The organism is Pseudonocardia adelaidensis (assembly GCF_039543345.1).
GTDB classification, from domain to species: domain Bacteria; phylum Actinomycetota; class Actinomycetes; order Mycobacteriales; family Pseudonocardiaceae; genus Pseudonocardia; species Pseudonocardia adelaidensis.
Window position 1 is genome coordinate 54,296 of record NZ_BAABJO010000011.1, and the last position, 189,917, is coordinate 244,212.

Below are 189,917 nucleotides of genomic sequence, written 5' to 3' on the forward strand. Positions count from 1 at the left end.
GCCTCGTCGATGCCGACGTCGAGCGTGGCGCTCGCGTGGTGCGGCATCCGCGCCAGGTTGCGCGGGGTGACCACCGGCTCGGCGCGCAGCGCCGCGGCGTGCTCCACGGTGCGCGGCAGCACGCAGCCGATCAGCGAGATCATCAGCAGCAGGTAGATGGCGGCGAACCACGGCGCGGCGAAGACGTCGAAGAACCCGAGGCGGTCGAGCGTGGGCGCGAGCCACGGGTAGTCGGTGAAGTACTTGTCGACGAGCTGCTGGTTCAGCGACCGCTGCGGCAGCAGCGCCCCGGGCAGCGCGGCGAGTGCGAGCAGGAACAGCAGCACGAGCGCCGTGCGCATCGAGGTGAGCCCGCGCCACCCGTTGCGCAGGACGGCCCACACGCCGGACAGGCGCGGGTGCGGCGTCCGGGGTCCGGGGTCCGGGCGCGGAGGGGCCGGCGTCTCTGTGGAGGCGGGCATCGCTACAGCACCGGGACGAAGCCGGCGACGGACACCTGCAGCCTGGCGAGCAGGTCACCCCACAACCCGGTGACCAGCAGCACCCCGACCGCCACCATCAGCGCCCCGCCTGCGAGCTGGATCGAGCGGGTGTGGCGGCGCAGCCAGCCGAGCGCCCGCACGGCCCGCGACGCGCCGAGCGCGATGAGCACGAACGGCACTCCGAGCCCTGCGCAGTACGCGACCGTGAGCACGACGCCGCGCAGCGAACCGCCACCGGTGCCCGCGGCCACCGCCACGACGCCCGCGAGCGTCGGACCGATGCACGGCACCCAGCCGAGGCCGAAGACCGCCCCGAGCAGCGGAGCGCCCCAGAGCCCTGCCCGCGGCACCCAGTGCACCCGCTTCTCCCGCTGCAGCACGGGCACCAGGCCGACGAACGCCAGCCCCATCACGATCATGACGACGCCGCCGGCGCGCTGCAGCGCGGCCTCGTTGGCCACGAGCGCGTCGGCGAGCCAGACGACACCCGTGAGGATCGCGCCGAACACGACCGTGAAGCCCGCGACGAAGAGCGCGGCGGCCCCGGCCACCCGGAACCGGCCGGACCGCCGCTCCCCGGCTTCCGCCGGGGTGGCCGGCGGGACGTCGGCGCCGACGAGCCCCGCGAGGTAGGCGAGGTAGCCGGGCACGAGCGGGACCACGCACGGCGACGCGAAGCTGACCGCGCCGGCCAGCACGGCCACGGCGGCCGCGAGCAGCAGCGGTCCGGAGACCGCGAGCGTCGTCGAGGGGTCCATCACCCATGAGGGTAGGCCGCGTGCTAATGCGCGCCCGCACCGGGTTCTACAACCTGTAGTCGATGGCGCGACCCGGGCGGAGCCCCGTCACCCCTCGCCGACGGGACTTCGCACACCCAGGACCGGCTTCACAGAGGGCCGGCCTTGTGCGAAGCCACTGCCGGATGTGCGAAGTGGCTGCAGGGCCGCCTCGGCAATTCGGGTCACGCTCACACCGCCGGGGGCGGCTCGGCCTGCAGGCGCTGGACCAGCGGGACCAGCTCGGGCACGCGGACCGCCGTCAGGAACACCGCCGCCACCCGGTGCTGCCGGTCGAGCACCAGCGTGGACGGCACGGTGTTGCGCGGGTATCCGCTCAACCGCGCCAGGACGCGACCGGGCGGGTCGAAGATCGAGTCGAAGCTGACGCCCCGGTCGCGGACGAAGTCGGCGGCCGCCTGGCGCTCGTCGCGGACGTCGATGCCGAGCACGGCGGCGCCGGTCTGCTCCTGCACGAACTGCAGGCCCGGCATCTCCTCCCGGCACGGGCCGCACCACGAGCCCCAGATGTTGACGACCACGACGTTGCCCGCGTAGTCGTCGAGCCCGACCGTCGCCCCGTCGTGCAGCAGGCTGTCGCCGGAGATGCCCTTGACGGCGCCGCGGCTCTCCGGCGGGTCGTAGAAGATCGTGGTCTGGCCGCCCGGCGCGACGAACTGGAACTTCCCACCCGTGGCCACCGCGTCCTTCGTGGAGGAGCAACCGGCCAGGAACACGGCGGCCAGTGCGAGGGCGAGCAGGCGGGTCATGCGCCCGTCTGCCTCGGGTCGCTCGCCCCCGCCGGCTCGGAGTAGCGCAGCTGCGTGAGCTCGGTGCCGGTGAACACGAGCGAGGTGAGCGACGCGAGCGCGCACTGCCTGCGCCGCGGGTCGTGCCACAGCCGCTGCCCGGTGACGAACCGCCGCAACGTCCAGATCGGCAGCTGGTGCGACACGCACACCGCCTCGTGCCCCTCGGCGAGCACCCGCGCGCGGTGGACGGCCCCCAGCATGCGGTGCGCGACCTGCAGGTACGGCTCCCCCCACGACGGGGTGAAGGGATCGCGCAGCAGCAGCCAGTGGCGTGGGCTGCGCAGCGATCCCCCTCCGACGGAGACGGTCTTGCCCTCGAACCGGTTGTCGGCCTCGATCAGCCCGTCGTCGGTGCGCACCTCCAGCGCGTGGAGTGCCGCGATCGGTGCGGCGGTCTCCTGCGCGCGCTCCAGCGGCGAGGCGAGCACGGCCGTCACGTCGGCGTCCGCCAGCGACTTGGCGACGATCTCGGCCTGGTTCCGGCCGTTCTCCGAGAGGTGGAAGCCGGGCAGCCTGCCGTAGAGGATGCCGGTCGGGTTGTGCACCTCCCCGTGGCGCAGGAGGTGGACGACCGTGCGGGTCCCGGTCACTGCCCGGCCTCCGTGGGCGGGGTCGCCGTGGCCGCGGCCTTCGCCGCCGCCGGGAGCGCGTCCGCGATCACCTGCCAGGTGTCGTCGTCGAGCGCCGCCGACACGAACCACGCCTCGAAGGCGCTCGGTGGCGGGTACACGCCGCGGTCGAGCAGCGCGTGGAAGAAACCCGGGAACCGCCAGGTGGCGGCGGCCTGGGCACCCGCGTAGTCGTGCACCTCGCCGTCGGTGAAGAACACCGACAGCAGGTTGCCCGCGAACTGGACGCGGTGCGGCACGCCCTCGGCGCTCAACGCGTCGCCGATCAGGCCACCCAGCCGGGCGGCGTTGGCGTCCAGCGCGGCGTACACGTCGGCGTCGGCGTGCCGCAGGGTCGCGAGGCCCGCGGCGACGGCGACCGGGTTCCCGGACAGCGTCCCCGCCTGGTAGACCGGGCCTGCCGGCGCGAGGTAGCTCATGTGCGCCGCGGGGCCGCCGAACGCCGCGGCGGGCAGGCCGCCGGACATGACCTTGCCGAACGTGTAGAGATCGCCCGCGACGCCGTCCAGCCCGAACCACCCGGAGGCGGACACCCGGAACCCGGTCATCACCTCGTCGATCACGAGCAGCGCGCCCGCTGCGTGGCAGATCTCCCGCAGGCCGGCGTTGAAGCCGGGGCGCGGGGGGACCGCGCCCATGTTGCCCGCCGCCGCCTCGATGATCACGCAGGCGATGTCGGCGCCGCCCTCGGCGAACACCGCCCGCACCGCGTCGAGGTCGTTGTACGGGAGCACGATCGTGTCGGCGGCCTGCGCGCCGGTGACGCCCGGGCTGGTCGGCAGGCCGAGGGTCGCCACCCCCGAGCCCGCCTGGGCGAGCAGCGCGTCGACGTGCCCGTGGTAGCAGCCCGCGAACTTCACGACGCCGCGGCGGCCGGTGATCCCGCGGGCGAGCCGGATCGCGCTCATGGTGGCCTCGGTGCCGGAGTTGACCAGCCGGACCTGCTCGACGGGCTCGACCCGGCCGATGATCTCCTCGGCGAGCTCGACCTCGGCGGGCGTCGGCGCTCCGAAGGACAGACCGTGCGTGGCCGCCTCCCGCACCGCGTCGACGACGGCCGGATGGGCGTGCCCGAGGATCATCGGACCCCACGAGCTGACGAGGTCGACGTAGCGGTTCCCGTCGGCGTCGGTGAGCCACGGGCCGGACGCCGACACGAGGAACCGCGGTGTGCCCCCGACCGCGGAGAACGCCCGGACCGGGGAGTTCACCCCTCCGGGGATCGCGGCGGACGCCCTGTCGAACAGGCGCCGCGAGGTCTCGGTGCGCGCGGCGGCCTCCGGGCCGGACGGGATCGGCGAGCTAGCCACGAGGGCCAGTCTCACATCTCGCCGTCGCGAGGTGTGGGCCGGGATCGCGGCTAGCGCGCCCGCGCGAACCAGCGGCTGGGCTCCGGGAGGAACGTGATGATCGTGCCGCCGACCGAGGCGGCCACGACGATCAGGAGGAACACCAGGCTGCCCGTGTCGCCCGCGGCCCCCGTGAACAAGGTGGCCAGCAGCAGCAGGGTGAACCCGACCGTCATGATCGTCAGGATGATGCGCGCCCAGTTGCGGCGCAGGAACGTCAGCACGGCGAACAGGACGTAGAGCGCGGCGACCACCAGGATGACGGCGGCGACGCCCCGCAACGCCGTGACGGCCATCTCGGGCGTCAGGCCCGCCTGCGCCAGCTGCTCCTCGTACCCCGGGGGGATCGCGTCCACGTTCAGCGGTGCCGCGAGCAGGAGCACCCCGGCCGCGAGGAACGGCAGCGCGCTGAGGATCAGCAGCACCAACGAGAGGACCATGAGTCCCGGCCGGGAGACGCGCTCGCCGTCGTCCGGCCCGAGGCCCGCGGCGTCGCCGCTGAAGGGGGTGCCGGCGTACTGGCCCGGCTGCCCGTAGGGGTTGTACTGCTGCGGCTGGCCGTACTGCCCGTACTGGCCCGGCTGCCCGTACTGCCCCGGTTGCCCGCCGTACTGGCCCGGTTGACCGTACTGCGGCTGACCCTGCTGCGCGTACGGGTTGTACGGGGGCCCTTGGCCGTAGCCGGGTGGCGGCTGCTGCCCGTACTGGCCGGGTGGGCCGTACTGACCCGGTTGGCCGTAGGGCTGCTGCCCGTACTGGCCCTGCTGCGGGTACGGCTGTTGGCCGTACTGGTTCGGCTGGCCGTACTGCTGCGGCGGCGCCGGCTGCTGCGCCGTGGAATCCGGCTGCCCCGACCCGTCACCCGGCGGAGCCGCGCCCGGCTGCTCATCGGGCGGTTGTTCCCCGCGGTGCGGGTCGGAGGGTGTGCTCACGGCGTCACCGTAGGTCTGCGCGTCCTGGGCTGTCCACGCCGGCTCATTCCTTGCGGTGGTGGATGTCCTCGGACATCCGGACCAGCGCGTAGTAGAACTCGAGCGTGACCCTGAACAGGATCAGGGCGAACAGCGCGAAGATCCCGCCGACGATCAGCGCCAGGAGACCCGGGCCCACCCCCTGGGCGAACCCGCCGATGAGCGCACCGATGTAGAACAGGCCGATCAGGACCATGCCGACGATGTAGAGGATCTTCACCACGGCGGGTGTGGCGAAGGAGTTGAACTCGAAGTCGAACAGGGCCGCGAACGGGCTGCTCCCCTGCGCCTGCTGGCCACCCGGCTGTCCCGGCGGGGGGCCGAACGCGCCGGGCTGCTGCTGCCCCGGCTGCTGGTACCCGCCCCAGGCGGGCGGAGGCTGCTGCTGTTGCCCGAACCCGCTCGGGTAGGGCGGCGGCTGCTGCCCGCCCTGCCAACCCTGCTGGCCCGGCTGGCCCGGCTGGTACTCGCCGCCGGGGGCTCCCGGGTCATTGCTCATCGCGGTTCCTCCACCTGATCAAGGGGCCGTGATCGTAACCCCTGCGCCCCTACCATGCCGGTGCACCGTACGGACGTGTGGTTGCGGGCGGGTCACAGCCGGGCCGCGACCTCCGTGGCCCAGTACGTCAGAACGATGTCAGCACCGGCCCTGCGGATGCCGGTGAGCGTCTCCAACACGGCGCGGTCGCGCTCGATCCACCCGTTCGCCGCGGCCGCCTCGATCATCGCGTACTCGCCGGAGACCTGGTACGCGGCCACCGGGACGTCGGACACCTCGGCCACGGCGCGCAGGACGTCGAGGTAGGCCATCGCGGGCTTGACCATCACCATGTCGGCGCCCTCCTCGAGGTCGAGGGCGAGCTCGCGCAGGGCCTCGCGCACGTTTGCGCCGTCCTGCTGGTAGGTCTTGCGGTCGCCCGTGAGCTGCGACTCGACCGCCTGCCGGAACGGCCCGTAGAAGGCGGACGTGTACTTCGCGGTGTAGGCGAGGATGCCGGCATCGGTGTGGCCCGCGGCGTCGAGCGCCTCCCGGATCACCCCGACCTGGCCGTCCATCATCCCGCTCGGCCCGACCACGTGCGCACCCGCGTCGACCTGCGCCACCGCCATGTCGGCGTAGACGGCGAGGGTGGCATCGTTGTCCACGCGGCCGTCGGCGTCGAGCACGCCGCAGTGGCCGTGGTCGGTGAACTCGTCGAGGCACGTGTCGGCCATCACCACCGTGGCGTCACCCACCTCGGCGCGCACGTCCCGCAGCGCGACGTTGAGCACGCCGTCCGGATCGATGCCCGCCGAACCGGTGGCGTCGTGCCGTTCCGGCACCCCGAACAGCATCAGCCCACCGACGCCCGCCTGGACCGCCTCCACGGCCGCCTTGCGCAGCGAGTCGCGCGTGTGCTGCACGACCCCCGGCATCGACGGGATCGGCACCGGCTCCGCGGCGCCCTCCTTGACGAACATCGGCAACACCATGTGCCGCGGCCGCAGGTCCGTCTCGGCGACGAGCCGGCGCACGGCCGGGGTGGTGCGCAGCCGCCGGGGCCGGTGGGTGGGAAAAGCCATGGGCCAAGCCTACGACCGGACCCGTGAGCGGATGCGGGTGCTACAGCACTCGTATCCACTCACGAGCAGTTAACGGCGGCGCGCCTTCACCTTCCGCGGCGGGGGCAGGGCGCCCTCGGCGCGGAGCTTGGCCGCGTGCGCGGCCAGCGCGTCGACCAGGGCCGGGACCCTCGCCTCGGACGGCTGCACGTCGACCCGCAGGCCGAACTCGCGGGCGGTCTCGGCCGTCTGCGGGCCGATGCAGGCCACGATCGTGCGGGCGTGCGGCTTGCCGGCGATGCCGACGAGGTTGCGCACCGTGGACGACGAGGTGAAGCACACCGCGTCGAAGCCGCCGGTCTTGATGGCCTCGCGGATCGGGGCGGGCGGCGGCGCGGCGCGCACCGTGCGGTACGCGGTGACGTCGTCGATCTCCCAGCCGCGGTCGCGCAGGCCGGCGGCGAGGGTCTCCGTGGCGATGTCGGCGCGCGGGAGCAGCACGCGGTCGACCGGGTCGAGCACGTCGTCGTAGGGCGGGAAGATGTTGAGCAGGCCCTCGGACGACGACTCCTGGCCCTCGTCGATGGACGGCACGAGCTCCGGGTTGATGCCGAACCCGCGCACCTTCTCCGCGGTGGCCGCGCCGACGCAGGCGATCTTGACGCCGGAGAACGCGCGCGCGTCGAGCCCGAACTCGGCGAACTTCTCCCACACCGCGCGCACCGCGTTGGTCGAGGTGAACACCACCCACTGGTAGCGCCCGTCCACCAGGCCCTTGACCGCGCGCTCCATCTGCGTGGGCGAGCGCGGCGGCTCGACGGCGATCGTGGGCACCTCCTCGGCGGTGGCACCGTGCACCGCGAGGCGGTCGCTCATCGCGCCTGCCTGGTCCTTGGTGCGCGGCACGAGCACGCGCCAGCCGTACAGCGCCCGCGACTCCCACCAGGACAGCTCGGCGCGCAGGCCCACCTCGGCGCCGACGGTGACCACCAGGGCGCCGTCGAGCTCGGCGGCGTCCGCGGCCATCGTCGCGAGGGTGCTCTGCACCGTCTTCTGCGTGGTGTGCGTGCCGTTCGCGGTGACGGCCACCGGGGTCTGCGCGGCGACACCGTGCTCGGTGAGCGATGCGGCGACCTCCGGCAGGTGCGACGCGGTGGCGTGCAGCACGAACGTGCCGGGCGCCGCCGCCAGCCGCGGCCAGTCGACGCCTGCCCGCACGTCGGCCTCCACGTGCGCCGAGCCGAGCGGTACGCCGGCGTACGCCGGGACCGCGGTACCCGCGGGAACGCCGGGGACGATGTCGAACGGCACGGCGGCCGCGGCCACCGCGATGGCCTCCTGCACGACCGAGTCGACGGTGAGCGGGTCGCCGCTGACGAGCCGTGTGACGCTGCGACCGGACTGCACCTCGTTGACGAGGTCCTTCGCGACATCGTTCGGCTGCCCGACGGCGGGGCGTACCTCCGCGCCGTCGGCCACGAGCGCCAGCACCTGCTCCGGGACGTCCGAGTCGGTGATGACGAGCGGCGCGCCCGCGAGGGCCTCGCGTGCGCGGACGGTCAGCAGGCCGGGGTCGCCGGGGCCACTGCCCACGAAGGCGACCCGTCCCGGGTTGGGCGAAGGTGTCATCTCGGAACTCCCGATCCAGCGTTTCTCGGAAGGGCGCCCTGGCCCCCCATGTCGAGCAGCTCCGCGGCCAGTGCCGCGCCGAGCTCCTCGGCGTCGTCCATGTCTCCGGTGACGGATGCGCGCAGCAACGCCCCGTCGATCGTGCCGACCACCGCCCGCAACGAGATGCGGTCGACGGCGTTCCCGTCGTCGTCCAGATCGGAGACGACATCGGCCAGGGCCCCGATCGGGGCGCTGCAGCCCGCCTCGAGGGTGGCCAGTACCGCGCGCTCGGCGACCACCGCGGCCCGGGTGGCCCCGTCGTCGAGGGCGGCGGCGAGCGCCTTGCCGAGCTCGAGGTCCTGCGCCCGGCACTCCACCGCCAGCGCGCCCTGGGCGGGCGCGGGCAGCATCTGCAGCGGGTCGAGCAGCTCGGTGGCCTCGGCGAGGCGCCCCAGCCGGGCCAGGCCTGCGGCCGCGACGACCACGCCGTCGAGCTCGCCGGATGCCACCTTCCCGACCCGCGTGTCGACGTTGCCGCGGATCGCGACCATGTCGAGCCCCAGTCCCAGCGCATCGAGCTGCGCGATGCGCCGCGCCGCGCCGGTGCCGATCCGCGCGCCGGGCGGGAGCTCCCCGAGCACCATGCCGTCGCGGGCCACCAGCGCGTCGCGCGGGTCGTCCCGCTGCGGGACGGCCGCGAGGTGCAGCCGCGGGTCGGGAGCCGTGGGGAGGTCCTTGTAGGAGTGCACGGCGACGTCGACGTCGCCGCGGGCCAGCGCATCCCGCAACGCGGACACGAACACCCCGACGCCCAGCTGCGGGACCGGCGCCGACGAGCGGTCGCCGGACGTGCTGATCGCCACGAGCTCGCACTCGTGGCCTGCCGCGCGCAGCCGGTCGGCGACGATCCCGGTCTGGGCCATGGCGAGCGCGCTCGGCCGGGTGCCGATACGCAGTTTCAATGCGGCCTCCGCGGGGGTGCGTGCGTCGGCGGGGCTCATGCGTCCTGCCCCTCGTGGGAGTCGGTGCGGGCCTCCAGGGCGGCGAGCACGTCGCCGCTGCGCTGGACGGCCACCGCGTTCGGCGTCTGCGGGTCGAGCTCGAACAGCGCGCGCAGCGCGGCCGCGTAGCTGTCGCCGTCGGGCCCCTCGGCCAGCCGCTTCACCTGCACGGTGGGGGTGTGCAGGAGCTTGTCGACGACCCGGCGGACGCTGCGGCCGAACTCCTCGCGCACCTTGGGCTCGAGGTCGGGCAGCCGCGAGTCGAGCCGCAGCAGCTCGGTGTCGATCACCTCGGACGCGCGCCTGCGCAACGCCGTGACGGTGGGGGTGACCTCGGCGGAGCGCTGGGCGGCCAGGTAGGCCTGTGCCTCGTCGGCCACCAGCTCCTGCGCCGCCGCGACCGCGGCGCCCCGGGCGCCGGACGACAGCCTCCGCTGCAGGGCGGCCAGGTCGACGACCGCGACGCCCGGCAGCTCGGCCACGCGCGCGTCGACGTCGCGGGGCAGGCCGAGGTCGCAGATCGCGAGCCGCCGCCCGTCCCGCTCGGCGACCGCCGCCGCGACCGCGTCGAGCTCGACCACGGTGCCCACGGCGCCGGTGCACGCCACCATCAGATCGGCCGCGGCCAGCTCGGCGACCAGCGCCTCGAACCCGCGGGCCCGTGCCGGCGTGCCCTGCGCGCGGGTGTTCTCGGCCAGCCGCTCGGCCCGCTCGGGCGACCGGTTGAGCACCGCGATCTCCGCGACACCCGCCCGGCGCAGGTGGGCGGCCGCGAGCGCGCCCATCACGCCGGCCCCGACGATGACGGCCCGCCGCCCGGCGAGGTCCCCGCCCAGTTCGGATGCGGCGTCGGCGAGCGCCTCGGAGACGACGGATGCGCCCGCCGTGTCGATCCCGGTGCTCGCGTGCACCCGCTTGCCGACGCGCAGGGCGTGCTGCGCGAGCTCGTGGAGCGCGCGGCCTACGGTGCCCGCCTCGTCGGCGGTGGCGTACGCAGCGCGCAGCTGGCCGAGGATCTGGGCCTCGCCGACCACCATCGAGTCGAGCCCCGCGGCCACGGCGAACAGGTGCTGCACGGCCGAGCCCGCGTAGTGCACGAAGACGTGCTCGGTGAGCTCGGTGAGCGACATCCCGGAGTGCCGCGCGAGCACGGCGGAGACGTCGGTGAGACCACCGTGGAAGGCGTCGACCACCGCGACGACCTCGATGCGGTTGCACGTGGACAGCAGCAGGGCCTCCGACACGTGGGGCCCGCGCAGGAGCTCCTCGAGCAGCTTCGGAACCTCGGTGGCCCCGACGGCGGCCCGTTCGAGCACCTGCACCGGCGCGCTGCGGTGCGAGAGACCCACCACGAGCACACTCATGGCAACAGCCCTCCCGCACCGTTCACCGGGTGACCGTTGCCGGAGGCGACCTGCTCGGCGGCGGCCACGTGCTTGCGCGCCACGTGGAACGCGAGTATCTGCAGCTCCACCGCGAGGTCGACCTTGCGCACCTCGACCTCGTCGGGCACCTGCAGCACGACCGGGGCGAAGTTGAGGATGCAGCGCACCCCCGCCTCGACGAAGAGGTCGCACACGCCCTGCGCGGCCTGCCCGGGGGTGGCGATCATCCCGATGGTGACGCCGCGCTCGGCGCACACCTGCGGGATCGCGCGGACGTGCTCGACGAGGATGCCGTTGATGTGGATGCCGACGAGGTCGGGGTCCACGTCGAACAGGGCCGTGACCGGGAAGCCCCGGCCACCGAAACCGCCGTACCCGGCGAGCGCGTGGCCCAGGTTGCCGATGCCGACGAGCGCGACCGCCTGCCGGTGGTCGAGCCCGAGCGTGCGCTCCAGCTGCCGCACCAGTGCCGCGACCTCGTACCCGACACCGCGGATGCCATACGAGCCGATGTAGGACAGGTCCTTGCGCAGCTTCGCCGGGTTGACGCCGGTGGCGGCGGCGAGCTCGTCGCTGGACACCGTGTCGGCGCCCTCCTCCGCGAGCTCGCCGAGCTTGCGCAGGTAGACGGCGAGCCGGGCGACGCTGGCCTCGGGGATCGACCGCAGCCGGGCGGGCGATTCCTCCGAGCCGGCATGCGGCGGCTTCGTCACGCTCACGTCTCCTCGATGCTGCTGTGCCCGGTGATTCCGGCGGTGGCGGTGCTCCGCCTCGCCTGGTGGATTCGAGCCGAATACCCCGGGTCCGGGTGTTGACGGCGACTGGATTACACGGTAGTCGCTTGTGAAGGCACGCACAAAGTCGCGATCTTGAACGCTGGTGCGCCCCCGCGGCCGGTGCGCCACGCGCGACCGATGGTCGTCCCTCGACGGCCGCTCGTCGCGCCCGTCGACCGGAAGGTCTGGCCTGGCCACGCCCGCCCCACACGTCACGGCCGAGACGTCGGAGATCTCGGTCACCCCGTTCCCACCGCCGCCGGATCCGAGGTCATCGGCCCTGCCGCCCGGCCGGCGCCGCCGTTCCGCCGGGGACGCCTCGCCCACCGGCCGCCGCCCGTGAACCCGGGCCCGTGATCGATCGACGATCGGCCGTTCCGGGCCGTCGAACGGCCGAACCGGTCCACGACCGGGCAGATCGCCGTCCGGCCCGCGCATCCACCCGGCACTACCCCGCGGTCGCTGCGGCAGGGGCGGCTAGGACACCGAGAACGCGACGTCCGGCCATCCGGTCGCCCCGTCGGGAACGGGATCGGCGACCGCCTCGGTCTGCGTCACGCCGTCGGCCGCGGTGGCCCGGCTCCGCACGGAGTGGCCGCCGGGCGCGAGGTCGAAGCCGGCGCGCCACATCCGCCAGGTGTCCCCGCTCACCTCGGTGGCGAGCTCGGCCTCCTGCCACGGCCCGCCGTCCACGCTCACCTCGACCCGTCCGATCCCCGTCGGCTGGGACCACGCGATGCCCGCCACGGTGACCCGGCCGGCCGGCAGCGCCGCGAAGCCGCGCGGGCTGTCGATGCGCGACCCGGTCTTGATCGGCCCCTTCTGCGCCCACCCGCGCTGCAGCCAGAAGCCCGCCTTCGCGCCGAACGTCGTGAGCTCCAGATCGGTGACCCACTTCGTGGCCGAGACGTACCCGTACAGGCCGGGGACGACCATCCGCACCGGGAACCCGTGCTCGAGCGGCAGCGCCTCCCCGTTCATGCCGACCGCGAGCATCGCGCCACGGTCCGGTTCGAGCAGCACGTCGACCGGGGTGCCGGTGTACCAGCCGTCCACGCTCGTGGAGAAGGCCTGGTCCGCCCCCGGCCGCACGCCCACCTCCAGGAGCAGGTCACGCAGGTCGATGCCGGTGAACGTCGCGGTGGAGATCAGGTCGCCGCCCACCGGGTTGGAGACGCAGGTGAGCGTGACCGGGCGTTCGACGAGCGGGCGCGACAGCAGGTCGTCGAACGTGAGTGTCCGCTCCGCGTCGACCATCCCGTGGATGCGCAGCGACCAGTCCTGCGCGGCCAGCACGGGGACCCGCAGCGCCGTGTCGATGCGGTAGAACTCGGCGTTCGGCGTCAGGAAGGTGGGGGTGCCCAGCTCCGGGAAGGCGGCCGAGGCCGGGATCGCCGGGGCGCGCTCGGCGAGCCGGGCGCCCGCGATCCGCTCCGTGACCGTTCCTCGCAGGTCCCCCACCCCCCGGCCGAGCCACGAGCCCGCGGCGCCCCCGGCGAGCGATGCCACGCCCACCGCCACCGCCGACCGCACCAGGAGTGCCCTGCGGGTCAGGCCCGCGACCTGCGCCGGTTCCTCGCGACGCCCCGCCGCGGCGAGCGCGAGCCGGTGCAGCCACCGGACCACCGCCACACCGACCACCAGCGAGGCCGTCGGCGCGAGCACGTCCAGGGGCGCGAAGGCGGGCTCGAACATCACCGCGCCCAGCCCGAGCACGCCCAGGACGACCACGACCACGACCGCGGGCCCGGGCTGCCTGCGCGACGCCAGCCCCGCCAGCGCGGCGACGCCCGCGATGACCAGGGCCATCCCCGCGAGCAGCACCGGCTTGTCCGCCGTGCCGAAGGTGGCCTTCGCGAACTCCGTGAGCCCGTGCGGCGACAGGCGGACCACCGCGTCGCCGACGGCCAGGTAGGGCGACGACGCCGGCGCGACGAGCCCCGCCACCAGCTGTCCGGCCGCGACGGCCGCGGCGACGGCCAACACGCCGACGAGCGCCGCCCAGCCCCGTGGGATCTGCGGGGCGGCCGGCTCGTCGACCCGGTGCGGTGCCTCCGTGGTGCTCACGGGACAAGTCTCACCCCGGCGGGCCCCGGCGGATGTGACGATCCGAGGACGGCGCGGCGGGCGTCACGCCAGTGCAGCGCGGAGCCGGTCCTCCTCGACCCGCCAGAAGCCGTGCTCGCGTCCGTCGACCTCGATCACGGGCACGCGGTCGCCGTACTCCGCGCGCAGCGCCGGGTCCGAGTCGACGTCCACGGTGGTCCAGTCCGCGCCGACGTCGCCGCAGATCCGCGCGACGTCGGCCTCGGCATCGGCGCACAGCCCGCAGTCGGCCCGGGTGTAGACGGTGACCCGCGGCGAGGTCACGACTGCCCCGCCAGCTGCCTGCGGGCCACCTTGCCGGTGGGGGTGCGCGGGAGCGCGTCGGTGAACTCGATCACCGACGGCACCTTGAAGCGGGCCAGCCGTTCCGTGCAGTGCTCGCGCACCTCGTCCTCCGTGAGCTCGGCGCCCCCGGCCCGCACCAGGACGGCCTTGACCGCCTCGCCCGTGTTCTCGTCGGGCACCCCGACCACGGCGGCCTCCGCCACCGCGGGCAGCTCGGCGAGCACCGTCTCCACCTCGCGGGGGTACACGTTGAACCCGTTGACGATCACGAGGTCGGACGAGCGGTCGACCAGGTGCAGGTCGCCGTCGTGGTCGAGGAAGCCGACGTCGGCGGTGCGGAACCAGCCGTCGGCGTCCGGGCCGCCCGCGCCGTCGGGCCAGTAGCCGGAGAAGAGGTTGGGCCCGCGCACGGCGACCAGCCCGGTGTCCTGCGCCGGGTCGGAGACGTCCTCGTCGATGTCCTCGGGATCCGGGGCGGCGACGGCCTCGATGGGCCTGCCGTCGCGATCGACGAGCCGCAGCTCGAGGCCGGGGAGGGCGCGCCCGACCGACCCCGGCTTCGGGGGGCCGCCGATCGCGTTCATCGTGAGCACGGGGCCTGCCTCGGTGAGCCCGTACCCCTCGTAGATGGGCAGCCCGGTGACGGTGCGGAACTCCTCGAGCCACTGCGGCGGCAGCGGAGCCCCGCCGGACGTGCACAACCTCAGGCCGCCGGTGGCGGCCCGCAGCTCGGCGGGCGGGAGCTCGAGCAACGCCCGGAACATCGAGGGCACGCCCGCCATCGCGCTGACCCGCTGCCGCACGAGGACGTCGGCGACGTGCGTCGGGTCGAAGCGCTCGGTGAGCACCACCGTGGCGCCGGCCCAGCAGGCCTGCAGGAGCCCGGCGGCGAGCCCGAAGACGTGGAAGAGCGGGATGGACAGCAGCACCCGGTCCACCGGGAGCACGGGCGCGGGGCGCAGCGTTGCGGTCTGCTCGCGGTTGGCGAGCACGGCCCGGTGCGAGAGCTGCACGCCGCGCGGGCGACCCGTCGTGCCGGAGGTGTAGATCAGCAGTGCGAGGTCCTCGCCGCCGCCGACCGGCTCCACCGCGGGCGCGCCGGCGTCGGGGCGGAGATCGGGGGGCGGCAGCAGCGCCGCCCCGTGCGGCGGCCCGCAGCGCTGCGCCGCGGCGTCACCCTCCGCAGCCACGATGACCGCCGGCCGGCAGTCGTCGAGCACGATCTCGAGCTCCCGCGCCACCGAGACCGGCCCGAACGGCACGGACGCGGCGCCCGCCCGCAGCGCACCGAGCACCGACACGCAGAACGCGGCCCCGTTGCCGAGGCGCACGAGCACCCGATCACCGGGCCCGATCCCGGCCTCCCGCAAGCGGGTGGCCTCCGCGCTCACGGCGGCGTCGAACTGCGCCCACGTGAGCGTGACGCCGCTGGTCACGTCCACGATCGCGGCGAGGTCCGGCGTGCCGCGCGCGGCACGCGCGACCAGGTCGGCCACGTGGTGCGGGGTCCCGTCCTGCGGGCTGCCGGTAGGGCTGTCCACGGTTCTCCCAAGGGTCGGCGCCGAGCCGGATGGCCTCGCCCGCGAGTCTGGCACGAACCGGGCCGCCCGGAGGTCCCGACGCCGCCGCCCCGGCGCCGCGACGACACGCGGGAACGCGTGACACTGACCGCGCGTAGTCGGCCGCTCACCGGATCCCGGGCGCGGCGAACGGTGGTGCGTGCTTCGCCACACCTGGCCGCCCGTATGCTCCGCCGCTACAGCCGATTCAACGGCCGACCCACGAGATCGTCGCGAAGCTCACCCGAGGGAGTGGCATGCAGCCTGTCGCCGCCGGCGCACCGCGGGCCGACCCGACGGACGCCTGTGCGTTGCGCAGACGCTCGGCACGGCGTCCGGACCATCGGCGTACCGCCCATCGACTCCGTCCCAGGGCCTGCCGGGAGCCATGACCCGTCCCGCGCGACAGCCTCGGCTGCTCCCCACCGAGACCACCCGGTCCCCAGCGGGTGAAGAGGTACAGATGCCCCCGACCGCAGCTCCCCGCGTAGGTTCCCCCGGCCCACCACCCCAACAAGGCGCCACCCGCCCCCCGCTCCCCCTCCCCCGACGGCACAGCCCGGGTGAGTCGGCGCCGGCCGCGGGAGACCCGACCACCCGACCGCACGACGCGGAGCCGGCGCAGCCCGAGGAGAGCGGCGGCGCGTGGGCGCTGGTGAAGGCGGCCCAGGACGGCGACATGGTCGCCTTCGGCGACCTGTTCGACCGCTACTACGACGTCGTCTTCCGCTACGTGCTCTTCCGCACCAACGACCGGACCCTGGCCGAGGACCTGACCCAGGAGACGTTCGTCCGTGCCCTGCGCCGCATCTCGTCGGTCAGCTACCAGGGGCGGGACATCGGTGCGTGGTTCGTCACGATCGCCCGGAACCTGATCTTCGACCACGTGAAGTCCAGCCGGTACCGGCTGGAGCAGACGACCAACGAGATCATCGAGCTCTCACCGAGCACGGGCGGCCCCGAGCAGCAGGTGCTCGACGGCGCCACCAACGACGAGCTGCTCCGCTGCGTCCGGAAGCTCAACCCCGACCAGCAGGAATGCATCCAGCTCCGCTTCCTGCAAGGCCTGTCCGTGGCCGAAACGGCCGAGATCATGGACCGCAACGAGGGTGCCGTCAAGGCCCTTCAACACCGAGCGGTCCGACGGCTCGCCCAGCTGCTCCCGGAGGGGCTCCGATGATCCGCAGCCATATCGCAGCTACCGACCGTCGCGTTACAGGTGCGGCGAATGAACGACTCAATGCGGTGAACGGTCTTGGACCCGTAACCCCCTGCCCGCCCGCTCGTTGTAGAGCTGAACGCCGCGCCGCGCACGCCCGCGGCACGGGTACTGACAGCGCAGGGATGCAGTGAGGACGGCCAACATGCCCGCCGGACAGGGCAAGGACGCAGAGCGGTTCGCCGCCGCCGTGGAGTCGGGGACACCCCTCGGCGCCGCGGGCGACGCCGATCTCGCGCGGGAACTCGAGATCGTGGCCATGCTGCGGTCGCGGGGTGCGGAGTTCGCGCCGGACGCCGAGACGAAGGCCCGCGCCAAGCAACGCCTCATGGCCGTGCTCGCGGCGGAGCAGGGCGGTCCGCGGCAGGTGCCGCGACCCGTGGCCGCACCGGCCGGGGCCGCCGAGCTGACCGCACCCCTCGGCCGCCTGGCCGAGCACGCGGACGTGGACCCCGCCGCCGAGACCGCGCTGATGGAGCCGGTCACCGCCGAGTCCGGGGCCGACTCCGACGACGACCAGGGCACCGTGGCCGAGCCGATCCCGCTCCACGGCGGCGGCCGGGCGGGCCGCAAGGCCCGGCACAGCCTCGGCGGCCGCGCCAGGCGCCCCGCCGCGCCCGGGCTGCGGGGACGCGTGGTGTTCGTCGGCGCGGCGGCAGCCGCTGCGCTGCTCGCGATCGCCAGCGGCGGCGTCCTCGCCAGCAGCAACGCGCTGCCGGGCGACACCCTCTACCCGGTCAAGCGCGTGGCGGAGTCCGCGGGCCTCGCCCTCACCTTCGACGACGCCGACCGGGCGCGCCGCCACCTCGAGCTCGCCGCGACCCGGCTCTCCGAGGTGGAGCAGCTCGCCCACAGCACGCAGTCCCCGCCCGCGCCCGAGGTGTACACCGAGGCGATGGACGACTTCGACACGGCCACCAACGAGGGCTCCCAGCTGCTGCTCTCCGCCGCCGAGGCGGACAAGGGCAGCACCGCGGCCGACGACCTGCACAAGTGGGCCGCCGAGCAGTCCGACCGGCTGGCCGAGCTGGAGCCCGCCCTGCCCGCCGCGGATGCCGACGAGTCGAAGGAGCTCCTGGACCGGCTGCTCGGCCAGACCTCAGGGCTCGAGGCCGACGACGAGAACGCCTCGCGCGACGGCGGCGACGAGGACTCCAAGAAGTCGGACTCCGAGGACGCCACCGGCGACGCCACCTCCACCCCGGACAAGAAGGACTCGGCGGACGCGAGCGAGACCGACGAGCCGTCGCGCAAGTCCGACTCGACGACGGACCGCACGAAGCCGCAGCTGCTGCCCGACCTCGTCCCCGACAAGACCAAGGGCGGGGACGACGAGTCGACCGGCACGGCGACCGAGGACGAGGGCAGCACCTCGAAGTCGGAGAAGGAGTCCGGCGACGACGGTGACGGCAACGTGTCCGTGCCGTTGCCGCTGCTGCCTCCGGTCAAGCTGCCACCTCTGGTGCCGGGCATGCCCGGGATCACCATCGGTTGAGTCGCGACGACTCGAAGGCCGCCGCGGGCACGCGTCCCGCGGCGGTTTTCGCGTTGCACGTGGTGTCACGGTCGGCGATCCGCCGGTCACCGAACCGGCCTCGTCCGTCCGTCCGGCGACAGTAGGCTGGGACCAAGTGACCCACGGAGGCCCGTAGGTGGTTGAAGAAGAACCTCGCGAACCGCTGTCTCCCATCGGCACCGGCGAGCTGAGTGGAGCCACCGAGACGCCGGGTGTCGTCGATTCCGCCACCGCATCCGACCCGGCGGTCCGCGCCGGTGAGGCAGCCGCGGCAGCCGCTGTGGCCGCCGGCGACAGCGGCCCGGCCGACGTCCCGCTCACCGATCTCACCGCGGCCGCGTTCTTCGACGTCGACAACACGATGATGGTCGGCGCGTCGATCTTCCACTTCGCCCGCGGCCTCGCCGCCAGGAAATTCTTCACCACGGCCGATTTGATCGGCTTCGCGTGGCAGCAGCTGAAGTTCCGCATCGGCGGCCGGGAGACCACGTACTCCACCACCACCGGGCGCGATACCGCCCTCTCGTTCGTCGCCGGACGCCCGGTGGCGGAGATCACCGCGCTCGGTGAGGAGATCTACGACGAGCTGATGGCCGACCGGATCTGGGCGGGCACGCGCGCCCTCGCCCAGATGCACCTGGACGCGGGCCAGCGCGTCTGGCTCGTCACCGCCACCCCCGTCGAGCTGGCCCTCATCATCGCCCGCAGGCTCGGGCTCACCGGCGCGCTCGGCACGGTCGCGGAGAGCGTCGACGGGCTCTACACCGGCCGGCTGGTCGGCGAGATCCTCCACGGGCCGGCGAAGGCGCACGCCGTGCGGGCGCTGGCGGTCACCGAGGGACTGGACCTGCGCCGCTGCACGGCCTACTCCGACTCCGTGAACGACGTGCCGATGCTCTCCGCCGTCGGCACCGCGGTCGCCGTCAACCCCGACTCCGAGCTGCGGGACATCGCGAAGGAGCGGGGGTGGCAGGTCCGCGACTTCCGCACGGGCCGCAAGGCGGCCAAGATCGGCATGCACTCGGCGCTCGGCGCGGGTGCCATCGCAGGCGCCGTCGCGGCGGGGATGGCCGCACGCCGACGCTGACCGGTCGGGCGTCCACGATGATTTCCGGCCCCGCGGGCGGTCCTACCTGCGACCCCGCCGACGGAGGACCCATGTTGATCATCGCAGGCTGGCTGCGCGTCGACCCGAGCGCCCGCACCGACTACCTCGACGCGTGCGCCGCCGTCGTCGCACAGGCCCGGTCCGCACCCGGTTGCCTCGACTTCGCTCTCACCGCCGACCTGCTCGACCCCGGGCGCATCGACGTCTACGAGCGCTGGGAGTCCGACGAACAGCTGCTCGCCTTCCGCGGCAGCGGGCCGGACGACACGCAAACCGAACGGATCCGCGACGCCGACGTGCGCAGGTACCGCATCTCGGCGGTGGAGCCGGCCTGAGCCGTCACGCGCGCGGGCTAGCCGAAGAACGCGCTCCGGCGCTGGCTGAGCAGCCGGTAGAGGGTGTGCTGGATCGTCTCGCGCACCTGGTCGGTGAGGTTGAAGACCGTCATCGGGTCGTCCGCCTCTGCCGGGTCGATCGAGTCGGTGCGGATCGGCTCGCCGAACTCGATGTACCACTTCGACGGCAGCGGAACGAGCCCGAGCGGCCCGAACAGCGGGAACAGCGGGGTGATCGGGAAGTACGGCGCCCCGAACAGCCGCGCGAGCGGCTTGATGTCGCCGATCTTCGGATAGATCTCCTCCGCACCGACGATGGCGCACGGGATGATCGGTACCCCGCAGCGCAGGGCGGCCGAGACGAAGCCGCCGCGGCCGAACCGCTGCAGCTTGTACCGGTCCCGGAACGGCTTGCCGATCCCCTTGAACCCCTCCGGCCACACCCCCACGAGCTCGCCGGACGACATGAGCCGTTCCGCGTCCGGCGTGCACGCGAGGGTGCTGCCCTGCTTGCGCGCGAGCGCCCCCACCACGGGGAGCTGGAACATCAGGTCGGCCCCGAGCATCCGCAGGTGGCGCTGGGCCGGGTGGTCGTCGTGCAGTGCGACGGCCGTCATCAGCGAGTCCAGCGGGAGCGTGCCCGAGTGGTTGGCCACCACCAGCGCACCACCGACGTCCGGCACGTGGTCCATGCCGATCGTCTCCACCCGGAACCAGCTGCGGTACAGCGGTCGCAGCGCGGGCAGGATGACGTGCTCGGTGAGGTCGAGGTCGAACCCGAACTCGTCGACGGCGTAGTCGCCCTCCAGCCGCCTGCGCAGGAACGCGAGCGACTCGGCCAGCGCCTCCTCCCACTGGGACGGGCCCGCGTCCGCTGCTTCGGCCGCCGGCGGCACCTCGTCGGTATCGCCCCACATCCGGCGGCGGTCGTCGGCGTGCAGTGGGATCACCCGGGCTTCGGTCATCGCAGTTCGCTCCTCCTCGGCGCGAGGGCGGCCGAGGGGGCCGTGCGCGGCGCGGCGGCGGGGCGTCATCGCAGCATCCTCATCCCTGGTCTCATCGCTGCATGGTCATCGCTGCATGCGGCACCGTCATCGCAGTGCCCTCGCGGCCGCGAGCACGCCGCGCTCCAGCGTGGCGAACCGCTCGGGGTCCACCACGGGACGCAGCCCGCGCCCGCGGACGTAGTCGTCGAAGGCCTGAACCGTGGTCCAGCGTGGGGTGAAGCCGAATTGGCGGCGCAGCCGGCGGTTGTCCACCACGCGGCCGAAGTTGAGCAGCCGCATCTGCTCGGGTGAGAAGTCGACGAGCCGGGCCCCGCGGAACAACCTGCCCACCGGGCCCACGATCGGGCTCGGTACCGGGATCGGCACCCGGCCCGCCCTGCGGATCGCCTGCGAGAGCAGCAGCACGCCGTCGGCGGCGACGTTGAAGACGCCCGGGATGTCCTCGCTCGCGGCGCGCTCGAGCACCGCGAGCCCGTCCTCCTCGTGCAACAGCTGCACGCGAGCGTCGTAGCCGAGCACGATCGGTACGGCGGGCAGCGCGAAGTACCGGGTGAACACGGTGTCGATGCGCGGCCCGATGAAGTTCGAGAACCGCAGCGTGGTGACGGACACGTCGGGGCGCCTGCGCGCGAAGCCGCGCAGGTAGCCCTCGATCTCGACCGCGTCCTTGGCGTACCCGCCCGACGGCAGGTCCTTGGGCGTCATGGTCTCGTCGAACAACGCCGGGTCGCGCGAGCTCGACCCGTACACGGCGGTGGTGGACTTGAGCACCATGCGCCGCACCGACGGCGCCTTCTGGCAGGCCGCGAGCAGCTGCATCGTGCCGATCACGTTCATCTCCTTCATTGCCACCCGGCCCCCGGACGAGCCGGGGTTGGCGGAGAGCGATGCGTGGACGACGGTGTCGACCGAGGCGGTGGAGATGACCTTCGAGATCAGCGGGTTGCGGATGTCGGCGCGGACGAACTCGGCACGGCCCATCCTGCGGAGCAGATCTCGCGGGGGCGGCACGGTGTCCACCCCGAGCACCCGGTCGATGTCCGGGTTCTGCGCGAGTCGGGCGGCGAGATGACCACCGAGGAACCGACTGACCCCGGTGACGAGCACGACGGATGGCGGCACGGCCCTACCCCAGGAACGCAATCGGATGCGGCGAGTGACCGATGGTAGACCGCCCGCGGCGGGAGTGCGGCTATGACCTCACCGGAGTGAGCGGACGCACCGCAGGTAAACGCAGTCCCGGGCGGGCCGTCCGGCCACGCCCGGGATGCGGTGTCACTTGCCGAGCTTGCGCCGCTGGACGCGGGTCCTGCGGAGGAGCTTGCGGTGCTTCTTCTTCGACATCCGCTTGCGGCGCTTCTTGATGACGGAGCCCATACGTGGCGGCCCTTCCTGTCGGGACGCGGCCCGGGGCGGGCCACTGATCGTGCGGTGGAGGTGCGGCCGGCCGGGCGCAGCGCGACGGGCGTGCGCGGCCGGGCGATGACCGGGGGCCCACTCTACCCGGGGGTTCTCCGCGCGAGCCGACCCGCCCGAACGATGCGTAGGGCACGCTCGTACGCACTGTCGGACGGGAGTGCCGCTCGTCCCGGTCAGCCGGCGTCGAAGTAGGCGCTGCGGAGGTACTCCTCCACCGCGTTCTTGGGCACGCGGAACGAGCGCCCGACCCGAGCGGCGGGCAGGTCCCCGCCGTGCACGAGGCGGTACACGGTCATCTTCGACACCCGCATCATGGCCGCGACCTCGGCGACCGTCAGGAACTGCACCTGCGCGAGGTGTATCTCCGAAGGCTCGGACGGCATCCGATCACCGCTTTCGTGGTCGCACCGGCCGCCCGGGCTCCTGTGGCCGGGACGGCGACGATGTTCCGGATGAGCTTAGCGGTGCGGATGTGACGGGATCGAGGGGAGTGCTGCGCAGGAGAGTGGCCCGAAGCGGCGCGTCCGGGTGATTCGACTGGCCCGTCCGGGGCAGCCGCCCTCAGTGGGCCGCTCTGCCCAGCTCCACGGAGCGATCCCGGGCCGCTTCGATCGCCGCGATCAGGGCCGCCCGAACGCCGTGCCGCTCGAGCTCGCGGATGGCCGCGATCGTGGTGCCCGCGGGCGAGGTGACCGCCTCGCGCAGGATCACCGGGTGGTCGCTCGACTCCCGCAGCATCATCGCCGCGCCGAAGGCCGACTGCACGATGAGGTCGGCTGCGACGGCGCGCGGCAGGCCGAGCAGTATCCCGGCGTCGATCATCGCCTCGACGAGGAAGAAGAAGTACGCGGGCCCGGATCCGGACAGGGCTGTCACCGCGTCCTGCTGCGACTCCGGCACCCGGACGACCCGCCCCACCGACGAGAGCATCTTCTCCACGGCGGTCAGCTGCTCGTCGGTGGCGTGGGTGCCCGGCGAGATCGCGCTCATCGCCTCACCCACCAGCATCGGCGTGTTGGGCATCACCCGTACGACGGGGGTACCGGCCGGGAGGGCGCCCTCGAACAGGGCCGTCGGGAGGCCCGCGCAGAGCGACACCACGAGGGTGCCGGGGCGCAGCACCGGCCCGAGCTCGGCGAGGACCGGTGTGATGTCCTGCGGCTTGACGGCCACCACCACCATGTCCGAGCGCCGCGCCGCCGTCGCCACGTCGACCGCGTCGACCCCGAGCCGGGCGGTCAGCTCGGCGGCCCGCTCCGGGTGCCGTTCGGTGAACACGAGGTCGTCGGCGGCGCGCCCGCCGGCGAGCAGCCCGGACAGCAGGGCCTCACCGATCTTCCCCGCCCCGAGCACAGCGATCCGTGTCATGGATCGGAACGGTAGTCGCCCCCTCAGTGCGAGAGCGGGGACAGGGCCAGCTGGCGGGCCTGGCAGACGAGCCGGCCGGCCGCGTCGACCACGGTGACGTCCTCGTCGAACCAGTCACCCGCCACCGCGGTCGACCGCGCCTCGATCCGCAGCCAGCCCGGCGCCGGGCGCCCGCGCAGCAGGGCTGTCAGCTGCACGGTGGGGGCCCAGCCGATGCGGCCGCCGAGGTTGAACACGGTGGGCGCCAGTATGTCGCCGGCGAGGAGGGCGAACAGGACGTCGGTGGGCTCGCCCGATGGGCGGGCCCAACCACGCAGCACCGGTGGCCCCTGCTCCCCCCGCGCGAAGGCGAACGTGGACGGGTCGTAGCGCAGCTCGCAGGCGTTCGCGACGCCGAGGGCGACGCCCTGTGAGCGCGGGTCGGTCGCGTCGGGCTCAGGCTCTGCCGGCATGTCCGGCAGGTCGCTCCACCGCACGCCGTCGTCGGGGAGTCGCCCGGCCGTGAGCGTCGCGGCGAGCACGAGCCGATCGTCCTGCCGCATCCGCACCGACACCACCGACACCGTCCGGCCACGCTTGAGCACCTCGGTGTCCAGCTCCACCGCTCCGGGGTCGGGCGCACGGAGGTAGTCGGCGGAGACGGCGAGCGGGTCCGGCGCCGCACCCGGCGCCTCGGCCTCGATGCGGGCCAGCCCCGCGCGGGCGAGCAGCACCATCAACAGACCGCCGTGTGCCTTCGACCCGACCGTGAAGCGGGTGCCCAGCTCGGCCGCGAAACGGCCACCGCCGAGCGCGGTCAGCCCGATCGCGTCGCGGAACGGCGTGTCGGCGTCGGTGGTCGCGGCGGATTGGCGCACACGACAGACGTATCACCCGGCCCGCCCGCGCGCGCGGCGAGTGTGATCGGCGTCTACCGGACGGGGAGCGGGGCAGGGCGGGCCGTGGGCTGCAGGTGCAGCCGCGCGAACAGCAACGACTCGGCGAGCAACGCTGCGCGCTCGGGCCGGGTGCGGCAGCGCCGCGTGCTGACCTCGACCACGACGACGCCCGCGAAACCGGACGCCGTGAGCCGCTCGCAGACCTCGGCGCACGGCTGGCCGCCGCGCCCCGGGACGAGGTGCTCGTCGCGTGGTGCGCCGCTGCCGTCGGCGAGGTGGACGTGCGTGAGCTCCGCGCCCATGCGGTCGAGCATGGCGAGCGCGTCCACCCCGGAGGCCGCGGTGTGCGAGAGGTCGAGCGTGTAGTGCGCGTGACCGACCTCGGTGGGGTCGAACCCGGGGCTGTACGGCACGGTGCGCACCCCGGATCGCGTGATCGGGAACATGTTCTCCACGGCGAGCGCGACCCCCGCGTGCTCACCCGCCCGCGCGACCTCGTCGGAGAACTGCGCGGCGTACCGCCGCTGCCATCGGAACGGCGGGTGCAGGACGACCGTGCGACAGCCGAGCGTTCCTGCAGCCGCCACGGAGCGCCGGATGCGGTCGATCGGTTCGGGGCTCCACACCCGCTGCGTGACGGCGAGGCACGGCGCGTGCACGGCCAGCACCGGGATTCCGAACCGCTCCGCGAGCCGGGCGACCGCGGCGACGTCCTGGCTGATCGGGTCGGTCCAGACCATCAGCTCGACGCCGTCGTACCCGAGCTCGGCGGCGAGCTCGAACGCCACCCGGGCCGACTCGGGGTAGACCGAGCCGGTGGAGAGTGCGACCGGCGGAGCCGGCGACCGCCCGGGCGGCATCGCGGTCATCTCCCGAGCAACACGAGGATGGCCGGGGAGACGGTGAGGAGCAGGCCCACGAGCACGGCGAACAGCGTGGTGCGCAGGTCGCTGCTGCGCAGCAACGCCCGGACGACCACGACGAGGCCGACGGTGACGAGCACCGCGGCGGCCAGCGCCACCACGGGCAGGTCGCGCCAGAGGAAGCGGAACCCGACCCACAGCGCGGCACCACCGATCGCACCCGCGATCCACTGCGCGATCACGGCGGCCCACGCGGGGCCCCCGGCACCCTCCTCCTGCTCCTCGGTCTGGGCGGAGCGGCGCCGGACCGGAGCGTCGTCGTCGTCGCCTGCGGCGAAGATGCCGGTGGGCTCCTCGCCCACCCCGTTGCGGTCCAGCCCGGCCGGGTAGTCGGCCCGGTAGTAGTCGTCGTCCTCGTCGTCCTCGTCGTCGAACGACATCGGCGTCGCGGCCTGCGTGGGCGGGCCGCCGTCGTCGCCGCGGCGCCTGCCCTCCGTGCGGTTGCGGTGCCACGCCTCCGCTCCAGCGGGCGGCGCACCGACCATCGTGGACGGGCCATCCGGCTCGAGCTCGTCGTCCGGCCCGGGCGGGCGGCGCCTGCCCTGGACGCGGGCCTGGTGCCAGTCCTCCGCGCCGACCGGCGCCGCGCCGACCATCGTGGACGGGCCTGCGTCGTCGTCGAGATCGTCCGGCTCCGGCTCCGGGCGCCTGCGCTGCTGGATCCGGCTGGTGGCGGCCGGATCGACGGACCTGCGGCCGCGGACGTGCGGCATCTGCTCGGTGGGGATCTGCTCGTCCTGCGGCACGACGGGCGCGGCGTCGGGCTCCGGCTCCCAGGACCGCGCTGCCCGGGAACGGGGGTCACGCCCGTTGGGCGGGGCTTCGGCGGGGCGGGGATCCCAGGCCGGGGCCTCCCGCTCCCGCGTGCGGCGTGGCGGCTCCTCCGCGGCCTCCCACGACGGGGCGGCGGCCTCGCGGGCTTCCCAGGGCGCCTCCCGCTCCTCCGCGGCCCGCCGCGCACGGCGCGGCGGCGCCTCCCGCGGCTCCGGGTCGGCGTAGCGCGGCTCGGCGTACCGGGGATCCGGCTCGGCGTAGCGCGATTCGGGCTCGGCGTACCGCGGCTCCGGCTCGGCGTAGCGGGGCTCCGGCTCGGCGTAGCGGGCGTCGCGCGGCGGGGCGGGGTCCCACTGCTCCTGCGCCGGTCGCGCGTCCCGACCCGGCGCGTCGCGACGCCCCGCGTCCCACGCGCCCTGGTCGTCCCACTGCCCGCCGTCCCAGCGCTCGGACGCCCAGTCGTCGGACCCCGGCTCGTCGGCACCCCACGGATCGGCCGCCCGCGGAGCGGACGCCCTCCGCTCGGGCGGCTGCTGTTCGGCGGCCCACTCGGGCTCACCGCCCGCCCGGCGCCTGCCTCCGGCCTCCCGCTGGACCGGCGGTGGCGGTGGCGCGGGGTCCGGCGCGGTCCGGCGGGGCTCCCGGGGTGGCGCCGCGGGCCAGTCCGACGGCTCGGCGGCAGGAGGGGCGTAGCCCTCTTCGTCCGGCTCGTCGGCGTCCCGCCGGCGCCGCCGACGACCGCCGGACACGTTGCCGTCGCCGTGTGCGGCGAGCAGCTCGGCGACTGTGCGCTGACGTGGGTGGTCGGTCTCGGAGCTCATCCAGTACACCGTGCCTCGTACGTCGTCAAGCGTCCAAGCCGTTCTGGCGCGTCCTGCGCCGAGCGGTCGATCTGGGCCGTTCCATCGAGCGTATCGAGCCTTCTCAGGATTACTCCTTCCCGCAGGGCCCACGGGCAGATCTCGAGCTGCGGCACCCGCAGGGCCCGCATCGCGGCCTCCGCGACGAGCGCGCCGGCGGCCAGCTGGTGGGCCCGGCTCGTGCTCACGCCCTCCAGCTCGGCGAGATCACCCGAAGACATGCGGGTGACGAACGCCGCCAGCTGCCGGAGGCCGACGTCGGTGAGGGTGCGCCGGGCGCGCGGCCCGGCGCTCGACGGTGCCGCACCGGTGAGGCGGGCGAGGGAGCGGAACGTCTTCGACGTGCCGACGGCGAGGTCGGGCGTGCCCGCGCGGCGCAGCGCGCGGCCCACCGGCGCCAGCTCGGCGTCGAGGTGCTCGCGCAGCTCCTCGATCTCGCTGCGCCGCGGGGGGTCGGAGCTGAAGCGCTCGCGGGTGAGCCGGGCCGCGCCGAGCGGCAGCGACGCCGCGACGGCCGGTTGTTCGTCGAGGCCCGCGGCCAGTTCGAGCGAACCGCCCCCGATGTCGAGCACGAGCAGCTGCCCGGCCGACCACCCGTACCAGCGCCGGACCGCAAGGAACGTGTAGCGCGCCTCGTCCTCGCCGGGTAGCACCTCGAGTGCGACGCCGGTGCGCGCCCGCACGCGCTCCAGCACGGCCGCCGAGTTGGTGGCGTCGCGCAGCGCCGATGTGGCGAACGCGAGCAGGTCGTCGCACCCCGCGGCGGCTGCGGCCGCGCCACCCCGTTCGACGGCCCGGACGAGTGCGTCGGAACCGGCGACGGTGAGCGCGCCGCTGGGGTCGAGGTGCTCGGTGAGCCGCAGCTCGGTCTTGTCCGACGTCATCGGGGTGGGGTGGCCACCGCGATGAGCGTCCACCACGAGCAGGTGGACGGTGTTGGAACCGACGTCGAGCACACCGAGGCGCACGGGTTCAGGCTACTGCGCTCACGTGACGCTCTTGTGACCTAGCCGGTTGTGACTTGCAGCAGGACCGTGCTGACCTGCACGGATAGTGGAGTTGTCCACATTCCAACACAGTTGTCCACAGGCTCGGGGCGATCGCGTCCGCGCCGGTGCGAAGTCTGGGACGATTGCCGCATGGCCGGGGACGAGGAGCTCGAGCGCACGGTGCGGAAGCTGGCGATCGAGCACGCCGAGACGCGCTGGCTCGCGCTCCGCCTCGACGACGATGTCAAGGAGATCCGGCAGGACCTCCGGACCATGCGCGCGGAGCAGAACGAGCGGTTCGACGTGATCGACGGCCGGCTCAACTCCATCGACGGCGGACTCCAAGCCCACGACGGGCGATTCGACTCCACGGATGCCGTCCTCCGGTCCCTGCACCAGATGGTCGGCCAGGTGCTGGAGCGGCTGCCCGAAGAGCCGCAGAGCTGACAGACGGGCATTTCGGACGAATCGCAGGCACCCTGGAGGCATGCGCTTCCACCTCCGCAAGACGGTGCGGCTCGGCCCCGTCCGCATCCACCTCACCGAGCGCGGGTTCGGCTCGTGGGGGCTGCGGGTCGGGCGGTGGTCGTGGAACGCGCGCACGCGCCGCCACACCATCGACACGCCCGGCCTCGGCTACCTGCGCTCCCGCGGCCGCCGCCGGTAGCGGGGCAGGCAGAACCCGAAGCCCGGCGCGGCTGTCGTCCACGTCGCTGCTCGCCCGATCACGCGTCGCCCGGGCGCTACGACTCGAACTTGTACCCGAGCCCGCGCACGGTCACGAGGTGGCGCGGGGCGGACGGGTCGGCCTCGACCTTCGAACGCAGGCGCTTGACGTGCACGTCGAGCGTCTTCGTGTCGCCCACGTAGTCGGCGCCCCAGACGCGGTCGATCAGCTGCCCGCGCGTCAGCACGCGACCGACGTTGCGCAGCAGGTACTCCAGCAGGTCGAACTCCTTGAGCGGCAGCGCGACATCAGCGCCGTTCACCGACACGACGTGCCGCTCGACGTCCATCCGGACCGGGCCCGCCTCGAGCACACCGGGCTGGCCGTCGGTCTCCGCGCCCGCCTCGCCGCCACGACGCAGCACGGCGCGGACGCGCGCGATCAGCTCGCGCGCCGAGTACGGCTTGGTCACGTAGTCGTCGGCACCCAGCTCGAGGCCGACGACCTTGTCGATCTCGCTGTCCCGGGCCGTCACCATGATCACCGGGACGGCGGAGCGGGTGCGCAGGGCCTTGCAGACGTCGGTGCCGCTCATCCCGGGGAGCATGAGGTCGAGCAGCACGATGTCGGCGCCGTTGCGGTCGAACTCCTCGAGCGCGTCCTGCCCGGTGCCGGCGACGGCCGTGGTGAAGCCTTCCTTGCGGAGCAGGAAGGCGAGCGGGTCGGCGAAGGACTCCTCGTCCTCGACGATGAGCACCCTGGTCATGGATCTCCTCACCTCACCCGACGCGGTCGGGTACATCGACGGGCTGGCTCGTGGGGGCGGCCCGCCCCTGGTCGGACGCTGCGGCCGGTGCGGGCTCAGCGGGGTCGGTGCCCGGCTCGACGTGCCCGGGCAGGCGCATCGTGAACGTCGAGCCGGTGCCCGGGCTGCTCCACAGCCTCACCTCACCGCCGTGGTTCGCGAGCACGTGCTTGACGATCGCCAGGCCGAGGCCGGTGCCGCCAGTGGCGCGGGAACGGGCCGGGTCGACGCGGAAGAAGCGCTCGAACACGCGCTTCTGGTGCTCGGGCGCGATGCCGATGCCCCGGTCGGTGACGGCGATCTCCACCCAGCTGCCGCAGCGCCGGCGCGAGACCGACACCGCCGAGTCGGCGGGCGAGTAGGCGATGGCGTTCTCGACGAGGTTGGACAGTGCGGTGACCAGCAGCGTCAGGTCCCCGTCGACCTCGAGGCCGGTGGGCCGGTCGACGATGATCTCGATGCCGGCCGACTCCGCCGACAGCCGGGACCGGGCCAGCGCTTCCTGCACGACCTCGTCGACCTCGACGACCTGCAGCTCCGGGAGCCGCTCGGCGCCGGTGAGCCGGGAGAGCGCGATCAGCTCGGTGACGAGGTTGCCCAGCCGGGTGGCCTCGTTGAGGATCTTCGTGCCGAACCGGCGGACCTCGGTCGGGTCGTCGGCGGCGTCGAGCACGGCCTCCGCGAGCAGCCCCATGGCGCCCACGGGCGTCTTGAGCTCGTGGCTGACGTTCGCCACGAAGTCGCGCCGGGTGGCCTCCAGCCGTACGGCCTCGGACGTGTCGGCCGCCTCGACCATGCTGTAGCCGCCGCCCAGCGGGCGCACGTGGGCGAGCACGGCCGCGGGCTGACGGCCGCGGTGGTCGAGCGGGGAGAGGTCGACGTCCACGGTGCTGCCACCGTGGAGCACCTGCTGGCTCGCCGTGGCCGCGCGCGCGTCCGGGAGGCCGCCGCGCACCACGCCGAGCTCGGCCGCGCGGGGGTTGTGCAGCACCACGTCGCCCGCACTGTCGAGCACGGCGAGACCCTCGTCGGTGGAGCGGAAGACGCGCTCCAACAGGTCGGCGAACGGTGGGCCGGGCGCGGGTTCGGCCGGCGCCGGGATGGGCTCCTCCCGCCGGCGCCCCCAGCGGAGCCCGAGCAGGAGGCCGAGCACGAGCGCACCGGCCGCGATCGCCACGCAGAGCAGCGCGTCCACGAGCGCATGGTAGGCAGGCCGACCACCGGTAAGGCCAGCTCGAGAGGCCCGTGGTGACGCGCATGACGTCGCGGGACGACTGAATTCCCCCGCCGTTCATGCTCAGTTCACTCTGGCGGTGTCAGCGGCCTTGCGCCGCCACCGCCGCCGCGGCGGCGACCGCTGCCTCCGGGTCGAGGTACTCGCCGCCCGGCACCGTCGGCCGCAGCTCGTCGTCCAGCTCGTAGCGCAGCGGGATGCCGGTGGGGATGTTCAGGCCGACGATGTCCTCGTCGGAGATCCCGTCGAGGTGCTTCACCAGCGCGCGCAGCGAGTTGCCGTGCGCGGCGAGCAGCACGACCTTCCCGGAGCGCAGGTCGGGCACGATGGCCGACTCCCAGTACGGTAGGAACCGCGCGACGACGTCGGCGAGGCACTCCGTGCGCGGCACCTCACCGGCCGCGTACCGGGGGTCGCCCTCCTGGTCGAACTCGGACCCGGCCTCGATCGGCGGCGGCGGCACGTCGTACGAGCGGCGCCACTCCATGAACTGCGCCTCGCCGAACTGCTCGAGCGTCTGCTTCTTGTCCTTGCCCTGCAGCGCGCCGTAGTGCCGCTCGTTGAGCCGCCAGTCCCGCCGGACCGGGATCCAGTGCCGGTCGCACGCGTCGAGCGCGAGGTTCGCGGTGGAGATCGCGCGCCGGAGCACCGACGTGTGCACGACGTCGGGCAGCAGGCCGGCCTCGCGCATCAGCTCGCCGCCGCGGCGGGCCTCCCGCTCGCCCGTCCCGGACAGCGGCACGTCCACCCACCCGGTGAACAGGTTCTCCGCGTTCCACACGCTCTGCCCGTGCCGCAGCAGCACCAGTGTTCCCATGCGCCCAACTCTGCCAGGCGGGGCGTGGCCGACGGATGGCCGCGTCAGATGCGCACCGTCAGGCTGCGCAGGGACGTCTCGAACACCGGCCCGTAGCCGTCCCAGGTGTCGACGAGCGCGGTCGCGGTGACCACGACGGTCTCGGCTCCGCCCTGGACGGCCATCAGCTGGAGGTTGCGCAGCGCGAGACCGGCCCCGGGGTCGTGGTAGGTGCCGCCGAGCAGGTGCGCGGGCGCGCCGTCGGGCAGCGTGACGGGCTCGTCCGCGGTGGGCAGGTAGTCCGCCAGTGCGCGCACCTCCTCCCGCGCGCCGGCGAGGATCCCGGGAAGGTCACCGGTCGACGGCACGACGATCACGTTGATGTTGGCGCGGAACCGCCCGCCGGGCGTCTCCGATACCAGCGGGTCGGCGAAGATCACGGCGGTCTTCTGCGCCCCGCTCGTGTCCACCGTCCAGCCCGGGGGTGGGACGACGTCGAAGCGGCCCAGGCCGTCGTGGAACGCGGCGCCGGGCGGGCGCGGCGCCGGGGTGGGGCGGGCGACCGCCGCGGGATCCGCGGCCGGCACGCCGGACACCGCGACGGTGCACCCGGCCGTGCTCACGGCACCGGCGAGCACGGCCGCGATGCCGATCACCCGGACGCCCATTCCGTCTCCCTCGAGAGGCCTCCGCGCTCAGCCTGGCAGGACGTCGCGCGGGTCGCCGCCGGGGACACCCAGTCCGCTGAGCACCGCTCGGGTGATCTCGCGCAGCTGACCCACCTGCTCCGGGGTCAGCCGGTCGAACAGGTGCCTGCGCACCGTGCGCACGTGCCCCGGCGCTGCGGCGGCGAGTGCGGCGAAGCCCTCCTCCGTGAGCTGCGCGAACGTGCTGCGCCGGTCCTCCGGACACGGCTTGCGCCGCACCCAGCCCTTGCACTCCAGCCGGGCGACCGCGTGCGAGAGCCTGCTCTGCGAGCTCTGGGTGATGGCCGCGAGCTCGCTCATGCGCAGGCTGCGGTCCGGGGACTCGGAGAGCATGGCCAGGATCTGGTAGTAGGCGTGCGGCATCCCGGCATCGCGCTGGAGCTGGCGGTCCAGCGCTCCCTCCAGGAGTGTGGTGGCCGCGACGTAGGAGAGCCACGTCTCCAGCTCGTCGGGTTCCAGCCACCGGGTCTCGTCACCGCCCACCAGCCGAGGATACCCGAAACTTGAACATTCATGAGTCGATGTCTACTATACGATTGAATGCTCAACCATTGGAGGGGCCATGCCCGTTCAGCGGCTCAACCACGCCGTCCTGTACGTGCGCGACGTCGACCGCAGCGTCGCCTTCTACACCGAGGCGATGGGCTTCCGCGTCGTCCACTCGATGCCGGGCCGCGGGGCGTTCCTGCAGGCGGCCGGCTCCACGAACGACCACGACCTCGCCCTCTTCGCGATCGGTGCCGAAGCAGGCGACTCCGCGGCGGGGCGCTCGACGGTCGGGCTCTACCACCTCGCCTGGGAGGTCGACACGCTCGCCGAGCTCAGGCGCATCGCCGGTGTCCTGCGCGAGCACGGCGCGCTCGTCGGCGCCTCCGACCACGGCACGACGAAGGCGCTGTACGCCCACGACCCGGACGGCCTCGAGTTCGAGGTGTGCTGGCTGGTGCCGGCCGACCGGATCGGCTCCGACGTGGGGATGAAGACCGTTCCGCTCGACCTCGAGGCGGCGATCGCCGAGTACGGCGAGCGGACTCGCGGCGGCGTCGGGGTCTCCGGGTAGGAGCGCTACGCGGAGATGTCCATCCGGTAGCCCTCCCGGGCCGAGAAGCTGGCCGTGATGCTGAAGCGGTCGGCCCGCACCAGCGTCTGGCGCCACTCGACGGGCCGGTCCCCGGCGCAGCCCAGCCGATCGATCGCGAACGCGGCGACGCCGTCGGGGATCGCGAGGAGCTCCCGCTCCCCCGGCCCGGGCACGACGGCCCGCACCCGCTCGCTCCCGCCCGTGACGCGCACGCCGCAGCGGGACTCGTAGACGGTGTAGAGGGCGGTGCGGCCGAAGTCGACGTCGAGCAGCGGGGCGGCCAGCCGTTCCGGCAGCCACACCCGGTCCACGGCGAGCGGCTCCGCGTCGGCGAGGCGCAACCGCTCCAGGTGCACCAGCGGCGTGGACTCCTCCAGGCCGAGCCTCGCGGCCACCACGCCGTCGGCGCGCACGTCGAGCGTGCGCACCACGCTGCGCTGCACCTGCCCGGCCGCCTCGACGGCGGAGAACAGGCTGAAGATCTCCCCGAGCGGCTGTTCGATCTCCGCGGGCTCGGCCCGCCGCGGGGTGCGCCCGCGGCCGGCGATGACCAGGCCCTCCTCGCGGAGCCTGCGCACCGCCTCGCGGACGGTGTGGCGGCTCACGCCGTACTCGGCGACGAGGGCCAGCTCGCCAGGGAAGCTGGCGGCGAACTCGTCCTGGTCGAGCCGGCGGCGCAGGTCGGCGAGCAGCTGCGCCCACAGCGGCTCGACGGCGAGTCGGTCGAGGGTGCTGGCGGTCATCGGTGGGAACTCCCGGGTCCGGTGCGGCGGCGAACGCGTCCGGCCCGCCGCGGGCCGCGGAAGTGCGACGTCAGCGGGCCGGGTGCGGACGACACCGGCGGTCGTCGACCGAGAGCTGGTCGGCCCCGATCAGGCAGACGCGGAACGCGCGCCGCTGCGGGACGAGATGACCGGCCATTCGGCCAGTGCACCAGAGCCGCCGGCGGGGAGCAACCACGTGTGGCGCATCTAGCGCGCCCCGGCCGCAGCGCGGAGGCGGTGCGAGAGCAGCTGGAGGGTCTCGCGCAGCTCGCCGATCTCGGCAGGGCTGAGTCCCGTGGCGCCGCCGACGTCGACCTGCGCCTGCGCGACCTGCGCCTCCAGGCCGCGGCCCGCCGCGGTGACCGACACCAGCACGGAGCGCTCGTCCCCGGCCTGGCGGGCGCGGGTGATCAGGCCGGCGGCCTCCAGCCGCTTCAGCAGCGGCGAGAGCGTGCCGGTCTCCAGCTGCAGCGCCTGCCCGATCCCGGTGACCGTGGACTCGCCCCGCTCCCACAGCACGAGCAGCACGAGGTACTGGGGGTAGGTGAGGTCGAGGGCGTCGAGCATCGGCCGGTAGCAGCTCGTCATCGCCCGGGACGCGGCGTAGAGCGCGAAGCACAGCTGCTCGTCGAGCGAGGTCGACCGCACCGGTCCTGCCTGCGCCATCCGCACACCGTAGGACCCCTCACGGCGGCAGCTCCAGCCGCACGACCGGGCGGGTGGCCGGCGGCCTGGCGACCTCCCGCAACCCGCGGCGTCACGGCGCACCAACGACCGGCCCCGACGACCCGGGCAGGATCGCGGCATGCAGAGACGCCGCCACGCCGGGCTGAGAACCGCGGCCGAGCTCGGCCTCGCGCACTGGTTCTTCGGCAACCTGTACGAGGAGGTGGTGCGGGTGCCGGCGCGCATCGCCGAGCAGCGGCCCACCGGCGGGCCGTTCGCGCCGGGAAGCCCGGTCCGGTACTACATCCCGGCGGCGCCGGTCACCCTCGCGACGACGCTCGCCTGCGTCGCCACCGGGTGGCACCGGCGCGCCGACCGCCCCGCCCTCACGGCCGCCGCGCTGCTGACCGCCTCGGGTGCCGCGCTGACCGGCCACCTCGTCCGATCGGTGAACCTCCGGCTGCTCGACGGGGCCGGCAGGCCCGTGGATCCGGCGGAACGGCAGCGGCTCGTCGAGCGCTGGCACCGGGTCAACCGGATCCGGCTGGTCGCGGTCGGTGCGGCGGCCGTCGCCCTCCGGGCCTGCGGCCGGACGGGCCGGAGGTAGATCGCCGGAAACCTGGTGCGCACGGCGGCGCCGGCGGCGATCCTGTCCGGATGGGCATGCTCGGGGACGTGGTGTTCGACTGCCGGCACCCCGCATCGCTCGCGCGGTTCTGGGCGGCCGCACTCGACGACCACCGCGTCGCCCCGTACGACGAGGCCGAGCTGGCGCGGCTGCGGGTGATCGGCGTCGACGACCCGGAGGACGACCCATCGGTGCTGGTCGAGCCCGTCGCGGGCAACGGGCCGAGGCTGTTCTTCACCCGGGTGCCGGAGCCGAAGACCGGGAAGAACCGCGTGCACCTCGACCTGCGTGCCGCCGACGTCGAGGCCGAAGCGCGACGGCTCGTCGGGCTCGGCGCGCGGGTGCTGGCGAAGGCCGGGGACCGGGTGGTGCTGGCCGACCCGGAGGGCGGCGAGTTCTGCGTCCAGCCGCTACGCGATCCCGCCGGTTGAGGGCACCACGCTGGGCCTGCGGCCGAGGATCTCGCGGATCTCCGCGGTGTCCTCGTCGGCGTACCGGTCGAGGGTCGCCCCGAGGTCGAGCAGATCGGCGTGGCTCGAGTACTGGCTCAGCTCGGCCACCAGCCGGTCGTCGTGCACGCCCCGGGCGCGGCCGAGCGAGCGCACCGTCACCGAGATCGAGATCCGCGCCGACACGCGCACCCGCTCCGATCGGAACGATGCGCGGGACGCCACACTGAACCGGGCCATGACCCACTGTGCGCCCGGTCACACACCGGCACAAGCGGTAGGGTGAGCCCGTGATCGCCGGAAGAGTGAGGTGGCGCGGCCCGTCCGCCTGACGGCCCTGCCCCTCCTCACGATGCGGAGCCGTCTCCGGACGGTTGCTCGGCGTACCTTCCGCCCGCCGGCCGGAGGCAGCTCCGGGAACCCGGGATCCTCCAGTGCACGACAGCTCACCTTCCGTGTCGTGGCGGGACGGCGGCGTCTCGCGGCGAGCGCGCTGGCTCACCGCCGACCACCGCCCACCGCCCACCTCCGTCCACGTCGTCGGTGACGACCTGACGGCCGACCGCGCCTGCCGGCTCGCCGCCGACGGCGCCGGCCTGCTGTGGCGCGGCGACTTCCACAACGCGTGCACCCTGCTCGACGCGATGGCGCGCCGCATCGACCGCGCCGGTGGCCGGCACCGGCCGCTGCCCCCGGCCGCCGAGTTCCACCGGCAGCGGCAGCACCGCGCCCACCGTGCCCGGCTGCTGGGCTGCCTCCTGGTCGAGTTGGGCGCCGGCCACGTGCTCGACCTGCGGCGGGCCCCGGACGTGACCGCCGCGTGCCGGGAGGTGTTCGGACCGTCGGACGGGACGGCGCTGCTCGCCCTCCGCGAGCTGATCGGCGCCCGGAGCGCTCACGAGTGGCGCCGCAGGGGGATCCCGGTCCCTGCGCTCGGCGCACGCATCCACCCGCACCACGGTGTCTTCGCGCCCACGCGCACCGACTACGTCGAGCTGGTCGCGCAGGCTCCGCTCGGCCCGGTGCGGGCGGCGTTCGACGTCGGCACCGGCACGGGTGTGCTGGCCGCGCTCCTGCTGCGCCGCGGGGCGGACACCGTGGTCGCGACCGACGTGGAGCCGCGCGCCGTAGCCTGCGCCCGGGAGAACCTGCACCGCCTCGGGTTCGCCGACCGCTCCACCGTTCTGCAGCGCAACCTGTTCCCGCCCGGCCGCGCGGACCTGGTGGTGTGCAACCCGCCCTGGATGCCCGGCACGCCGACCTCGCCGCTCGAGGCGGGGATCTACGACCGGCGGGGCACGACGCTGGCCGCGTTCGTCCGCGCGGTGCCCGACCACCTCACGCAGCCGGGGGAGGCCTGGCTCGTGGTCTCGGACCTGCCCGAGCTGCTCGGCCTGCGCGACCCCGGCGCGCTGCCGGCGCTCGTCGCGGCCGCCGGGCTGGCCGTACGGGATCGGGTCACGGCCCCGTCGTCCGTTCGGCACCTGCCGGACGACGACCCGCTCACCCCGCTGCGCAGGCGGGAGACGATCGCGCTGTGGCGCCTGGGCCGCTGACGGTCACCCGGTCTTTGCCCGCCTCCGCCCCCGGCACCAGCTGGAACGTCAGCGCCGGGAAGCCGGGCGGGACGACGTACGCCCACCACACTGGTCAGGGCTGCATCTGGACCGGTCGGGCGCATCAGCTCGCCGCCGCCTCCCGAGCGCGGAGGTCCTTGCGCAGGATCTTGCCCGACGCCGACTTCGGGATCTGGTCGATGAACTCGACCACGCGCACCTTCTTGTGCGGGGCGATCCGCTGCGCGACGAACGCCATCACCTCGTCGGCGGTGAGGTCGGTGCCGTTCTCCCGGCGCACGACGAACGCCTTCGGCACCTCCTCGCCGTCGGCGTCACGCACCCCGATGACCGCCACGTCGGCGATCTGGTCGTGGGTGAGCAGCAACGCCTCGAGCTCGGCGGGCGGCACCTGGTACCCCTTGTACTTGATCAGCTCCTTCACCCGGTCGACGATCGTGAACACGCCGTCCTCGGTGACCGTGGCGACGTCACCGGTGTGCAGAAAGCCCTCCTCGTCGAGCGTGATGGCGGTGGCCTCCGGGTTGTTGAGGTAACCGGACATCACGTTCGGGCCCTTCACCCACAGCTCGCCGCGCCCACCGGGCCCGAGCTCCGCACCGGTCTCCGGGTCCACGAGCTTGGACACCACGTTCGGGATCGCGAAACCGCAGCTGTTCAGGTCCAGGTCCGGGCGGTCGTCCGGCATGCAATGGCTGACCGGGGACAGCTCGGTCATCCCGTAGCCCTGCAACACCGTGCACCCCAGGCGCTTGGCCACCGCGTGGCCGAGCTCCGCGTCGAGCGGGGCGGCCCCGGAGAAGATCACGTCGATGCACGAGAGGTCGTACTGGTCGACGATCGGGTGCTTGGCCAGCGCGACCGCCACCGGCGGCGCGATGTACACCCGCCCCACCCGGTACTCGGAGATCACCCGGAGGAACTCCGGCAGGTCGAAGCGCGGCATCGTGACGACCGTGGCCCGGCGGTGCAGGCCCTGGTTCATCATCACCGTCATGCCGTAGATGTGGAAGAACGGCAGCACCGCGAGGATCTTCGTGTCGGCCTCGACATCACCCATCGCCGCGATCTGGCACAGGTTCGCCACCAGGTTGCGGTGGGTGAGGATCACGCCCTTCGCCCGGCCCGTGGTGCCCGACGAGTACGGGAGGACGGCGGTGTCGGCCCCCGACACGGTCTGGGCCGGCGGCTCCGCGGTGCCGGCGAGCAGGTCGCGCAGGCTCGGGTGGCCCTCCGCGTCATCGAGCACGACGATCGCCTCGGCCGGCAGGCCGACCTCGGCGGCCGCCGCCGTGGCGCGGTCGAGGAACGGCGACACCGTGAACACCAGCTTCGCGCCCGAGTCGGACAGCTGGTGGGCCAGCTCGCCCGGCGTGTACAGCGAGTTCACGCTGGTGACGACCGCGTTCGCGCGCAGCACACCGTGGAAGACCGCCACCCAGTGCGGCGAGTTCGGCGCGAACAACGCCACCACATCGCCGGCACCGATCCCGCGCTCCGCGAGCCCCGCGGCGATCTTCTCGACCATGCCCTCCAGCTCGGCGAACGTGATCGAAGCCCCCGACGCCCCGTCGATGAGCGCCGGCGCGCCAGCCCGCTCCCCGAACCCCGTGAAGAGGAAGTCGAAGAGCGACGCGTCGGGGATCTCGACATCCGGGTACGGGCTGCGGATGGGCATGCGCGCTCCTTCGCGGGTGGCAGTAGCGGGACTCTACCCACCAGTAGGGCGCAATGGTCCAGACCGGATGAGGGCTCCGACCGGCGGGTTTCACTCGGATGGCCTAACCCGGAAGGGTTGTCTTGATCGTCAGCGCCTGCCAGGGTGAGCGCGCTGGCTCTGGCGAGCCCCACTCGCCTGGCCGGACCGGAGCGGCGTCCCCTCGCCACCCCGGTTGCCACCGGCGTGCGGTGCCCCCGATCGCGCGGCCGACGTGGCGGTTCCAGCGGAGTGGCCCGAGTTCATGACTCCCCCTCAGATCCCGGGCCGCTCCGCCCCACCCAGGGAAGATTCCTCAGTCCTCGTGGCTCTCCGGCCGGGTCTCGGAGGTGCCTCCGAAACCGGGTGCGAGGTCGGCGGGATCCGGGACGTCCGGTTCGGCTTCCGGTCCGTCCTCCGGGGGCTCCGGCTGCACGACGCCGGCCGGGTTCGGTGTGACCTCACTCGTGTCGGTACCAGGAGGAACGCTGGTTTCCTGCTCCTCGGTCATCACGTCGACCTCGTCGTCTCGCTGTATGGCCTTCGCCGGACGGCTGCCCACCCACCAACCGGTCCAAACGCACGCGCGGGATGGATTTCGGCCCAGTCGTCGCATGGCGTGACGCTCTGACCAGGTAGCTCGCGCCCTCCTCATGACTCCCCCTCGGATCCGGGACCGCTCCGCCCACCGGCGCCTGCCGGGGCGGGCGTACGCCGAGACCGGACGATCCGGCGGCCGAGCAGCACGAAACCGGCGAGCACCGCGAGGACCGGCAGGAACGGCACTACGAACCCCACCACGGCGGCCGCCCCCGACCCGATGACGCGAAGCCCCTCCCATCCCGCGGCGAGACCGCCGAGGAAACCGGGTTCCGGCCGAGCGTCGGGCGGCGGCACGACCCCTGGACCACGCAGGTCCACGGTCAACGTCGACATCGCCACCTGGACCCGCAGCGCAGCGAGCCTGCGCGTGAGGGAGTCCAGCTCGGCCTCCCGCCGGGCGAGCTCCGACTCGATCGCCACCACGTCACCGATGGACTTCGCCTCGGCGAGCAGGCCGCGGACCCGGGCCACGCTCGCGGTCTGGGTGGCTACCCGCCCGTCGAGGTCCACCGCCTGCTCCGTGGCGTCGAGCACCTGGCCGCTGCGGGACGTCACGCGTCCGTACCCGGCGATGTCGTCGAGGAGCCGATCGAGAGCGTCGGCGGGGACCCGCAACACCAGCCAACTGCCCGTGTCGCCCGACTGCTCCTCCGTGACGAACCCGCCTGCGCCCGCCGCGGCCGTGCGGACCTGGCGAACCGCCGCCGCGGGGTCGCCCACCTCGACCGTGAGCTGCGCGGTGCGCACGAGATCGCGCTGCACGCCCCCGAGCGGGACGCCCGGACCCTGCGCGTCGATCCCGCCGGCCTCCAGGCTCGACGTCCCCTCCTCCTGCGCCGCGGACCCCGCACCGATCGAGGGCACCGGACGCGCCGGGGCGACGGCCATGGCGTCGCCCGTGCCGTCACCGCCGCCGACCCGCACGATCACGAACCCCGCCACCAGCACCGCGAGCACGACGCCCGCCCCGACGAGCACCACCCGGCGCCTCAGCCCGACCTGCACCACCGCCACCGCCTCCTCGTCCTGATCCGCCGTCAGGACGGAGGGCAAGACGGAGCGGGTTGGCCGCCACGGGTCACGATCCCGTCACGACACCCGCGCGAGTCTCGCGTTTTGGCGCGTGAGTCCCGCGATAGGCGCGGTGAGATGGCCGTGGCGTCAGGTGAAGAGGTGCTCGAAGGCGCGGAGGTTCGCCAGGCTCTCGCCACGGTCCTGGCGCCAGGCGTGCTCGCGCCGGATCGAGGTGGCGAAGCCGAGCTCCAGCAGGGTGTTGAAGTCGCCGTCGGCGGCCTCCAGCACCTGGCCGAGCACCCGGTCGAGCTCGTCGGCCGTGACGGCGTGCAGGCCGATCCGGCCGATCAGGTGGATGTCGCCGATGCGGTCGAGCGCGTAGTGCACGCCGTAGAGGCGCGCGTTGCGCTGCAGCAGGAACCGGTAGACGGCGTCGTGGGCCTCGTCCGGCTGCCGGCAGACGAAGGCCTGCACGAAGAGCGCGTGCTCCCGTACGAGGAGCCAGCAGTGGGTCTGCAGGCGGTTGGTGCCCGGCAGCGTCACGAGGAACTGGCCGGGCTCCCGGCGGTGGTGGTCGACGTCGAGCTCGGCCAGCGCGGCACCGATGGTGGCGTCGACGGTCCGCGGATCCCCTTCGGTCACCGCTCGATGATCCCGGCCGCCAGCCCGGCGCGCATGGCCTGCCGCTGGCGCTCGGCGTACTCGGCGGCCGCGCCGGCGTAGGTGTCCAGCAGGGCGTCGGTCGTGCGGTCCCACGAGAACCGGTGGGCGTGCTCCACCGTGCGGGCGGCCAGCTCGCGGCGTCGTCCCGGCACGAGCGCGACCGCACCCAGCGCATCGGCCCACTGCGCGTCACCGTGACCGTCGACGAGCAGGCCGGAGACGCCGTCGGCCACCGCGACCGGCAGCCCGCCCACACGCGCCGCGACGACGGGGGTGCCGCACGCCTGCGCCTCGAGCGCCACCAGGCCGAACGACTCGTTGTAGCTCGGCACGGCCACCACGTCCGCCGCGCGGTAGACGTTCACCAGGCCGTCCCAGGTCTGGGGCGGCAGGAACCGCAGCACGTCGGTGATGCCGAGGGCCTCCCCGAGCCCGTGCAGGGCCATGGGCTCGGCGAGGCCGCTGCCCGACGGGCCGCCCGCGACGAGCACGACCAGCCGGGAACGCAGGTCCGGGTCGCGGCGCAGCAGCTCGGCCGCGGCGCGCAGCAGGACGTGCGGGGCCTTGAGGGGCTGGATCCGCCCCGCGAACGCCAGCACCACGGCGCCGGGCGGGACGCCGAGCGCCCGGCGCGCGGTGGCGCGGTCCCCCGGGGTGAACCGGGCCAGGTCCACACCGGGCGGGATCGCGACCGTGCGCCGCGGGTCGGCACCGTAGAGCTCGACGAGCTGGCGGGTCTCCTCATCGGTGTTGCCGATCAGCCGGTCGGCCTCGGCCACGACCTGCTCCTCGCCGACCACCCGCATCATCGGCTCCGGGGAGTCGCCCGCGGCCAGCGCCGCGTTCTTGACCTTGGCGAGCGTGTGGGCGCTGTGCACGAGCGGCACGCCCCAGCGGTCACGGGCCAGCCAGCCGACCTGACCGGAAAGCCAGTAGTGCGAGTGCACGACGTCGTAGTAGCCCGGTTCCTGGTACGCCTCGGTGCGCAGCACCCCCGCCGTGAAGGCGCAGAGCTGGGCCGGCAGGTCGTGCTTGCCGAGCCCCTCGAACGGCCCGGAGACGACGTGCCGCACGAGCACCCCGGGCGCCAGCTCCGCCACCGGCGGGAGATCCGACGAGGTGGCGCGGGTGAAGACCTCGACGGCGACGCCGCGGCGGGCCATTCGCGTGGCGGTCTCCACGATGTAGACGTTCATGCCGCCTGCATCGCCCGTGCCGGGCTGCTCCAGCGGCGAGGTGTGGACGGACAGCAGGCACACCCGGTCGGGTCGCCGCGGTGCGCCGGTGCGGGCGGAGGTCACGGCCCCTGTGTAGCACGCGATCGGCGTGCTCCAGGGGACGAGTCGGCGCCGTTGACCTCCTCCGAGATCAACCCGAGCAGCGCGTGCACGGGGTCGCTCGCGTGCCACCGCCCGGACGCCTCCCGCCAGGCGGGCACCCGGAACCGGCCGGAGCCGGGTCGCCGCACCCGCACCCACAGCTCGTCGTGGACGGTGAGCTCGCCGTCGGGCACCGGGGCATCCAGGGTGTGGCACGTCACGACGATCTCGGCGAGCTCGGCCCACCGCACGCTCCTGCCGTTGCCCTCCACCTCGGCCACGACCACGTCGGACGCGAGCGGCAGGTCGAGCAGGTCGGCCAGCGCCGCCGGGTCCCCGCCGGTGGCCAGCTCGCCCGCGGGCAGCACCGCGGCGAGCCACGGCCGGTCGAGCACCATCGCGACGTCGACGTCCGCGACGGTCCCGTCCATCGCCCGGACCCGCTCGGGGAGCTCCAGGTCGCCCGGGTCGACGCGGCCGTCCGCCACGGCGTCCGCGAGCTCGGCGTACGCCTCGGCGGCGAGCGCGACGTCCGGGGTGCGCGCCGGGTCGGCCAGCCGCGCCAGCAGGTCGGCGGCCGTGACCGTGTCGGGCACCCGCAGGTCGGCGCGCACGCCGACCGCGGCGAGGACGTCCTCGTCCGGGAGGCCGTCGCCGGGAGGCGGGTCATAGAGCGGGGCCAGGTCGGTGGCGCTGGGCAGCCGCCAGTGCGCCGGGCGGTGACCGCCGAGCAAGGCGTGCCGCCCGAGCCACCACGCCGGGTACGAACCGGGCGCGGTCAGCGCGGCACGGGTGTCCCGGTCGGCCGCGAGCAGCGAGAGCGCGGCGGGCCACGCGTCGTCGGCCACCAGGTCCAGGTCACGCACCGCCACCATGCGGGCAGGCGGCTCCTCCAGGCCGTCCCACCAGCGCTCCTCGTCGTCGAGGTCGTGGTCGGGCGCCACCGGCTCCTCGTCCACCACCACCGAGAACCCGTCCACGACGCCGACGGCGAGCAGGGCGGAGCGCGGCACGCGGGCGGCGAACTCGGGGTCGAGCGCGTCGAGCGGGGCGTCCGCGGCGAGCAGGGGGCGCACGGCGGCGTCCGGGAGCATGAGCTCGTCGGCGCGCGCCGGGAGGCCGGCGGCGTCCGGCAGGGCCAGCGCCGCGAGCGACCCGGGCGCGCTCCCGGTCTCGGCGACGAGTGCCAGCACGGCCTCGGCGAGCGGCCGCACGTCGAGCCCGGCCTCGGCGTCGTCCACCGACCGCTCGACGGCGTCGGCGAGCGCGGGGTGCTCCAGCAACGCCGCCGCGTCGGCGGGACCCGCCCCGAGCCGGGCGAGCAGCGGATGCACGGCGGCGGAGTGCGCGACGTGCAGGCCCGGCAACCCGAGGGCGGCGACGCGCTCCACACCCCCGTCGCGATCCGCAGCAAGGTGGCTTTGCTGCGGTTCAACCGGAGCAAAGCCACCTTGCTGCGGTTCAGGAGCGAGCGGCGGCGGCAGCAACACCGTCGCCGGGCCCGCCGCCGTCCGTCCGTCCGCCAGCGGGACGGGCAGGGCCCGCAGCTCGTCCACCGCGCCGGGCACGGTGTCGGCGAGCGGCTCCAGAGCGGCGTACAGCGACCGCCACCACTCCGGCGGCTGCTCGACCCCGAGCAGGCGCTGCACCAGCTCGGCGAGCGTCATGCGGTGCACGCCGAGATCGGCCAGCACGGCCGGGTTGGTGCCCGGCGGCACCGGCGCCAGCAGCCGGTCGAACCCGGCGTCGGCGAGCAGCCCGGGCAGCGCCGCGGCCGGCCCGTCGAGGGTGGGGACGTCGAGCCACTCCGCGCGCCCCGGGCGCAGCTCCGCACCCACCACGGCGGGCAGCCAGGCCGCACCGCGGAGGGCGTCCGGGAGCAGCTCACGCAGCCGTCCGTCCAGCTCGGAGCGGGGGAAGCCGGGTTCGGGTGCGAGGGCGAGGCGCGCCTCGGTGGCGACGGCCCGCACCAGGTCGACGTAGGCCGCAGCGGCCCCGGCCAGCACCGCGTCGGCGGCCGGCCCGGGCCGCGCCCGCCTGCGGTCCGGCTCCAGGGGCACGGTGGCGATCAACCGCGCGGGCAGCGAGAGCCGTTCCTCGGTGGCCGTGGGCGCGTGCAGGACGTCGGTCACCAGCGCGTCCGGAGCACCGTCGGCGGTGAGCTGCAGCGCCCAGCACACCGACCAGTCCCGCCGCCCCCGCTGCTCGACGGCCTCCGCCCGCGCCGCGGCATCGTCCATGCGGCCGCTGCCGCGGGCCAGCAGCCAGCGGCGCCCGCCGATCGTCACCTCGCCGGGACCTGGTCCGTCCGTCCTGGTCACGACCTGCTCGCCGACGACGACCTCGACGAGGCCGGGCAACGCCAGCAGCAGGTCGGCGGCGCCGTCGCGGGCCGTGGCGAGCAGGGCGGCGGGGTCGGCGCCCGGGCGCAGCGGCAGCCGGACCTCGGTGTCGTACCCGGCGCGCGGGCGCTCGTCGGTGGGCCAGGCGAGCCGCAGGACCGGGGGGCCGTCCCGACGGGCCAGCTCCGCGGCGGGACCGGGGAACGCGGCGACCTCGGCGGCCGTGCGCTCCGCGGAGAACGCCACGCCACCGCCGGTGCTCAGCACCCGCGGGGCGGCCGAGACCGCCAGTACGGCCGCGAACCCCACGCCGAACCGGCCGACCGAGCCCGGGTCGTCCCGCTTCGCCGACGCCCGCAACGACGCGAGCGCGGCAACGCCGGCCCCGTCCAGGGGCGCACCCGTGTTGGCGATCGACAGCTCGCCGTCGCGCAGCTCCACCCGCAGCCGCCCCGGCACCCCGGCGGCCCGCGCGGCGTCGGCTGCGTTCTGGGCGAGCTCGACGAACCACGCGTCGGCGTAGCCGCCGAGCAGCAGGTCCTCCTCGGCGTTGGCGTCCTCGCGGAAGCGGGTGGGCGAGTCCGCCCATGCGGCGAGAACGGCGGACCGCAGCTCCGCCGTGCCGAAGGGGTCGTCCACTACCGGCCGACCGGCTCCAGGTCGACGCCGTCGTCGTAGACGAGCTCGGCAACGGTCACCGGGGACGTCGTGTCGGGCTGGACGTCGGAGTGGGCACCGCAGCCGAAGGCGACGTCGACCACCGAGCCGTCGGCCGGGGAGTACTCGTTGCCGCAGACCCCGAACGCGCCTCGCAGCGAGCCGGCGAGCGGGAAGAGGAACCCGCAGGTGCCGCACGGCGCGGGCGCGGCACGGGCCATGTCGGCGGCCGGACCGTGCTCGCCGTCGTGCCAGCGTCGGGCGGCCTCGTCGCGGCCGTGGCGGGAGGGCACGAGGCGACGGCCGAGCCCCACCTCGACGGCGACCTCCTCGACGGCCGGGTCGTCGGAGGCGAGGTAGCCCGGGACGAGCCGCGGATCGTCCTCCGGGGCGGGCAGCAGGTCGCCGACGCCGAGGTCACCCGGCCGCACGCGCTCCTCCCACGGCACCCAGGCGGGCGCCACGAGCGCGTCGGGTCCGGGGACGAGGACGACCTCGCTGACCGTGACGGGCGCGTCGGCTCCGGCCGTGGCGAGGGTGACGGACCAGCGCCAGCCCTGGTAGCCGCCCTGGGTGGCGGCGAAGTGGTGGCTGACGGCGGCGGCGCCCTCGGCAACGGCCTCGAGGTGTTCGCCGACGGCGCCAGCGGCTGCCTGCGGGCCGAGGTCCGCCGCGGCCTCCTCGACCGCCGCGGCCCGAGCCAGCTCCACCGCGTCCACGAGCCGGGCGGGCGGGTCGAGGGTCGGTACGGCGTTCACCGGAGGCATTGTGCCACCCTCTCCGCCATGACCTTCGGGCGTGCACTGCTCGGCGCGCTCGCGCTCGCCGTCGCCGGGTGTGCGGCCGCGGTGCCTGCCCCGGCTCCGGCCCCCGTCGTGGAGCGGTTGCGTCCCACGGTGCTCGCCGAGCTGCCGCACGACACCGGCGCGTTCACGCAGGGCCTCGAGCTCGCGCCCGGCGGCGGCACGCTCTACGAAGGCACCGGTCTGGCCGGCCGCTCACAGCTGCGCGAGCTGGATCCCGCCACGGGCGAGGTGCGGCGGGAGGTGCCGCTGCCCGGGCGGCTGTTCGGCGAGGGAATCACGGTCGTCGACGACCGTATCTGGCAGCTCACCTGGAAGGACGGGGTGGCGCTCGAGTGGAACCGCGCCGATCTGACGCTGCTGCGCCAGGTGCCGGTCGACGGCGAGGGCTGGGGCCTGTGCCGCGACGGCGACCGCCTGGTGCGCAGCGACGGGTCGGACCGGCTGCGCTTCCACGATCCGGACTCGTTCGCCGAGACCGGATCGGTGGCCGTCACCCTCGACGGCGAACCGGTCACCGAGATCAACGAGCTGGAGTGCGTTGACGGGCAGGTCTGGGCGAACATCTGGCAGACCGACCGGATCGTCCGGATCGACCCGGCCGACGGCCGCGTCACCGCGGTGGTGGATGCCGCGGGCCTGCTCGACGACGAGCGGCGCGCCGACGCCGACGTGCTCAACGGCATCGCCGCGCTGGGCGGCGGCGAGTACCTGGTGACGGGCAAGCTCTGGCCGGCGGCGTTCCGGATTCGCTTCAGCCCGGCGGGATAGATCGGAAACGGCCACGGGCCGCGCGCTGATGGGTCAGAATGAGGACGTGGCCCGTCCCGAGTCCTCGCAGCCCCGCCGCGGCCGTGGTCGCCGCGTCTGGGTCACGGTGGACGACGACGGCCGCACGCCCGCGGCGGACGAGCCCGACACCGAGCGCTACGTGCCCCGCAGGCGCTACCCGTGGCACGACGACCCGGACTACGACCCCGCGGCCCACCGCCGCACGCCCCCGCCACGGCCCTGGACCCCACCGCCTCCCCAGGACGAGCCCGCGCCACCGGCGGAGGAGCACACCGAACCGCCCACCCGGCGGATGCCGCGCAAGCTCACCGTCACGCGCGTGGCCGCACTGCGCAGCCGCGAGCTGACCCAAGGCGGCCTCCGCGCGTTCCACCGCGCCACCACGGCCGACGGGGCCGACCGCTCCGGGCTCACGGCTCTGACCTACGCCACGATGATGACCTACGCGGTCGACGCCGCCGTGGCCGTCGCGCTGGCCAACACGCTGTTCTTCGCCGCCGCCACCGCGGAGAGCAAGACGAACGTGGCGCTCTACCTGATCATCACGGTCGCACCGTTCGCGGTGGTCGCGCCGGTGATCGGGCCGATGCTCGACAAGCTGCAGCGGGGCCGGAGGGCCGCGCTCGCCGTCTCGTTCGCCGGGCGGGCGGTGCTCGCCGTCGTGATGGCGTTCAACTACGACACGTGGCTGCTCTACCCGGCCGCGCTCGGCGCGATGGTGCTGAGCAAGTCGTTCGCGGTGCTCAAGGCCGCCGTCACGCCCCGCGTGCTGCCGAGCGCGATCACCCTCGTCACCACGAACTCGCGGCTCACCACGTTCGGGCTGATCGCGGGCGGGGTCGCGGGCGCGGCGGCGGCGGGTGTGGCCGCTCTGTGGGACTCGCCGGGCGCGCTGATCTTCACCGCGCTCCTCGGCGTGGTCGGCACGGTCCTGTGCCTGCGGATCCCGCGGTGGGTCGAGTCCACCATCGGCGAGGTGGCCGCCACCCTGCGCACCACCGCCCGCGGCAGGCGCACGCCGATGGGGCGCCACGTCACGGTCGCGCTGTGGGGCAACGGCGCGGTGCGGGTGCTCACCGGGTTCCTCACGCTGTTCGTCGCGTTCGTCGTGCGTGAGCAGTCCGAGACCGACCCGGCCCGCCAGCTGTTCCTCATCGGCATCGTCGGCGCCGCGGCCGGCATCGGCTCGTTCACCGGCAACGCGGCGGGCGCGCGGCGGCAGTTCCTCAAGTCCGACGCGGTGATCATGTCCTGCGTCACCGCCGCCGTCGTCGTCAGCGCGGTGGCCGCGCTGCTGCCGGGGATCGCCACCGCCGCCGTCGTCGGCCTGATCGGCGCCGCGGCCAGCGCGCTGGCGAAGGTGTGCCTCGACGCGGTGATCCAGCGCGACCTCCCCGAGGAGTCCCGGGCATCCGCGTTCGGGCGCTCGGAGACGGTGCTCGCGCTCGCCTGGGTGTTCGGCGGCGCGCTGGGCGTGCTGCTGCCGCACGACACGTTCTGGCTCGGCTTCACGGTGATCGCCGGGGTCATCGCGCTCGCAGGCGTGCAGTCGGCGCTGGTCGCGCGTGGCCGCAGCCTGCTGCCGTTCATCGGGCACCGGGCTCGGACCGGTGCGTGAGCCGCACTTCCGTACGGTTGTGCACGTGCCGCGCCGCCTGCTCGCCGTCCCCGTCGCCGCGCTGCTGCTGCTCGCAGGCTGCGGGAGCGAGGACCCGCCACCACCGCCCCAGGTGACGTTCACGGCCGGCGCCGCCAGCGCCGTCGCCCGCCCCGCCCAGTACTGCGACGTCGAGCTCACCCAGTGCCTCACCGACGCCGCCGCACCGGTGCGGCTCGCCGTGCCGCCGGGCACGCCGGTGCAGGTCACGGTGCCGCCCGAGATCGCGCAGACGCCGTGGCAGGTGGTGTTCAGCTACGCGGACGCCGCCGGCACCCCGGCCGACGAGCGCAGCCCGGTGTTCGCACCCGACGCGCGCAGCGACTGGACGCTGGAGCTGGGCGCGCCGGACAGCCGCCTGCTCACCGCGGAGGTGCAGCAGTACGGCCCGCCGCCGCAGCCGAACCCCCAGACCGGGGAGATGGAGTTCCCGATCCGGGCGAGCTGGGTGCTGAACGCCGGCTAGCTAGCCGTCGAGGTCGCGGGCCACCGCGCGCACGACGTCCGCCGCGAGCTTGCAGGTGCGGCGGTCCGGGTAGCGGCCTCGGCGCAGGTCCGGCTGCACCTTCGTCTCGAGCAGCCGGATCATGTCCTCGATGAGGCTGTGCAGGTCCTCGGCCGGGCGCCGCGTGGCCTCGACGACGGACGGCGGCTTGTCCACGAGCCGCACCGAGAGCGCTTGTGGCCCGCGCCTGCCCTCCGCCATCCCGAACTCGACCCGTTGGCCGGCCTTGAGCGCCTGCACCCCGGCCGGCAGCGCGGCCTTGCGGACGTAGACGTCCTCGCCGCCGTCCTGAGCGAGGAACCCGAAGCCCTTGTCGGCGTCGTACCACTTGACCCTGCCGGTCGGCACCCCTGCTCACCCGTTCCTCGATCGAACCCGACGTCCTGCGGCGCCACGGCGGACCGCATGACGAACGCGCCCCGTGATGCCGAGCCGCCACTTGGTCGGCCCATCGAGCGACACCGGGACGCGTGGGCACCACCCTAGTCCGGACCACCCACGCTGCGCACCCGTTCAATTTCGGGACGGCACAACGGACGAACGGCACCCTCGTCCGACAGAGCAGTACGGAGGTGCCGTTCGTACGATCGATCGATGCCGGTCAGGCGTTGCGGACCTGCGCCGCACCGCCCAGGTCGAGCAGCTCCACGCTCTTCTCCCGCATCTCCACCTTCCGGATCTTGCCGGTGACCGTCATCGGGAAGGAGTCGACCACCAGCACGTACCGCGGGATCTTGTAGTGCGCGAGCTTTCCGCTGGCGAACTCGCGCAACGCCTCTGGCGTGAGCTCCGTGGCGCCCTCGCGCAGGGTCACCCAGGCGCACAGCTCCTCGCCGTAGCGCACGTCGGGAACGCCGATGACCTGCGCGTCGAGGATGTCCGGGTGGGTGTAGAGGAACTCCTCGATCTCCCGCGGGTAGATGTTCTCCCCGCCGCGGATCACCATGTCCTTGATCCGGCCGGTGATGTTGACGTACCCGTCGGAGTCCATCACGCCGAGGTCGCCGGTGTGCATCCAGCGGGCCTTGTCGATCGCCTCGGCCGTCTTCTCCGGCTCCTCCCAGTACCCGAGCATCACCGAGTAGCCGCGGGTGCACAGCTCGCCGGGCTCCCCGCGGGGCAGGGTCAGGCCCGTCTCCGGGTCGACGACCTTGACCTCGACGTGCGGGTGCACCCGCCCGACGGTCGAGACCCGCCGCTCCAGCGAGTCGTCGGCACGGGTCTGGATGGACACCGGCGACGTCTCGGTCATGCCGTAGCAGATCGTGACCTCTGTCATGCCCATCCGGTCGACGACCTGCTTCATCACCTCCACCGGGCAGGGCGAGCCCGCCATGATCCCGGTGCGCAGCGACGTCAGGTCGTAGGAGTCGAAGTCGGGGTCGTTCAGCTCGGCGATGAACATCGTCGGCACCCCGTACAGGGAGGTGCAGCGCTCCTGCGCGACGGCCTTCAGGGTCGCCTTGGGGTCGAAGCCGGGCCCGGGGATCACCATCGTCGAGCCGTTGGCCGTGGAGCCGAGATTGCCCATCACCATGCCGAAGCAGTGGTAGAAGGGCACCGGGATGCACACCCGGTCGTCCGGGGTGTAGCCGCAGAGCCGCCCCACGAAGTAGCCGTTGTTGAGGATGTTGTGGTGGGACAGCGTGGCGCCCTTCGGGAAGCCCGTGGTCCCGGACGTGTACTGGATGTTGATCGGGTCGTCGGGGCTGAGCGCACCCTGCAGCCGGGCGAGCTCGGCGGGGTCGCCGCCGCGGCCGTCGGCCATCAGCTCGTCCCAGTTCGGCCTCCCGATGAGGATCACCTGCCGCAGAGCGGGGCAGCTCGGCCTGACCTCCTTGATCATGGCCTCGTAGTCGGAGGTCTTGAAACTGGGCGCGGCCACGAGCATCGAGATCCCGGCCTGGTTCAGCACGTACTCCAGCTCGTGCGTGCGGTACGCGGGGTTGATGTTCACGAGGATCGCCCCGAGCTTGGCGGTGGCGTACTGCACGAGCGTCCACTCGGGGAGGTTCGGCGCCCAGATCCCGACCCGGTCGCCCTTCGCGACGCCGGCGGAGTGCAGACCGAGCGCGAGCGTGTCGACGTCGTCCCGCAGCTGCCCGTAGGTCCAGCGCCGCCCGCTCGGCACGTCGACGAGCGCCTCCGCGTCGGGCTGGGTGGTGGCGATGCGGTCGAAGTTGTCGCCGATGGTGTCGCCGAGCAGCGGGACGTCGGAGGTCCCCGAGGCGTAGGAGGGAACGGCGGGTGCGGCTTCTGAGTGTGTCCGAGAAGCCCGCACGTGGGCCGCAGACGACGGTGATCCAGCAGGTCCGGGCCCAGGGCCCGCTTCGCGCTTCTCGAACACATTCTCGGACACGGCGATGGGTCCTTTCGACGTCATCGACGGCAGGTGTCGCTCATCCTGCGACGGCCGATCCGTCCCCGCCACCTCCCGATGGGGAGGAAACCCGCTCGCGGCGAGCCGATACCCTCGGAAGATGCACGATCCGCGGGTGCTTCTCGACCCTGCCACCGACGCCGTCCGCAAGCTCGCCCGGCGCGGGTACACGCTGGACGTCGCGTCCCTCGAGAAGCTGCTGGCCGCCCGGAACTCCGCGATCCAGCGCGGGGACGAGGCGCGTGCCGAGTCGAAGCGGGTCGCCACCGCCGTCAAGGGCGCCGACCCCGAGGAGCGCGCGGCGCTGGTCGCCAGGGCCCGCGACCTGAAGGGCGTCGTCGCGGCGGCCGAGGAGGAGCACCGCGTCGCGGAGGCCGAGCTGCAGGACCTCCTGCTCGGCATCCCCAACCTGCCCGCCGACGAGCTGCCCGACGGCGCGAGCGACGAGGACGCCGAGCTCGTGCGCACGTGGGGCGAGCCGCCGTCGTTCGACTTCGCCCCGCTCGACCACGTCGACATCGGCGAGAAGCTCGGCATCCTCGACCTGCCACGCGCCACCAAGCTCGCCGGCCCCCGCTTCGCGGTGCTGCGCGGCAAGGGCGCCGCGCTGGAGCGGGCGATCGCCCGCTACCTGCTGGACCTGCACACCGAACGGCACGGCTACACCGAGTTCTCGGTGCCCACGCTCGTCAATCGCGTCACGATGACGGGAACGGGTCAGCTCCCGAAGTTCGAGCAGGACCTGTTCAAGACCGGCGTGGGCGACCGCGAGCTCTACCTCATCCCCACCGCCGAGGTCCCGCTCACCAACCTGCATGCGAAGGAGACCCTCGACCTCGAGCGCCTCCCGCTGGCCTACACCGCGCACACTCCGTGCTTCCGCTCGGAGGCCGGCTCGTACGGCAAGGACACCCGCGGCCTGATCCGGCTGCACGAGTTCTCCAAGGTCGAACTGGTGCGCATCGCCGACGCCGACCGCTCGCGCGACGAGCTGGAGGTGCTGCTCGGGCACGCCGAGGCCGCGATGCAGGGGCTCGGCCTCGCCTACCGGGTGGTGAAGCTCGCGGCGGGCGACATCGGGTTCTCGGCCGAGCTCACCTACGACATCGAGGTGTGGCTGCCCGGGCAGGGCGCCTACCGCGAGATCAGCTCGGTGTCGGACTTCGGCACGTTCCAGGCCCGCCGCGCCGGCATCCGCACCAAGGCCAAGGACGGCAGGCGCGGATTCGCCGCCACCCTCAACGGCTCCGGGCTTCCGATCGGGCGCACCCTCGTCGCGGTGCTGGAGCAGGGTCAGCAGGCCAACGGCTCGGTCCGGCTACCGGAGGCGCTGGTGCCGTACACGGGCTTCGAGGTGCTCACGCCGGCCTGAAGTTCGGTCGCCGTTCCGCGCGTTGATCGCCGGTAGCGGTATCGGAGCGATCCAACTGCCGTGTTGACACCACTCGCGGCGATCACTCCCGAACGTCCCCGCCGGGCAGGGGTGGACACTCCTGCGGTTCACATTGCACGACCTGATCGCCCAGCCCGACGAGGTGGTCGCGGACATCGTCCACGCCCTCGCCGGGGCTTGATCACGTCAGTCGTCGACCCGCACCTCGCCGACCGGGCGCCCGTCCCGGCAGCCCAGCCGGACCTCCACCTCGGTCTCCTCGGAATCGAACCGCACCCGCGCGTGCTCGGGTTCGTGGTCGAGCCCGTAGCCCTGGGCGGGGCTCGCCGACACGATCTCGACGGCGCCGCCGGTGCAGCGGGCGACGACCGTGCCGCCCGGGCTGCCGATCACCTCGTTCGGTCCGCCCGGCGCGGGTTCGGGGCCACCTGCGGTGCTCGGCGGGAGCGGAGCCGGCGCGGCACGGGCGGCGGCGAGCTCCGCGGCCACCTGGGCGGCGGTGAGCGGCTCCCGAGCGGGGCCGAGGAGGCCGCTGCCGATCGCTCCCACCGCGCTCATCCCGACGAGCGTCGCGGCGAGGGCCGTGGCGGCCCAGGCGAGCGCGGCCAGCCAGGTGCGCGGAGCGGACATGCCCCCAGCCTGCCGGGCCGGCGGTTAACGCGAGACTAAGGCCCACCTATCGACCCGCCCGGCGAGCCCGGTCAACGGGTCGGACTGTTCTACCGTGCGCCAGGTGGCCCAGGTGCTTCTCATCGAGGACGACGCGGCGATCCGCGGCGCGCTGATCCGCGGCCTCACCGAGCGCGGCCACGCCGTCGACTCGGCCGCCGCGGCGTTGCCGGGCCTGGAGTCGGCCGTGACGAACCGCCCCGACCTGGTGGTGCTCGACCTCGGACTCCCCGACCTCGACGGCACCACGATGCTCCGGATGCTGCGCGGCGCGAGCCGGGTTCCCGTGATCGTCGCGACCGCGCGCGACGACGAGGCCGAGATCGTGGCCGTGCTCGACGCCGGTGCCGACGACTACCTGGTGAAACCGTTCAGCGCGGCCCAGCTCGACGCCCGCATCCGGGCCGTGTTGCGCCGCGCGGGCGAGGCGGTCGTCGACGGGGCCGTGGTCGTGGGCGGGTTGCGGGTGGACGCGCGGTCGCGGGAGGCGAGCCTCGACGGTGTGCCGCTCGACCTCACCCCGCGCGAGTTCGCGCTGCTGCACTACCTCGCTTGCCGGTCGGGCCAGGTGGTGAGCAAGCGCGAGCTGCTCACCGAGGTGTGGCAGCTGCCCTACGGCGGCGCCGACAAGACCGTGGACGTGCACCTGTCCTGGCTGCGCCGCAAGCTCGGCGAGACCGCGCAGCAACCCCGTTACGTGCACGCGGTGCGCGGCGTCGGGGTGCGCATCTCCGCACCGGCGGACTGACCGTGCGCCGGCGGATCCTGCTGCTGGTCGGGGCCACGACGTCGCTGGTGCTCATCGCGTTCCTGGTGCCCCTCGCGCTGCTGCTGCGCACCGTCGCCGCCGACCGCGCGGTGCAGGGCGCGACCACGGAGGCCCAGTCGCTCAGCTCCCTCGTCGCCACGGCCGACCGCGCCGCCCTCGGGCTGGCCCTGCAGCAGCTCAACTCGTCGTCGACGGGCGCGGTCACCCTCTTCCTCTCCGACGGCACGCGGCTCGGCACCCCGGCCGACCGCACGCCCCTGGTGGAGCTGGGCGCGCTGGGGCGCAGCGAGTCGGCGACGGTGGCCGGCGGGCGGGAGATCGTCTTTGCCGTGCGCGACCGCGCCGGGGCCGCGGCGGTGATCCGGACCTTCGTGCCCGACGCCGAGCTGAACCGCGGGGTACCGATGGCGTGGCTGCTGCTCGGCGCGCTCGGCGTCGTCCTGCTGGGGGTGAGCCTCGCCGTGGCCGACCGGCTGGCCCGCTCGCTCGTCCGGTCCACCACCGACCTGGCCGCGGTGTCGCACCGCCTCGCCCGCGGCGAGCTGGACGCGCGCGCCGACCCGGGCGCGCCCGCCGAGCTCGGCGTGGTCGCCGACGCGGTCAACGTCCTCGCGACCCGCATCGCAGAGCTGCTGCGCGAGGAGCGCGAGACCGTCGCCGACCTCGCCCACCGCGTCCGCACCCCGCTCACCGCCCTGCGCCTGGAGGCGGAGGCGCTGCCCGCCCCGGACCACGCCTCCCGCATCGGCGCCGGCGTGGACGCGGTGCAACGGGCCGTCACGCAGGCGATCGAGCAGGCGCGGCGCCGCGGCAGCGGCCCGGACGCCGGGCGCGCCGGCAGCGACGCGGCGGTCGTCGTGCGCGAGCGCGTGGCGTTCTGGGCGGTCCTCGCGGAGGACACCGAGCGCGAGACCACGGTGGAGATCGCACCGGGCCCGCTCCCCGTGGCGCTCCCCGCCGCCGACCTCGGGGCGTGCGTGGACGCATTGCTCGGCAACGTCTTCGCCCACACCCCCGACGGCACCGCGTTCGCCGTGCGGCTCACGGCCCGCCCCGGCGGGGGTGCGCGGCTGGTGGTCGCGGACGCCGGACCCGGCATCCCGGCAGGCAGCGCCGCCGTCCGTCGCGGCGCCAGTGGCGGCGGATCCACCGGACTCGGACTCGACATCGCCCGCCGCAGCGCCGACCAGGCCGGCGGGCGGCTCACCCTCGGGGAGTCCGCGGAAGGCGGGCTCGAGGTCGTCGTCGAGCTCGGCCCGGGGGCATAGGACCGCCTTAGGGGCGCGGCAGCGCGGCGATAGTGCGGAGCTCGGCAACGTGCGGGGCACACGGAACGACCCCCCGACCGAAGGAGCCGATCATGCGCAACCGTCCCGTCGTCCTCGCCGTCACCGGCGTCACGGCGCTCCTCGCGACCGGCGCCGGGATCGCGCTGGCCTCAGCACCCGAGACGGTGCAGCCGGCCGCGTTCTCCGCGCCGACCACCCCGCCGACACCCGACCTCGCGACGGCGTCCCCAGCCGGCACCACCGGTGAGCTGAGCAGTGCGGAAGCGGCGGACATCGCACTGCGCCACGTCGGCGGCGGGCGGGTCACCGAGATCGAGCGCGAGTTCGAGCACGGCCGGCGCGAGTGGAAGGTCGAGATCATCCACGCCGGGCGTGAGCACGACGTGCGGGTGGACGCGGCCACCGGCGCCGTCACCCGGACCGACGTCGGCCGCGACGACTGACCCGTCAGAGCCCACCCGTGTTGAGCAGCCGGTTGGGCGTGCCGCCGAACTCACCACCACCCACCACACCGGGCGTGGCGTGGTCGATGATCCACTTCTCGATCACGCCGCTCGGGGCGTCGCCGTAGGTCTGTTTGTACAGCGCGGCCACCCCCACGGCGTGCGGCGCGGCCATCGACGTGCCCGTGTAGGACGCGATCCCGCCGCCCGGCACCGTCGAGCGGATGCTCGTGCCGGGCGCGTAGAGGTCGACGCACGGCCCGGTGGACGAGCTGGACGCGCGCTGGTCCTCGATCGTCGAGTTCGCGACGACGAGCACGCCGGGGTAGGCCCGGGGCGCCACGGTGCAGTCGTCCGCCCCGGAGTTGCCGGCCGACGAGGCGACGAACACGCCCTTGTCGACGAGCCCGGCCACCGCCGAGAGCAGCACCTCCGACGGGCCGTAGCTCCAGGACATGACCGCCACCGACGGCGACCGGGCGTTCGTGGCGGCGTAGTCCAGGCCGGCGAGCAGCGACGACAGCGTGCCTGCCCCGGTGCAGTCGAGCACCTTCACGGCCCGGACCTGCGCCTGTTTCGCCACGCCGTAGTCCCGGGAGGCCGCGATGCCGGCCACGACGGTGCCGTGCCCGTCGCAGTCGCGGTCCTCGTGGTCCACGGTGTTCGCCTCCCACGTGGCCCGCCCCTCGAACTGGGGGTGCGCGACGTCGACACCCGTGTCCAGCACCCAGATGGTGACGCCCTGACCGGTCGCCTTCGTCGTGTAGCTGTGGTCGAGGGGGAGGTTGCGCTGGTCGATGCGGTCGAGGCCCCAGTTCGGCGGGTCGGGCTGGTCGCCCTCGGTCAGGTCCGGCTCGCGGTGGGGGTCGAGCGGGACGATCCGGCGGTCCTGCTCCACCCCGAGCACCCCGGCCCGCGCCCGGAGCCGGTCGACCTGGTCCCGGTTCAACCGGGCCGCGAAGCCGGCGAAGGCCTGGTCGTAGGTCCGGGTCGGTTGCACGCCGACGTCGGCGGCCGCGGCCGTCGCGTCGGCGGTGGTGCGTGCGTGCACGACGTAGGCCATCAGATCACCGAGGTCGTCCCGGGCTTCGGCGCTCCCGGGCAGGGTGATCGCGACGACCAGCTGCAGCACGATCACCACGGGGGCGATGCGCAGGAGGAACCGCGTCACGGTCGGCGACGCTACGGATCTTGCAGGGGTGGGAACAGAGACACGATCGTGACTGGTGTGACAGTTGTGGTCTATGGGGTGACGTAGTGTTCCGGGGTCGCCGCTGTGGGGTACGGCAACGGGCGCCCGTACCGGGTGGCCGCTGTCCGCCGGCCCGTGGTCACGACCGATCGGTCGAGTGGATCGCCACCTCGGTGGCCTTGACCGCGAACCACAGCCGCGCTCCGGGCTCCGCGGCGAGCTCCGCCACGGCGGCCGGGGTGACGTCGGCGGCGAGGCCGTCCACCCACGCCGGGCCGCCGGGCGGGGCGCCGGCCCGCAGCCGCACGACGTCGCCGTGCGGCTCGATCGCGGCCACCTGCACGGGCCAGACGTTGCGCGGGCTGCCGTGGGGCCGGTCGGCGAACACCGCGACGGCCGACGGCGGGAACACCGCGACCGCCGGTTCGCCCTCCACGAGGCCGGCGTCCCGGCCCGTCACGAGGGTGCCGTCGGGGGTCAGCAGGCCGTCGGCGCACGCCGCCCCGGGCACGAGGTCGAGACCCGCGATCCGCGCGGTGAACGGGCTGCGCGGCCGGGCGAGCACCTCCCGGGTCGGCCCGTGCTCCACCACCCGTCCCCCGGTCAGCACGACGACGTGATCGGCCAGCACGAGCGCGTCGAGGGCGGAGTGCGTCACCAGCACGGCCGTCTGTCCGGACGCGCGAACCACCCGCCGCAGCAACGCGCGCATGGCCGGCGTCGCGTCGACGTCCAGTGCCGCGAGCGGCTCGTCGAGCAGGAGCAGCTCGGGCCGGGGTGCGAGCGCGCGGGCCAGCGCCACCCGCTGCTGCTGGCCACCCGACATGCGGGCGGGACGGCGGTCGGCGAGCTCTGCCGCGTCCACGGCGGCGAGCAGCTCGCGCGCCCGCTGCTCCGCGTCCCGGCGCGGGACGCCGTGGGCCCGCGGTCCGAACGCGACGTTGCCGAGCGCGGTGAGGTGCGGGAACAGCAACGCCTCCTGCGCGAGCAGGCCGACGCCGCGGCGGTGCGGCGGTACGTGCACGCCCGCGGCCGCGTCGGCCACCGTGGTCCCCCCGAGCCGGACGTGCCCCTCGTCCGGCCGCAGCAGCCCGGCCAGCACGCCGAGCAGCGTGGACTTGCCGGCACCGTTCGGGCCCAGCACCGCGAGCACCTCGCCCGGGGCGGCCTGCAGCGCCACGTCGAGGCTGAACACCGTGCTCTTCCCGCCCCCCTGCCCTTCGGGCCCGCCCCCCTGGCGGTGGACGACGACGCGGGCGTCGAGACTGGTCACCGGACGCCCTCGATCGTGCGGGGCCGCGCGACCGCGATGACGACCACCGCGACCACGACCAGCAGCAGCGACAGCGCGACCGCCGCGTCCACGTCCGTCTCCCGCTCCAGGTAGACCAACAGCGGGAGGGTGCGGGTGGTGCCCTGGAGGCTGCCGGCGAACGCGATCGTCGCGCCGAACTCCCCGAGGCACCGGGCGAACGCCAGCACGGCCCCCGACGCGAGACCGGGCAGCACCAGCGGCACCGTCACCCGGCGGAACGCCAGCCAGGGAGCCGCGCCGAGCGTGGCTGCCACCGCCTCGTACCGGCGCCCCGCCGTGCGCAGCGCCCCCTCCATGCTCACCACGAGGAAGGGAAGGGCCACGAACGTCTGCGCCAGCACCACCGCCGCCGTCGTGAACGGCACCGTGATCCCGAACGCGGTGTCCAGCCCTCGGCCCACCAAGCCGGTGCGGCCCAGCAGGAAGAGCAGCGCGAGCCCGCCGACCACGGGCGGCAGCACCAGCGGCAGCAGCACGACCGACCGCAGCAGCCGGAGGCCGCGCACCCGCCCCCTGGCGAGGACCACGGCGAGCGGGCCGCCGAACACGATGCACAGGGCCGTCGAGATCGCGGCGGTCAGGAGGGAGAGGCGCAGCGCGTCGAGCGCCGAGGCGCTGAGCAGCAACTCGGGGAGGCGCGGCCAGTCGGCGCGCACCGCGAGCCCCACCACGGGCAGCGCGATCAGCGCGAACGCGAGCGCGGCCGGCACCCAGAGGAGCCGGGGCAGTCCGACGCCCGTGTCGTGGTCGTCGGACCGGCGGGGCGCCCGCCGGGTCACGGGTGCCCGGAGCCGCGCGGCCCGGTCGCGGCCGCGACCCGCCACGTCACGAGCTCCCTCCCGGGGTCTCCACGACCACCGTGGTCGACTTGATCACGGCGACGGCGAGCGCGCCGGGCTCGAGCCCCATCTCCCGCACCGCCTCGCTGGACATGAGCGAGACGATCCGGTGCGGGCCGCACTGCATCTCCACCTGTGCCATCACCCGGTCGGTCACCACCGATGTGACGAGGCCGACCAGCCGGTTGCGCGCCGAGCTCTGCACGTCGGACGGGTCCGGTGGCGCGCTCGCGTGGTCCCGGGCGAACGCGGCGAGCGCGGCACCGTCGATGACCTTGCGGTTCGAGGCGTCGGCCTGCACGGGGAGCGTGCCCGCGTCGACCCAGCGCCGCACGGTGTCGTCGCTGACGCCGAGCAACCGGGCGGCGTCGGCGATCCTGAACTGCGGCACGAACAGGACAATAGTTCCGCGGATGCGATGACGACCAGGTAGGGCCCGTCCTGTGGTTGGGTGCAGCCGTGGACTTCGAACCCAGCAGCGTGGCGGCCGACCACACCGAGCGGATGCGAGCGTTCCTCGACGAGAAGATCATTCCGGCCGAGGCGGAGTACGAAGCGTTCCGGTCCGAGCGCCGGGGCACGCCGCAGGAATGGGACCTGCCGCCCGTGGTCGAGGAGCTGAAGGCGGAGGCGCGCGCCCGCGGACTGTGGAACCTCTTCCTGCCGAGCGTCTCGGGCCTGTCCAACCTCGAGTACGCCCCGGTCGCCGAGGTGTCCGGGTGGTCGCCGACGATCGCGCCGGAGGTCATCAACTGCCAGGCGCCGGACACCGGCAACATGGAGACGCTGCACCTGTTCGGCACGCCCGAGCAGAAGCAGCAGTGGCTGGAGCCGTTGCTGGACGGCGAGATCCGCTCGGCGTTCGCGATGACGGAACCCGACGTCGCCTCCTCGGACGCCACGAACGTCCAGACGCGGATCCGCCGCGAGGGCGACGAGTACGTGATCAGCGGGCGCAAGTGGTGGATCTCCGGCACCGCCGACCCCCGCTGCAAGATCTTCATCGTCATGGGCAAGACCGACCCGGACGCGGCGAAGCACCGGCAGCAGTCGATGGTGCTGGTGCCGCGCGACACCCCGGGGCTGGAGATCAAGCGGCACCTGCCCACGTTCGGCTACCAGGACCAGCACGGGCACTCCGAGCTGGCGTTCCACGACGTGCGCGTGCCGGTGTCGAACCTGCTCGGCGAGGAGGGTGGCGGGTTCGCGATCGCCCAGGCCCGGCTCGGCCCCGGGCGGATCCACCACTGCATGCGCCTGATCGGCATGGCCGAGCGCGCGATCGACCTCATGGTGCGCCGGGCCCGCTCCCGCACGGCGTTCGGCAGGCCGCTCGCCGACCAGGGCGTGGTGCGCGAGCAGATCGCCCACTCGCGGATCGAGGTGGAGCAGGCGCGGCTCCTCGTCCTCAAGACCGCCTGGCTCATCGACCGGTACGGCTCGAAGGGTGCGGCCACCGAGATCGCCGCGATCAAGGCGCTCTGCCCGCGCATGGCCTGCACGGTGATCGACCGGGCCCTCCAGGTGCACGGCGGCGCCGGGATGAGCGACGACGTGCCGCTGGCGTCCTTCTACGTCTGGGCCCGCGCCCTGCGCCTGGCCGACGGACCTGACGAGGTGCACCTGCGTTCGGTCGCCCGCCAGGAGCTGGGGCGCCACGACTGACGGATCCACCCTTCTTTCGGACAGCAGTCGAACCGGCAGATGCGGATCGAATCGCGGATTCTGATCGCAGCTGCGGAACTCTGCCGAATGCGTGATCCACGACCCCTCCACGCCCGTTTTCGGGCTATTACGCTCGTGGCGTGACGGCAACCGAGCTCGGACTTCCGGCGGTGCGAGGGGCGGCCCCCCGCGATCCGGCGCGCCCCGCCGACCCGCGGCTCGTCGACTCGTTCGGCAGGGTCGCCACCGACTTGCGGATCTCCCTCACCGACCGCTGCAACCTGCGCTGCTCGTACTGCATGCCGGCCGAGGGGCTGGACTGGATGCCGCGCGCGGAGCAGCTCACCGACGACGAGCTGATCCGCCTGATCACCATCGCGGTGCGCGACCTCGGGGTGCACGAGCTGCGGTTCACCGGCGGCGAGCCGCTGCTGCGCCGCGGGCTGGAGCACCTGATCGCCGCGGCGGCGGCGTTGGAGCCGCGGCCGGACATCTCGCTCACCACCAACGGGATCGGCCTCGCCCGCCGGGCGGAGGCGCTTGCCGCGGCCGGCGTCAACCGGCTCAACGTCTCGATGGACACGCTGCGGCCGGACCGCTTCGCGACCATCACCCGTCGTGACCGCCTCGCGGACGTCCTGGACGGCCTCGCGGCCGCCCGGGCGGCCGGCCTCGACCCGATCAAGATCAACACTGTGCTCCTGCGGAACGTGAACGACGACGAGGCGGTGCCGCTCCTGCGGTTCGCCCTCGAGCACGGCTACGAGCTGCGGTTCATCGAGCAGATGCCGCTCGACGCCCAGCACGGCTGGGAGCGGTCGGAGATGGTCACCGCCGGCGAGGTGATGGAGAGGCTGCGCGAGGGCTTCACGCTCACGCCCGACCCCGCCGAACGCGGGGGCGCGCCCGCCGAGCGGTGGCTCGTCGACGGCGGGCCGGCCAGGGTCGGCGTGATCGCGTCGGTCACCCGGCCGTTCTGCGGGGCGTGCGACCGCACCCGGCTCACCGCCGACGGCCAGATCCGCTCGTGCCTGTTCGCGCGCACCGAGACCGACCTGCGCGCGCTGCTGCGGGGCGGCGCGGCCGACGCCGAGATCGCCGAGACGTGGCGGCACGCGATGTGGGGCAAGCTCGCGGGCCACGGGATCGACGACCCCGACTTCTTGCAGCCGGACCGTCCGATGAGCGCGATCGGGGGCTGAGGATGACCACCAGCACGACCACCGCCACCACCCTGACCGTTCGCTACTTCGCCGCCGCCCGCGCCGCCGCGGGCGTGGAGACCGAGCCGGTGGAGGTGTCCGGCACGGTCGACGACGCCATCCGCGCCATCCGCCACCGCCACGGCCCCGAGCTGGGCCGCGTGCTCGACCGCTGCAGCTTCCTGCTCGACGAGGTCGCGGTGCGCGACCGCACCACGGCCGTGCCCCCGGGCGCCACGCTGGACGTGCTGCCGCCGTTCGCCGGCGGTTAGCCGGCGCACGCCCGTCGGCTCACGCACCCCGCGTCGGCGGACGCGCCTCGTCGACGGGGCGCGCGGAGCGAGACGGGGGTGCGTGAGGCGGCCCCGGCCCGGGGATGCGGCCTGCCGGGAGCTCGACCTCAGGCGGCGGTCCGCGGCCGGCGTTGCAGGAAGTCCTGCGCGATCGCGTCGAACGTCGACCAGCGCACCCCCTCGTGCCCGGAGATGTGCTCGATCAACCGCTCCAGCATGAGCAACACCTGCGGCCGCCCGGAGACGTCGGGGTGGATCGTGAACGTGAACACCGCGTAGTCGAGCTCGCGGTACACCCAGTCGAACTGGTCGCGCCACAGCTCCTCGACCTGCCGCGGGTTGACGAACCCGTGGCTGTTGGGGCTGGTCTTGATGAACATCATCGGCGGCAGGTCGTCGAGGTACCAGCTCGCCGGGATCTCCACCAGGTCGGTCTCCTCGCCGCGCACCAACGGCTTCATCCACTCGCGGGCGGGCTTGTCGTAGTCGATCGGCGTCCACGAGTCCCCGACCCGCACGTAGTACGGCTCGAAGTCGCGGTGCATCAGCGAGTGGTCGTAGGTGATCCCCCGCTCGACCAGCAGCTCGTTCGTCACCCGGGAGAACTCCCACCAGGGCGCGACGTAGCCGGTGGGACGGCGACCGGCCCGCTCGGTGATCAGCTCGATGCAGTGGTCGAGGATGTCCGACTCCTGCTCGCGGCTCATCGCGATCGGGTTCTCGTGGCTGTATCCGTGCACGCCGATCTCGTACCCGGCGGCGACGATCTCGTCGAACTGCTCCGGGAAGGTCTCGATCGAGTGGCCGGGCCAGAACCACGTGGCCGGCAGGTCGTATCGGGAGAGCATGCGGTGGATGCGCGGCACCCCGACCTCGCCCGCGAACACTCCCCGGGAGATGTCACCCGGCGACCCCTCGCCGCCGTACGAGCCCAACCAGCCACCGACCGCGTCGACGTCGATGCCGAACGCCACGAAGATTTCCTTGGCCATACGGCAGTAGACACCGCCGTGCGGTTCAGCGCAGGCCGACGACGTCGCGGTAGCTGCGCCAGGTGCCGGCCGGTGTCGGCACGGTCTCGGCGGCGAGCATCGCGTGCGCCACCGCCCGGCTCACGACGTCGGCGGCCGCGGCGTGCAGGGCGACGAGCCCGGCCAGGTCGGGGACCGGCCGGGCGCCGGTGGACAGCGCGAACGCCGCGTCTCCGTCGGTCGCCGTGTGGGCAGGCACCACGGCGCGGGCGAGGCCGTCGTGGCCCATCGTCGCGAGGCGCCCGCACCCGGCCTTGTCCAGCGCGATGTCGGTGGCCACCACGGCCAGGGTCGTCGCCGTGCCGAGCGACGGCCGGAGCGGCGCCCGGCGCAGCTCGTCGAGCGCCGCCGCGCCGACCTCGAACGCCGGGAACTCCCCGGGCAGGCCCGCGCGCGCCCCGTGCAACAGGCCGGTGGCCGGATCGACGGGGGAACCCGCCGCGTTCGCGACGACGAGCGCTGCCACGACGGCGCCCCCGTCGAGCACCGCGCTGGCCGTGCCGATCCCGCCCTTGAGCCCACCGGCGAGCGCGCCGCTGCCGGCACCGACCACGCCCTGCGGGACGGGCCCGTCGGCGGCCGCGTCGTAGGCCGCGGCACCGGTGGCCGCATCCGGGCGGGCGGCGAAGTCGCCACCGCGGCCGAGGTCGAACACCACGGCACCCGGCACGATCGGCACCACACCGCCCGGCACGGGGAAGCCGATGCCCGCCGCCTCCAGCCGAGCCATCACCCCGCCCGCGGCCGCCAGCCCGTACGCACTGCCGCCGCTCAGCACCACTGCGTGCACGCGCTGCACGGTGGCGCCGGGGTGCAGCAGGTCGGTCTCGCGCGTGCCGGGTGCGGCACCCCGGACGTCCGCGCCCGCGACCGCGCCACCCTCGGGGGCCAGCACGACCGTCGTGCCGCTCAGGGCACCGGGCCCGTCGAGCGAGGCGTGGCCCACGCGCAGGCCGGGGACGTCGGTCAGGGCGTTGTGCGGTCCGGGGCGCATGTGGTCATCATCCAGGTGGCCGATTCCCGCCAGCGGGCGTGCCGGAGCTGGGCGAAGGTGGAGACATGACTGCCGTGCTGGATCGACTGGACGTCCCCGCCGTGGCGGAGCGCCTCGACACCGACGGCGTCGCGAGCACCCCGCCGCTGCTCACCCCCGAGCAGTGCGCGGACGTGGTCGCGATGCTCGACGAGGACGAGCGCTTCCGCAGCACCGTGGTGATGGCCCGCCACGCGTTCGGTGAGGGCAGCTACCGGTACTTCGCCGACCCGCTCCCGCCCCTGGTCCAGGAGCTGCGGGAACAGCTGTACCCGCCGCTGGCGGAGATCGCCAACACGTGGGCGGAGCGGCTGGGCGAGCGGACGTTCCCGGACCGGCTCGAGGGGCTGCTCGCCGAGTGCGCCGCCGCCGGGCAGCACCGGCCCACGCCGCTCGTGCTGCGCTACGGGCCGGGCGGGTACAACTGCCTGCACCAGGACGTCTACGGCGACCTGACGTTCCCGCTCCAGTTCCTCGTGATGCTCAGCCGCCCGGACGAGGACTTCACCGGGGGTGAGAGCGTGTTCGTGGAGCAGCGGCCGCGCCAGCAGTCCCGCCCGATCGTGCTGCGGCCCCGGCAGGGGGAGGCCGTCGTGTTCCCCGTGCACCACCGGCCGAAGCGGGGAACGCGCGGCTTCCACCGCGTGCAGATGCGGCACGGGGTGAGCGCCGTGCACAGCGGGAACCGGCACGTGCTGGGGATCATCTTCCACAACGCCCGATGACGTCCGCCCTCCTGCCACGGGAGCGCCGGGTGCTCGCACCTGGCGCCGTGCACGTGCCGGACCGGCTCGACCTCGACCAGCAGCGGATGCTCGTTCGGGCGTGCCGGGAGTGGGCGAGCGAGGGACCCGGCATCCGCGCCGCCGTGCTGCCGAACGGCGGGCAGATGTCGGTGCGCAGCGTGTGCCTCGGCTGGCACTGGTACCCCTACCGCTACTCCCGCACGCGGGACGACCAGGACGGATCACCGGTGGCGCCGTTCCCGGAATGGCTCGGCGACCTGGGCCGTGACGCTCTCGCCGACGCGTACGGCGACCCGGAGCGTGCCCGCACCTACCGCCCCGACATCGCGCTGATCAACCACTACTCCGCCGACGCGCGGATGGGCCTGCACCGCGACGGCGACGAACGCGCGCTCGACCCCGTGGTGTCGTTCAGCATCGGGGCGCCGTGCGTCTTCCGGCTCGGCAACACCGCCAACCGCGGCCGCCCGTGGACCGATGTGGAGCTGCGCTCCGGCGACCTGGTGGTCTTCGGTGACGAGAGCCGCCTCGCCTACCACGGCGTGCCGAAGCTGCTGCCCGCCGACGACGTACCCGACACCGGCCTGGCGACCGGCCGCCTCAACATCACGCTGCGGGTGTCCGGGCTGGGGTGATATCCGACAACCGGCCGCCCCTCCCGGAGGACGAGCCTGCAGCGCAGCACCCGCCCGGCTGCGCGGTCAGGACCCGCGGGGGCCGACCCGGCCCCCATCCGCGACCCGGTCGAGCCACTCCCGCAGGAGCACCCGCTCGGACTCGGTGAGCACCGCCAGCTCCGGCAGCTGGGCCCGCAGGGTCACGGCCGCGGGGACGGGCCCGGCGTCGGCAGACGCACGGGAAGGCCCGTCGGTGGTGATGGTGGCGATCACCGACTCGCGCGCGAACTCGGACAGGGCGGGATCGCGCCGCTCCGGGGCCATCCCGATCAGCGTGAGCGTGATGCCACGCCCCGTCGAGTGCACCAGGTGCGCCGCGCGCTCCTCGCTCACCCGCAGGCGGCCCGCCTCGGCGATGCGCCCGATCATGCCGGCGAGCACGGTGGCCGACTGGCGCTGGGCCTGCGACTCGACGCCAGGCCGCGGCTCCCCGAAGACGAGCGTGTAGAGCGCGGGGTGCGCCAGCCCGAAGCCGACGTGCAGGTCCCAGCCCCGCCGCAGGTCGGCCACCGGGTCCGGGTCCCGCTCGCGAACGGTCTTGTCGTGCAGGTACTCGGCGATGCCGTGGCCGGCGACCGCGTCGAGCAGGCCCTGTTTGTCGCCGAAGAGGCGGTAGATCGTCGGCGCCTGCACGCCGGCCGCGGCACTCACCGCCCGCGTGGACACCGCCTCGCGCCCACCCGTGGCCAGCAGCTCGGCGGCCGCCTCGACGATGCGCTCGCGCGTCGTCCTCGCATCCATGCTTCCAACGATAACACGTAATTGTTAGCACTGTTGCGCTATCACCGGAAACGTGCTTCGGTTAGCAGTGGAAGCAGCACGACACGAGGAGGAACCATGGACACGCGCAAACTGGGGACCGACGGTCCGGAGGTCTCCGCCCTGGGTCTCGGCGCGATGGGGATGTCCGACCTCTACGGGCCGGCCGACGAGGCCGAGGGCATCGCCACGATCCACGCGGCGATCGACGCCGGGATCACCATGATCGACACCGGGGACTTCTACGGCTCCGGGCACAACGAGATGCTGATCCGCGACGCTCTCCGGCAGCGCGACCGCGACGACGTCGTGATCAGCGTCAAGTTCGGCAGCAGGCGGAGCCCCGACGGCGCCTTCCAGCCCGTCCCGGCCGATACCGATCCGGCCGCCGTCAAGGACCGGCTCGCCTACACCCTGCGCCGGCTCGGCACCGACCACGTCGACATCTACCGCCCCACCCGGCTCAACCCGAACGTCCCCATCGAGGACACCGTGGGCGCCATCGCCGAGATGGTCCAGGCCGGATACGTCCGGCACATCGGGCTCTCCGAGGTCGGCGTGGCGACGCTGCGCCGGGCCGCCGCCGTGCACCCGATCAGCGACCTGCAGATCGAGTACTCCTTGCTCTCCCGCGGCGTCGAGGCCGAGATCCTGCCGGCGGCGCGGGAGCTCGGCATCGGCGTCACCGCCTACGGGGTCCTCTCCCGCGGGCTGCTGTCCGGCCACTGGCGGCCGGACCGCGCGCTGACCGGCGGCGACTTCCGCGGGCAGGTGCCCCGCTTCCAGGGCGAGAACCTGGCCGCCAACCTCGCCCTCGTCGACGCCCTGCGCACGGTCGCGGCGTCGATCGGGGCGACGGTCGCGCAGGTCGCCGTCGCGTGGGTGGCCTCCCGCGGCACCGACATCGTGCCGCTGATCGGAGCGCGCCGGCGCGACCGGCTACAGGAGTCGCTCGCCGCCGCCGACCTCGTCCTGGACGAGGCCGCCCTCCGCGCGATCGAGTCGGCCGTGCCCGCCGGCGCCGCCGCGGGCGACCGCTACCCCGCCCAGCAGATGGCCGTCCTGGACAGCGAGCGGTGACGGCCGTGTCCGTGGCCCTGATCACCGGCGCAGCCACGAGCCGTCTCCGCACCGCGTTGCCGGCACTCGTCGCCCTCGCGCTCGCGACGGGATGCGCGAGCGCACCCGGCGGCACCGGTGTCCCGGGACGCACCCACCCCGACGACGACAGCGCCCCCGCGGTCAGCCCGGTGGTCCCGCCGGTGACCGCCGCCCCGCGAGGACCCGTCGCTCCGGTCGAGGTACCGCAGGTGGCGGCGGTCACCGAGGTGGCATCGGGACTTCACATGCCGTGGGGTCTGACGTTCCTCCCCGACGGGTCGGCGCTCGTGTCGAGCCGCGACTCCGGCGACATCGGCCACATCCCACGGAGCGGCGGGCGCGCGTCGCGCGTCGGGACGGTCCCCGGGGTGACCGAGAGCGCCGAAGGCGGCCTGCTGGGCCTCGCCGCCTCCCCCGGCTTCGCCGTCGATCGGACCGTGTACGCCTACGTATCCACCGGCGCCACGAACCGGGTGGTCGCCGTGCGGACCGCCGAGGACCTGCGATCGATGAGCGACGCACGGGTCGTGCTGGACGGGATCGGCACAGCGGACCGCCACCACGGCGGCAAGCTGGCCTTCGACCGCGAGGGCAACCTCTGGGTCGGCACCGGCGACGCGTTCGATCGGAGTCGCTCCCCCGACCCGCTCTCGCTCAACGGGAAGGTGCTGCGGATCCGGCCCGACGGCTCGCCCGCAGCGGGCAACCCGTTCGGAACGGCGGTGTTCTCGCTGGGGCACCGCAACGTCCAGGGGATCGCGTTCGGTCCGGACGGCACGGTCTACGCCTCGGAGCTCGGCCACCGCACCTGGGACGAGGTCAACGTCCTGCGGCCCGGCCTGGACTACGGGTGGCCCGAGGCCGAGGGGGTCGATGGGACCACCGGGGAACCACCGATCTTCGCCCTGCACCCGGACGAGGCGTCGCCGTCCGGCATCGCCTTCGCCGGCGACTCGCTGTGGATGGGGGCGCTGTCCGGGCAGCGGCTCTGGCAGCTCCCCGTCAGCGCGGGTCAGGCCGCGGGCGAGCCGGTCCCGCACTTCATCGGCGAGTACGGCCGGATCCGCGCGGTCGAGGTCGCGCCGGACGGCACGCTGTGGATCGTCACCTCGAACACCGACGAGGCGACCTGGGGAGGTACCGACCCCCGTCCCGGCGACGACCGCATCCTGCGGGTCGAGCTGACCGCCGCGTGACGGGGCCGCTGCTGGTTGCAGCCCTCGGCCGGCCACGACAAAGCCACTCTCCCCGACGCCGTTGCGGGAGAGTGGCGTTGTCGCAGTGCCGGAAGGTCAGCGGCGGGCGCGGCGGATCAGGAAGATGATCAGGAGCAGCAGCACCCCGCCTGCCACCGGGGCCAGGCGCTTGAGCACCGGGGCGCCCGCGGTGTCGAGCAGGTCGATCGCGTCGACCTCGCTGCGCATCGGGCCTGCCGCCTGCTTCGGCGCGGACGCGAGCACCGGGCCCGTGGCGCCCTGCGCCGATCCGCTGCCGTTCGTGCTGCCGTTCGCGCTGCCGCTCGTGGCGGGCGCGGCGACCGACCCGCCCGCCGGCGCGGGCGCGGCCGCGCCACCCGAGCTCGCCGCGGCCGGGGCGGGGGACGGCGCGGCCGGAGCCGACGAGGCCTTCTCGGCAGCGGGCTCCTCGGCGGCCGGGGCCAGCTTGCTGGCGACGCAGGCCGAGAACTGCCCGATGATCTTGTCAGCGACGTCGGAGATGACACCGCGGCCGAACTGGGCGGGCCGGCCGGTGATGGTCATGTCGGTGACCATCGTGACGGCGGTGCGGTCCGGCCCGTCGGCCGTCATCGAGCCGGTGACGGTGGCGCTCGCGGTGCCGTTGCCCCGGGAGTCCCGCCCCGTCGCCTCGATGACGACCTTGTGGTTCGCCTCGTCGCGCGTGACGTAGGTGCCCTTGCCCTTGTAGGTGAGCGAGATCGGCCCGAGCTTCACCTTGACGGTGCCCGTGAACGAGTCGCCCTCGTACTCCTGCAAGGTGGCGCCGGGGAAGCAGGGAGCCACCGTCTCCGGCGTGTTCAGCGCCTCCCACGCCTTGTCGATCGGCGCGTCGATCGTGAACTTGTTCTCCAACTGCATCTTCTCTGTCTCCTCCACAAAGCCGCAGGACGCCTGCCCCGGATGACCAGAGCAGGCGTCCTGCGGAACGAGCGTCAGCCTGCGGCGGCCAGCACCGCGCGGCCCGTGAGCACCTTGGCCAGGTGTTCACGGTAGTCCGCGGCGGCATCCGCGTCACTCGGCGCAGCAGTGCCCTCGGTGACCCGATCGGCTGCCGCCCGCACCGCGTCGGCGGTGGCCGGCTGCCCGACGAGCGCCTGCTCGACACCGGTGGCGCGGATCGGCGTGCTGCCCATGTTCGTGAGCCCGACCCTCGCCTCGGCGATCGTGCCGCCCTCGACCCGGACGGCGGCCGCGATCGCGACCATCGACCACGCCTGCGCCGTGCGGTTGAACTTCTCGTAGTGGCTGCCCCAGCCCGTGTACTTCGGGAACCGGATCTCGGTGAGGACGTCGCCCTCGCCGAGCGCGGTGGTGAAGTAGTCGACGAAGAACTCGGACGCCGGCACGGTGCGGCGGCCGGACGGCCCGGCGATCACGAGCTCGGCGTCGAGGGCGAGCGCGACGGCGCCGAGGTCGCCCGCCGGGTCGGCGTGGGCGAGCGAGCCGCCGAGCGTGCCGCGGTGGCGCACCTGGTTGTCGGCCACGGTCTCGGTGGCCTGCCCGAGCAGCGCGACGTGCTGCTGCACGGACTCGTCCCGGATGATGTCGTAGTACGACGTCATGGCCCCGATCGCGACGCGGTCGCCCTCGTCGCGGATCCCGCGGAGCTCGGCGATGCCGCCGAGGTCCACGAGGAGGGTGGGAGCGGCGAGCCGCAGCCGCAGCACCGGGAGCAGGCTCTGCCCGCCCGCGATGATCTTGGCGTCGTCGCCCGCCTCCTGCAGGGCCTGGATCGCCTCGTCGACCGACGACGGCTTGACGTAGTCGAACTGGGCCGGGATCACTGGACCTCTCCCTGGGGGTTGTTCGGGTCGATCGAGCCGAGGCCCGCGCCCGGAGAATGGGTGTCGACGGGCGTCTCCTGCGTGGAACGGCCCCTCGCGTCCTGGATGGCCCGCCACACGCGCTGCGAGGTGCACGGCATCTCGACGTCCGAGACCCCGAGGTGGCGGATGGCGTCGATCACGCCGTTGACGATCGCCGGGGTGGAGGCGATCGTGCCGGCCTCCCCGACGCCCTTGACGCCCAGCGGGTTGCTGGTGGCAGGCGTGCTCACCACGTGGGTGTCGAAGCTGGGCAGGTCGGCGGACGACGGCAGCGTGTAGTCGACGAACGTGGCGTTGACCAGGGTGCCCTGCTCGTCGTAGTTGGCCTCCTCGAACAGGGCCTGCGCGATGCCCTGGGCGAGCCCGCCGTGCACCTGCCCCTCGACGATGAGCGGGTTGATCACCGTGCCGACGTCGTCCACGCAGACGTACTTGCGCACGTCGACGCGCCCCGTCTCGGTGTCTACCTCGATCGCCGCGAGGTGCGTGCCGTGCGGGAAGGAGAAGTTCTCCGGGTCGTACACGGCGTCGGCGTCGAGCGAGGGCTCCATCCCCTCCGGGAGGTCGTGCGCCATGAAGGCGGCGAACGCGATCTCCTGGATGGCCTTGCCCTTGTCGGTGCCGCGGACCGTGAAAGTGCCGTTCGCGAACTCGAGGTCCTTCTCGTCCGCCTCGAGCATGTGGGCCGCGAGCCTCCTGGCCTTCGCGATCACCTTCTGCGCCGCGTCGACGATCGCGATGCCACCGACGGCGAGCGAGCGCGAACCGTAGGTGTCGAGGCCCTTCGGTGAGATCTGGGTGTCACCGTGCAGGATCTCGACGTCCTCGAAGGGCACGCCGAGCTGGTCGGCCACGATCTGGCTGAACGCGGTCTCGTGCCCCTGCCCGTGCGCCGACGCCCCGGTGATGACCTCCACCTTGCCGGTGGCGAGCATCCGGATGCTCGCGGCCTCCCAGCCGCCCGCCCCGTAGGACAGCGACCCGAGGACCCGCGACGGGGCCAGCCCGCACATCTCGGTGAACGTCGAGATGCCGATGCCCAGCTGCACCGGGTCGCCCGAGCGCCGCCGCTCCTCCTGCTCGCGGCGCAGGCCCGCGTAGTCGAACAGCTCCATCGCCTGCCGCGTGGCCTGCTCGTAGTTGCCGCTGTCGTAGGTGAGCCCGCACACCGTGGTGAACGGGAACTCCTCGTGCTTGATCCAGTTCTGCTGGCGCAGCTCCATGGGATCGCGGCCCAGCTCGACGGCAAGCTCGTCCATGATCCGCTCGATGGCGAACGTGGCCTCCGGCCGCCCGGCACCCCGGTAGGCGTCGGTGAGCGTCTTCGTGGTGAAGACGTTGGTGCAGGTGAACTTGTACGCCGGGATCTTGTAGATCGCGTTGAACATGAACGCGCCGAGGATCGGCACCCCGCCGCCGACGAGGCCCAGGTAGGCCCCCATGTCGGCCAGCAGCTTGACGTCGAGGCCGGTGACCGTGCCGTCCATCTTCGCCGTGATCGTGATGTCCTGGATCTGGTCGCGGCCGTGGTGCGCGGTGAGCAGCGACTCGGAGCGCGTCTCGGTCCACTTGACCGGCCTGCCGAGCTTCTGCGCGAGCGCGACGCACAGCATCTCCTCGGGGAGCACCCCGATCTTGCCGCCGAACCCGCCGCCGACGTCGGGGGCGATCACCCGCAGCTTGCTCTCGGGGACCCCGAGCGTCACCGACGTCATCGTGCGCAGGATGTGGGGGACCTGCGTGGACGAGTAGAAGGTGATCTGCTCGCCGGTCGGGTCCACGACCACGGAGCGCGGCTCCATGAACGCCGGGATGAGCCGCTGCTGGATGAACCGGCGGCGCACCACGACGGAGTCCGGATCGGCCTCGGCCGCCGAGATCGCATCCGCGACGTTGCCGCCGCTGCCCGCCTCACCGGAGTCGAAGACCCAGGTGGCGCTCTCGTTGGTGCCGAGGTCGGGGTGCACGAGCGTGGCACCGTCGGCGAGGGCGGCCTCCATGTCGAGCACCGGGTCGAGCGGCTCGTAGTCGACGTCGACGAGCTCGGCGGCGTCCTTGGCCGCCGCGGCCGACCGGGCGACGACGACGGCCACGCCCTCACCGGCGAAGTGCACGGCGCTGCTGGCGAGCAGCGGGCGCTGCGGTGTCTTCTGGTCGGGGGTGATCGGCCACGCGTTGGGCAGGCCGACGCTCTCGACCCCGAGGTCCGCCGCGGTGTAGACGCCGACGACGCCGGGGGCCGACTTGGCCGGAGCCGTGTCGATCGCGTTGATCCGCGCGTGCGCGAACGTCGAACGGACGACGGCGATGTGCAGCGTGCCTGCGGGCGTGATCGAGTCGGTGTACCGGGTGCGGCCGGTGATCAGGCGCGCGTCCTCCTTGCGGACGCGGGCACGACCGATCTCGCCGGGTGTGGTGGGTTCGGCGGTCGTCGTCACGTCACTGCCCTCCCGCCACCGGGGTGGGGGTGTCGACCGGCGCCGAGGCACCGGGCTTCATCGCCTGCGCCGCGCTCTGCACGGCCCGAACGATGTTCTGGTAGCCGGTGCAGCGGCAGAGGTTGCCCTCCAGACCCTCGCGCACGGCGCGTTCGTCGGGGTCGGGGTTGTCACCCAGCAGGTCGACCGCCTGCATGATCATGCCGGGCGTGCAGTACCCGCACTGCAACGCGTGGCACTCGTTGAACGCCTTCTGCACCGGGTGCAGCTCGCCGTCGCGGGCGAGCCCTTCGATCGTCGTGATCTCCGCGCCGTCGGCCTGCACCGCGAGCACGGAGCAGGACTTCACGCTCTGCCCGTTCAGGTGCACCGTGCAGGCACCGCAGTTGCTGGTGTCGCAGCCGATGACCGTGCCGGTCTTCCCCAGGCGCTCCCTCAGGTAGTACACCAACAGCATGCGGGGTTCGATGTCGTCGACGTACTCCACGCCGTCGACGGTGACCCGAACCTGTGCCATGTGACCTCTCCTCACCACGAGCGCGGTGCCGCTACACAGAGCGACACGGGACGCACCGGGCGCAGCCGAGCCGCGCCCGGGTGCCGCACACGACGCTGTGGCGGCGCCCACAATCAGACCGCCGATCATTCACGCATGCAAGGGCGACGAATCGCACGTCACGGCGGGATATGGCGCTGACCGAGACGGACCAGCCCGTAATCCGCAAACGCGGATCGTTTGGCGTTAGCGACCCGCAGCAGCGGAAGCACGTCCCCTCCAGGTTCACCTGTCCGTACCAATCCGGACGGGGCGGTGAAGATCACTCGACGGTGCTGCGCCGGGGGTGCTCGTCCTGGCCGGTGCCCACCGGGCGCAACGGGCCCAGCGTGCGGTGACGCAGGGCCCCCCACCAGAGCCCGCCGCCGTAGGCGAGGTCGTCGAGCCTGCGGGCGAGCAGGTACCCGGGCAGGCCGGGCCGGGCCGGGTCGTGGCGTTTGCGCCACCAGTCGAGCACGCCTTCGGCCAGCGCGATCACGGCCACGGTGCGCCGGGCGCGGCGCGACACCAGCGCCGCGGCCACGGACAGCGGCCAGTAGTGCCGGGTGACGGCGTCGGCGGTCTGCATCACGGTGCCGACGGCGCCGAGCCCGATCAGCCGGGCGGCGGTGCGACGCGGCTCGCGCACCGGCAGCTTGCGCGCGAGCTGCTCGGCCGCACCCGCCGCCACGGCGAGCGCGGCGAGCACGGCCCACGGCCGCCCGCGCAGCAGCAGCACCGAGACCGCCGCGGACCAGGTGTTGAGCACCATCGGCGGCACCGATCCCGGGTGCCGCAGCGACAGCGGGGCGGCGCCGGTGCCGTAGTACGCCTTGCGCAGCCACCAGGCGGCGAGGCTCGTCCGGTGGTCGTGCGCGACCCGGGCCGCCGGCTCGTAGCGCAGCCGCCAGCCCGCCTCGTGCAGCCGCAGCACGAGGTCGACGTCCTCCGCCACGTGCATCCGGTCGTCGAAGCCCCCGCCGACGGCGGCGCGGCGCACCACCATCGCGGCGCTCGGGACGTAGGCCACCCGGCTCTTCGGTACGACGAGCGCCGGGTCGGCGCCCAGGTCCAGCGACGAGCGCACCGACTCGTAGCCGCCGAGCCAGCCATCGCCTGCCAGCGCGACGACCCGCGGCGCGGCCAGCGCCACCGCCGGATCGGCGAAGCCGGCGAGCAGCGGGCCGAGCCACCCGGGCTGCGGGACCACGTCGGAGTCGAGGAACGCGACGAGCGGCGTGGGCGCGGCCGCGAGCCCCGCGTTCCGCGCCGCCGCCGGGCCCCTCGCCCTCGGGTGCCGCAGCAGCACGGCGCCCGCCGCCTCCGCGACGGCGCGGATGCCTGCGGCGTCGGCCGAGCCGTCGTCGACGACGACGGTGGCCCCGAGACCCGCCGGGAGCGCGGCGAGCAGCCGCGCGAGCCCGTCGACGCGGTCCTTCACCGGCACGACGACGGTGACGTCCGACGCGGGCGGGACCGCGGCGGGCGGCACGGCCACCGGGTGCGCGATGCCCGCGTCCAGCAGCCTGCGGGCGAGCGTCGCCGACGTGGGGTCGCAGACCTCCACCTCGCCGTCGCGGAACCGGGCCGCCGCCGCGGCGGACAGGCGCAGCATCCGCGGCGGGGCGCCGCCGAACAGGACCGTGCCGTCGTCCACCACGAGCGCCTGCCGATCGAGGGCGACCCGCATCCCGTACGGCAGCGCCTCCTCCACGGAGCCGAGCCTAGGCCGTGATCGCCCGCCGCTGGGATGCTCGTGGGGTGACCGCACCGCTGCTGCCCGAGTACGGGCGCCGCTCCCTCGCCGAGGTGCTGCCGGCACTGCTCGCCGCCATCGGCGTACCCGGCCCGCCGCCCGCGCTGACGGTGCCGCCCGCCCGCGCTGCGGCGCTGCTGCTGGTGGACGGGCTGGGCAGCGAGCTGCTGCGCCGGCACGCCGCCGACGCGCCGTTCCTCGCGAGCCTCCCCGACGCGGGACCGGTGACGTCCGGCTTCCCGTCGAGCACGTCGATCGGCCTCACCTCGCTCGGCACCGGCGTTCCGCCGGGTGCGCACGGGATGCTCGGGCTGTCGCTGTTGGCCGGCGGGGAGCTGCTGGACACGCTGCGCTGGACCGTCCAGGGCGGACGGACCGATCTGCGCGAGCGGCTCGTGCCGGAGGAGGTCCAACCGGTGCCCACCCTGCTGGAGCGGGCCGCGGCAGGCGGTGTCGCGGTCTCCGTCGTGACGCTCGGGGAGTTCGACGGCTCCGGGCTCACCCGGGCCGCGCTCCGCGGCGGCCGCTTCCTGGGCACGTACGCGCTCGGCGACCTGGCCGCGGGCGTCCTCGGCGCGGTCGCAGGGCCCGGGACGCAGCTCTGCTACGGCTACCACCGCGATCTCGACGCCATGGGGCACCTCCACGGCCCCGGTTCGCTGCCGTGGCGGCTGCAGCTCGCCCAGGTCGACCGGCTCGTCGAGCTCGTCGCGGACCGCCTGCCACCGGACGTGGTGCTCGTGGTCACCGGTGACCACGGCATGGTGGCGGTCGACCGGAAGTACGACGCGGACACCGACCCGGTGCTGTCCGACGGCGTCGCGCAGCTGTCCGGCGACCCGCGGGCCCGCCACGTCCACGTCCGCCCCGGCGCGGTGGAGGACGTGCTCGCCACCTGGCGGGCCGTGCTGGGGGACGGCGCGTGGGTCGTGCCCGCCGAGCAGGCGGTGGCCGACGGCTGGTTCGGCCCGGTGGTGGCGCCGCAAGCCCGCGACCGCATCGGCGACGTCGTGGTCGCGGCGCGCGGGGGCACCGCCGTGATCCGGTCGCGGGTGGAACGGTTCATCTCGCGGATGCCGGGCCAGCACGGCTCGCTCACCGCCGACGAGCAGCTCGTGCCGCTCCTGCTCGCCGCACGGCGCCCGACCGGGTGAACTCCACCGAACACGCCGTGACGGCAACCTCAGATGTTCCTCAATTCTGTGGCAGCGCGATCCACGATTACCCCACCCTGGTCTGATCCGCTGAACGGGGGGATCGCAATGGAGCTCGTCGTCGATGTCGAGCTGAGCGTCCGTGATCGGGCCATCCTGCGCGCCGTGGCGTGCGGACGTGCCGAGCTCGTCTGGGGCTCGGAGCCCGACCTCTACCTCGACGGTCGCTTCTGCTGCGACCAGGGCGCCGTGCACCGGCTGGTGCGCGCCGGCCTGATCGCCCCTGAGGTCGAGGGTGCCGTCGGCCAGCGCCTCCCCGCGGTGATCACCACGGCCGGGCGCCTCGAGCTCGTGGCCTGACACCGCGGGCGGGCCGCGCAGGTACCCGGCCCGTGAGCAAGCCGTCCGCCCGGCAGGAGCGGATCCTCGCCATCCTGCGCTCGCGCGGTCCGGCGCGGGTGGCCGAGCTGGCCCGCGAGTTCGACGTCTCGCCGATCACCCTCCGCCGTGACGCCGAGGTGATCGGCTCGCTGCTCGCTCTGGTCCCGCTCGTCGTGGCGTTCCTGATGTTGCAGCGGTACTGGCGATCGGGCCCCACGGCCGGGAGTGTGGAGTAGTGCCGCCACGCCAACGTGCCGCCTTCGCCATGTCCGCGACGACCGCCCGCCAGGTCCTCCACCCCGCCGCGATCGAGCGCATCGCGGCCGTCGTCGACGTCGACCGGGACGTCGTGCTCGAGGGGTTCACGCGCGCCGAGCTCGCCGACGTCGAGCTGCTGGTCACGGGATGGGGATGCGCTCCGATCACCGCGGACGTCCTCGCCGCCGCGCCGCGGCTGCGCGCGATCGTCCACACGGCGGGCACCGTGCGCCAGCACGTCACCGAGGCGTGCTGGGAGCGGGGGATCGTGGTCAGCTCGGCGGCCGCGGCGAACGCCGTGCCGGTGGCGGAGTACGCGGTGGCGATGATCGTGCTCGCGGGCAAGCGGGTGCCCGACATCGCGCGGGAGTTCCGCGCGGCGCGGGCGCAGCGCGACTGGAACGAGATCTACCCGGACGCCGGCAACTACGGCGCCACGGTGGGGCTGGTCGGGGCATCGCTGATCGGGCGGCGGGTCGCCGACCTGCTGCGGCCGTTCGACCTCGAGGTCCTCCTGCACGACCCGTACGTGGCCGACGCCGAGGTGCGGGCCCTCGGCGCCGAGCCGGTGGCCCTCGACGACCTGTTCGCGCGCTCCGGCGTGGTGTCGCTGCACGCACCGCTGCTGCCCTCGACCACCGGTATGGTCGACGCCCGGCTGCTCGGGCTGATGCGCGACGGCGCCACCCTGCTCAACACCGCCCGCGGCGGTCTCGTCGACCACGCGGCCCTGGAGCGCGAACTGTTGTCCGGGCGGCTGCGCGCCGTGCTCGACGTGACCTCGCCGGAGCCGCTGCCGCCCGACTCGCCGCTGTGGGAGTGCGACGGCGTGCTGCTCACCCCGCACGTCGCCGGCTCCAAGGGCAACGAGCTGCGCCGGCTCGCCGACGCCGCGGCGGCGGAGGTGCAGCGCTGGGCCGCGGGCCTGCCGTTCGCACACCCCGTACGACGCGAGCTCCTGCCGATCACCGCCTGACCGTATTGCCCACCCCGCCGGCTCCGCAAGCTCCGCCGGCTCTCCCCCCAGGCTCACCCACCCCGGCGGCTCCGCAAGCTCCGCCGCTCTCCGTCCCCCGAGGAGGCCCCGATTCCCGCCGACGACTTCGCCCTGAGCCCGGACACCGGCTGGACCCGCCGGCACTGGACCGCCGTGGCCGACGACCTGCTCGCCGCCGTGCAGCGGTTCCGCTCGCCCCGCGGCGGGCGGATCGACCTGCCCGGCGCACCGGCGAAGGCCGGCGTCGCCTCGGACGGGCTGGAGGGGTTCGCGCGCACCTTCCTGCTCGCCGCGTTCCGCACCGCGGGCGACGGGGACGGCGCGCCCGTCGAGCCCTATCTGGACGGGCTGGTCAGCGGGCCGGCAGGCGACGATGCGGACAGGTGGCCGCCGATCGGCTCGCACGGGCCGGGAGGGCAGCCGATGGTCGAGTCGGCGTCGGTGGCGCTCGGGCTGCTGACCGCGCGGCACTGGACGTGGGACCGGCTCGACGACGGCGAGCGGGACCGCCTGGAGGAGTGGCTGCGCGGGGCGCTGCGCCACGAGCCCGCGCCGAACAACTGGTACCTGTTCCCGATGGCCGTGGCGGCCTTCCTCGACGAGGTCGGTCGCGGCGACGCCGAGACCGCCCGTGCCCTCGACCGCGCGCACGACCTCCTGGAGGGCTGGTACCGCGGCGACGGCTGGTACAGCGACGGAGACGGCCGCGCCTTCGACCACTACATCGGCTGGGCGATGCACCTGTACCCGGTGCTGGTTGCACACCTGCGCGGAGACACCGCGCGGCTGGAGCACCTCGGCCCGCGGCTGGAGGAGTTCCTCGGCTCGTTCGCCGCCACCTTCGACGTCGACGGGGCGCCGCTGCGCCAGGGCCGCTCGCTCACCTACCGCACCGCGGCCCTGTCCGCCGTCGCGCTGGGCGAGGTGGTCGGGTGGACGCCGCTTCGACCCGGCCAGACCCGGCGCATCCTCTCCGCCGGGCTGCGCTACTTCCTCGACCGCGGCGCGCTGACCGACGGGATCCTCTCCCGCGGCTGGCACGGCCCGCACGCGGCCACCCTGCAGACCTACTCCGGCCCGGCGTCGCCGTACTGGGCCGGCAAGGGCTTCGTCGGGCTGCTGCTGCCGGAGTCGGCCCCGCTGTGGACGGCGGTCGAGGAGCCGCCGCCGTCGGCCGGGCCGGACCGCACGGTCGTCATCCCGTCGGTCGGCTGGCTGGTGCAGACCACGCGGGACGACGGCATGGTCCGCGTGCACAACCACGGCAGCGACCACATGAACCCGTGGGACGCCGAGGGCGCCGAGCCCGACCCGTTGTACGCCCGGCTCGCCTACTCCACCCGCACCGGCCCCACCGCCGTCCGCAACGCCGCCGACAACCACATCGCCCTGCACGTGCGCGGCCGGGAGAGCGTGCGGCGCCGGATCCACCCGATCGGCAGCGGGCCGGACTGGGTGGCCTCGTGGCACCAACCGCAGTTCCCCGGCTCCCCCGGACCCGTGCTCCCCCAGTGCCGCATCGAGAGCCTGGTCGTCGCCCGGGGGGCGTGGGAGGTGCACGTCCACCGGCTGCGAGCCGTGCCCGCCGGAGTTCCCGTCACGGTGACGGGATGGGCGCTCGCGGCCTCGACCCCGCAGGAGATCGACCAGCGGGTCGACGGCGGGTCGGTCGCGCTGCGCACGAAGGAGGCGGGCACCCGGCTCGTCGGCTGCCACGGCTTCGACACGGCAGGCGTGGAGAGGGCCCCGCAGGGCACGGCCTACGGCGCGTGGGCGCTGGTGCCGGCCCTGCGCGGCACCGTGGTTCCGGGCGAGCTACTGGTCGACGCCTCGACCCTCACCTCGGCGCCCGGGACCGCCGCGCCGGAGGTCGTGGTCGACGGCACGGAGGTCACCGTGGCGTGGGCCGACGGCGCGCACACGACGTGCAGCTGGGCGGCCGCGGTCCCGGAGGTGACCACCAGCCCGCACTAGTGTCCCGCGTCGGAAGTTCGGTGCGTATATCGGCGGATCCAGCTTTCCGCTGGGTGCGCCGGCGGGGACCACTAGGCTCACGGCGTGCCGGACACCCAGTACGAAGGCCTGCTCCGCCACGTGCTCGACACGGGCGCCCGCAAGGCGGACCGCACCGGCACGGGCACGCGGTCGGTCTTCGGCCACCAGCTGCGCTACCGGCTGTCGGACGGCTTCCCGCTGATCACGACGAAGAAGGTCCACTTCCGTTCGGTCGCGTACGAGCTGCTGTGGTTCCTGCGCGGCGACGCGAACGTCAGGTGGCTGCAGGAGAACGGCGTCACGATCTGGGACGAGTGGGCGGGCCCCGACGGTGACCTCGGGCCGGTCTACGGCGTGCAGTGGCGGTCGTGGCCCACCCCGGACGGCGGGCACGTCGACCAGATCAGCGAGGTGCTGCGCACGCTGCGCGAGAACCCCGACTCCCGGCGGATCATCGTGTCCGCGTGGAACGTCGCCGACATCCCGCGGATGGCGCTGCCGCCCTGCCACGCGTTCTTCCAGTTCTACGTCGCCGACGGCGAGCTGTCCTGCCAGCTGTACCAGCGCAGCGCCGACCTGTTCCTCGGCGTCCCGTTCAACATCGCGAGCTACGCGCTCCTGACGCACATGATCGCCGCGCAGGTGGGCCTCGGCGTCGGCGACTTCATCTGGACCGGCGGCGACTGCCACATCTACGACAACCACACCGACCAGGTCCGCACGCAGCTCGCCCGCGAGGCGCGGCCGTTCCCCACCCTGAGCCTGAAGCCTGCGGACAGCCTGTTCGACTACACCTTCGAGCACATCGCGCTCCACGGCTACGACCCGCACCCCGCCGTCAAGGCGCCGGTGGCGGTGTGATCGGGCTCGTCTGGGCGCAGTCGGCGAACGGCGTGATCGGCCGCGACGGCACGCTGCCCTGGCGCCTGCCGGAGGACATGAAGCACTTCCGCTCCCTGACCACCGGCGCCACCGTGCTCATGGGCCGCCGCACGTGGGAGTCGCTGCCACCGCGGTTCCGTCCGCTGCCCGGCAGGCGCAACGTCGTGCTGTCCCGCACGCCCCAGGACGGGGTGGAGACGTTCTCCGACCTGCAACGGGCGCTCGCCGCGGCGACCGGGGACGTGTGGGTGATCGGCGGCGCGGCGGTGTACCGGGCGGCGCTGCCGTTCGCGGACCGGATCGTGGTCACCGAGATCCGGGAGCCCTTCGACGGCGACGCGTACGCGCCGGACGTGGAGCGCCCGCCGGACTCGATGGGGGCGTGGCAGGAGTCGGAGACAGGGCTGCACTACCGGTTGCTGACCTGGGGCTGAGCCGACAGATCACGTCAGGCGGCCGGTTGGCGCTGGGCGCCAGCGGGCGACGCGGGCGCGGAGGGCGACGGTCATCTCCGCCAGCAGGCGCTCACCCTCCTCGGCGCTCGCGCCGGTCGGGTCGCCCAGCACGCCGTTCGGGCTGACCGCGGCCACGCCGCCGGCACGCATGGCCGGGAGCAGCTCGTCCAGCGGGGCGGTGGCGCCGGGCGCCGCCGCGGCCGTGCGGACGGCAGCGGGGTCGAGCGCCAGCAGGATCGACGTCTCGGTGCGGCCTGCGTGCGCGTCCCCGCCTGCCACGGCGCACGGCCACCAGGCGGCGTCGCGGCCCTCGGCACGCAGCTGCACCACGGCGTCCGGGACGGTGGGGAGGTTGCCGCCGTGACCGTTCACGAACACCAGCCGGGGTGCCCACCTCGCGGCCGAGCGGCCCAGCTCCACGAGCACGACCGAGAGCGCGTCATGCCCGATCGACAGGGTGCCGGCGAATGCCTCGTGCTCGCCGGACGCGCCGTAGGCCAGCGGCGGCGCGACCAGCAGCGCCGGGTCGTCGCCCGCCGCGCGCCGGGCGACGGCGGTGGCGACCCGGGTGTCGGTGTCGAGCGGGAGGTGCGGCCCGTGCTGCTCGCACGACCCGACCGGCACGAGCAGGGTGGCCGCCGGCACGTCGGGCCACGCGCGACCCCCGAGGCCCATCGGGCTCGGGTTCAGCTTCCCGCCACCGGGACCTGCAGGCTGGCGAGCGGGCTCTCGTCGCACGCGCGGTCCGGACGGGTGGTGAGGGTCAGGGGTACGGGGCCGCGGCCGACCCGCGGCGCCGACCTCGAGTGGTCGACGTCCGAGCGCGGGATCGCGGTGGACCCGTCGCGCGCGGCGAGCGCCTGCTCGCCGAAGCCGCGCACGCACTCCGGGTCGGGGCCGTCGAGCGGGAGGCCGGTGAAGAACTTGGCGGCCATGCACCCGCCCTGGCACGAGTCGTAGAAGCCGCAGCTGCGGCAGGCGCCGCCGGTCTGGGGCTGCCGCAGCTCGGCGAAGAGCTCGGAGCCCCGCCACACCTGCTCGAACCCGCCCGGCGAGCGGACGTTGCCCGCGAGGAAGTTCTCGTGGATCGCGAAGGGGCACGCGTAGACGTCGCCGACCGGGTCGATCAGGCAGACCACCCGCCCGGCCCCGCACAGGTTGAGCCCGGGCAGCGCCTCGCCGTAGGCGGAGAGGTGGAAGAACGAGTCGCCCGTCAGAACGTTCTCACCGTGCGCCACGAGCCAGTCGTAGAGCTGCCGCTGCTGCGCGGCCGTGGGGTGCAGCTCGTCCCACACGTCCGCTCCGCGGCCCGACGGCCGCAGGCGGGTGATGCGCAGCTGCGCGCCGAACCGGTCGGCGATCGCCGAGAACTCGTCGAGCTGGTCGACGTTCTGCCTCGTCATCACGACGCTGATCTTGGGCCGGGCGAACCCGGCCTCGGCCAGGTTCTCCAACGCCCTGATCGCGGTGGCGTAGGAGCCGGGGCCGCGCACGTGGTCGTTGACCTCGGCGGTGGCGCCGTCGAGCGAGATCTGCACGTCGACGTAGTCGGTGGCCGCGAGCTGTGCGGCCCGCGCCTCGTCGAGCTTGATCCCGTTGGTGGAGAACTTGACGCCGACGTCGTGGGTGACGGCGTAGTCGAGCAGCTCCCAGAAGTCGGAGCGCACGGTGGGCTCGCCGCCGCCGATGTTGACGTAGAAGACCTGCATCCGCTGGAGCTCGTCGATCACCGACTTCGCCTCGGCCGTGCTGAGCTCGCGCGGATCCCGCCGTCCCGAGGACGACAGGCAGTGCACGCACGCGAGGTTGCAGGCGTAGGTGAGCTCCCAGGTGAGGCAGATCGGGGAGTTCAGGCCGTACTGGAAGTGCTCGACCAGCTTCACGGTCGCTCCTCGATGGTTCCGTTGGCGGCCAGCCCGGCCAGTGCCCGCAGGTAGGCGGGGCGCTGGGCCGCGTCGAGGCCGGCTGCGTCGAGCGCCGAGTGCACGTCGGGGTGCCGCTCCAGCCCGGAGACGACCTCGACGAGCTGGGGGGTCTTCAGGAACGACAGCCTGCGGGTGCCGAAGTGGTAGACGAGCGCCCCGAAGGGCTCGGGGCGCACCGCCACCCGCGGGCTGCAGCGGTGGGGCCGCGCCGGGTCGAAGACCGGCGCCTCGGCGGTCACGTCAGTAGACGCCGCACATGCCGTCGATGGAGACCTCCTCGACGAGGGTCTCCTCGACGACGGGCTCCTCGGCGGGGGCCTGGGACTCGCTGGTGGGCGCCATGTACTTCCTCCTGACGACGATGGCCGGGGCGCGCCCGACGTTAATTGACACGTCGTGCCAAAGACAAGGCCCGCAAGACTGTTCCGGTGGAGTCCGACGTTCTCTTGCACATGTGCACCACGGCCGAATGGGAGCGGGCCCGCGCGGCCGGCGTGGTGGCGCCGCCGTCGCTCGCCGAGGCCGGGTTCGTGCACCTCTCGACGCCCGAGCAGGTCACGCTCCCGGCGAACCGGCTCTTCCCCGGCCGGCGGGACGTGCTGCTGCTGGTGATCGACCCCACCCGCATCGGCGTCGAGGTCCGCTGGGAGCCGGGGGTGCCCGGCGACCCCGAGTCGATGCGTTTCCCGCACGCGTACGGCCCGGTCCCGACGGCGGCGGTGACGGCCACCCTGCCCTACCGGCCGGGCGATGACGGCACGTTCACCGCACCGACGCTGCCCGGCTGATCGCCGCTCCGGCGAGCGGGTACAGCCGGTGCATCAGCAGTTCCAGTGGGCCCCGGCCGGCGTGGCGCAGCCACAGCGGGGCGGCCACGAGCAGGATCGCCGAGATGCCGGCCCAGAGTGCGAGCACGAACCACGGGCCGGTGCCGGCGAACCGCTCCGCCAGCCCGAGGCCCCATCCGTGGCAGAGCACCCCGGCGAGCACGTTCTGCAGCACGTAGCACGAGAGCGCGGTGCGGCCGACTGCCGTCAGGGCACGCCGGAGCGGGCCGGGCTCCCGGCGGGCGCGCTGCGCGAGCGTCGCGCCGAGCCCGAGCAGGCCGAGCGCCACCAGCGGCGGCGCGAGGTAGCGGTCCACGAGGAACCAGTCCGGGCCCGCCGCGGCCGTGAGCGCGTTCAGCGGAACGCCAGCCCCCAGCCCGACGGCCACGAGCCGTCGGCGGACCCGCGCGCCCGCGGGACCCGCGGTGAACACGCCTGCGCGCGCCGACCGCGAGCCGACGAGGAAGAGCACGACGGCCGACGGGACGATCAGCACGATCTCGGAGCGGAACAGGGCGGCGTGCTCGAGGCGCAGCAGCACCTGGTGCGGCCAGCTCGCCGTGAGGGCCGCGTCGGATGACGAGCCGGACGGTGCCACGTCCGGGGTGATCAGCAGCAGTGCGGTGGCCGCGGCCAGCGCGGCGACGTAGACCGCACCCACGGCGCCCACCCAGACCCGCACCGCCCGGTCGCTGCGCCCCACCAGGTACGCGACCAGGAAGGACGCGAGCGCGTATCCCATCAGGACGTCGAACTCGAACACCAGGACGTAGTGCAGGAGGCCCTCGGCGAACAGGATCGCGGCCCGCACCGGGTACCGGCCGGGCCACGGGTTCCCCCGGCGCACCGCCGAGCGGTACTGGAGCTCGATCCCCACCCCGAACAGCAACGTGAGCAGCGCGAGGAACTTGCCGTTCGTGAGCGTCAGCAGCGCGGTGTCGAGCGGGTTCCCGTCGGCGAACGCATGCGCGAACCACGCCACCGGCCCACCGGGATGGGCGAAGAGCCAGACGTTCGTGCCGAGGGTCCCGAGGATCGCGACTCCCCGCAGGACGTCGATGGCGTCGATCCGGCCGCGGCCGGTGATCGCCGTCCCGGTGATCGCCGTCCCGGTGATCGCCGTCCCGGTGATCGCTGTCATGGGGCCAGGATCGCGGCGGGAGGCGGCCGGGTCGTCGGGCGAGGGACGGACCGGCGCGTACCACCTTCGATCGACGCGGACACGTGGCCGCCGCGTGTTCAATGGCCGGGTGAAGGGTCGGACCGGACGCGAGCGGGTGGAGGACGCGCTGTACGTGGCCGGCTTCCTCGCGCTCGGCGTGCTGCTCTACCTGGTCGTCCCGGATGTGGCCATCCGGTGGGGCGACGGGCCCGAGCCGTCGGCGTGGACGGTGCTGGGGCTGCTCGCGGTCGCCGCGCTCGGCCACACCCAGCGCCGCGTCCGGCCCGTCCTCGGGCTCGCGGTCGCACTCGCCGCGCTGCTCGGGATGGCGCAGGTGGCGTTCGTGCCGCTCGCGGTGATGATGGTCATCGGCGACCTGCTCTACTGCGCGGTCCTCTACACGTCCGAACGCCTGAGCTGGACGGTGGCCGGCGCCACCGCGGCCGTGGCCGGCGGCGCGGCGCTCGTCAGCCTCGTCGCCGAAGGCGGCCGCGCGGCCGTGCTCGTCATCCTCAACCTCGGGCTCGTGCTCGCGGTGCCGGTGCTGTGGGGGCGGGAGGTGCGCCTGCACCGCGGGCAGGCAGCCGCGGAACGGGAACGCGCCGAGCAGGCGGCCCGGATGGCCGAGCTGGACCGCGCCGCCGCGGTGGCGGCCGAGCGCGCCCGGATGGCCCGCGACCTGCACGACGTGATCGCGGGCCAGCTCTCGGGCATCGCGATCCAGTCCGAGGCGGCGCTCAACCTGCCGGACCCGGACCCGGCCGTGCTGCGGCGGGTCCTGCAGTCCGTCCGCCGCGACAGCGTGGCGTCGCTGGCCGAGATGCGCACGATGATCGGCCTGCTCCGGGCCGACGGCGCGGGCGACGCCGATCCGCGCACCGCGCCCGCCGGCCTCGACCGGCTCGGCGCGCTGCTCGAGTCCGCCGTCGGGACGGGCCTGCGGATCGAGGTGGACGACGCGCGGGGCGCTGCCGATCTGCCCGCCGCGGTGGACCTGGCCGCGTTCCGCATCGTGCAGGAGTCGTTGACGAACGCAGCGAAGCACGCCCCGGGCAGCCGGGTGCACCTGCGCCTGGCCGACCACGAGGGAGAACTGGTGATCGAGATCGAGAACGACCTCGTGCCCGGTGCGCCGCCCGGTGGGGGCACCGGCACCGGGCTGCTCGGCGTGCACGAGCGTGCCGGCGCGGTGGGCGGCACCGTCGCGGCGGGAGCGGACGGGGACCGCTGGCGGGTGCGCGCCATCCTGCCGGTACCGGCGGCGGCCGGAGCGTCCCGGTGACCGGACCGGTGCGCGTGGTGGTGGCCGACGACCAGGCGGCGATCCGCACGGGCCTGGGGATGATCCTCGACTCCGCCCCGGACATCACGGTGGTCGGGGAGGCCGCCGACGGGCTCGCCGCCGTCCGGATGGCCCGGGAGCGCACGCCCGACGTCGTGCTGATGGACATCCGCATGCCCGGCATCGACGGCATCGAGGCCACCCGCAGGCTGGTGGGGGAATCGGTGTGCGACGTGCTCGTGCTCACGACATTCGACCTGGACGAGTACGTCGACTCCGCGCTCGCCGCAGGTGCGGCGGGCTTCCTGCTCAAGTCGGTGGAGGCACCGGCGCTGCTCGCCGCGGTGCGCGCGGTGGCCCGCGGCGACGGCGTGCTCGCCCCCGAGATCACCCGGCGGGTCATCGCCCGGCTGGGCGCCCCCGCCCGCACCCCGGTCCGTCCCCCCGGCCTCGACGACCTCACGCCGCGCGAGGCCGACGTGCTCGCCTGCCTGGGCCGCGGCCTGTCCAACGCGGAGATCTCGGCGGAGCTGGTGATCACCGAGGCGACCACGAAGACGCACGTCTCGCGCGTGCTCACCAAGCTCGGCCTGCGCTCCCGGGTGCAGGCGGCGATCGCGGCGCAGGACGCGGGCCTGGTCGACTAGGCGCGCTTCGACGGGGCGAGGCGTCAGCGGAGCCGGGCGGAGAGCTCGACCGAGTCGTGCCCGCCGGGCACCGCCGCGGGCGGGTTCGCGGGGGCTGCGGCGACGGAGAGCATCGCGACGATGGCGGTGAGGGCCGCGAGCGCGATGCGCGACATCGGCCGCGTGCCGGGGCGGCCCAGCCGGTGCCTCCCGTGGTGCACGACCCGGGTCCGCATCGCCTGCCCGAGGCCCAGTGCCGCGGCGGGTGAGCTCGGATCGGCGGACAGGGCCGCGGCCACGGCGGCCGCGGGAGGCCTGCGGCGCGGGTCGTCCTGCGTCATCGCGGTCAGGACGGTGCCGAGGCCGGCCGGCAGACCCACCGGCACAGCCGGTGAGCGGTACAGCCGGGCGGTGGCGGACTCGACCGCAGCACCGGGGTACTCCCGCCGCCCCGTCAGCGCCTCCAGCAGCACCAGGCCCAGCGCGTAGACATCGGTGGCAGGCGCGACGTCCTCCCCGCGCACCTGCTCCGGGGCGAGGTAGGCGGCCGTGCCGACGACGCAGCCGTCGGCGGTGGCCGCCGTGGCCTCGAGGGTGCGGGCGATGCCGAAGTCGGCGAGCCGCGGGCGCCCCGCGTCGCCGAGCAGGACGTTGGCGGGCTTGACGTCGCGGTGCACGATGCCGGCGGCGTGCACGTAGGCCAGCGCGTCGGCGAGCTGGGCGCCGAGCCTGCGCACCGCGCCCGGGGCGAGCGGCGGGCCGGCGGCGATCCGCCCGGCGAGCGTGGGCCCCTCGACCAGGTCCGTGACGACGAACGGGCAGTCGTCCACGATCCCACCGTCGTGCAGCCGGACGAGTCCCGGATGGTCCAGTCGGGCGAGCAGCGCCATCTCCTGGCGCTGTTGCCGCAGGTCGCGCTCCGACGCGCCCGGCCGGAAGCACTTGATCGCTACCTCGACACCACGCCGCAGGTCACGGGCTCGGTGCACGACGGCGGACGATCCGGCGCCGAGCACCGACCCGAGCTCATAGCGGCCGGCGACGACACGGGGGACGTCGCCGAGCGCAACAGCCTCGTCGGGGGCCATACCGAAGTCTTTCCCCCGGACGGGGCAGCTACGCACGGATCCGGGAAACTTGGACCCGGATGTGCGTCACCCGTTGGCGGCAGTGGTGAGCGCTCTGCGGGTGAGCACACGCGCGAGGTGACGCCGGTAGTCCGCGGTGGCGGCGAGATCGGCGGGCGGCTCGGTGCGCTCGTCGGCGAGCGCCGCGGCCTCCTCGATCGACGCGCCGTCGGCGAGCGCGGCTTCCGTCTGGGACGCCCGCAGCGGCGTGGAGCCCATGTTCACCAGGCCGACCCGGCCGTCGACCGCGGCGACCCCGACGATGGCCCAGTCGTTGGCGCGCCGCGTGAACTTCTCGTACGCCCAGCCGGCCCCGCCGGTGCGCGGCACCCGGATCTCGACGATCAGCTCGTCCGGCTCCTTCACCGACGAGAACACGCCCGTGTAGAAGCCGGTGATCGGCACCTGCCGCTCGCCGCGCGGGCTGCGCAGCACCACCGTGCCGCCGAGCGCGAGCACGGCCGCCGGGAGGTCGGAGGCCGGGTCGGCGTGGGCGAGCGAGCCGCCGATCGTGCCGCGGTGGCGCACCTGCGGGTCGCCCACCGTGCGCGCGACCGCGGGCAGCAGCGGGCACTCGGTGGCCAGCACGTCGGACGCCTCGACCGCGCGGTGCCGCGTGCCGGCACCGATCGCGACCTCGTCGCCGTCCACCCGGATGTACTGCAGCTCGGCGAGCTTGCCGATGTCGATGACCAGCTCGGGCGCGGCCAGCCGCAGCTTCATGACCGGGAGCAGGGAGTGGCCGCCCGCGAGCAGCGTGGCGTCCTCGCCGTGCTCCCCGAGGAGGGCGAGCGCGCCGTCCACGGACTCGGGACGTGCGTAGTCGAAGCCGACGGGGATCACGAGCCGCTCCCGGTGGAGAAGCCGGGCGCGGCGAGCTCGGCGGGCGAGTCCTCGGCCTCCGCCGGGTCCTTCCCCGCCGCCGCCAGCACGGCCCGGACGATGTTGTGGTAGCCGGTGCAGCGGCAGAGGTTGCCCTCCAGGCCCTCGCGCACCTCCCGCTCGGTGGGATGCGGGTTCTCCTGCAGCAGGCCGACCGCGGCCATCACCATGCCGGGCGTGCAGAAGCCGCACTGCAGCCCGTGCTCGGCGCGGAACGCCGCCGGCACCGGGTGCAGGTGCTCCGCGTCGGGCGAGAGCCCTTCCATCGTGGTGACCGACTGCTGGTCGGCCTGCACCGCGAGCACCGTGCACGACTTCACCGACTCACCGTCCAGCAGCACCGTGCACGCGCCGCAGGACGTGGTGTCGCAGCCGATGTTGGTGGCCTTGAGCCCGACCACGTCCCGCAGGTAGTGCACGAGCAGCAGCCGCGGCTCGACCTCCGCGGTGGTCGGCCGACCGTTGACGGTGATCTGGACCTTCTCAGTCATTCGCGCCTCCCGCGGCCCGGATGGCCTCCCAGACCCGCAGCGGGGTGGTCGGCATGTCGATGTGGCGGACGCCGAGGTGCGACACGGCGTCGACCACCGCGCTCTGCACCGCGGGCGTGGCGCCGATGGTGCCGGCCTCGCCGATGCCCTTCGCCCCGATCGGGTTCAGCGGCGTGGGCGTCTCCATGTCCAGCAGCGTGAAGCTCGGCAGCTCCGCCGCGGAGGGGAACCCGTAGTCGGCGAACGTGGCCGTGAGCGGGTTGCCGTCGGCGTCGTAGGCGACCTCCTCGAGCAGGGCCTGCGAGATGCCCTGCGCGATACCGCCGTGGCGCTGACCCTCGGCGAGGAGCGGGTTGAGCACCGGGCCCGCGTCGTCGACCGTGATGATCCGGTCGACCACCGCCTTGCCCGACTCGACGTCGACCTCGACCACCGCGACGTGGGCGCCGAACGGGAACGAGGCCGCCCCGCTGTCGAACGCGGTGTCGACCCGCAGCTGCTCCTTCTCGGCGAGCTCCGCGAGGTCGACGCCCGCGCCGGTGCCCTTCACGGTGACCCGGCCGTCGGTGACCTCGAGGTCCTCGGCGCTCGCCTCCAGCAGGTCGGCAGCGCGTTGCTTGGCGAGCTCCACGAGCTGGCCCGCCGCCTGGTAGACGGCGACGCCGCCGGTCTGCAGGCTCCGCGAGCCCATCGTGCCCACGCCGCGCGGGATCAGGTCGGTGTCGCCGTGCTTGACGGTGATCTTCTCGATCGGAATGCCGAGGTGCTCGCTCGCGAGCATCGCCCACGCCGTCGCGTGACCCTGACCGTGTGGGGAGGTGCCGGTGAGGACGGTCACCGTTCCGTCGGGGTGCACCTCGACCGATGCGTCCTCCCGGAACTCCCCGCCCCCGGTGATCTCGACGTACGCGGAGATGCCGATCCCGAGCTGCACGGCGTCGCCGCGCTCCCGCCGGGCGGCCTGCTCGGCCCGCAGGTCGGCGTACCCGGCGGCCTCCAGCACGCGGTCGATCGCCTTCGCGTACTCGCCGGTGTCGTAGACGGCCCCGCCGCCCCCGCCCTTGGTGGTGAACGGGAACTTGTCGGGCGACACCACGTTGCGCTTGCGCACCTCGGCCGGGTCCATGCCGATCTCGGCGGAGAACAGGTCCATGGCCCGCTCGATCGCCGCGGTGGCCTCCGGGCGACCGGCGCCGCGGTAGGCGCCGGTGGGCGTGGTGGTGGTGACGAGCGCCCGCGCCCGCGACTCGACCTTCGGGATGTCGTAGACACCGGGCGCCATCTGCCGTGTGAAGAAGGGCAGGAACGTGCCGATCGCGGGGTACGCGCCCGCGTCCGCGAGCACGTCGAGGCGGTAGGCGAGGACGGTGCCGTCGCGGCGCCCGCCGATCGTGACGGTCTGCAGCTGGGCGCGGCCCTGCAGCATCCCGGTCATGTTCTCCGAGCGCGTCTCGGTCCACCGGACCGGCCGCCCGACCCGCTTCGCGAGCCACGCGACCACCGCGAACATCGGGTCGCCCCCGATCTTCGCGCCGAAGCCGCCGCCGACGTCCGGGAGGATCACGTGGACGTCCGACGACTCGATGCCGAGCCAGCCCGCCACCTCGTCGCGCGCCATCTGCGCGTTCTGCGACGAGGCGAACAGCGTGAGCCGCCCGTCGTCGCCCCACGCGGCAGCCGCGGCGCGCGTCTCCAGCGGGGAGGCCGCCAGCCGCTGGTTGACGATCTCGTGCGTGACGACGACCTCGCAGTCGTCGAACAGGTGCTCGTCGAACTCCTGGTCGTCGAAGGCCAGCGCGAGGTTGGTGCCCGCCTCGTCGAACAGGACGGTCTCGTCGGTGAGCGACTCCTTCAAGCCGATCACCGCGGGCAGCGGGTCGTAGTCGACCTCCACGAGGTCGGCCGCGTCCTGCCCCTGGTACGGGTGCTCGGTGAGGACGGCCGCGATCGGCTCCCCCACGAAGCGCACCCGGTCGGAGGCGAGGAACGGCCGGACCATCGCCCTGTTCGCCGCCGGGAACAGCAGCGCGGGTGAGAGGTCGAGGTCGGCGCCCGTGAACACCCCGACGACGCCGGGAGCGGCCTTGGCCGCCTCGACGTCGATCCCGGTGATCCGGCCGTGCGCCAGCGGGGACCGCACGAACGTCAGGTGCAGTGCACCGGTCAGCCGTTCGTCGGTCAGGTCGTCGGTGTAGGTCGCGCCCCGGGAGAGGAACACCGGATCCTCTGTGCGGACCACGCGCGTGCCCATGATGCTCATCGCCGGGGATGCTAGCCCGCCATCCGCGCGACCGCGCGCACGGCGATCGTTCGATGGAAGACCCGGTCACCCGGCGCTCACGCGCGGCGCCGGAATGCTCACGCACGGCGCGCACCGTCGGCAGGCGAAGACGCGGACCGCGATCACGGTCTGCGGTTCCACCAGCACCCGGAACCGGCGATCACACGGTGCGATCGCGGAACCCCACTTGACCCCGGCAGGATCGTGGATGGGTGGTGTCTGCTGCCGAGGCCGAGTTCACCGCCGCCGTGGCCCCGTTCCACCGCGAGGTGACCGCGCACTGCTACCGGATGCTCGGCTCGCTCACGGACGCCGAGGACGTCGTCCAGGAGACGTGGATGCGGGCCTGGCAGGCCTGGCCGGGCTTCAGACCCCGCTCTGACGACCGCGGACGGTCGGTGCGCGCGTGGTTGTACAAGATCGCCACCAACCGCTGCCTGACGTTCCTCGGGCGCGCCGCCCGGCGGGAGCTGCCGACGACGGCGGAGGCACAGGAGGTGCGGTGGCTCGAGCCGCTGCCCGACGACCGGATGGCGTACGCCGACCAGCTGGATCCGGCGGAGCGGCTGGTGGCGTGGGAGAGCGTCGAGCTGGCGTTCCTGGTGGCGCTGCAGCATCTGCCGCCCCGGCAACGCGCCGCGCTCCTGCTGCGCGAGGTGCTGGGCTACTCGGCCGTCGAGACGGCCGACCTGCTCGACACCTCGGTCGCGTCCGTCAACAGCGCGCTGCAGCGCGCCCGCGTGGTGCGCGAGCGACCGGTGCCGGACCGCAGCGCGCCGGAGACCGCGGATCTGGCCCGGCGTTACGCAGCGGCATGGGAGGCCGGCGACGTCGAGGCGATCGTGGCGATGCTCGCCGAGGACGCGCGCTTCTCCATGCCGCCGCTTCCCGAGTGGTACGCCGGCCGGGCCGCCATCCGGGAGTTCCTGGTCACGGGGCCGCTCACGTACCGGTGGCGGTTCCTGCCGGCCCGGGCCAACGGCATGCCGGCGTTCGCGACCTACCACTGGGACGGGACGGCGTACACACCGATGGGCCTCGACGTGCTGACGATCCGCGACGGGGCGGTGCGCGAGGTCGTGTCCTTCCTCCAGGCGGACGTCGCCGACTTCGGCCTTCCCAGCCGGATCGAGGGTGAGCGATGAGTTCGCGCAGCGGCCGGGGTTGTCAACGGCGACACCCGACGGAAGGAGCAGGACCATGGCGGAGAAGGAGATCCGGGAGCTCATCGAGCGGTGGGCGGTCGCCGCCCACGCCGGCGACCTCGACACCGTGCTCGCCGACCACACCGACGACGTCGTGATGTTCGACGTACCCCCGCCGCAGGCGGGTGCCCGGGGCATCGAGGCCTACCACGCCACCTGGCCGGGGTTCTTCGAGTGGCAGGCGCGGGGAGCGACGTTCGACGTCCTGGAGCTCGACGTCACGGCCGGGGCGGACGTGGCGTTCGCGTGGGCGCTGCTGCGCTGCGGCACGGAGGAGGACAACGCCGCACATCCCGACCGCCGGCTGCGGATCACGTTCGGCCTCCGGAAGGAGGACGGGCGGTGGCGGGTCGCGCACGAGCACCACTCGTTCCCGGACGAGAGCCTGCCGGCCTGACCCCGTTGCAGCAGAGCCACTTTCCTGCAGCCACGGTGCAGGAGAGTGGCTCTGCTGCAATCGCGTGGGCTCCTCAGGGGTCGCGCAGCGGGGGCAGCCCTGCCGCGAGGTCGATCGTGGCGGTGTCGTCGGTGTACGGGCCCGACGTGTCGTTAGACGTCGTGGTGCTCACCGGTGGACAGCTCGATGCGGTGGACGGGGACGCGCAGCCCGTCCGGTCCCTCGAGGTACGCCTTGTGCGAGCCCCTGATGGGGCCGGTCGTCACGGACGGCGCGACAGCGGTCATCGCTGGTGTTCTCCCTACGCCGGCATTACCCGGACAGGTTCTGCGGTCGGCTGCACGTGCGCTCTCAGCCCGTTGCGCGCACGAGCTCCCGCGGTGTGTTCGGTTGTGATCTGCTTCAGGAGGTCTCCCACCAGTTCCGGACCGTCCACAGCGGCGAGATCGGGCCGTGGCCCCCGCCGAGTGGGTAGGAGTGCCGCACGGCCTCGACCACGTAGCGCTTGCCGAACGCGACGGCCTCGGGCACGGACATGCCGCGGGCGAGGCCGGACGCGATGGCCGAGGCCATGTTGTCCCCGCCGCCGTGGGTGTTGCCGGTGTCGAACCGGGGGCCGGGCAGCTCGGTGAACGTGTGGCCGTCGTAGAGCAGGTCGACGCACACGTCGGTGTCCTCGCGCAGGTGCCCGCCCTTGACCAGCACGTACTGCGGGCCGAACGCGTGCATCACCTTGGCCGCCTCGTACTGCGCCGTGCGGTCGTGGACGTCGACCTCGGCGAACAGCCGCACCTCGTCGAGGTTGGGGGTGGCCAGCACGGCGCGCGGGAAGAGCAGGGTGCGGTAGGCGTCGAGGGCGGAGTCGGCGAGCAGCGGGTCGCCGTGCATGGACGCCGCGACCGGGTCGATCACCAGCGGGATGCCGGCGCCGCCGATGCCCACGCGGTCGCAGACGCCGACGATCGCCTCGATGATCGGCGTGTCGGCCAGCATGCCGGTCTTCACCGCGCCCAGCGTGATGTCGGTCGCCACCACCTCGATCTGCGCCGCAACCGTCTCCGGGGGGATCGTGTGGACGCCCGTGACACCGAGCGTGTTCTGCACGGTCACCGCCGTGACGGCCACGCAGCCGTGGGCCCCGCATGCCGCCATGGCCCGCAGGTCGGCCGCAACGCCGGCACCGCCGCCGGAGTCGGTGCCCGCGATCGTCATGACGGTCGGGGGTGTGGTGCCCACCGTGGGCTCAATCATGCTCGCCTGCCATGTTCAGCCTCCCTACGCCGGCATTACCCGGACAGGTTCCTGCGGTCGGTGGCGCGCCAGCCACCCTCTCAGCCCGCTGCTGCGAGCTCCCGTCTGTGCCCCGACCGTAACTCGTCCAGGCGGGCGAGGGGAAGATCCGGCGGAACCGCGCTGTTGGCCATTGCATGCCACTTGAAGGTGAGTACGAGATCAGCCCGACCGACTGGGTCCGGGAGCAGACGGAGAAGATCTTCGAAACCGGGACCACGGAGAGCGTCAGCATCAACGGCATGTCCGTGGTGCTCCTCACCACGCGCGGCGTCAAGAGCGGGAAGCTGCGCAAGGTGCCGCTCATGCGTGTGGAGCACGAGGGCGTCTACGCCATCGTCGCCTCCCTGGGAGGCGCCCCGAAGCACCCGGTCTGGTACCACAACGTCAAGGCCGAGCCGCACGTCGAGCTCCAGGACGGCACGGAGACGAAGGACTTCCGCGCCCGCGAGGTCACCGGCGAGGAGAAGGCGATCTGGTGGAAGCGGGCCGTGGCCGCCTACCCGCCCTACGCCGACTACCAGAAGAAGACCACCCGCGAGATCCCGTTGTTCGTCCTGGAGCCGATCGAGTCCTGAGCCGGGCTCCCCGTTCGGCGGATCCGCGGGAGATCGACGGCTCCGGGCGCGCCGGCAGGACGTCATCCGAACCTCCCGAGGAGCTCCCTCATCAGTTCGTTCCAGGTGGCGGCAAGGCCGGGCTGGAGGTTGAGCGTGGGCACCCGGTCACGACGGATCCATTCGAGTCGCCTGGTCTCGCGACTCCGCCGGAAACCGATCTCGCGGGTGTTCGCGACGGCGAGCACCGTGGTGAACCCCCAGCCGCCGTGGTCATCCAGGAAGGAATCGAGGACGAGGTAGTCGTCCGGGTCGAGGCCGCCTTCCTCGCCGGCTTCCCGGATGGCCGTCTCCTCCGCCGACTCGTGCGGCTCGCGGGCCCCGCCCAGCAGGCCCCACGTCCCCGCGTGATCGCCCCGTCCACGCTGCTGGAGCAGGAACCAGTCCATCCCCGCGCTGTCGCGGTACCAGAGGAGGAGCCCCGCCGCGCCGTGGATTCCCCAATGGTCCTCACCGCACGAGCAGTCGAACCCGTTCGGACCCGCCGGACGCACCCGGCGCTCGTCGACCAGGTGCGAAGCGAGAACCTGCGCTGCCCGCGGTGTGTGGAACGAGACCTGGTCACCGGACGCGTTGACCTCGCCGCCGGCGAGGAAGTCGCGCACGCTGTACAGGACTGGTCCGCGCACCCAGTCGTATGCGTGTCGACGCCCTCTCAGGCGCATCAGCCGGACGAACTCCTGGTACTCGCGCGTCGCCCCCGGGAACCAGATCCCGGACAGCTCGTGCAGCTCCTCGGCGGGGATGTCGAACCGCAGAACCACCGGGACTCCGCCCTGGGCCCGTGCACGCTTCCGCCCCATCCGCCGGGCGTCCCACTGCTCGGGCGTGGTGTAGAAGCCGGCCCCGAAATCGGTGCGATCACGCTGGACGGCAAGGTCGATCCCCGTGCGGCGGATGTTGTCCGCACCGCGATCGGTCGTGCCGTGGTACAGCGTGATGGTTCCGGTCATCGCGGTGCCCGGGATCTCGGCCGCCGCGCCGGTGGCGCCGGCCGTCCAGAGCTGCATGGCCGGGCGCGCCGCAGCACCGGTTCCGATCGCCCGGACCGCGGCCGTGACATCGGACAGCAGCGCCACGACGTTGCCGTGCGGCCCGAGCGAGCGGATGTCGGCGGGCACGGCTCCGAGGGCGGCGAGCACGCGTGCCGACTTCTCCGGATCCGAATGGAGCGCGACCACCACCACGGCGTGGGCCAGGCTGAGCCAGGACCCGTGGCGCGCACTGTCCGGTGTGCGCACCGCCGACGACAGGGCGTCCAGAACGTCCGTCAGCGCACGCGCGTGCTGCTCGAGCCCGCGGTCGGTCCACAGCCGCACCAGTCGCGTGAGGTCACGCGGGTCGCGGCGCTTCTTGGGCAGTTCACGCAGCCAACCGGGGCCACCGACGAGTGCCACCAGGACCCCGAGGGCGGCCCGAGCGGGCAGGCTCGCCGTCGGCCACCACTTCGCGAGCCAGGAGGGCGAGCCGAGCCGCGGCGCGATCCAGCGCAGGTAGTCCTCGGCGAGCTCCCGGCCGCCGCGCAGCGATCCCGCCACGAGGGTCTCGGCGATGCGCTGCAGCGCGATCCCGCGCGCGCTCTCGCCACCCAGGCCGTCCCGGACGATCAGCTCCAGCACGTGCCCGGCCCGTCCCCAGAACGCCGGGTCCCCGGCGTCCGTGGCTCGCAGGCGCTCCAGCAGCTCGGCAGGCGGGGCCCGCGGCGCGATCGGCGACGCGCGCCTGCGTGCACCGTCGACCGCCGGCCCGAGCGCGCCCAGCCGGACCAGCTCCGCGAGCCGCTCCTCGCTCATCGCGATGACGAGGCCGTCGGCGTCCTCGAACGCGAACGCCACCAGCCGCTCGACGAGATCGGCCGCCTCGCCGTCCGGCACCCGGGTGCCCAGCTCGGCGGCGAGGCGCTCCGCCGGGAACACGAAGAGCGTCTCGCCGTGCCGTAGCGCCACCGGCGGGTCCCGGTTTCCCACGGACCCGTCCGGCCGCTCCACCGGTTGCTCCTGCCGCATTCGCGCCAGGGCCGCCGTGATCAGCTCCGTCTGCTGCGGACCGAAGCCCAGCCGGTACGCCTGGTCGGGCTCCCGCGCACCGTCGCTCGGGTTCACCAGCACGGCGGTCACCCCGCGGTACTCGGTGCCCAGGGTCGCCACGTATTCCAAGGCGGGCAGCGTCGGCGGGTCCGGAACCGGAGCGCGGGGCTCGGGCAGGTCGACGTCCATCGCCACCGGCCGCCAACCGGCCTCGGGGTTCCCCCCGAACATGCCCCGCACGACCTCGTGCTCCAGCACGGTCCTGGTGCGGACGTCGAGCCCGCTGAGCACGTCGTGGAGCGCGGCCATCGGGACGACCACCGCGCCGCGACGCGCATCGAGGACGTGGAGGGCCCGCACCCGACCCAGCCCCGGAACATCGATCGTCAACTCGCCGTCGGCGACGAACGGCCAGAGCCCGACCGCGTGCCACAGCCCGTTCGGGCTGTGCTGTTCCCGGTCGCCCTGGGAGATCCTTTTGCGTTCCCACAGCCGGCGAACCTGCACGAGCGCGTCCGCGACAGCCGCCGGAGCCGTCACGACGACGAGCCCGTGCTCCGATTCGGCGATCACCGCACCACGCCGTTCGGCCGGCCCGTTCCGCCCGCCACCACCCAGGCCGGGGATCGCAGCCGCCCCGAGCAGATAACCCGCGTTCGGGTCGTGGGTCACGGCGAGCGCCGCCCCGGCCAGGACGGCGCCCGCGGACACCATGATCAGCCGACCTGGCAGCGGTCCCCGCATCCACCCGCGGGCGGTCCGCCCCCGCGTCCAGCCGGTTGCTCGGCGCCGGGTCTCGCGCCCGGTGACCGCCGGCCACGAGATCAGCCGCGAAAGGCCGTGCCGCGCCCGAGCCACGGCGCCGGGCTCCGCCGTGGAGCCGGCGAGCTCCAGGTGTCCGCCCGGTGGGATCGCCGATCGCCGAGCCGGCCCCTCGCGGCCGAACGGCACCGCCGCGGCCATCGCGACGGCACCGGCGTCCCCGCCCACGAACATCGAGAGCGCGACGCCGGCGAGGAGGCCGGCGCCCACCTGCCACGGCGGGCGCAGCGCGTACCAGGCGCGCACCACATCGCTCGCGAGGCCGTCGGTCGGGCGTCCGAACAGCCTGGTCAGTCCCACGGACGCCGCCGCAGCGAGCCCGGGCACGACCGCGACGAGCAGTGCCCCGACACCCGCGGCGACCCACCCGTGGCCGGTCGCACCCGCCCCCCAGCCGATTGCCGTGCCCAGCAGCGCCCAGCCCATGCGGATCAGCCGGCTCCCGGCCCAGGCGAGGAACGCGTCGCCGATGGCCCGCAGCGTGCGGCCGATCCACTCACCGGCCGCCTTCACCAGCCGGTACCCCACGTAGGCGGCCGCGATCAGCAGGATCGCCTTCAGGACCGCCGGATCCGCACCGGTGGTGACCGGTGCGGCGTCGTGCAGCGGCGCGGCCTCTGCCCTCGCGCCACCGGACAGGGCCGTCAGCGCCCACCACCCGACGGCGCCGCCGCCGGTCATCACGGCCTCGTCCTCGAATCCCCGGGCCCAGCGGACGATCGGCGGTCCGCGCGGCCCGAAACCGGCGCGGGCCAGCCACGCGTCGACCACCACCAGCAGCCCGGCCACCGCCACTGCGAGCACGACCGCGCCGACGTGTCCGCCGCTCAGGAGCGCCCAGAAGCTGTCGTGGCTCGCGACGGCCGGAGCGCTGCCGGTGGCGGCGTGGGCGGCCCCGGACCCGCCGGCGAGCTCGGGGAACAGCACGGCGGCGGTGGCGATCCCGATGACCGTGAGCACGTTGCCCAGCCCACCCCCGCGGCGGGGGCGGGCCGTGCCGTCGACGAACGTGAAGTCCTCGCCCCCCAGCCGGCCGAGGCCGATGACGTCCCCGTCGCGCAGCTGCATCTCACGGCCGTCGAGGCGGCTGCCCGAGCTGCCCTCGGTGACGTAGGTGCCGTGGTCGGTGCCGAGGTCCCGGATGATCCCGGCATCCTGCGCGTCGTCGTAGCGGATCTCGACGAGCCGGTCCGCGACAGCGCTACCTCCGAAGCGGACGCCGTTGTCCGGCCCGCGTCCGATGCGGAGTGTGCGGCCCGGCACGAGAGGGATGTCGCGGTTGGCCGCGAGATCGTGCAGGGTGGCGGTTGCAGGTTCCGGCAGCCCATGGGCCCGCACGAACGTCGCCGCCGGGTAGCCCAGCAGCCGGACCTGTGAGTGCGGGCCGAGCCCGCCGCGGAACCTGACCGGAGAGAGCCGGAGCCGGTCGAGCGCGGGATGCTCGATGCGCACGACCCCGAGGTCGAGTTCGCTCACCGCGGCACGGAGCTCGGCCGGGTCGAGATCACCGGTGGCACCTGCTGCCACGAGCTGGTCGACGACCGCATCGATCGACGGGGCCGGGAGCACCTCACCCGCGAGGGCCAGCTCGCCGTCCGGGGTGGACACCCTGAGGGTGACCAGCTTCGGACCTGCCACGACGTGCTCGTTCGTGAGCACGTAGCCGACCGGGCCATCGGTCCACGGGATGCTGCCCGACGCGGTGCCGAGGGCCAACCGGTCCATCACCGCGTCGACGCGCCGCTGGTGAGCGGTCTCGTCGTTGATGCCCCACATCCGGTCCTCGATCTCGATCCAGAGGACCTGGTCGAGCAGTCCGGCGTCACGCAGACGCACGAACATCTCGTCGGTGAAGACGATCAACGGACCGTCCTGCGTGTGCAGCGTGTACGCGCCCATGTGGTCCACGACCCGGCCGAGGCCCCGGGCCCGCAGGAACTCGCCGGGCACCCGGACCACCCGGACCCGTGGCCGCCTGCGGGGCGACTCCGGCAGGTCGGCGGGGCCCAGCGGGAGAGCCATGCCCTGCGCGTGTGCCTCCAGCAGCGCGGCCTTCAGCGATGGTTCCTCGCCGGGTCGGAACCCGTGCCGGATCGCGGCGCCCTCGCCACCCCGGACCAGACGGGCCGCTGCGAGCGGGCTGCCGCGCACGGCCTGGAGCCTCGTCAGCAGGAAGCGGACCGGGGTGTGGACCTCGGGACCCCGCAGGTCCGAGGTGGTCTTCAGCATCAACCCGAGGTTGATGAGCAGGCCCCGGTACTCCGCGATCTCGGCATCGGTGGCGTCGGCGACGGTCGGGCGTGCTTCGCCGGGGTCGTCGATCTCCCGGAGCAGCTCTGCGCCCATCGGGGACACGCGGTGGACCGGGGACCGCCACCGGCCGGTGGGGGTTCCGACCACCAGGCCGAGGCTCTCCAGCTGACCGAGCCCGACGAGGAGCGTGCCCGCAGAGAGTCCGGTTGCCGAACGCAGCCGCCCGACGGTTGCACCGGTGGCGAGCAGCGACAGGAGCTCGTGCGTGGTGACCGGCGCGACGAGCCGGTGCAGCCGTGCGGCGACATCGACGAGCGCGCGGATCTCGCTCTGGTCGCGCGGCGACAGGGTGTCGATCAGGTTGGAGAACGTGACGAGCGCGCTCCGGAGGCGCCGGTTGTCGATCCCCCCGGGAGCCCGCGCGTCGCGGAGCCAGGTGAGTACGTCGTCGGACAGCGCGTACGTCATCGGCCTGGTCCGGTCCGCGACGACAAGCACTCCCCAGCCCACGAGCCGGTTCAGCCACAGGCGCAGCGTGGGTTCGGGACCGGGGAACCCGTTCTTCAGCTCCGCCACGCTCCGCGATCCACCGTCGAAGGCGCTCAACAGGTCGCGGACCGTGTACGCCGGAACGGGCACCACGCCGGCCCGGCGGAACGCGGCGATGAGCGGAGCGATCGGTTCGTCGAGCCGGAGCGGCGTGGCCCGGAGCACCCGGCGCAGGGCCGGGTCGGCGAGCAGGGCGACCGCCTCTGGCTTCAGCGGGTGGATCCGTTGCTTGCCGTGCATCACGGGTTCGGTGAGCGCCAGCGACCTCAGCACGGCCAGGCCCATCGCCAGTGCGTCGTAGTCGACGGACCGGACGCGGGTCAGCTGGGTCCGGGTGAGCTTCGGCAGGCTCGCCAGCGGGTCGCCGTCGAGTTCGGCCAGCAGGGCCTGCCAGGTGTAGGTGGAACGGTCCGCTCCGACGGGGTAGGACAGCCGGTGGATCGGGCTGGAGGGGATGCCGCGCAGCCGGTCGAGGGACGCCTTGACCTCGAGCGCTCGGCGACCGGACCCCAGGTCGGTGTCCGTGGCCAGCCATTCCGCGAACGCGGTGAGCGCCTCGGCGTAGTCCGGGTCGCCGGTGGCCCGGACCCCGTCCAGGTCGTCCGCGTCGCGGAGCAGCCGCGCGAAGGCCGGGTGGAGCACGTGCCAGCGCGGTGCGCGCTCGTCCTGCTCGACCACGCCCCACTCGACGAGCCGGCCGACCTGGACTTTCAGGAAGGGAATCCCGACACCGGTGACCGCCGAGAGCTCGGCGATCGCGATGCCCCGCCCGCGCAGGCGGGCCTGCGCATCGAGCGCGGTGACCAGGTCGTGCAACGACCACTCCCGGGCCCGCGCGCCGAGACCGGGCGGCACCACCGCGGCGGCTGCCATGGCCGCCGGCGTCGCCGAGTCGTGTCCGATCGCCATGGCGATCGCACCGAACACGACGATCCATCGGATACGCGGGTTCACCAGTCCCGACGCGACGGCCAGGTCGCGCAACCCGGTCCGCAGCGCCCGCAACCAGGGCGGACCGCGCGCCATCGCATTCCGCGGCCGGCCGGCCGTCGGCTCGCCACGCTCCTCACCGAGGCCGTGCTGCGCGCCCGGCTCGCCGCCCGGCGTGCCCACCGGCAGCACCATGGCGAGCCCACCGGCCGCGGTGAGCGCCGCCATGCTGACGGCGGCACCCGCCGCCGCAGAGCCGACCAGGAGCAGCACGCCGCGGCCGGAGCCGGTGCCGGCCCGGGCCAGCACCCGTGCCCACAGCAGCCCGGCGAGAAGCCGGGCCACGTCGAGGGCGTGGACCGATCCGGTGTGCCGCTCGGCGGCCAGGTGGAAGTCGTGCTCGTGGGCCAGCAGGCGCAGCCACCAGTCGGCGGGCAGCCTGCCGGTGGCGATGTGGGCGTCGATCTCGGCGATCATGTCTTCGAAGACGAGCACCACGCGGCGCGCGGCCCAGCCGAACGCGATCACCCCTTCGGCCCCGGCGGGACGGTCGTTGGCCGCGACCACCCGCACCTCCACGTCGGGCGGGCCGCGCGGAAGGTGCCGGAACCGCACGCGATCCAGGTCCACGGAGACCGAATGCAGCCGTCCCGCCGAGCCGAGCATCGCCAGCCGGGCGGGCTCCTGCGGCCCGAGCGCCACCAGGCCACCGCTGCCGTGAGCGGTGGGCTCGCCAGGACTGAAGGTGAAGTCCTCTTCGTCTGGGCTTCCCAGGCCGATGACATCGCCGCTACGCAGCTCGTGCGGCCGGTCCCGTGGGATCTCCACCCCGTTCACGAACGTGCCGTTCGTGGAGCCGAGGTCGACGATCACCCACCTGCCCCGCGTGAAGCTGTAGCCGACCTCCGCGTGCTTGCGGGACGCCCGCACCACGTCCGGGCCGACGGCGATGTGGGAGGACCGGCTGCGCCCGACCGACAGCGCAGGATCGGGCGGGAGCACATACCGGATCCCACCGGCACCCCGCAGCGACGCCGTCCCGGCCGGCCGGGCCGCCACGGCGGACAGGTCGGTGGCGGCCACGAACGCGCGTACGGCGTCGGCCCGGATCGCGTACACCTGCTGCCTGCCCCCGGATTCGCCGATCGCGCGCACGACGCCGACCAGCGCCTCCTCGAAGTCGCCGTGCAGACCACCTGTTCCCATGCCGACCAGGCCGCCGGAGTTGCCCGCCGCCGCCGTCTCGTTGCTGAGGACGAGCAGTTCGAACGGGTAACCCACGACCGGTTGCCGGAACGAGTACCCGTATCCGACGACCAGAGCATCCGTCCGGGTCCTCATCACCTCGCCGTCGCCACCGACCCGGATCGCCCCGTCCGGGAAGCCCGAGACGGTGACCGCGGGATCCTCGCTGTCCGCCAGGTCGACCAGGCGGATCGGCTCGAGCTCGAGCGATGCCAGATCGGGATGCTCGACGCGCACGATGGCGAGGTCGAGCTTGCGCACCGCGTCGGCGAGCGCTGCCCTGCCGAGCCCCTGCGTGGCACCCATCTCCACCAGCCGGCCCACGATGGCCTGGACGGACGGCCGGCGCAGCACCGCGGCCGGCATCGTCCGTTCCCCGGCCGGCGTCGACACCCGCACGGTGATTCGGGACATGTCCGCGACGTGGTCGTTGGTCAAGACGAAGCCGACGGGGCCCTGGGTCCACATGAGGGTTCCCGAACCGACGCCGCGGCTGCCCTCGATCCGGACGACCCGGCGCGTGGCTGCCGGTGCGCGGTTCCCCCGTTCGGGCGCCTGCCAGGCCGGCCGCCCGAACACGTCCCTGACCAGGACGAACCGCCGCCGCCGGCGATCCCCGCCGGGCACCACGTCGCCGCGCGCCCGTGCGCGCGCCACCAGGAAGTCGGCGGCGATCGGGTCGGCGTCCTCGTCGTGCCGGTGTCCGGTGTGCTCGTCGGCGAGCAGGTGGAAGTCGCGCTCGTGCTCCAGCAAGCGGATCCACCAGGCGACGGTCAGGCGGCCGGCGGCGATGTGTTCGAGGACCTCCGCGAACGTGTCCTCGAAGATCAGCACAACGCCCTCGGGCGCCTGCTCCTGGTGTTTCCACCCGAACGCGATCAGGCCCTCGGCGCCGGCCGGACGCAGATGCGCCGGCACCAGGCGGACCCGCACGGGCGGGCCACGCGGCCGAGCCGGGTTCCGCTGCGGATCCACCTCCCGTCCAGCCGCGTACAGCGCCTCCGCCTCGCCGAGCATCGCCTGGCGGGCGGGCTCGGGCGGCCCGATCGCGACCCCGCCGCCCGCGCCGTCCCGGCTCGCGCCCGCCGGCTCCGCAGCGGGTGCGGCTGCGCCCGCGCGTCCGAACCTCCTGCTCCTGGGCTTCCAGCGCTTGACCTTGGTGAGGGTGGTGTGCGGGAGCCGGATCGCGTGCGGACCACCGAAGACGTCCACGTAGTACTGCTCGGCCGCCATGTCGGCGGGGAGCCTGAGCCGCATCAGCCTCGTCGAGGCGCCGAAGGGCAGGGAGAGCCGGCCGCGCAGCAGCGCGGGCACGAGCAGGGCCTGATCGGTGGTCTCGGCCCAAAGCCGCAGGTAGTCGGAGAACGCGCCACCGAACTCGTCGGCTGCGCTGGTGTAGATCGCGCTGGTGGGCAGGATGCCCTGGTCGGTGACGAACACGCTGAGCCGGGCGAGTCGCTGGCCCCGGCTGCCGTCGGGGAGGAGCTTCCAGGCGTAGAGCACCGCTGCGCGCGGGTGCAGCATGACGTCCTGGGCGTAGCGCCGGTTGAAGCCGTTGACGCAGTCCATGCACGAGCCACCGAGGCGCGGGTAACCCAGCATCAGGATGTCCAGCGGGTCGGCGGTCACGCCCACCGCGATCTCCGTCTTCGCCGCCCCGCGTCCGATGGTCAGCGTCAGGTCGGCGGGGGCGCCGTCCAGCGCCACCCGGGGCGCCTGCCCCGAGCGCTCGGCCAGCTCGCCGTGCCACCACTCCCTGACCTCGCGGGCGGCCCGCTCGCGGTCGCCGGTGCGCTGCCAGATCTCCAGGAACCGGGCCAGCACCGCGAGGGTGTCGTCCCGGGCGACCTCGCGGTAGCGGATCAGCACGTCCCACAACACCAGCTCTGCCTCGGCCGGCAACCCCTGCTCGGGATCCAGCTCGGCGCCGATCAACCGGCCCAGGCCGACGGTGAGCCGGCCCCGCAGCCGCTCGGTGGCCTGCGCCAGCTCGGTCGCGCGCTCCGCCGGGCCGCGCTCGGGTAGCCGGGCGGCCAGCTCGGCCAGCATCGTCGCCGCCTCGGTGCGCGGTGCATCCGAGAGCGCCAGCAGGGGGCCGGCCGCGGTCAGGGCTTGCGCCAGCCGGATCCAGGCACCGAGGTACTGGCCACGGTCGGCGCGGCTGCTCGGGATCAGCTCGGCGGTGAGCAGCGTCCCGGCCTGCTCACGCAGCTGGGCGAACGCCGGGTCGGTCGACCAGCGGACCATCGGCTCCAGATGCCGGTACGACTGTTGGCGCTTGGGCAGCTCGGCCAGCCACACGGGCGTCGGCGCGCCGACCGCGGCCGCGAGCAGACCCAGTACAAGCAGGTCCCGGGGCGCGGCTACGTGCTCTCGACCGGACTCGTCCCGGCGCCAGGCACGCGACCAGAACTTGGTCGACCACGCCGGGGCAGCACGGTCCGGCGTGCCGGTGGCCAGCAGCTCACCGAGCCAGGACAGCTCGCGCAGGAAGCTCCAGTCCGCCTCGCTCGGCAACGGCTGCGCCACGGCCTTGGCGAACGCGGAGATGACCCCCCTGTCCATCCCGGAACGATCCGCCATCGGGATCCGCGCCAGCTCGCCGAGCGCGGCCCACGCTTCCGACCAGTACCGGGGGTCGGTGCGATCGCGCCGAAGGGCGCCCGTCATCGCGACGACGATCGAGTGCATCCGCTCCAGCCCGGCCCGGCTGCGGTGCAGGTGGTCGAGCAGGTCGTGCTCCGCCGTCGACGGGAGACCCCAATCCCCCAGCGCGGAGAGCAGCTCCATGGCCAGGCCGGTCTCGGCCAGTATCCGGCCGGCCTCGTCCGCGTAGGAGTTCGTCCGGAGCCGCTCCCCGGCGTCGGTCAACCCGCGGCTCACCGCATACGCCAGTTCGGCCGCGCCGTGTGCCTCGGACAGTCCGGCCAGCAGGTGGAGCGGAACGCGGGGCATCGAGTCCCGCACCGAGCCCACAGCGAGCAGCGCGACCACGAGCCGCTGCCGGCGGGACACCCGGGACCAGCCGGCGTCCACCCAGTCCAGCTGCTCGGCGAGCCGGCCCGGCGGATGATCCAGGAAGCTCCAGTCGCCGTGCTCGGCCAACGGTCGCCGCAACGCCATGACCAGCAAATCGGCCAGTTGCTGGTCCGCGGAGATCCCCCGGTGTGCATCTGCCACCGCGAGCCGGTCCAGCGCGCTCCAGGCACGCGCCCAGAACTCCGCGCTGCCGGTCGGTTCGGCCGCGCCGACCCGGAACCAGTGCAGCTCGCGCAGGGCGCCCAGCAGATCACGCGCGTCGGCGAGCTGGGCCGCCCACTTGACGCCCAGGTCCCCGTCGGGATCAGCCACCCGGTCGAGCTTCTCCTCGGCCGAGTCGAGCACCTGCGCCATCCGAGGGGCGTGGTCGCGGTATCGGACGTCGAGCATCTCCCACCGCGCGGCGTGGATCAGATCGTGCTGCTGCTTGATGAACCGCAGCTGCTTGCGCCGCACGAGCGCGTGAACCCGGCCTGCTGCCCAGCGGGCCGCCCGGGCCAGCTGTGTGATCGGGCCGACGGTGACCAGCCACGCGAGCGCACGGAGGACGTACCCGACCCGGACGAGCCGGTGGTGACGGTGCCAGCCGAGCCGCGCGCGCTCCTCGACGGCGCGACGCGCACGATCCCGGGCCTGCTTCCAGTCGTAGTCGGCCCACTCGGTGTTCGGCTCATCGCCGATCCGGGCACGCCAGTGGTCCGGCAACCGTCCCGCGTCCTCGTGCCGCAGGCCCTCCTTCACCCGCGCATCGGTCGTGTAGGCGCGGCCGTCCACAGCCAGGTGGACGAACCGCTCCAGCAGGTCCGCGACGTCGGGCACACCCGCCGCCCGCAGCCGGCGCGCCAGCTCCCGCTCGGGGACCACCACCGCGACCGAGTCGAACCCGGGCAGCCACCGGCGCGGCCAGATCCCCCATAGCCGCCCCGGCACCGGAGCCAGCCCGGGCAGCACGAGGTTCAACAGGTCGATCTCGGCCAGCCGCAGCTGCCCGACGTCGAGCGTGACCTCGGACGGCTCCTCGTCGTAGCGGCGGAACCGCTCTTCGTCCAGGTCGCCGCGACGGTGGAACTCGACCACCGTGTTCGCGGCCGGCTCGACCGTCGCGACCAGTTCCGGGCCGCCGACCTCGAGGATCGCGCCGTGGTACCGATCGGCGAACACGAGCAGGGCCTGCGCGAACGCCTCCCACCGGCGCGCCCGTTCCGCACCGGTGCCGCGGCCCGGCGCGAAGTCCCGCCGGATGCGCTCCACCACGGCCGGGTGGTCCGCGACCAGCCGCGCCAACAGGGCCCGGCCCGCCTCCGTGTCGGCGATGGTCCGCAGCTCGTACGTCGCCATCGCGGAAACCAGCCGGCCGTCCCGCTCCTCGCCCGTGATCGCGAGCCTCGCGACCCCCGGTACCTGCCGCGGCGTGAAGCCCGCCCACGGCGCGAAGACGACCGCGACCAGCGCGTACGTCGTCATGCGAGCCCGGTCACCGAAGACGTGCAGCTCGGCGGTGCCATCCGCGCCGACCGTCAGCCGGTACTCGCCCTCGGGCTCGACGTGCGTGAACCGGTCGCTGACGAGGTTGTTGCTCATGGAGTGCCGGACCAGGCGCGGCAGGTCCTCCACCGTCCTGCCGGCCCGCTGCACCAGCTCCGCGACGGCCGGACCGTCCCGATGGCCCGCACTCAGCTCGGCGGCCGCGTCCCGCCACAGCCCGACCCACTCCCGCACCTCGGCGGGGAGGTCACCGGGCGGCGGCTGCAGCGGATACGGGTCCTGCCAGTCGCTCACCCTCCCCTCGGGGCCGTGCCAGCTGTTCGTCCGCACATCGATCCCGGGCAGCGGCTTGAGCATCCCGCCCGCAGCGGCTTCGACGACGGCGCGCAGTGCGGCCGGCCAGGTCTGCGGGAGTGGCGCGATGGCCTGCACCTGCTCTTCGGTCGCGTCCGGGTGCCGGAGGTGCACCAGTTCGTGGGCAAGCAGTCCACGCACCACCTCGGGGTGGGTCACCGCGAGCACGCGCAGCACCGAGAGGGTGCGGGTGTCGGTGTGCAACCGGCCGTCGGCGCCGGTGTAGAGGACGAGGTCGTCGGCGCCGGTGTCGGCCCACACGTTGTGGTTGAGGCCGTCGTGGGCATCCAGCTCCGGCAGACCGGCGGCGGCGAACTCCCGCCGTGCCAACCCGGAGCGTGCACCGAGCGCGACGAGCTCGTCGGCGGACAGCGTGCCGCTGACCGGGCTGCGGGCGATGGCCGGCTCGGGGTCGCCGGTCATGTCCCGGTGCGACAGCCGGGCCGGGCCACCGGTTCCGGTTCCGCCGGACGCCGGACCGCGGCCGAGGAGCACGACCTCGATCGCCGGCCAGCTCGCGGCGAGCCCCGGCTCCAGCGGCAGGTCGCGCATCTCGCCGGGCCGGAACCAGCGCAGCGCTGCGGTCTCGCCGCGCGCCTTCCGCGACAGCCTGGGCGTGACCAGCGAGCGGGCGTGGCCGAGCACGGTGACGTATCGCCAGTCGCCGTGGTCGTCGACGTAGTTGCGCCCGGCCAGCGTGTAGTCGACCGAGACGCGCAGCCCGGTCTCCTCGAGCGTCTCCCGGACCGCGGTCTCGTCGGGAGTTTCCCGGGGTTCACCCGCCCCACCCGGCAGGCCCCACGTACCCGCGTCCTGGTTCCGGCCCGCCCGGTGCTGCAGGAGCACCCACGGCGTCCCGTCCGGCGCGCGGTGCACCAGCAGCAGCCCCGCCGCGCCGGACCGCCCCCAGTGCCGGTGGCCGCATCCCCCGCAAGCGACCCACTTCCGCTTCCAGAGGTGGAGGCCGCGAACGACCGGGGGCGCGGTGGGCGCCCCGATCCGCGCCTGGACGAGCCCGAGGAAACCGTCGAGGCTCTCGATCGGGGCCCCATCGCGCGGCACGTACCCCGCCGCGCCGTGCTCGGCGAGCAGGCCGAGGAACCCGACCCACCAGTGCTTGTCCAGCAGGCGGTACTCCTTGGTGTGCCGCACGGTCGCGTCCACCACGTCGGTGGTCAGGTAGGCCACTCGTTCCCCGGCGTCGAGGGACACCACCAGGCGGCGGGCGAGCAGGCCGGCCGGGTGGGCGTCGACCCCACGACGCGTCAGGGCCTGGGTGAGGTTCAGCGTCGTCACCACGCGGATCTCCCAGCCGCGCAGCGGTGCACGCAGCGGTCCGAGCACCCACCGCTCCGCCTGGAGCAGGGCGCGCGTGCTACCCGACCCGGCGGGTGACCGGCCCGAGGCAACGCTCCACGCCTCCGACAGCGCCGCCATGATCTCCCGTTGCTCGTGCGGGGCGTAGGGGCGGACGCCGACCACCGCGTCCGGCCCGTCCACAGCCCGCCGGGACAGCCGCCACACCTGGCGGCTCCCCGCTCGCAACCAGCGGTAGGAGACGTGAGCGAGCTCTCGGGCCAGCCGGTGCGCCGCGACGTAGAGCGGGAAGCCGACCACCACCGGCGGAACGACCGCGGTCAGCACGACGACGAAGATCGCCGCCACCGCCGCGACGAGGACGAGGCGGCTGCCGGAGGCGCTCGCCCCTCGTCTGGTCAGGCGCTCGACCGGGTCTTTCAGGATCGCGACGTGGCGCAGGGACCGGTACTTGCCGCCGCGGGCGATGCGGGCGGCGAGCGCATCGCGCATGACCTCGTCGCGCACCCCGGGCCACGGCGCGAACGGCCCTTCGGGCCCCGCCTCGACCAGGACCACGGTCCAGCGCCCGCTCCGGTTCTGCTGCTTGTGCAGCACGTGGAAGGTGGTGCCGGGCCGGAACGTCACCTCCTGGTGGGCGGGGACGCTCGACACCAGCCCGCTGTACCCCCCGGTGACGGAGAAGATCCGGAACTTGACCGTGGGTGTGAAGCCCTTGCGCTTGCTGGCGCTCACGATCTGCGCCTCGGTCACGGTCCGGCCGGGCACGTACCGCTCCACGTAGCGGTTCGCCGCCTCAGCGGTCTCGAAGTAGACCCCGCGGTTCACCCAGCCGCGGAACGGGAGCCGGTTCAGCCCGGACACCAGCATCCGAATGTGCGGTGTCCACCGGGCCAGCTCGGTGACGTCCAGCGACCGCAGTGCCCGGTTGAACCGGGAGCCCCATCGGGTGTAGTCCCTCGCCGCGAGCAGGTCCTCCCACGGCACCCCCGCCAGTTCGGGGTGCCAGGAGAGCAACCGGCGCAGCGACGGGGCGACGAGCCCGCGCTTCATCAGCCGCACGCGGTGCTTGCCGAGCAGCTCGCGGTACTCCGCGCGCTCCGCTTCGGTGGCCCGGAAGTCGCGGGCCAACCACCATTCGCGCATCACCTCGGTCAGGGCGACCCGCGATTCGTCGTCGGAGACGAGCAGCTCGCCGCGCGAGGCCCACAGGACGTAGCGGAGGGTGTTGCGGGTGAGCGCGAAGCGGCGCTCCACGTAACGCACGCTGAGCACTCCCTCCGGGGTCGCCCGCAGCAACTGCAGGATCGCGCGGGTCACCCGCTCGACCTCGCGCGCGGTCGGCTCCCCGTGCGCCGACGACCGCGGCAGCCTCCCCAGCACGGCGTCGACCCGGCGCTGGTGGGCCTCCTCGCTGCGCAGGCCCATGACCCGGTCGTCGACCTCGATCCCCAGGACCTCGTCGAGGAGACCGGCGGCGCGCAGCCGCGCGTACATCTCGTCGGTGAAGAACACCACCGCGCCGCGCCCGGTGTGCAGGGTGTAGGCGCCCAGGTGGTCGGCCACCCGGCCCAGACCCCGCGCCCGCAGGAACACGCCGGGCACCACGGCCACCTCGACGGGTGGGCCGCGCGGCGATCCCGGCAGCTCGGCCGGGTCCACCGGCTTCGCCACCCCGCGCCGCAGCGCCTGCCGCAACAGCGCCTGCAGCAGCGGCTCGTCGCCGGGGAGGAACCCACCCGCGATCGCGGCGCCGTCGCCCGCGGCGCTGGGCCGCCCCTCGGCGGTCGAGTCGACGTCGGGGACGAGGCCGTGGCGGGCGAACGCCGCCTCGGCCACGGCGTCCAGCACCCGGTTCTCGGTGCCGGTGTCGCCGTACCTGCGGTGGGTCCTCGTGAGCACGGTCAGGTCGACAGCCGCCGGTCGGCCGCCCAGCGTGGTGACGGTCGCGGTGCCGGCGGCCGCCACCTCTGCCTCCGCGCCCGCGCCGGCGGCCAGCCACAGGGTGCCGTCGGTGTGCAGCTCCCAGCGGACCGTCGCCCCGGTGCCCATCAGCGCGTCCGCTTCGGGGGTGCCGACCTCGACCGCACGCCCGGCGTCCGCGCGGTGGCCGTGCGGGTTGGCGAAGGTGGGCAGCGACGCCGTGAGCGCACGCCACGCCTGCCGCTCGGTGGCCGGGGCGGTCGCCTGTTCGGTGACCAGCAGCCGCACCAGCTCGTCGCCCTCGAGGACCAGCGAGAACACCGCACGGTCGCGGGCGACCTGGTGGACCCGCACCGCGCCCCACTCCAGCACCGGGGTTCCCACGACCCGCCACAGCCGCTCGATCAGCTCGAAGGTCGCCGACCGCGGATCGAGCAGCGGCAGGGAGGACGGGAAGTCGTCGGCCACCGACAGCGATCCGTCCAGCCGCCACAGGAGGCGCCCGTCCGAGGTGGTCGGGGTGAACCCGGCGCGGTCGGCGGGCCGGACCACCACCGCGTCGCCCGCGCCGAGGGTGAGGGCGAGCCGCGCGTCCGCGGCGATCGCCCGCGCCAACACGGGGTGCACCGCGACGACCGGCTCGTAGTCCTGGTAGCGCTCGGCAAGCACCAGCTCTCCGGCACTTCTCAGATGGTCGACCAGCCGGTCGGCGATCTCGGAGTCGAGCCGGGCGGTCCGGCCCCGGCTGCCCTCGCGCGTGGCGTCCAGCAGGTAGCGGGTGACGGCGTAGCCGATGGAGGCCGGGCCGCCCGGCACCGCCGCCACGTCGGCGAGGCCGGCCTCGGCGTCGGCGAGCAGCTCGGCCGCGTAGTCGCGGTCGTCCTCGTCGGCGTTCGGGTCGCTGAGCAGATCGTGGGCCAGCGCGAGCTGGTCGCGGGCCTCCCGCAGCAGCCACGCCACCGTGTCCGGACGGACCCGGGTGCTCGCCGGCGCGGCGGGCGGGGACCACACCTCGAAGGTCTCGGTGTACGTGCTGGGCAGCAGCCGGTGGCCGGGGATCGCCACGGGGGACTCCGGGCTGGCCGCGAACACGTCGGCGGAGATCCCGCGCGCCGTGGCCTTCTCGTCGAGGTCGGCCCGGGCACCGCTCCACTTGCCGTAGGGGAAGAGCTGGACGGTCCGGGTAGCGGCCACCGCGCCCCGGGGGGTGGGCAGCAGGTCCGGGTCGTACCAGGTGGTTCGCCTGCCCTGTTTCAGGTAGTCGACGCCCAGGTCGGTGGCCCAGGCGGTGAGGAAGTCGGTGAACGCCGGCCCGAGGGCCACGGATCGGTCGCGGCCGTCGGCCATGACGTGGCTGAGCGGGATGATCTCGTTGTCGGTGACGAAGACCGCGAGCCGCGCGATCCGGCCCCCGACGGCGCCGTTCCGGTCGAGTTCGCGGGCGTAGACCACCGCGATCCGCGGGTGCAGCACGTTCTCCTGGGCGAACTCGCGCTCCACGCCGGACAGCAGGTGCTGGCAGGCGTTCCCGAAGCCGCATCCGAGGTGCAGGATCTCCACCGGGTCGGTGGACACCTCGAGCAGCACCCGCCGGCCGTCGACGGTCCGGCGCAGCGGCGCCGGGGCGTGCTCGCGCGCGACCCACGGCCGCACGCCGCCCAGCCGGATCATCAACAGCTCGTGCCACCAGGCCCAGCCGACCCGGGCGGCCTCGCCGGCGTCGCCGCCGTGGTGCAGCACGGAGAAGTAGCGCGCCAGCAGCTGCTCGAGATCCCGCCGGCTCTTCCCGCGGTACTCCACCAGCGCGTTCCACAGCATGTCGCCGGGCGCCAGCGAGATCTCCCACGCGGAGGACAGCCGCACCCGCAGCAGGCCGCCGATCCTTCGTGCGACGGTCCGGCGCAGCTCCCGCTCGTATGCGGTGAGCGGGGCGGCCCGCTCGGCCACCCGCTCGGGCCGTCCGACGGCCAGCCCGCGCAGGTCGGCCTGGACGAGCGCGGTCAGGTCCTGCACCGCCAGCGCCCCGCCCAGCCGGGCCAGGGTGCGCGCGAGACCCAGCCACGCGCCGAGGTACTGCTGGCGGTCCTGGCCCCATCCGGTATCGGGCGCGTTCGCCAGCAGCTCGTCGAGCGCCGGGCCCCAGGTCGGGCTCAGGAACGCGTCGGTCACGTCCGACAGCGCCGCCGCGCCGCGGCGGCGCTTGGGCAGATCGGACAGCCACTGCGGACCGCCGGTCGCCGCGATCAGCAGCGCGAGCGCCAGCCGGTCGCGCATCGACGCCTTCTTCGCCCACCACCGCTCCAGCCAGCGCGGTGTGCCCAGCGCATCGGCCACCCAGCTCGGCAGGCCGGCCACGGCGGCCCACGCCGGATCGGCGGCGTCGGCGAACGGCCGCCGCGACGCCTGGAACAGCCGGACGATCAGCGTGGTCCGCCAGTCCTCCGCACCGGCGAGCGGTTCGGCGGCCAGATCGCGCAGCACGCCCATCGCGGTCAGCCAGAGCTGGGTGCCGGGGGAGGAGCCCAGCGAGGGGTCGTCGGTGATCCGCAGGATCCGCCGGGCCAGGTCCAGCCGTCGCGTGGTGACGGCCAGCTCGCCGCGCAGCTGCTCGCGCACCGCGGCGTCACCGAGCTCCGGGAGCTGGTCGGTGAGCAGCGCCAGCCGAGCCGTTGCGCCGGCGACGTCGGAGCGCACCGCGGGCCCGTGCCCGCGCCGGTGCTCGGCCGCCGCCCGCAGCACCAGGTCGACCATGCCGGCGAGCTCGGCCACGCCCTGGGCCACGGAGGTCCGCAACCCGGGCCGCTCGGCCGCCAGGGCGTCGAGCCATTGCGCGACCAGCTGCCGAGCGCTCTCCCGGCGCCGCTGCCGCCACTGCTCCAGCTCCGCGTCCGCCGGACGGTTCACCCGGTGGGCGTGTTCGTGGGCGAGCACCCGCTCCAGCCAGTCCGCCGGCAGCAGGCCCTTCGCCTGCAGGCGGCGGATCACCGCGAGCTGCTCGTCGGTCACGTACACCCGGCCGTCGAGGGTGTAGGCGATGACGTTGCGCAGCTCCTCGTCGCGGACGCCGCGGCGGCGCAGGTCGTCGGCAGCCACCAGCAGCGCACCGGCGCCACCGTCCCGGGTCAGCAACCGGGTCGGTGCCGTGGCCCGGAGGGCGTCGGCGTACGCATCGCCCGGACGCTGCACCGCGAGCGCACCGGCCCGCGGACCACCGGCCGGGCGGGGCGGCGGGCCGCGCGAGCGGACGGGGGCGAACGGCAGCCTCGGCCGGATCTGCTTCTTCCACGTGTCGGTCCCGCGCACCCGGCGCAGCCCCTCGGCACCGAGGAACGTGATCAGGCCGTAGGCGCCGAACACCAGGCTGGTGATCTGGACGGCCGCGTTGCCCGGGTTGAGGTTGATCAGGCCGAGCGCGACCAGCGAGGCGCCGATCGTGAAGTTGGCGGTGGCGCCGCGCTTGGGGGCCTTGCGGCCCAGCGACAGCTCCAGGGCGACGCCGAGCCGCGACGCGTAGTAGGTGGTGCCCGTGAGGACCAGCGCCGACACGGCGGACAGGACGTTGAGGCCGACCGCGAACTGCACGGTGAGCAGGAGGTTCGCCAGGGTCAGCACCGGGAAGCCGATCACCTGCACCATCCAGCGGAACCTCGGGTGCCCGCCGATGTCGTAGCCCGCCCAGCCGCTCGCGGCCGAGGCCGCGGCGTGCAGGAGGAACGCGGTGTCGGCCACCGCGTAGATGGCGTTGACCCAGAACGCCAGGCCGCCGCTCGTCAGGGCGAGTGCGATGTGCCCGATCAGGTTGACGAGGAACGTGGTCGCCAGTGTCGTGTGCAGGACCCGGCCGAACCGCCCGGAGTGCGGGTTCATGTCCATGATCGAGTTGGCGGTCGCGCCGATCACCCGGCTGATCCGGTCCTGGTAGATCGAGTACTCCTTGATCGCCAGCTTCTGCCGGTCGGAGACCCGCTCCCCGGGCAGGAGCGGGGTGTAGCGCAGTACCGCCGCCAGGCGCATGAACTCGTCGGTGAGGCGGTCGAACTCCTTCTCCACGGACCGCAGGTGCTCCGCCCTGCCGCGCCCGGGCACCGGCTCGAGCTCGTACGGCAGGTTCTTGCGGATCACCCGCGCCTGCCAGGCGATCACGTTCAGGTCGATCCGGCCCCGCTCGATGATCGACTCGCCGAACACCCTGGCCTGCTGGGTGTGCGCGGTGCGGAGCAGCGTGATGGTGCCGCGCACGATGAACGCCACGCTGTTCGTGATCGTGAGGACCCCGGCGGTGGCGAGCCCGGTGGCCGGGCCGAACGCCATGGCCACCCCGGTGACCATCAGCGCGCCACCGATACCCATGTTGATCCAGAAGCGCTTGCGCAGCGTCGAGCGCATCTCGGCGATCGCGTGCTCGGTCCGGACGGCCTGCTGCTGGGTGGCCTCCACGTCGTCGCGGACCGCATCCATCCACTCCGTCCGGCCCTCGGATCCCGCGGTCGTGCGGGTGGCCGAGTCGACCTGGGCGGCGAGCACCATGGCGTGGACGCTGTAGTCCACCCCGAGCTCGGTGGCCCGCTCCGCGGGCTGCAACCCGTCGCGCTCGAGCCAGCGGTCGGCCCGCCGGTCCAGCCAGCCGGTCAGGTGGGCCAGCTGCTCGGACGCGGCCAGGTGCAGTGCCCGCTTGTAGAGGCCGAAGGTGTTGCGGCCCTCCACGACGGCCGGGGTCACCGCCTCGTGCCAGCGCAGCAGTGAACGCATCTGCTCGTGCGCGTGCCAGTTGCCCGGGCCGATCAGCACGTGGTCGGGGTCGGCCCTCCGGCCGGCGGCGCGCTGCTCCTCCACCCAGGCCCGCACGAACCGCTCCCGGTCGACGGGCAGCGCCCGCAGGAAGTCGTCCCAGCGACCCGAGGTGATCTCCTCGAAGGCCCACTGCTGGCCACGGCGGCGCGCGTTCCCGTACACCCGGTTCGCGTTGCCGTGCAGCATCAGCTGGACGGCGCGCTTCCCGCGCGGCTGCGACTCGATCTGCTGGAAGAGCGGCGTCATGTCGTGGTAGTGCCGCTCGTAGTTGTCCTCGGTGGGCGCCTTGACCGAGTCCGAACCCCACAGGAACCGGGTCGGGTGATCCAGCACCAGCTGGACGAACCGCTTGCGGATCGCCTCGCTGGCGTAGATGTGCTGGGCCAGGTCGTTCCACGAGACGTCGAAGTTGACCTGCTCCGCCGGGAAGTTGTGCAGCACCCAGTCGATGGCCTCGAGGTGGTTCTCCGACAGGGTGGTCCACTTGCCGGTGCCCAGGTGCGCGAGCACGACGTTGGCGCTCGGGTACTGGCGCAGCAGCCCGAGCAGCGGCACGAAGTACCGCTCGTCGGGGGTGCCCGCCGTGTAGAGGCCGTCGGCGCGCAGGCGGGCCAGACCCGCGTCGTTGTGGATGATCACCATCTGGCCGGTCTCCGAGGAGGCCTGCAGCAGCTCGCGGGTGTGCGGCGAGTACATGTCGGGCGCGGCGTCGGGCAGGGTGTCGGCCAGCCGGTGCTTCGACAGGTCCGTGAGCAGGATGCGCAGCCCACCGACGTTCGCGCTGAGCCGCTCGAGCAGCTCCAGCGCGTTCAGGTCGGTGGCGCCGTGGCCGGCCGGGAACACCTCGACCAGACCGGGCGCCACCTCGGCCAGGTGCGCGAAGGTGATGTGCCCGGCGCGCAGCGACTTCTTGACGACCTCGGCCGCGCTGATGAGCTTGCCCGCGTAGTCCAGGTAGTCGGGGTTGAGCACGTGCGCGGCCTGCGGGCCGAGCAGCCGGGTGACGCCCTCCTTGGCGAACGTCGTCTCCGCCACCGCGTAGGCGAGGTCCGGGTGCGTGATCAGCATCGCGTGCAGGTAGCCGCGCGCACCGGGGATGTCCAACCGGGCGCCGGAGATGCCCGGCACCACCCGCCAGCGCAGGTTGTCGTCCAGGTTCCGGACGCTGTCGAAGAGCCGGACGTCGGGGAACTTGCCGCGCATGGCGAGCATCGGGATGTCGAACGTGATCCCGAGCCGGTAGACCCCGATCTGGGCGTAGTAGAAGGTGCCCGACCCGGCCGTGAACAGGCCCATGCCCCGCTGTGGGATCGGCGAGAGGATCACCACGCCCTGGTGCCCGGCGTTCCGCATCATGTTGAGCTGGTTCTCGATCCGCACGTAACGCGGGTCGGAGTAGTCGTTGTGGTGCAGGTGGGTGTCCCACAGCAGCCCCAGCGCGCGACGCTGCTCGCCGATCAGCTCGGCCGCCCTCGGCTCCACCCCGAGCTCCACCAACCGGGCCCGCAGCAGCTCCACGTCGCCGGTGTCGATCGTCGCGGCCGCCGCCCGGTACTCCGCGGACGCGGGCGGCTCGCCCGCCACCCATGCCCGCCAGCGCGCCCACAGCGCGGCCCGGACCGGGATGAACTTGTCCACCCACCGCAGCCGCTCACCCGGGTTCGCCTCCGGGAACCGGGTCATCGCCGCGATCGTGTCGAACGGGATCCCGGTCGCCTTGTGGATCCGGAAGTTCGACATCCCGCTCCGGGACGCGTCGGCGACCGCGCCCTCCACCGCCTTGTAGAAGTCGACGAGCGCGCGGCCCTCGTCGGCCAGCTTCTCGTCCACCCACGTGGCGCCGTGGCGCAGGTCGTGACGCGTGCCCGCCAGCAGGGCGGACACGAAGTCGCGCACGTCCGTGCCCGTGGTCCACCCCGGCGGGGCCACGGCCGGCCTACCGACGGCGACGGCGGCCTCCGCCACTGCGTGCGGCACCCCGAGCAGGCTCGCGGCGTCCGCGATCGCGCCGGGCTCGGACAGCCCCGGGTCCGCGGCACGCAGCGCAGCCACGACGAAGGTCACCCAGTCGTTGCGGTCCTCCCAGCGCCGCAGGTGCCCCCGCAGCTCCGCGACGGCCGCCTCGTAGTCGTCGAGCGTGGTGTCCACGGCCCCCTTGTGCTCGTCGACCACGGCCAGCAGCTGCCGCTTCACCGAGGGCGCGTAGCCGTGCCGGCGGACCTGCCGCTGCTGCCGCTGGTGCCGGGCGACGACGTCGCGCTGGGCGGCCGAGGCCGCGTTGTGGAACTCCGCGGCGTACCGCAGCACCACGAGCCGCCAGTCCGGCCGGTCCCCGAAGGTGGCCAGGATGTGATCGCGCACCTGCTCGAACTCGTGGACGAGCACGGTCAGCACGTCGGCCCGGCCCGTGGCCACCAGCTGGGCGAGCTCGCGGCGGGCGCGCGCCGTGAGGAGCTCACCGTCCCGCTGGTCCGGATCGGTCACGGCCCGCTCGGCCAGCACCGCGATGGTGTGCGCCTGCTCGCGGGTGAACCCGGCCCACGGCGCGAACAGCGCCTCCACCAGCTCGTGCAGCACCCCGCCTGCGTCCTCGGCGTAGATGTGCAGGGTGCCGTCGGCGCCGACCTTGTGCCCGGCGTCGGCCTGCAGGCCCATGCGCCGGTCCGCGATCGGGCCCTTCACCCGGCGGAACACGATCGCCGGGGGCGCCCGCGGGGCCGCCGGGTACCGGCGGCGCAGCTCGGAGGCCGCCGGGCCGTCGAACACCCCGTCCAGGTACTCGACGGCGGCCTGCCGCCACAGCCCCACCAGGCCGGCGGGCCCACCCGGGCCGGACGGCAACGAGCCACCGGCCCGCAGCTGGTCGGCCAGCCGGGCCCGCTTGGTGCGGGACAGCACCCGTCCGCCCAGCGCACGGGCGAACCCGGTCTCGTCGAGCCGGGAACCGTGCGGCTTGCGCAGGCCGGACGTGGGCGCCGCGCCACCGGACGCCGCCCCACCGGTGGTGACCACCCCGCTGCCGGCGGCGTTCTCGGCGTCCAGGGCGGCCCGCGTCACCCGCACCTTCTCGGTGGTGCGCCGCACCGCGGCTTCCAGCACCTTGCGGTGCGCCTCGGCCGCCCGCAGCGCCTTGGTCGGCGTCATCTCCAGGATGTCCGGAGCCAGCGGCTCACCCGGCGCGTCCAGCGGCAGGTCGGGATCGCGGGAGATCGCGCGCACCACGTCCTCGCCGAGTCCCAGCGCTCCGGCCACCAGCGTGATGACGTCGGACTCGCTCCGGCGGCCGGTGGAGCGGAGCCGGCTGACCAGCCACGGCACCGCACCGTGGGTGAACTCGTGCAGTCGGACCACGGCCTTGTCGCTGTCGGCGAGCGCCACGTCGTGGGCCACGGCCGCGGGCGTCGGCACGCGTCCCGCATCCACCCAACGCACCACCTGGCGGCGCGGCAGGCCGAGCAGCCTGCCCACCTGGCGCGCGGAGAGCCCGTTGTTGAGCGCGTGCAGCGCGGCGTCGCGGCGCAGCTCGATCAGGTCGTCCGGGCCGAGGGCGATCAGCGTGTGGTCGATCGGCCGGTGCCAGAGGCTCCAGCGGCGGACCACCAGGTTGCCGACCACCGTGAACCGCTCGCTGAGGGCGACGGCCTCGCGCATCCCGCGGATCCGGGTCAACCGCGGGTCGTCGATGGGCAGCGCGATGACGTCGCCGCGCATCACGTGCCGGACGCGGTACTCGGTCCACCACCGGTAGGCCTCCCCGGCCCCGCTCCGCAGGTGCCGCACCGGGTGCGCCAGTCCGCTGTCGACCAGCCTGATCAGGTCGACGACGGCGCCGCCCATCTCGCGCAGCCACCTGACCGGGTGCCGCAGCTCGAGCAGGTCGACGTCCCGCCCGGTCGTGACCCCGACCCCCATCAGCACGATGAGCGCGGACACGAAGCCCGCGGCGACCTGGTCGGACACCCCGGCCGGCAGCCCGGCCAGTGCCGCGACCCCGGCGATCACCACTGCGAGGGAGCCGATCGCGTCGGACACCGCGTGTGCGTAGGCGGCCTTGCCGGTGCTGTTGCCGGTGCGCTGGTACAGCCACGCCCCCACGAGGTTGCCGACCACGCCCAGGACGCCTGCGCCGATGACGACCAGCGGGGACCCCGTCAGGTGGTGCGTCCCGGTGACGGCGGCGACGCCGATCAGGACGCCGCTGACCAGGACGGCGATTCCGATCAACCGGTCCGCCACGGTGTCGAACCGCTTCGCCGCGACCCGCGCCGCCACGATCGCCAGCAGGCCCGGCAGCAGGTCGAACACGTTGTGCAGCGCGTCGGCCGTGACGGCCCCGGAGCCGGTCACGGGCCCGAGGAGCAGCTGGGCGCCCCCGACCAGCCCGAGCACCGGCAGGGCGATCCAGGCGGCCCTGGCCAGCCCCAGCCGCGCCCACTCGCGCTCGACCGGGGTGCCCTTCGCCACGTCGGGCACCTCGACCTCGTCGTGCCCGTGCCCGACCTCGGACCCGGGGTACCGCGCCGTCCCGACCCGGCGCTCGAACAGCGCGGCCGACCTGGTGGTGACGCCGGTCGCGGTGCGCACGTAGGTGAACCCGAACCGCAGGTGCAGCTGGTGCAGCTCGGCGTTGGACGTCCAGGCGTCGAGCCGCACCCACTCCCGGCCGGAGTCCACGGCGATCCGGTCCGCGTGTGCCAGCAGCGCCGCACCCACCCCCTGGCCCGCGGCGTCGACGCCGACCATCAGTCGGTGCACCATCACCGCGGTCGCGAGCTCTTCGGCGGTCCACAGCCCCGGCGTCGCGTCGAAGTCGATCGCGATGGTGCCGAGCACCGTGCCGTCGCCGGTGGTGGCCATCCAGGTCCGGCCGGCCCGCACCGACTCCACGACGCGCTCGCGCCAGGTGGCCAGGGTGATGCCGCCCGTCCACTGGTCGGAGCCGCGGGCCGCCAGCCAGGCCGCACGCTCCGTGCGCAGCTGCACGATCGCGTCGACGTCGGCCTCGGTGGCCCGGCGGATGACCAGGTCGGGGTTCGACGCGCCGCCCGGACCGACCAGCGCAGCGCGGTGGCGCCACCATGCCCGCAGCCCGAGCCAGGCCGCCACGGCGGCGGCCAGCGCACCGATCGCGCCGCCCACGGCGAGCAGCGCCCGGGTGAACGGAGAGGTCCCCCGCTCCTGCGGCGGGGCGCGGATCGCCGGCTGACCGGACCGCTGGTTCGTCGTCGTCTGCGACGCACGCGGCTGCACCGACCCGCTCGCCGAGGCCGGCGCCGACGGGCTCGGCAGCGCCGCCGAGGGCTGGCCGGAACCCGGGTGGGCCGACGCGCTCGTGGAAGGCGCCGCGGGTGACGGGCTCATCGCCTGACCGCTGCCGAGCGAGCCGCCGAACAGCAGCACCCCGAGGACGCCGGCGGCCGCCGCGACGCGTGCGACCCGGCCGGGGCGACGTCGGCCGGTCGGCCCAGCCGTCGGCCCGGCTGGCCCGGCTGCCGGTCCGGTCGGGCCACCGGTCGGGCCGGCGGGTCCGCGCGGCCCGGACGACGGCGGCCCGCCGCCCCGCGACGGCAGCGCCCGGTTCGGCACCTCGCGGCGCGGGATCAGGCCGGCGAGCCGCTCGACCAGGCGACGCACCCCGATGATGATCGGCACGGAGGCGCCGATCCCGAGGGCGACCAGCTGCACCCACGTGTTGCCCGGGTTGAGGTTCATCAGACCCAGCGCGATCAGGGACGAGCCGATCATGAAGTTCGCGGCTGCGCCGCGCTTGGGCGCCCTGCGGCCCAGGTTCAGCTCCAGCGCGACGCCCTGGTTCAGCACGTACGCCGTCGTAACGGTGAGCACGAGCGCCGACGCCGCCGGGATGAAGTCGTGGGCGAGCATGAACTGGCCGAAGAGGAGGACGTTGGCCGTCGTCAGCACGAGGAACCCGGGGACCTGCACCAGGAACCGGAACCACGGGTGGGCGCTGATGTCGTAACCCGCCCAGCCGCTCGCGGCACCCGCCACCGCGTGCAGCCCGAAGATGGCATCCGAGATCGCGTAGGCGGCGTTGACCGCGAACGTCATCGGGTCGCCCGCGGTCACCGCGAGCGCGATGTGCCCCATCAGGTTGAACATGAACGTGGTCGCGAGCGTCGTGTGCACCAGCCGCCCGGTGAGCCCGGAGTGCGGGTTCAGCCCGACGATCGAGTTGGCGGTCGCGCCGATCAACCGGCTGATCCGGTCCTGGTAGGTGGAGTACTCGGCCACCGCGAGCTTCTGGCGGGCCGCGACCGACACCCCGTTCAGCGGGGTGTAGCGGATCGCCGCGGCCAGCTTGAGGAACTCGTCGGTGAGCCGGTCGAACTCGGCGAGCTTGGCCTCCACCAGCTTCGGGTCCCACTTGCCCACCACGCGGGTGAGCTCGTCGGGGAGGTACTTGCGGATCAGGTGGGCCTGCCACGCGACCACGTTCAGGTCGATCCGGCCCCGCTCGATGATCGACTCACCGAACACGCGGGCCTGCTGACCGTGGCCGGTGCGCGTCACGGTGATCAGGCCGCGGGCGATGAACGCGAGGCTGTTGGAGATCGCGAACACGCCGGCCGGGACCAGCTGCGGGATCGGCCCGAACCAGGCCAGCCACGCGCCGGTGGCCAACAGCCCGACCCCGACCGCGAGGTTCGCGCGGAACCGCTTGCGCAGCTCCTTGCGCAGCTCACCGATCTTGCGCTCGGTGGCGTTGGCGTCGCGCTGGGTGCCGTCCACGTCGGTCAGCACCTTGTCCATCCACTCGCGGCGGTCCGGGCCGCCGGTCGTGGTCCCGGTGATCAGGTCGACCTGCTGGGCGGTGACGATCGCCTCGGGGGTGAAGTCCACGCCGAGCACGGCCGCGTCGTCCGCCGGACGCAGCCCGCCGCGCTCCTTCCACCACAGCGCCAGCTGGGTGCGGTTCTCGCCGTAGACGATCTTGGCGTCGAGTGCCCGCAGCCGCGCCGCCCGCCACCAGAGCGGGATGGTGTTCCGGCCCTTGACGACCTTCTCGGTGACCGCCCGGTGCCAGCGGACGAACGACTGCATCTGCTCGTGCTCGTGCCAGTTGCCCGGCCCGTTCGCGACGACGTTCCCGTCCGCGTCGCGCGTCGGGACGCGGCCGGCCGCACCCTGCTCGTGGGCCCAGCCGAGGACGAACTGCCTGCGGTAGTCCGGGAGCTCGGCGAGGAACTCGTCCCACTTGCCCGAGGTGATCTCGTCGAACGCCCACTGCTGGCCCCGGCGGCGGGCGTTGCCGAGCACGCGGGCGGCGTTGCCGTGCAGCACGAGCTGGACGGCCCGCTTCCCTCCCGGCTTGGACTCGATCTCCTCGAACAGCGGCGCCATGTCGTGGTAGTGGCGCTCGTAGTTGTCGAGCGTCGGCGCCTTGACGGAGTCCGAGCCCCACAGGAACCGGGTCGGGTGGTCCAGCACCAGCTGGACGAACCGCTTGCGCGTCGCGGCACTGGCCTTGATGTGCTGGGCCAGGTCGTTCCACGAGACGTCGAAGTTGACGTCCTCCTCGGGGAACTGCCGCAGGACCCAGTCGATGACGTCGAAGTGCGTGTCGGAGAACGAGGTCCACTTGCCGAGCCCGAGGTGCGCCATCACGACGTTGGAACCCGAGTACTTGCGCAGCAGCCCGATGAGCGGCATCAGGTAGCGCTCGTCGGTCTCCCCGGCCTTGTAGAGGCCGTCGATGCCCAGGCGGGCGAGGCCGGCGTCGTTGTGGATGATCACCATCTGACCGGTCTCCTGGGACGCCCGCAGGAGCTCCTCGGTGTGCGGGCTGTACATCTGCAGCTCGCCGGTGCTCGACCGGTATGCCTTCGCCGCGGCGCGGGCCAGGCTCGCCGCCTTCTTGTGCAGCTTCAGCTCGTCGAGCAGCCCCTCCAGCTGGTGACGGTTGTCGTTCAGCCGCTCGAGCAGCGCGACCGGGTCGAGGCCCGTGCCGCCACCGCCGACCGGGAACACGTCGACCAGACCCGGCGCCACGTCGGCCAGGTACCGGTGGCTGATGTGGTGCTCGCCCAGCGACCGCTTGACGTACCGGGCGGCGTCGATCAGCTTGCCCGCGTACGCCAGGTAGTCCGGGTTGAGCACGTGCGCGGCCTGCCTGCCGAGCAGCCGGGTCACGCCCTCCTTGGCGAAGGTGGTCTCGGCCACCGCGTACGCCAGGTCCGGGTGCGTGATCAGCATCGCGTGCAGGTAGCCGCGAGCGCCGGCGATGTCGACCCGCGCACCGGAGATGCCCGGGATGGCCCGCCATCCCAGGTCCGGCTCCTCCCTCCGCAGGTCGCGCACGCCGTCGAACAACCGGACGTCCGGGAACTTGCCGTGCATCGTCAGCATCGGCACCCCGAAGGTCACGCCGAGGCGGACCACGCCGATCTGGGCGTAGTAGAAGGTGCCCGAGCCCGCCGTGAAGACCCCGCGGCCGCGCTGCGGGATCGGCGAGAGGATCACCACGCCCTGCATGCCGCCGGCCCGCATGTACTTCAGCTGGTTGGCGATGCGGGTGTAGCGCGGGTCGGAGTAGTCGTTGTGGTGCAGGTGGGTGTCCCACAGCAGCTCCAGCGCGCGCCGCTCCTTGCCGACCAGTTCCGCGGCCCGCTCCTCGACACCCAGCGCGACCAGCCGCGCCTTCAGCTCCCCGAGATCCCGCGTGTCGATGGAGTTCGCGGCGGCCCGGTACTCCCGTGGCGGCGCGGACTCCGCGTGCGCCCAAGCCCAGATCGCGGCGTAGGTCTGGATGAACTTGTCCACGATGGGCATCCGCTCGCGCGGGTTCGGCTCCATCCGGCCGGTCATCGCGGAGACCGTCTCGAAGTCGATGCCGGTCGACTTGTGGATGCGGAAGTTCGACATGCCCCGCCGCGACGCCGCGGCGACGGCGCCCGCCACGGCCTGGTAGAAGCCGGGGTTCGCCGGGTCCTCGCGGGTGAGGGTGTCCCCGAACGCCCGTAGCGTCCGGTCCACCCGCAGGCTCGCGTCCTCCAGCGCGCCGCGGCGCGTGTTCATCATCGCCTCGAGCTGGCCGGCGGCCGGGACCTCCGGGTTCCAGTGCGCGGGCGGCGCGGCCGGCAGGCCGGAGTGGACGGCGTGGGCCACCGCGGACGCGGGCAGGTCCAGCAGCGTGCGGACCCGCTCGATCGCCGCGTCCTCGGAGAGCGCGGCGTCCGCCTCGCGCAGCGCCGCCACCGCGAAGGCGGCCAGGCCGGCCCGGCCCGTCCACGCCTGGACGGCGCTGTCGAGCCGGCTTGCCGCGCCGTTGAAGTCGTCCGCCGCCGCGTCGAGGCCGGTGTTCGCGGCCGCGCCGTTCACCGCCGCCACCAGTGCGCGCTTGATGCCGGGGAGGAAGGCCAGGCTCCGGGCGCGGCGTCGCTGGCCGGCGTAGGAGTCCACCAGCGGGCGCAGGGCCGCCTCGGCGACGGAGTGGAACTCCTCCGCGTAGCCCAAGAGCAGGTTGCGCCAGGCCGGCTGGCCCTCGAACTCGTCGAGGATCCGCCTGCGGGCGTCGTCGTACCCGCGCACGAGCACGGTGAGCGCGTCGACCCGGCGCTCGGCGGCGAGCTGCTCGATCTCGCGACGGGCGCGGGCGGTCAACCACGAGCCGGTCCGGTGCGCGGGGTCGGCCACCCCGCGCTCGGCCAGCACCGCGATCGCGTGCGCCTGCGTGGGCGTGAAGCCCGCCCACGGCGCGAAGAGCGCCTCCACCAGCTCGTGCACGACGCCGGCGGCCGTCCCGGTGTCGCTGGCGTAGACGTGCAGCGTGCCGTCGCCGGTCCGCTTGTGCGCCGCGTCGGCGACCAGCCCGGTGGCGCGGTCGACGATCGGCGCGAACAGCCAGTGGAACTCCACCGCGGGCGGTCCGCGCGGGTACTTGGCCAGCAGCGTGGACAGCGCAGGCCCGTCCAGCACGCCGTCCAGCAGCTCCGCGGCGGCCTGCTGCCACAGCGGCATCAGCTCGGCCGGCAGGCCTGCCAGGGTGGGTAGCCCGCCCGAGCGGAGCTGGTCGGCCAGCCGGGCTCGCTCGTCGCTCGACATGCGCACGCCGTACAGCCGGCGACCGAACGAGCTCTCGTCGAGCCCGGAGCCGTGCGGCTTGCGCAGGCCGCTCGTCGGCCTGCCGCCCCCGGTGCCCGGGGTGCCGCCTGCGGACCGCTCGACGTCCAGGTCCGCCTTCGCCGCGCGCAGCGCCCCGGCTGCGTCCTTCGCGTTCCCGGCCAGCCGCGCGACCTCGCCGCGCACCGCCGCGAGCGCCTCGGTCGGGCCCATCTCCAGGATGTCCGGGGCCAGCTGCCGCGGAGCGTGCAGCTCCTTCCGCAGCCGGTCGATGGCCTGGACCTCCCGCCAGTCCAGGCCGACGGCAGCGGCGACCTGCTTGTAGATCACCAGCTCGCTGCGGTTGCCGTCCTTGCGGAGCCACATCACCAGCCACGGCACCCAGTCGGCCACCTTCGCCAGCTCCGCCTGCGCCGCCTCGCTGGCCTTGACGGCCCCCAGGTAGGCCTTCTCGGCATCGGTGGGCTCCGGCGCGGTTCCACGGCCCGTGACCCAGCCCCACGCCTTGCCCAGGAAGCCCTTCTCGGTCGGCTTCTCGGACGGCGGCGCAGCGCCGGGCACGTTCCGCTTCTCGCCGGGCGCGATCACGGCCGGGCCACCGGCGTCGGGAGCGGCGCCCGTCACCGGGGAACCGGGCGTCGGGCCTGCCGGTCCGGGTGCGCGGGGACCGGTCGGGCCGCCCGGCGGGCCGCGGATGGCCCAGGCCCAGATCACCGTGGCGACCACACCGACCGCGCCGAGGGTGATCGCGGCCGCGGTGGGCAGTGCGGGCCAACCCAGGAACAGGCCGGTCGCGGCCAGCGCGTTCACCACCGTGGACGCCGCCGCCACCAGCGCGTGCCGAACCTTGCCCCGAGCCGTCAGGTGAGGCCGGGTCAGCACCCAGTGCAGCAACCCGGCCAGCGTCAGTGCCCCGGTCACCGAGATCACCAACGGCAGGTGGTGCAGCTGGTAGATCAACCCGTACGCGGCGATCGTCGCCGCCGAGTACACCGTGGAGAACGTGACCAGCTTCGCCGGCAGCGCCCGGCGGAACAGTTTGCCGACCAGGTGCAGCAGCGCCTCCCCGCCGAACCCGGTGAACGTGGCCACCACCAGCCCGAACACGACGGGGTGGAGGTTGACGATCCCGTCGTACTCGGGGTGGACGAGCACGGCGTAGGTCATGAACGGGATCGACGTCAGGGTGGCCGCGGCCCCGAGCGTGGCGAGGCGGTCGGTGAACCGGTCCCACCAGGCGGCGAGCCTGCCCGTCGCCGGCGTCGACGTGGTGAACAGCGCCGCCAGCATCGCCACTGCGCCGATCACCGTGGTCGTCGCGGTCAGGCCGAACAACCCGGACACCCACCGGTTCGCCACCGGCGCCGCAGCGTTCAGCATCCCCTGGAGGTGCAGCGGGATGTTCACCGACAGCGTGGCCACGATCGCCGCCAGCAGGCCGCGCTGCACCCAGACGTTCTGCGACAGCAGCTGCTTGAACGTGTTGAGGCTGCCCCGCACCTGGAACGCCACCATCGCGCTGATCGTCGGCAGCGCCCACATCATCTGGGCCCCGGTGGCGGCGACGAACACCGCAGCCACCGCGATGTGCACCAACCCGGCGGGGCTGACAACCACCGTGGCGACCAGCTTCGTGTTGCGCCACAGCTGATCCGCCCCGGCCCGGACGGCGGCCGCCCAGTACGACGCGGTCCACTCGACCGGCCAGGCGTCGCGGATCGCGCGGCCACGATCGGCCAGCGCCGTGCCCCACCCGGAGACCGGCGTGCGCACCTCCTGGACCGCGGCGGCCAGGTCGGCGCGGGTCGGTGCGCGGATCTGCGCGGGCGTCCACTTCGACCGCACCATGGCCAGCACCGCCACACCGGCGACGACCGCCCCGGTGATGGTCGCCGCCGTGCCCGCGCCGAACCCGGCGATCGCCACGCCGGCGGCGATCCCCACCCCGGCGCCGGCCCGCAGCCCGGCCCGAGCCCGTCCCGGGCCCATCGGGGTGCTCCAGAACCCCCCGGCCGCACGGCGCAACGCGCGCCGCCCGAACCAGGCCGCCACCACAGCGACGAGCGCGCCGGCGCCGAGCAGCACGATCCGGCCGAGGCCGGACGGCAGATCCCGGTCGCCGTGCCGCCCGACCGGATTCGTCGTCGTACCCGCCGTCGGCGTCGCCGTCGGGCCGGCCGACTGCGTCGCGCTCGGGGTGCCGGTCGTCGGGCCCGCCGTCGCTTGTGTCTGCGTCGGCCCCGTCGTCGGCGCGGTGGTCGGCCCGGTCGTCGGCGGCGTCGTGGTGGGCGGCGTCGTCGGCTTCTCGGTCGGATTCTCGGTCGGCTTCCCGGTCGGCGGCGTCGCGGCCGGCACGTTCCAGGTCTCGCCCGGGTAGATCACGTTCTCGTCGCGCCCGGCGAGCCGGCCGCGGTTCGCGTCGGCGATGTCCGTCCAGTCGTGCAGCCCGAACCGGTGGGCGATCCAGGTCAGGTTGTCGCCGTTGTCCTGGGTCGTGTAGGTCTTCCCGGTCCCGTCCGGAGCCTCGAACGTCGTCGCCAGCGGCAGCGGGGTGTGGTCGCTCGGCGGCAGGACCATCCCCGGGTGCGCCGCCAGGATGGCGTCCCGCACCGCCTTCGGAGTGGTGCCCAGGCCGTCCGCGAGCCCCCGGATCGAGTCGCGCGGCTGCGACACGACGGTCCGGCCCGCGCCCGCGGGCAGGTTCAGCACGGTGCCCGCGCTGACGTAGGTGACGTCGATGCGCACGACCTGGTGCTGGTCGCGCACCGGGGCCTCCGACTGGTGCGCGAGGCCCCCCGCCAACGACAGGCCGAGCACGCCGAGCACCGCGGTCATCGCTGCGGCGGTGGCGGCCCGCCGCGCCGGGGTCGGCGACCCGCGCGGTGTCGGGTGCATCCACCGGTAGGTCACGACGAGGGCGGCCACGGCGAGCACCCCGCCGCCGACGAGCGTCACCGGGTGCAGGAGGCCGTGCTCGAGCACCCACCACAGACCGGCCGCGACCGCGCCGAGGGACACCGCCGTGACGAGGGCGGGCTTGCCGATCCGTTGCATGAGCGCCGGTGAACCACGCGACTGCGGAGCGGCGGCGCGGTGGAGCGCCACGATCGCCATCGCGGCCAGCACCCCACCCGCGAGCACCAGCACCGGTGCGACGAGCCCGTGCCCGGTCAGCGCGAGCCATCCGGCCGTGCCCAGCACGGGGCTGGCCGTCGATGCCACACCGGCGATCCCGCGCGGAACACCCGGTTGCAGACCGGTACGGCCGAACCTGCCGGCTCCCTTGCCCGCCGGCATGGGCAGCCGCGCCTTCAGCCCCTGCAGCATGCCGTTCAGCAGCCGCATGCCGGCGGCGATCGCCGCGCCGAGGGTGAGCAGGCCCGCTCCGGGCACGCCGGCGAGGACCAGCGGCACCCCGACCAGACCCACGCCGACCAGCGTGATCAGTGCCGGGCGCTGTACGACCGGGACGACCAGCAGCGGAGTGCCGATCAGGATCCGGTCCGTCCACCGGCGCGCGGCCAGGCCGCTGACGGTGGGTGTCGGGAGATCCGCGTCGGCCGGCGGGCCGCGGTTGCGGACCAGGTGGATGGTCGCGACCACCGCGCCCGCCAGCGCCATGCCGGCCACGCCGAAAGCGGCCATGCCCACTGCGCCCATGCCGGCCAGCACCGCCAGCCCGGCACCCGCGGCACCGGCCAGGGCTCCGGTGCCGGCAGCGAGGCGGGCCGGGAAGCGGCGCGGTGCCTGCGGTGCCGGTCCGTGCCTCGGCTGCCCGTGCTGGGCGCGGACGTGCGCGTCGAGCACCAGCAGCGCCACGTGCTGGCTCATCCCGCCCACCTGGCGCGGCTCGGCCGGCTGCGCCAGCCGCAGCGAACCGGAGCCGTAGGCGACCAGGGTGGCCAGCTCGGGCTCGGTGAGCGTGCCCTGACGGGCCCGGATGAGAAGTCCCCTGGCCGGCTCCGGCAGCCCGTCGGCGAGGGCCGCGAGCTCCGCGATCCCGGTCCGGTGCCGCATGATGTCCAGCCAGCGGGATGTCGCAGCCCGGTTCGGGTCACGCGCCATCCCGGCCGCGATGTGCAGCGCGGTGAGCAGCTCCTCGTGGCCCCAGTCCAGGTTGGCGGCCAGCTCGTCGGCGACGTGCCGGTCCTGGTTGTCCGCACGCCGTCCCGGCACCGCTCCGCGGGCACCGACCTGGGCCACGGCCCGGCGCAGCTCCCGCAGCGCGGAGCCCGGGAGGTCGAGGTCGGCGAGCTGGTCGCGGGACAGCGCGGCCACCTGTGCCAGCGAGGTGATCCCGGCCCGGACCAGCACCCGGTAGACCCGGTCCTGGTGCGCACGCAGGTGGGCGATGAGCTCCTCGATCCGGTCGGCGCGCTGCCACAGCGCGGCCCGCTCGGCCGGATGCAGGTCGAAGTCCTGCACAGCGCGCAGCGCGTCGCGCACCTGCCGCCACAAGCCGTCCTTCGCCTTGTCGCGCAGCATCTCGTCGACCGCCCGGCGCAGCGTCCCGGCACCCAGTTCGGCCTCGGCCAGCGCGATCGTGGCGTCCCGCATGCGGCGGTGCAGCTGGTGCAGGTCCAGCCCGACCATCTGGGCCAGGTCCCGCTCGGACAGCGCCTCCACGACATCCTCGGGGCTCAGCCAGTCGGCGTCGTCCACGAGCTCGTCTCGGACCGCCCGCCGCAGCGCGTCGACGCTCATCCCGGCCGTCTCGGCGAGGACCTCGTCCCGCACCTCCTCGCGGGCGTCCGCCGGGTCCAACCCCCTGGCCGCCAGCCGGTCGTGGACCTCCTCCCACAGCTGCTCGACCGTCAGCCCCACGAACCGGGCGAGGAACTCGTCCGGCACGGACTCCCAGAGCTCCACCAGGTCCGCGCGGTCCTGCCCGAACACGACCACCTGGTTGCGGACCCGCTGCAGCAGCTCCTGGACGCCCATCCCGGCAGCGGCGGCCAGTACCTCGTTGCGGACCAGGTCCCGCACGTCCTCGACGTCCAGCCCCAGCGCCCCGGCGAGCAGCGGCAGCGCGACCCGCTCGGTGAGGATCGCGGTGCGCTCCGCCGCCTCGGTGCGCACGCCCCGCCCGGCGGCCTCCCGGCCACCGAGGAGCGTGTTGTTGCGGAGCTCGCGGGTCAGCTTCTCGCCGATCCGCTCGACGTACCGGGCGACCTCGTGCGGGCGGACGGCCGTGGCGTGGTCGGCCGGCACGCCGCTGCGCTCGTTGAGCCGCTGCGCGATCTCCGCTTCCGGGAGACCCGCGGCGTAGTCCAGGAGCGCCTGCAGCTCGCGGTCGCTCAGCGCGGTCAGCCGCAGCCGGTCCGCCGCGTCGACCCGGGGCGCCGGTCCCCCGAACTCGGGGCCGGCCTTCCGCTCCTCCTCCCGCTGGGCCAGGACCTGCGCGGCCACGACCAGTGTCGCGACGAACGTCGGGCGGTCCAGCGTCAGCTTCCCGCGCAGTTCGGTGTTCCGCTCGAACGCGCGCAGCTCGTCGGCGATCGTCTCCTGCCGCTCGACCGCGTTCGCCACGTCGTCCTGGGTGAGCCGGTGCATCACCCAGGTCCGCTGCGGGATCAGCTGCGCCAGCTGCTGGGCGGTCGCCGGATCCGCGTCGGCCTGGTACTCCTTCGCCAGCTCCTGGACCTGGGTGTTCCGCTCGGGGGAGAGCCCCGCGACGGGCTCCCCGAGCAGGGCCGTCTCCAGCTGCGCGAGGTCGAATCCGACGTCGCCGGGAAGGGCCGGGAGTGCCTCGACCTCGTCCGCGGTCAGCAACTGCTTGGCGGCCTCGGCCTCGGTCCTGGCCTCCTGCTTGCCGGCCTTGCCCACCGTGGCCGAGCCGAACTCGAGCTCGAAGAGCGTCTTGAGCTCGTTCTCGTAGCGGATGACCCGGGACAGTGCGTCGAGGCCCTCGAGCTCGGCGGCCTGGGCCACCTCGCCGGTGACGTCCCGCACCGCTTCGTAGCTCGGGGTCGTCCGGCGCTGGTAGACCCGGTCCTCGGGCGACCGGTGGATCACCGCGCTGCCGTTCTGGCCGTTGCGGGCGGCGCGACCGCGCAGCTGGCCCTCGGCCCGCGCCGACGCCTGCTCGCCGAGGCCGACGACGGCCAGCCCGCCGCGGTCGTTGACCTCCGCCCCCTCGGCCTTCTGGCGGGCGGTCACCTCCGCGTGGACCGCCGCGTACTCGGCCTCGTAGCGCGTCTTGTCCCCGCCCCAGCCGGGGTAGCGCCGGCTCATCTCGCGGGCGGTCATCCACGTCACGTCGCCACCGAGCTGGATGTCGGCGGCGCGGTTGGTCACGGTGCTCACCGTCACCGCACCCTTGCGGCCGGCCTTGGCGGTGATGGCGCCCTCGCTGGTGAGGTTCATCGCGGTGAGGGTGCGGTGCTTGACGCCCGCCGCCCACAGCATCTCGGAGATGATCGTCGCCTCCGTGACGTCGGGGACGTCGATCAGCACGGGGCGCCCGTCCTCGTGCGCGGCGAGCGCGTCGGCCACCACGGCTTCCCGGGCCTCCTGCCGGTTCGCGTGGTCGACGGGCTTGTGCTCGACCCGGTGGACCCCGTCGTGCGGCTCGAGGTAGATCACCTCCTTGCCGTACTGCTGCCGGAACGCCGCCTCGGTCTCGCCGATGACACCGGTCATCCCCGTGAAGTCCCGGTCGCCGATGAACTCGCCGATGTCCATCGAGGCGGCCGTCCGGGACGGCTTGCCGATCTTGAGCCCGGCGTGGTTCAGGGACTCGGCGTACTCGATCGCCTCCTGCAGCCCGTTGTTGAAACGACGCCCCGCCAGCGGACGCCGGTACTTGCCGACCAGCACGACCCGGCTCTCGCCCGTGGCCGGGTTGTGCTCGACGAAGTAGTCCAGCCCGGGGGAACGGCCGCCCTCGTTGAGCACGTGGCGTTGCGTCAACGCCTGGTTGATCCGGTTCACCAGCGGGTCGTCCGCCGCCAGCTTCCGGCCGCCCCGCTCGGCCGGCAGGCGCTCGATGAATCCGAGCCCCTCGGAGGTCACCTTCGCGGTGCCACCGTGCGCGTCCCACTCGATCCTGAAGTGGCCGCTCTCCGGATCCAGCCGCGCGGCGACGTTGTACCCGTACTCCAGGTCCGCGAGCGGCACCTCGACGCCCGGGATCTCGTCGGCGAGCCGGTACCGCATGTTCGCGTCGTCGATGAGGAAGGTGTCGACCTCGTCGAAGATCAGGAACCCGCCGCGGCCGTCCTGCACCGGCTTCTTCGCCTCGCGGACCAGGGCGCGCAGCTCCGCCATCGACTTGCGGTCACCGGCCAGCGCCTTCTCGAGCACGGGGTTCAGCACGGTCTTGTCCAGCTGCGGGATGCCCGACCGGTCGCGCAGCAGATCGAAGACGATCTCGGCGGTGCCGACCGTGACGTCCGCCTGGTTGGCGCGCCGCTTCGCGGACGGCGACTGCGTGTCGATCACCAGGTCAGCGGACGCGCCGAGGTTCCCACCGATCCGCTTGACCTCGGTGACGGCCTTGCCCGCAGACGTGTTGTCGGTGGTCAGCCAGTGCACGCCACGGCCGTCCACCGCCCGCACCAGGGCAGCGACCGCACCGGTGAGCGTCTTGCCTTCGCCGGTGCGCATCTCCACGACGTAGCCGCGCACCATCGCGAGCGCGCCGGCCACCTGGTCCGGGCGTACGACCTTGCCGTCGTCCAGGCCGCGCTTGCTCGGGCGGGCGGAGGCCTCGCACACCAGGGCCAGGCACTCCAGCTCGACGTCCTTCAGGGTGCGCTCGCCGCTGGAGACCTGCTGCTTGAGCTCCTGGTACCGGGTCCGCAGCCACTTGGTGCTGCGCCAGCCGAACTTCCATACGAGCCGGTGCACCTCGGCCAGTTCGGCCGGCGTCAGGGCCTGGGCGCCACGCATCCCCACCGTGGCGACCTGTCCGGAGTCCTCGCCGGCCGGCTTGTAGTAGAAGTCGGTGTCCGCACCCTTCAGTGCGGCCTGGAGCTGCGCCTCGGAGACGCCCAGTTCCCGGGCCAGCTCGTCGGCGGGCGCCGTGTAGCCCTTCTCGGCCTCGATCCGGGCCTGCATCGCCTCGCGGACCTGGTCGACCAGGGCCGGGTCCGGACCGTAGGCGCCGCCACCGGGCTCTTCGGTGATGCGTGGCCCACCGTCGGTGTCGGCACCGCGCCCCGGCCGGGGCAGCCCGTCGACGAGCTCCTGCATCGCACGGTTGCCCGCCTCGAAGGCGTCACCGTGCTCGTTCTTGCCCGTCGACGACTCACTGGAGGCGTCGTAGGACATCCGGAGGCCGTTCTCGCCCGCCCGGCCGTGCGGATAGTGCCGGACGAACCCGACCTGCTCGCCGGTGGCCGGGTCGGCCTCGACGAAGTACTCGAAGTCGCCCAGGTCATCCTGACCGATCCGATCGGCGAGCTCCCGCTCGGTCATCGGCTTGCGCGTCAGACCCGTGCGGATCTCACCGGCGACATCACTCGCCTTGCGGACGGGCATGCCGCGCATGGCTCGCGTCAGCTTCTTGGCCGTGGGCGCCTTGCCCGCAGGCCGCGAAGCCGTGCCGCCGGGCCGCTCGGACGCCGGAGCGACCGACGAGCCCTCGCGACCGGAACCGGTCTTCGCTACTTCGGTGCCAGCGGGCTCACCCGCTGGTTCTGCCGCTCCCCGCTCGGCGTCGGCGTTCTGCTCCGCCGCGGTGGAGGTGCGGTCGAGGGTGTTCTCGGTGTTGCCGTCCTGGTCCTGGATCTCCTCGCTCGAGTTGCGCTTCTGACCTGCCGCCTGTGCCCGTCCGGCCTCCGTTCCCTCGATCGGCGCCTCGTTGCTCCGAGCGCCCTCTCCCACGCTGACGTCGTTCCGACCGGCAGCGCCCGTCGTGGCGGCCTTGCCCGCCTGCGACTGCTCGCTGCCTCCAGTGCCCCTCCCGATGCCCTCGGGCTCGGCGGGGGCGGCTTCCACGCGGCCGGCGTCGCCGGCCTTACCGGTGGTCGCGGAGTCCTGCCCAGGGGGCGGGATGCCCGTCTTGAGGGGGTCGATCGCACGCGGGTTGCCGACGGGGTCGACGGAACCGAGCTCGCCGGCGGCCGTACCCGTGGTCGGCGGCCCGTCCCCGGCGACCGCATCGTCGCCGTTGGCCTTGGACCCACCGCTCTGCTCGCCGCGACCGCCGGTGCTCTCCCGCGCGGGCAGGGCAGGGAGCTTCTGCTCCCCGGGGTCCTGCGGGCGCTGCGGCTGCGGCGGCTCGGCCGGATCGGATGCCGTGCCACGGCCCGTGCCGTCGCCGTCCACGACGACCACCGGCCGCTTCCCGGCACCGTTGCCCGAGCCCGGCTCGGACCCGCCACCCGAGGGCAGCTCGGAGCCGGCACCGTCGGCTGCTCCGGAGGGAGCACCCTGCGGGTCGCCCTGCTGCGGCTGCGCACCGTGGGTCTCGGTGGCGCGGCCGGGAACCGGCACCACACCGACGCCGTCCGGCGAGCCGCGGACCGGTGGGAGCTCCACCTGACCGGACCGGGTGCCGGAGGGGTTCTCGAGCCCCGGCACACCGACGCCGGTGTTCTGCGCCGGCGGCTGTGCGCCCGGCGGCGCGGCCTCGGGCGGCCCGCCGTGCGCTGCGCCGACCGGCTGCTCGGGGCTGGTCGGGGCGCCGGCCGCACCGGGCGCGGGATCGGCCGTATCTGCACCGGGAGCCGGTGCCGGATCACCGGCCGCGCCCAGGGCGCCGGGGGCCCCACCGGTCGCCGGAGACGGCGACTCCGCCTCAGCCCCACCCGGCACGATCGGACGCGGCGCCGGTCCCGGCGGGCCCGCCTCCCGCTCGGCCGGAACCCGCAGCCCGGGCTCCTGCTCGGCCGGAACCTGCGCTCCGGGCTCCCGCTCGGCGCGGGCCTGCGCCGCACGGGCGTCCTCCTCGACCTGAGCGCGGATACCGGCTTCGTCCTGCTCGGCACGAGCCCGGATGGCGGCCGCCTCCTGCTCGGCCCGGGCCCGGACGGCGGCCTCGTCCTGCGCAGCGCGAACCCGGATCTCGGATTCCGCCCGCTCCGCACGAGCCCGGGCGTCAGGGGTCTGCTCCCGCTCCGCCTGCTCCCGAACCGCCTGGGCGTCCACGTCGGCCTGCCGGCGGATCGCGGCAGCATCCTGGTCCGCCTGCTGCCGGAGCGCCGAGACCTCGTCGTCGGCCTGCTGGCGGATCGCCGAGGCGTCGTCGTCGGCCTGCCGGCGAACCGCCGAGGCGTCGTCGTCGGCCTGCTGCTGCCGCGGCGCCGACGTGTCGTCGGAGTCGTCGGCCTGCTGCCGGGTGGCCGACGCGTCGTCGTCGGCCTGCTGCCGAGGAGCCGCGGACTCCTCGTCGGCGTGCGCCCGGCCGCCGGTCGTGGCTCCGGCGTCCTCGCTCGGCGTGCCGGACCGGGCCGGCTCGTCGGCTCCCTTGCCGCCGCTCGGCCGGGCCACGACGTCGCCGGTGGCACCCTTGCCGCCTGCCGGCCCGCCGCCCGTGACCTCGCCACCCGCCGGCGGAGCTCCGTCACCACCGGCGCCGCCCTTGCCCCCGGGGGGTGGCGCGGCCGCGTCGCCGGCGCCGGGGCCACCGGGTGGTGGCGCACCGTCGCCACCGGTGACCTTCCCGCCGGCGCTGCCGCCGCCCTTGCCCCCCGACGGGAGCGTGACCGGGGGAACGGCCGGGGTCTGGCCTTCGGGGCCCGTCGGAGGCTTGGCGGGGTTCGCAGCGGCCGGCCGGGCGCCGGCGAGCCCGGGCGCCCGGTTGCGCATGGTGCCCCACGTGCCCGTGCCCGTCCTCATCCACGGGGCCGGCCCGATCTTCCCCACCATCTGGGCCCCGCTGAGCCCCATCAGGACGCCGTTCAGCAACAGGTTGGTGCCGTCCCACAGCCGGTTCTCGTTGCTCATCTGGCCGAAGTTCGCGACGTAGTGGTAGCCGGCCTCGCCGAACTGCCCGGTGAAGGCGGTGAACGCCGTGCCGTTGGCCACCTTCGCCCCGACACCCACCGCCGTGGCTGTTCTGCCCATGCCCGCCACGGCCGCCGCGCCCGCCCCCAGCTTCGCCACGGTGCCCACTCCGAGCGCGGCACTGCCGACGACCATGAGCGCGTCGGCGCGGGCGGCCGGGTTGGTGAAGACGTTGTTCGACTGCCCGTGCGCCGAGCGGGTGTTCATGTTCTGCACGGCGCGGACGCTGAAGTAGCCGACCCCGGCGAGGGTCAGGGCGACGCCGCCCGCGTACATGGCCGCGGCCGCCGGGGCCCCCAGACCGAAGGTCGCGACCCCGACGGCGGTGCCGCCGATGAACATCAACGCCGCGCCCGCGAGCGAGACCACACCCATGATCCGGTCGGACCACTTGTGCTTGACGTGCTTCCCGTCCGTCGTCTCGAGCGTCAGGTTGCCGATCTTCGCGCTCAGATCGGTGGGGGCGAGCAGCTTCGTGCCCTCGCCGAACAGCTCGTTGTTGTCGCGGAAGTCGCCGAGGTCGTTGTAGTTCGCGCCCTTGACGTCGATGTACGCCTTGACGTTGCCCTGGGAGTCCATCACCCGGTAGATCGGCATGTAGCGCAGCTCGTGGGACTCGGGGTCCTCGTACAACGTCATGAGCGTGTCGGTGTTCGACCCGTCTTCGGAGTACTTCTCGATCCCCTTCTTGATCTCGCCGTCGAGGCCGGCGAAATCCTCCTTCGTGAGGGGCACCGACAACGCGTTCATGATCTCCTGCGGGGTGCCCCGCGAGGCGAACTCGGCGCGCCGGTCCTCCGGCGTCGCGCCCGCGAACGCGTCGCCGTCGTAGCCCTCGTACTTCTTGACCCCCTCGTCGAAGTACTTCTTCATCAGGGAGTCGGTGATGTTGTCGTAGTACTGCTTGTTGATCCCCGAGTTGAGCACGTAGACCATGTCCGGCCGGCCGGTGGACGGCAGCTGGAGGAGCTCGGTCCTCTTGTTGTCGGAGGTCCGGGCGAACAGCTTGTTGTCCGCGGAGCGAGAGCCGAGGTCGCGCAGGACCGTGTCGTAGTTCAGCCCCGCCGTGGTGGCGAGCAGCTTGATGTCCTTCGTGACCTGGTCATCGGGACCGCGGGTCTTCTCCAGGTGATCGGCCAGGGCGGTCGCGCGGTCCTGGAAGTCGTCCCACTTCTTCAGCTGGCCCGCCCACGCCGGGTCGCCCGCGTTGCCCGCGAAGCCGATGTCGTACGTGCGCAGGTGCTCGTAGTCCGCCCCGCTCAGCTGCTTGCCCGGCAGCTTCGGCTGCGCCTTGAGGTAGTCACTGATGTACCCCAGCTCGTCCCAGTCGGCGTTGATGCCGGTGCGCAGGGCGTTCAACCGGTCGGCCTCGGCGTTGAGCCGGTCGACGTCGGCCTGGGTGGCCTTCCCGTTGCGCTTCTTCGCCTCGAACGCCGCCTTCTGGCTGTTGTACGCGGCGCTCTGCTCCTCCCAGGCGTTGGTGCGCAGCCGCAGGTCCTCCTTGTGGCCCACCATCGCGAGGTTGGTGACGCCCGCGGCGTTGCCCTGCGCCTGCTGCTCGGGCGTGAGGAGGACGAACCTGGTCCCCTTCGGCAGGGCGTCGGCTTCCTTCTGGCTGGACACGATGACCCGGCCCTGGTCATCGAGTTGCTGGCCCTTGCTGTTGACCCCCAGCGTCCTCTGGATGTCCTCGTTGATCGTCGGCAGCGACTTGCCGTCGAGCTTCCCGGGCAGGTTCCCGTCGGCGACGCTCTGGTTCTTCGCGTTGATCAGCAGGCGCTGGTAGTCCATCTGGTCGAGGCCGTTGACGATGCCCCGGTCGACGTCCAGCAGCGGGAACCGCTTCTGCGCAGTGGCCAGCAGGTGCTGCTCGTGATCGGTCAGCGTCGACGTGTCGCCGGTCTGCTCGACCTTGTCGAGGATCCGGTTGAGGCCCGGCAGCTCGGCGTTCCCCTTGTCCTTGACGTACTGCGCGTTGGACTCGGCTCCCGCCACGCGCGCCTCGGCGAACGCCTTCTCGACCGCACTCAGCGGACGCACCGCGGCGTCGTAGGCCTTCTTCTGCTCGTCGGTGAGGGCGTTGTAGGACGCCGGGTCCAGCGGAGGCAGCTGGTCGCTCTCCGTGAGCTCCTTGACCAGCTGGTTATGGGCCTTGACGTGCTCCTGGTAGGTCTTCTCGCTCAGCTTCCCGGCCGCGACCTTCTTCTTCTCGTCGTCGAGCTTCTTCTGGCTCGCGTCGATGATCGGCTGGGTCAGGTCCTCCTTCAGCTTCTTGTCGACCGGGGCGTCCGTCGCCTTCCGGGTGTAGCTGGGGTCGAGCAGCAGCATCCAGCTGGGCTCCGCCTCGCCGCGCCCCTTGACCATCGTCTCCGGGTCGCCGCCGGTGCAGCCGTTGGCGCCGGCCCCCTTGCCGCAGTACCACCCGTCGTTCGGGCCGTACTTGTCGATGTTGTTGGTGTCCGGGCGGCCGTCCCCGTCGGTGTCGACCTGCGTGTTCGGGTTGGGGTACAGCAGCACCGTCGGCTTGCAGCTCCCGTTGTCGCACATCAGGGTCTTGTGCGCCCCGTCCTTGCCGGGGGCGTTCGTCTCGCCGATGCAGGTGCCGCCGCCGTAGCAGACGCCGAAGCCGCCGTTGCCCTTGGCGTCGCGGTAGCCCTGCACGAAACCGCAGCCATTGGCGGCGCAGTACTGGGCGTCGCCCTCCGGGGTGAAGCTGTAGACCCGGCCGGGTCCGTCGAGCCGGACCTCGAAGTAGCCGTTCGGCGTCTTGGTGCCCTCGTTGCCGGCGAACTCGTCGTGCATCAGGCACACAGCGGTGCAGGTCCGCTTGGTCGGGTCGACCTTGAACAGGTCGTTCGGGCCCTTGCCCAGGCCCGTGACGGACCCGTTGCAGATCACCTGGCAGTTCTTGTCCAGCGACACGCCCTTGTTGCCCGGGACCGTCTCGCTGCACATCCCGTAGCAGTCGAAGCTGCCGCCCTTGCCCTCGTCGTCGGGCGTGACCACGACGAGCCGGTCGGCCGCCGTGGGCTTCTGGGCCTTGCAGTTGGAGTAGCAAGGGAGGGAGAGCGACGACTGGAACAGTGGCGAGCCGAACGCGGTGGGGTAGGTGTTCTCGATCTTCCGGCCGTCGGGCAGCTCCACCGACCCGGACTGGCCGTACATCTCGTACCGGCCGTGCGGCTGGCCCCGGCCCGCCGTCATGACGAACGCGGTGTTGGGCTTCCACTTGCCCACCTCGCCCGGGCCCTGGCGGGTCTGGAGCGGACCGTCGCCGTTCGCGATCATCTTGACGCCCTCGAAGGACGTGAAGCGACCCTGGCCGTTCCAGGACGCCACCGCCGGGTTGTCGAACCCGTCCCGGGCCATGAGCCAGGCGTCGACGCCCTTCCCACCGAACGGGCCACCGATGTCGAAGGTGTCCTGGACGGGCTTCCCGTCCTTCACCTTGCCGTTCTTCAGCGCCCCGTAGCAGCCGGCCGGGCAGGCCACCACGAACGCCCCGCCCTTCGGGTCGCCGTAGCTGGCGGTGACGCCACCGCCGCCCCTCGCCGTGACGGTGCTGCCGCTGAAGGCGTCCTTGATCGAGCCGGTGGTCTTCGCCCAGCCCATGCCGCGGCCCTGGTCGTCGCGGTAGCTGCCGGCTTCCTTGGGGTCGGTGGCCGTGTCGTACTTGGTGCCGCCCGGCGCGGTCGGGTTGTTGACGACGAGGTTGCCGTCCTTGCCGACGGTGAGCTTCTGCCCGCTCGAGCCGACGCCGGCCTTCTCGATGCAGTCGGCCTTCGTGCAGGTCTGCCACGCGCCGTCCTGCTTGTCGCCGAGGTTGCGGTACCGGTACTTGCACTCGTTCCCGTTGCACTGGAACTCGGCGCCGTAGCGGTTGTCGCCGATGCCGCGCAGCTTCGGCCGGCCCGTCTTCGGGTCGATGATCGGCTCGTGCGTCTTGGGGTCGATCTCGACGCCAGCGGCCTGGGCGCGCTTCCACCCGGCGTCGACGGTCTTGATCCAGTCGCTGGCACCGGCTTCCTTGAAGTTCGCGCAGTACCCGGAGCAGTAGGCGTTGCCGCCGTTCTTCTGGCCGGGGATCGCGACGGCCGTGACACCGCAGCCGCCGTTGTTGCCCGAGCACTCGGCGGTCTTCCACGCCGTGTAGTAGCCGCCGTCCTTCTCCCAGGTGGCCGACTGCTCCGCACCCTTCTTGGAGTCCTTGGCCTTGGCGTAGAAGGGTGCGTCGCAGTTCGCCGCGCCCGAACAGGTGGCCGACGCCGACGCGTGGTTGCCTTCGGCGAAGGCGCTCGCGGACACCGCGACCCCGCCGCCGCCCATACCGCCGCCACCAGAGCCGGACGCGCGGGCCCAGGCGTACGACCCCGTCTCCGGGTCGCGGGCCGAGGCCGAGCGCGAAGCCGAGTACGAGTGGCTGCAGCTGGTGCCCTTGGTGCCCATGCACGACGCCGACGCCTGCGCCGAGTTCGCATCGCCGGCGGCCGCGGCGGTGGTCATGACCTGGCCGCCGCCGATGGTTCCCTTCCCGAAGCCGACCGCGTCGGCCTTGGCACCGGGAGCCGACGCGTGGCTCTCGGCCCGGTAGGAGTACCGGCACCCGGAGCCTGCGCTGCCGTTGCAGGACGCGCCCGCCATGGCACCGTCCGCGGAGGCCTTGGCCGCCGCGCTCGTGCCGCACCATCCGCCGCCCGCGCCGCCGCGCGCACCGCAGGTGGCATCGGCCGTGGCGCGGCTGCCACCGCCTGCCGACTGCGCGTGGCTGCTCGCGGCGAAGCTGTACCGGCAGGTCGAGCCCGCAGTGCCCTGGCAGGACGCGGAGACCTGCGTCCCGTTCTCCGTCGCGCCCACCCGGCTCGAGCCCGCGCACTGCCCGTTGGTCCCAGCCGTGCAGTCGGTGCGGGAGGACGCCTTGTTGACGCCACCGGGGGCGGCGGCGTGGGCGGTGCCCTCGGTGTGGGTGCGGCACCCGGTGCCCGCGCAGGTGCCGGTCACCTCGGCGATCGCCTCGGACGCGAACCCGCCGGTTCCGGCCTGGCAACCGCCGGCCGCCGCGCAGGTGGCGGTGGCGTGCGCCTTCACCCGGGTTGCGCCGATGGCGTTCGACTCGGAGGAGGCACGGGTGGCGCAGCCGGCCGCGGTGCCGTTGTCGCAGGTGGCGGTCACCTGGGCCGTCGTGGTGGCGAACCGCTGCTCGGCCGGGACGTCCGACGTGGTGGTCGCCGTCGAGGACGCCGCGCTGATCTGGGCCCGGCACGCGGTGGTTCCGTCACACCCGGTGGACCCGGTGGCGGTGCTGGTGCTGCGCTTGCCGGCCGGCCCGGCGACCGCGGTGACGCCGCCGGTGACCCGGCCGGTGCAGCCCGCCTCCGGGCAGTCGATCTGGGAGCCGGCCTGCGCCTGCCCGGTGACGCCCGGGATCGACTTGGCCTTGGCACCCTTGTCGGGGCTCTCGCCCGCGTTGCGCGTGATGGTGGCCGTGGCGTCGCTCGCCGCCACGCATCCGCTCGCGGCAGCAGTGCACGTGGCCGCGGTCTGCGTCCGGCCCGGCGTGCCGCTCGTGCCGCCCGTGGTGGCGGCGGTGCAACCGGCACCGGTGCACTGCGCGGTCGCGGACGACTGCGACCACGTGGCCGGCGCGGCGGTGACCGGCTTCGCGGCCAGCTTCGCGGCCTCGGTTGCCGTCTTGCGCGCGTCCTTCGCCGCGGCCGCGGCATCGGCGGCGGTCTTCTTCTGTGCTGCGGTCGCACCCGGGCGGGCGGCGACCTTCGCGGCCTGCGCGGCGCGCTGCTCGGCCTCGGTGGCCTGCTGCTTCGCCTGCTCGGCCTGGCTGTTCTGCTGCTCCGCGACGATGTCGGCCACGACCTGGCCGGAGCCTGCGGAGGAGTCGGTCTGGACATGGCAGCCGCTCGCCGTGCTGGTGCAGCTGCCGCTGGAGGTGGAGGTGCCGGTCCCCGGGGGACCACGCGCCCCGCCCTCACCGTTCATCGCGGCCGGCCCGTCGCTCCCGCTGGCCGAGGTCCGTGCCTCGCCCGTGCACGGCGTGCCGCCGGCGCAGTCCATCGTGGCCGACGCCATCGTCCAGCTGGACGCGCCCGGCACCGTGGGCCCGCCGGAGTTCGCGGACGAACCCGGCGCCACGGGCGCAGGCGGCGTGGCCGGCTGGTCCGACCCCTGCCCCTGCTGGTCGGCAGGTGCCTTGCCCTGGTCCCCGGTGGTCTCGGAGGACACCGTGGCGTTCGCGGTCGACCGGGCCTGCACCAGCGGGCTGATGATGTTCGCGTTCGGCTCGCTGGAGGCACCGGAGTTGGTGACCGCCTGGCACACCCCGCCCGACACGCCGTTGCACGAGCCCTCGCTGCGCGAACCCCGCGACTGCGCCGACACGCTCGGATCGGTGGCGGACGCCGCGCTGGTCACGCTGCCGGTGCAGCTCTGCTGCCCCTCGCAGACCATGGTCGCACCCGCCGCGGACGCCGCGGACGGACCCGCCACCAGCCGGGCCGTGTTGACCTGCTGGGCCTGCCCCTCCGCCTGCGGTCCGGACAGGGCCAGCGCCGCACCCGGGCCGGTGGACGCGGTCGACGTGGACTGCACCTGGCAACCACCGGTGCCACCCGTGCAGGACGCGGTGCCCTCCGACGTCCGAGGCTTGCCCTTCGCCACCGCGCCGTCCCATGCGCTCGTCGTCGTGCGCACGGAGCCGTGGCAGGCCGTGCCGGCCTCGCAGGCAAGGCTCGCCGACGAGGTCGAGGTCGAGGACGGCCCCGACAGGGACTGGCCCGCCAGCGGCCGGCCGGTGTTCGGGTCCACCGCCACGAAGTCGGGCGCGCTCGACGCGGCCGAGCTGGTCTCGCCCTCGCAGCCACCGCCCGTGACCGTGCACTCCGCGGTGGACGACGTGCCCCGGGCGTACGGGGTGACCCCGGTGTCCCGCGCGCTCGTCGAGCTCTTCGCGGTGCCGCCGCACTCGGTGGCGGCGCCGGAGCACTGCACCGTGGCGTTCGCGTGCGACACGCTCACCGGGCCCGACACCTGCACCACACCCGCCGTCGCAGCGGTGTCCCCGGCCGGGTCGCGGTCGGACACCGTGGTGTCCGCCGCGGTGCTGCAGCTGCCGCCAGCGCCGTGCGCGGTGCAGGACGAGGTGCCGGTGCTGTCGCGCACGCCCTTCACGTCACCCGATGCGCCGCCGGACGTGGTGCTCGACCCGGACGCCACGCAGCTCGCGGCGGCGCAGTCGATCTCGGTGTCGGCGGTGCTGGATGCCGACAGCTCGCGGGTCGCCAAGGCCTTGCCGGTGGCCGCAGCGGCCGTCTGCTCGTCCCACGACGGCTCCGCGGCGCGGTCGGACACCTGCGAGTCGGACTGCACCCCGCAGCCACCCGCCTTCGCATCGCACTGCGAGGAGGCCTTGGTGGTACGCACCGGCGCGGCCGCACCCGCCTTCGCCGGGGTACCGGTGGCGGTGCCCGTGGTGGCACTGGACGCCTTCCCGTGGCACACCGCGGCGTCGCAGTCCACGTTCGCGCCCGCCGAGCTGGAGGCGGTGGTGTCGCCGTCGGTCAGCACGGCCGGACGGACGGCACCGGACAGGCGGGCCCGCGGGTCGTCCTTCTCGTCGACCTGGCTGTCCACCCGCGTGCTGCTGTAGGCCTGGCAGCCGCTGCCTGCCGACTCGCACGAGGCCTGGCCGCTGCTCTTGCGCTCCGCGGTCGTGACCCCGCGCCCGCTGCCCGCCGTGCTCGTGGTGCCGCTTCCGGTGCAGCCGGCGCCGCAGTCGACCTCGACGACCGCGTCACTGCTGCCGCCGCTGCCTGCCGCGTCCTCGCCGTCGGCGCCGGACAGGCTGCGCGTCGAGCACCCGCCACCGGAGACCGTGCACCGCGCCTTGCCGTTGGTGGCCGACTCCGACCCACCCGCAGCAGCCTTCGTCGCGGCCTTCGTGGCGCCCGGCGTGCCGGCGTTCGCCTTGTGGCCGGCGTCGGTGCTGCTGCTCGCCGAGCCCGTGCACGTGGCGGCGCAGTCCACGTCGGCGTCGGCGACGACCTCGTCGGTCGAGTCCTCGTCGCCCAGGTCCACCGTGCTGGAGGTGCCACACCCGCCTGCGCCTTCGCAGTGCGCGGTGCTGCTGCCCTGCCGGCTCGTCTGGCCGGTGTCCGCCTCGGCGGCGTGATCGGTCCCGGAGCTCGCCAGCCGTGTCGCCGGGCGCTCACCACCCGACCCGGTGCTGCTGCTGTCACAGCTGCCGCCACCGGTGTCGCACCCGGCCTCGGCACCCTCCCGGTCGGCGGCCGAGTCGGTGCCGCACGCCCCCGTGCAGGCTGCCTGCGCGGCCGTCCGCCGCTCCGCGCCACCGGGTGGTGCCGCCCCGTCGCGGCTGGGCCCCGTCGAGTCGGTGCGACAGCCCCCACCACCGGACTCGCACTCCGCGGACGCACCCTCACGGTCGGCGCGACTGGACTGGTCGCACCCACTGCCGTCACACCTCGCGGAGGCCTTCGTCACCTCGCCGTCGGCGCCGCGACTGGACGCACTGCTCCCGCAACCGGAGTCGTCGCACGAGGCCACGGCCTTCGAACCACCCGCCGACGAGGACGCACCACACCCCGACGACACGCCGGACAGGCACAGCGTGCGCTCGGAATCGCGCTTGCCGTCGCCGGACTCCGACGCCGACCCGCAGCCCGTGAACGCGCCGTCCGAATCACACCCGGCGGCCGAACCCTCGCCGTCCAGGTCGTCCTCGGACACCGTCGACACGTGCCGGTCGGTGGCGTCCATCAGCTCGTCGGTGGCCTCGTAGACCTCGTCGCGCTGCTCCTCGTACGCCTTGACGTTCTTCTTGTGCGCGGCAGCGGACACGACACCGGAGGTGACCTTCTTCTCCTCGGCCGCCAGCTTCTTCTCGCTCTTGTCGAGCGTCTCGTGCCCGTCGACGACCTCGTCGACCAGCTCGGCCCGGTCATCCGACAGCTCCGCCCGGTCCGCCACGTACTGCGTCTCGAGCTTCTTGTGCGCCGCTGCCTGCTTGTCGTACTCGGCCTTGGTGGCCTTGCCCGACGCGACGTCCTTCTTCGTCTGCGCGAGCTTCTTCTCGCTCTTGTCGACCTTGATCCGGCCCTCGAGCACCTTCTCGGTCTGCTTCGCCGAGTCGTCGGAATCCGACGCGTCCTCGTCGTCGTCCCGCGGTGGCGCCCGGGACCGCGCGTCCGAGAACTCCCGCGACGACAACGTCGAGACCTCGTCCGAGCTCAGCCCGGAGCAGCCGCCGTCGCCGCACATCCGCTCGCGGTCCTTGCGGTCCAGCCCGCTCAGCTTCACCGTCTTGCCGCCGTCACCGGCGGAGAGCAGCTTGGCGAGAGCCTTCTCGTCCTTGGCCCCCGACTTCTTCTTCTCGCCGTGGCCGATCGCCTTGCGGACCTCACCCTCGACCCGCCCGCCGTTCGAGACGCCGGCGTGATCGGCTACGACGCGGGCGGCGTCGCGCGCCAGACCCTTCACCGCCTTGCCGACATCCCCGTCGGCCTTGCCGTCCGACACGTCACGCACGATCTTGCCGGCGCGCTCGACGAGGCGCCGCACGTCCGCGGACCGGTCCTTGCCGTCCTTCGCGCCCGAGTCGTCGGCCCCGTGCCGCGAACCGACGGCCTCGGCGATGCCATCGGCCAGCTTCGCCCACGACCCCGGGCGATCGCCGGAGTGGGGCTTCTTCTTGTCGGAGCGCTCCTTCTCGACGAGCTCCTGCACCAGACGACCGGTCTTCTCGGCCCGGCCGGCGCGCTCCTCGCGATCGCCGTCGTCCGCTGCCGAGCGAATGGCCCGGTCGGCCGCCTTCTTCTTCCGCGCGCCGTCCTTCTGCTCGCCCGGATCGACCGCCTCGGCCAGGCGCGCGGCCACCGCGCGACGGCCGGACTCCCCCTCGCCGTCCTCTCGCTCGGACCGCGATCCTCCGGCCCGCTCCGACAGCTCGCCGATCACTGTGCGTAGCTCACCGCCGGCGTCGCCCTTCGTTCGCGGGCGCTTGCCGTCACCGTCGTCCCGCTTCGACCGGGCGTCCTCTGCCCCGTCCGCCAGCTCCTTCGCCCAGCGGCGCACGGCGCCCTCGACGTCGTCGCGGTCCTTCGACGCGCGCCCGCTCAGCTCCCCCGCGGGACGTCTCGCGCCGGCCTCGTCGTCGCCGCCCTCGGCCGGCTCCGCGTCGGCGTCGCGAGCGCCCGTCTTCTTCTGGCGGGCGTCCTTCGTCCTGCCGTCCTTCTTGCCGTCGTCGTCCCGGTCCGCGGTGCGCCCGCGCGCCTCGCCCAGCGCGTCGCGCACGCGCTCGCGGACGGCCTCCCGCACGCGCTCGCCGGCGCCGTCCGCGTGAGCCGAAGCGTCGTCGGCGTCCTTCGCGTCGGCGTCCCTCGCGTCGGCGTCCTTCGCGTCGGCGTCCCTCGCGTCGGCGTCCTTCGCGTCGGCGTCCTTCGCGTCGGCCTGGTCGCCGCGCTCGCCGTCGGCGGCCCGCCGGCTCGCCGGACGCTCGTCGTCGCGCTCGCCCGCCGAGTCGTCCCGCGCGGACCCGCGCCGTGCCGACTCGCGGTCACCGCGCTCCTCGTGCCTCGCCTGTTCGCGATCGCCCGCGTCGTCCTGCTCGCGGCTGTCCTCGCCGTCGCCATCCCGGGAGTGCCGCTCCCGCGTCTTCTTCTCCGGGTCGTCCGAGTCGCCGGACTCCGCACGGTCCTTCTTGTCCGCCTTCTTCTCGGACTTCTTCTCGCTCTTGTCCGACTTCTTCTCGGACTTCTCGTCCGACTTCTTCTCTTTCTTTTCGGACTTCTCGTCCTTCTTGTCGGACTTCTTTTCTTTCTTTTCCTTCTTCTCGGACTTCTTCTCGCTCTTGTCCGACTTCTTCTCGGACTTCTTCTCCGACTTGTTGTCGGACTTCTTCTCCTTCTTGTCCGAGCCGCCGTCGCCATCGCCGCCCTTCTTGCTGCTTGCACCTCCCTTCATCAGGCTCTGCTGGACGGCCGCCGCCGGCACCACGGCCGCCGCGGACGCGGGCGTCGCGAGGAACGCCGCCCCGATCCACAGCACCACCACGGCACCGGCCAACCCGAACACCAACCGCATCACCCAGAACAGGCGATCGATCGCCGAGAGCCGCAGCCGCACGGCACCAGCGCACGCGGGGAGGCCGGTGGCCTCTCCGTCATACGCGAAGTACCGGGACATGAGCTGCAACTCCCACTGGTCGGATGGAGAACCACGGAGACGATCCGCGACCGAAGTGACACGGGGCCACGAATCGAAGAGGACACGCAAGAACGGGCCGACCCCGTACGTCGCGCCTGAGGCAGCGACCCACAACCAGGCGGTGAACCCACACCCGGCAGCCCGGCGACCCCGACCCGGCCCGTCACGCAACGTCAGCAACAAGCGGATCCTGGATCGCAACCTCCCCCATGGGGGGAAGCCATCCGGACGTTACCAGACGTTCATCAACTTCGTCGAGACCCGATCTCGGGCGTTCCCGGCTCCGCCCCCGACGAGCGCCGCCCCGGGGCGCGGGCCTGCGGCCGGGCGCCCTCCCGCGCCGGCCGGTGCACCCGCTCCGGTCGCGTGCCCGGCCGAGGGGTGCGCGAGCGGAGGGCGGCGGGGGCGGGCGCCGCGGTACCGGCGCCCCGGTACCGGATGGATGATTACCGGTGGCGAAGGCACGACACCGGGATGCCGAAGAAGGGGTGAACATCATCCGTCGCGGCGGGATATCCGATCTCGCCGACGGCGCTACGAGAAATGGTGAACGAGCACCCCCGGCGTTGCGCCGACGTTCGGGGCGTGATCGGGTGCACGGGGAAGGAGGACGACGGATGCCGCCGTGGACGCGCAGTCGAGGATCACGCCAGGCCCGCGAAGGCGCGCGTGATATCGCCGCGCTCCACGCCGCAGGCGTCGATCTCTGGCACGCCGGACGCGCCGATGAAGCGGTGCCTCTGTTCGAGGAGGCATTGGCGGCCTGTCGCGCCGGACTGGGCAACGACGACCCCGTCACGCTGACCGTCGCCGGGAACCTCGGCGCAGTGTGCTTCGCCGCGGGCGCCTGGCAGCAGGGCCTCGATCTGCTGTCGGCGAGCGTCGCCGACCGCACGCGCGCGTTCGGTCCGTCCGACGCCCGCACGCTGACGGCGGTCGACGCGCTCGCCACGGCGTACCGGCTCGTGGGCCGGATCGACGAGGCGGTCGAGCTCTCGGAGCGGGTGGCCGCCGAGCGCTCCCGCACGCTCGGTCCGGGCCACCCCGACACCTTGACCTCGCGGCTCGGGTCGGCGCTCGCGCGAGCGGCGTTCGGCGACATCGAGGCGGCGCTCGCCCTCCTCGGCGCCGCGCTGCACGACGCGGAGCAGGTGCACGGGCCGCGTCACGAACACGTGATCGCGCTGCGCGCGAACGTGGCGGGCTGCCTCGCACTGCTCGGTCTCTCCGCGGAGGCCGCCGCGGAGCTCGAGCGGGCCGCCACCGACGCGGCCGCGCTCCTCGGCCGGGGGCATCCGGAGACCGAAGCGCTCTTCACCGATCTGGCGCACGCGCACGACCGCTCGTGGTTCTTCGCGATCGGCCGCATGGCGGGCGAGAGCCGCCGCGACCGCGGTTGATCAATGCTCCGGCGCCCCGTCGGTCGTCACCGTCCGTAGCAGCGGCCGGGTCACGGTAGACGCCGCGACCACCAGCCCGACACCCCCGGCGAGTGCGGCGGCGAGCACGGCGAGTCCGTTCGGATCCAGCGCACCAGCCGCGGCCGCGAACGGGGACGCGCAGAGCAGGCCCATCGCCAGCGCAATGGCACCGAGCACGAGAAGCGGGCGCAGCGTCTCCGCCCGGCGGGCGGCGTCGAGCACCGCGAGCGGGGTGCCGACGAGGCGCAGCAGGCGGAGGGCGCGGCGGTGGTCGAGCAGGCGGGCGGCCGCGCCGGTGCCAGTGGCGGTGGCCGTGACGAGGAACGCATCGGGCGGCGACCTCGGCGTCGTGCGTGACGATCACCAGCCCGACGCCGGTGCGCGCGGCGAGCCCGGTGAGGAGGTCGGCCGGGCTACGACCCGTGCCGGTGTCGAGCGCGCCCGTCGGCTCGTCGGCGAACACGACGTCCGGCTCGGTCACCAGCGCCCGGGCGACCGCCACCCGCTGTTCCTGGCCACCGGACAGCTGCCCCGGCCCGCGCTGCTCGAGCCCGTCGATGCCGAGCGTTGGGAACCAGGATGCCGCGCGCGACCGCCGGCGCGCGGCGCACGCCGGCGAGCATCAGCGGCAGCGCCACGTTCTCGACGGCGGCAGCTCCGGCAGCAGCTGCCCGAACTGGAACACGAAGCCGAGGCGTGACCCGCGCAGCGCCGTGCGGCGCGCTTCCGATCAGTCGTCGATCCGGTCCGCGCCCAGCCACACCTCTCCCTCGTCCGGCCGCAGGATCCCGGCCAGGCAGTGCAGGAGCGTCGACTTGCCGGAGCCGGACGGCCCGGTGACGGCCACCGCCTCGCCGCGGTGCACCACGAGGTCGCCCCCCGCAGCACCGGCACGGCACCGAACCAGTGCTCGAGACCGATGCCCGCAGCGCCGGGGGACCGACCGTCACCGGTGGTCCGCGTCGGCGAGGTTCTCCAGGAACGGGATCGCCGCCATCACGACGAGGAGGAGAACGCCTGCGACCCACGCCGCCGTGCCGAGGAACGCCACGATCATCTGTGCCATGCGGATCACGATCGCGCGAGTGCTTGCCCACCTGCCTCGGCCGCAGGGCGGAAACCCGCACGGGTGGCTCGTACTTCCGGCCGAGGGTGACCGCCCGGGCCCGCACATAGGCTCGTGCCGTGATCCGCCTGCTCCGCTGGGTCCGGCGGCACCTCGGGCTGGTGGCCGAGCTGGCCGCCTACGGCTTCTGGCTGCTCATCGACCTGGTCCTGACGGTCGAATCCGGGTCGCTCGCCACCGTCGCCGCCGCCGTCACCGTCCCGCTGGTCGTGTTGCTGCGCAGGCGGTCGGCTGCCCGGCTGGTGCCGACGGCCGCCGTCGCCATCGGCCTGTCCTTCGCGATCTCGCTGTTCTCGACCGCGCCTGCCGCCGCGCTCCTCGGCACACCGGGGCCGGTGTCGAGGATCGCGTTCACCGAGCAGCTGGCGCTCGCCGTCGTCGTCATCACGGTGCTGCACCGGTGTCCGCTGCGCCCCGCGCTCGTTCTCACGGCGACCGCGGCCGCGGCCATCGTCGGCTCGCCGATCATGCGGATGACCGACACCGGCGCGAGCACCTTCGGGCTGCTGTCGGCGCTGGGCTGGGGCGGCGCCGTCGCGATCGGGCTCCTGCTGCGGGAGGTCGACACCCGCAGGCGGGCCGCGGTGGGGGACATCCGCTCCGCCGAACGGATGGAGCTGGCCCGCGAGCTGCACGACGTCGTCGCGCACCACGTCACGGGCATCGTCGTGGCCGCGCAGGCCGCGGCCGTGGTCGCCCGCACGTCCCCGGACGACGTCGACCGCGCGCTCGCCGCGATCGAGAACGCGGGCACCGACGCGCTCACCGCGATGCGACGGATGGTCGGTGTCCTGCGCGGCCAGGACGCCGAGGGCGCCCGGACCCCCGGTGCGGAACTCGCCGAGGTCCGCACGCTCGTGCACCGGTTCGACCCGGACGCCCGCCTCGTGCGGCTCACCGGGGACCCGGGGCTGGAGCACACCGTGCTGCCACCGGGGGTGGCCGCGACCGGCTACCGGGTGGTGCAGGAAGCTCTCACCAACGTCCGCAGGCACGCGCCGCACGTCACGGCGGTCGAGGTGGACGTCCGGATCCGCGAGGAGGCCCTGCTGGTGTCGGTGCGCAACGACGGCGTCCCAGCCGCCCCGGTGAGCGGGCGCGTGGGAGGCGGGTTCGGCCTCGTGGGGATGGGCGAGCGGGTGGCCGCGCTGGACGGCACGCTCGCCGCGGGCCCGACCGGGCCCGGGATGTGGACGGTGTCGGCCCGGCTGCCGCTGCGGGGTGCCCGGTGATCCGGGTGCTGCTCGCCGACGACCAGGAGATGGTCCGCACGGGCTTCCGGCTGATCCTCTCGGCCGAGCCGGGCGTCGACGTGGTGGGCGAGGCCGGCACGGGCGTCGACGCCGTCTCGCTCGCCCGCGCACTGCGGCCCGACGTCGTGCTGATGGACATCCGAATGCCCCAGCTCGACGGCCTGGAGGCCACCCGCGTGCTGACCGCCGACCCGGAGCCGCCGCGCATCGTCGTCGTCACGACGTTCGACCTCGACGAGTACGTCTACGGCGCGCTCCGCGCGGGCGCGTGCGGCTTCCTGCTGAAGGACGCGGGTCCCCGACTGCTCGTCGAGGCCGTGCGCGCGGCGGCGGCGGGCGACGCGCTCGTCTCCCCTTCGGTCACGGTGCGGCTGCTCGAGCACCTGGCCGCCCGCCCGGTCGCGCGCACACCCCAGCTGCCCGACCACCTCTCGCCGCGCGAGCTGGAGGTCGTCCGCGCCGTGGCCCGCGGCCGCACCAACGCCGAGATCGCGGCCGAGCTCTTCGTCTCCCTCTCGACCGTGAAGACGCACCTCACGAACATCCAGACGAAGCTCTCCGCCCGCAACCGCGTGGAGATCGCCGCCTGGGCGTGGGAGCACGGCCAGGTCCGCTGACGTGGGGGCGCTGGCTTGCCGGGGACGGACTTCGTGATCGTGCAGGTCCGGCGAGGTCGCTCGGGACGGCGGCCGGTTCCTGATCGTGCCGGCCGATCCGTCACCGGGATCCGGCCCCGACCGTCGCCCGAGGTATCTACACCGCCGCCACGATCAAGTACCGCTCGTCCTCGATCGGGCCTCCCCACAGGGCCGGGTCGGGAAGGGGGCGCAGCTCGGCGGCGCTGGTCGCACTCCTGACGAGCGGCAGCAGGTCACCGGCGCGGCATCCAGCGCCCGTGTGCCAACGCCCTTCGACGAGCACCAGCCGACCACCCGGCAGGAGCAGGCTCGCCCAGCGGTCCAGGACAGCGGCTGGATCGGGTAGGGCCCAGAGGACGTGCCGCGACAGCGCCACGTCGAACGGCCCGTCCACCTGCGGATCACTCGCGTCGCCTTCGATGAGGTCGACGTGGACGCCATGGCGCCGGGCCTTGGCGGCGGCCCGCTCGAGCATCCGCGGAGAGAGATCGACGCCCTGCACGGTGTGGCCGAGCTCCGCGAGGAGAACGGAGAGCGATCCCGTGCCGCAGCCGAGATCCACGATCCGCGCCGCAGGCGCGGGGAGCGCCTCCTGCAGCACGGCCGTCCAGGCCGCGCGGACGCGCCCGTCCGCAAGACCGTGATCAGGCTGCTCGTCGAACCGCTCGGCCTCGCCGTCCCACGCCTCGCGCATCGCTCGCGTCACCTCGGCGACGCTAACCGAGCTCCGTCGGCACCGCGACGACGTCGACCATCGCCCCGTTGCGCAGCACCGTGACCGGGAGCGGCACGCCGATGGCCTCACCGAACAGCTGGCGCTGGATGCCCTGGGCGTCCTGCACCGGTCTGCGACCGACGTCGAGGACGAGGTCACCCGCGCGCAGGCCGGCCCGCGCCGCGGGGCTCCCACCGATCACCTCGGCGAGCCGCAGCCCGTTCTTGCGCCCGTACTTCTCCGCGACGACCGCGGGCACCGGTGCCGGGCTCCCGACCACGCCGAGGTAGGCCCGCCGCACCCGGCCGTCGGCGAGCAGCGTCTCCACGATCCGGCGGGTGGTGGCGTTGACCGGGACCGCGAGGCCCAGCCCGATCCCGGCGACGGCGGTGTTGATGCCCACCACCCGGGCGTGCGAGTCGGCCAGCGCGCCACCGGAGTTGCCCGGGTTGAGCGCGGCGTCGGTCTGGATCACGTCCTCGACCACGCGGCCCGCGCTGCCGCTGCGGGTGGGCAGTGCCCTCCCCAGCGCGCTGACGACGCCTGCGGTCACCGAGCCCGCGAGACCGAGCGGGTTGCCGACCGCGACGACGAGCTGGCCCACCACCAGCGCGTCGGCGTCGCCCAGCCGGACCGGCGGCGGCAGGTCGCCCGAGCGGTCGGCGCGCAGGACGGCCAGGTCGGAGAGCGGGTCGGTGCCGACGACCGTGACGCCGGTCTGCGTGCCGTCGAGGAAGTCGGCCCGGCCCGTGCGGGCCTCGCCGACGACGTGGGCGTTCGTGACGAGGATCCCGTCACCCGGCACGACCACGGCCGACCCGCTGCCCCGGCCGGTGCGGACGGCGGCGACGCGGCCGGTGAGCTCGGCCGCCACGGCGCTCACGGTGCGGGAGTAGGAGTCGAGCTCGTCCATGACGACCTCCTCGCGATTACAGCATTGCACGCGTTACGCGCACGAGGAGAACGCCGAGCCCGGCACCGGTGTTCCGGTGGGCGGTCAGGAGGCGTGGATGGGGCCTTCGCGCTCGGCGAGCCGGGAGCCCGCGCCACCCCAGTGCAGCGCGATCATCTCGGCGGCGATCGAGACGGCCGTCTCCTCCGGGGTGCGGGCACCGAGGTCGAGGCCGATCGGGGAGGACATCCGCGCGATCTCCGCATCCGTCACCCCGGCCTCGCGCAACCGCTCGATCCGGTCGTCGTGGGTGCGGCGCGATCCCATCGCCCCGATGTAGCCCACCTCGGGCAGCCGCAGCGCGACCTCCAGCAGCGGGACGTCGAACTTGGGGTCGTGGGTCAGCACGCACAGCGCCGTGCGCCGGTCGATCCGGCCCGCCTCCGCCTCGGCCGCGAGGTAGCGGTGCGGCCACTCGACGACCACCTCGTTGGCGCCCGGGAAGCGGGAGGCCGTGGCGAAGACCGGACGTGCGTCGCAGACGGTGACCCGGAAGCCGAGGAAGCTGCCGATCTTCGCGACGGCGGCGGCGAAGTCGATGGCCCCGAACACGATCATGCGGGGCGGCGGCGCGAACGACTCGACGAACACGTCGAGGCCCTCGCCGCGGCGCTGGCCGTCGACGCCGTAGTGCAGCATCGCGTTGCGGCCCGCGTCGAGCAGGCCGCGTGCGTCGTCGCGCACGGCGTCGTCGAGCCGGGAGGAGCCGGTGCCGCCGTCGACGCGGTCCGGCCAGATGACGAGGCGCTTCCCGAGCCGCTCGGCGGGTCCGGCGACGACGGTGGCGACCGCAACGGGCGAGCCGGAGCGGATCGCGTCCGCCACGGCGCCGAGCTGCTGGTAGCTGGCCTGGTCGATCTTCTCGACGAAGATGTCGATGATGCCGCCGCAGGTGAGGCCCACGGCGAAGGCATCGTCGTCGGACACGCCGTAGCGCTGCAGCACCGGCCGGTCGTCGGCGAGCACCTGCTGGCCCAGCTCGTACACCGCGCCCTCGACGCACCCGCCGGACACGCTCCCGACGGCCTCGCCGTCCGGCCCGACGAGCATCGACGCGCCCGGCTGGCGGGGCGCGGAGCTGTAGGTCCCGACGACCGTGGCGAGGGCTGCGATCTGCCCGTTCTTCCACCAGCCCTCGAGCTGATCCACGACGTCACGCATCTCGTACCACCTCGAGCAGTCGTTCCAGGGTGGCCAGGCTGTGGCCTGCCAACAAGTCGTCCAAGAACGGGAGGGCTGCGACTATTCCACCCTGGACGGGCGCATAGCCGTCCTTGCCGACGTGCGGGTTCACCCACACCACGCGGTGGGCCAGCCGGCGCAGCCTGCCCATCTGTTCGCGCAGCACGTCGGTCTCACCGCGCTCCCAGCCGTCGGAGAACACGACGATCACGGCCCGCCGGGCCGCGCCGCGCTGCCCCCACCGGTCGACGAAAGCGCGCAGCACCTCGCCCAGCCGGGTGCCGCCCGACCAGTCCGGGATCGCCTTCGCCGCCGCCGTGAGCGCCCGCTCCGGGTCGCGCATCCGCAGCTCGCGGGTGACGCGCGTGAGGCGCGTGCCGAGGGTGAAGACCTCGACCGCACCGGGGGACCGGCGGACCACGACGTGCGCGAAGCGCAGGAGCGCGTCGGCGTAGGGCTCCATCGAGCCGGAGACGTCGACCAGCAGCACCACCCGGCGGGCCCGCCGGGACCGGTCGCGCCTGTACAGCTCGCGCAGCTCGCCGTGGTTGCGCAGGGCCGCCCGCAGCGTGCGGCCAGGGTCGGTGTTGCCGTGTGCGGACGGGCGCAGCCGCCGCGATACGCGGGTGGGCGGCTCGGGGCGGAGCAGCGCCATCAGCCGGCGCAGGTGCTCACGCTCGACGGGGGTGAGCTCGGCGAGGTCGCGGTGGCGCAGGATCTCGGTGCCGCTCGCCCGCGCGTGGATCTGCGGCGAGTCCGAGCCATCCTCGCCGCTCGCCTCGTCCCCGGGGGTGAGGGCGGCGAGCCGCGGCGGCGGTGGCGGCCGCTCGTCGCGCACCTGGGTGCGGCCGCCCCGCTCCGGCTCGAACCAGCGGGCGAACGCCTGGTCGTAGCGCGGCAGGTCGTCCGGGTCGGAGCAGAGCGTCAGGCGGCCCGCCCAGTAGGTCTGCACCCGGTCGGTGACGTCGAGGGCGTCGAGGGCCGAGAGGAAGGCCGCCACGCGGTCGGTCGTGATGGCGAGCCCCGCGTTGCGGAGCACGACCGTGAACCCCACGAGCCCCGGCAGCGGGTCCGTGGACGGCGGTGTGAGCGTGGGTCCCATCCGGTGTCAGGACGCGAGGAGGGTGTCCAGCTGGGCGCGGATGCGGTCGGCGTCCTCGCGGTACTTGAGGACGGCGCCGAGCGTGGCCGCCGCGCTGTCCACGTCGAGGTGGCGCGCACCGACCAGCTGCAGCGCCCGTGCCCAGTCGATCGTCTCGGCGACGCCGGGTGGCTTCAGCAGGTCCGCCTGCCGCAGCTTCCGCACCGCGCCCGCGACCTGGGCCGCGAGCCGCTCGGGCAGGCCGGGCAGCCGCGAGTGCAGGATCTGGATCTCGCGCTGCAGATCCGGGTGGTCCAGCCAGAGGTAGAGGCAGCGGCGCTTGAGCGCGTCGTGCACCTCGCGGGTGCGGTTGGACGTGAGGACCACCAGCGGCGGCTCCTTCGCCCTGATCTCACCGACCTCGGGGATCGAGACGGCGTGCTCGGTGAGCACCTCCAGGAGGAAGGCCTCGAACTCGTCGTCGGCGCGGTCGACCTCGTCGATCAGCAGCACGCTCGGGCTGGTCTGCAACGCGCGCAGGATCGGGCGGGCGAGCAGGAAGCGGGGGTCGTAGAGCGAGGCCTCGACCGCGTCGGCGTCGAGGGTGTCCCCGGTGGCCGACGCCGCGGCCTCCAGTGCACGCAGGTGCAGCAGCTGCCGGGGGAAGTCCCAGTCGTAGAGCGCCTGGGACGCGTCGATGCCGTCGTGGCACTGCAACCGGATCAACTCGGCGCCCAGCACCTGCGCGAGCGCCTGAGCCAGCGCGGTCTTGCCCGTGCCGGGTTCCCCCTCGCAGAACAGCGGACGGTTCATCTCCATCGCGAGGAAGGCGGCGGTGGCGAGTCCGTCGTCGGCGAGGTAGCCGGTGGAGCGCAGGGCCGCCGCCAGCTCCGCGGGCGACCCCGCAGTATTCGAGGGGCGTTCTGTCACGGTTCCAGCATGACGGACGGGCGGCCGGGCAGCCACTACTGGTGAGCCCCGTCATGTACGCACGGTGACAGTTGGTCACCCCGGGTCGCCCACGAGACGTGACGCAATCGGTAATACTTCCGCTTTGGAGATATTGCTTTCACTGTGATCGAAACGTGATCACGGGCTTCTGAGCTGGGTGAATCCCCTTACCGCCAAGTCAATCGCGACGTTAACGTGACGTTGCTCACGCCGGTCTGGTTTGACGATTCGCCCGACCTGACTCGTAGCGTCAACGAGCGGTCGCACCAGAAGGTTCGACCGAAATGCATCCGGAACCGTCACACCGCTCCCAGTCCCGCGGTTCCGGTCCGTCGAGCAGAAGACGGGACTGAGCGAGTGCGGCATTCATGAGTGGCCTTCCCCCGCGCCATTCATGATCGCCCGAACGTTGTCGACGGCCCGCTCGCGGCCCGCTGACGAGCGCGTTCGCCTCGCCGGTGTGATCAGGAGACCCCGAAATGACTTCACGACCGGATTCCCGCCTGGGCCGAAAGCTGGTGCGACTGGCCGTCGTCGGTGCAGTTGCGGTCGGCGCCCCCTTCGCCGTCGCCGGGACCGCGAACGCGGCCTCGACTTCGACCTGGGACAAGCTCGCGAAGTGCGAGAGCGGCGGTAACTGGAAGACCAACACCGGCAACGGGTTCTACGGCGGTCTCCAGTTCAGCCACGGCACCTGGCGCGCGCACGGCGGCAAGGGCAAGGCGCACCAGGCCAGCAGGTCGGAGCAGATCAGGGTGGCGGAGCGCGTGCTCGCCAACCAGGGCTGGAAGGCGTGGCCGTCCTGCTCGAAGAAGCTCGGCCTGCGGGGCCGCGACTGATACGAGTGCCGTCAGGCGGAACCGACCCACTCGTCGGTGCCGTCGGCGAACAGCTGGTGCTTCCAGACGGGCAGCAGGCGCTTGACCTCGTCCACCAGCTCGGCACAGGCCGCGAAGGCGTCCTTCCGGTGATCGGCGGCGACGGCGCAGGCCAGCGCCACGTCGCCGATCCCGAGGGGGCCGATCCGGTGGCTCACCGCGATCGCCCGCACCCCGGTGGCCCTGCCCGCGACGGCAGCCGCGACCTCGGCCACGATCTTCCCCGCGGTCGGGTGGGCGCTGTACTCGAGGCCGCGGACGGCGCGACCGCCGTCGTGGTCCCGGACGACCCCCGCGAAGGTCACCACGGCCCCCGCGGCGGCCTGGTCCACGAGCGCGGCGTGCTCCGCGACGTCGAGCGGGGCCTCGCCCACCTCGGCGCGCAGCACGGCGGCGCCGGTTCCGGTGCCGGTCATCGGTGGTCCCCTCCTCGCAACTGGTCGACGGCGTGGTCGAGGACGCCGGCCAGCACGGCCAGACCGTCCCGAACTCCACCTGTCGATCCGGGCAGGTTCACGACCAGTGTGCGCCCCGCGACGCCGCTCAGGCCGCGCGACAGCACCGCCGTCGGCACGGCCGGCGCGCCGGCGGACCGGATCGCGTCGGCCAGCCCCGGCACCTCGTAGTCGAGCACGGCCCGGGTGATCTCCGGGGTGGCGTCCGTCGGCGAGATGCCGGTGCCGCCGGTGGTGATCACGACGTCGACGCCGTCGGTGACGGCCGCCCGCAGCGCCTCACCCACCGGCTCACCGTCCGGCACGACGGCGGCGTCCGGCGTGGCGTACCCGCGGTCGCGCAGCCACTCCACGATGATCGGCCCGCCGCGGTCGGCGTAGACACCCGCTGCCGCGCGGTTCGACGCGGTGACGACCCTGGCCCGTCGTTCGGCGGTCACGTCCTGTCCTCGGGCCGCGTCCAGGTGCCGGTCTTGCCGCCCTCCTTGCGCTCGACGCGCACCGCGTCGAGGACGGCGGCCGGGTCGACGGCCTTCACCATGTCGTGCAGCGTGAGACCGGCGACCGCGACCGCGGTGAGCGCCTCCATCTCCACGCCGGTGCGGTCGGTGGTGCGCACCGTGGCGCGGATCCGGACCTCCTCGCCGTCGGCCTCGAGATCGACCACCACACCGCTCAGCGCGATCGGGTGGCACAGCGGCACGAGGTCGGGCGTGCGCTTCGCACCCATGATCCCGGCGATCCGGGCCGTGGCGAGCGCGTCGCCCTTGGGCAGTCCGTCGCGGCGCAGCAGGTCCACCACCTCAGCGGTGGTGCGCAGCCGTCCAGTGGCCACCGCGGTGCGCGCGGTGGCCTCCTTGCCGGTGACGTCGACCATGCGGGCGGCACCGGCGGCGTCGACGTGGGTCAGCTCCACGAGAGAACCCTACGACCTCGGCGGACCGGCTTCTGAGACCCACTCGAAACGTGATCTGCATCACTAGTTAGCAACCTGAAAGTAATCTTGGCCGTTGGGTCCGACCTCCCACTGAGCTGGGCGAAACGGGCGCCGAGGCGCCCATCCGGCCCTGTTCCGGCAGTTCCCCCGCACGCGGTGGGGGTTCCCGATCGGCTGATCCGGACGTAGCGTCCCTCCTCGGTTCGGCCGGATGCCCCAGATCCGGACGGCCCCCGGGAACGCAGCGCTCCCCCTGTCCGGCGTTCCCGGCCCCGTCCCCTCACAAGGCGCGGGACAGGAACGGACCGCGGCCCAGCAGGGCCGCACCGCCAGCTCCCCGGCGGTAGAGGTCCGCGAGGCGCAGCGCGCGGAGTTGCCCCATGGCCCGCTATCGCGGCCGTCACCGTGCCCCGAGCAGGACCGGTCGGACCATCGCCCGCACCGCCGTCGCAGGCGCCGTCGTCGGCGCCCCGTTGCTCGTCGCAGCCCCCGCCAACGCCGCCCCCGACACGGCGTGGGACAAGCTCGCGAAGTGCGAGAGCGGCGGTCGGTGGGACATCAACACCGGCAACGGCTTCCACGGTGGCCTGCAGTTCACCCCGAAGACCTGGTCCGGGTTCGGCGGCAAGCAGTTCGCTCCCGTGGCCTACAAGGCCAGCCGTGAGCAGCAGATCGTCGTCGCCGAGCGAGTGCTCGCCAAGCAGGGCTGGAACGCATGGCCGGTCTGCTCGCGCAAGGCGGGCGTCCGCGGCGAGTCCTCCACGGAGCGCGGTACCCCGACGCGCAAGGCCGACAACTCCGGCGAGCAGGTGCGCCTGGCTGCCCAGGAGACGTCCACGAGCGGCGACTACGTGGTCAAGCGCGGCGACACGCTCGGCCGCATCGCGTCCACCAACAACGTCGCGGGCGGCTGGAAGGCGCTGGTCGAGAAGAACCCGGCGCTGAAGGCCAACCCGGACACCCTGAAGGTGGGCCAGCGCCTCACCCTCTGATCGCACGCCGACGTCCGCGCTCGCACACCGACTTCAGTTCGGGTGCGGGCGCGGAAGTCGTTGTGCAAGGTGCGCGAGCTGCTCCGGGGTGTCCACGTCGTCCGGCACGGCCAGGTCACCGCACTCGACCAGCTCCAGTTCCGGGTGGCCCGACAGGTACCCACGTGCACCCGCGTCGCCGGTGGCCGCGGCGCGCACGCCGGGCCAGTGCGCCTGCCCGAGCAGCACCGGATGGGCCGGGCGGCCGTCGTACGCCGCGCGCGCGAGCGAGTGGGCGGATGCGGACGCCGCGAGCCGGGCGACGGCCGCCGCCGTGACCCCCGGCAGGTCCACCAGGTGCACGAGCGCGGCGTCCGGCACGGGATCCAGCCCTTCGACCGCGGCGAGCCCGGCGCGCAGCGACGCCCCCATGCCCTCGCCCCAGTCCTCGGCCACGACGACGCGCACGCCGGCCGGCAGGAGCCGCTCGACCTCATCGGCCGCCGCGCCGACGACGACCACGAGCGGAGCGCAGCCGCCGTCGGCGAGCACCCGGACGGCCCGCCGCACCAGCGGCTCGCCGTCGAGCCGCACGAGCGCCTTCGGCCGGCCCATCCGCCGGCCTGCGCCTGCGGCGAGCAGCAGGCCCGCGGGAGCGCTTATCGGTTGATCTCCGTCCGGGGGTGGACGTAAGGCACCTCGTCGAGCGGGAACTCCACGTCCCCGAACGGGGAGAGTGAGCCCTGCACCGGGCTCGCGAGCTCGGTGACGGGGTGCTCGCCGTCGGGCAGGTCCGGCCACGTCGGGTCGATCCGGGGCGAGCGCTCGGCCACGATGTCCTCCTCGTTCTCGGTGGTCATGACCAGTATCCCGCACCGGTCGGCACGACGTCGCGGGCTACCGTGGAACGTGATGACGACTCCGCTGGTCGACTGGCTGCGCGCCCAGGACGACGAGACGCTCGCCACGCTGCTGCGGCTGCGCCCCGACCTCGGCGTGCCGCCGCCTGCGGATCTCGTCGTGCTGGCGACCCGGGCCGGCGTCCGCGCCTCCGTCCACCGCGCCTGCGACGACCTCGACAGCGTCACGCTCGCCGTGCTGGAGGCCGCCGTCGTGGCGGACGCCGACACCGCGCCCGTCGCCGTCACCGAGCTCGCCCGGCTCCTCGGCCCCGACCTAGGCGCCGAGACGCTCGACGCGGCGTTGGCCGCCCTGCGGGCCAGGGCACTGGTGTGGGGCCCTGATGACGCGCTCTCGCTCGTGCCTGCCGCCCGCGAGGTGGTGCCGCGGCACCCCGGCGGGCTGGGGAGGCCCGCCTCCGGGCCGGCCGGGTCGTCCGCGCTGCCGGAGCTGCTCGCCGCCGTCACGCCCGAGGAGCGCCGCGTTCTGGAGGCGCTGGCCGCCGGGCCGCCGATCGGGCGCAGCCGCTCCGGCGCCGACCCGGACAGCCCGGTCGGGCGGCTGCTCGCCCGCGGGCTCCTGTTGCGCGTCGACCCCGAGACCGTCGAGCTGCCCCGCCAGGTGGGCATCGCGCTACGCGGCGACCGGCCGATGGGCCAGGTCCCCGTCGCGCCGCCGGACGTCGGAGCGGTGAACCGCGGCGCGGACGTCGTCGACCGCACGGCCGGTGGCGCCGCGCTGGAGGTGCTGCGCCGCCTCGACCTGCTCATCGCCTTCTGGGCCCACACGCCGCCGCCGGTGCTGCGTTCCGGCGGCCTCGGCGTGCGGGAGCTGCGCCGGGCGGCGCGGGAGATGGACACCGACGAGACCACCGGCGCCCTGCTCGTCGAGCTTGCCCTCGCCGCCGACCTCGTGGCCGAGAGCGACGGCGTGGTGCCGGACTGGGTGCCCACCACCACCGCGGACGTCTGGGCGGCGGGCGGTCCGGAGATCCGCTGGGCCACGATCGCGCGTGCGTGGCTCGACCTGCCCCGGCTGCCCGGCCTCATCGGCCGCAAGGACGACGCGGGCCGGCCGATCTCCGCGCTCTCCGACGGTGTCCGCCGCCCGCTCGCCCCCCGCGACCGGCGCCGGGTGCTGGCCGGCCTCGCGGAGCTGCCGGCCGGCACCGCGCCCTCCTCGGCCGCCGCGCTCGCCGACCTCCTCGCCTGGCGTGCCCCGCGACGCGGCGGGCGGCTGCGCGACGAGCTCGTCACGTGGGTGCTCGCGGAGGCCACCGTGCTCGGCGTCGTGGCCCTGGACGCCATCAGTGGGCCCGGTCGCGCACTGCTCACCGATCCGGACCGGCTCGTGGCCGCCCTGCGCGTCGCGCTGCCCGATCCGGTCGACCACGTGCTCCTGCAGGCCGACCTCACCGCGGTGGCCCCGGGACCGCTGGAGACCGCGCTCGCCCGCGAGCTGGACCTGGTGGCCGACGTCGAGTCGGCAGGCGGGGCCACCGTGTACCGCTTCACCGAGGCCACGATCCGCCGGGCGCTCGACGCCGGACGCTCGGCCGCCGACCTGCACGAGATGTTCGCCAAGCGCTCGGCCACCCCCGTGCCGCAGGGCCTCACCTATCTCGTCGACGACGTGGCACGCCGGCACGGGCAGCTGCGCGGCGGGATGGCGGCCTCGTTCCTGCGCTCCGACGACGAGGTGCTCGTCACCGAGGTGCTCGCCCACCCCGGCACCGCCGCACTCGAGTTGCGGCGCATCGCCCCCACCGTGCTCGTCTCCCCGCTGCCGCTCGTCGAGCTGCTGGACGGGCTGCGCGCCGCCGGCTTCACCCCGGCGGCGGAGGACCCCGGCGGGGCCGTGCTCGACCTGACCGACCGCGGCCGCCGCACGTCCCCCCGCCGCCGCCGCCGTACCACCGCCCGTTCCGGCCCTCCCGAGCAGGACGCGGAGCAGCTCGCCGCGCTCGTGTCACGCATGCGCGCGGGTGACGCGATGGCCGGGGTCCGGCGCGGGACGGCCGCGGCCGCCACGAACGGCTCCACGCTCGACATGCTCCGTTCGGCCGCCGCGGCCCACCGCAGCGTCTGGATCGGGTTCGTCGACGCCCACGGCGTGGCAGGCGAGCGCGTGCTGGCGCCGCACTCCGTGGGCGGTGGCGTGGTGGAGGGCCGGGACACCGTCAACGGCGACGTGCACCGCGTGCCACTGCACCGGATCACCAGCATCGCGCTGGTGGAGGACCCCGATTGATCAGCGCCGTGCGACCCGGATGAGCTCCCGGTTTCCGCGCATCCCGGCGGCGAGCACCAGGCAGCCCACTCCCACGAGGACACCGTGCGCGATCCGCAGCGCAGGCGGCCCGAAGAACTGGGGGAGGTACAGCGCGAAGCCCACCGCGAACGGGAGGCCCGCCCAGCGCGGGAACACGCCCGATCCCGCCACCGCCACGGCCACCAGCACCCCCGCGGCGGCGAGGAGCAGCAGCCCGGCCGCGAAGGTGGTGGCCGGCCAGGTCCCCATCCGGAACGCCTCGACCACCTCGAGCAGGCCGCTGTCCCCGGTGTGGACGATGCGCTCGCCGATGACGGGCAGCGCGAACGCCTCGGCCCCGTAATACGGGAGCACGAGGGCGGCGCCGACGGCCCACATCAGCGCGGCGCCCGTCATCGGCCGGGCGCCGCCGGTGCGGACCAGCGCGGCGCGCAGGCCGAACAGGGAGAAGGCGACGAGGACGAACGCGGCGACCGCGGCGAGGTGCGCCGGGACCCAGGCGGGCGAGGTGAACGCGGCCGGCGCACCCTGAGGGGTTGCGTCGGACCAGGGACGCAGCGCCGGGTAGAGCACCAACAGCGCCCCCGCGGTGGCGAAGGACCAGGCGCCCGCTGCGGTAGCGGGCGCACCGTCGACGGTTGCGGGGACGGTCATGGGGTTCCTCCGGCGACAGGAGAGCGGCGCTCTCGTTAGAGAGCAGTGTCGCGCATCCAGTGCCGCCGGTCAAGAGCAGTGCTCTCGATTGAGAGAGCCGTTCTACGTCAGCGCGCCCCTGCGGTCATGCGGTGGTGCATGGCGTGCTCCACGAGCGTGATCAACGTCTGCTTCGTGGACTGGCGGTTGCGCGCGTCGCAGCTGATGATCGGGATGCTCGCGTCGATCGACATGGCCTCGCGGACGTCCTCGATGCGGTGCTGCAGCAGGCCGTCGAAGCAGTTCAGCCCGACGATGTACGGCAGCCCGCGGTCCTCGAAGAAGTCGATCGCCGCGAACGAGTCGGCGAGCCGGCGGGTGTCCACCAGCACGACCGCGCCGATCGCCCCACGCACCAGGTCGTCCCACATGAACCAGAAGCGGTGCTGCCCGGGGGTGCCGAACAGGTACAGGATCAGGTCGGCGTCGAGCGACACGCGGCCGAAGTCCATCGCCACCGTGGTGGTCTGCTTGTTCGGCGTGGCGGCGAGGTCGTCGACGCCCGCGCTGGCCTCGGTCATCACGGCCTCGGTGGTGAGCGGCATGATCTCGGACACCGAGCCGACGAACGTCGTCTTGCCGACACCGAAGCCGCCCGCCACCACGATCTTGGCGGAGATCGTGGCCGCGGTGGCGACCGCCGGCGGCCGGCCGGGGTAACTAGAGCCGACGGAGTCCACTCAACACCCTTTCCATCAATGCGAGATCCGGCTCGGTGCCGGCGCTGCTCGCTGTCTGGTGCACTGTCACCAGGTTGAGCCCGACCATGTCGCCCAGCACCACTCGGGCGACGCCGAGCGGGATCGACAGGAGGGCCGCGACCTCGGCGACCGACCGCGTCTGCTCGCAGAGCTCCGCGACGGCCCGGTGCTCCATCTGCAGCAGACCCATCTGGTCCTTGGCTCGTTGGCTCGTGGAGACGAGCGCCTCGATCGCCAGGTCGAGGCCGGACTTCGTGCGCCCACGGGTCCACGCGTACGGCCGGACGGCCGAAGCCCCGGCCTCCGGCCCGCCCTGGTCTGCCGGTACCCCGCGCAGGTCGATCGGCGCGGTGTGCAGCGGCTGCCCCGGCGGCGCCTGCTGCGCCGGTGCGGGCGGCGGGGCAGGCATGGGTGCGCCAGCACCAGGGGCGTCGACGTTCTCCGACGGCGCCTCGGCCTCGGCACCCCGCCTGCGCCCCCACCGCCGGCGGCGCGACGAACGGCCAGCGTCGAAGCTGAAGCCGTTCATGACGTCGGCGAAAGTCGGCTCCGAGGTTTGCCGGCGCTCGTCGTCGGGACCGGAGCTCATCTGACATTCACCTGCTTTCCTGCCGGTGGCTGCGATAAGTGGTTGACCGGGCGGTGACCGTTCAGCGGCCGAACGTACCCTGCAGTTCGGCGCGCAGCTCGGGCGTGAGCAGCTGGCCGACCCGGTCGACCAGCAGCGTCATCTCGTATCCGATCAGGCCGATGTCACAGCTCGGTGACGCCAGCACCGCGAGGCAGGAACCGTCGCTGATCGACATCAGGAGCACGATGCCGCGGTCCATCTCGACGACCGTCTGGACCACACCGCCCGCGTCGAAGCAGCGCGCCGCGCCCTGGGTGAGGCTGACCAGACCCGACGCGACCGCGGCGAGCTGGTCGGCCCGGTCGCGCGGGAGCCGGTCGGATGCGGTGAGCAGCAGACCGTCGGCGGACACGACGATGGCGTGTGCCACGCCGGGCACCCGCTCCGCGAAGTTCGTGACCAGCCATCCGAACCGGCTCGGCTGGACCTGTGGCGCCGTCATGAGGACTCCTCGTCGTGATTACCACCCGCATTGGCGGGACCCGTACCACCGTTGTGCTGCTGAGCGCCGCGACCCCTGCTCTCGCGGCCCTGGCGAACGCCCTGCTGGTAACTCGCGAGCCTGCCGCGGATGCTTTCCGCGCTTCGCGTGGAACCCGCCGGCGCCGCCAGTACGGACGATCCTGCACTGCCGGGGACCAGTCGCGCACGTGGCCTGCGCTTGGGCAACCCGGCCGCGGTGAGCTCGTCCTCGCGCTGGGTGACCGCGCTGGCTGCTCGCCAGCCCTCGTCGGCCATGCTCGCGAACTCCTGCTCGGCCGGTGCGGGCGCCGCCTGCGGTTGGGGCTCCGGCTGCGGCTGCGGCTGCGGCGTGATCGGGATCTCAGCCGTGGGCGGCGACACCGGGGCCGGGCTGGGCCGCGGGGACGGCGCACGCCGGGGCATGCGCTGCGGTGCCGGCTGCTGCGTGGGCTGCGGCTGCGGCTGCGGCGGCGACGTCGGCTGCGGAGCCGCGGCGGCCGGTGGGGCCTGCGGCGGTGTGGCCGGGCCCGGCTTCGGCTTGGCGGTGCCGTTGCTCCGCTCGGTCTCGTAGTCGACCGGGACCGGCCGGTTCGAACGGAACCACGCCGACGCGATCTCCTCGAAGATCGGTGTGGTCTCGCCGAGGTCGAACCCGGTGGAAGGGCGGCTGCCGAGGCCGAGGCCGGTGCCGGGTTCGGAGATGACCGGCACGCTCGGCGCGAACAACGTGTCGGCATCCGACGCCGCCTGCTCCGCCCGGCCGCCCGCCGGGGCCTGCTCCGACGCGGGCGCAGCGCCTGCCGTGGAGAACGGCCGCGGGGTGGGCCGCGGGGTGGGCCGCGGAGCCGGCTGGGGAGCCTGCGCACGAGCCGCGGGCTGCGGCGCGTCCGGCTCCTGGGCTGCCTGCTCCTGGGCTGCCTGCTGGGCGGGCTCCGCAGGCGCCTGCCGGGTCTCGGGCCGCTCGGCGGCCGCCTGCTGAGGCTCCGCGGGCTCGGCATCGGGCTGCTGGGTCGCCGGGTGCTGCGTCGCCGGGTGCTGCGTCGCCGGGTGCTGCGTCGCCGGGTGCTGCGTCGCCGGGTGCTGCGTCGCCGGGTGCTGCGTCGCCTCGCCGCGGGTGCGCCGCACCGCGGGCATCGGCATGGTGGGCGGCGACACCGCTGCGGCCGCGTCGTCGGCGTGCTGCTCGCGCCCCGACGGCTGCTCCTGCTCCGGCTCCTGCTGCGCGGGCTCGGCCTGCCGGGGCGACAGCTCCGACCGGGACTCCGGCTGCCCCGTGGCCGACTGCGCCGGGCTCTGCTCGGCCGCCGCCTCCTGCGACGGGGCCTGCTCGGCCGCGGGCTTCGGCATGCCGGGCCGCCCCGGCGTGCGCCGGGGCAGGCCGGAGGCGGTGGCAGGCGGCACGATCCGCCCGTTGGAGTACGGCGCGGCCTGCGCGTCGCCCTCACCACCGGTGCCCTGCTGGTCCGGGTGCTGCTGGTCCGGGTCCTGCTGCTCGGCGCCCTTCTGGTCCTGGCCGCCCGCGAAGCCGACGGCGCGGCCGTTGCGGGCCTCGGCGCCTGGCTGCTCCGACCGCGTGCCCGCCGACTCCTCGGCCCGCGCGGCCGCGGCCCGTGCCGCGGCCTCCTGGTCGCGGCGGGCCTGCGCGGCGACCTCGCGCGCCTCCTCCTCCGCGGGGTCGACACCACGGTGTTCGGAACGGTCGCCGCCCTCGGGGGGCTCGGGCGGGCCGCCGGGGCGGAGGCTGGAGCCCGGGCGCCTGCTGGGCAGGGCGGGCGGCGGGGTGCCGGCCGGACCCGACGGCGGGGTGAACAGCTGCCCGTCGCCGCCCAGCGGCGCGTCGAAGACGTTGGTGGGGTTCGCGGTGCCGTCGGTGCCGGCGATCAGCGCAGAGAGCCCACCGCTGCGCGCAGCACCATTGACACCGCGCTGCGGCGGCACCGTGGGGCGCCCGGCACCCGTGACGAGCGGGAGGCCCGCGGTGCGGCTCACCTCGACCGGCTCGATCGACGGGATGAGGTGCGCGGGAACGGTGACGGAGGCGGTGAGGCCCGACCCGCCGCCCGCCGAGGACGTCAGCCGGACGTTGATGCCGTGCCGGGTCGCGAGGCGACCGACCACGAACAGACCCATCCGGCGCGACGCGGACACGTCGACCGACGACGGGCCGCCCAGGCGCTGGTTGGCGTCGGCCAGCTCGTGCTCGGCCATGCCGACGCCGCGGTCGGCGATCTCGACGATGATCGAGCCGTCGCCGGCGCGGGCGGTGCTCATGACCACCTGGGAGTCGGGCGGGGAGAAGTTGGTGGCGTTGTCCAGCAGCTCGGCGAGCAGGTGGACGACGTCGGACGCCGCGCGCCCGGCGACCGTGGCCGTGGGCGGGGTCTGCACGACGATCCGCTGGTAGGACTCGACCTCCGAGACCGCGGCCCGGAGCACGTCGACAACCGGCACCGGCGCGATGTTGCGCTTGGCCAGGTCGGTGCCCGCGAGGACCAGCAGGTTCTCGCTGTTGCGCCGCATACGGGTGGCGAGGTGGTCGAGCTGGAAGAGGTTCGCCAACTGGTCGGCGTCCTGCTCGTTGCTCTCCAGCTGCTCGATCAGCTGCAGCTGGCGTTCGACCAGGGCCTGGCTGCGGCGGGACAGGTTGACGAACATCGCGCTGACGCCCGCCTGCAGTGCGGCCTGCTCGGCCGCGAGGCGGACGGCCTGGCCGTGCACCGCATCGAACGCGCGGGCCACCTGGCCGACCTCGTCGCGGCCGACGAGGGGCACCGGGTCGACCGCGACGTCGGGGGTGTGCCCGGCGCGCATGCGCTCGACGGCGTCCGGGAGCCGCCGCTCGGCGACGTCGAGGGCCGAGGAACGCAGCACGCGCAGCGACCGGATCAGCGCGCGGGCGAGGAGCACGGCCACCGCGATGCCGGCCAGGAGGCCCAGCATCAGGATGACGGCGTTGACACCTGCGAGGTTGCTGGCCTGCTCCTCGCTGGCCTGGCTGGTGGACACCAGCTCGTTGCGCAGCAGGTCGGCCGAGCGGTCGACGGCGGCGCGGGAACCGTTGTACGCGGTGTCCCACTCGTACGACGGCACGGAGATCGGCTGGTCGGGCGGGGTGGCGAGGATCGTCGCCTTGAGCCGCTCGCGCTGGGCGTTGGCGGCGTCGTCGAGGAAGTTGCCGAAGCGGATCAGCTGCTGCGGCGTGAGCGACACCTGGTACTCGGCGAACTCCGACCGGAGCCGGTCGTCGGTGGCCACGACGGCGTTGGCGTCACCCGGCTGCAGCGATCCGGCGCGGATGCCCGCACCGAGGATCGTGTGCTGCACGGCGAGCTGTTCCGCCGCGCCGGTGGCGGCGGTCAGGGCGTCCGACAGCCCCGAGACCTCGGGGGTGCGGAGCTGGCGCAGCAGGGCGCGGTCGAGGACGTCGAGGCTCGCGACCACCTCGCCGTACCGGCTGAGGATCTGCGAGGCGCCGATGCCCGGGTTGTCGGTGACGTCGGCGCGCAGGTTCTGCAGCTGGCCGATCTGCCCCTTGGCCTGAGCCACGGCGGCGACGGTGGTGGGCTCGAGCCCGTCGGCGCCCTCGAGCGCCGTGAGCATCTCCTCGGCCTCGGCCTCGCTCTGGTTGAAGCCGATCTCGAGGACGCCGCGGTCGCCCGCGCGCCCGCCCGCCACGTAGAGCGTGGCCTCGTCCCGCTCCTGGCGCAGGACGCCCGCGGTGCTGGTCACCCTCTGCTGTACGTCGAGCAGCTGGGTGCTCCGGCCGAGCTCGGCCGCCGCGCCCGCCTGGTCGGAGACGCGCAGGACGCCGAGGACCAGTGCCAGCAGTGCGGGAACTATCCCGACCACCACCAGCTTGACCGTCAGCGTCCAGTTACGCGGGTTCAGCCGCTCGGACCAGGATTGCCTGGTCTCGGTGCTGGTCACGTCAACGTCCCCCTGAGGATTGCCGGCGACGATCTGCCGCACTCTGGCACGCACGCGCAACCTTTTGCGAGTGCGGGCCGGACGAGCTGCGGCCCCTGGTCGGTGGGTGGCCGGGTTCGGGCGTGATGCCCGGGTGGCAAGAGCATCGGGTCGATCCGTCGCGCCTTCTGTCGGGGGCGAACCGGTCGGGTGTTCCGGCCCGCATCGTGCGCGCTCCGATCCGACACGCGCCCTCTGGGGAAGGGCGTTGAGCACCCGGACCCGGTACGATCGCGGTGGCGCACGTGCGCTCTCGGACAGAGCCCGGGAAGTATAGCCCGAGCTCAGAGGGCCCCCATCCGCCGAGGTCCGCTATTGCGGATTCGTTCCCCCGAATGGACCTACGAATCACGCTGTGTAGCGTCCCTCAAGGCACCATTCGCCTGCAAGGAGTAGATCCGCTCATGACCGACGGGCCGCTCATCGTCCAATCCGACAAGACGCTGCTCCTCGAGGTCGACCACCCCGACGCCCCCGCCGCGCGGGCCGCGATCGCACCGTTCGCCGAGCTCGAACGCGCGCCGGAACACGTCCACACGTACCGGGTCACCCCGCTGGCGCTGTGGAACGCCCGTGCGGCGGGCCACGACGCCGAGCAGGTCGTCGACGCGCTGGTCCGGTACTCGCGCTACGCCGTGCCGCAGCCGCTGCTCGTCGACGTCGTCGACACCATGGGCCGCTACGGGCGCCTGCAGCTCACCAACTCGCCGGTCCACGGGCTGGTGATGGTCGCACTGGACCGCGCGGTGCTGGAGGAGGTGCTCCGCCAGAAGAAGATCGCGCCGCTGCTGGGCGCCCGCGTCGACGACGACACCGTCGTCGTGCACCCCTCGGAGCGCGGCCACCTCAAGCAGGCGCTGCTCAAGATCGGCTGGCCCGCCGAGGACCTCGCGGGCTACGTCGACGGTGAGGCGCACCCGATCGCGCTGGCCGAGGACGGCTGGTCGCTGCGCAGCTACCAGCGCGAGGCCGTCGAGGGCTTCTGGGCGGGCGGTTCCGGTGTCGTGGTGCTGCCATGCGGCGCGGGCAAGACGCTGGTGGGTGCCGCCGCGATGGCAGAGGCCCAGGCCACAACGCTGATCCTGGTCACCAACACGGTGGCGGGCCGGCAGTGGAAGCGCGAGCTCGTGGCGCGCACCAGCCTCACCGAGGACGAGATCGGCGAGTACTCGGGGGAGCGCAAGGAGATCCGCCCGGTCACGATCGCGACCTACCAGGTGATGACGCGCAAGAGCAAGGGCGAGTACAAGCACCTCGACCTGTTCGACTCCCGGGACTGGGGCCTGATCATCTACGACGAGGTGCACCTGCTCCCGGCGCCGGTGTTCCGGATGACGGCCGACCTGCAGTCGCGCCGCAGGCTCGGCCTCACCGCAACGCTGGTGCGCGAGGACGGTCGCGAGGGCGACGTCTTCTCCCTCATCGGCCCGAAGCGCTACGACGCGCCGTGGCGCGACATCGAGCAGCAGGGCTGGATCGCCCCGGCCGAGTGCACCGAGGTGCGGGTCACGCTCACCGACAACGAGCGGATGGGCTACGCGGTCGCGGAGCCGGAGGAACGCTACCGGGTCGCGTCCACCGCCCACACCAAGCTCGCCGTGGTGAAGGGGATCCTCGAGCGCCATCCCGGCGAGCCCGCGCTCGTCATCGGCGCCTACCTGGAGCAGCTGGAGGAGCTGGGACAGGTGCTCGACGCGCCCGTCATCCAGGGCTCCACGAAGAACCGCGAGCGGGAGGCGCTATTCGATTCGTTCCGCCGCGGCGAACTGCCGGTGCTGGTGGTGAGCAAGGTGGCCAACTTCTCCATCGACCTGCCGGAGGCGAGCGTCGCCATCCAGGTGTCCGGCACATTCGGATCGCGGCAGGAGGAGGCGCAGCGGCTCGGCAGGCTGCTGCGGCCGAAGGCCGACGGCAGGCAGGCGCATTTCTACTCGGTCGTATCGCGCGACACCCTCGACACCGACTACGCGGCGCATCGGCAGCGGTTCCTCGCGGAGCAGGGTTACGCCTACCGGATCGTCGATGCCGACGATTTGCTCGGACCCGCTGTCCCCGACGTGAGCTGAACGGGCGGACTCCGGGTTTTCGGTCACCCGTCCCGGTGTCCTCGCTGTGCAGGAGCTGGAAGCAGGTAGGACACTGGCGGCGCCCGCGACCAGGGAGCGCTCATCAGCACCATCGCTTGGATCATCGTGGTGGCGGCGGCATGGGTGGTCGTCGCCGCGGTCGTCGGCGTGCTCGTCGGCCGGATGATCCGGGAGCGCGACCGCCAGGTCCCCCCGTCCCCCGAACCGCCGACGGCGGCCGGCGCGGAGAAGGACGTCCCGAAGCACCGGGTGCCGGGCTGGGGCCGGCAGCGCCGCTCCTGACGGACCCCGGCGCACCCTCTCCACCGGGGGCTGTCGCGCGGCCCGGGTGCTGTGCCATCGTCCGCGGATGCCGTCGGGTGAGGGGCAGCGCGGGACCGGGTCATCGGCCAGGAGCACCTGCTCGCCACCCTGCGCGCCGAGCGCGACGGGCTGCTGTCGGTGCTCGACAGGGTGCTGGCGCTGCACGGCACCGCGCGGCTGATCCGCGAGGCCGCGGGCGCGGACGCGGGTTTCGTCGCCGAGGTCGAGGGCACGTCGAAGGCCGTCATCAGGTGGCTGGCGGGCAACCGCACCGACTCCCTCCAGGACCTCGCGGTGCCGATCGGGCAGGGCGTCGGCGGGCGGGTGCCGGCGCTGGCCCGGCCGGTCCGGGTCGGCGACTACGTCAGCGCCCGCAGCATCACCCACCCGTTCGACGGGCCGGTGAGCCGCGAGGACATGTCGGCGATGATCGCGGTGCCGGTCATCGGGGGATGCAGGCGGCGCTGCACGACTCGGTCGGTGATCCCCCCGGGCCGGGGCCGGAACCGGGGCCACCGCATCGATCAAGGGCAGATGGCTGCTCGGCAGCGGCGACCAAGGGCGGATGGTCGCTCCCGCAGATCATTCGGCCCCCATTTCCCCTTGATCGGCGATCCAGGTGCGCGTGCTGCACCTCGGACGACACCACGTGCACGGCCGGCCCGGGTATCACCTTCGACCGCCCCGACCGCCGCGGCGCCCCCGTCAGGCGCTCCCCCGATCGCCCTCGACCACTGAGAACCCAGGAATCAACCCATCTGACCGCGCGGGGACGCTGCTGCCCGGGCCGACCCCGAGCGAATCCGGCCCAGGCATCAGGGCCGGATCCGGGTGGGACCAGGGACGGACCCGGAGGCCGCGGCCCGGCGCGGGCGGCAGTCTCGACGGCATGGACTCGACCACCGAACAGACCACCCACATCACCGGCAACGCGGGCCCGTTCGACGCCACCGACGTGCCGCCGTCGATCGCGCCTGCCCCGGAGCCGACGGAGCGGCCGAAGTTCCGGCTGCGCCGCAGCCGCACCGACCGCATGGTCGCCGGCGTCTGCGGCGGGCTCGCCGAGAGCCTGGGTGTGGACGCGGCCGTGATCCGCATCGGCCTCGTGACGCTCACCGTGCTCGGCTTCGGGATGGGCATCGTGCTCTACGCCGCGGTCTGGGTGCTGGCCCCCGAGACCGACGAGCCGTGAGCCGGTCTCAGTGCTCGTGCGCTGCGGCGCGGATCTCCCTGCGCAGCTCGGCGTAGCGGAAGGTCTCGAACCCGATCAGCGCGCTGAGCACGACCGCGAGCACCGCGAGGGAGACCAGCGCCGGCAACGTCGACACCAGCGGGACCAGCACGGCCACCAGCACCGCGACGATCAGCCGCTCCACGTTCAGCGACCTGGTGACGTACCACTTGAAGCCGACGTGCCCCAGCAGGTACAGGGCGGCGCCGCCGTAGAGCGCGGCCAGCGGGATGCCGTAGATCGGGTCGGCGATCGTGTGGCCCTCCTCGCCGCCGACGTAGCCGAGCACCTTCTTCAGCCCGAGCGCCATGAGCACGATGCCCGCGACCATCGGCAGGTGCAGGAACGTGTAGCCACCGCGGGCGAGCCGGACCTGCCGCTCACCCTCGGCGGTGGACAGGGCCCGTTCGGTGATCAGCGCGGTGACGTCGAAGTAGGCCCACCACATCGCTCCGGCGACGACGAGCCCGAGCACGGAAGCAGTGACGATCGGCCAGGAGATCGGCAGGTGGGCCACGCCCACGCCGATCGCCACGATCGACTCGCCGAGCGCCACGATGATGATCAAGCCGTACCGCTCGGCGAAGTGCGCGACCGAGCCCATCCGCCACTTGCTGCCCGCTACGAGCGTGCCGAGGTAGTCGCCCGCGAGGGCGGCGAACCAGAGCACGATCTGTGTGGTGCCGGTGGTCTGCGACGCGATCAGCAGAAGGATCGTGCCCGCGAGCATCGACGGCAGGAAGCGCAGCACCTGCCCACGCAGCTGCGGGTCGTCCCGGCTCGCCAGCCAGAACATCGCGACGTGCACGGCGCGCACCACGAAGTAGCAGCATGCGAACACGACCGGCCCCTGCAAGCCGCCCGGCAGGTCGTCGAACGCCTCCGGGATCGTGATGGCCTGGACGAACACGGCCGCCATCGCGGCGAACAACCCGATGCGCATGGCGCCCTGCTCGGCCCGCACGAGGCTGCAGAGCCACGAGTAGCCGATCCAGCACCACCACATCACGGTGATCACCAGCAGTCCGCGCAGGACGTCGACGGCGCCGGCGTGCTCGGACATGAACTCCGTGACCTGGGTGAGCGCGAACACGAACACGAGGTCGAAGAAGAGCTCGAGCGGGGTGGCCGACTCGCGTTCGTCGACGGCATCGAGGCGCCGCCCTCGACGGGATGGGCTCATGCGGCAGATGGTGCCGCAGCGGACGCGGCGTGACCAGCGGATCACCACCCCCCGAGGGAGTAGTTCGTCCCACGAACTGATCTGTACCCTGGACGTGTGGCGAAGATCGGCGATGAGATCGGTGTCGTGGGTGCGCTGGTGCGGTCCGCGTTCCTGGTGAACGCCGTGTACGCCGAGTCGGCCCGGGAGTACGGGATCACGCCGCAGCAGGGACAGCTGCTGTGCGTGCTGATGGCCAAGCCGTACGGCATGGGCGAGCTGGGCGCCACGCTCCGCCTTGCCAAGTCGAGCCTCACCGGCCTCGTCGACCGCAGCGAGCGCAACGGCCTGGTCCGGCGCGAGCCGGACCCGCAGGACATGCGGGCGGTGCGGGTCGCGCTCACCACCGAGGGCGCCCGGCTCGCCGAGGAGTTCTACGTCGAGACGTGCCGGCGGGTCGCCGACCTCGCGGGGGACCTGAGCACCGAGGAGCGCGGCGCGCTCGCCTCGCTGCTCGGCCGCATCGTCCTGGACAACGAGGTCCCGATGGTCTTCCTCGAGCCGCCCGAATCGCGTTAGTGCCCCGCATCACACTGAAGTTCGTGGAACGAACTAATATAGTTCGTGCCACGAACTTCAACTGATGGAGCGTGGAGCATGAGTCGCACCGTCGTCGTCATCGGCGGAGGGTACGGGGGCTCGGCGGTCGCCAAGGCGCTGGACGCGGCGGCCGACGTGGTCCTCATCGATCCACGGGACGCGTTCGTCCACTCGGCGGGATCGCTGCGCGCGCTCGCGCAGCCGGACTGGGCGGGCAACATCTTCTTCCCCTACGACACGCTGCTCGCCAGGGGCACCGTGGTCCGCGACCGCGCCGTCTCGGTCGACCCGGGTGGCGTCACGCTGGCCTCGGGCAGGCGGGTGGCGGCCGAGTACCTGGTCCTCGCCACCGGCTCCAGCTACTCGTACCCGGGCAAGCCCGCCGCCGACGCGCGCAGCGACGCACTCGACGACCTCCGCCGGACCCACAAGGAGCTGGCCGACGCCCGGCACGTGCTGATCACCGGCGCCGGGCCGGTCGGCCTCGAACTGGCGGGGGAGATCAAGGATGCCTGGCCGCACAAGCAGGTGACCGTCGTCGACCCGGGGGACCAGCTGCTGCCGGGGTTCCGGGCGGACGTGCGCGCGGACCTGCACCGCCAGCTCGACGAGCTGGGCATCCGGCTGCGGCTGGGCACCCGCCTCGCCGCGCCGCCCGCCACCGAGCCCGGCCGGGTCGGGACGTTCACCGCCACCACGACCGACGGCACCGAGCTCACCGCCGACATCTGGTTCCGGGCCCACGGTGTGCGCGTCAACAGCGACTACCTCGCGGACGGCCGGCTCACGACCCGCACCGGGCGCGGACAGGTCCACGTCACCGGGACCCTCGCCGTCGAGGGGTACGACCACGTCTACGCGATCGGCGACATCACCGACGTCGCCGAGGCCAAGATGGCGCTCCACGCCACCCGGCACGCCGAGGTCGTCGCCCGGAACATCGCCGCGCAGCTGCGCGGCGACCGGCCCGGCGCCATCTACCTGCCCGCTCCCGACCCGGTGATCCTGCTCCCGCTCGGGCCGCGCGGCGGCGTCGGCCAGTTCCCCTCGCCCGACGGACCGGTTGCCGTCCCGGTGGCGACGGTCTCCGAGTACAAGGGCGCCGACCTCGGCATCGGCAGGTACGCCGAGCTGTTCGGCACCGCGGGGAAGGAGCAGGTCGATGCATGAGCACGGCGTCGTCTTCGGGTTCGGCGCCCACAGCGGCATCGCCGACGGGCGGGACCTGCTCCGGATGGCCGAGGAGGCCGACCGGGACGGCCTCGACCTCTTCTCGCTGTCCGACCACCCCTACATCGGCGAGCGCCTGGACGCCTACGCCGCCGTCGGGTTCGCGCTCGGGCGCACGCGGCGGATCGCGGGCTTCGCCAACGTCACCAACCTGCCGACCCGGCCCGCTCCGATGCTGGCGCGGACGGTCACGTCGCTGTCGGCGCTCTCCGGCGGCCGCATCGTGCTCGGCATGGGTGCCGGCGGGCTGTGGGACCGGATCGCCGACATGGGCGTGCCCCGGCTCTCGCCCGACGAGGCGGTGCGCGCCTTCGAGGAGGCGATCGTGCTGGTCAAGAAGCTCGCGGGCGGCGGCCCTCCGGTCACCTTCGAGGGGCGCCACCACCGGGTGCACCGGATCGAGCCGGCCCCGGTGACCGCTCCGCCGGTGTGGACCGGATCGGTCGGGCGCAAGTCGCTCGCCGCCACCGGACGCGTCGCCGACGGCTGGCTCCCCGGCCACGCGGCGGACTGGCTCAGCGAGCGCTACCGGTCGTCGCGACCGGTCATCGACGAGGCAGCGGCGGCGGTGGGCCGCGACCCGCGGGAGATCCGCACGATCTTCAACTTCCCCGGGCGCATCACCGACCGTCCGCTGCCGGCCACCCGCGACCGCGACGGCCGCTGGGTCGGCGGATCGGTGGCCCAGTGGGTCGAGGAGCTGACCGGCGCCGTGCTGGAGCACGACGCGGCGGGCTTCATGCTGTTCTCGCCGAGCGGCGGCACGCCGGACGCCGCCTCCCTCGCGCGCTGGGCGCGGGAGATCGTCCCGGCCGTGCGCGAGGCGGTTGTCACGGGTGCAGCGTCGCGCCCTTGAGCACCTTGTCCACGGCGTTGCGGGGCCCGTGCACGGCCATACCGACCAGCTTCAGGTCGTCGCGGGCGACCGCGCGCACGGCCGCCCGGTTCGCCTCGTCGTGGCCCGTCGAGAAGAGCTCCTCGGTGTAGACGGCGGTCGGCAGCCCGCGGCGCACAGCCCGCTCGTGCGCTGCAGCCATCACGTCCGAGTCACCGGTGAAGACGAGGACGGGCTGGCGGAACATCGGGGTGTAGAGCGTGCCGTCCGCATCGGTGTAGGGCTCGCCGAGCAGCTCGGCGTTCGCGGCGATCCCGCTGGCCAGGAAGGCGGTGACGTTCAACCGCTGCCAGACCTCGAGATCATCCCGCAGCAGCACGGCGATCTTGGTGTCGAAACGCACCTGCAGAGCGTGCCCGCGTGGAACGTCCCACGTCTTGTACGTTCTTGACGTGCCTGCCGTGCGGGCGTGGGCGCCGCGGGTGCCCGGGATCGCCGAGGTCTTCCACGCGTGGTTCACCGACCACGCGTACCCCGAGCACACCCACGACACCTGGACACTGCTCGTCGTCGACGAGGGCGCGATCCGCTACGACCTCGACCGGCACGAGCACGGCGCGTTGCGCCCCGGCGTCACGCTGCTGCCGCCGCACGTCTCCCACACCGGGCGCTCCGCCACCCCGCACGGCTTCCGCAAACGGGTGCTCTACCTGGACGCCGACGTCCTCGACCCCGCCCTCATCGGCCACGCGGTCGACGCGCCCGCCCTCGGGGACGCCCTGCTGCGCACGCGCGTGCACCAGCTGCACCGCGTCCTCGAAGCCCCGGGGAACGGCCTGGAGGCCGAGAGCAGGCTCGCCCTGATCGGCGACCGGATCCGCAGGCACCTGCGCGGGCCGGCGCCGCCACCCGCGCCCGACCGGCTGGCCGCCGACCTGCGCGACCTGCTCGACGCCCGCATGGTCGACGGGCTGGCCCTGCGCGATGCCGCCGCGCTGCTGCACACCCACCCCACCCACCTGGTGCGCTCCTTCACGCGGGCGTACGGGCTGCCGCCGCACCGCTACCTCACCGGCAGGCGGGTGGAGGCAGCGCGCCGTCGCCTGCTCGCGGGCGAGCCGCCCGCGCAGGTGGCCGCGGGCGTCGGGTTCCACGACCAGGCGCACCTGCACCGGCACTTCACCCGGCTCGTCGGGATCACGCCGGGTCGCTACGCGCGGACCGGCTCCCCCTGAACGAGCGGCGGGGTGCTCTCCCGCAGCACGACCTCGCCGCGCACCCGCCGGACGCGCGGCTGCTCGGCAGGATCCTGCACGACCATTGCCAGCGCGCCCGCGCCGAGCTCCTCCAGGGGGAGGCGCACCGTGGTGAGGGCGGGCGTGACGTCGCGCAGGGTGGCGATGTCGTCGAACCCGGCCACGGCCATCCCGGACGGCAGCGCGACCCCGCGATCGCGCAACGCGGCCATGGCGCCCACCGCCATCACGTCGTTGACGGCGAACACGCAGGTGGCGTCGGTGCCGCGGTCGAGCAGCTCGTTCATCGCCGCATAGCCGCCGTCGCGGGTGAAACCGCCGTACACGATGTCGCCGGCATCGACGCGCGCACCGGCGCGGACGGCGCCCTCGCGGAAGCCGGAGGTGCGGTCGCGCGCCGTCAGGAGCTCGGCCCGGCCCGCGAGCACCGCGAAGCGCCGGTGGCCGAGCCGGCAGAGCGCCTCGGCCAGCGCGCGGGCCCCGCCCCGGTTCTCCACCACCACCGTGTCGGCCGGGATCTTGCGCTGGCTGACGAACGCCACCCGGCCACCCGACTGCTCGAACGCGCGCACCTCGGCGGCCAGCCGGTCGATCAGGCCGCGGTCCTGCACCCGGCTCCCGACGATGATCACCGCCCGCGCCCGCTGCCCCCGCAGCGCGGCGAGGTACTCGAGCTCGCGCTCCTCGCGCCCGAACGTGCAGGCCATCGTGACCACGAGCTGCTCGTCCTCGGCCGCCCGGATGGCGCCTGCCGCGATCGAGGAGAAGTAGGGGTCGGCGACGTCGCTGAGCACGAGGCCCACGATGTTGGTGCGGCCGCGCGCCATGGCCTGTGCCTGGGCGTTGGCCGAGTAGTGCAGCGACTCCGCGGCGGCGAGCACGCGTTCGTGCAGGTCGGGACGCACCCGCCGGGTGCTGCCGTTGAGCGCTCTCGACGCCGTGGCGAGGGACACTCCCGCGGCCTTGGCCACGTCGAGCAGGGTGACGGACGCGCCGGGAGCCCGCTCGCCGCGCTCGCTCATCTCGGATCTCCCTCCCTGGGCACCCCGGGTGGGACCGCCGGACGCCACGCTCGTACCCGCACGACCCCGACGGGGTCCGCGTCGGGCGAGCGTACCCCGCCACAGCCTGGAGGAATGCGCATTCCCCCACACGGACCTGCGAGGTTCCTCATCCGAGGGCGAGCCTCGACGGATCGTAGGGCGACAGGCGCCCGCACACGCCGAGCGTGACCGGCGCGGGCTCCTCCATGCGCGCGACCGCAGCGTCCCGGAGGTGGCTGTGATCCCCCGCCTCCAGGGCGGCGATCTGCTCGCCGGTGCGGCGGCTCACCGCGGCGGCCCCCTGCTCCCAGCGCTCCCGCCAGCCCGCCAGCTGCGGCCGGACGAGCGCGGCCGCGGCGGCGAAGAACTCCTCGAGGGCGACCGGGTCACCGGCCTCGGTGCGCTCGCGCAGGAGCGTGAAGCCCTCGACGGCGAGGTCGCGGCGCGCGCGGGCGCGCTCCACGGAGCCGTTCAGGGCGACCGCGCGCTCGTACGTCGACCGGTCGGCGAGGTGCTCCGGCGGCAGCGTCAGCACGGCGTCCCCCGCCTCGGGCAGCCCGCTGTTCTGCATGAGCGCCACGACGTGCAGGTCGCCGTCGTTCACGGCGCGGTGGATCGTGCCGGGCGTGAACCAGACGACGTCGCCGGGGCGCAGCGGGGTCTCGGCGAACCCGCCCGCCCTCGGGGGATGGAAGCCTGCGGAGCCGGCGGCGCGGGTAGTCAGTGTCTGCACGCGACCGGTCCCACCGACCACGACGTAGCCCTCCGTGCAGCACAGGTGCACGTGCGGCGAGCCGCCGCAGAGCCCGTCGGCCGCCTCCCAGTCGTACACCCGCAGCGCCGTGATGCCCACGGCCCCCGGGAGCTCGGGCACGCCGGTCACAGCGCGTGCCCCGCGGCGAAGCCCTCGATGTCCTCCCGCGTCCAGATCCGGTCGGCGACGACCACCCGGTGCTCCAGCGCGAGCGAGTCGCCGTCGGCGAGCGTGATCTCCTCGTGGAACGCGGGCGAGGGGTTGATCGCCGGGAACGGGTCGTTGCGCACGAACCACGTGTTCTCGCCCCGGCTGGTGGAGCCGGCGAACACCAGCACGGTGGCGCCGCCGTCGACCTCGTCGTTCTTGCCGGTGTAGGCCAGCCACGGCGACGCGGACGTGCCCATCGTCTCCGGGCCACCGCCGCCGTCGGCCGTGATGATCTCACCCCCGGTGAAGCCGCGCGGCCCGCGCCAGAAGAACCCGGTGTAGCCGGCGTTGTCCCGGCCGTGCGTGGTGGGGCTGCCCAGCTCGAGCGCCTCGCCCCGGATGTTGGTCAGCTCGGTGGCGAAGTCGAGCATCCACGTGCCGCGGCCCGGGTCGACGCCGTGGAAGCGCAGCCTGCGGTGCTCGGACACCCATTCCTCACCGGTCGACGCCACCCAGGTGAGCCGCTCGGAGAGGGTGAGCTCGTCGCCGGTGAGATCGACGACGTCGAACGCGTCGTGCCGCATCGCGCCCACGTTGTCCTTGGGCGTGTAGCCCTGCCCGTGGACGTAGGTGTTGCCGCCCCAGAAGTTCTGGCCCGACACGTGCGACCACGTCATCTGGAGGCCCTTGTGCCAGCGGTGGTCGTGCGGCCGGTACGCGGAGACGAGTGCTCCGGACAGCGTGCGCACCGGGTGCAGGTAGGGCTTCGACGACTCGAAGGCCGGGATGTCCTCGCCGTAGACGTAGGCCGCGATCTCGACGGCGCCGACGGCGACGCCGATCCGCAGGCCGTGCTCGTGGGTGACGGTGAGCCTGCTCGTCGATGTGGTCATCGGGACGCCTCCACGGTGTCGGGCGCGTAGCGGCCGCCGCCGTCGAGCCGGTCGTAGAACGGGTTGCCGGGCGCCAGCTCCGAGCGCAGCACCGGGTGGCCGGTGATCGCCGACTGGTAGAGCCCCGTGATCAGCTCCATGCTGCGGCGCCCGTCCGCGCCGCTCGCGGGCGGGCGCTCGCGCCGGTCCATGGCGTGGAGGTAGTGCGTGAGCTGCGCGGTGTGCGAGCTGTCGACGTCGTCGGTGGGCAACCAGCCCGAGTCGGCCACGCCCGCGCGGGGCGTCCAGCGCCAGTCGGAGTTGCCGTAGCCGTAGAGGTGCGAGACCTCGACGGTGGCGTCGGTGAAGTCGAACCGCAGGTAGCTCTCCTCGCGCGGGGACAGCACGCTGTTGACGACGGAGACGAGCGCACCCGACTCGAACCGCACGGCCGCGAGCGAGACGTCCTCGGTCTCGACGCGGCGGTCGAGGGTGCCCATCATCGCGCGGACCTCCCGCCAGTCGCCGAGCAGCGACAGCATCAGGTCCATCTGGTGGATGCCGTGGCCCATCGTCGGGCCCCCGCCTTCGGTGGCCCACTTCCCGCGCCACGGCACCTCGAAGTAGGCGTGGTCGCGGTACCAGAGCGTGTGGCAGACGCCGACGAGCGGCCGCCCGAGCGTGCCCTCCTCGATCTGGCGCCGCAGCGTCATCGCCGCGGAGCCGAAGCGGTGCTGGAACACGTAGCCGACGTACGGGCCGCCGTCCCGCTCCAGCGCCGCGAGCTCGTCGTACTCGGCGAGCGAGAGCACCGGCGGCTTCTCGCACCACACCCAGGCCCCGGCCTCCAGGCAGGCCTTCACCCCGTCGCGGTGCGCGACCGGGGGTGTGCAGACGATCACCAGGTCCGGCCGGTCGGCGGCGAGCATCGCTCCGACGTCGGTGTGGTGGTCCGCGACGCCGTGTTCGGCCGCGAACGCGGTGGCGCGGTCGCCGTCGACGTCGACGACCGCCACCACCTCGACCCGGTCGCCCTGGGCGCGGATGGCGGGCACGTGGCGGTGCCCGGCGATGCCGCCCGCGCCGACGATCGCGACGCGGTAGGTGTTCGTGCCGTCTGGCATGGGACTCCTTCGCCCTCGTGGGTCGCTCAACGGTGCCGCTGGCGGATGGCCTGCGACGGGGTGACGTAGCGGAGGCTGATCGCGAGCCCCAGCACCGCCACGAGCATGTACGTCACGGCCATGGCGGCGGTCAGCGAGACGGGTACGCCGCCGGGGTCGGAGATGGCGCCGAACAGCGCGACGACGAGCGTCTGGGTCTCGGCACCGGAGACGAAGAACGTCAGCTCGAACGCGCCGAGCGTGCGCACGAGGACCAGGATCCCGGCCGCGAGCATCCCCGGCAGCAGCAGCGGCACGAGGACGTGGGTGAACAACCGCCGGTTGTTCGCCCCGAACACGCGGGCGGCCGACTCCACCTCGGGCGAGATCTGCTCGACGAACGGCACCATGATCAGCACGACGAGCGGGAGCGTCGGCACCAGGTTCACCAGCACCACCGCCGTCATCGAGCCGCCGAGGCCGAGGCGGTACATGAGGGCCGCGAGCTGCACCGCGTACGTCATCGGCGGAAGGATGATCGGCAGCAGCATCAGCAACATGATCAGCGACCGGCCGGGGAAACTGCGCCGGGCGAGCAGGTACCCCGCCGGCACGCCGGCCAGCAGGCAGACGAGCACGACCGCCACCCCGGCCTCGAACGTGTTGACCAGGGCCCGGGACATGCCGGTGGTCGTCCAGGCGCGGCCGTACCACCCGGCGGTGAACCCGTCGGGCCACCAGCCGCCGCGCCACACCGTGGCGAACGACTGGACGAGCACCGAGGCCAGGATCCCGAGCACGACGAGCACGAAGCACGCCGCGGCCACCCAGGTGATCACGGCGGTGAACGTCGGGCGCTCACGGCGGGTGCGGGCCGGCGGCCGGGCCGGCACGGGCGTGTTCTGCTCGAGCAGGACGTCGGTGGCGGTCATCCCTTGCCTCCCGCCGACGGTCCGCGGTAGAGCCGGTTGCGCAGGAGCAGCAGCACGCCGAGGATCAGCAGCTCGAGCGCAGTCATGACCATCGCGATGGCCGCGGCGGCCGGGTAGTCCGAGCGCTGCGAAGCGGCCTGGTAGATCGGCAGCGTCAGCACGTGCGTGGCGTTGTCCGGCTGACCCACGAGGATTGCTGACGGGAACACGGCGAACGCCTCCACCAGGCAGAGCGTGAACGCGGTGAGGAGCCCCGGCATCGCCAGCGGCACGACCACCCGCCAGAACCGCGCCGCGCGCCCGGCGCCAAGGGTGGCGGCGGCGTCCTCGACGGAGCGGTCGATCCCGCCGAAGAAGCCCATGAGCATCACGAACGCGAACGGGACGCTCACGATCACCGTGGCGATGAACGTGCCCGTGAAGTTGTAGATGAACTGCTGCTGCGGCACGGCGAGCGACTGCAGCAGCAGGTTGATCCAGCCGTTGGCCGAGAAGACCAGCGCCATGCCCTGCGCGATGAGCACCGAGCCGAATGTGAGGGGCAGCAGCACCACGAGCGTCACGACCCGGCGGCCGGGGAAGTCGCGGCGCATGCGGAACGCCAGCGGCGCGGCGGCCGCCACCGACAGCAGCGCCACCGGCACGGCGAGCCGCAGCGTCTTCCAGATGGAGTCGCGCTGGTAGGAGTCGCCGAAGAAGTCCGTGTAGTTGGCGAGCGGGTCGCCACCCCCCAGAGGCTGGAAGGAGATCGACAGCCCGTAGAGGAACGGGTAGACGAACAGCCCGCCGATGATCGCGACGGCCGGCAGCATCAGCAGCACCGTCCAGTCGACGCCCTGCTCGGCGAGCCGGTGACGCAACGGCTGGGGCGGACGGCTCGGGGCGGCGCGATCAGCCATGAGCGTCATCGCCGACACCCGGCTCGGTCGGGAAGAGGAGCACCCGATCCTCCGGCACCGCCAGCGTGAGCCGGGCCCCGGCCGCCACCGGCTTCTCGGTGCGGAAGTGCAGGATCACGCCCTGCTCGGTGCGTGCGCGGACGGCCAGCTCGCGGCCGTGGTACTCGACGACCTCGGCGAGCGCCGCCACCTCGTTCACGCCGGCCCCGCCGACCACGAAGTCCTCCGGCCGCACGCCCACGACGACGTCCTCGCCGACCTTCGGCTGGACGGCCGCGGTGCCGCGCAACCGCAGGCCCCCGACGGCCACGACGACCCGGCCGTCGCCGTCCACCTGGTCGACCCGGGCGGCGATCATGTTGCGGTAGCCCATGAAGCGCGCGACGTAGGCGCTCGCGGGCTGGCTGTACACCTCCGCGGGCGTGCCGGTCTGCTCCAGTCGGCCTGCCCGCAGCACGACGAGCCGGCTGGCCAGCGAGAGCGCCTCCTCCTGGTCGTGGGTGACGTAGAGGACCGACAGCTCCTTCTCCTGGTAGAGCCGCTTGATCTCGGTGCGCATCTCGATCCGCAGCGCGGCGTCCAGGTTCGACAGCGGCTCGTCCATCAGCACGACCTGCGGGTCGATGGCGAGCGCGCGGGCGATCGCCACCCGCTGCTGCTGGCCGCCGGACAGCTGCGAGGGCAGCTTCCCCGCGTGCTCGCCGAGCTGGACGAGGTCGAGCGCGGCGGCCGCCCGGCTGCGGCGCTCGCCGCGCGCCACCTTGCGCATGGCGAGCCCGAACTCGACGTTGCGCTGCACGGACAGGTGCGGGAACAGGGCGTAGCTCTGGAACACCATGCCGAAGCCGCGCTTCTCGGCGGGCAGCGAGTCGATGCGCTTCCCGTCCTGCCAGATCGAGCCGGTGGTGAGCGGCTGCAGCCCGGCGAGGCAGCCCAGCGCCGTCGACTTCCCGCAACCGGACGGCCCGAGCAGCGCCACGAACTCGCCGCGGGTGAGCTCGAGGTCCAGGTCGATCAGCGCCGGGGTGCGGCCGTACCAGCGCGAGACCTGCCGCATCTCGAGCGCGCCGAACCCCCGGTCAGCTCCCGACACGGCTGCCGACCTCCCGCTGCCAGATCTCGAACGCCTTGACCTGGTTCTCCGGGGTCAGCGGGGTGTGGAAAGCGCCGGTCCCGAGCGCCTGGGGGTAGAAGTCCGGCCGGCCCCACTGCTGCAGCATCGCCCGGCCGTCGGCCGGTGCCCGCTCGGGCGTGGCCTCCTTGTTGGCCGTCGTGAGCGCACCGGTGGCGTAGGTCATCGCCTGCTGCTCCGGCTGCAGCGTCCACTTGATCAGCTCGAGCGCGACGTACAGCGTCTCCGGGCTGACACCCTTCGGCACCATCATGTAGTGCGCGTCGCTGACCCACTGCTGGTCGGCGAACAGCGACACCTGCGTGTCGGGGGCCCAGGTCCCGTCCTTGCGGTTGTTGATGTCCATGCTGACGATCGTCGGGATGAGCTGCAGCTGGCCGGAGCCGAACTGCTGGTTCATGATCGTCGAGCTCGGCGGGTAGGACGACACGTACCGGCCGAGCTCCTGCAGGTACGCCCAGGTCTTCGCCCACCCGTTCTCCGGGTCGGACGGGTTGCCGTCCCCCAGCATGTAGGGCAGCGACATCAGCAGCGTGCGGCCGGGGCCCGAGTTCGGCGGCTGCGCGTAAGTGAACTGGCCCGGGTGCTCGCGGGCCCACGCGAGCAGATCCTCGGGCGTCGACGGCGCTTCGGCGAGCTGGCCGGGCCGGTGGGCGAGCAGCGGGCCGGCCGGGCCGTAGCGGTTGACGACGCCGACGCCGTTCGCCATCTCCTGCATCGCCGCGATGTCCTCGTCCTGCACCTGCGCGAGGTCGGGGAGGTCGGCGGCGTGGTCGGGCAGGAGCGGGAGCATGAGGTTCTCGGTCTGGGCGGCGCCGAGGACGTCCGTGCCGCCGATGACCACGCCGATGTCGACCGCGCCGGCGATCTGCTGCGCCCTCACCTTGCCGGCGACGTCCGGGGCGGGCGCACTCTGGTAGTTGATGCTCGACACGAGCTCGGGGTGAGCGGCGGCGAACCCGTCGTAGATCGCCCGCTGCACCGTGACGTTGCCGGCCCCGTCGAGCACGGTGAGGGTGATGGGGCTGCTCGGTCGGGCCGGCGTGATCGCCTCGGCCTGCGTGTTCTGGGCGCCTGGCGCGCCACAGGCCGTGAGCGCCAGCACGGCCGCGGCGGCCGCTCCGAGGCCGAGCCTGCCGCGTCCCGGTCCACGTCTGCTCACCTTGTACCTCCGTGTACGAGGGCGCAGCGCGCGCAGTGCGGGCATGCGCTTTCCGCTTCGTGGTAACCGGTTTCCAGCCTCCATCTCGTCGCCGGGAGGAGTCAAGGGAGACGGCCGGACCCGCGACAGATGACGGACGCCGTCACGGCGGGCCCGGCCATCACCCGTCGTCACCCCCAGGCGCGACCGCACCAGTTGGCGAGACGCTCGGTCGGTCCGGCCCCCTCGCGCGCCGGCACGGGAGCCGCGAAGGGCACGTGCCCACCGCGCGGTTCCGCCGGCAGGAACCGCGCCATCACCGCGAGGACGGGAGTGGCGATGGCGGGGTCGGCCTCGGCGTCCTGGCCCGTGGCGACCGCGAGGTCCCAGCCGTGCACGAGCGTCTCGGACGTGTAGGCGATCAGCGCGGCCCGGCCGGGCACCTCGCCGAACGGCGCGCGGACCGGGCGGTCGAGCCGGTCGGAACCGTCGCGCCAGACGGCCCACATGGCGTCGATCGCCGCCGCGTACGCGCTCCCCCAGTCGTCGCCGGGAGCCTGCGGCACGCTCCACGGCACGGCTGCGGCGTCCTCGCCCCGCCCGACCGCGGCGGCGCGGTGCACGGTGGCGACGAGGTGGGCGAGCAGCGCCCGCACGTCCAGCTCGGAGCAGGGGGTGGGCAGGGTGAGCTGGTCGGGCCGGACGCCGCGCACCCGGCCGAGTGCCCAGGAGAGCGCGCCGTCGTAGAGGGGCCGGGGATCGGTGGTCTCGGTTGTCGTCATGCCGGCAAGCCTGCCGCCCATACACGACATCAACTGTCGTGTATCTCTGGCATCCTCCGGATGTGCGCGCCGACCGCCTCCTGTCGCTCGTGTTGCTGCTGCAACACCGTGGACGGATGTCCGCCACGGAGCTGGCCCGCGAGCTCGAGGTCTCCCCGCGCACCGTGCTGCGCGACATCGAGGCGCTCTCCACGGCGGGCGTGCCGGTGTACGCCGAGCGCGGCCGGCACGGCGGCTTCGCGCTCCTGCCCGGCTACACGACCGACCTCACCGGGCTCACCTCGGAGGAGGCGCTCGCCCTCGTCGTCGCCGGTTCCCGCGCCAAGGCGTCGGCCCCGGGGATGGCTCCGGCGCTCGCGTCCGCGATGCGCAAGGTCGTGGCGGCGTTGCCGGAGCGGCACCGCGACAGCACCACGGAGGCCGCGGGCCGCATCCTGGTGCGCCCCGACGGCATGATCCAGCGCCCCGCCGAGGCCCCGGACGAGTGCGCGCTGCTCGGCGTCGTGCGGCGGGCCGTCTTCGCCGGGCGCAGGCTGCGCATCCGGTACGCCGCGGGCGACGGGGAGCCGGGGTGGCGCACGGTCGATCCGGTCGGCCTCGTGAGCGCGCGGGGCCAGTGGTACCTGCTCGCCACCCGCGATGGCGCCGACCGGACCTATCGCGTCTCGCGGATGCGGGAGGTCGAGGAGCTGGCCGAGCCGGCCGACCGCCCACCGGGCCTCGACCTGGAACGGGTCTGGGAGGAGCGGCGCGCCCGCTTCTCGGCGGGCTTCCCGGACCTCACCGCCGTGGTCCGGGTGCGGGACACCGCGCGCGCGAGGTTGGTGGCCCGCGCCCGCCAGGTGCACACCGAACGCCCCGACGGGCCCGGATGGCTGCGGCTCGAGATCGACTTCGGTGGCCTCGACCACGCGCTGGCCTTGATCTGGGCGCTGGGCCCCGACGCCGAGGTGGTGGGCCCGCAGCCGCTGCGCGCCGCCGTGGCCGAGCGGGCCGCGGCCACCGCCGCCCGGTACGGCTGACCACCTCCGGGAGCACTCCCAGGAGACGCCGCAGGGGCGGCACCCGGTGCGGGTGCCGCCCCTGCGGGACGTGCGGTACTGCTGCGAGTGGCCGGGACTCAGAAGTCCATGCCGCCCATGCCGCCGGACGGGTCGCCCGCCGGGGCCGGGTTCTTCTCCGGCTTGTCGGCGATGACCGCCTCGGTGGTCAGGAACAGCGCCGCGATCGAGGCCGCGTTCTGCAGCGCCGACCGGGTGACCTTGGCCGGGTCGATGATGCCGGCCGCGACCA

142 protein-coding genes and 4 pseudogenes (1 of these 146 cut by a window edge) are annotated in these 189,917 nt (G+C 73.9%); 52 read left to right on the top strand and 94 right to left on the bottom strand.

The genetic code is table 11. From position 1 onward, the window contains the following. The 15 genes from resB to ABEA81_RS16655 all read right to left on the bottom strand — a co-directional run. On the bottom strand, positions 1–461 hold the 5' end (the start) of the coding sequence (gene resB / locus ABEA81_RS16585; RefSeq protein WP_425570578.1) for a cytochrome c biogenesis protein ResB. It extends 1,168 nt beyond the left edge of the window; 461 of the gene's 1,629 nt are visible here — the first part of the coding sequence; it begins with the start codon at positions 459–461; its stop codon lies off the left edge, out of view. Between the two features lie 2 nt (positions 462–463). Next, complete coding sequence (locus ABEA81_RS16590) at positions 464–1,240, bottom strand: cytochrome c biogenesis CcdA family protein (RefSeq protein WP_345606008.1); 777 nt, start codon at positions 1,238–1,240, stop codon at positions 464–466. Positions 1,241–1,449: 209 nt separating this feature from the next. After that, positions 1,450–2,028, bottom strand: a complete 579-nt coding sequence (locus ABEA81_RS16595; protein ID WP_345606009.1) for a TlpA family protein disulfide reductase — start codon at positions 2,026–2,028, stop codon at positions 1,450–1,452. Further along, on the bottom strand, positions 2,025–2,660 hold the full coding sequence (locus tag ABEA81_RS16600; RefSeq protein WP_345606010.1) for a histidine phosphatase family protein: 636 nt from the start codon (positions 2,658–2,660) through the stop codon (positions 2,025–2,027). Before ABEA81_RS16600 ends, ABEA81_RS16595 begins: the two co-directional genes overlap by 4 nt. Further along, positions 2,657–3,994, bottom strand: a complete 1,338-nt coding sequence (gene hemL, locus ABEA81_RS16605) for a glutamate-1-semialdehyde 2,1-aminomutase (protein ID WP_425570588.1) — start codon at positions 3,992–3,994, stop codon at positions 2,657–2,659. The genes ABEA81_RS16600 and hemL overlap by 4 nt, the downstream gene beginning before the upstream one ends. A 65-nt stretch (positions 3,995–4,059) precedes the next feature. Beyond that, a complete protein-coding gene (locus tag ABEA81_RS16610) occupies positions 4,060–4,980 on the bottom strand; it encodes a hypothetical protein (protein ID WP_345606013.1) in 921 nt (306 codons plus the stop codon). A 43-nt stretch (positions 4,981–5,023) separates the two neighbouring features. Continuing rightward, a complete protein-coding gene (locus ABEA81_RS16615) occupies positions 5,024–5,518 on the bottom strand; it encodes a DUF4282 domain-containing protein (RefSeq protein WP_345606015.1) in 495 nt (164 codons plus the stop codon). A 92-nt stretch (positions 5,519–5,610) separates the two neighbouring features. Beyond that, entirely contained in the window at positions 5,611–6,582 is a 972-nt protein-coding gene (gene hemB, locus ABEA81_RS16620; protein ID WP_345606016.1) for a porphobilinogen synthase, read from the bottom strand. Between the two features lie 69 nt (positions 6,583–6,651). Further along, complete coding sequence (locus ABEA81_RS16625) at positions 6,652–8,190, bottom strand: bifunctional uroporphyrinogen-III C-methyltransferase/uroporphyrinogen-III synthase (RefSeq protein WP_345606017.1); 1,539 nt, start codon at positions 8,188–8,190, stop codon at positions 6,652–6,654. After that, positions 8,187–9,173 carry a hydroxymethylbilane synthase gene (hemC, locus tag ABEA81_RS16630; RefSeq protein WP_345606018.1) on the bottom strand — a complete coding sequence of 329 codons (987 nt, stop codon included), beginning with the start codon at positions 9,171–9,173 and terminating at the stop codon, positions 8,187–8,189. Before hemC ends, ABEA81_RS16625 begins: the two co-directional genes overlap by 4 nt. Continuing rightward, on the bottom strand, positions 9,170–10,537 hold the full coding sequence (locus tag ABEA81_RS16635; protein WP_345606019.1) for a glutamyl-tRNA reductase: 1,368 nt from the start codon (positions 10,535–10,537) through the stop codon (positions 9,170–9,172). The genes hemC and ABEA81_RS16635 overlap by 4 nt, the downstream gene beginning before the upstream one ends. Further along, a complete protein-coding gene (locus ABEA81_RS16640; RefSeq protein ID WP_345606020.1) occupies positions 10,534–11,271 on the bottom strand; it encodes a redox-sensing transcriptional repressor Rex in 738 nt (245 codons plus the stop codon). The genes ABEA81_RS16635 and ABEA81_RS16640 overlap by 4 nt, the downstream gene beginning before the upstream one ends. Positions 11,272–11,811: 540 nt before the next feature. Then, the gene (locus ABEA81_RS16645) at positions 11,812–13,401 is read right to left on the bottom strand and encodes a molybdopterin-dependent oxidoreductase (RefSeq protein ID WP_345606021.1); all 1,590 of its coding nucleotides are present in this window, start codon (positions 13,399–13,401) and stop codon (positions 11,812–11,814) included. A gap of 63 nt (positions 13,402–13,464) precedes the next feature. Further along, positions 13,465–13,704: a glutaredoxin family protein gene (locus ABEA81_RS16650; RefSeq protein WP_345606022.1), complete on the bottom strand. Its 240-nt coding sequence runs from the start codon at positions 13,702–13,704 to the stop codon at positions 13,465–13,467. Next, entirely contained in the window at positions 13,701–15,266 is a 1,566-nt protein-coding gene (locus ABEA81_RS16655; protein ID WP_345606023.1) for an AMP-binding protein, read from the bottom strand. Before ABEA81_RS16655 ends, ABEA81_RS16650 begins: the two co-directional genes overlap by 4 nt. Positions 15,267–15,747: 481 nt before the next feature. Here ABEA81_RS16655 and ABEA81_RS16660 point away from each other — a divergent pair, with 481 nt between their 5' ends. From ABEA81_RS16660 to ABEA81_RS16675, 4 genes are all read left to right on the top strand, one after another. Then, a complete protein-coding gene (locus ABEA81_RS16660; RefSeq protein ID WP_425570579.1) occupies positions 15,748–16,464 on the top strand; it encodes a sigma-70 family RNA polymerase sigma factor in 717 nt (238 codons plus the stop codon). Between the two features lie 184 nt (positions 16,465–16,648). Then, positions 16,649–17,998: a DUF5667 domain-containing protein gene (locus tag ABEA81_RS16665; RefSeq protein ID WP_345606024.1), complete on the top strand. Its 1,350-nt coding sequence runs from the start codon at positions 16,649–16,651 to the stop codon at positions 17,996–17,998. Positions 17,999–18,206: 208 nt separating this feature from the next. After that, positions 18,207–19,106, top strand: a complete 900-nt coding sequence (locus ABEA81_RS16670) for an HAD family hydrolase (RefSeq protein WP_425570589.1) — start codon at positions 18,207–18,209, stop codon at positions 19,104–19,106. Between the two features lie 71 nt (positions 19,107–19,177). Then, positions 19,178–19,462, top strand: a complete 285-nt coding sequence (locus ABEA81_RS16675) for a putative quinol monooxygenase (protein ID WP_345606025.1) — start codon at positions 19,178–19,180, stop codon at positions 19,460–19,462. Between the two features lie 17 nt (positions 19,463–19,479). Here the strand turns inward: ABEA81_RS16675 and ABEA81_RS16680 are convergent, their stop codons facing one another. The 9 genes from ABEA81_RS16680 to ABEA81_RS16720 all read right to left on the bottom strand — a co-directional run bounded on the left by ABEA81_RS16680 (position 19,480) and on the right by ABEA81_RS16720 (position 27,659). Further along, positions 19,480–20,427 (bottom strand): lysophospholipid acyltransferase family protein, encoded by a 948-nt coding sequence (locus ABEA81_RS16680; RefSeq protein ID WP_345606026.1) that lies wholly within the window; start codon positions 20,425–20,427, stop codon positions 19,480–19,482. A 126-nt stretch (positions 20,428–20,553) separates the two neighbouring features. Next, positions 20,554–21,591, bottom strand: a complete 1,038-nt coding sequence (locus tag ABEA81_RS16685; RefSeq protein ID WP_345606027.1) for an NAD-dependent epimerase/dehydratase family protein — start codon at positions 21,589–21,591, stop codon at positions 20,554–20,556. Positions 21,592–21,744: 153 nt separating this feature from the next. Further along, complete coding sequence (locus ABEA81_RS16690) at positions 21,745–21,846, bottom strand: 30S ribosomal protein bS22 (protein WP_003402602.1); 102 nt, start codon at positions 21,844–21,846, stop codon at positions 21,745–21,747. A 215-nt stretch (positions 21,847–22,061) separates the two neighbouring features. After that, a complete protein-coding gene (locus tag ABEA81_RS16695; RefSeq protein WP_345606028.1) occupies positions 22,062–22,271 on the bottom strand; it encodes a helix-turn-helix domain-containing protein in 210 nt (69 codons plus the stop codon). Between the two features lie 178 nt (positions 22,272–22,449). Further along, positions 22,450–23,256: a pyrroline-5-carboxylate reductase gene (gene proC, locus ABEA81_RS16700; RefSeq protein WP_345606029.1), complete on the bottom strand. Its 807-nt coding sequence runs from the start codon at positions 23,254–23,256 to the stop codon at positions 22,450–22,452. Positions 23,257–23,279: 23 nt separating this feature from the next. Further along, positions 23,280–24,113: a thioesterase family protein gene (locus ABEA81_RS16705; RefSeq protein WP_345606030.1), complete on the bottom strand. Its 834-nt coding sequence runs from the start codon at positions 24,111–24,113 to the stop codon at positions 23,280–23,282. Between the two features lie 53 nt (positions 24,114–24,166). Beyond that, positions 24,167–25,003: a sugar phosphate isomerase/epimerase family protein gene (locus ABEA81_RS16710; RefSeq protein ID WP_345606031.1), complete on the bottom strand. Its 837-nt coding sequence runs from the start codon at positions 25,001–25,003 to the stop codon at positions 24,167–24,169. Further along, complete coding sequence (locus tag ABEA81_RS16715; protein WP_345606032.1) at positions 25,000–26,652, bottom strand: hypothetical protein; 1,653 nt, start codon at positions 26,650–26,652, stop codon at positions 25,000–25,002. Before ABEA81_RS16715 ends, ABEA81_RS16710 begins: the two co-directional genes overlap by 4 nt. Further along, positions 26,649–27,659, bottom strand: coding sequence for a Ppx/GppA family phosphatase (locus tag ABEA81_RS16720; RefSeq protein ID WP_345606033.1), 1,011 nt, complete (start codon positions 27,657–27,659; stop codon positions 26,649–26,651). Before ABEA81_RS16720 ends, ABEA81_RS16715 begins: the two co-directional genes overlap by 4 nt. Positions 27,660–27,830: 171 nt before the next feature. On the opposite strand from ABEA81_RS16720, the gene ABEA81_RS16725 reads away from it, so the two are divergent. After that, positions 27,831–28,127, top strand: coding sequence for a hypothetical protein (locus ABEA81_RS16725; protein ID WP_345606035.1), 297 nt, complete (start codon positions 27,831–27,833; stop codon positions 28,125–28,127). Positions 28,128–28,167: 40 nt separating this feature from the next. Beyond that, a complete protein-coding gene (locus ABEA81_RS16730) occupies positions 28,168–28,347 on the top strand; it encodes a DUF4236 domain-containing protein (protein WP_345606036.1) in 180 nt (59 codons plus the stop codon). A gap of 76 nt (positions 28,348–28,423) precedes the next feature. On the opposite strand, the gene ABEA81_RS16735 is transcribed toward ABEA81_RS16730, so the two are convergent. The 5 genes from ABEA81_RS16735 to ABEA81_RS16755 form a co-directional block, all read right to left on the bottom strand. Further along, positions 28,424–29,113, bottom strand: a complete 690-nt coding sequence (locus ABEA81_RS16735) for a response regulator transcription factor (RefSeq protein WP_345606038.1) — start codon at positions 29,111–29,113, stop codon at positions 28,424–28,426. 13 nt (positions 29,114–29,126) lie between these two features. Beyond that, complete coding sequence (locus ABEA81_RS16740) at positions 29,127–30,347, bottom strand: ATP-binding protein (RefSeq protein ID WP_345606039.1); 1,221 nt, start codon at positions 30,345–30,347, stop codon at positions 29,127–29,129. 121 nt (positions 30,348–30,468) lie between these two features. Next, positions 30,469–31,203: a phosphoglyceromutase gene (locus tag ABEA81_RS16745; RefSeq protein ID WP_345606040.1), complete on the bottom strand. Its 735-nt coding sequence runs from the start codon at positions 31,201–31,203 to the stop codon at positions 30,469–30,471. A 44-nt stretch (positions 31,204–31,247) separates the two neighbouring features. Beyond that, positions 31,248–31,850 (bottom strand): hypothetical protein, encoded by a 603-nt coding sequence (locus tag ABEA81_RS16750; RefSeq protein WP_345606041.1) that lies wholly within the window; start codon positions 31,848–31,850, stop codon positions 31,248–31,250. A 27-nt stretch (positions 31,851–31,877) separates the two neighbouring features. Continuing rightward, positions 31,878–32,372: a MarR family winged helix-turn-helix transcriptional regulator gene (locus ABEA81_RS16755; protein WP_345606042.1), complete on the bottom strand. Its 495-nt coding sequence runs from the start codon at positions 32,370–32,372 to the stop codon at positions 31,878–31,880. A 79-nt stretch (positions 32,373–32,451) separates the two neighbouring features. Between ABEA81_RS16755 and ABEA81_RS16760 the strand changes: the two genes are divergently transcribed. Continuing rightward, the gene (locus tag ABEA81_RS16760; protein ID WP_345606043.1) at positions 32,452–32,949 is read left to right on the top strand and encodes a VOC family protein; all 498 of its coding nucleotides are present in this window, start codon (positions 32,452–32,454) and stop codon (positions 32,947–32,949) included. Positions 32,950–32,954: 5 nt separating this feature from the next. On the opposite strand, the gene ABEA81_RS16765 is transcribed toward ABEA81_RS16760, so the two are convergent. Together ABEA81_RS16765 and ABEA81_RS16770 are read right to left on the bottom strand one after the other, a co-directional pair. Continuing rightward, positions 32,955–33,713 carry a GntR family transcriptional regulator gene (locus ABEA81_RS16765; RefSeq protein WP_345606044.1) on the bottom strand — a complete coding sequence of 253 codons (759 nt, stop codon included), beginning with the start codon at positions 33,711–33,713 and terminating at the stop codon, positions 32,955–32,957. Between the two features lie 228 nt (positions 33,714–33,941). Further along, complete coding sequence (locus ABEA81_RS16770) at positions 33,942–34,400, bottom strand: MarR family winged helix-turn-helix transcriptional regulator (protein WP_345606045.1); 459 nt, start codon at positions 34,398–34,400, stop codon at positions 33,942–33,944. Between the two features lie 139 nt (positions 34,401–34,539). Between ABEA81_RS16770 and ABEA81_RS16775 the strand changes: the two genes are divergently transcribed. Continuing rightward, positions 34,540–35,007, top strand: a complete 468-nt coding sequence (locus ABEA81_RS16775; RefSeq protein WP_345606046.1) for an anthrone oxygenase family protein — start codon at positions 34,540–34,542, stop codon at positions 35,005–35,007. A gap of 50 nt (positions 35,008–35,057) precedes the next feature. Further along, entirely contained in the window at positions 35,058–35,459 is a 402-nt protein-coding gene (locus tag ABEA81_RS16780; RefSeq protein WP_345606047.1) for a VOC family protein, read from the top strand. On the opposite strand, the gene ABEA81_RS16785 is transcribed toward ABEA81_RS16780, so the two are convergent. Further along, positions 35,439–35,717 (bottom strand): hypothetical protein, encoded by a 279-nt coding sequence (locus tag ABEA81_RS16785; RefSeq protein WP_345606048.1) that lies wholly within the window; start codon positions 35,715–35,717, stop codon positions 35,439–35,441. The two genes, ABEA81_RS16780 and ABEA81_RS16785, sit on opposite strands and share 21 nt — an antisense overlap. A 215-nt stretch (positions 35,718–35,932) precedes the next feature. On the opposite strand from ABEA81_RS16785, the gene ABEA81_RS16790 reads away from it, so the two are divergent. After that, positions 35,933–37,033 carry a class I SAM-dependent methyltransferase gene (locus ABEA81_RS16790; RefSeq protein WP_345606049.1) on the top strand — a complete coding sequence of 367 codons (1,101 nt, stop codon included), beginning with the start codon at positions 35,933–35,935 and terminating at the stop codon, positions 37,031–37,033. Between the two features lie 124 nt (positions 37,034–37,157). Here the strand turns inward: ABEA81_RS16790 and ABEA81_RS16795 are convergent, their stop codons facing one another. From ABEA81_RS16795 to ABEA81_RS16825, 7 genes are all read right to left on the bottom strand, one after another. After that, positions 37,158–38,732: a 4-coumarate--CoA ligase family protein gene (locus ABEA81_RS16795; protein ID WP_345606050.1), complete on the bottom strand. Its 1,575-nt coding sequence runs from the start codon at positions 38,730–38,732 to the stop codon at positions 37,158–37,160. Between the two features lie 334 nt (positions 38,733–39,066). After that, on the bottom strand, positions 39,067–39,261 hold the full coding sequence (locus tag ABEA81_RS16800; protein ID WP_345606051.1) for a hypothetical protein: 195 nt from the start codon (positions 39,259–39,261) through the stop codon (positions 39,067–39,069). Between the two features lie 140 nt (positions 39,262–39,401). Continuing rightward, complete coding sequence (locus tag ABEA81_RS16805) at positions 39,402–40,406, bottom strand: DUF4349 domain-containing protein (protein ID WP_345606052.1); 1,005 nt, start codon at positions 40,404–40,406, stop codon at positions 39,402–39,404. Positions 40,407–40,514: 108 nt separating this feature from the next. Continuing rightward, the gene (locus ABEA81_RS16810; RefSeq protein WP_345606150.1) at positions 40,515–40,973 is read right to left on the bottom strand and encodes a type III secretion system chaperone family protein; all 459 of its coding nucleotides are present in this window, start codon (positions 40,971–40,973) and stop codon (positions 40,515–40,517) included. Between the two features lie 32 nt (positions 40,974–41,005). After that, entirely contained in the window at positions 41,006–42,331 is a 1,326-nt protein-coding gene (mshA, locus tag ABEA81_RS16815; protein ID WP_345606053.1) for a D-inositol-3-phosphate glycosyltransferase, read from the bottom strand. Then, a complete protein-coding gene (locus ABEA81_RS16820; RefSeq protein ID WP_345606054.1) occupies positions 42,328–45,330 on the bottom strand; it encodes a sacsin N-terminal ATP-binding-like domain-containing protein in 3,003 nt (1,000 codons plus the stop codon). The genes mshA and ABEA81_RS16820 overlap by 4 nt, the downstream gene beginning before the upstream one ends. Continuing rightward, positions 45,330–46,115 carry a DUF3027 domain-containing protein gene (locus ABEA81_RS16825; protein ID WP_425570581.1) on the bottom strand — a complete coding sequence of 262 codons (786 nt, stop codon included), beginning with the start codon at positions 46,113–46,115 and terminating at the stop codon, positions 45,330–45,332. Before ABEA81_RS16825 ends, ABEA81_RS16820 begins: the two co-directional genes overlap by 1 nt. A gap of 18 nt (positions 46,116–46,133) precedes the next feature. On the opposite strand from ABEA81_RS16825, the gene ABEA81_RS16830 reads away from it, so the two are divergent. From ABEA81_RS16830 to ABEA81_RS16840, 3 genes are read left to right on the top strand one after another with little or no spacing between them, the layout of a single operon-like run. Beyond that, positions 46,134–46,922, top strand: a complete 789-nt coding sequence (locus ABEA81_RS16830) for a glutaminyl-peptide cyclotransferase (protein WP_345606056.1) — start codon at positions 46,134–46,136, stop codon at positions 46,920–46,922. A 46-nt stretch (positions 46,923–46,968) separates the two neighbouring features. After that, positions 46,969–48,561: an MFS transporter gene (locus tag ABEA81_RS16835; RefSeq protein WP_425570582.1), complete on the top strand. Its 1,593-nt coding sequence runs from the start codon at positions 46,969–46,971 to the stop codon at positions 48,559–48,561. A 25-nt stretch (positions 48,562–48,586) separates the two neighbouring features. Continuing rightward, positions 48,587–49,066 carry a DUF2771 family protein gene (locus ABEA81_RS16840; protein ID WP_345606058.1) on the top strand — a complete coding sequence of 160 codons (480 nt, stop codon included), beginning with the start codon at positions 48,587–48,589 and terminating at the stop codon, positions 49,064–49,066. Here ABEA81_RS16840 and ABEA81_RS16845 read toward each other — a convergent pair whose 3' ends face one another. Both ABEA81_RS16845 and ABEA81_RS16850 read right to left on the bottom strand, forming a co-directional pair. Beyond that, positions 49,067–49,453: a cold-shock protein gene (locus tag ABEA81_RS16845; protein ID WP_345606059.1), complete on the bottom strand. Its 387-nt coding sequence runs from the start codon at positions 49,451–49,453 to the stop codon at positions 49,067–49,069. Positions 49,454–49,706: 253 nt separating this feature from the next. Continuing rightward, on the bottom strand, positions 49,707–51,386 hold the full coding sequence (locus tag ABEA81_RS16850; protein ID WP_345606060.1) for an AMP-binding protein: 1,680 nt from the start codon (positions 51,384–51,386) through the stop codon (positions 49,707–49,709). Positions 51,387–51,585: 199 nt separating this feature from the next. Between ABEA81_RS16850 and serS the strand changes: the two genes are divergently transcribed. Further along, a complete protein-coding gene (serS, locus tag ABEA81_RS16855; RefSeq protein WP_345606061.1) occupies positions 51,586–52,857 on the top strand; it encodes a serine--tRNA ligase in 1,272 nt (423 codons plus the stop codon). 207 nt (positions 52,858–53,064) lie between these two features. On the opposite strand, the gene ABEA81_RS16860 is transcribed toward serS, so the two are convergent. Continuing rightward, positions 53,065–53,508, bottom strand: a complete 444-nt coding sequence (locus ABEA81_RS16860) for a hypothetical protein (protein WP_345606062.1) — start codon at positions 53,506–53,508, stop codon at positions 53,065–53,067. Positions 53,509–53,611: 103 nt separating this feature from the next. On the opposite strand from ABEA81_RS16860, the gene ABEA81_RS16865 reads away from it, so the two are divergent. The 3 genes from ABEA81_RS16865 to ABEA81_RS16875 all read left to right on the top strand — a co-directional run bounded on the left by ABEA81_RS16865 (position 53,612) and on the right by ABEA81_RS16875 (position 56,048). Next, positions 53,612–54,295 (top strand): response regulator transcription factor, encoded by a 684-nt coding sequence (locus ABEA81_RS16865; protein WP_345606063.1) that lies wholly within the window; start codon positions 53,612–53,614, stop codon positions 54,293–54,295. Positions 54,296–54,297: 2 nt separating this feature from the next. After that, complete coding sequence (locus ABEA81_RS16870; protein WP_345606064.1) at positions 54,298–55,584, top strand: sensor histidine kinase; 1,287 nt, start codon at positions 54,298–54,300, stop codon at positions 55,582–55,584. A 92-nt stretch (positions 55,585–55,676) separates the two neighbouring features. Then, entirely contained in the window at positions 55,677–56,048 is a 372-nt protein-coding gene (locus ABEA81_RS16875) for a PepSY domain-containing protein (RefSeq protein ID WP_345606065.1), read from the top strand. 4 nt (positions 56,049–56,052) lie between these two features. On the opposite strand, the gene ABEA81_RS16880 is transcribed toward ABEA81_RS16875, so the two are convergent. The 4 genes from ABEA81_RS16880 to ABEA81_RS16895 form a co-directional block, all read right to left on the bottom strand. Beyond that, positions 56,053–57,219 (bottom strand): S8 family peptidase, encoded by a 1,167-nt coding sequence (locus tag ABEA81_RS16880; protein ID WP_345606066.1) that lies wholly within the window; start codon positions 57,217–57,219, stop codon positions 56,053–56,055. Positions 57,220–57,379: 160 nt separating this feature from the next. Continuing rightward, a complete protein-coding gene (locus tag ABEA81_RS16885) occupies positions 57,380–58,435 on the bottom strand; it encodes a sulfate/molybdate ABC transporter ATP-binding protein (protein ID WP_345606151.1) in 1,056 nt (351 codons plus the stop codon). 74 nt (positions 58,436–58,509) lie between these two features. Next, complete coding sequence (locus ABEA81_RS16890; RefSeq protein WP_345606152.1) at positions 58,510–59,283, bottom strand: ABC transporter permease; 774 nt, start codon at positions 59,281–59,283, stop codon at positions 58,510–58,512. A 97-nt stretch (positions 59,284–59,380) separates the two neighbouring features. Then, positions 59,381–59,809: a TOBE domain-containing protein gene (locus ABEA81_RS16895; RefSeq protein ID WP_345606153.1), complete on the bottom strand. Its 429-nt coding sequence runs from the start codon at positions 59,807–59,809 to the stop codon at positions 59,381–59,383. A 44-nt stretch (positions 59,810–59,853) separates the two neighbouring features. On the opposite strand from ABEA81_RS16895, the gene ABEA81_RS16900 reads away from it, so the two are divergent. The 3 genes from ABEA81_RS16900 to ABEA81_RS16910 all read left to right on the top strand — a co-directional run bounded on the left by ABEA81_RS16900 (position 59,854) and on the right by ABEA81_RS16910 (position 62,533). Next, entirely contained in the window at positions 59,854–61,059 is a 1,206-nt protein-coding gene (locus tag ABEA81_RS16900; RefSeq protein WP_345606067.1) for an acyl-CoA dehydrogenase family protein, read from the top strand. A 140-nt stretch (positions 61,060–61,199) separates the two neighbouring features. Continuing rightward, positions 61,200–62,261 carry a GTP 3',8-cyclase MoaA gene (gene moaA / locus ABEA81_RS16905; RefSeq protein WP_345606068.1) on the top strand — a complete coding sequence of 354 codons (1,062 nt, stop codon included), beginning with the start codon at positions 61,200–61,202 and terminating at the stop codon, positions 62,259–62,261. Between the two features lie 2 nt (positions 62,262–62,263). Further along, positions 62,264–62,533 (top strand): MoaD/ThiS family protein, encoded by a 270-nt coding sequence (locus ABEA81_RS16910; RefSeq protein ID WP_345606069.1) that lies wholly within the window; start codon positions 62,264–62,266, stop codon positions 62,531–62,533. A 128-nt stretch (positions 62,534–62,661) separates the two neighbouring features. On the opposite strand, the gene ABEA81_RS16915 is transcribed toward ABEA81_RS16910, so the two are convergent. Continuing rightward, positions 62,662–63,546: a polysaccharide deacetylase family protein gene (locus ABEA81_RS16915; RefSeq protein WP_345606070.1), complete on the bottom strand. Its 885-nt coding sequence runs from the start codon at positions 63,544–63,546 to the stop codon at positions 62,662–62,664. 25 nt (positions 63,547–63,571) lie between these two features. Continuing rightward, positions 63,572–64,579 carry a P1 family peptidase gene (locus tag ABEA81_RS16920; protein WP_345606071.1) on the bottom strand — a complete coding sequence of 336 codons (1,008 nt, stop codon included), beginning with the start codon at positions 64,577–64,579 and terminating at the stop codon, positions 63,572–63,574. Positions 64,580–64,644: 65 nt separating this feature from the next. On the opposite strand from ABEA81_RS16920, the gene ABEA81_RS16925 reads away from it, so the two are divergent. Both ABEA81_RS16925 and ABEA81_RS16930 read left to right on the top strand, forming a co-directional pair. Next, a complete protein-coding gene (locus tag ABEA81_RS16925; protein WP_345606072.1) occupies positions 64,645–65,343 on the top strand; it encodes a 2OG-Fe(II) oxygenase in 699 nt (232 codons plus the stop codon). Then, entirely contained in the window at positions 65,340–65,999 is a 660-nt protein-coding gene (locus tag ABEA81_RS16930; protein ID WP_345606073.1) for an alpha-ketoglutarate-dependent dioxygenase AlkB family protein, read from the top strand. The genes ABEA81_RS16925 and ABEA81_RS16930 overlap by 4 nt, the downstream gene beginning before the upstream one ends. A gap of 66 nt (positions 66,000–66,065) precedes the next feature. Here the strand turns inward: ABEA81_RS16930 and ABEA81_RS16935 are convergent, their stop codons facing one another. Beyond that, positions 66,066–66,782: a TetR/AcrR family transcriptional regulator gene (locus tag ABEA81_RS16935; RefSeq protein WP_345606074.1), complete on the bottom strand. Its 717-nt coding sequence runs from the start codon at positions 66,780–66,782 to the stop codon at positions 66,066–66,068. Between the two features lie 96 nt (positions 66,783–66,878). Here ABEA81_RS16935 and ABEA81_RS16940 point away from each other — a divergent pair, with 96 nt between their 5' ends. Together ABEA81_RS16940 and ABEA81_RS16945 are read left to right on the top strand one after the other, a co-directional pair. Then, positions 66,879–67,880: an aldo/keto reductase gene (locus ABEA81_RS16940; protein ID WP_345606075.1), complete on the top strand. Its 1,002-nt coding sequence runs from the start codon at positions 66,879–66,881 to the stop codon at positions 67,878–67,880. Between the two features lie 5 nt (positions 67,881–67,885). Further along, positions 67,886–69,097: a PQQ-dependent sugar dehydrogenase gene (locus ABEA81_RS16945; RefSeq protein WP_345606076.1), complete on the top strand. Its 1,212-nt coding sequence runs from the start codon at positions 67,886–67,888 to the stop codon at positions 69,095–69,097. Between the two features lie 96 nt (positions 69,098–69,193). Here the strand turns inward: ABEA81_RS16945 and ABEA81_RS16950 are convergent, their stop codons facing one another. The 5 genes from ABEA81_RS16950 to mftF all read right to left on the bottom strand — a co-directional run bounded on the left by ABEA81_RS16950 (position 69,194) and on the right by mftF (position 75,652). Next, positions 69,194–69,997: an SRPBCC family protein gene (locus ABEA81_RS16950; RefSeq protein WP_345606077.1), complete on the bottom strand. Its 804-nt coding sequence runs from the start codon at positions 69,995–69,997 to the stop codon at positions 69,194–69,196. Between the two features lie 74 nt (positions 69,998–70,071). After that, a complete protein-coding gene (locus tag ABEA81_RS16955; protein WP_345606078.1) occupies positions 70,072–70,923 on the bottom strand; it encodes an FAD binding domain-containing protein in 852 nt (283 codons plus the stop codon). After that, positions 70,920–73,403, bottom strand: coding sequence for a xanthine dehydrogenase family protein molybdopterin-binding subunit (locus ABEA81_RS16960; protein ID WP_345606079.1), 2,484 nt, complete (start codon positions 73,401–73,403; stop codon positions 70,920–70,922). The genes ABEA81_RS16955 and ABEA81_RS16960 overlap by 4 nt, the downstream gene beginning before the upstream one ends. 1 nt (position 73,404) lies before the next feature. After that, a complete protein-coding gene (locus ABEA81_RS16965; RefSeq protein WP_345606080.1) occupies positions 73,405–73,920 on the bottom strand; it encodes a (2Fe-2S)-binding protein in 516 nt (171 codons plus the stop codon). A 301-nt stretch (positions 73,921–74,221) separates the two neighbouring features. Next, entirely contained in the window at positions 74,222–75,652 is a 1,431-nt protein-coding gene (gene mftF / locus ABEA81_RS16970; RefSeq protein WP_345606081.1) for a mycofactocin biosynthesis glycosyltransferase MftF, read from the bottom strand. Positions 75,653–75,699: 47 nt separating this feature from the next. On the opposite strand from mftF, the gene ABEA81_RS16975 reads away from it, so the two are divergent. The 7 genes from ABEA81_RS16975 to ABEA81_RS17005 all read left to right on the top strand — a co-directional run bounded on the left by ABEA81_RS16975 (position 75,700) and on the right by ABEA81_RS17005 (position 81,795). Next, positions 75,700–76,848 carry an alkaline phosphatase family protein gene (locus ABEA81_RS16975; protein ID WP_345606082.1) on the top strand — a complete coding sequence of 383 codons (1,149 nt, stop codon included), beginning with the start codon at positions 75,700–75,702 and terminating at the stop codon, positions 76,846–76,848. A 108-nt stretch (positions 76,849–76,956) separates the two neighbouring features. Beyond that, positions 76,957–77,208, top strand: a complete 252-nt coding sequence (locus ABEA81_RS16980; protein ID WP_345606083.1) for a hypothetical protein — start codon at positions 76,957–76,959, stop codon at positions 77,206–77,208. Between the two features lie 32 nt (positions 77,209–77,240). Further along, positions 77,241–77,465 (top strand): DeoR family transcriptional regulator, encoded by a 225-nt coding sequence (locus ABEA81_RS16985; RefSeq protein WP_345606084.1) that lies wholly within the window; start codon positions 77,241–77,243, stop codon positions 77,463–77,465. 29 nt (positions 77,466–77,494) lie between these two features. Then, a complete protein-coding gene (locus ABEA81_RS16990; protein ID WP_345606085.1) occupies positions 77,495–78,463 on the top strand; it encodes a hydroxyacid dehydrogenase in 969 nt (322 codons plus the stop codon). A 132-nt stretch (positions 78,464–78,595) separates the two neighbouring features. After that, complete coding sequence (locus tag ABEA81_RS16995; protein WP_345606154.1) at positions 78,596–80,458, top strand: DUF2264 domain-containing protein; 1,863 nt, start codon at positions 78,596–78,598, stop codon at positions 80,456–80,458. 84 nt (positions 80,459–80,542) lie between these two features. Continuing rightward, entirely contained in the window at positions 80,543–81,340 is a 798-nt protein-coding gene (locus ABEA81_RS17000; protein ID WP_345606086.1) for a thymidylate synthase, read from the top strand. After that, a complete protein-coding gene (locus ABEA81_RS17005) occupies positions 81,337–81,795 on the top strand; it encodes a dihydrofolate reductase (protein ID WP_345606087.1) in 459 nt (152 codons plus the stop codon). Before ABEA81_RS17000 ends, ABEA81_RS17005 begins: the two co-directional genes overlap by 4 nt. A 9-nt stretch (positions 81,796–81,804) precedes the next feature. Here the strand turns inward: ABEA81_RS17005 and mftE are convergent, their stop codons facing one another. From mftE to mftA, 4 genes are read right to left on the bottom strand one after another with little or no spacing between them, the layout of a single operon-like run. Next, positions 81,805–82,491, bottom strand: coding sequence for a mycofactocin biosynthesis peptidyl-dipeptidase MftE (gene mftE / locus ABEA81_RS17010; RefSeq protein WP_345606088.1), 687 nt, complete (start codon positions 82,489–82,491; stop codon positions 81,805–81,807). Between the two features lie 11 nt (positions 82,492–82,502). Continuing rightward, positions 82,503–83,699: a mycofactocin radical SAM maturase gene (mftC, locus tag ABEA81_RS17015; protein ID WP_345606089.1), complete on the bottom strand. Its 1,197-nt coding sequence runs from the start codon at positions 83,697–83,699 to the stop codon at positions 82,503–82,505. After that, positions 83,696–83,980 (bottom strand): mycofactocin biosynthesis chaperone MftB, encoded by a 285-nt coding sequence (mftB, locus tag ABEA81_RS17020; protein ID WP_345606090.1) that lies wholly within the window; start codon positions 83,978–83,980, stop codon positions 83,696–83,698. Before mftB ends, mftC begins: the two co-directional genes overlap by 4 nt. Position 83,981: 1 nt before the next feature. Next, complete coding sequence (gene mftA / locus ABEA81_RS17025; protein ID WP_345606091.1) at positions 83,982–84,083, bottom strand: mycofactocin precursor MftA; 102 nt, start codon at positions 84,081–84,083, stop codon at positions 83,982–83,984. A gap of 86 nt (positions 84,084–84,169) precedes the next feature. Between mftA and ABEA81_RS17030 the strand changes: the two genes are divergently transcribed. Continuing rightward, entirely contained in the window at positions 84,170–84,529 is a 360-nt protein-coding gene (locus ABEA81_RS17030; protein WP_345606092.1) for a DUF952 domain-containing protein, read from the top strand. On the opposite strand, the gene ABEA81_RS17035 is transcribed toward ABEA81_RS17030, so the two are convergent. Then, on the bottom strand, positions 84,504–85,709 hold the full coding sequence (locus ABEA81_RS17035; protein ID WP_345606093.1) for a DUF418 domain-containing protein: 1,206 nt from the start codon (positions 85,707–85,709) through the stop codon (positions 84,504–84,506). The two genes, ABEA81_RS17030 and ABEA81_RS17035, sit on opposite strands and share 26 nt — an antisense overlap. Positions 85,710–85,818: 109 nt before the next feature. Here ABEA81_RS17035 and ABEA81_RS17040 point away from each other — a divergent pair, with 109 nt between their 5' ends. After that, complete coding sequence (locus ABEA81_RS17040) at positions 85,819–87,012, top strand: sensor histidine kinase (protein WP_345606094.1); 1,194 nt, start codon at positions 85,819–85,821, stop codon at positions 87,010–87,012. Further along, positions 87,009–87,659 carry a response regulator transcription factor gene (locus tag ABEA81_RS17045; RefSeq protein WP_345606095.1) on the top strand — a complete coding sequence of 217 codons (651 nt, stop codon included), beginning with the start codon at positions 87,009–87,011 and terminating at the stop codon, positions 87,657–87,659. The genes ABEA81_RS17040 and ABEA81_RS17045 overlap by 4 nt, the downstream gene beginning before the upstream one ends. A 23-nt stretch (positions 87,660–87,682) precedes the next feature. Here the strand turns inward: ABEA81_RS17045 and ABEA81_RS17050 are convergent, their stop codons facing one another. The 4 genes from ABEA81_RS17050 to ABEA81_RS17065 all read right to left on the bottom strand — a co-directional run bounded on the left by ABEA81_RS17050 (position 87,683) and on the right by ABEA81_RS17065 (position 92,398). Continuing rightward, positions 87,683–88,726 carry a serine/threonine-protein kinase gene (locus tag ABEA81_RS17050; protein WP_345606096.1) on the bottom strand — a complete coding sequence of 348 codons (1,044 nt, stop codon included), beginning with the start codon at positions 88,724–88,726 and terminating at the stop codon, positions 87,683–87,685. Positions 88,727–88,792: 66 nt separating this feature from the next. Continuing rightward, on the bottom strand, positions 88,793–89,608 hold the full coding sequence (locus ABEA81_RS17055; protein WP_345606097.1) for an FAD binding domain-containing protein: 816 nt from the start codon (positions 89,606–89,608) through the stop codon (positions 88,793–88,795). After that, positions 89,605–90,138 (bottom strand): (2Fe-2S)-binding protein, encoded by a 534-nt coding sequence (locus ABEA81_RS17060; RefSeq protein WP_345606098.1) that lies wholly within the window; start codon positions 90,136–90,138, stop codon positions 89,605–89,607. Before ABEA81_RS17060 ends, ABEA81_RS17055 begins: the two co-directional genes overlap by 4 nt. Beyond that, entirely contained in the window at positions 90,131–92,398 is a 2,268-nt protein-coding gene (locus tag ABEA81_RS17065; RefSeq protein ID WP_345606099.1) for a xanthine dehydrogenase family protein molybdopterin-binding subunit, read from the bottom strand. Before ABEA81_RS17065 ends, ABEA81_RS17060 begins: the two co-directional genes overlap by 8 nt. A 233-nt stretch (positions 92,399–92,631) precedes the next feature. On the opposite strand from ABEA81_RS17065, the gene ABEA81_RS17070 reads away from it, so the two are divergent. Beyond that, entirely contained in the window at positions 92,632–93,564 is a 933-nt protein-coding gene (locus ABEA81_RS17070; protein ID WP_345606100.1) for an RNA polymerase subunit sigma-70, read from the top strand. Between the two features lie 55 nt (positions 93,565–93,619). Then, a complete protein-coding gene (locus tag ABEA81_RS17075) occupies positions 93,620–94,021 on the top strand; it encodes a YybH family protein (RefSeq protein ID WP_345606101.1) in 402 nt (133 codons plus the stop codon). Between the two features lie 82 nt (positions 94,022–94,103). Here the strand turns inward: ABEA81_RS17075 and ABEA81_RS17080 are convergent. After that, positions 94,104–94,308: pseudogene (locus tag ABEA81_RS17080) on the bottom strand (phosphomethylpyrimidine synthase ThiC); the annotation flags it as partial. A 115-nt stretch (positions 94,309–94,423) separates the two neighbouring features. After that, positions 94,424–95,272 (bottom strand): bifunctional hydroxymethylpyrimidine kinase/phosphomethylpyrimidine kinase, encoded by an 849-nt coding sequence (gene thiD, locus ABEA81_RS17085; RefSeq protein ID WP_345606102.1) that lies wholly within the window; start codon positions 95,270–95,272, stop codon positions 94,424–94,426. A gap of 176 nt (positions 95,273–95,448) precedes the next feature. Between thiD and ABEA81_RS17090 the strand changes: the two genes are divergently transcribed. Further along, the gene (locus ABEA81_RS17090) at positions 95,449–95,889 is read left to right on the top strand and encodes a nitroreductase family deazaflavin-dependent oxidoreductase (protein WP_345606103.1); all 441 of its coding nucleotides are present in this window, start codon (positions 95,449–95,451) and stop codon (positions 95,887–95,889) included. 62 nt (positions 95,890–95,951) lie between these two features. On the opposite strand, the gene ABEA81_RS17095 is transcribed toward ABEA81_RS17090, so the two are convergent. Then, the gene (locus tag ABEA81_RS17095; protein ID WP_345606104.1) at positions 95,952–148,907 is read right to left on the bottom strand and encodes a preprotein translocase subunit SecA; all 52,956 of its coding nucleotides are present in this window, start codon (positions 148,905–148,907) and stop codon (positions 95,952–95,954) included. 638 nt (positions 148,908–149,545) lie between these two features. Here ABEA81_RS17095 and ABEA81_RS17100 point away from each other — a divergent pair. After that, on the top strand, positions 149,546–150,328 hold the full coding sequence (locus ABEA81_RS17100; RefSeq protein ID WP_345606106.1) for a tetratricopeptide repeat protein: 783 nt from the start codon (positions 149,546–149,548) through the stop codon (positions 150,326–150,328). Here ABEA81_RS17100 and ABEA81_RS17105 read toward each other — a convergent pair whose 3' ends face one another. Then, positions 150,329–150,571 carry a hypothetical protein gene (locus tag ABEA81_RS17105; RefSeq protein ID WP_345606159.1) on the bottom strand — a complete coding sequence of 81 codons (243 nt, stop codon included), beginning with the start codon at positions 150,569–150,571 and terminating at the stop codon, positions 150,329–150,331. Positions 150,572–150,851: 280 nt separating this feature from the next. Beyond that, positions 150,852–151,217, bottom strand: a pseudogene (locus tag ABEA81_RS17110) (ATP-binding cassette domain-containing protein); the annotation flags it as partial. 317 nt (positions 151,218–151,534) lie between these two features. Here ABEA81_RS17110 and ABEA81_RS17115 point away from each other — a divergent pair. Then, entirely contained in the window at positions 151,535–152,707 is a 1,173-nt protein-coding gene (locus tag ABEA81_RS17115; RefSeq protein ID WP_345606107.1) for a sensor histidine kinase, read from the top strand. Further along, entirely contained in the window at positions 152,704–153,345 is a 642-nt protein-coding gene (locus ABEA81_RS17120; protein WP_345606108.1) for a response regulator transcription factor, read from the top strand. Before ABEA81_RS17115 ends, ABEA81_RS17120 begins: the two co-directional genes overlap by 4 nt. Before the next feature lie 136 nt (positions 153,346–153,481). Here the strand turns inward: ABEA81_RS17120 and ABEA81_RS17125 are convergent, their stop codons facing one another. The 5 genes from ABEA81_RS17125 to ABEA81_RS17145 all read right to left on the bottom strand — a co-directional run bounded on the left by ABEA81_RS17125 (position 153,482) and on the right by ABEA81_RS17145 (position 158,226). Then, positions 153,482–154,072, bottom strand: a complete 591-nt coding sequence (locus tag ABEA81_RS17125) for a class I SAM-dependent methyltransferase (protein ID WP_345606109.1) — start codon at positions 154,070–154,072, stop codon at positions 153,482–153,484. Between the two features lie 10 nt (positions 154,073–154,082). Continuing rightward, the gene (locus ABEA81_RS17130) at positions 154,083–154,994 is read right to left on the bottom strand and encodes a S1C family serine protease (RefSeq protein ID WP_345606110.1); all 912 of its coding nucleotides are present in this window, start codon (positions 154,992–154,994) and stop codon (positions 154,083–154,085) included. Positions 154,995–155,078: 84 nt separating this feature from the next. Beyond that, a complete protein-coding gene (locus ABEA81_RS17135; protein WP_345606111.1) occupies positions 155,079–156,194 on the bottom strand; it encodes an XdhC/CoxI family protein in 1,116 nt (371 codons plus the stop codon). Next, positions 156,187–157,317: a vWA domain-containing protein gene (locus ABEA81_RS17140; RefSeq protein WP_345606112.1), complete on the bottom strand. Its 1,131-nt coding sequence runs from the start codon at positions 157,315–157,317 to the stop codon at positions 156,187–156,189. Before ABEA81_RS17140 ends, ABEA81_RS17135 begins: the two co-directional genes overlap by 8 nt. A gap of 6 nt (positions 157,318–157,323) precedes the next feature. Beyond that, positions 157,324–158,226 (bottom strand): AAA family ATPase, encoded by a 903-nt coding sequence (locus ABEA81_RS17145; protein ID WP_345606113.1) that lies wholly within the window; start codon positions 158,224–158,226, stop codon positions 157,324–157,326. Positions 158,227–158,726: 500 nt separating this feature from the next. Here ABEA81_RS17145 and ABEA81_RS17150 point away from each other — a divergent pair, with 500 nt between their 5' ends. Beyond that, positions 158,727–159,086: a transglycosylase family protein gene (locus ABEA81_RS17150; RefSeq protein WP_425570586.1), complete on the top strand. Its 360-nt coding sequence runs from the start codon at positions 158,727–158,729 to the stop codon at positions 159,084–159,086. An 11-nt stretch (positions 159,087–159,097) separates the two neighbouring features. On the opposite strand, the pseudogene ABEA81_RS17155 reads toward ABEA81_RS17150, so the two are convergent. Both ABEA81_RS17155 and moaC read right to left on the bottom strand, forming a co-directional pair. Next, positions 159,098–160,020: pseudogene (locus ABEA81_RS17155) on the bottom strand (molybdenum cofactor biosynthesis protein MoaE). Continuing rightward, positions 160,017–160,496: a cyclic pyranopterin monophosphate synthase MoaC gene (moaC, locus tag ABEA81_RS17160; protein WP_345606114.1), complete on the bottom strand. Its 480-nt coding sequence runs from the start codon at positions 160,494–160,496 to the stop codon at positions 160,017–160,019. Before moaC ends, ABEA81_RS17155 begins: the two are co-directional and overlap by 4 nt. A gap of 401 nt (positions 160,497–160,897) precedes the next feature. Between moaC and ABEA81_RS17165 the strand changes: the two genes are divergently transcribed. Continuing rightward, on the top strand, positions 160,898–161,509 hold the full coding sequence (locus tag ABEA81_RS17165; RefSeq protein WP_345606115.1) for a LysM peptidoglycan-binding domain-containing protein: 612 nt from the start codon (positions 160,898–160,900) through the stop codon (positions 161,507–161,509). A gap of 33 nt (positions 161,510–161,542) precedes the next feature. On the opposite strand, the gene ABEA81_RS17170 is transcribed toward ABEA81_RS17165, so the two are convergent. Then, positions 161,543–162,151 carry a nucleotidyltransferase family protein gene (locus tag ABEA81_RS17170; protein WP_345606155.1) on the bottom strand — a complete coding sequence of 203 codons (609 nt, stop codon included), beginning with the start codon at positions 162,149–162,151 and terminating at the stop codon, positions 161,543–161,545. Continuing rightward, the gene (locus tag ABEA81_RS17175) at positions 162,148–162,348 is read right to left on the bottom strand and encodes a hypothetical protein (RefSeq protein WP_345606116.1); all 201 of its coding nucleotides are present in this window, start codon (positions 162,346–162,348) and stop codon (positions 162,148–162,150) included. The genes ABEA81_RS17170 and ABEA81_RS17175 overlap by 4 nt, the downstream gene beginning before the upstream one ends. A gap of 52 nt (positions 162,349–162,400) precedes the next feature. Here ABEA81_RS17175 and ABEA81_RS17180 point away from each other — a divergent pair, with 52 nt between their 5' ends. Next, the gene (locus tag ABEA81_RS17180) at positions 162,401–164,638 is read left to right on the top strand and encodes a helicase-associated domain-containing protein (protein WP_345606117.1); all 2,238 of its coding nucleotides are present in this window, start codon (positions 162,401–162,403) and stop codon (positions 164,636–164,638) included. On the opposite strand, the gene ABEA81_RS17185 is transcribed toward ABEA81_RS17180, so the two are convergent. The 5 genes from ABEA81_RS17185 to ABEA81_RS17205 form a co-directional block, all read right to left on the bottom strand. After that, a complete protein-coding gene (locus ABEA81_RS17185) occupies positions 164,639–165,313 on the bottom strand; it encodes a hypothetical protein (RefSeq protein ID WP_345606119.1) in 675 nt (224 codons plus the stop codon). It abuts the gene before it with no gap. 107 nt (positions 165,314–165,420) lie between these two features. Further along, a complete protein-coding gene (locus tag ABEA81_RS17190; protein WP_425570587.1) occupies positions 165,421–166,032 on the bottom strand; it encodes a GTP-binding protein in 612 nt (203 codons plus the stop codon). Then, entirely contained in the window at positions 166,013–166,642 is a 630-nt protein-coding gene (locus ABEA81_RS17195) for a DUF742 domain-containing protein (RefSeq protein ID WP_345606120.1), read from the bottom strand. Before ABEA81_RS17195 ends, ABEA81_RS17190 begins: the two co-directional genes overlap by 20 nt. 61 nt (positions 166,643–166,703) lie before the next feature. Continuing rightward, entirely contained in the window at positions 166,704–167,126 is a 423-nt protein-coding gene (locus ABEA81_RS17200) for a roadblock/LC7 domain-containing protein (RefSeq protein ID WP_142052004.1), read from the bottom strand. After that, positions 167,123–171,073, bottom strand: a complete 3,951-nt coding sequence (locus tag ABEA81_RS17205) for a sensor histidine kinase (protein WP_345606121.1) — start codon at positions 171,071–171,073, stop codon at positions 167,123–167,125. Before ABEA81_RS17205 ends, ABEA81_RS17200 begins: the two co-directional genes overlap by 4 nt. 443 nt (positions 171,074–171,516) lie before the next feature. On the opposite strand from ABEA81_RS17205, the gene ABEA81_RS17210 reads away from it, so the two are divergent. The 4 genes from ABEA81_RS17210 (at position 171,517) to ABEA81_RS17225 (ending at position 174,694) form a co-directional block, all read left to right on the top strand. Beyond that, positions 171,517–173,178 carry a DNA repair helicase XPB gene (locus ABEA81_RS17210; RefSeq protein ID WP_345606123.1) on the top strand — a complete coding sequence of 554 codons (1,662 nt, stop codon included), beginning with the start codon at positions 171,517–171,519 and terminating at the stop codon, positions 173,176–173,178. Between the two features lie 129 nt (positions 173,179–173,307). Continuing rightward, positions 173,308–173,481, top strand: a complete 174-nt coding sequence (locus ABEA81_RS17215) for a hypothetical protein (protein ID WP_345606124.1) — start codon at positions 173,308–173,310, stop codon at positions 173,479–173,481. A 159-nt stretch (positions 173,482–173,640) separates the two neighbouring features. Next, on the top strand, positions 173,641–174,240 hold the full coding sequence (locus tag ABEA81_RS17220) for a hypothetical protein (RefSeq protein ID WP_345606125.1): 600 nt from the start codon (positions 173,641–173,643) through the stop codon (positions 174,238–174,240). Between the two features lie 151 nt (positions 174,241–174,391). Continuing rightward, positions 174,392–174,694, top strand: a complete 303-nt coding sequence (locus ABEA81_RS17225; RefSeq protein ID WP_345606126.1) for a PspC domain-containing protein — start codon at positions 174,392–174,394, stop codon at positions 174,692–174,694. A 7-nt stretch (positions 174,695–174,701) separates the two neighbouring features. Here the strand turns inward: ABEA81_RS17225 and ABEA81_RS17230 are convergent, their stop codons facing one another. After that, the gene (locus tag ABEA81_RS17230) at positions 174,702–175,916 is read right to left on the bottom strand and encodes a low temperature requirement protein A (RefSeq protein WP_345606127.1); all 1,215 of its coding nucleotides are present in this window, start codon (positions 175,914–175,916) and stop codon (positions 174,702–174,704) included. A 96-nt stretch (positions 175,917–176,012) separates the two neighbouring features. Between ABEA81_RS17230 and ABEA81_RS17235 the strand changes: the two genes are divergently transcribed. The 3 genes from ABEA81_RS17235 to ABEA81_RS17245 all read left to right on the top strand — a co-directional run bounded on the left by ABEA81_RS17235 (position 176,013) and on the right by ABEA81_RS17245 (position 178,581). Then, a complete protein-coding gene (locus ABEA81_RS17235; RefSeq protein WP_345606128.1) occupies positions 176,013–176,474 on the top strand; it encodes a MarR family winged helix-turn-helix transcriptional regulator in 462 nt (153 codons plus the stop codon). A gap of 78 nt (positions 176,475–176,552) precedes the next feature. Continuing rightward, positions 176,553–177,665, top strand: a complete 1,113-nt coding sequence (locus ABEA81_RS17240) for an NAD(P)/FAD-dependent oxidoreductase (protein WP_345606130.1) — start codon at positions 176,553–176,555, stop codon at positions 177,663–177,665. Continuing rightward, entirely contained in the window at positions 177,658–178,581 is a 924-nt protein-coding gene (locus tag ABEA81_RS17245) for an LLM class flavin-dependent oxidoreductase (protein ID WP_345606132.1), read from the top strand. Before ABEA81_RS17240 ends, ABEA81_RS17245 begins: the two co-directional genes overlap by 8 nt. Here the strand turns inward: ABEA81_RS17245 and ABEA81_RS17250 are convergent. After that, positions 178,556–178,969 carry a DUF2000 family protein gene (locus tag ABEA81_RS17250; protein ID WP_345606158.1) on the bottom strand — a complete coding sequence of 138 codons (414 nt, stop codon included), beginning with the start codon at positions 178,967–178,969 and terminating at the stop codon, positions 178,556–178,558. The genes ABEA81_RS17245 and ABEA81_RS17250 overlap by 26 nt on opposite strands. Before the next feature lie 43 nt (positions 178,970–179,012). Between ABEA81_RS17250 and ABEA81_RS17255 the strand changes: the two genes are divergently transcribed. Continuing rightward, positions 179,013–179,795: an AraC family transcriptional regulator gene (locus ABEA81_RS17255; RefSeq protein WP_345606133.1), complete on the top strand. Its 783-nt coding sequence runs from the start codon at positions 179,013–179,015 to the stop codon at positions 179,793–179,795. On the opposite strand, the gene ABEA81_RS17260 is transcribed toward ABEA81_RS17255, so the two are convergent. The 9 genes from ABEA81_RS17260 to ABEA81_RS17300 form a co-directional block, all read right to left on the bottom strand. Further along, entirely contained in the window at positions 179,771–180,838 is a 1,068-nt protein-coding gene (locus ABEA81_RS17260) for a LacI family DNA-binding transcriptional regulator (RefSeq protein ID WP_345606134.1), read from the bottom strand. The genes ABEA81_RS17255 and ABEA81_RS17260 overlap by 25 nt on opposite strands. A gap of 148 nt (positions 180,839–180,986) precedes the next feature. Next, the gene (locus tag ABEA81_RS17265; RefSeq protein WP_345606135.1) at positions 180,987–181,733 is read right to left on the bottom strand and encodes a cupin domain-containing protein; all 747 of its coding nucleotides are present in this window, start codon (positions 181,731–181,733) and stop codon (positions 180,987–180,989) included. Positions 181,734–181,738: 5 nt separating this feature from the next. Beyond that, the gene (locus tag ABEA81_RS17270; protein ID WP_345606136.1) at positions 181,739–182,656 is read right to left on the bottom strand and encodes a DUF6807 domain-containing protein; all 918 of its coding nucleotides are present in this window, start codon (positions 182,654–182,656) and stop codon (positions 181,739–181,741) included. After that, the gene (locus ABEA81_RS17275) at positions 182,653–183,759 is read right to left on the bottom strand and encodes a Gfo/Idh/MocA family protein (protein ID WP_345606137.1); all 1,107 of its coding nucleotides are present in this window, start codon (positions 183,757–183,759) and stop codon (positions 182,653–182,655) included. Before ABEA81_RS17275 ends, ABEA81_RS17270 begins: the two co-directional genes overlap by 4 nt. Before the next feature lie 26 nt (positions 183,760–183,785). Then, complete coding sequence (locus ABEA81_RS17280) at positions 183,786–184,670, bottom strand: ABC transporter permease (protein WP_345606138.1); 885 nt, start codon at positions 184,668–184,670, stop codon at positions 183,786–183,788. Next, positions 184,667–185,569 carry an ABC transporter permease gene (locus ABEA81_RS17285; protein WP_345606139.1) on the bottom strand — a complete coding sequence of 301 codons (903 nt, stop codon included), beginning with the start codon at positions 185,567–185,569 and terminating at the stop codon, positions 184,667–184,669. Before ABEA81_RS17285 ends, ABEA81_RS17280 begins: the two co-directional genes overlap by 4 nt. Next, complete coding sequence (locus ABEA81_RS17290) at positions 185,562–186,662, bottom strand: ABC transporter ATP-binding protein (protein WP_345606140.1); 1,101 nt, start codon at positions 186,660–186,662, stop codon at positions 185,562–185,564. Before ABEA81_RS17290 ends, ABEA81_RS17285 begins: the two co-directional genes overlap by 8 nt. Continuing rightward, positions 186,649–187,863 carry an extracellular solute-binding protein gene (locus tag ABEA81_RS17295; RefSeq protein WP_345606142.1) on the bottom strand — a complete coding sequence of 405 codons (1,215 nt, stop codon included), beginning with the start codon at positions 187,861–187,863 and terminating at the stop codon, positions 186,649–186,651. The genes ABEA81_RS17290 and ABEA81_RS17295 overlap by 14 nt, the downstream gene beginning before the upstream one ends. 170 nt (positions 187,864–188,033) lie before the next feature. Further along, on the bottom strand, positions 188,034–188,624 hold the full coding sequence (locus ABEA81_RS17300) for a TIGR03086 family metal-binding protein (RefSeq protein ID WP_345606143.1): 591 nt from the start codon (positions 188,622–188,624) through the stop codon (positions 188,034–188,036). 62 nt (positions 188,625–188,686) lie between these two features. Here ABEA81_RS17300 and ABEA81_RS17305 point away from each other — a divergent pair, with 62 nt between their 5' ends. Continuing rightward, positions 188,687–189,646, top strand: a complete 960-nt coding sequence (locus ABEA81_RS17305) for a helix-turn-helix transcriptional regulator (protein WP_345606144.1) — start codon at positions 188,687–188,689, stop codon at positions 189,644–189,646. 98 nt (positions 189,647–189,744) lie between these two features. Here ABEA81_RS17305 and groEL read toward each other — a convergent pair. Further along, a pseudogene (gene groEL, locus ABEA81_RS17310) lies at positions 189,745–189,917 on the bottom strand (chaperonin GroEL); the annotation flags it as partial.

Coding starts and splice junctions, on each gene's coding strand:
- ABEA81_RS16590 (WP_345606008.1), bottom strand. CDS start 1,240: ATGGACCCCTCGACGACGCTCGCGGTCTCCGGACCGCTGCTGCTCGCG.
- ABEA81_RS16595 (WP_345606009.1), bottom strand. CDS start 2,028: ATGACCCGCCTGCTCGCCCTCGCACTGGCCGCCGTGTTCCTGGCCGGT.
- ABEA81_RS16615 (WP_345606015.1), bottom strand. CDS start 5,518: ATGAGCAATGACCCGGGAGCCCCCGGCGGCGAGTACCAGCCGGGCCAG.
- hemB (WP_345606016.1), bottom strand. CDS start 6,582: ATGGCTTTTCCCACCCACCGGCCCCGGCGGCTGCGCACCACCCCGGCC.
- ABEA81_RS16625 (WP_345606017.1), bottom strand. CDS start 8,190: ATGACACCTTCGCCCAACCCGGGACGGGTCGCCTTCGTGGGCAGTGGC.
- hemC (WP_345606018.1), bottom strand. CDS start 9,173: ATGAGCCCCGCCGACGCACGCACCCCCGCGGAGGCCGCATTGAAACTG.
- ABEA81_RS16635 (WP_345606019.1), bottom strand. CDS start 10,537: ATGAGTGTGCTCGTGGTGGGTCTCTCGCACCGCAGCGCGCCGGTGCAG.
- ABEA81_RS16660 (WP_425570579.1), top strand. CDS start 15,748: ATGCCCCCGACCGCAGCTCCCCGCGTAGGTTCCCCCGGCCCACCACCC.
- ABEA81_RS16665 (WP_345606024.1), top strand. CDS start 16,649: ATGCCCGCCGGACAGGGCAAGGACGCAGAGCGGTTCGCCGCCGCCGTG.
- ABEA81_RS16675 (WP_345606025.1), top strand. CDS start 19,178: ATGTTGATCATCGCAGGCTGGCTGCGCGTCGACCCGAGCGCCCGCACC.
- ABEA81_RS16680 (WP_345606026.1), bottom strand. CDS start 20,427: ATGACCGAAGCCCGGGTGATCCCACTGCACGCCGACGACCGCCGCCGG.
- ABEA81_RS16690 (WP_003402602.1), bottom strand. CDS start 21,846: ATGGGCTCCGTCATCAAGAAGCGCCGCAAGCGGATGTCGAAGAAGAAG.
- ABEA81_RS16695 (WP_345606028.1), bottom strand. CDS start 22,271: ATGCCGTCCGAGCCTTCGGAGATACACCTCGCGCAGGTGCAGTTCCTG.
- proC (WP_345606029.1), bottom strand. CDS start 23,256: ATGACACGGATCGCTGTGCTCGGGGCGGGGAAGATCGGTGAGGCCCTG.
- ABEA81_RS16710 (WP_345606031.1), bottom strand. CDS start 25,003: ATGACCGCGATGCCGCCCGGGCGGTCGCCGGCTCCGCCGGTCGCACTC.
- ABEA81_RS16715 (WP_345606032.1), bottom strand. CDS start 26,652: ATGAGCTCCGAGACCGACCACCCACGTCAGCGCACAGTCGCCGAGCTG.
- ABEA81_RS16725 (WP_345606035.1), top strand. CDS start 27,831: ATGGCCGGGGACGAGGAGCTCGAGCGCACGGTGCGGAAGCTGGCGATC.
- ABEA81_RS16730 (WP_345606036.1), top strand. CDS start 28,168: ATGCGCTTCCACCTCCGCAAGACGGTGCGGCTCGGCCCCGTCCGCATC.
- ABEA81_RS16735 (WP_345606038.1), bottom strand. CDS start 29,113: ATGACCAGGGTGCTCATCGTCGAGGACGAGGAGTCCTTCGCCGACCCG.
- ABEA81_RS16745 (WP_345606040.1), bottom strand. CDS start 31,203: ATGGGAACACTGGTGCTGCTGCGGCACGGGCAGAGCGTGTGGAACGCG.
- ABEA81_RS16750 (WP_345606041.1), bottom strand. CDS start 31,850: ATGGGCGTCCGGGTGATCGGCATCGCGGCCGTGCTCGCCGGTGCCGTG.
- ABEA81_RS16760 (WP_345606043.1), top strand. CDS start 32,452: ATGCCCGTTCAGCGGCTCAACCACGCCGTCCTGTACGTGCGCGACGTC.
- ABEA81_RS16765 (WP_345606044.1), bottom strand. CDS start 33,713: ATGACCGCCAGCACCCTCGACCGACTCGCCGTCGAGCCGCTGTGGGCG.
- ABEA81_RS16770 (WP_345606045.1), bottom strand. CDS start 34,400: ATGGCGCAGGCAGGACCGGTGCGGTCGACCTCGCTCGACGAGCAGCTG.
- ABEA81_RS16775 (WP_345606046.1), top strand. CDS start 34,540: ATGCAGAGACGCCGCCACGCCGGGCTGAGAACCGCGGCCGAGCTCGGC.
- ABEA81_RS16780 (WP_345606047.1), top strand. CDS start 35,058: ATGGGCATGCTCGGGGACGTGGTGTTCGACTGCCGGCACCCCGCATCG.
- ABEA81_RS16785 (WP_345606048.1), bottom strand. CDS start 35,717: ATGGCCCGGTTCAGTGTGGCGTCCCGCGCATCGTTCCGATCGGAGCGG.
- ABEA81_RS16795 (WP_345606050.1), bottom strand. CDS start 38,732: ATGCCCATCCGCAGCCCGTACCCGGATGTCGAGATCCCCGACGCGTCG.
- ABEA81_RS16800 (WP_345606051.1), bottom strand. CDS start 39,261: ATGACCGAGGAGCAGGAAACCAGCGTTCCTCCTGGTACCGACACGAGT.
- ABEA81_RS16825 (WP_425570581.1), bottom strand. CDS start 46,115: ATGCCTCCGGTGAACGCCGTACCGACCCTCGACCCGCCCGCCCGGCTC.
- ABEA81_RS16830 (WP_345606056.1), top strand. CDS start 46,134: ATGACCTTCGGGCGTGCACTGCTCGGCGCGCTCGCGCTCGCCGTCGCC.
- serS (WP_345606061.1), top strand. CDS start 51,586: ATGCACGATCCGCGGGTGCTTCTCGACCCTGCCACCGACGCCGTCCGC.
- ABEA81_RS16860 (WP_345606062.1), bottom strand. CDS start 53,508: ATGTCCGCTCCGCGCACCTGGCTGGCCGCGCTCGCCTGGGCCGCCACG.
- ABEA81_RS16875 (WP_345606065.1), top strand. CDS start 55,677: ATGCGCAACCGTCCCGTCGTCCTCGCCGTCACCGGCGTCACGGCGCTC.
- ABEA81_RS16910 (WP_345606069.1), top strand. CDS start 62,264: ATGACCACCAGCACGACCACCGCCACCACCCTGACCGTTCGCTACTTC.
- ABEA81_RS16915 (WP_345606070.1), bottom strand. CDS start 63,546: ATGGCCAAGGAAATCTTCGTGGCGTTCGGCATCGACGTCGACGCGGTC.
- ABEA81_RS16920 (WP_345606071.1), bottom strand. CDS start 64,579: ATGCGCCCCGGACCGCACAACGCCCTGACCGACGTCCCCGGCCTGCGC.
- ABEA81_RS16925 (WP_345606072.1), top strand. CDS start 64,645: ATGACTGCCGTGCTGGATCGACTGGACGTCCCCGCCGTGGCGGAGCGC.
- ABEA81_RS16930 (WP_345606073.1), top strand. CDS start 65,340: ATGACGTCCGCCCTCCTGCCACGGGAGCGCCGGGTGCTCGCACCTGGC.
- ABEA81_RS16935 (WP_345606074.1), bottom strand. CDS start 66,782: ATGGATGCGAGGACGACGCGCGAGCGCATCGTCGAGGCGGCCGCCGAG.
- ABEA81_RS16940 (WP_345606075.1), top strand. CDS start 66,879: ATGGACACGCGCAAACTGGGGACCGACGGTCCGGAGGTCTCCGCCCTG.
- ABEA81_RS16950 (WP_345606077.1), bottom strand. CDS start 69,997: ATGCAGTTGGAGAACAAGTTCACGATCGACGCGCCGATCGACAAGGCG.
- ABEA81_RS16965 (WP_345606080.1), bottom strand. CDS start 73,920: ATGGCACAGGTTCGGGTCACCGTCGACGGCGTGGAGTACGTCGACGAC.
- ABEA81_RS16980 (WP_345606083.1), top strand. CDS start 76,957: ATGGAGCTCGTCGTCGATGTCGAGCTGAGCGTCCGTGATCGGGCCATC.
- ABEA81_RS16990 (WP_345606085.1), top strand. CDS start 77,495: ATGTCCGCGACGACCGCCCGCCAGGTCCTCCACCCCGCCGCGATCGAG.
- mftE (WP_345606088.1), bottom strand. CDS start 82,491: ATGGGCCTCGGGGGTCGCGCGTGGCCCGACGTGCCGGCGGCCACCCTG.
- mftA (WP_345606091.1), bottom strand. CDS start 84,083: ATGGCGCCCACCAGCGAGTCCCAGGCCCCCGCCGAGGAGCCCGTCGTC.
- ABEA81_RS17035 (WP_345606093.1), bottom strand. CDS start 85,709: ATGACAGCGATCACCGGGACGGCGATCACCGGGACGGCGATCACCGGG.
- ABEA81_RS17050 (WP_345606096.1), bottom strand. CDS start 88,726: ATGGCCCCCGACGAGGCTGTTGCGCTCGGCGACGTCCCCCGTGTCGTC.
- ABEA81_RS17060 (WP_345606098.1), bottom strand. CDS start 90,138: ATGACTGAGAAGGTCCAGATCACCGTCAACGGTCGGCCGACCACCGCG.
- ABEA81_RS17065 (WP_345606099.1), bottom strand. CDS start 92,398: ATGAGCATCATGGGCACGCGCGTGGTCCGCACAGAGGATCCGGTGTTC.
- ABEA81_RS17075 (WP_345606101.1), top strand. CDS start 93,620: ATGGCGGAGAAGGAGATCCGGGAGCTCATCGAGCGGTGGGCGGTCGCC.
- thiD (WP_345606102.1), bottom strand. CDS start 95,272: ATGATTGAGCCCACGGTGGGCACCACACCCCCGACCGTCATGACGATC.
- ABEA81_RS17090 (WP_345606103.1), top strand. CDS start 95,449: ATGCCACTTGAAGGTGAGTACGAGATCAGCCCGACCGACTGGGTCCGG.
- ABEA81_RS17095 (WP_345606104.1), bottom strand. CDS start 148,907: ATGTCCCGGTACTTCGCGTATGACGGAGAGGCCACCGGCCTCCCCGCG.
- ABEA81_RS17100 (WP_345606106.1), top strand. CDS start 149,546: ATGCCGCCGTGGACGCGCAGTCGAGGATCACGCCAGGCCCGCGAAGGC.
- ABEA81_RS17130 (WP_345606110.1), bottom strand. CDS start 154,994: ATGGACGAGCTCGACTCCTACTCCCGCACCGTGAGCGCCGTGGCGGCC.
- ABEA81_RS17135 (WP_345606111.1), bottom strand. CDS start 156,194: ATGCGTGACGTCGTGGATCAGCTCGAGGGCTGGTGGAAGAACGGGCAG.
- ABEA81_RS17140 (WP_345606112.1), bottom strand. CDS start 157,317: ATGGGACCCACGCTCACACCGCCGTCCACGGACCCGCTGCCGGGGCTC.
- ABEA81_RS17150 (WP_425570586.1), top strand. CDS start 158,727: ATGACTTCACGACCGGATTCCCGCCTGGGCCGAAAGCTGGTGCGACTG.
- ABEA81_RS17165 (WP_345606115.1), top strand. CDS start 160,898: ATGGCCCGCTATCGCGGCCGTCACCGTGCCCCGAGCAGGACCGGTCGG.
- ABEA81_RS17175 (WP_345606116.1), bottom strand. CDS start 162,348: ATGACCACCGAGAACGAGGAGGACATCGTGGCCGAGCGCTCGCCCCGG.
- ABEA81_RS17180 (WP_345606117.1), top strand. CDS start 162,401: ATGACGACTCCGCTGGTCGACTGGCTGCGCGCCCAGGACGACGAGACG.
- ABEA81_RS17185 (WP_345606119.1), bottom strand. CDS start 165,313: ATGACCGTCCCCGCAACCGTCGACGGTGCGCCCGCTACCGCAGCGGGC.
- ABEA81_RS17195 (WP_345606120.1), bottom strand. CDS start 166,642: ATGAGCTCCGGTCCCGACGACGAGCGCCGGCAAACCTCGGAGCCGACT.
- ABEA81_RS17200 (WP_142052004.1), bottom strand. CDS start 167,126: ATGACGGCGCCACAGGTCCAGCCGAGCCGGTTCGGATGGCTGGTCACG.
- ABEA81_RS17210 (WP_345606123.1), top strand. CDS start 171,517: ATGACCGACGGGCCGCTCATCGTCCAATCCGACAAGACGCTGCTCCTC.
- ABEA81_RS17225 (WP_345606126.1), top strand. CDS start 174,392: ATGGACTCGACCACCGAACAGACCACCCACATCACCGGCAACGCGGGC.
- ABEA81_RS17230 (WP_345606127.1), bottom strand. CDS start 175,916: ATGAGCCCATCCCGTCGAGGGCGGCGCCTCGATGCCGTCGACGAACGC.
- ABEA81_RS17240 (WP_345606130.1), top strand. CDS start 176,553: ATGAGTCGCACCGTCGTCGTCATCGGCGGAGGGTACGGGGGCTCGGCG.
- ABEA81_RS17245 (WP_345606132.1), top strand. CDS start 177,658: ATGCATGAGCACGGCGTCGTCTTCGGGTTCGGCGCCCACAGCGGCATC.
- ABEA81_RS17260 (WP_345606134.1), bottom strand. CDS start 180,838: ATGAGCGAGCGCGGCGAGCGGGCTCCCGGCGCGTCCGTCACCCTGCTC.
- ABEA81_RS17270 (WP_345606136.1), bottom strand. CDS start 182,656: ATGACCACATCGACGAGCAGGCTCACCGTCACCCACGAGCACGGCCTG.
- ABEA81_RS17275 (WP_345606137.1), bottom strand. CDS start 183,759: ATGCCAGACGGCACGAACACCTACCGCGTCGCGATCGTCGGCGCGGGC.
- ABEA81_RS17280 (WP_345606138.1), bottom strand. CDS start 184,670: ATGACCGCCACCGACGTCCTGCTCGAGCAGAACACGCCCGTGCCGGCC.
- ABEA81_RS17285 (WP_345606139.1), bottom strand. CDS start 185,569: ATGGCTGATCGCGCCGCCCCGAGCCGTCCGCCCCAGCCGTTGCGTCAC.
- ABEA81_RS17300 (WP_345606143.1), bottom strand. CDS start 188,624: ATGACGACAACCGAGACCACCGATCCCCGGCCCCTCTACGACGGCGCG.